210 protein-coding genes, 3 pseudogenes and 1 riboswitch (1 of these 214 running past the window's edge) are annotated in these 225,786 nt (G+C 63.6%); of the genes and pseudogenes, 95 read left to right on the forward strand and 118 right to left on the reverse strand.

Annotated elements, in window-relative coordinates; translation table 11 throughout:
* Positions 1-189 carry the beginning of a hypothetical protein gene (locus tag ACIQT2_RS07845; protein WP_402945213.1) on the reverse strand. Its footprint begins 207 nt before the window's first position, so the window shows 189 of its 396 coding nt (coding positions 1-189); its start codon is at positions 187-189; its stop codon lies off the left edge, out of view.
* A 58-nt stretch (positions 190-247) separates the two neighbouring features.
* Positions 248-397 carry a hypothetical protein gene (locus tag ACIQT2_RS07850; protein ID WP_402945216.1) on the reverse strand — a complete coding sequence of 50 codons (150 nt, stop codon included), beginning with the start codon at positions 395-397 and terminating at the stop codon, positions 248-250.
* A 165-nt stretch (positions 398-562) separates the two neighbouring features.
* Here ACIQT2_RS07850 and ACIQT2_RS07855 point away from each other — a divergent pair, with 165 nt between their 5' ends.
* Positions 563-880, forward strand: coding sequence for a DUF3040 domain-containing protein (locus ACIQT2_RS07855; RefSeq protein WP_402945219.1), 318 nt, complete (start codon positions 563-565; stop codon positions 878-880).
* Here ACIQT2_RS07855 and ACIQT2_RS07860 read toward each other — a convergent pair.
* Positions 877-1,329, reverse strand: a complete 453-nt coding sequence (locus tag ACIQT2_RS07860) for a hypothetical protein (protein WP_402945222.1) — start codon at positions 1,327-1,329, stop codon at positions 877-879. The two genes, ACIQT2_RS07855 and ACIQT2_RS07860, sit on opposite strands and share 4 nt — an antisense overlap.
* Before the next feature lie 81 nt (positions 1,330-1,410).
* Entirely contained in the window at positions 1,411-2,061 is a 651-nt protein-coding gene (locus ACIQT2_RS07865) for a hypothetical protein (RefSeq protein ID WP_402945225.1), read from the reverse strand.
* 59 nt (positions 2,062-2,120) lie between these two features.
* On the opposite strand from ACIQT2_RS07865, the gene ACIQT2_RS07870 reads away from it, so the two are divergent.
* Positions 2,121-2,465: a hypothetical protein gene (locus ACIQT2_RS07870; protein ID WP_397323568.1), complete on the forward strand. Its 345-nt coding sequence runs from the start codon at positions 2,121-2,123 to the stop codon at positions 2,463-2,465.
* Between the two features lie 109 nt (positions 2,466-2,574).
* On the opposite strand, the gene ACIQT2_RS07875 is transcribed toward ACIQT2_RS07870, so the two are convergent.
* From ACIQT2_RS07875 to ACIQT2_RS07895, 5 genes are all read right to left on the reverse strand, one after another.
* On the reverse strand, positions 2,575-3,279 hold the full coding sequence (locus ACIQT2_RS07875) for a DUF624 domain-containing protein (protein WP_402945227.1): 705 nt from the start codon (positions 3,277-3,279) through the stop codon (positions 2,575-2,577).
* Positions 3,276-4,211, reverse strand: coding sequence for a carbohydrate ABC transporter permease (locus ACIQT2_RS07880; protein ID WP_402945230.1), 936 nt, complete (start codon positions 4,209-4,211; stop codon positions 3,276-3,278). The genes ACIQT2_RS07875 and ACIQT2_RS07880 overlap by 4 nt, the downstream gene beginning before the upstream one ends.
* The gene (locus tag ACIQT2_RS07885) at positions 4,211-5,140 is read right to left on the reverse strand and encodes a carbohydrate ABC transporter permease (RefSeq protein WP_397323564.1); all 930 of its coding nucleotides are present in this window, start codon (positions 5,138-5,140) and stop codon (positions 4,211-4,213) included. The genes ACIQT2_RS07880 and ACIQT2_RS07885 overlap by 1 nt, the downstream gene beginning before the upstream one ends.
* 8 nt (positions 5,141-5,148) lie before the next feature.
* On the reverse strand, positions 5,149-6,432 hold the full coding sequence (locus ACIQT2_RS07890; protein WP_400336906.1) for an ABC transporter substrate-binding protein: 1,284 nt from the start codon (positions 6,430-6,432) through the stop codon (positions 5,149-5,151).
* 62 nt (positions 6,433-6,494) lie between these two features.
* Positions 6,495-7,508, reverse strand: a complete 1,014-nt coding sequence (locus ACIQT2_RS07895) for a hydroxyacid dehydrogenase (RefSeq protein WP_402945234.1) — start codon at positions 7,506-7,508, stop codon at positions 6,495-6,497.
* Positions 7,509-7,669: 161 nt separating this feature from the next.
* On the opposite strand from ACIQT2_RS07895, the gene ACIQT2_RS07900 reads away from it, so the two are divergent.
* The 4 genes from ACIQT2_RS07900 to ACIQT2_RS07915 all read left to right on the forward strand — a co-directional run bounded on the left by ACIQT2_RS07900 (position 7,670) and on the right by ACIQT2_RS07915 (position 13,557).
* Entirely contained in the window at positions 7,670-9,625 is a 1,956-nt protein-coding gene (locus ACIQT2_RS07900) for a heparinase (protein WP_402945236.1), read from the forward strand.
* The gene (locus ACIQT2_RS07905) at positions 9,615-10,763 is read left to right on the forward strand and encodes a LacI family DNA-binding transcriptional regulator (protein WP_402945239.1); all 1,149 of its coding nucleotides are present in this window, start codon (positions 9,615-9,617) and stop codon (positions 10,761-10,763) included. The genes ACIQT2_RS07900 and ACIQT2_RS07905 overlap by 11 nt, the downstream gene beginning before the upstream one ends.
* Complete coding sequence (locus ACIQT2_RS07910; RefSeq protein ID WP_402945242.1) at positions 10,763-12,643, forward strand: DUF2264 domain-containing protein; 1,881 nt, start codon at positions 10,763-10,765, stop codon at positions 12,641-12,643. Before ACIQT2_RS07905 ends, ACIQT2_RS07910 begins: the two co-directional genes overlap by 1 nt.
* Positions 12,644-12,756: 113 nt before the next feature.
* Entirely contained in the window at positions 12,757-13,557 is an 801-nt protein-coding gene (locus ACIQT2_RS07915) for a GNAT family N-acetyltransferase (protein ID WP_402945243.1), read from the forward strand.
* A 183-nt stretch (positions 13,558-13,740) separates the two neighbouring features.
* Here ACIQT2_RS07915 and ACIQT2_RS07920 read toward each other — a convergent pair whose 3' ends face one another.
* Entirely contained in the window at positions 13,741-17,247 is a 3,507-nt protein-coding gene (locus tag ACIQT2_RS07920; RefSeq protein ID WP_402945246.1) for an Ig-like domain-containing protein, read from the reverse strand.
* A gap of 276 nt (positions 17,248-17,523) precedes the next feature.
* Here ACIQT2_RS07920 and ACIQT2_RS07925 point away from each other — a divergent pair, with 276 nt between their 5' ends.
* Both ACIQT2_RS07925 and ACIQT2_RS07930 read left to right on the forward strand, forming a co-directional pair.
* The gene (locus ACIQT2_RS07925; RefSeq protein WP_402945249.1) at positions 17,524-18,189 is read left to right on the forward strand and encodes a GntR family transcriptional regulator; all 666 of its coding nucleotides are present in this window, start codon (positions 17,524-17,526) and stop codon (positions 18,187-18,189) included.
* The gene (locus ACIQT2_RS07930; RefSeq protein ID WP_402945252.1) at positions 18,186-19,361 is read left to right on the forward strand and encodes an MFS transporter; all 1,176 of its coding nucleotides are present in this window, start codon (positions 18,186-18,188) and stop codon (positions 19,359-19,361) included. The genes ACIQT2_RS07925 and ACIQT2_RS07930 overlap by 4 nt, the downstream gene beginning before the upstream one ends.
* Before the next feature lie 82 nt (positions 19,362-19,443).
* Here ACIQT2_RS07930 and ACIQT2_RS07935 read toward each other — a convergent pair whose 3' ends face one another.
* On the reverse strand, positions 19,444-22,869 hold the full coding sequence (locus ACIQT2_RS07935) for an SNF2-related protein (RefSeq protein WP_402945255.1): 3,426 nt from the start codon (positions 22,867-22,869) through the stop codon (positions 19,444-19,446).
* A 165-nt stretch (positions 22,870-23,034) separates the two neighbouring features.
* Here ACIQT2_RS07935 and ACIQT2_RS07940 point away from each other — a divergent pair, with 165 nt between their 5' ends.
* Together ACIQT2_RS07940 and ACIQT2_RS07945 are read left to right on the forward strand one after the other, a co-directional pair.
* Positions 23,035-23,883, forward strand: coding sequence for a hypothetical protein (locus tag ACIQT2_RS07940; RefSeq protein ID WP_402945258.1), 849 nt, complete (start codon positions 23,035-23,037; stop codon positions 23,881-23,883).
* 262 nt (positions 23,884-24,145) lie between these two features.
* Positions 24,146-25,093, forward strand: a complete 948-nt coding sequence (locus tag ACIQT2_RS07945) for a hypothetical protein (protein WP_402945260.1) — start codon at positions 24,146-24,148, stop codon at positions 25,091-25,093.
* A 316-nt stretch (positions 25,094-25,409) separates the two neighbouring features.
* On the opposite strand, the gene ACIQT2_RS07950 is transcribed toward ACIQT2_RS07945, so the two are convergent.
* Positions 25,410-25,931: a hypothetical protein gene (locus ACIQT2_RS07950; RefSeq protein ID WP_402945262.1), complete on the reverse strand. Its 522-nt coding sequence runs from the start codon at positions 25,929-25,931 to the stop codon at positions 25,410-25,412.
* A gap of 134 nt (positions 25,932-26,065) precedes the next feature.
* Between ACIQT2_RS07950 and ACIQT2_RS07955 the strand changes: the two genes are divergently transcribed.
* Together ACIQT2_RS07955 and ACIQT2_RS07960 are read left to right on the forward strand one after the other, a co-directional pair.
* A complete protein-coding gene (locus ACIQT2_RS07955; protein ID WP_397323542.1) occupies positions 26,066-26,563 on the forward strand; it encodes a sigma-70 family RNA polymerase sigma factor in 498 nt (165 codons plus the stop codon).
* On the forward strand, positions 26,560-27,222 hold the full coding sequence (locus tag ACIQT2_RS07960; RefSeq protein ID WP_400336884.1) for an anti-sigma factor family protein: 663 nt from the start codon (positions 26,560-26,562) through the stop codon (positions 27,220-27,222). The genes ACIQT2_RS07955 and ACIQT2_RS07960 overlap by 4 nt, the downstream gene beginning before the upstream one ends.
* Here ACIQT2_RS07960 and ACIQT2_RS07965 read toward each other — a convergent pair.
* From ACIQT2_RS07965 to trmB, 3 genes are read right to left on the reverse strand one after another with little or no spacing between them, the layout of a single operon-like run.
* Entirely contained in the window at positions 27,205-27,693 is a 489-nt protein-coding gene (locus ACIQT2_RS07965; protein ID WP_402945265.1) for an SRPBCC family protein, read from the reverse strand. The two genes, ACIQT2_RS07960 and ACIQT2_RS07965, sit on opposite strands and share 18 nt — an antisense overlap.
* Position 27,694: 1 nt before the next feature.
* Positions 27,695-28,087, reverse strand: coding sequence for a hypothetical protein (locus tag ACIQT2_RS07970; RefSeq protein WP_400336880.1), 393 nt, complete (start codon positions 28,085-28,087; stop codon positions 27,695-27,697).
* Positions 28,088-28,108: 21 nt separating this feature from the next.
* Positions 28,109-29,014 (reverse strand): tRNA (guanosine(46)-N7)-methyltransferase TrmB, encoded by a 906-nt coding sequence (gene trmB, locus ACIQT2_RS07975; RefSeq protein WP_400336878.1) that lies wholly within the window; start codon positions 29,012-29,014, stop codon positions 28,109-28,111.
* Positions 29,015-29,178: 164 nt separating this feature from the next.
* On the opposite strand from trmB, the gene ACIQT2_RS07980 reads away from it, so the two are divergent.
* The gene (locus ACIQT2_RS07980) at positions 29,179-30,435 is read left to right on the forward strand and encodes an MFS transporter (protein ID WP_400336961.1); all 1,257 of its coding nucleotides are present in this window, start codon (positions 29,179-29,181) and stop codon (positions 30,433-30,435) included.
* A 71-nt stretch (positions 30,436-30,506) separates the two neighbouring features.
* On the opposite strand, the gene ACIQT2_RS07985 is transcribed toward ACIQT2_RS07980, so the two are convergent.
* Positions 30,507-31,799, reverse strand: a complete 1,293-nt coding sequence (locus ACIQT2_RS07985) for an MFS transporter (protein ID WP_402945266.1) — start codon at positions 31,797-31,799, stop codon at positions 30,507-30,509.
* A gap of 25 nt (positions 31,800-31,824) precedes the next feature.
* A complete protein-coding gene (locus tag ACIQT2_RS07990) occupies positions 31,825-33,042 on the reverse strand; it encodes a M20 family metallopeptidase (RefSeq protein ID WP_402945268.1) in 1,218 nt (405 codons plus the stop codon).
* A 140-nt stretch (positions 33,043-33,182) separates the two neighbouring features.
* Here ACIQT2_RS07990 and ACIQT2_RS07995 point away from each other — a divergent pair, with 140 nt between their 5' ends.
* A complete protein-coding gene (locus ACIQT2_RS07995) occupies positions 33,183-34,220 on the forward strand; it encodes an Lrp/AsnC family transcriptional regulator (RefSeq protein ID WP_400336873.1) in 1,038 nt (345 codons plus the stop codon).
* Between the two features lie 148 nt (positions 34,221-34,368).
* Here the strand turns inward: ACIQT2_RS07995 and ACIQT2_RS08000 are convergent, their stop codons facing one another.
* Positions 34,369-35,097, reverse strand: coding sequence for an SAM-dependent methyltransferase (locus ACIQT2_RS08000; RefSeq protein ID WP_402945271.1), 729 nt, complete (start codon positions 35,095-35,097; stop codon positions 34,369-34,371).
* A gap of 112 nt (positions 35,098-35,209) precedes the next feature.
* Positions 35,210-35,671: a redox-sensitive transcriptional activator SoxR gene (gene soxR / locus ACIQT2_RS08005; RefSeq protein WP_400336870.1), complete on the reverse strand. Its 462-nt coding sequence runs from the start codon at positions 35,669-35,671 to the stop codon at positions 35,210-35,212.
* A 63-nt stretch (positions 35,672-35,734) separates the two neighbouring features.
* On the opposite strand from soxR, the gene ACIQT2_RS08010 reads away from it, so the two are divergent.
* Both ACIQT2_RS08010 and ACIQT2_RS08015 read left to right on the forward strand, forming a co-directional pair.
* Positions 35,735-37,135 carry an MFS transporter gene (locus tag ACIQT2_RS08010; RefSeq protein WP_402945275.1) on the forward strand — a complete coding sequence of 467 codons (1,401 nt, stop codon included), beginning with the start codon at positions 35,735-35,737 and terminating at the stop codon, positions 37,133-37,135.
* A gap of 350 nt (positions 37,136-37,485) precedes the next feature.
* Positions 37,486-39,225 (forward strand): DEAD/DEAH box helicase, encoded by a 1,740-nt coding sequence (locus tag ACIQT2_RS08015; protein ID WP_402945278.1) that lies wholly within the window; start codon positions 37,486-37,488, stop codon positions 39,223-39,225.
* Between the two features lie 182 nt (positions 39,226-39,407).
* Here the strand turns inward: ACIQT2_RS08015 and ACIQT2_RS08020 are convergent, their stop codons facing one another.
* The 5 genes from ACIQT2_RS08020 to ACIQT2_RS08040 all read right to left on the reverse strand — a co-directional run bounded on the left by ACIQT2_RS08020 (position 39,408) and on the right by ACIQT2_RS08040 (position 42,756).
* Positions 39,408-40,058 carry an MBL fold metallo-hydrolase gene (locus ACIQT2_RS08020; RefSeq protein ID WP_400336864.1) on the reverse strand — a complete coding sequence of 217 codons (651 nt, stop codon included), beginning with the start codon at positions 40,056-40,058 and terminating at the stop codon, positions 39,408-39,410.
* Positions 40,059-40,062: 4 nt separating this feature from the next.
* Positions 40,063-41,067 carry an aldo/keto reductase gene (locus ACIQT2_RS08025; RefSeq protein WP_402945280.1) on the reverse strand — a complete coding sequence of 335 codons (1,005 nt, stop codon included), beginning with the start codon at positions 41,065-41,067 and terminating at the stop codon, positions 40,063-40,065.
* Positions 41,068-41,269: 202 nt separating this feature from the next.
* Complete coding sequence (locus tag ACIQT2_RS08030; RefSeq protein ID WP_400336959.1) at positions 41,270-41,611, reverse strand: DMT family transporter; 342 nt, start codon at positions 41,609-41,611, stop codon at positions 41,270-41,272.
* 80 nt (positions 41,612-41,691) lie between these two features.
* The gene (locus ACIQT2_RS08035) at positions 41,692-42,006 is read right to left on the reverse strand and encodes a DMT family transporter (protein WP_400336861.1); all 315 of its coding nucleotides are present in this window, start codon (positions 42,004-42,006) and stop codon (positions 41,692-41,694) included.
* Positions 42,007-42,015: 9 nt separating this feature from the next.
* Positions 42,016-42,081: riboswitch (guanidine-III (ykkC-III) riboswitch) on the reverse strand.
* Between the two features lie 57 nt (positions 42,082-42,138).
* The gene (locus ACIQT2_RS08040; protein ID WP_402945284.1) at positions 42,139-42,756 is read right to left on the reverse strand and encodes a HutD family protein; all 618 of its coding nucleotides are present in this window, start codon (positions 42,754-42,756) and stop codon (positions 42,139-42,141) included.
* Positions 42,757-42,854: 98 nt separating this feature from the next.
* Here ACIQT2_RS08040 and ACIQT2_RS08045 point away from each other — a divergent pair, with 98 nt between their 5' ends.
* Entirely contained in the window at positions 42,855-43,451 is a 597-nt protein-coding gene (locus tag ACIQT2_RS08045) for a phosphoribosylanthranilate isomerase (protein ID WP_402945286.1), read from the forward strand.
* Positions 43,452-43,671: 220 nt separating this feature from the next.
* Here the strand turns inward: ACIQT2_RS08045 and ACIQT2_RS08050 are convergent, their stop codons facing one another.
* Entirely contained in the window at positions 43,672-44,124 is a 453-nt protein-coding gene (locus tag ACIQT2_RS08050) for an SRPBCC domain-containing protein (RefSeq protein WP_402945289.1), read from the reverse strand.
* A gap of 395 nt (positions 44,125-44,519) precedes the next feature.
* Between ACIQT2_RS08050 and ACIQT2_RS08055 the strand changes: the two genes are divergently transcribed.
* Positions 44,520-44,921 carry a YccF domain-containing protein gene (locus tag ACIQT2_RS08055; RefSeq protein WP_397323517.1) on the forward strand — a complete coding sequence of 134 codons (402 nt, stop codon included), beginning with the start codon at positions 44,520-44,522 and terminating at the stop codon, positions 44,919-44,921.
* A gap of 12 nt (positions 44,922-44,933) precedes the next feature.
* On the opposite strand, the gene ACIQT2_RS08060 is transcribed toward ACIQT2_RS08055, so the two are convergent.
* The 6 genes and pseudogenes from ACIQT2_RS08060 to ACIQT2_RS08085 form a co-directional block, all read right to left on the reverse strand.
* Positions 44,934-46,580: an exo-alpha-sialidase gene (locus ACIQT2_RS08060; RefSeq protein WP_402945292.1), complete on the reverse strand. Its 1,647-nt coding sequence runs from the start codon at positions 46,578-46,580 to the stop codon at positions 44,934-44,936.
* Positions 46,581-46,623: 43 nt separating this feature from the next.
* Entirely contained in the window at positions 46,624-47,493 is an 870-nt protein-coding gene (locus ACIQT2_RS08065; protein WP_402945295.1) for a DUF4031 domain-containing protein, read from the reverse strand.
* A gap of 145 nt (positions 47,494-47,638) precedes the next feature.
* Positions 47,639-48,973, reverse strand: coding sequence for an FAD-binding oxidoreductase (locus tag ACIQT2_RS08070; protein ID WP_402945298.1), 1,335 nt, complete (start codon positions 48,971-48,973; stop codon positions 47,639-47,641).
* A gap of 31 nt (positions 48,974-49,004) precedes the next feature.
* A complete protein-coding gene (locus ACIQT2_RS08075) occupies positions 49,005-49,154 on the reverse strand; it encodes a hypothetical protein (protein WP_400336847.1) in 150 nt (49 codons plus the stop codon).
* A 145-nt stretch (positions 49,155-49,299) separates the two neighbouring features.
* The gene (locus ACIQT2_RS08080; RefSeq protein ID WP_402945656.1) at positions 49,300-49,629 is read right to left on the reverse strand and encodes a hypothetical protein; all 330 of its coding nucleotides are present in this window, start codon (positions 49,627-49,629) and stop codon (positions 49,300-49,302) included.
* Between the two features lie 125 nt (positions 49,630-49,754).
* Positions 49,755-49,916, reverse strand: a pseudogene (locus ACIQT2_RS08085) (pyridoxamine 5'-phosphate oxidase family protein); the annotation flags it as partial.
* A 429-nt stretch (positions 49,917-50,345) separates the two neighbouring features.
* Here ACIQT2_RS08085 and clpB point away from each other — a divergent pair.
* Positions 50,346-53,000, forward strand: coding sequence for an ATP-dependent chaperone ClpB (clpB, locus tag ACIQT2_RS08090; protein WP_400336843.1), 2,655 nt, complete (start codon positions 50,346-50,348; stop codon positions 52,998-53,000).
* A 32-nt stretch (positions 53,001-53,032) separates the two neighbouring features.
* Here the strand turns inward: clpB and ACIQT2_RS08095 are convergent, their stop codons facing one another.
* Entirely contained in the window at positions 53,033-53,839 is an 807-nt protein-coding gene (locus tag ACIQT2_RS08095; RefSeq protein WP_402945302.1) for a septum formation family protein, read from the reverse strand.
* A gap of 242 nt (positions 53,840-54,081) precedes the next feature.
* Here ACIQT2_RS08095 and ACIQT2_RS08100 point away from each other — a divergent pair, with 242 nt between their 5' ends.
* From ACIQT2_RS08100 to ACIQT2_RS08110, 3 genes are all read left to right on the forward strand, one after another.
* Positions 54,082-54,306 carry a DUF3073 domain-containing protein gene (locus ACIQT2_RS08100; RefSeq protein WP_347108543.1) on the forward strand — a complete coding sequence of 75 codons (225 nt, stop codon included), beginning with the start codon at positions 54,082-54,084 and terminating at the stop codon, positions 54,304-54,306.
* Between the two features lie 273 nt (positions 54,307-54,579).
* Positions 54,580-55,362, forward strand: a complete 783-nt coding sequence (locus ACIQT2_RS08105) for a VOC family protein (protein ID WP_402945304.1) — start codon at positions 54,580-54,582, stop codon at positions 55,360-55,362.
* Positions 55,359-56,141, forward strand: a complete 783-nt coding sequence (locus tag ACIQT2_RS08110; protein ID WP_402945307.1) for a VOC family protein — start codon at positions 55,359-55,361, stop codon at positions 56,139-56,141. Before ACIQT2_RS08105 ends, ACIQT2_RS08110 begins: the two co-directional genes overlap by 4 nt.
* A 130-nt stretch (positions 56,142-56,271) precedes the next feature.
* Here the strand turns inward: ACIQT2_RS08110 and purM are convergent, their stop codons facing one another.
* The 7 genes from purM to ACIQT2_RS08145 form a co-directional block, all read right to left on the reverse strand.
* Positions 56,272-57,420, reverse strand: coding sequence for a phosphoribosylformylglycinamidine cyclo-ligase (gene purM / locus ACIQT2_RS08115; RefSeq protein ID WP_402945309.1), 1,149 nt, complete (start codon positions 57,418-57,420; stop codon positions 56,272-56,274).
* Complete coding sequence (gene purF / locus ACIQT2_RS08120) at positions 57,417-59,054, reverse strand: amidophosphoribosyltransferase (protein WP_402945312.1); 1,638 nt, start codon at positions 59,052-59,054, stop codon at positions 57,417-57,419. Before purF ends, purM begins: the two co-directional genes overlap by 4 nt.
* Before the next feature lie 135 nt (positions 59,055-59,189).
* Positions 59,190-59,540, reverse strand: coding sequence for a hypothetical protein (locus tag ACIQT2_RS08125; RefSeq protein WP_402945315.1), 351 nt, complete (start codon positions 59,538-59,540; stop codon positions 59,190-59,192).
* Positions 59,541-59,623: 83 nt separating this feature from the next.
* Positions 59,624-59,965 (reverse strand): hydroxyisourate hydrolase, encoded by a 342-nt coding sequence (gene uraH, locus ACIQT2_RS08130; RefSeq protein ID WP_400336833.1) that lies wholly within the window; start codon positions 59,963-59,965, stop codon positions 59,624-59,626.
* A complete protein-coding gene (gene uraD / locus ACIQT2_RS08135) occupies positions 59,962-60,468 on the reverse strand; it encodes a 2-oxo-4-hydroxy-4-carboxy-5-ureidoimidazoline decarboxylase (protein WP_402945317.1) in 507 nt (168 codons plus the stop codon). Before uraD ends, uraH begins: the two co-directional genes overlap by 4 nt.
* A 155-nt stretch (positions 60,469-60,623) precedes the next feature.
* A complete protein-coding gene (locus ACIQT2_RS08140) occupies positions 60,624-61,454 on the reverse strand; it encodes a phosphatase PAP2 family protein (RefSeq protein ID WP_402945320.1) in 831 nt (276 codons plus the stop codon).
* A gap of 913 nt (positions 61,455-62,367) precedes the next feature.
* Positions 62,368-62,829, reverse strand: coding sequence for a hypothetical protein (locus tag ACIQT2_RS08145; RefSeq protein ID WP_402945323.1), 462 nt, complete (start codon positions 62,827-62,829; stop codon positions 62,368-62,370).
* 457 nt (positions 62,830-63,286) lie between these two features.
* On the opposite strand from ACIQT2_RS08145, the gene ACIQT2_RS08150 reads away from it, so the two are divergent.
* Both ACIQT2_RS08150 and ACIQT2_RS08155 read left to right on the forward strand, forming a co-directional pair.
* A complete protein-coding gene (locus ACIQT2_RS08150; protein ID WP_402945325.1) occupies positions 63,287-64,390 on the forward strand; it encodes a pyridoxal-phosphate-dependent aminotransferase family protein in 1,104 nt (367 codons plus the stop codon).
* A gap of 1,127 nt (positions 64,391-65,517) precedes the next feature.
* Positions 65,518-66,351, forward strand: coding sequence for a hypothetical protein (locus ACIQT2_RS08155; protein WP_402945327.1), 834 nt, complete (start codon positions 65,518-65,520; stop codon positions 66,349-66,351).
* Positions 66,352-66,705: 354 nt separating this feature from the next.
* Here ACIQT2_RS08155 and ACIQT2_RS08160 read toward each other — a convergent pair whose 3' ends face one another.
* From ACIQT2_RS08160 to ACIQT2_RS08215, 12 genes and pseudogenes are all read right to left on the reverse strand, one after another.
* Positions 66,706-67,251, reverse strand: a complete 546-nt coding sequence (locus tag ACIQT2_RS08160; RefSeq protein ID WP_402945329.1) for a hypothetical protein — start codon at positions 67,249-67,251, stop codon at positions 66,706-66,708.
* Between the two features lie 254 nt (positions 67,252-67,505).
* Entirely contained in the window at positions 67,506-67,925 is a 420-nt protein-coding gene (locus ACIQT2_RS08165; RefSeq protein WP_402945332.1) for an ATP-binding protein, read from the reverse strand.
* A complete protein-coding gene (locus tag ACIQT2_RS08170; protein ID WP_400336502.1) occupies positions 67,918-68,250 on the reverse strand; it encodes an STAS domain-containing protein in 333 nt (110 codons plus the stop codon). The genes ACIQT2_RS08165 and ACIQT2_RS08170 overlap by 8 nt, the downstream gene beginning before the upstream one ends.
* Positions 68,234-70,225 carry a glycosyltransferase family 2 protein gene (locus tag ACIQT2_RS08175; protein ID WP_402945335.1) on the reverse strand — a complete coding sequence of 664 codons (1,992 nt, stop codon included), beginning with the start codon at positions 70,223-70,225 and terminating at the stop codon, positions 68,234-68,236. Before ACIQT2_RS08175 ends, ACIQT2_RS08170 begins: the two co-directional genes overlap by 17 nt.
* Before the next feature lie 17 nt (positions 70,226-70,242).
* Positions 70,243-71,358 (reverse strand): PP2C family protein-serine/threonine phosphatase, encoded by a 1,116-nt coding sequence (locus tag ACIQT2_RS08180; RefSeq protein ID WP_402945337.1) that lies wholly within the window; start codon positions 71,356-71,358, stop codon positions 70,243-70,245.
* 275 nt (positions 71,359-71,633) lie between these two features.
* Positions 71,634-72,101, reverse strand: a complete 468-nt coding sequence (gene bcp, locus ACIQT2_RS08185) for a thioredoxin-dependent thiol peroxidase (protein WP_400336494.1) — start codon at positions 72,099-72,101, stop codon at positions 71,634-71,636.
* 79 nt (positions 72,102-72,180) lie between these two features.
* Complete coding sequence (locus ACIQT2_RS08190; RefSeq protein WP_402945341.1) at positions 72,181-72,945, reverse strand: winged helix-turn-helix domain-containing protein; 765 nt, start codon at positions 72,943-72,945, stop codon at positions 72,181-72,183.
* An 11-nt stretch (positions 72,946-72,956) separates the two neighbouring features.
* A complete protein-coding gene (allB, locus tag ACIQT2_RS08195) occupies positions 72,957-74,306 on the reverse strand; it encodes an allantoinase AllB (RefSeq protein WP_397323480.1) in 1,350 nt (449 codons plus the stop codon).
* Positions 74,299-75,468, reverse strand: a complete 1,170-nt coding sequence (locus ACIQT2_RS08200) for a glycerate kinase (protein ID WP_402945344.1) — start codon at positions 75,466-75,468, stop codon at positions 74,299-74,301. The genes allB and ACIQT2_RS08200 overlap by 8 nt, the downstream gene beginning before the upstream one ends.
* Before the next feature lie 43 nt (positions 75,469-75,511).
* Positions 75,512-77,287, reverse strand: coding sequence for a glyoxylate carboligase (gcl, locus tag ACIQT2_RS08205; protein ID WP_397323476.1), 1,776 nt, complete (start codon positions 77,285-77,287; stop codon positions 75,512-75,514).
* 127 nt (positions 77,288-77,414) lie between these two features.
* Positions 77,415-78,338: pseudogene (locus ACIQT2_RS08210) on the reverse strand (2-hydroxy-3-oxopropionate reductase); the annotation flags it as partial.
* A gap of 112 nt (positions 78,339-78,450) precedes the next feature.
* Positions 78,451-79,254 (reverse strand): hydroxypyruvate isomerase family protein, encoded by an 804-nt coding sequence (locus ACIQT2_RS08215; protein WP_402945347.1) that lies wholly within the window; start codon positions 79,252-79,254, stop codon positions 78,451-78,453.
* Between the two features lie 1,026 nt (positions 79,255-80,280).
* Here ACIQT2_RS08215 and ACIQT2_RS08220 point away from each other — a divergent pair.
* Positions 80,281-80,457 carry a hypothetical protein gene (locus ACIQT2_RS08220; RefSeq protein ID WP_402945349.1) on the forward strand — a complete coding sequence of 59 codons (177 nt, stop codon included), beginning with the start codon at positions 80,281-80,283 and terminating at the stop codon, positions 80,455-80,457.
* A gap of 18 nt (positions 80,458-80,475) precedes the next feature.
* Here ACIQT2_RS08220 and ACIQT2_RS08225 read toward each other — a convergent pair whose 3' ends face one another.
* Positions 80,476-83,610, reverse strand: a complete 3,135-nt coding sequence (locus tag ACIQT2_RS08225; RefSeq protein WP_402945350.1) for an ATP-binding protein — start codon at positions 83,608-83,610, stop codon at positions 80,476-80,478.
* Positions 83,611-84,440: 830 nt separating this feature from the next.
* Here ACIQT2_RS08225 and ACIQT2_RS08230 point away from each other — a divergent pair.
* The 7 genes from ACIQT2_RS08230 to ACIQT2_RS08260 all read left to right on the forward strand — a co-directional run bounded on the left by ACIQT2_RS08230 (position 84,441) and on the right by ACIQT2_RS08260 (position 91,870).
* Positions 84,441-85,436 carry a LacI family DNA-binding transcriptional regulator gene (locus tag ACIQT2_RS08230; RefSeq protein WP_402945352.1) on the forward strand — a complete coding sequence of 332 codons (996 nt, stop codon included), beginning with the start codon at positions 84,441-84,443 and terminating at the stop codon, positions 85,434-85,436.
* Positions 85,437-85,635: 199 nt separating this feature from the next.
* The gene (locus ACIQT2_RS08235) at positions 85,636-86,937 is read left to right on the forward strand and encodes an ABC transporter substrate-binding protein (RefSeq protein ID WP_402945354.1); all 1,302 of its coding nucleotides are present in this window, start codon (positions 85,636-85,638) and stop codon (positions 86,935-86,937) included.
* Between the two features lie 3 nt (positions 86,938-86,940).
* On the forward strand, positions 86,941-87,870 hold the full coding sequence (locus ACIQT2_RS08240; protein ID WP_402945357.1) for a carbohydrate ABC transporter permease: 930 nt from the start codon (positions 86,941-86,943) through the stop codon (positions 87,868-87,870).
* Positions 87,867-88,766: a carbohydrate ABC transporter permease gene (locus ACIQT2_RS08245; protein ID WP_402945360.1), complete on the forward strand. Its 900-nt coding sequence runs from the start codon at positions 87,867-87,869 to the stop codon at positions 88,764-88,766. Before ACIQT2_RS08240 ends, ACIQT2_RS08245 begins: the two co-directional genes overlap by 4 nt.
* Positions 88,767-88,804: 38 nt before the next feature.
* Positions 88,805-89,908, forward strand: coding sequence for a Gfo/Idh/MocA family protein (locus ACIQT2_RS08250; protein WP_402945362.1), 1,104 nt, complete (start codon positions 88,805-88,807; stop codon positions 89,906-89,908).
* Position 89,909: 1 nt separating this feature from the next.
* Positions 89,910-90,656 (forward strand): ThuA domain-containing protein, encoded by a 747-nt coding sequence (locus ACIQT2_RS08255; protein ID WP_402945364.1) that lies wholly within the window; start codon positions 89,910-89,912, stop codon positions 90,654-90,656.
* A gap of 2 nt (positions 90,657-90,658) precedes the next feature.
* Positions 90,659-91,870 carry a Gfo/Idh/MocA family protein gene (locus ACIQT2_RS08260; RefSeq protein ID WP_402945366.1) on the forward strand — a complete coding sequence of 404 codons (1,212 nt, stop codon included), beginning with the start codon at positions 90,659-90,661 and terminating at the stop codon, positions 91,868-91,870.
* Between the two features lie 171 nt (positions 91,871-92,041).
* Here ACIQT2_RS08260 and ACIQT2_RS08265 read toward each other — a convergent pair whose 3' ends face one another.
* From ACIQT2_RS08265 to ACIQT2_RS08280, 4 genes are all read right to left on the reverse strand, one after another.
* Positions 92,042-92,458 (reverse strand): nucleotidyl transferase AbiEii/AbiGii toxin family protein, encoded by a 417-nt coding sequence (locus tag ACIQT2_RS08265; protein WP_402945641.1) that lies wholly within the window; start codon positions 92,456-92,458, stop codon positions 92,042-92,044.
* Positions 92,362-92,877 (reverse strand): nucleotidyl transferase AbiEii/AbiGii toxin family protein, encoded by a 516-nt coding sequence (locus ACIQT2_RS08270; protein ID WP_402945368.1) that lies wholly within the window; start codon positions 92,875-92,877, stop codon positions 92,362-92,364. The genes ACIQT2_RS08265 and ACIQT2_RS08270 overlap by 97 nt, the downstream gene beginning before the upstream one ends.
* Positions 92,874-93,410, reverse strand: a complete 537-nt coding sequence (locus ACIQT2_RS08275; RefSeq protein WP_402945371.1) for a type IV toxin-antitoxin system AbiEi family antitoxin domain-containing protein — start codon at positions 93,408-93,410, stop codon at positions 92,874-92,876. Before ACIQT2_RS08275 ends, ACIQT2_RS08270 begins: the two co-directional genes overlap by 4 nt.
* Before the next feature lie 92 nt (positions 93,411-93,502).
* Positions 93,503-94,396 (reverse strand): LysR substrate-binding domain-containing protein, encoded by an 894-nt coding sequence (locus ACIQT2_RS08280; protein WP_402945374.1) that lies wholly within the window; start codon positions 94,394-94,396, stop codon positions 93,503-93,505.
* Between the two features lie 112 nt (positions 94,397-94,508).
* On the opposite strand from ACIQT2_RS08280, the gene ACIQT2_RS08285 reads away from it, so the two are divergent.
* Genes ACIQT2_RS08285 through ACIQT2_RS08295 form a run of 3 tightly spaced genes read left to right on the forward strand, consistent with a single transcriptional unit; the run spans position 94,509 to position 98,217 of the window.
* Entirely contained in the window at positions 94,509-95,273 is a 765-nt protein-coding gene (locus ACIQT2_RS08285) for an enoyl-CoA hydratase/isomerase family protein (RefSeq protein WP_402945377.1), read from the forward strand.
* 38 nt (positions 95,274-95,311) lie between these two features.
* Positions 95,312-96,895 carry an acyl-CoA synthetase gene (locus ACIQT2_RS08290; RefSeq protein ID WP_402945380.1) on the forward strand — a complete coding sequence of 528 codons (1,584 nt, stop codon included), beginning with the start codon at positions 95,312-95,314 and terminating at the stop codon, positions 96,893-96,895.
* Complete coding sequence (locus tag ACIQT2_RS08295) at positions 96,892-98,217, forward strand: MFS transporter (RefSeq protein ID WP_402945383.1); 1,326 nt, start codon at positions 96,892-96,894, stop codon at positions 98,215-98,217. The genes ACIQT2_RS08290 and ACIQT2_RS08295 overlap by 4 nt, the downstream gene beginning before the upstream one ends.
* Positions 98,218-98,238: 21 nt before the next feature.
* On the opposite strand, the gene ACIQT2_RS08300 is transcribed toward ACIQT2_RS08295, so the two are convergent.
* The 5 genes from ACIQT2_RS08300 to ACIQT2_RS08320 all read right to left on the reverse strand — a co-directional run bounded on the left by ACIQT2_RS08300 (position 98,239) and on the right by ACIQT2_RS08320 (position 101,128).
* Positions 98,239-98,826 carry a PIN domain-containing protein gene (locus ACIQT2_RS08300; RefSeq protein ID WP_402945385.1) on the reverse strand — a complete coding sequence of 196 codons (588 nt, stop codon included), beginning with the start codon at positions 98,824-98,826 and terminating at the stop codon, positions 98,239-98,241.
* Between the two features lie 19 nt (positions 98,827-98,845).
* A complete protein-coding gene (locus ACIQT2_RS08305; protein ID WP_402945388.1) occupies positions 98,846-99,307 on the reverse strand; it encodes a helix-turn-helix domain-containing protein in 462 nt (153 codons plus the stop codon).
* A 500-nt stretch (positions 99,308-99,807) separates the two neighbouring features.
* On the reverse strand, positions 99,808-100,200 hold the full coding sequence (locus ACIQT2_RS08310; RefSeq protein ID WP_402945391.1) for a hypothetical protein: 393 nt from the start codon (positions 100,198-100,200) through the stop codon (positions 99,808-99,810).
* A 14-nt stretch (positions 100,201-100,214) separates the two neighbouring features.
* Entirely contained in the window at positions 100,215-100,382 is a 168-nt protein-coding gene (locus ACIQT2_RS08315) for a hypothetical protein (protein WP_402945394.1), read from the reverse strand.
* A 167-nt stretch (positions 100,383-100,549) separates the two neighbouring features.
* Complete coding sequence (locus tag ACIQT2_RS08320; protein WP_402945396.1) at positions 100,550-101,128, reverse strand: hypothetical protein; 579 nt, start codon at positions 101,126-101,128, stop codon at positions 100,550-100,552.
* 87 nt (positions 101,129-101,215) lie between these two features.
* Between ACIQT2_RS08320 and ACIQT2_RS08325 the strand changes: the two genes are divergently transcribed.
* The 12 genes from ACIQT2_RS08325 to ACIQT2_RS08380 all read left to right on the forward strand — a co-directional run bounded on the left by ACIQT2_RS08325 (position 101,216) and on the right by ACIQT2_RS08380 (position 110,394).
* Complete coding sequence (locus tag ACIQT2_RS08325; RefSeq protein ID WP_402945398.1) at positions 101,216-101,725, forward strand: hypothetical protein; 510 nt, start codon at positions 101,216-101,218, stop codon at positions 101,723-101,725.
* Positions 101,726-101,907: 182 nt separating this feature from the next.
* Positions 101,908-102,102 (forward strand): hypothetical protein, encoded by a 195-nt coding sequence (locus ACIQT2_RS08330; RefSeq protein ID WP_402945400.1) that lies wholly within the window; start codon positions 101,908-101,910, stop codon positions 102,100-102,102.
* A 329-nt stretch (positions 102,103-102,431) separates the two neighbouring features.
* On the forward strand, positions 102,432-103,457 hold the full coding sequence (mpaB, locus tag ACIQT2_RS08335) for a daptide biosynthesis RiPP recognition protein (protein ID WP_402945403.1): 1,026 nt from the start codon (positions 102,432-102,434) through the stop codon (positions 103,455-103,457).
* Entirely contained in the window at positions 103,454-104,707 is a 1,254-nt protein-coding gene (mpaD, locus tag ACIQT2_RS08340; RefSeq protein ID WP_402945405.1) for a daptide-type RiPP biosynthesis aminotransferase, read from the forward strand. The genes mpaB and mpaD overlap by 4 nt, the downstream gene beginning before the upstream one ends.
* Positions 104,704-105,915, forward strand: a complete 1,212-nt coding sequence (gene mpaC, locus ACIQT2_RS08345) for a daptide-type RiPP biosynthesis dehydogenase (RefSeq protein ID WP_402945408.1) — start codon at positions 104,704-104,706, stop codon at positions 105,913-105,915. Before mpaD ends, mpaC begins: the two co-directional genes overlap by 4 nt.
* Positions 105,912-106,049, forward strand: a complete 138-nt coding sequence (locus ACIQT2_RS08350) for a hypothetical protein (protein ID WP_400336464.1) — start codon at positions 105,912-105,914, stop codon at positions 106,047-106,049. Before mpaC ends, ACIQT2_RS08350 begins: the two co-directional genes overlap by 4 nt.
* Before the next feature lie 55 nt (positions 106,050-106,104).
* Positions 106,105-106,230: a daptide-type RiPP gene (locus ACIQT2_RS08355; RefSeq protein ID WP_397323449.1), complete on the forward strand. Its 126-nt coding sequence runs from the start codon at positions 106,105-106,107 to the stop codon at positions 106,228-106,230.
* Positions 106,231-106,273: 43 nt separating this feature from the next.
* A complete protein-coding gene (locus tag ACIQT2_RS08360) occupies positions 106,274-106,399 on the forward strand; it encodes a daptide-type RiPP (protein ID WP_400336463.1) in 126 nt (41 codons plus the stop codon).
* An 89-nt stretch (positions 106,400-106,488) separates the two neighbouring features.
* A complete protein-coding gene (mpaM, locus tag ACIQT2_RS08365) occupies positions 106,489-107,307 on the forward strand; it encodes a daptide-type RiPP biosynthesis methyltransferase (protein ID WP_402945412.1) in 819 nt (272 codons plus the stop codon).
* Positions 107,304-108,521, forward strand: a complete 1,218-nt coding sequence (locus ACIQT2_RS08370) for a YcaO-like family protein (RefSeq protein ID WP_402945414.1) — start codon at positions 107,304-107,306, stop codon at positions 108,519-108,521. Before mpaM ends, ACIQT2_RS08370 begins: the two co-directional genes overlap by 4 nt.
* Positions 108,518-110,155 carry a daptide biosynthesis intramembrane metalloprotease gene (gene mpaP, locus ACIQT2_RS08375; RefSeq protein ID WP_402945416.1) on the forward strand — a complete coding sequence of 546 codons (1,638 nt, stop codon included), beginning with the start codon at positions 108,518-108,520 and terminating at the stop codon, positions 110,153-110,155. Before ACIQT2_RS08370 ends, mpaP begins: the two co-directional genes overlap by 4 nt.
* A gap of 47 nt (positions 110,156-110,202) precedes the next feature.
* A complete protein-coding gene (locus ACIQT2_RS08380; RefSeq protein ID WP_397323444.1) occupies positions 110,203-110,394 on the forward strand; it encodes a hypothetical protein in 192 nt (63 codons plus the stop codon).
* Positions 110,395-110,416: 22 nt separating this feature from the next.
* Here the strand turns inward: ACIQT2_RS08380 and ggt are convergent, their stop codons facing one another.
* Both ggt and ACIQT2_RS08390 read right to left on the reverse strand, forming a co-directional pair.
* Positions 110,417-112,273 carry a gamma-glutamyltransferase gene (ggt, locus tag ACIQT2_RS08385; RefSeq protein WP_402945420.1) on the reverse strand — a complete coding sequence of 619 codons (1,857 nt, stop codon included), beginning with the start codon at positions 112,271-112,273 and terminating at the stop codon, positions 110,417-110,419.
* A 125-nt stretch (positions 112,274-112,398) separates the two neighbouring features.
* The gene (locus tag ACIQT2_RS08390; RefSeq protein ID WP_402945422.1) at positions 112,399-113,298 is read right to left on the reverse strand and encodes a patatin-like phospholipase family protein; all 900 of its coding nucleotides are present in this window, start codon (positions 113,296-113,298) and stop codon (positions 112,399-112,401) included.
* On the opposite strand from ACIQT2_RS08390, the gene ACIQT2_RS08395 reads away from it, so the two are divergent.
* The 5 genes from ACIQT2_RS08395 (at position 113,291) to ACIQT2_RS08415 (ending at position 116,481) form a co-directional block, all read left to right on the forward strand.
* Positions 113,291-113,419, forward strand: a complete 129-nt coding sequence (locus tag ACIQT2_RS08395) for a hypothetical protein (RefSeq protein WP_400336452.1) — start codon at positions 113,291-113,293, stop codon at positions 113,417-113,419. The two genes, ACIQT2_RS08390 and ACIQT2_RS08395, sit on opposite strands and share 8 nt — an antisense overlap.
* A gap of 190 nt (positions 113,420-113,609) precedes the next feature.
* Positions 113,610-113,993 (forward strand): DUF6153 family protein, encoded by a 384-nt coding sequence (locus ACIQT2_RS08400; RefSeq protein WP_402945643.1) that lies wholly within the window; start codon positions 113,610-113,612, stop codon positions 113,991-113,993.
* A gap of 182 nt (positions 113,994-114,175) precedes the next feature.
* Positions 114,176-114,778 carry a DUF305 domain-containing protein gene (locus ACIQT2_RS08405; protein WP_402945425.1) on the forward strand — a complete coding sequence of 201 codons (603 nt, stop codon included), beginning with the start codon at positions 114,176-114,178 and terminating at the stop codon, positions 114,776-114,778.
* A gap of 247 nt (positions 114,779-115,025) precedes the next feature.
* A complete protein-coding gene (locus ACIQT2_RS08410; protein ID WP_402945427.1) occupies positions 115,026-115,700 on the forward strand; it encodes an Abi family protein in 675 nt (224 codons plus the stop codon).
* 121 nt (positions 115,701-115,821) lie between these two features.
* Entirely contained in the window at positions 115,822-116,481 is a 660-nt protein-coding gene (locus tag ACIQT2_RS08415; RefSeq protein ID WP_402945429.1) for a hypothetical protein, read from the forward strand.
* Here ACIQT2_RS08415 and ACIQT2_RS08420 read toward each other — a convergent pair.
* Complete coding sequence (locus ACIQT2_RS08420; RefSeq protein WP_402945431.1) at positions 116,373-116,960, reverse strand: thymidylate kinase; 588 nt, start codon at positions 116,958-116,960, stop codon at positions 116,373-116,375. The two genes, ACIQT2_RS08415 and ACIQT2_RS08420, sit on opposite strands and share 109 nt — an antisense overlap.
* 482 nt (positions 116,961-117,442) lie before the next feature.
* On the opposite strand from ACIQT2_RS08420, the gene ACIQT2_RS08425 reads away from it, so the two are divergent.
* The 8 genes from ACIQT2_RS08425 (at position 117,443) to ACIQT2_RS08460 (ending at position 123,118) form a co-directional block, all read left to right on the forward strand.
* The gene (locus ACIQT2_RS08425; RefSeq protein WP_402945433.1) at positions 117,443-117,706 is read left to right on the forward strand and encodes a hypothetical protein; all 264 of its coding nucleotides are present in this window, start codon (positions 117,443-117,445) and stop codon (positions 117,704-117,706) included.
* 319 nt (positions 117,707-118,025) lie between these two features.
* A complete protein-coding gene (locus ACIQT2_RS08430) occupies positions 118,026-118,484 on the forward strand; it encodes a hypothetical protein (RefSeq protein ID WP_402945436.1) in 459 nt (152 codons plus the stop codon).
* A 24-nt stretch (positions 118,485-118,508) separates the two neighbouring features.
* Positions 118,509-119,708, forward strand: a complete 1,200-nt coding sequence (locus ACIQT2_RS08435; RefSeq protein WP_402945646.1) for an Nramp family divalent metal transporter — start codon at positions 118,509-118,511, stop codon at positions 119,706-119,708.
* Positions 119,708-120,130 carry a hypothetical protein gene (locus ACIQT2_RS08440; protein ID WP_402945439.1) on the forward strand — a complete coding sequence of 141 codons (423 nt, stop codon included), beginning with the start codon at positions 119,708-119,710 and terminating at the stop codon, positions 120,128-120,130. Before ACIQT2_RS08435 ends, ACIQT2_RS08440 begins: the two co-directional genes overlap by 1 nt.
* Positions 120,117-120,452, forward strand: a complete 336-nt coding sequence (locus tag ACIQT2_RS08445) for a PRC-barrel domain-containing protein (protein ID WP_402945442.1) — start codon at positions 120,117-120,119, stop codon at positions 120,450-120,452. Before ACIQT2_RS08440 ends, ACIQT2_RS08445 begins: the two co-directional genes overlap by 14 nt.
* A gap of 125 nt (positions 120,453-120,577) precedes the next feature.
* Positions 120,578-120,946: a hypothetical protein gene (locus tag ACIQT2_RS08450; RefSeq protein WP_402945444.1), complete on the forward strand. Its 369-nt coding sequence runs from the start codon at positions 120,578-120,580 to the stop codon at positions 120,944-120,946.
* Positions 120,947-121,012: 66 nt separating this feature from the next.
* Complete coding sequence (locus ACIQT2_RS08455; RefSeq protein ID WP_402945447.1) at positions 121,013-121,498, forward strand: SRPBCC family protein; 486 nt, start codon at positions 121,013-121,015, stop codon at positions 121,496-121,498.
* Positions 121,499-121,588: 90 nt separating this feature from the next.
* Positions 121,589-123,118: a CHAD domain-containing protein gene (locus ACIQT2_RS08460; protein ID WP_402945450.1), complete on the forward strand. Its 1,530-nt coding sequence runs from the start codon at positions 121,589-121,591 to the stop codon at positions 123,116-123,118.
* 51 nt (positions 123,119-123,169) lie between these two features.
* On the opposite strand, the gene ACIQT2_RS08465 is transcribed toward ACIQT2_RS08460, so the two are convergent.
* On the reverse strand, positions 123,170-124,006 hold the full coding sequence (locus ACIQT2_RS08465) for an alpha/beta fold hydrolase (RefSeq protein WP_402945453.1): 837 nt from the start codon (positions 124,004-124,006) through the stop codon (positions 123,170-123,172).
* Positions 124,007-124,149: 143 nt separating this feature from the next.
* Here ACIQT2_RS08465 and ACIQT2_RS08470 point away from each other — a divergent pair, with 143 nt between their 5' ends.
* The 5 genes from ACIQT2_RS08470 (at position 124,150) to ACIQT2_RS08490 (ending at position 130,447) form a co-directional block, all read left to right on the forward strand.
* Positions 124,150-125,886 carry an ABC transporter ATP-binding protein gene (locus ACIQT2_RS08470; RefSeq protein WP_402945456.1) on the forward strand — a complete coding sequence of 579 codons (1,737 nt, stop codon included), beginning with the start codon at positions 124,150-124,152 and terminating at the stop codon, positions 125,884-125,886.
* Positions 125,883-127,862: an ABC transporter ATP-binding protein gene (locus ACIQT2_RS08475; protein ID WP_402945459.1), complete on the forward strand. Its 1,980-nt coding sequence runs from the start codon at positions 125,883-125,885 to the stop codon at positions 127,860-127,862. The genes ACIQT2_RS08470 and ACIQT2_RS08475 overlap by 4 nt, the downstream gene beginning before the upstream one ends.
* Positions 127,863-128,089: 227 nt before the next feature.
* Positions 128,090-129,568 (forward strand): CCA tRNA nucleotidyltransferase, encoded by a 1,479-nt coding sequence (locus tag ACIQT2_RS08480; RefSeq protein WP_402945462.1) that lies wholly within the window; start codon positions 128,090-128,092, stop codon positions 129,566-129,568.
* A 53-nt stretch (positions 129,569-129,621) separates the two neighbouring features.
* Positions 129,622-130,062, forward strand: a complete 441-nt coding sequence (locus ACIQT2_RS08485; RefSeq protein ID WP_402945464.1) for a type II toxin-antitoxin system Phd/YefM family antitoxin — start codon at positions 129,622-129,624, stop codon at positions 130,060-130,062.
* 1 nt (position 130,063) lies between these two features.
* Positions 130,064-130,447, forward strand: a complete 384-nt coding sequence (locus ACIQT2_RS08490) for a hypothetical protein (RefSeq protein WP_402945467.1) — start codon at positions 130,064-130,066, stop codon at positions 130,445-130,447.
* Positions 130,448-130,805: 358 nt separating this feature from the next.
* Here ACIQT2_RS08490 and ACIQT2_RS08495 read toward each other — a convergent pair whose 3' ends face one another.
* The 3 genes from ACIQT2_RS08495 to ACIQT2_RS08505 form a co-directional block, all read right to left on the reverse strand.
* Positions 130,806-131,378, reverse strand: a complete 573-nt coding sequence (locus ACIQT2_RS08495; RefSeq protein ID WP_402945470.1) for an MOSC domain-containing protein — start codon at positions 131,376-131,378, stop codon at positions 130,806-130,808.
* Positions 131,375-131,920: a gluconokinase gene (locus ACIQT2_RS08500; protein WP_402945473.1), complete on the reverse strand. Its 546-nt coding sequence runs from the start codon at positions 131,918-131,920 to the stop codon at positions 131,375-131,377. Before ACIQT2_RS08500 ends, ACIQT2_RS08495 begins: the two co-directional genes overlap by 4 nt.
* 312 nt (positions 131,921-132,232) lie before the next feature.
* Complete coding sequence (locus ACIQT2_RS08505) at positions 132,233-132,412, reverse strand: hypothetical protein (RefSeq protein WP_402945476.1); 180 nt, start codon at positions 132,410-132,412, stop codon at positions 132,233-132,235.
* 1 nt (position 132,413) lies between these two features.
* Between ACIQT2_RS08505 and ACIQT2_RS08510 the strand changes: the two genes are divergently transcribed.
* Positions 132,414-132,893, forward strand: a complete 480-nt coding sequence (locus tag ACIQT2_RS08510) for a hypothetical protein (RefSeq protein ID WP_402945479.1) — start codon at positions 132,414-132,416, stop codon at positions 132,891-132,893.
* Between the two features lie 51 nt (positions 132,894-132,944).
* Here the strand turns inward: ACIQT2_RS08510 and ACIQT2_RS08515 are convergent, their stop codons facing one another.
* From ACIQT2_RS08515 to ACIQT2_RS08555, 9 genes are all read right to left on the reverse strand, one after another.
* On the reverse strand, positions 132,945-133,532 hold the full coding sequence (locus ACIQT2_RS08515) for a TetR/AcrR family transcriptional regulator (protein WP_400272572.1): 588 nt from the start codon (positions 133,530-133,532) through the stop codon (positions 132,945-132,947).
* 28 nt (positions 133,533-133,560) lie between these two features.
* Positions 133,561-134,163: a TetR/AcrR family transcriptional regulator gene (locus ACIQT2_RS08520; protein WP_402945481.1), complete on the reverse strand. Its 603-nt coding sequence runs from the start codon at positions 134,161-134,163 to the stop codon at positions 133,561-133,563.
* Positions 134,160-135,338, reverse strand: coding sequence for a pyridoxal phosphate-dependent aminotransferase (locus ACIQT2_RS08525; protein WP_402945483.1), 1,179 nt, complete (start codon positions 135,336-135,338; stop codon positions 134,160-134,162). The genes ACIQT2_RS08520 and ACIQT2_RS08525 overlap by 4 nt, the downstream gene beginning before the upstream one ends.
* A gap of 46 nt (positions 135,339-135,384) precedes the next feature.
* On the reverse strand, positions 135,385-136,182 hold the full coding sequence (locus ACIQT2_RS08530) for an SDR family oxidoreductase (protein WP_402945485.1): 798 nt from the start codon (positions 136,180-136,182) through the stop codon (positions 135,385-135,387).
* 104 nt (positions 136,183-136,286) lie between these two features.
* Positions 136,287-137,309 (reverse strand): biotin-dependent carboxyltransferase family protein, encoded by a 1,023-nt coding sequence (locus ACIQT2_RS08535; RefSeq protein WP_402945487.1) that lies wholly within the window; start codon positions 137,307-137,309, stop codon positions 136,287-136,289.
* Complete coding sequence (locus tag ACIQT2_RS08540; RefSeq protein WP_402945489.1) at positions 137,309-138,061, reverse strand: carboxyltransferase domain-containing protein; 753 nt, start codon at positions 138,059-138,061, stop codon at positions 137,309-137,311. Before ACIQT2_RS08540 ends, ACIQT2_RS08535 begins: the two co-directional genes overlap by 1 nt.
* 27 nt (positions 138,062-138,088) lie before the next feature.
* Positions 138,089-138,892: a LamB/YcsF family protein gene (locus tag ACIQT2_RS08545; protein ID WP_402945491.1), complete on the reverse strand. Its 804-nt coding sequence runs from the start codon at positions 138,890-138,892 to the stop codon at positions 138,089-138,091.
* Positions 138,893-138,984: 92 nt separating this feature from the next.
* Positions 138,985-140,334 (reverse strand): MFS transporter, encoded by a 1,350-nt coding sequence (locus tag ACIQT2_RS08550; protein ID WP_397323403.1) that lies wholly within the window; start codon positions 140,332-140,334, stop codon positions 138,985-138,987.
* 48 nt (positions 140,335-140,382) lie between these two features.
* Complete coding sequence (locus ACIQT2_RS08555; RefSeq protein WP_400272580.1) at positions 140,383-141,015, reverse strand: RraA family protein; 633 nt, start codon at positions 141,013-141,015, stop codon at positions 140,383-140,385.
* A 335-nt stretch (positions 141,016-141,350) separates the two neighbouring features.
* Between ACIQT2_RS08555 and ACIQT2_RS08560 the strand changes: the two genes are divergently transcribed.
* Genes ACIQT2_RS08560 through ACIQT2_RS08580 form a run of 5 tightly spaced genes read left to right on the forward strand, consistent with a single transcriptional unit; the run spans position 141,351 to position 147,362 of the window.
* A complete protein-coding gene (locus tag ACIQT2_RS08560; protein WP_402945494.1) occupies positions 141,351-142,913 on the forward strand; it encodes an ABC transporter substrate-binding protein in 1,563 nt (520 codons plus the stop codon).
* A gap of 14 nt (positions 142,914-142,927) precedes the next feature.
* On the forward strand, positions 142,928-143,974 hold the full coding sequence (locus tag ACIQT2_RS08565) for an ABC transporter permease (RefSeq protein WP_400336406.1): 1,047 nt from the start codon (positions 142,928-142,930) through the stop codon (positions 143,972-143,974).
* On the forward strand, positions 143,967-145,724 hold the full coding sequence (locus ACIQT2_RS08570) for a dipeptide/oligopeptide/nickel ABC transporter permease/ATP-binding protein (protein ID WP_402945497.1): 1,758 nt from the start codon (positions 143,967-143,969) through the stop codon (positions 145,722-145,724). Before ACIQT2_RS08565 ends, ACIQT2_RS08570 begins: the two co-directional genes overlap by 8 nt.
* A complete protein-coding gene (locus tag ACIQT2_RS08575) occupies positions 145,721-146,530 on the forward strand; it encodes an ATP-binding cassette domain-containing protein (protein ID WP_402945500.1) in 810 nt (269 codons plus the stop codon). Before ACIQT2_RS08570 ends, ACIQT2_RS08575 begins: the two co-directional genes overlap by 4 nt.
* A gap of 52 nt (positions 146,531-146,582) precedes the next feature.
* A complete protein-coding gene (locus tag ACIQT2_RS08580; protein ID WP_402945502.1) occupies positions 146,583-147,362 on the forward strand; it encodes an alpha/beta fold hydrolase in 780 nt (259 codons plus the stop codon).
* A gap of 20 nt (positions 147,363-147,382) precedes the next feature.
* Here ACIQT2_RS08580 and ACIQT2_RS08585 read toward each other — a convergent pair whose 3' ends face one another.
* From ACIQT2_RS08585 to ACIQT2_RS08595, 3 genes are all read right to left on the reverse strand, one after another.
* On the reverse strand, positions 147,383-147,973 hold the full coding sequence (locus ACIQT2_RS08585; protein ID WP_402945504.1) for a hypothetical protein: 591 nt from the start codon (positions 147,971-147,973) through the stop codon (positions 147,383-147,385).
* A gap of 234 nt (positions 147,974-148,207) precedes the next feature.
* Positions 148,208-148,855, reverse strand: coding sequence for a hypothetical protein (locus tag ACIQT2_RS08590; RefSeq protein WP_402945507.1), 648 nt, complete (start codon positions 148,853-148,855; stop codon positions 148,208-148,210).
* Between the two features lie 14 nt (positions 148,856-148,869).
* A complete protein-coding gene (locus ACIQT2_RS08595; RefSeq protein WP_402945509.1) occupies positions 148,870-151,203 on the reverse strand; it encodes a DNA/RNA non-specific endonuclease in 2,334 nt (777 codons plus the stop codon).
* Positions 151,204-151,471: 268 nt separating this feature from the next.
* Between ACIQT2_RS08595 and ACIQT2_RS08600 the strand changes: the two genes are divergently transcribed.
* A complete protein-coding gene (locus ACIQT2_RS08600) occupies positions 151,472-151,696 on the forward strand; it encodes a hypothetical protein (protein WP_402945511.1) in 225 nt (74 codons plus the stop codon).
* Positions 151,697-151,748: 52 nt separating this feature from the next.
* On the opposite strand, the gene ACIQT2_RS08605 is transcribed toward ACIQT2_RS08600, so the two are convergent.
* Positions 151,749-152,222, reverse strand: a complete 474-nt coding sequence (locus tag ACIQT2_RS08605; protein ID WP_402945648.1) for an NUDIX domain-containing protein — start codon at positions 152,220-152,222, stop codon at positions 151,749-151,751.
* A 276-nt stretch (positions 152,223-152,498) separates the two neighbouring features.
* Between ACIQT2_RS08605 and ACIQT2_RS08610 the strand changes: the two genes are divergently transcribed.
* The gene (locus tag ACIQT2_RS08610; protein WP_402945513.1) at positions 152,499-153,827 is read left to right on the forward strand and encodes a hypothetical protein; all 1,329 of its coding nucleotides are present in this window, start codon (positions 152,499-152,501) and stop codon (positions 153,825-153,827) included.
* A gap of 89 nt (positions 153,828-153,916) precedes the next feature.
* Here ACIQT2_RS08610 and ACIQT2_RS08615 read toward each other — a convergent pair whose 3' ends face one another.
* From ACIQT2_RS08615 to ACIQT2_RS08650, 8 genes are all read right to left on the reverse strand, one after another.
* The gene (locus ACIQT2_RS08615) at positions 153,917-154,096 is read right to left on the reverse strand and encodes a hypothetical protein (protein ID WP_211713326.1); all 180 of its coding nucleotides are present in this window, start codon (positions 154,094-154,096) and stop codon (positions 153,917-153,919) included.
* A 6-nt stretch (positions 154,097-154,102) separates the two neighbouring features.
* Positions 154,103-155,233: a glycosyltransferase family 2 protein gene (locus tag ACIQT2_RS08620; protein WP_402945516.1), complete on the reverse strand. Its 1,131-nt coding sequence runs from the start codon at positions 155,231-155,233 to the stop codon at positions 154,103-154,105.
* Between the two features lie 490 nt (positions 155,234-155,723).
* On the reverse strand, positions 155,724-155,894 hold the full coding sequence (locus tag ACIQT2_RS08625; protein ID WP_397323390.1) for a hypothetical protein: 171 nt from the start codon (positions 155,892-155,894) through the stop codon (positions 155,724-155,726).
* A 180-nt stretch (positions 155,895-156,074) separates the two neighbouring features.
* Positions 156,075-156,905, reverse strand: coding sequence for an oxidoreductase (locus tag ACIQT2_RS08630; RefSeq protein ID WP_402945519.1), 831 nt, complete (start codon positions 156,903-156,905; stop codon positions 156,075-156,077).
* A 91-nt stretch (positions 156,906-156,996) separates the two neighbouring features.
* Positions 156,997-158,973 (reverse strand): amino acid transporter, encoded by a 1,977-nt coding sequence (locus tag ACIQT2_RS08635; RefSeq protein ID WP_402945521.1) that lies wholly within the window; start codon positions 158,971-158,973, stop codon positions 156,997-156,999.
* Positions 158,974-159,120: 147 nt separating this feature from the next.
* On the reverse strand, positions 159,121-159,663 hold the full coding sequence (locus ACIQT2_RS08640; protein WP_402945523.1) for a GNAT family N-acetyltransferase: 543 nt from the start codon (positions 159,661-159,663) through the stop codon (positions 159,121-159,123).
* A gap of 23 nt (positions 159,664-159,686) precedes the next feature.
* Entirely contained in the window at positions 159,687-161,042 is a 1,356-nt protein-coding gene (locus ACIQT2_RS08645) for an LLM class flavin-dependent oxidoreductase (protein WP_402945525.1), read from the reverse strand.
* A 68-nt stretch (positions 161,043-161,110) separates the two neighbouring features.
* Positions 161,111-161,995: a MetQ/NlpA family ABC transporter substrate-binding protein gene (locus ACIQT2_RS08650; RefSeq protein WP_402945528.1), complete on the reverse strand. Its 885-nt coding sequence runs from the start codon at positions 161,993-161,995 to the stop codon at positions 161,111-161,113.
* A gap of 264 nt (positions 161,996-162,259) precedes the next feature.
* Here ACIQT2_RS08650 and ACIQT2_RS08655 point away from each other — a divergent pair, with 264 nt between their 5' ends.
* The 4 genes from ACIQT2_RS08655 (at position 162,260) to ACIQT2_RS08670 (ending at position 167,086) form a co-directional block, all read left to right on the forward strand.
* Positions 162,260-163,360 carry a methionine ABC transporter ATP-binding protein gene (locus tag ACIQT2_RS08655; RefSeq protein ID WP_402945530.1) on the forward strand — a complete coding sequence of 367 codons (1,101 nt, stop codon included), beginning with the start codon at positions 162,260-162,262 and terminating at the stop codon, positions 163,358-163,360.
* Positions 163,357-164,019, forward strand: coding sequence for a methionine ABC transporter permease (locus tag ACIQT2_RS08660; RefSeq protein ID WP_400336382.1), 663 nt, complete (start codon positions 163,357-163,359; stop codon positions 164,017-164,019). Before ACIQT2_RS08655 ends, ACIQT2_RS08660 begins: the two co-directional genes overlap by 4 nt.
* Positions 164,020-164,040: 21 nt before the next feature.
* A complete protein-coding gene (locus tag ACIQT2_RS08665) occupies positions 164,041-165,195 on the forward strand; it encodes an LLM class flavin-dependent oxidoreductase (protein ID WP_402945534.1) in 1,155 nt (384 codons plus the stop codon).
* A gap of 349 nt (positions 165,196-165,544) precedes the next feature.
* Entirely contained in the window at positions 165,545-167,086 is a 1,542-nt protein-coding gene (locus tag ACIQT2_RS08670) for an MFS transporter (protein ID WP_402945536.1), read from the forward strand.
* A 22-nt stretch (positions 167,087-167,108) separates the two neighbouring features.
* Here the strand turns inward: ACIQT2_RS08670 and ACIQT2_RS08675 are convergent, their stop codons facing one another.
* The 3 genes from ACIQT2_RS08675 to ACIQT2_RS08685 all read right to left on the reverse strand — a co-directional run bounded on the left by ACIQT2_RS08675 (position 167,109) and on the right by ACIQT2_RS08685 (position 169,999).
* Positions 167,109-167,510, reverse strand: a complete 402-nt coding sequence (locus ACIQT2_RS08675; RefSeq protein WP_402945539.1) for a rhodanese-like domain-containing protein — start codon at positions 167,508-167,510, stop codon at positions 167,109-167,111.
* Between the two features lie 30 nt (positions 167,511-167,540).
* On the reverse strand, positions 167,541-168,680 hold the full coding sequence (locus tag ACIQT2_RS08680) for an LLM class flavin-dependent oxidoreductase (protein WP_402945541.1): 1,140 nt from the start codon (positions 168,678-168,680) through the stop codon (positions 167,541-167,543).
* A 128-nt stretch (positions 168,681-168,808) separates the two neighbouring features.
* Positions 168,809-169,999, reverse strand: a complete 1,191-nt coding sequence (locus ACIQT2_RS08685) for an MFS transporter (protein ID WP_402945543.1) — start codon at positions 169,997-169,999, stop codon at positions 168,809-168,811.
* 511 nt (positions 170,000-170,510) lie between these two features.
* Between ACIQT2_RS08685 and ACIQT2_RS08690 the strand changes: the two genes are divergently transcribed.
* Entirely contained in the window at positions 170,511-172,511 is a 2,001-nt protein-coding gene (locus tag ACIQT2_RS08690) for a rhamnogalacturonan lyase (protein WP_402945546.1), read from the forward strand.
* 234 nt (positions 172,512-172,745) lie between these two features.
* On the opposite strand, the gene ACIQT2_RS08695 is transcribed toward ACIQT2_RS08690, so the two are convergent.
* Positions 172,746-175,418, reverse strand: coding sequence for a Tat pathway signal sequence domain protein (locus tag ACIQT2_RS08695; RefSeq protein WP_402945549.1), 2,673 nt, complete (start codon positions 175,416-175,418; stop codon positions 172,746-172,748).
* A gap of 146 nt (positions 175,419-175,564) precedes the next feature.
* On the opposite strand from ACIQT2_RS08695, the gene ACIQT2_RS08700 reads away from it, so the two are divergent.
* The 4 genes from ACIQT2_RS08700 to ACIQT2_RS08715 all read left to right on the forward strand — a co-directional run bounded on the left by ACIQT2_RS08700 (position 175,565) and on the right by ACIQT2_RS08715 (position 179,657).
* Positions 175,565-175,912, forward strand: coding sequence for an ArsR/SmtB family transcription factor (locus tag ACIQT2_RS08700; RefSeq protein WP_402945551.1), 348 nt, complete (start codon positions 175,565-175,567; stop codon positions 175,910-175,912).
* A 12-nt stretch (positions 175,913-175,924) separates the two neighbouring features.
* The gene (locus ACIQT2_RS08705; protein WP_402945554.1) at positions 175,925-176,422 is read left to right on the forward strand and encodes an SRPBCC domain-containing protein; all 498 of its coding nucleotides are present in this window, start codon (positions 175,925-175,927) and stop codon (positions 176,420-176,422) included.
* A 103-nt stretch (positions 176,423-176,525) separates the two neighbouring features.
* Positions 176,526-177,107 carry an adenylate kinase gene (locus ACIQT2_RS08710; protein WP_402945556.1) on the forward strand — a complete coding sequence of 194 codons (582 nt, stop codon included), beginning with the start codon at positions 176,526-176,528 and terminating at the stop codon, positions 177,105-177,107.
* A gap of 249 nt (positions 177,108-177,356) precedes the next feature.
* On the forward strand, positions 177,357-179,657 hold the full coding sequence (locus ACIQT2_RS08715; protein ID WP_402945558.1) for a SulP family inorganic anion transporter: 2,301 nt from the start codon (positions 177,357-177,359) through the stop codon (positions 179,655-179,657).
* Between the two features lie 225 nt (positions 179,658-179,882).
* Here ACIQT2_RS08715 and ACIQT2_RS08720 read toward each other — a convergent pair whose 3' ends face one another.
* From ACIQT2_RS08720 to ACIQT2_RS08735, 4 genes are all read right to left on the reverse strand, one after another.
* Entirely contained in the window at positions 179,883-180,725 is an 843-nt protein-coding gene (locus tag ACIQT2_RS08720) for a glycosyltransferase (protein ID WP_402945561.1), read from the reverse strand.
* On the reverse strand, positions 180,722-182,086 hold the full coding sequence (locus ACIQT2_RS08725; RefSeq protein ID WP_402945563.1) for a PIG-L family deacetylase: 1,365 nt from the start codon (positions 182,084-182,086) through the stop codon (positions 180,722-180,724). The genes ACIQT2_RS08720 and ACIQT2_RS08725 overlap by 4 nt, the downstream gene beginning before the upstream one ends.
* Positions 182,080-183,147: an acyl-CoA dehydrogenase family protein gene (locus ACIQT2_RS08730; protein ID WP_402945566.1), complete on the reverse strand. Its 1,068-nt coding sequence runs from the start codon at positions 183,145-183,147 to the stop codon at positions 182,080-182,082. Before ACIQT2_RS08730 ends, ACIQT2_RS08725 begins: the two co-directional genes overlap by 7 nt.
* Positions 183,148-183,295: 148 nt before the next feature.
* Positions 183,296-185,383: an FG-GAP-like repeat-containing protein gene (locus ACIQT2_RS08735; protein ID WP_402945568.1), complete on the reverse strand. Its 2,088-nt coding sequence runs from the start codon at positions 185,381-185,383 to the stop codon at positions 183,296-183,298.
* Between the two features lie 330 nt (positions 185,384-185,713).
* Here ACIQT2_RS08735 and ACIQT2_RS08740 point away from each other — a divergent pair, with 330 nt between their 5' ends.
* Both ACIQT2_RS08740 and ACIQT2_RS08745 read left to right on the forward strand, forming a co-directional pair.
* Positions 185,714-187,993 carry a SulP family inorganic anion transporter gene (locus ACIQT2_RS08740; RefSeq protein ID WP_402945570.1) on the forward strand — a complete coding sequence of 760 codons (2,280 nt, stop codon included), beginning with the start codon at positions 185,714-185,716 and terminating at the stop codon, positions 187,991-187,993.
* Positions 187,994-188,176: 183 nt separating this feature from the next.
* Positions 188,177-188,782 (forward strand): DUF1992 domain-containing protein, encoded by a 606-nt coding sequence (locus tag ACIQT2_RS08745; RefSeq protein WP_402945572.1) that lies wholly within the window; start codon positions 188,177-188,179, stop codon positions 188,780-188,782.
* A 127-nt stretch (positions 188,783-188,909) separates the two neighbouring features.
* On the opposite strand, the gene ACIQT2_RS08750 is transcribed toward ACIQT2_RS08745, so the two are convergent.
* Both ACIQT2_RS08750 and ACIQT2_RS08755 read right to left on the reverse strand, forming a co-directional pair.
* Positions 188,910-190,256 carry an ammonium transporter gene (locus ACIQT2_RS08750; protein ID WP_402945574.1) on the reverse strand — a complete coding sequence of 449 codons (1,347 nt, stop codon included), beginning with the start codon at positions 190,254-190,256 and terminating at the stop codon, positions 188,910-188,912.
* Between the two features lie 175 nt (positions 190,257-190,431).
* Entirely contained in the window at positions 190,432-191,640 is a 1,209-nt protein-coding gene (locus ACIQT2_RS08755; protein ID WP_402945651.1) for an MFS transporter, read from the reverse strand.
* Between the two features lie 198 nt (positions 191,641-191,838).
* On the opposite strand from ACIQT2_RS08755, the gene ACIQT2_RS08760 reads away from it, so the two are divergent.
* Positions 191,839-192,570 carry a glutamine amidotransferase gene (locus ACIQT2_RS08760; RefSeq protein ID WP_402945576.1) on the forward strand — a complete coding sequence of 244 codons (732 nt, stop codon included), beginning with the start codon at positions 191,839-191,841 and terminating at the stop codon, positions 192,568-192,570.
* A gap of 81 nt (positions 192,571-192,651) precedes the next feature.
* Here ACIQT2_RS08760 and ACIQT2_RS08765 read toward each other — a convergent pair whose 3' ends face one another.
* The 9 genes and pseudogenes from ACIQT2_RS08765 to ACIQT2_RS08805 form a co-directional block, all read right to left on the reverse strand.
* Positions 192,652-194,847, reverse strand: coding sequence for a transglycosylase domain-containing protein (locus ACIQT2_RS08765; protein ID WP_402945578.1), 2,196 nt, complete (start codon positions 194,845-194,847; stop codon positions 192,652-192,654).
* Positions 194,848-194,954: 107 nt separating this feature from the next.
* Entirely contained in the window at positions 194,955-195,428 is a 474-nt protein-coding gene (locus tag ACIQT2_RS08770; protein WP_402945581.1) for a sensor histidine kinase, read from the reverse strand.
* 212 nt (positions 195,429-195,640) lie between these two features.
* Positions 195,641-197,200, reverse strand: coding sequence for a carbohydrate-binding domain-containing protein (locus ACIQT2_RS08775; RefSeq protein ID WP_402945583.1), 1,560 nt, complete (start codon positions 197,198-197,200; stop codon positions 195,641-195,643).
* Between the two features lie 31 nt (positions 197,201-197,231).
* A complete protein-coding gene (locus ACIQT2_RS08780) occupies positions 197,232-198,020 on the reverse strand; it encodes a polyphosphate polymerase domain-containing protein (protein ID WP_400336340.1) in 789 nt (262 codons plus the stop codon).
* 173 nt (positions 198,021-198,193) lie between these two features.
* A pseudogene (locus ACIQT2_RS08785) lies at positions 198,194-198,832 on the reverse strand (DUF4956 domain-containing protein); the annotation flags it as partial.
* A complete protein-coding gene (locus ACIQT2_RS08790) occupies positions 198,829-200,052 on the reverse strand; it encodes a GtrA family protein (protein ID WP_402945654.1) in 1,224 nt (407 codons plus the stop codon). The pseudogene ACIQT2_RS08785 and the gene ACIQT2_RS08790, both read right to left, overlap by 4 nt.
* A gap of 2 nt (positions 200,053-200,054) precedes the next feature.
* The gene (locus ACIQT2_RS08795; protein ID WP_402945586.1) at positions 200,055-201,020 is read right to left on the reverse strand and encodes a phosphodiester glycosidase family protein; all 966 of its coding nucleotides are present in this window, start codon (positions 201,018-201,020) and stop codon (positions 200,055-200,057) included.
* Positions 201,021-201,144: 124 nt separating this feature from the next.
* Positions 201,145-201,729 carry a DinB family protein gene (locus tag ACIQT2_RS08800; protein WP_402945589.1) on the reverse strand — a complete coding sequence of 195 codons (585 nt, stop codon included), beginning with the start codon at positions 201,727-201,729 and terminating at the stop codon, positions 201,145-201,147.
* A gap of 128 nt (positions 201,730-201,857) precedes the next feature.
* A complete protein-coding gene (locus tag ACIQT2_RS08805) occupies positions 201,858-202,217 on the reverse strand; it encodes a VOC family protein (RefSeq protein ID WP_402945592.1) in 360 nt (119 codons plus the stop codon).
* Positions 202,218-202,268: 51 nt separating this feature from the next.
* On the opposite strand from ACIQT2_RS08805, the gene ACIQT2_RS08810 reads away from it, so the two are divergent.
* Positions 202,269-202,574, forward strand: coding sequence for an MmcQ/YjbR family DNA-binding protein (locus ACIQT2_RS08810; RefSeq protein WP_397323354.1), 306 nt, complete (start codon positions 202,269-202,271; stop codon positions 202,572-202,574).
* Between the two features lie 151 nt (positions 202,575-202,725).
* Entirely contained in the window at positions 202,726-203,025 is a 300-nt protein-coding gene (locus ACIQT2_RS08815) for a hypothetical protein (protein ID WP_402945595.1), read from the forward strand.
* Between the two features lie 83 nt (positions 203,026-203,108).
* Here ACIQT2_RS08815 and ACIQT2_RS08820 read toward each other — a convergent pair whose 3' ends face one another.
* From ACIQT2_RS08820 to ACIQT2_RS08835, 4 genes are read right to left on the reverse strand one after another with little or no spacing between them, the layout of a single operon-like run.
* Positions 203,109-203,921: a bifunctional allantoicase/(S)-ureidoglycine aminohydrolase gene (locus tag ACIQT2_RS08820; RefSeq protein ID WP_397323350.1), complete on the reverse strand. Its 813-nt coding sequence runs from the start codon at positions 203,919-203,921 to the stop codon at positions 203,109-203,111.
* 13 nt (positions 203,922-203,934) lie between these two features.
* On the reverse strand, positions 203,935-205,197 hold the full coding sequence (locus ACIQT2_RS08825) for a DUF6986 family protein (RefSeq protein ID WP_397323349.1): 1,263 nt from the start codon (positions 205,195-205,197) through the stop codon (positions 203,935-203,937).
* Position 205,198: 1 nt separating this feature from the next.
* Positions 205,199-206,797: a malate synthase A gene (aceB, locus tag ACIQT2_RS08830; RefSeq protein WP_402945598.1), complete on the reverse strand. Its 1,599-nt coding sequence runs from the start codon at positions 206,795-206,797 to the stop codon at positions 205,199-205,201.
* 34 nt (positions 206,798-206,831) lie between these two features.
* On the reverse strand, positions 206,832-208,226 hold the full coding sequence (locus tag ACIQT2_RS08835; protein WP_397323347.1) for an NAD-dependent malic enzyme: 1,395 nt from the start codon (positions 208,224-208,226) through the stop codon (positions 206,832-206,834).
* Positions 208,227-208,447: 221 nt separating this feature from the next.
* Here ACIQT2_RS08835 and ACIQT2_RS08840 point away from each other — a divergent pair, with 221 nt between their 5' ends.
* Complete coding sequence (locus ACIQT2_RS08840) at positions 208,448-209,203, forward strand: IclR family transcriptional regulator (RefSeq protein ID WP_400336322.1); 756 nt, start codon at positions 208,448-208,450, stop codon at positions 209,201-209,203.
* A gap of 56 nt (positions 209,204-209,259) precedes the next feature.
* Here the strand turns inward: ACIQT2_RS08840 and ACIQT2_RS08845 are convergent, their stop codons facing one another.
* The 3 genes from ACIQT2_RS08845 to pucL form a co-directional block, all read right to left on the reverse strand.
* The gene (locus ACIQT2_RS08845; protein WP_402945602.1) at positions 209,260-209,724 is read right to left on the reverse strand and encodes a DUF2867 domain-containing protein; all 465 of its coding nucleotides are present in this window, start codon (positions 209,722-209,724) and stop codon (positions 209,260-209,262) included.
* Between the two features lie 137 nt (positions 209,725-209,861).
* A complete protein-coding gene (locus ACIQT2_RS08850; RefSeq protein ID WP_400336318.1) occupies positions 209,862-211,352 on the reverse strand; it encodes a nucleobase:cation symporter-2 family protein in 1,491 nt (496 codons plus the stop codon).
* Between the two features lie 192 nt (positions 211,353-211,544).
* Positions 211,545-212,459 (reverse strand): factor-independent urate hydroxylase, encoded by a 915-nt coding sequence (gene pucL, locus ACIQT2_RS08855; protein ID WP_397323343.1) that lies wholly within the window; start codon positions 212,457-212,459, stop codon positions 211,545-211,547.
* Positions 212,460-212,838: 379 nt separating this feature from the next.
* Here pucL and ACIQT2_RS08860 point away from each other — a divergent pair, with 379 nt between their 5' ends.
* Entirely contained in the window at positions 212,839-213,015 is a 177-nt protein-coding gene (locus ACIQT2_RS08860) for a hypothetical protein (RefSeq protein WP_014922716.1), read from the forward strand.
* Between the two features lie 324 nt (positions 213,016-213,339).
* Here ACIQT2_RS08860 and ACIQT2_RS08865 read toward each other — a convergent pair whose 3' ends face one another.
* Both ACIQT2_RS08865 and ACIQT2_RS08870 read right to left on the reverse strand, forming a co-directional pair.
* Positions 213,340-214,266 carry a hypothetical protein gene (locus ACIQT2_RS08865; protein WP_402945604.1) on the reverse strand — a complete coding sequence of 309 codons (927 nt, stop codon included), beginning with the start codon at positions 214,264-214,266 and terminating at the stop codon, positions 213,340-213,342.
* A 318-nt stretch (positions 214,267-214,584) separates the two neighbouring features.
* Positions 214,585-215,304: a hypothetical protein gene (locus ACIQT2_RS08870; RefSeq protein ID WP_402945607.1), complete on the reverse strand. Its 720-nt coding sequence runs from the start codon at positions 215,302-215,304 to the stop codon at positions 214,585-214,587.
* Between the two features lie 103 nt (positions 215,305-215,407).
* On the opposite strand from ACIQT2_RS08870, the gene ACIQT2_RS08875 reads away from it, so the two are divergent.
* The gene (locus ACIQT2_RS08875; protein ID WP_402945609.1) at positions 215,408-216,367 is read left to right on the forward strand and encodes a hypothetical protein; all 960 of its coding nucleotides are present in this window, start codon (positions 215,408-215,410) and stop codon (positions 216,365-216,367) included.
* Between the two features lie 139 nt (positions 216,368-216,506).
* On the opposite strand, the gene ACIQT2_RS08880 is transcribed toward ACIQT2_RS08875, so the two are convergent.
* Complete coding sequence (locus tag ACIQT2_RS08880; RefSeq protein WP_402945611.1) at positions 216,507-217,847, reverse strand: 8-oxoguanine deaminase; 1,341 nt, start codon at positions 217,845-217,847, stop codon at positions 216,507-216,509.
* 424 nt (positions 217,848-218,271) lie between these two features.
* Here ACIQT2_RS08880 and ACIQT2_RS08885 point away from each other — a divergent pair, with 424 nt between their 5' ends.
* The 5 genes from ACIQT2_RS08885 (at position 218,272) to ACIQT2_RS08905 (ending at position 225,645) form a co-directional block, all read left to right on the forward strand.
* Positions 218,272-218,766 carry a nucleoside deaminase gene (locus tag ACIQT2_RS08885; RefSeq protein WP_400336310.1) on the forward strand — a complete coding sequence of 165 codons (495 nt, stop codon included), beginning with the start codon at positions 218,272-218,274 and terminating at the stop codon, positions 218,764-218,766.
* A gap of 15 nt (positions 218,767-218,781) precedes the next feature.
* The gene (locus tag ACIQT2_RS08890) at positions 218,782-220,356 is read left to right on the forward strand and encodes an NCS2 family permease (RefSeq protein ID WP_402945614.1); all 1,575 of its coding nucleotides are present in this window, start codon (positions 218,782-218,784) and stop codon (positions 220,354-220,356) included.
* A 315-nt stretch (positions 220,357-220,671) separates the two neighbouring features.
* Positions 220,672-221,919 (forward strand): XdhC family protein, encoded by a 1,248-nt coding sequence (locus ACIQT2_RS08895; protein WP_402945617.1) that lies wholly within the window; start codon positions 220,672-220,674, stop codon positions 221,917-221,919.
* The gene (locus ACIQT2_RS08900) at positions 221,910-222,845 is read left to right on the forward strand and encodes an FAD binding domain-containing protein (RefSeq protein ID WP_402945620.1); all 936 of its coding nucleotides are present in this window, start codon (positions 221,910-221,912) and stop codon (positions 222,843-222,845) included. The genes ACIQT2_RS08895 and ACIQT2_RS08900 overlap by 10 nt, the downstream gene beginning before the upstream one ends.
* Positions 222,835-225,645 (forward strand): molybdopterin-dependent oxidoreductase, encoded by a 2,811-nt coding sequence (locus ACIQT2_RS08905; RefSeq protein WP_402945623.1) that lies wholly within the window; start codon positions 222,835-222,837, stop codon positions 225,643-225,645. The genes ACIQT2_RS08900 and ACIQT2_RS08905 overlap by 11 nt, the downstream gene beginning before the upstream one ends.
* Positions 225,646-225,786 lie beyond the last annotated feature (141 nt).

Here is a 225,786-nt window from a genome sequence, read left to right on the forward strand (position 1 = left end):
CTGCGGCTGGGCGTCCGCCACGGGCCCGCGCCGAACGGGTTCACCATCCGGGGCCAACATGCGCCAGGCAAAGGCGCCGCCGGCAATGCCGGCCAGGAGTCCCATGACGACGAGCCATGCTGTGCGGCCGCGTCGTGGCCTCGGGTTCTGTGCGAGGCTGTTCGGAATGTTTGCAGATCGTCGTGCCATGGGAAGAATCGCCTTCCAGTTGGTTGCCGTACGTCGTGCTGGGTACGTTCTTAGCTTGTCACAGTATCGCCGTGCCTGTGGGCCACCCGCCAGGCACCGTCTTCCCGGCGGTAAACCTGCGCGGCGCAGCGTCCCCGTTATGCAGCGCACGTTCGGCCTGGTAGAGATCAGCCCTGACCCAGGCGAGGAAATCATCGTGGTCGGTCATTCTTCCAGAGTGGTGCTTTCCCTTGCCGGATGGAAGGGCAAGCTGTGGCTACGGCGGTCGAATCGACAGATAATAAAGGCATGGCACGGCAAGCAGCGCAGGTGCCTCAGCGTGGAATGTAAGCGCCAGTGGCGTTGAATGCTCATGGGGTGGGGATGGATTCCGATGTCGTTATCGGATGAAGAGCGACGGAGCCTCGAAGAGCTCGAGCGTGGCCTTGTTGCATCGGACCCGGACCTTGACCTTCAGCTGAGGTCCGGGCGCCTCCGTGGAACGGGAGCCAGGATGGTCCTGGGCGCTCTGGCCCTCCTGGTCGGCTTTGCCCTGGTCATTTCGGGAATCATCACCCAGATCCTCATCGTGGGCGTGGCCGGATTCCTCGTCGCTGGTGGCGGAGCCTACCTCTTGCTGAGCCGTTTGGTTCTCAGGCGGCGGATCCGCAGGAACGGCGAGACGGGAAATGAGGCGGGACGAGGCGCCTAAACCACCGGCGAGTCCGGTTTGAACGGCACCTTGTCCAAGTTGGTGGCGGCCTGATCGGGCGGCGTGGTGTCCGCAGGAACGGGAGTGGGCTCACCAGGCCGGGCCATCATCCGCCAGACCATGACGGCACCGAAGCACAATCCGGCACCGACCAGGAACGCCACCAATCCCGCACTCCCGGACTTCTGTTTGCGTCCACGCCGGAGCGTTTGTGTTGCTTTCTTGACGGCCCTCGCTGCGGTGCCGCGCGCATGCTTGGCTGCCTTCCGGTCACCGGTCAGCGTGAGGACAACTCCGTGCACCACCGAAGGCACATCGGCGTGGTTGATCCGGGACAACGCCCATCCCACCACGGCATCAGTTTGCGAAGCAGTACCTTCGGCGGCGTGCTTAACCCACTCGCCTGCCAGGTCCTGGACGGCTGGAACTACGGATTTGACTGAGTACACGATGACCCCTTCACGGAGTAGATGGCCCCGTGTGCCAGCCTACGCTACCCGCCCGGTGACAAACAGTACCGCGATCAGGCTCTAGTCCCGGACCACCGACGCAAGTTCCACGGGGTTGTCGAGCCCTGCCCACGAGCCGTGCAGCGCGAGTTCGGCGTGCAGCTCCGGCGCTGCAGCAGTGTTGACGGCGGCATCCGCGGCCACATCCACCACGCGGTTCACCTTCAGGCGAAGCGACCCCGCATCGATGATCGTCACGCCGCTGCCCGATACTGGCGCCGACGCGCTCAACCCGGGAACACCGCCGTCGAGCGTTCCGCTGCCCTTGACCGTGACGGTGCTGGGGCGCGGCTCGGCCTCACCGTCCACCAGCAACGCCGCTTCTTTTTGTCCGGTGAGGATCGCGGTGGCCAAGGCTTTGACGTAGACGGGATCGCCGCAGGCGTCGTACACCCAGCGCTTGCCCAGGACCGAGTGCTCCATGGTGCCGATCAGCCACTCGCTGGCGCCGCCGAGCTCGTGTCCGCGGTAGCTCAGGGGAATTTGGTAGACGCGTTCACCCGCGGCAACGACGTGGGTTTCAATGCCTACCTCGCCAGCGGGATCGTCAAAACGGTAGGCGCCGATAAGCTCTGGTTCGCCGTCCTGGATGAACCACGGCTGCGTCGGCAGGTAGTCAGCGATGAGTTCAAGCTTGGTGGGGGACAGGGTTGCTTTGTGGATGATCGCCATGTCCCCCAGCCTAGGCCACGCCCTTTACAATCGAAGAGACGTCGACCATTGAGGGAATCATGAAGAAACTCACCACTGTCCTGATCGCTGCCGGGCTGCTCGCCTCGGCTTCCGCTTGTTCAGCACCGCAGCTGACCACCGCGCAGACCTGCGACAGGATGGCCGCCGCCGCGTCCGGGCTCACCCAGAGCAACAACAAGACGGCAAGCAACCGCGTGGCCAACGCCATCCGCCCCATCGAGGGTGTCGCCTCGGACGACATGAAGCCGGTTGTGACCTCCATCCTGGCCCTGCTGGATGAGCAGGCGAAGGAGAACCCGGACGAGGAGAAGCTCGGCAAGCTGACTGAGGAGTACCAGGAGGCTGGCACCAAGTACGGCCAGCTCTGCAACGGCGCCCAGTAGCGAACCTTTCTTACGAACGCTCTCTCACCTTCCACCCCTTAAACGCCAACGCTCTCTCATCGGATGAGAGAGCGATCGGCTGAAGGGGCGGTTCGGTGAGAGAGCGTTTTTAGTTGGAGGGGGTGTGGAGTACGGCGTGGAACGCGTACGAGGCGTTGCTCCAGATCACGAACAGCAGCGGTGCGGGTGCCAGTGCGACGCCCAGAACGGGCTGCAGGACGGCCGCGGAAACGATGATGCCCAGCAGTACCAGCATGGCCAGGCTCAGGTACCAGCGCTGCACCACCAGGTAGAGGGATGCCTTGAGGATGCTTTTCAGCCTCACCTCAGGCAGAAGTACGACGCCGGCAATCGCCGTGACGGTCAGGGTCACCGTCACGGCGGCTGCTACGACGATGAGCGGCAGCAGGAGTGCGGCGCCTGGAAGGGACTGGATGGCTACGAGGTCTACGCCGAGGAACAGCAGCAGTGCCACCGCAGCCACGCCGAGCGGAGCGGTCTTCACGAAACTGCGCTTGTATCCGGACAGGAAGGCAGCAACGGGGGTGACCGCGCCGCCGTCGTCGTTCAGGGACCGGAAGGCCGCGAAGAGGCCGGCGAGGGACGGCGCGATGGTGACTGAGAGGGCGAGGAAGAACGGCCAAGCGGCCGCTGGGTCTGCCACCAGGGAGAGGCAGAGCACCAGCGGCGCGTTGGCCAGGGCCAGCAGGACGTTGCCGGCCAGGAAGGTGTAGACGAAACCGAAGATGCTGCCGAAGGTTTCGAATCCTGGTCCTGACCGGCGGCGTTTGCGGGGAGCACGCACGGTGCTCATCCCTTCATTCCGCTCGTCGCGATGCCTTGGATGAAGTAGCGCTGGCCGATCAGGAAGATGATGAGGATGGGGATCACGGAGATCACCGAGCCGGTCATGATCATGGCGTATTCGGCGTCGAACTGGCCTACGAAGGAGCGTAGGCCCAGTTGGACGGTCCAGAGGCGGTTTGAGGTGAGGTAGATGAACGGGCCCATGTAGTCGTTCCATGTGTTCACGAACGTCAGCAGGGCCAGGCTCGCCAATGCGGGCTTGGACAGGGGCAGGATCACGCGGGCCCAGATGCCGTATTCGCTGAGCCCGTCGATGCGGGCGGCTTCGCAGAGTTCGTCGGGGATGGTCATGTAGTACTGGCGCATGAGGAACACGCCGAAGGCGCCGAAGGCCTGGAGCAGGATCAGGGCGTTGAAGCTGTTGGTCAGGCCCAGGTTCTGCATCATGATGTACTGCGGCACCATGTACGCCTGCCACGGGACGGCGATGGTGCCGATGTAGCAGAGGAACAGCACGTCACGGCCGGGGAAGCGGACCTTGGAGAAACCGTAGGCCGCCAGTGAGCCCGTGAGGACCTGGAGGCAGGTGATGATCACTGCCAGGTAGAGGGAGTTCTGCAGGTAGCCCATCATGGGAATGCGGGTCCAGATGTCCGCGTAGTTGCTCCACACGAATTCCTGCGGGATCCATTGGATGGGAACGGTGAGGACCTGGTTGTTCTCCTTCAGTGAGGAGGACACCATCCAAATGAACGGCACCATGAGCGCCACCACCAGGACCACCAGCACGCCGTAGATGATCACATTGGCGGTCCGCTTCTTCTGCTCGCGCGGCGAACGCTTGCGGACTGTCCGACGGCGGTCTTCCGCGCCTGCGGGAGGCAGGCCCGACCCGGCGAAGCGGGCCTCGGCCTTGAGGTCTTCGGCCATGTTGGTCATCAGCGTTCCCTCCGCTGTTGGATCTTGAACTGCAGGACGGTGACCGTCAGGACGATGAGGAACAGGACCAGCGAAATGGCAGAGGAGTAGCCGAACTTACCTTCGCCGATGCCCTCCTGGTAGATCAGCTGGGACAGGACTGTGGTGGAGCGTCCGGGGCCACCGTTGGTCATGACGACGATCAGGTCGAACACCTTGAAGCTGGAGACCGTCAGCATGACCACCACGAAGAACGTGGTAGGCCGCAGCGACGGGATGGTGACGTTCCAGAAACGCTGCCAGGCGCTGGCGCCATCGACTTCCGCGGCCTCGTAGAGTTCGGTCGGGATGGCCTGCAGGCCGGCCAAGTAGAGGACCATGTAATAGCCCATGTCCCGCCACACGCTGGTGATGATCACGGCAGGGAGCGCCCAGTCCGAGCTTGAGGTCCAGCCCGGTGCGTTGGCGATGCCGATCGCGTGGAGGAGCTGGTTGATCGGTCCGTTGTCCGGGCTGAACAGCATGTTCCACACCACCGCCACGGCAACCAGAGAGGTGATGTACGGGAAGAAGATCGCAACCCGGAAGAAGCCGATGCCCTTGAGCTTCCGGTTCAACAGCATCGCCAGGAGCAAGGCCAGGGCCATGGTCAGGGGAACGTGCCCGAGCGCATACACCACGGTGTTGCGCAGCGCGATCCAGAACGAGTCGGAGGCGAACATCCGCTGGAAGTTGGCCAGCCCAACCCACTTGGGGGCACTGAACGAGGTCCACTCCATGAAGGAGAGCGCGAAGGCGGCGAGGACGGGGATCAGGGTGAAGGCCAGGAAACCGATGAAGTTCGGGAGGATGAACGTCCAGCCGATCAGGGTATTACGCCTGGCCTGCTTCCTGTTGCCCCGGCCGGCAACAGCCGGGGCAACGGGCTTGGAGATTGTTTCTGTACTCATAACGAGCCTTACTGGCCGAGGACTTCGCTCTTGACGCGCTTGCCCATCTCAGCAATTCCATCCGTGACGGAGCGCTCGCCAACCATGATCAACTCGTGCTCCTGGTTGAGGACCTTGTCCGTGGCCGCCGACTTGTCGCTCACAGGCATTTCGAGTGCGGTGGTGTCCGGGGTGAAAGCCTTCTTGGACAGCTCGTCAGTGGGCATGCCGTCCAGTTTGAAGTAGGCGTCCTTCACAGCATCGTCCTGCAGGGCAGGAACAACGCCGATCTTGGAGATGGCCTTGGCGCCCTCCTCACCGGAGGCCCATTCGATGAACTTCTTGGCCTCATCGGAGTGCACGGCGTTCTTGTTCACGGCGAATGCCGTGGGCGAACCGAACGTGGTGACCTTGCCGTCGTCGTTCTTCTGGGGCATGGGGGCCAAGCCCCAGTTGACGTTGGTCTTGCCGTCCTTCTTGGCCTGCAGGATGCCGGCGATGTACCAGGTGCCCATGGGCATCATGGCTGCCTGTCCGGTTTCAAACATGGTCCGGTAGCTGGTCTTCTGGCTCTTGGCCGTGCCAAAGTCCAGGGTGGCGCCGCTCTTCTGCAGGTCCAGCGCGGTGTTGTACTGGTCCTCGAAGTAGCCGTAGTCGCCGCTGTTTTGGTCCTGGCCGTTCTGGGCTGCAGAGATGGCCTCAACCACTGAACGCCAGATGTGATGGTACGTGCCGTAGACCTTCTTGCCGTCCGCGCCGGTTGTGGTGAGCTTCTTGGCCAGTGCCGTGTACTCGTCCCAGGTCAGGTCCTTGGGGTCTTCCACCCCGGCGGCCTTGAGCAGGTCCTTGTTGTAGTACAGCAACCAGAAATCCTGGCGGTAAGGCGCTGCGTAGTATTTGCCGTTCATGTCGAAGGCATCGAGGCCGGCGAGTTTGTCCTTGCCAACCTTGTCCACTACGTCGCCGATTTCCTGCAGCTGGCCGTTGCTGGCGTAGCGGGAGTAGTCAATGACGTTCTTCATGGTCAGGACGTCCGTAGTGTCCCCGCCGGCCAGCATGGTGGTGACCTTCTGTGGGTAGTCATCGGCTAGGATGTCCACGGGCTCAATGTCGATGTTCGGGTTGGCAGCCTCGTAGCTGTCGAACAATGCCTTGAACTCCGGGGTTCCCTCGTAGTTCCAAACGGAGACCGTCAGCTTGGTCTTGCCGTTTGCTGCCGGTTGGTCGGCAGGGCCTGCTGCGCCTGAGCAGCCGGCGAGTCCAAGCCCTGCAGTCACCGCAAGGGCGATCGCGGCGAGGGTTGTGCGCTTCATTGCGTTCTCCTTAGTACTGGTATTAAGTCTGCCGCACGTGCGGCAGGTTGGTTCGTGCGGACTTAGGCGCTGAGGCCAAGATCCGCATGTACTACTTGGGCCAGGAGGTCCTTTCCGGCGAGGTACCGTTCAAGGTCATCCAGGGCGGCATCGGACATCCGCCGGGTTTCCGTGCCGAGCGATCCGGCGATGTGTGGGGTGATGATCACATTGGGCAGGTCATACAGGACCGAATCCGCCGGGAGCGGTTCGGGTTCGGTGACATCAAGGAGCGCGGTGATGCGACCCTTGCGGCATTCGGCTTCGAGCGCCGCTGTGTCCACAAGGGAGCCGCGCGCGGTGTTGATGAGCGTCGCGTGGTCCTTCATGATGTCCAGTTGGTGGGTGCTGATCATGTTGCGGGTTTCCGGCAGGGCCGGTGCGTGGATACTTACGACGTCGGACTCCCGCAGCAGTTGCTCCAACGTCACCAAGCTGCCACCGGCGGCAGCGACCTCCGCCGGGTTCGCGTGGGGATCGCTGACCAGGCACGTAACGTCCTGCAGTTGCTGGACCAGGTTCACCACGCGGCGGCCGATGCGCGAGAAGCCGACGATTCCAATGACCCGGCCGATGTTTCCGAGTTCTCCGCGGGCCGTAGCGTAGTCCCAGTCCTCGCGGAAGGTCCGGGCATCGTTGGCCAGGACGTGGGCCTTCTTGCCTGCCAGCACGATCGAAGCGAACGTGAACTCGGCGACGGGGATCGCATTGGCGTCTGCTCCGTTGGTGACAGTGATGCCGCGATCCCACAACTCCTCGCTCACAAAGCTGCGGACCGTCCCTGCACAGTGGAACACTGCCCGGAGTTTGGGCATACGCTCCAGGCGTTCTGCAGTGAGTCGCGGAACGCCCCAGCTGGTGAGGAGGATTTCCACCTCTTCCAGGCGGCCCGTGAGTTCGGGTGCGTCGAGGGAATCCGTCCATGGTTGCCCGCCGAGGTCCACCATTCCTGCCAGCCGCTCCAGTCGTGCGGAATCGAACTGGTCAGCAAAGGTTCCGCTATTCATGACCAGCAGTGCCTGGGGCTTGAGCGACATTCAGGGACCCTCCCTTCGGTTCTTTGTTGGTCTGTTCGACCGTGATTTATGTGTTGCATCACATCTAATAATCAGTACATACTCATGAACAAGACAGTTCATTCAACTCAATCGAGCTTGATCTAAAACGTTCATACTCGAACATCTGAGAGAAGAATTCCATGCTGAAACCTTCCGGCGCCGTCACTGTGGACGCGCCGCCGCTGCGCACCGCGTGGGGCACCGAGGCCGCCGTTCCGGCTTTGCTGACCTCGCTCCGCGACGCCCGCTCCCGGCTCACCGTGCGCCCGGCGTCCGACGGCGGGTGGCAGCGCATCGGCCAGGCTCCCCTTCAGGCCCTGGCCGAGCAAGCAGCCACCGAGAAGGGCACCCCTTGGCCGCAACCGCTGGTGTCCCACTACGCACGCTATTTCCGCGACGGAAACCGCACGAAGTACGAGGGACTCGTGGCGAGCCGACAGCAGCGGCTGACACGCGCCGTCGTCATGGCTGCTGTCTCCGGGCCCGACTCCGGTGAGGGCTGGCTGGACGAGGTGATCGACGGTGCGTACCTGCTGTGCGAGCAGAGCTCGTGGAGTTGGGCTGCGCACGACGATGTGTTCACCCGTTCCGGCGAGGTAGTCCCGGACCCTTCGCGCCCGTACCTCGATCTTGGTACCGGGGAAGTGGTGGCACAGCTTGCGTGGCTGGACCACGTCCTGGGCTCCCAGCTGGAGGAGCGTGCCCCTGGCCTGCGGAAACGCCTTCGCCTTGAGGCGCACGAGCGCGCGATCAGTCCGTTCCTGGACAGGCTCGATTGGCACTGGCTGGGCCTCAACGGCGACGTGCACAACTGGAACCCGTGGATCCACACCAACATCATCGCCGCAGCGTTGCTGTTGGTTGACGATCCCGAGCTGCAGGCCACGGTCATTGCCCGCTGCATCGAGGGCCTGGACCGCTTCCTCGCCGCGATTCCAGCAGATGGGGCGATCGACGAGGGCTTTGCCTACTGGTGGAACGGGGCCGGCCGCGCTTTGGAGGGTTTGGCACTGCTTGAGCAAGCCGCGGGGCTCAATCCCGATCTCCCGGTGGTCCGTGCCCTGGTAGCGTTCCCTGGCAGCATGCACCTCGGCGGGTCCTGGTTCCTCAACGTCGCCGACGGCCCTGCCCGCGCGGCCGACTCCTTGCCCTGGGACATGCTGCATCGCTGGGCCGTCCGCCTGGGGGATTCCCATGCCGCCCAACTCGCCGCAACCTTTGCCGCCGTCGAGCCTGAACCCAACCCAGCCGCCGGACTGGGCCGCGTCCTCACCCAACTGAGTCGCAGCAGTGCGCGTTTTGAGCCCTCAAAACGCGCACAACTGCGACCCAGTTGGGGGACGTGGCTCCCGTCCGTGCAGATCATGCTTGCCCGGCAGACTCCCGGGTCAACGGACGGGCTCACGCTTGCGGCCAAGGGCGGGCACAACGGCGAGCACCATAACCACCGGGATGTAGGCTCCGTCGTGGTTGCCATGGACGGTGTGCCCCTCCTGGTCGACGCCGGCCAACCCACGTACACCGCGCAAACGTTCGGCCCCGATCGCTACCAGATCAGGGCCATGCAAAGTGCGTGGCACAGCGTCCCGGCACCGTTTGGGCTCGAACAAGGGACGGGCTCGGAGTTCGGGGCAACCGTCCTGCAGCAACCCACTCCTGATGAGCCAATGCTTGCGCTGGGCCTCGGCGCCGCCTATGGGCTCGACCATCCTGAGCAGTGGATCCGCACCTCGATCCTGAACCGGGAGGCCAGGACCGTAGTCATCGATGACCGCTGGAACCTCCCGTCCCCGGCACCGGAAGGAACGGACGACGTCGACATCACCTATCTGGCTGCCGGCACCGTCCGCTTGGGCCAGGACGCGACGGCGACCATCACCCCTGAGGGCATCCCGACTGTGGCGGGCGGCCGCGGAGTCCAGCTGCGCTGGAAGCCCGAGACCGCCGTCATGCTCGTGGACGAATGGCACCTCGACGATCCGCTGCTGGGCGATATCTGGGGCGACAAGCTGACCCGGCTGCGGTTCCGCATGCCCGCCGAAACCCGCGCTTCCGGCGCGTTCACCCTCACTCTGGAGGCACCACATGAGCACTGAACCAGGCCAGGAATCCGGCGGAAAGTCGCTGTTCTCGCTGCAACGCCGTGAGCGGTTGATGGAGGAGTTGCGCGCCCACGGGGCCATCACTGTCCGCGACATCGCCGCCAAACTGGGAGTCAGCGAACTGACCATCCGGCGCGACGTGAACATCCTCGCCGACGAAGGACTCGTGTCCCGTGTACACGGCGGCGCAACACTTCCGAGTCCGCTGGACCGATCCACGGCCGGGCGGGCCACCTCCCACAGCTACTCGATCGGCATGGTTGTCCCGTCCCTGGACTATTACTGGCCGCAGGTCATCAGCGGTGCCCGCGGCGAGGCCGAGGTTCAGAACCTCCGGATCGCGGTCCGTGGCTCCGCCTACGACGCCGCAGACAACCGCCGCCAGGTGCAGGCGTTGCTTGATACCCAGAACATCGACGGGCTCATAGTGGCTCCGGACATGGGTGGCGAGCACGGCAAAGAGTTGCTCCGCTGGCTCAATGCCCTGCCCATTCCCGTGATCCTGGCCGAACGCCGGGCGCCGTCGGAGATCCCGGCGCACAAGCTCGAGTGGGTGGCCACGGACCATGCATTCGGCGCGGGAATGGCCGTGCGGCATCTGTGGCAGGAGGGGCACCGCATGATCGGATGCCTTACCGATTCCACGAGCCCTACCAGCCCGCACGTGGTCCGTGGGTGGAAGCAGGCCATGAACGCGTTGAAGATTCCCCTGGACAAATCCATCCACGAGGATTCGGCCAAGCTGGACAACGGAGACCGGGCCAAGCATTTCGACCGCGTGCTGGAGCTGTGCCGTGAATCGGGAACCACCGCCATGTTGGTGCACTCCGATACCCAGGCTGTGGCATTTGTGCAGCACTGCGTGGACCGCGGCGTGGACGTACCGGGAAGCATGGCAATTGTGGGCTACGACGACGAGGTTGCCTACCTTGCCGAGCCCGCCATCTCGGCAGTGCGGCCGCCCAAGAGCTATGTGGGGAAGGTGGCAGTGCAACTCATGGCCGCGCGCCTGGCCGAGGGAAGGATGCGGCCGGTGCATCGGATCGACCTGAACCCTGAACTGATTGTCCGGGAGTCGTCCGTCGGGGCGCCGCGTGCTGCTTCCGTCAGCCTGGTGGAGGATGCGCTCTGATGGCTCTTGAACTCCCGCCGTTGGACCACGCGCTATCCCCGTACACCGGCCTGACCCGTTCACACTGGACCGCCTACGCGGACTACATGCTCCGCTCCGTGCACCGCTTCGGTTCCGAGGACCACGCCAACATCTACCTGCCCGGACCCAACAGCCGGTACGGCCGGGGGAGCGATTCGCTGGAGGCCTTCGCCAGGACGTTCCTGCTCGCCTCCTTCCGGATCGCCGGTGACCCCGCGAACACTGGCTGGATCGCGGAGTGGTACGCCGCCGGCCTGGATGCCGGGACCAACCCGGCGAATCCCAACCGATGGCCGACGCCCGGCGAGCTGGGGCAGGCGAAGGTTGAGGCGGCGTCGCTGGCGGTTGGCCTGGCAATGACCCGCGATGTGCTGTGGGACAAGTTGCCGCAGCGGGTGCAGGAGCAACTCATCGCGTGGTTCGAGACCGTGATTGGCGAGGAGTATCCGCCCATCAACTGGGTGTGGTTCCAGATCGTGGTGGAAACGTTCCTGGCTTCCGTCGGCGGGCGGCACTCCGACGAGGACATCAACGCCGGCCTCGCCATCCACGATTCCCTCTATCGGGGCGGTGGCTGGTTCGCCGACGGTCCTGAACGTGCTTACGACCATTACGTGGGCTGGGCCTTCCAGGTGTACCCGCAGCTCTGGGCGTTGATGGCACCCGACGATCCGCGCGTCGCGGCCCGCAAGAAGCTCGACGGCGACCGGCTGGCTGATTTCCTGGACGACTTCTCCTACCTCGTCGGAGCCAACGGGGCCCCGCTGATCCAGGGTCGGAGCCTGATCTACCGTTTCGCGGCTGCAGCGTCGTTCTGGGTGGGGGAGTTGTCCGGGCACACCCGCTTGGCTCCGGGGATGGCCCGGCGGGCTGCCTCGGGGATGCTTGACTACTTCGCGCGGCACGGCTCCGTCACCTCCGAAGGCCTGCTGTCCATCGGCTTCCACGGCTCATTTCCGAGTATGAAGCAGGCGTATTCCGGGTTCGGATCGCCGTACTGGGCAGCGAAGGGGATGCTGGGCCTGGCCCTTCCCGCCGACCACCCGGCATGGACGTCCGTGGAGGCGCCCTTGCCCGTTGAATCGGGAGACACGCAGCGGATCATCGCGGCGCCGGGTTGGCAGGTTGACGGCACCGTTGCCGATGGCGTTGTGCGGATCAGGAATCACGGGACGGACCATGCCGTTCCGGGGGCCGTTTTGGCAGATTCGCCCCTGTACGCCCGGATCGGCTACTCGACTCACACGTTCCCGGACCTCACGCCTGAGTCCTTGGATAACGCGGTGGCGTTCGTCGACCCTGTCGGCGGCCTGACGCACCGGACCGGCTTTGAGCACCTCGGATCCTTCCCCCTGAACGGCTTTTCCGTTGGGGCGTCCCGGTTCACCGCCAACTGGATCACGCCCGATCCCGACGCCGGCCCGGACCACGGCAGCGGCGTCTCCGGCACTGCGAGTCCCGGCCCGACAGTGACCGTGGTGTCCGCGACGCGTGGTGCCCTGGAGCTGCGGTTGGTACGGGTTACTGGTGCCTCAGAGGCGGCGTTACGGATTGGTGGCTGGCCCGTAGATGCTGCTTCATCCGTGGTCAGCTCGGTCCACGCCGTGTCCGGGTTCGGGAATGTCCTGGATACGTCCGGGACCTTCCTCCGGCCCGGTGCCCACCCGATGGGTTCGGAACTCATCATCCCGTGGGCCGGAACCGCCGGTCCCGCGCGCGACGGCGACTACGCCGCCGTCGTACATCTCGCCGGCGGGGGAGGTGCCTCGGAGACGGTGCAATACGCCGACGGCCACTTCGAATTCCCCGACGGCGCGGTCATCCCGGCCGATCTGCTCACCCGATTCGACGACCAGTGAAAAATTCTGCTGGATCATTCCCTCCCGCACCCGGGACCGACCTTGAAATGATGTGGCAGACGGCGGCTGATTCAAGAATGATTCAGCAGAATCCCATGGGTAGGCTCATCCAGATGACTCAAACCGACACCAAAGCCCGCCTTCTCGCGGCCTACGATGCCCAACTTCGCACCGACGCGGAAACCCCGAGCGCCCTCGCTGTGACAGAGCACGGCCCACTCCGTCTGGTGACCTTTCTGGGTGGCCGGGGCTTCATCACGTACCGGGACCTGGGCGGAGCTGATGAAGTCGGCGTCCGCGGGCTGGTCTCGGACGCCGTGGCCTACTTTGACGGTCTGCCGGAAATCACAAAGGTCGAGTGGAAGTCCCGCGGTCACGACCACGCCCCACGGCTCCACGAAGCACTCCTGGACCATGGCTTCACGCCTGACCCGCCGGAGTCGATCATGATCGGCGAAGCCCGGGCGCTCAGCCAGGACGTGCCCTTGCCGGAAGGCGTGACACTGCGCCGGGTGGTTGATGAACCTGATGTGCGGGCCATGAGCGCCATGCAGGACAAGGTCTTCGGCGAGCCCGTCTCGGACGAGATGGCGGAGGCGCTGCTTCGCCGGCTTTCGCTTGATGATGCCATGGAACTCTGGGTTGCCGAGGCGGACGGCGGCATCGTCAGCGCCGGCCGTCTGGAACCCGTGCCCGGCACCGACTTCGCCGGGATCTGGGGCGGAGCCACGCGACCGGAGTGGAGGGGCCGAGGGATCTATCGTGCGCTGACTGCCCGCCGGGCTCAGTCCGCGTTGGCGCACGGCAAAACGCTCATCAACAGCGACTCCACCGAGTTTTCCCGCCCGATCCTCGAGCGCTCCGGCCTGGTCAAGGTCTCAACCACCACGCCCTATCGTTGGACGCGGAGCTGACCGGCTTAGGACGGTGAGTAGCGGTTCCCTTATTCACACTTAGGACCACAAATGTGAATAAGGAGGCCTGTTGTTGTTAGTTGTGCCCGAAAATAACAATAAGGGACCCGTATTGCTCGTTCGGAGCACAGCGAGGCCCCCTCGGAACACGTCCGAGGGGGCCTCCCTGGAGAACGCAGATTCTTACTTACCGGCGGCGAAGCTGCTCACACACTGCCCCTGGTTCTTGAAGATCGGCGACGGGCTCCACTTCCATCCGTCGTCCTTGCAGGCTTCCTTGCCCGTGGAGATGTCCACGCGGTACTCCTTCACGGTCCCGTCCGGAGCGGTCACGGTGACAACCGCCGTCGGGCTTTCCGCGGTGGGTTGCCGGACGGTCACCTTCGCGTTCGTGTCCAGCGGGTAGCCGACGACGGCGGGAGTCGCCGACGAGGTCAGCGCGCGGTACGCGGTGGTTCCGGGAGCGAAGCCGACCACTGATGCCTGGTTGACCAGGAGTCGGCCGAGGTCGGCGAATCCTGCGTCGGCCAAGCGGGTTCCGGCGATGGCAACCTCGGCGACCTTCGTGTAGGAGGCCGTGGTGACGAAGGAGACGCGGATACCGCGGGTGGTGACTGGATCGAAGGAAACGGTGGTTGGAGAGGTGACCGAGAGTCCATTAATGACCCCGGCCGAGGTGTCCTTCCACGTGCCCGCTGCATCCTGGTACTGGACCTTGAGGCTTTGCGCGGTCTTCTCGGCCGACGTGACTGTCACAGAGGAGACGGTGTAGTCGCGGCCGAAAGCGTAGGACAAGCTGTCACCGTTGCGCCCGCCGCTGACCCAGTTGGACCAGCGGGTGGCGGGGTTGGCATCGCACGTGTTCTTCGCGATGTACGAGCCCTCGGTGTAGCTTGCCATGACGGTGGTGGCGGGGTCGTCCTTGCAGATGTTGGCCACGGGGACGCGGTCCACCACGATGACGGTCAGGGTGGTATCAAGTGAGCCGGCCTTGCCCGGGACCGTCAGAGTTCCCGCCGTTTCCAGAGAAGCGGCACTCAAAGCAGACCAATCCCATGTCACGGCGAGCGGATTGCGGGCCGGGCCGTCTGCGATCTGGCCGGGCACCGTGGCCGGAGCTGCCGCCTGCACGCTACCCAGCGAAGACCCAACCCCCACTGTCACCGACGCAGGATCTGTAGCAATGTATTGGCCCACAGTCACGGTCAGGACTGCCTCAAATGCCTGCCCATAGGGATCGACGCCGGAACCGTACACCGTCACTTTGCCTGCCTTCTGCCACGCGCCCGCGTCGACGGAGGACCACGTCACAGGCAGCGGTTTGCCCGGACCTGACTTGTACACGGGGGTGACGGTGGTTGGCAGCGCAGGAGCAGCCCCAACGGGAGTGCTCACGTCCAGCGGTGCCACTCCCAGCAGCTTCAGGTCCGCGATGTCCGTGAACGCCCAGGCTTGGTGCGGGCTGGCAAGCGCGGTGGCCGTCGTGCCAGTTGATGAAGCCAAGGCAACGGATGTCCCGGCCGCCGTTTGGTTACCTGAAACCTGCAACGAAATGGCGGCCCCAGCGTTCACCAACGTCCACTGTTTCCCGTTCTCCGTGGTCACTATCCACTGTGCAGAAGGAGTGGACCTGGCCTGTTCAAGCGAGAGGGAAGCCAAGGAAGCTGCGCCGGACTGGCTGCCATTCAACACACCGCCGGTGCCTGTCAGGACCCGCCCATCGGAAGCAGTGACAATCCAGCGACGGTCGTTGGCGAACTCGTCGTCCGGGCGAACAGCGTTGAACGTCCAGATCTGCGGAGCCACTCCGGCGGCGTCGGAACCGAGGTCCTGGATCGAAGCGCCGCCCGTGCGGGCCGTCAGGTACTTGCCGCTCGCCTCACCGGAGAGGTGGTAGCGGTGACCGTCCGCAACAGGTGCGGCGTCCTCCGAAACCCCGCTGACGCCGTCGACGACGAACGTCACCACGGACGCGGCAGGCACCTCAACCGTGGCGGACTTCGCCGCGGTGTCGACGGCGACCGGCGCGCCTTTCACCAGGGCGTTCTTCTCGATGTCGTCCAGGGGCGACTTGGTGGTGACCACCGGCGTGACCTTCGCGCCCGGAGCGATGCTCCCGAAGCGGCTGAGATCGATGGTGACCTTCTCCGCCGTCGGGGTGTCATTGAAGTGGACCAGCGTGGCACCGGTACCGTCGGCGCGGAGGGCGCTGGCCGTCTTGGCGTCGTTGTTCTGGATGAGGAAGTCGCCGGGGCGGATGTAGTGCGTGAAGTTACGGGTCGTGTTGTACTTCTGGTTGGTCAGGACCTTGCACTTGGCCGAGTCCAAGGCGGCGCCGTCGTTGAGCCTGCGGTTGGAGTAGCCCTCACGGCCGGCGTAGTTGCAGTCGAAGTCGACGTAGATGGAACCCCAGCCCTTGTCGGCTTTCTCCTGCTTGTACGTGTCCTCCACAGGCTGCCAGAACACCCAGGCATTCGGCTCGAGTTCGCGGAGGTCGTTGACCATCCGGCTCGCGATGCCCAAGCCATTGGTGATGTTGGAGCGGTCCCAGCCGCTGGTCGAGTCGCCGAGCGCCGGGTTGCCGGTCCAGAAGCCGCCCACTTCGCTCATCCACAACGGCTTCTCCGTGGAGTTGGCCAGGTCGCGGACCCTGCGACGGTCATTGGTTCCGTAGGTGTGGACGTTGAGTTGCGAAACGGCATCGTTGGCTTCCTGGCTGTAGCCGTTCCAGTTGGTCATGAACTTGGTGGGATCGGTCTCGTCCATCGCCGAGATCACCGCGTTGGTGCTGCCCTTGGCGAGTTCGGCGGCCAGCAGCTTGGTGACGCGGTCCTGCGCGGCCGGGTAGATCAGCGCGCCTTCCTGCTTCTGCGTGTACGTTGTGGGCGGCTTCCCCGTGGCGGCATTGATGTCCGTGCCCCAGTAGCCGGAGTTGGGCTCGTTGAACGGATCGATGGTGTCCACCTTGATGCCGCTGCCCTGCTCAAGGAGCTCGACGGCGTGCCGCATGTACGCGGCGAACTTTCCTTCCGCTTCGGGCAGCAGGTTTTCGCCTTTGTTCGTGTTGACCTGACCCGACACGTAGCCGCTCTTGGTCATGAACCAGGGCGGCGAGTTGCTGAAGGCTTCCCAGTGGGTGATCTGCTGATCTTCGGCCAGACGCTCCACCCACCACCGCTGGTTCTGGTCGGCGTCGGGGTTGTAGGAGGCGGGGTCGTCCGGGTCCCAGGCGTTCAGGAAGGCGAGCTTGTTGGCTTGGGTTTTGTCGACGCTTCCGTCAGGGTTGTAAAGGTTCGACGCCGGATGGCCGGGTTGCGCTTCGGCGACCGGCTTCCACCATCCCTCCACAGCACTGCCGTCGTTGAGGTAGTTCGCGACGTCCGACGCGTTGCCACCACCGACGTTGTAGCGGGCGATGTTGAGGTTCAGCCCGTCCTCACCGAAGACCTTCTGGTAGAGCTCCTCCCGCAGTTCCGGTGAGTATCCCGCCGTCGCATTAGCGAACCAGACCAGGCTGGTTCCCCAGCCTTCGAACGCTTCGCTGCGGCTGGCCGGGTTCGGGGTGATGGTGATCTGGGTTGCGTCGGCTGCCTGTGCGGCTGGTGCTGTGGGCAGGAGGGCCAGGCCTGTGGCTGCTGTGACGGCTGCCGCCAGAGCGGCCACGGGCCTTCGGAGTCTTGGAATCGCCATGGGTGTACCTCGTCATCGGGGCTTGGGTGCTTGTCTGTGCCGGTCTTCGTGCGAAGCCGGGCAAACCGAGACTATGAGGAGGTTTGGGGCCTCACAAGCGAGTCGAACACGGTCGATCGGGGTTGGTCGGAAGTGTTCTTGGTCGATTGCAACGCGAGGTCAGGTACGGCCCATTCTGGCCGTCCGGATGGGCCGTATCTGACCCGGCGTTGCGATTGACCGTGGCAAAGCTGTATAGATGTATACAAGTACACTCACACTTCATTGGCGGCACCCTTGGCAGATCCTCAACCTCGAAACACCGGGGCACACCTCGTTTACACGGAATTGAAGAGGCAGATCCTCGACCTTGAACTCAAACCAGGCACGCGGATCTACGAGCCCGCAATGGCCACGTCACTGCAGGTCAGCCGGACGCCGCTGCGTGAGGCCATCCGCAGGCTGATCTCCGAAAGCCTCCTTGAGCAGCAGCCAACCGGGGGAGTGCTGGTTCCGCTGCTGGATGAGACGGCCATATCCGAGCTCTACGATGTCCGGGCTGCCCTTGAGTCATTGATGGCCCGCGAAGCCTGTGCCCGCGCATCGGATGCTGACATCGAAAAACTGCAGGGCATCCTTGAGCGCAATGCAGCGATGGTGGGATTCGCGGACGAAGCCATGAAGTACGGCGTCACGCTCCACGCCACCATTGCCTCAATCGCCGGCAACTCCTGGGCATTGCGTTTCCACGGGCAGATCGCCAGCCAGGTGGAACGGTACCGATACTTCACCAACAACTCTGCCGAGCGTCGTGAGGAAGCCTTGGCCGACCACCGCCGGTTGGTGGCCGCACTGGCTGCGAAGGACGCGGACACTGCGGCGAAGATCGCATTTGACCACGTCATAGGAGCCCGGGACGAGACAGTGCGCATGATCTCGGTCAACGGCCTCGACCTCGAATGATCGGCGAACTGGGGCGACGCTCGTCCACGGCACTTCTTGTCCATTCTGCGTTGATCCAGGCAGTGACGTTCCTGGTCCGGCCCGCGGCCACGTACAGGGCCCTTGAACTCGACGTCCCTGCCTTCGCTCTCGGTGTTCTCGCTGCCAGCTACGCCGTCTTTCCCTTGCTGCTCGCGCTGCCCATCGGCAACCTGGTGGACCGCCTGGGCGAGCGTCGGCTCATGGCTGCAGGGTCCGCCGTCGTTCTTCTTTGCTCAACATTCTTGCTCTTTTGGGGGACGTCCGTAGCGGCGCTGATCGCCGGAACGGCGCTTCTGGGTGCGGGCCAGCTGGCCTGTGTTGTGGGGCAGCAGGCGGTGGTGGCGAACAACGCGGTGTCTTCGCGGCTCGACTCAGCCTTTGGCTACCTGACGTTCGCGGCGTCGTTGGGGCAGGCGCTGGGACCGCTCGCCATTTCGCTTGTTGGCGGTGCATCCGTGCGGCCGGACACCCAGGCAATCTTCATTCTGGCCGTTGCCATGGGATTGGTGCTGTTCTGCACCACGTTCCTTGTTTCCTCCCGGGTGAGCAGCGGTCGACGAACCTCACGATCCGCCGAGGCACCGCGGGGGAGCGCCTTTTCCCTGCTGCGCGCCCCAGGCGTGGCCCGTGCACTCGCCACCAGTGCAACAGTGTTGGCAGTGGTGGACCTGACTGTTGTTTTCCTGCCCGCGTTGGGCGCCGAACGCGGCATCACCGCCGCCACGGTTGGCCTGATGCTGACCGTGCGGGCGGTGTTCTCCATGGTCTCCCGGCTTGGGCTTGGCCGGGTGTCCCGGACGCTGGGCCGTTTGAAGCTGTTGATCCTCAGCCTGGCCGTGTCCACAGTGTCCCTTGCCGTTGCCGCGATTCCCATGCCGGAGTGGTTGCTGTTCGTCGTCATGGCTTTCCTTGGCCTCGGGCTTGGCATCGGCCAACCGCTCACCATGTCCTGGCTCTCCGCGCAGGCGCCACCGGGGCAGCGCGGGCGGGCGTTGGCTCTGCGGCTCGCGGGCAACAGGGTAGGCCAAGTGATCCTGCCGAGTGCCATAGGTGTTGTTGCTGTTGGGCTCGGTGCTGCCGGTGTGTTCCTGGCCTCTGCCGTTGCTGTCGGCGGGACGATGCTGATGCTGCGGGGCGTGCGCCTGGACTGATCGCTGTCCTTCCCCCAATTGACTGGCATTTGTGGTTGATATGAGCGCTGAGAACAACCACTACTGCCAGTCAGTTGGGAGGCTACTCCGCGAACAGCGCCGCCAGGTCCTCCGCCGTCAACGAACCGCCGGCCAAGGCATCGCCTTCCATCACATCCGCGAAGAGCTGCGACTTCTTGGCCTTCAACGCCATGACCTTCTCTTCGATGGTGTCCTTGGCCACCAGCCGGTAGACCATGACGTTCCGCGCCTGGCCAATGCGGTGCGTCCGGTCCACAGCCTGTGCTTCCGACGCCGGGTTCCACCACGGGTCCAGCAGGAACACGTAGTCGGCTTCGGTCAGGTTCAACCCGAAACCGCCGGCCTTCAGCGAGATCAGGAAGACGGGCGCGCTGCCGTTCTTGAATTCGCTCACTACGTCGCCTCGGTTCCGGGTGCTGCCGTCGAGGTAGCAGTATTCGATGCCCTCGGCATCCATCCGCTCGCGGACCTTGCCCAGGAACCCGGTGAACTGGCTGAAGATCAGGGTCCGGTGGCCTTCGGAGATGATGTCCTCGAGCTGCTCGAACAGGACATCCAGCTTGGACGAGCGGACGGCGGAGAGGGAAGAGTCCACCAGCGAGGCGTCCAGGCTCAGTTGCCTCAGCAGGGTCAACGACTGGAAGATCGTGAACCGGTTCTTGTTGACGTCATCAATCAGGCCCAGGATCTTTTGCCGTTCGCGCTGCAGATGGGTCTGGTAGACCTTCTGGTGGCGCGGGTTCAGTACTACTTCCAGGACCTGTTCCTGCTTGGGCGGCAAGTCCTGGATAACTTGCTCTTTGGTGCGGCGCATCATGAGCGGACGCACACGACGGCGCAGCTTGCCCAGTTGCGCCGAGTCACCGTTCTTCTCGACGGGCTTCTGGTAGTTTTCGGCGAACCTCTTGGGACTGGGGAACAGCCCGGGCGCCACGATCGAGGTGAGGGCCCAGAACTCCATGAGGTTGTTTTCCAACGGAGTACCCGTGATGGCCAGCTTGAACCGCGCAGGAAGTTTTCGCGCGCACTGGTACGCCTTGGACTGGTGGTTCTTCACGAACTGAGCCTCGTCAAGCATGAGCCCGGCCCACTGGAAGTAGGCGTAGGCCTCATAGTCGATGCGGAAGAGGGCATAGGAGGTGATAACGACGTCGGCACCCGCCATCGCTTCCGACGGCAACAGGCCACTCTTCGCGAAAGTCTCCGAAACGGTGCGCACCACCAGGCCCGGAGCAAACCGCTGAGCTTCGGACGCCCAGTTGCTGACCACGCTGGTGGGGGCCACCACCAAGAACGGCGCCCTGTCGTTTCCGCCGTCCACGGCCAGCTCCTGCGCCGCGCACATCAGTGCAATGGCCTGCACGGTCTTGCCGAGACCCATGTCGTCGGCCAGCACTCCACCCAGGCTGTGCTTGTACAGGAAGCTGAGCCAGTTGAATCCTTCATGCTGGTATGGCCTGAGCTCGGCGTTAAGGCCGGCCGGCAGCGGCAGCCCGGTCACGCCGTCGTCGAGCAGTCCACCTACCGACTCCCGCCACGCGGCTGCTTGCTCGTCCACAATCCCCAGCTGCGCCAGCTCGTCCCAAAGCCCCACCTGGAAACGGCTGATCTGCAGGCTGCCGTCCTTGTTGTCCGGGTTGTCCTGGAGGGAGCGGGCCTCGTCGATGAGTGCGCGGAGCTGATGAAGTTCGGGGAGGTCCAGGGAGAAGTGGGCGCCGCTGGGCAGGAGCATGCGCGTTTGTCCGGCGGCGAGCGCGGAGAAGACTGCGGCGAAGGACACCGGTTCGCCCTCGAGGGTGATGACGATGCCGAGGTCGAACCAGTCGCCGCTCGCGGTCTCCTTGGTGGAGATCGACACAACGGGCGCCTCTTCCGCCTCCCGGTAATCGGCGATGTCGCCGGACGTTTCAACCACGACGTCGGGCAGTTCCCTGAGTGCCGGCAGCACCTCTTCCGTAAACGCGAGGGTGTCGAGGCCGCCCAGTTCCGCGGTGGCCGTGAGCCGCGGCGCACCCCAACCTCCGGTGGCGGACTCTGCCAGGGCAGGGACGGTCTCCCACGGGTGCCCCAGCGATTCGAGAATGCGTGCCTCGGCGGCATCGTCGCGGTAGCCACGGTCCTCGGGATGCCGCCACAAAGGCTGTGCCGTGACCAGCGTTCCCGAGGTGTAATGCCACTCCCAGTGCAGCCTCACCTTGTGGTCATTGCCGTAGTTGGCCAGCAGGGACAGCGTTGGCACTGCCAGCGTGGGCAGCTCCACTGACTCGTCGGCTGCCTGCACGGGCGTGGACTGCCGAAGCTTCGGGTAGAAGGAGGTGAGGAAGCGGCTCTCGTCCTCCGCGGGGATCTGCAGCGTGGAACCATCCGTGACGAACTCCAGGAGCTCGTCGCTGATGCCGCCATCGATCGGGGCCAGCGTGATCAGGTTCTTCTGCGACGTCACTCCGGGCAGCGTTTCCGCCCCGGATTGCGTGAAGAAGATCCCGTTGGCCGGCTTGCCCAGGAAGCCCACGGTTCCGGCATCAACCTCCTCCCCACCTACGGTCACCGACGGCGCGAGCTGCAGGCCGCCGTCGTGCTTTCCGTTTGTGGTGCTGTTCGCGTCGGGCCGGGCCGCGCTGTGCCGGGCAAGGCTGAGGCCGACGACGGCGGGTTGGGACTCGACGCGGACAGGCTCGCTCCCAGCCGCATGAATCAGCGGGATTCCGGCCTTTGTTGCTTCGTCGAGGAGAGTCCAGAGGTTTTTGCCGGTGAAGTCGTTCAGGCTCAGCCACATGGCACCCGACGGTTGCTGGCGGCCGTTGGGGGAGCCGTGGGCGGCGAGGAAGGTTTGCAGCCATTCCACCTGCGTTTCGTTGAACTCGCGGCGGAAGCTGACGTAGCTGAGGTTGTTCCAGGACACGTCGCCGCGGATCCACTTGCCCTTGGCGCCCATCATCATGGGGCGGACCTTGAGTTGCCGGACACTGCGCACGGGGTCGCGGCGACCTGTGTAGGAAAAGTGGGCTGCCGGTTCCTCCACTTCGAATTGCAACGCGAGCTGAGTCCCGGCGGGGCTTTGCGTCGGACCGGGCTTGGCGATCAGCCTGTTGAGGGCGAGTTCCCACGCCGGGCGCGTTCCGGCCTGGTCCGGGCGGGCTGTCTGCATGCCGGGAGCCTGGGCCAGAAGCTGGGCGCGGATGCTCGGGTGGTCCTCGGCCGTGAAGAGGAGGGCGGCAACGTGCTTGCAGTCCTTGCGCACCGGGCAGCTGCAAATGCCCACCGTGCAGCTCCAGCCGCTGGGTTTGCGGACGAGTTTTGCCGAGGTGGAGTAAGGCTGCGGCGTGTTGCCGCGGACCTTGCCCAGGAGGAGTCCCGTGGCCGCATCGAACGTGATCCCCGTGACCCGGCTGCCCATGGCATAGGCCAGTCCGGCCGCGAGGGAGCGGTCGTTAATGGCGGGTGTTTGTATGGCCAGTTCCCAATTGTCATCGGGGTGGGACGGCATGCAGGCGGCTACTTTCGGCAGGAGGTTATCTGCTCAATCTTAGTCAGCCCCGAGCGGCCCCCAAACTTCGCCCACCGTTAACCTCAACCTCGATTGCGGCGCCATTCGCGCGCGTACGTTGAAGGTGTCCGGAGCACCATCAGCTTTCAGCAGTGAGGATTTCCCATGACTACCAACGAGTACCCCGTCGTCCTGAACAAAACCGCCGTCGAAGCCGGCAATGGGGACGTAGTGGATTCCAACGTCAACGTCGTGAATGAGATGTACGCGGAGCTCCTCAACAGCGACGAAATCGCACCGGCCGCGCTCAACAGCTACTTTGTTGACTTCTACCTGACGCAGGCACTGGCCGGCGGGTTTGCCCAGTACGTGTTCACCGCCCCCGAGCGCGATGAAGTGGATGCCTTTGTCCGCGCTGGATTGGTGGGAATCGGCGCTGCCCGGCACCTGGAACTTTTCAACCGCACCGCTGCTGCTTTCGACGCGTTGTCCGAAGACGAGGCTGAGGCCTACCTCGATGGCGAGCTGGACGAGTCCGAGGCCACGCCCGCATCGGTGGCGTTGCTGGATGAACTCGACGGAGAGTTCGAAGCCCTGCTCGAAGAAGAGGACATTGTGGACCTCAACGCCGACTACCTTCGCAGCCAGCCCGGCCTGCTGGTCCTGTCCGAGGAGGATATCGAGGCACACATTGCCGAGCGTGTTGCCCTCATCCCCGACCTGGAAGAACGCCGGGCCGAGGCCGAGGAAGAAGCCCTCGCCAACGCACCCGAGTTCGAGGTCATCATCCGCGAACTGTGCGACGTTGCCGGCTACGCCCTGAAGAAGATCACCATGGGCGACCCCAACTACGAGCACGACGGTGTCACTACGCTGGCGTGGCATTTCTCCACCGACCACGGCGACTACGTCATGATCGAGGACGAAGACGAGGCTTTCATGATCCACCCGGAGACGAAGGAGATCATCGCGGCCGTGGAGTTCGAAGAGTCCGACGAGTTCGTGGAGGCGTAGGCTTCCCTTTTCTCACCGCCGGGTTCGCGGGAACCCTGCCAGCACCCCCGGAAGTTTCCGGGGGTGCTGGTTTGTTTCCAGCGAACCCGGGAGTCGCCGGCCGTTGTCCCCGCTGGGTTCGCGGGAACACTGCCTTTTCGCGCGGAAGTTTCCGGACGGCAGGCATCCTTCCGGCGAATCCGGTTCCTGAGGCGCCCGTGCCTGTCCACATAGGCTCATTTCAGCCTTCTGTCCGTCCCGGTTGTGTGGCGATGCTGGGTCGATGAGCACACCGCCGGAAACGTCCAGATCCCCCAAGCTTCGGGGACTCCCTGCCCGCGGAAACATGTGGCGAACCGAGCAGTTGCTCGGCATGGGCCACAACAGTCGAAGCATCAAAGCGTTGTTGGACTCCGGGCAAATCCATCGGCTGAGGTACGGGTGCTACATCCGGACCAGCCGTTGGGATGCCTTGGGTCCGCGCCAGCGTGCCCTGCAACGGATTGCTGCCCACGCACACGGCACCCTGACAACGTCTACCGGGGCTTTTACCTACAGCCACCTGTCTGCGGCACGACTTCACGGGCTGTTCTTGTTCGGGGTAAATGACAAGGTCCATGTGTTGCACCCGGCCCGACCCTCCGCCGACCGCTGGGGAAAGGATGTGCAGGCCCACACTGAAGCTTTCTCCGAGGACGAGGTCAGCACGGTTCGTGGCTTGAGGGCGACAACGCTTGAGCGGACGGTTTCCGACTGTGCCCGGATGCTTAGTTATCCCAAGGCCTTGGTCATCGTGGATCACGGGTTGCGGCTGGGCGCCAACCGGGCCCTGGTTGAAGAGCTGGCCGACGCCTCTGCCGGCAAACGGGGTGTCCGGATTCTGCGCAAGGCTCTGGAGAATGCCGATGTTCGCGCAGAATCGGCCGGCGAGACGCTGACGCGGGAACTCATGCAGCGCCTGCGCATCAGGCTGCCCGAGCCGCAGTTCGAGGTGCGAACCAGAGTGGGCGAGCACCGGATGGACTTCGCCTGGGAGGAGGAGAAACTCGCACTGGAGTTTGATGGGCGGACCAAATACTTCGATTACAAACCAACCGAGGAGGTCATCTTTCAGGAGAGGCGCCGCGAGAAGGCCCTTATGGAAGATGGTTGGCGTTTCATTCGCATCGAATGGAAGGACTTGTTCCAGGAACAGGCGTTCAAGGAACGGATTCTGCGCGCGCTGCGATGAGGCCGCCTGCACCCAGTTCGCGGGAAGCGTGCCTGCTCGCACGGAAATTTCCGGGATGTTGGCAGGTTTCCCGCGAACTCGGCGGGGACGGGGCGGGTTTGCCGCGAACTCGGCGGGGGAACGGTGGGGTTTGCCGCGAACTCGGCGGGGACGGGGTGGGTTTGCCGCGAACTCGGAGGGGGAACGGTGGGGTTTGCCGCGAACTCGGAGGGGGAACGGTGGGGTTTGCCGCGAACTCGGAGGGGGAACGGTGGGGTTTGCCGCGAACTCGGCGGGGACGGGGTGGGTTTCCGGCGGGGACGGGCAGGGATCAACCTCAGTACCCCGTCGTCGCGGCCTCCTTGACCATCTCGCCGCTTGGGCTGACCAGGTACCAGACGTTGCTCACGCCCTGGCCTGTCACGTCGCCCGGTGCCTTGTCCTTGGCGTAGTAGTACAACGGCATCCCGTTCAGCGTGACCTGCTTTTTCCCGTCAGGCGTCGCGATGGTTCCCACGGTCCCGGTGACGCCGTCAACAGTGGGGGCGTCCGCCGTCGTCGTAAATACCGGCCAAGCCGCAAGGCAGGCCCCGGTGCAAGCGCTGGTTCCCGAGTCCTTGACGTCCTTGGTGAAGAAGTAGAGGCTCATTCCTTTGCTGTCCACCACGATCTGGCCGGCGCTGGAAGAGGCCACCTTCATTTCGGCAGCTGCGGTGGGACTGGACGAAGCCGCCGCCGAGGAAGCGGCAGCGGACGATGCAGACGTCGATGACGTGGACGTTCCCGGGCTCCCGCCGCATCCTGCCAAAGCGGCCACGAGGGCAAGTGCCCCGATTCCCATGCTGAATTGCTTTTTCATCCCTAGCTCCTATGACGAGCCGGCCGGACGGGTCGGCGCTAACCCGTACGACGCCGTCGGGTGAAGAATGGTTCAAGGGTGAACCGCGGGCGCCTAAAACGCGTCGTAGGGGATGACAAGCGAAGGAGGTGGCTATGCCGTTGGACGAGGACGTGGTGGCAGCGATCTACCGCGACCACGGCACGGCCCTGAAACGCTTCGTCCTGAGTTGCACGCCGGATGCGCATCTGGCGGACGACGTCGTGCAGGAAACCATCCTGAAGGTGTGGCAGCATGCCCCGCAGATCACGGGCAGCCTGCGCAGCTACCTCTTCAGGACCGCGAGGAACGTGATCATCGACAACTACCGGAAAGCCCAGCGGCGCCCCACGGAAACGGGCGAGCATGACCTCCCGGACCAAGGTGCCACGGAACGCGTGGACGAACTCCTCAACCGCGTGCTCATGGAGGAGGCGCTGCTGAGGCTCAGCCACGAACACCGCGAGGTACTTGTGGCCCTGCACTACCAGCGGTACACCGTCACGGAGGCAGCCCTGCAGCTGAACATTCCGGCGGGCACCGTGAAATCCCGGGCCTTTTACGCAGTGAAGGCCCTCCGAACGATCCTTGACGAAATGGGGGTGGAGAAATGAACGGCGAATCCGTCCACCAGTTGCTGGGGGCCTACCTGTTGGGCGGCCTTGAAGCGGACGAGGCCCGCGCCTTTGAGGACCACCTCACGCGTTGTGCCGAGTGCCGCAAGGAGTTGGAGGAACTCGAGAGCCTCCCGGCTCTGCTCGACGCCGTCCCGGCAGCGGACGCCGTCGCCCTCACTGCTGCTGGCGGAACGCAACCACTCACACCCTTGGAATCCGCGCCGCAGGCCCTCCTGGTTGATCTTTCGGCCCGCAGGCGGAAATCACGACGGCGGTGGGCGGCTGTTGTGGGGGCCGTCGCTGCGGCGTGCCTCGCGGTGGGTGTCCTGGCCGGTCCGATCCTGAACCAGCCGCAGAAGCCTGACGCCAGCTATTCCGTACAGTCCGGCGATGGCCTTCAGTTGACCGTTGGAATGGTCAAGAAGACCTGGGGGACTGAACTGGATGTCGAGGGCCGGAGCATGCCGCTTGAGGGGACGCTTTACCTGTGGGTGAAGGGTCGTGACGGCGCCGAGGAACGGACCTGCGGGTGGACGGCCACACCGAGTGGGCGGATCAAGATCACCGGTGCAACGCCAGTGCAGCTGACCGGCATCGCGGGAGTGGAATTGAGGGACGACTCGGATAAGACAGTGGCATCAATCTCCGTGCCGTGATGCGGCGTGCAGCTCGGCCACCAGTGCCGGATCCTCGCACGCCTTGGCGAACGCGTCGATGCGTCGTTCGATTTCGAGGCCCAGGACTTTCGCCCCCATCCGTTCGGCCAATGGCTTCAGCCAGGCCGGCTTGCAGGAGAACGTGTACTTCCAGACAGCCCGGGTGCCGTCGCCCTCAGGGGTGAAGCGCCAGCCACCACCGAAGTTGTCGAAGAACCACGGCCCGGCGACCATCGTCATGCCCACGTTGCGTGGCGGTGTGTAGGAAACGTATTCCGTGACCATCGTCAGGCCCATGCGGGATACCGTCCTGGTCCGGACCCCCTTGCCTGCACTCGTGGCCCCGTCCACAAAGGACTGCGCCGAAATGAACGGATCCCACTTGAGCCGGAATTCGCCCGTGGTCTGCGAGAGCGCAAACGTCGTTTTGGGGTCGAGCCGGATGAACCTCTCCGCGCGTACCTGGGGCATGTCAGGCCCCCTGCCCGGAACCGAGCAGCAGGATGACCAGGAATGCCACGCCGAACACGTTGACGGCCATGATGGAGAGGCCGACGATGCCCGTGACCCGTCCGGCATTCATACGGCCGGACCGGAACACGGCGATCAGTCCGGAAACCATGGACACCACGGCCAGGAGGACTGCCAAGGCAGCGAAAGCCAGGGCGCCCACCCACCATGCGTCGTTGCCTTGGTTGTAGCGGCTGATCTGCGAGGCAACTGCCGCGATCCCCAGGGGTATGCTCACCACTGCGGCCACCGGTGACAGCACTGCGGCCACGATGCTCGTGATGCCCGCGCCCAGCCCAAGTGTCCGGGTCCGTGGCGGCTGCTGATAGTAATCAGCGGGCGGTTGGTAGCTCATGGTTCCCCCGAAATCCGTTCGCTAGATCTTGCGGTACGTGAGGTCGAAGATCATGCGCCCGGCCTCATGCGCCTTGTTCTCGAAGCTCGTCCGGATGCGGCCCTCGAACCGCGGAGCCCAGCCGCCTTCCTGGTCAACGCCCTCGTTCGGTCCGGTGTGCTCCGTGCTGACAGGGGCGCGGCCTTCCTTGACCGGCGCACCTCCCACCACGGATTCGACGCCGGATTGCCACACTTGCGTCAGCGGGCTCTCCTCGCCGCTGCGCTCGCCGTCGTGCATGTTCTCAAACTCTGTTGAGCCCGCCAGGACTTCGCGGACATGGACGGCGTAGTTGGACCAGTCGGTAGCGATGCGCCAGTAGCCGCCCTTTTCGAGGGCCTTCGCCGCAACGGATGCGAAGGCAGGCTGGATGAGGCGGCGTTTGTGGTGCCGGGCCTTGTGCCACGGATCCGGGAAGAACACCCAGAGTTCGCTGACGGATCCGGCAGGGAGCATGGATTCGAGGACCTCGGGAGCGTTGGCTTCCACGACGCGCACGTTGGTCAATCCACGGCTGTTGATCTTGATGATGGTGTTGGCCAGCCCGGGGGTGTAGACCTCCACGGCCAGGAAGTCCTTGTCCGGGTTCTGCTCCGCTGCGTGGACCACGGCGTCGCCCAAACCGGAACCAACCTCGACGATCAGGGGAGCCTTGCGCCCGAACACTGCCTCGGCGTCGAAGACGTATTCCGGGTGCACCGAGGTGTTGGCTACATGCCGCGGGACCTGGATGGCCCATCGCTCTGCATGTTCCTCCCAGGCGGCTTGCCGGCGGCCCTGGAGGCGCGTTCCACGGCGCACGAAACTGACCGGCCGGCCGCCGTAGGTGCCGAAGGAGGCCTGGCTGCCGGGAGTAATGGGGCGCGGGGTTTCTGGGGTGTCACTCATGTCTTATCCAGAATACTTTGCCCCGCTGGCTCTGCAGCGCCGGGTCTGTGGCCAGAATCGCCATATCAGGTGAGCAGGCCAAAGTACTGCGATCGCGCCCGGCTGACAGAATAGGACGTGTGACCTCCTCCCCGAAGCCGGCCTCGTCCACGCAGCGCCCAGAGATGTCCGTGAACAAAAGGCCCTTGCCCGAGATCGCAGTGGATGCCGAGATCGACGACGACCCCGCAGCAGCCCCCACCCAGCTACGGGGCAAACGCGGCCTGGCGTATCTGGCGGTTTGCCTGATCCTGATCGGGCTCAACCTGCGAACGGTCTTCTCCAGCTTCTCCGCCGTGCTTCCCGAAATAACGTCCGACGCCGGTCTGCCGGGCTGGTCTGTTGTGGTCCTGACGACTGTTCCGGTGACACTGCTTGGCGTCTTCGCGCCCCTTGCCCCGGTGCTGGCCCGCAGGTTTGGGGCGGAACGGGTGCTTCTCGGGGCCATGGCAGTCCTCACGGCGGGTCTCCTCATCCGGCCCGGCGAGCTACCCGGAACCGGCCATGTGCCGACGCTCCTGGTGGGAACAGCTGCGTGCGGCGCAGCGATCGCACTGTGCAACGTGCTCCTGCCTGGAGTGGTCAAGAGGGATTTCCCGCACCGGTTGGGCCTCATGGGCGGGCTCTACACCACGGCTATCTGCGCGTCTGCGGCACTCGGTGCGGGCTTCACGTATCCGGTCTTTACGGCAACCGGCCACTGGACATCGGCGCTGTGGTTCTGGGCGGTGCCTGCCGCCGTCGTGCTTTTGCTTTTCCTGCCGCTGGCTATCAGGCAGCACCCCGTACATCACCATGCCATCGCATCAGGCGTCAACGTGTGGCGTTCCGCGGTGGCGTGGCAGGTGACGGCGTTCATGGTGCTGCAGGCGATGATGTCCTTCAGCGTGTTCGCGTGGCTGGCGCCCATTTTGCGCGAGAGAGGCGTGGATGGCGGCACGGCCGGGTTGATCGTGTCTGTGTCGATCGTGCTTCAGATGCTCGGCTCGTTGTTTGCCCCAGCCTTGGCCACACGCTTCAAGGATCAGCGGGCCATCAACACAGTGGTGGCGCTCATGACCGGCGGCGGTTTTGCCCTGAGTATTTTCGGGCCTACCGAGCTGATCTGGATCTGGACCGGATTGCTCGGGCTGGGCCAGGGTTCACTCACGGCGGTGGCCCTGACGATGATCATGGTCCGCACCCGGGATGCCCATACGGCCGCGCACCTGTCCGGAATGATGCAGGGCGTCGGTTACGGACTGGGTTCCACCGGCACCTTGATGGTGGGCCAGCTTCACCAGGCAACAGGTGGGTTTGCTGCCGCTGGAATCCTGTTCCTGGTGGTGGGCTCGCTCGCGGCGTTCTTCGGGTACCGGGCCGGCCGCGACCGCTTCGTTTAACCCAAGTAGGGGACAGCTCCTGTCGCTATGTGGGCTCATAGCGACAGGAGCTGTCCCCTACTTGGGAGAGCCTAGACGGTCAGGTCCTTGCCCTTCGTCTCCGGAATGGTGAAGACGAACGCGATGCTGATGACCAGCAGGATCACGGCGTACACGTTGAACAGGTATCCCTGCCCGATGGTGCCGAGCCACGTCTGCAGGTATGGGGCGGTACCACCGAAGGCGGCGACGCAGATGGAGTACGGAACGCCGACGCCCACAGTGCGGATGTGCGTGGGGAACAGTTCGGCGTACACGGCGGGAACAATGGCGGCACTGCCGGCGATGAAGAACAACATCACGGACATGGACACCGCGAGCTGCCACGGGGAATCCTTCAGGAGCCACGTCATGGGGAAGTGGAGCAGGGCCGAGCCGGCGGAGGAGATGATCAGCACGGGCTTGCGGCCGATCCGGTCGGACAGCTTGCCCCAGAACGGCAGTGCTGCAATGAACACGATGTTGGCGATCACGCCGGCCCAGAGAGCCGCGCCGCGGTCCATCTTGAGCGTGGTTGCTGCGTAGCTCGGAGCCACGACGCCCCAGATGTAGTAGACCACCGTGAGGCCAACGGTCAGGCCGATGACCTGCAGCGCCTGCTTGCGGTACTTCACGATCTGCGGCCACATTGGAGCGCGCTTTTCCTTGGGAGCCTCGGCCTCGAACGCTTCGGTTTCCTTCATTTTGGAGCGCATGATCAGGGCATAGATACCCAACGCGCCGCCGATCAGGAACGGGATTCGCCAGCCCCAGGCACTCATGTCCTCCTTGCTCAGGACGGCCGTGAGGATTGCGCCGAGAAGGGTTCCAGCCAGGATGCCGGCTGTGCCGGAGGTGTAGATGAGGGTGGCCCAGAAGCCGCGCTTTTCCTTGGGTGCCATCTCGGACAAATACGTTTGCGACGACGGCAACTCGCCACCGTGCGCCAGGCCCTGGATAAGGCGGGCTACCAGCAACATCACGGACGCGAAGGCGCCAACGGCAGCGAAGGTAGGTGCGATGCCGATCAGCAGGCTGCCAACCGCGCCGAGCGCAACGGCGATGGTCATGGAGGTCTTGCGGCCGATCCTGTCACCGATCCAGCCGAACACGAAGCCACCGAACGGGCGGGCAACGAATCCGACGGCGAAGATCGCCAACGTGGACAGCACGGCCGAGGTGGGGTCCGAGGTGCTGAACAGGGCACTGGCGATGAACGGCGAGAACGTGGCGTAAATGGCCCAGTCGTACCATTCCACGGCGTTGCCGATGCCGGTGCCCACGAGCGTGCGCAGGTGGGACTTGTGGACCTTGACGTCAGGGGACGTTCCAACGGTGGCGGTCATGGGGTTCTCCAAAGGGGCCGTGGGACTAGTTGGCGGAAAGGGTGGCGATGCGGGAAACGGCGAGTTCGGCGTAGAGCGCCGCACCGTCGGTGAGGACCCCGTCGTCGAACGTTGCGTACGGCGAGTGATTAAAGGGCGACGTCGCGTGGTCGGCACCGGGAGCCACGGCGCTGAGCCCCACGAAAGTTCCGGGAACCTCGGCGAGGACGCGGGAGAAGTCCTCGGAGCCGCTCAGGGGAGTGGCCATCCGGGTGAGGCGGGATTCGCCGAACATTCCGGCGATGACCTTTTCGGCCGTGTTGGTCTCGTCCTCATCGTTGATGGTGAGGGGGTATTCCTGCTGGTAGTCCACGTCCACCTCCAAACCGTGGGCCGCTGCGATGCCTTTGAGCAGTTTGGGTACTGCAATCATCATCTTCTGCCGCGAGTCTTCGGAAAAGGTCCTGATGGTGGCTTCGATGCGGGCTGTCTCTGGGATGACGTTGCGCTTGGTGCCTGCGTGCAGCACACCGACCGTGAGGACTACGGGATCGAACATGTTGAACTGCCGGGTAACCATCACCTGCAGGGCCGTGACCATCTCAGCGGCTGCTGTCACGGGGTCCTTGGCCGAGTGTGGGGCCGAGCCGTGGCCGCCCGCGCCGAGAACGGTGACCACCAGGCCATCGGACGAGCTGAGCATCACGCCGTTCTTGGTGACGAACTGGCCATGCGGTTCCAGTGAGGAGAAAACGTGCATTCCGTAGGCGGTATCCACTCGGCGGCCGGCGGCATCCAGGACGCCTTCGTTGATCATGTAGCTCGCGCCGTCGAATCCTTCCTCGCCGGGCTGGAACATGAGGACAACGTCGCCAGCCAACTGGTCCCGCCGTTCTGCCAGCAGGGTCGCGGCCCCGGCCAGCATGGAGGTGTGGAGATCATGTCCGCAGGCATGCATCGCTCCGTCGATCCGGGAGGTGTAGTCCACGCCGGTGGTTTCCTGGACTGGCAGTCCGTCCATGTCGGCGCGCAGGAGGACCACCGGCTTCTCGGCCGAAGCGTGGGCCGCACCTCCGCGCAGAACCGCGGTGACCGACGTCGTGTCCTTGCCCAGCGTGATTTCGTATGGGAGACCATCCAGCGCCTTGAGTACCTTTTCCTGCGTGCGGGGGAGTTGCAGGCCGATCTCCGGTTCGCGGTGGAGGTCGTGGCGGAGGCGAACGATGTCTTCCTGCAGTTCCTTGGCATCGGCGGCGATGGTCATGTGTTCTCCTGTGGTGCTCGGCTACGTGGTTCCTTATGCCATTCTGTAGTGACCTGCTTCACAAGTTCTGAAACAACTGGAAATGCGCATGAAGTCTCCAAGAACGCAGGATTCATGCACCTTTGCGAGAGAATGGACGTATGGAACTCAGTGAAGAAGATCTGCGCCTCATTAACGCACTGCAGATTTCACCGCGGATCAGCTGGTCCGACGCCGGCAATGTCCTGGGCGTCCACGCCACCACCCTGGCCGCACGATGGGACCGGCTCCGGGCGGTCGGCGCCGCCTGGACTACCGCCCACCTCATGGGCGACCCCAAGAACATGTGCCTGGCCATGGTGGACATCGACTGCGAAATGGACCTCCGACCCGAGGTGACAGCCGCCGTAGCGCAGCTGCCCGAGGTGATCACTGTCGAGGAAGCCGCCAGCAACCGCGATCTCACGCTGACTGTCATCACGGAAGACCTGGACAAGTTCAGTACTGGACTGCTGCCGCGCCTGAAGGAAGTCCGCGGGCTCACCAAGTACCAGACGTCCCTCTGCACGCGCATCCACACGAGCGGTTACGCCTGGCGGCTCAACGTCCTGAGCAAGGCCGAGCAACAGGCCATCCGCGCGCTCGCCGGACCGGAGTCGGCGAACCCGTCCGCGCCCGACGCCATCGTCGTGCCGTTGCCGGAAAGCCATCTGGCCCTCATTCCGTTTTTGGCCCGGGACGGCCGCGCGTCCGCCGCCGAGATTGCGCGTGCCCTCGGCCGCCATCCAGCTACGGTCCAGCGTCAACTGGGCAGGGTACTCGCCAGCAGGATGCTGTCCTTCCGCTGCGAGATCGCGCAGAAATTTTCCGGTTACCCCGTCACCGTCCAATGGTTCGCCAACGTCCCCGCCGGCCAGCACGAGGCCGCGGCCACCGAGCTCCGCGCCGTCAGGAACGTCCGCTTCTCGGCCTCCACCACGGGCCGGACCAACTTCACCATGATCATGTGGCTGCGCACCTTGGCCGAGGTCATGGAAATGGAACTCGCCATCCAGCAGCGCATCCCGGGCGTTGAGCTCGTGGAAAGCGTGGTCATGCTCAACACGGCCAAACGCGTCGGCTGGATGCTCAACCCGGACTCGACTGCCACGGGAACGGTGGTGGCACCCTACGGTGAACTGCTGCCGCAAAGTGCGTAGCGGCAAACATGTTGAGTACGACGCCGGAGCGGGGCGTGGGTGCCTCGGCCCGGCGGCGCTCGGGCTGGAATTGCTCCGGACGGCTGGGAGGCCGAGTGCCGCGGCAGTGGCTCGGAGCGTGCCGAGCCTGGGCCGCTCCCGGCACAGGCTAGGCTTTCTTCGTCGCCCGCAGGACCGTGTCCAGGATGGTCGCGGGGTTGCCATCGGGATCGTCGATGGTCCGCTCCCGGGCTTCCAGGACGTCAATAAGCCAAGGCCCCTGTTCCAGGCCGAGTGATTCCGCCAGCTCGTCCGGAGCGTAGAACATTCCCGGTTCGTGGTGATGACCCCATGGCGCAAGCCCGTGCGGGTGATGCCCAACGATCAGGAGCGTGCCACCCGGCGCAACTGCGGCCGCTGCCTTTGCGGTGGAGTCCTGCCACGGCAGCAAGGGGGAGTGGAGGAACTGTGCCGAGACCAAGTGGTACTCGGGCTCGGGAGTCCAGTCAGCCAGATCCTGTTGCTGCCACGTGATCCGGTCCTGCTGGCCGTTCTCTGCGGCGTGTGCGGCTCCGCGGTCCAGGGCGACGGCTGAGACATCCATGGCCGTGACCTGCCACCCTTGCTTCGCGAGCCAGATGGCGTCGCCGCCCTCGCCGCAGCCCAGGTCCAGGGCTGTGCCCGGTTCCAGGTTGCCTACTTCAAGCACCAGTTGCGGATTGGGGTTGCCGCTCCAGATCTTCGGGCGCTCCCTGTACATTCCGTCCCACATGTCCACGGCGTTGTCCGCGTCCTCGTGGAGGTTCAAGCGACCCTGCTGGTCGCCGTGGTGGTGGGTGCCGCCGTCGTGAGTGTGCGCGCGCTGGTGGGTGCCGCCGTCGTGAGTGTGTTCAGCCATGACCCAAGCGTGCCGGTCGCCGGCAAACGCGCGCAAGACCTGTTGCTGTTCCGGCAAAATCTGACTGGCAGTTGCGGTTGTTCCCAGCTCTGGGAACAACCACAACTGCCAGTCAGTTGGGCGTGTTCCACCGCTGTGCGCCCGCACCGCCAACCCCGAGCTCGTCCGAAGGGTTCTGCAGGGTGCACGATTTCAGGCTCAGGCACCCGCAGCCGATGCAGCCGTCCAGATCGTTCCGCAGGTGTTGGAGCGCGGCGATCCTTTCGTCGAGCTCCTTTCGCCAGCGCAGGGAGAGCCTGGTCCAGTCACGCTTGGTGGGCGTCCTGCTGTTGGGCAGGGAATCCAGGGCCTCCCGGATGTCCTTGAGCGGCAAGCCCACGCGCTGCGATGTCTTGATGAAAGCCACCCGTCGGAGCGTCTCGCGGGCGTACCTGCGCTGGTTGCCCGGCGTGCGTTCGGCGCTGATGAGTCCGTTGCGTTCGTAGAAATGAAGGGCCGACGCCGATACTCCGCTGCGCTCGGACAACTCACCGACGGTGAGGGCCCGGTGGGCGTCACCGGATACCTGCGGCATGATCCAACCTCCAGCGGCGTGTGAATTGACCTCAACAATAGTTGAGGTTCTAGGGTAGCGTGCATGACCCCTGACACCTCAACGGCCGGTATTCTGCGCCGTCCCTATCTCTTGGCCACCGTGGGCACGTGTGCGCTCGTCTTCCTGAGCGCCTTCGAGTCCCTCGCGGTGACCACTGTCATGCCGGTCGTCAGCAGGGATCTCGATGGTGCCAGCCTCTACGCGTTGGCTTTCGCCGGTCCCTTGGCCACGGGTGTGATGGGTATGGTGGGCGCCGGCAACTGGTCCGACCGCCGGGGTCCCCGGGCGCCGCTGTACGCCTCAGTGGGATTGTTCGTGGTGGGCCTGCTGATCGCGGGCATGGCAAGCATCATGCCGATGCTGGTCCTTGGCAGGCTGGTCCAAGGCCTTGGTGGAGGCGCCATGACCGTTGCCCTCTATGTCCTCGTGGCACGGATTTATCCGCCGGCCCTGCATGCCAAGATCTTCGCCGCCTTCGCAGCGTCCTGGGTGGTTCCCTCGCTCGTCGGCCCCTTCGCGGCAGGTGTGGTGGCGCAGTTGACCAGCTGGCACTGGGTGTTCCTCGGCGTGGTGGGATTGGTCATTCCCGCGCTCGCCATGGTGGTGCCGGCCATGCGTGGCTTGGCGCCGACTAACGCCAAGGAACCCGTGCCATGGGCTTTCGGACGCCTTGGTTGGGCTGCACTGGCCGCACTGACGGTCCTTGCACTGAACCTGTCCGCGGAGGTACCCGGCTTCGGTATGGCGATTGCCGCCGTCGCGCTTGTCCTCGCGCTGATCGCCGTGCGTCCGCTGGTTCCGCGCGGGACCCTGACCGCTCGACGCGGGCTTCCCAGCGTCATCCTGTCCCGTGGGCTCGCATCGGCGGCATTCTTTGGCGCCGAGGTTTACCTGCCGTACCTGCTGACCGAGCGATACTCTTTCACGCCAACCTTCGCCGGGTTGACCCTCACGGGTGCGGCGCTGGCCTGGGCGAGCGCCTCGGCTTTGCAGGGCCGGCTCGGTTCCCGACTGGCTGATGCGTTCGCTGTGAGGACGGGTGCCATCCTGGTGCTGGCGGCCATTGCGCTTGCCTTCGTAACGGCCGCCCTGAATTTCACCCCCGCAGTCGCCATTGCAGGCTGGCTCTTTGCCGGTTTTGGCATGGGCCTCATGTACCCGCGGCTGAGCGTCATGACTCTTGCCCTTTCCACGCCGGACAACCAAGGCTTCAACAGTGCTGCGATGTCAATCTCCGATTCCCTCGGCGGTGCCCTGTCGCTCGCCACGACGGGACTCGTCTTCGCGGCATTTACGACGACGGACTCGTTTGCGGCGGTCTTTGCACTGACGGCGATCATCGCCGTCGTCGGGGTTGTGGTGGCGCCGCGGGTCGCCGCCCGCCCGGTGTCATCCGGTGCCCGGGACGGCGAACCCGAACTCTCCCTCACCCAGCCCAACTAGGGGACAGCAAACGTCGCACTGAGGGCTCAGTGGAACGTTTGCTGTCCCTTAGTTGGGTGCGTGGGGCGCCCCGATGCAAGGCCCGATGCAAGGCGCGGCCCCAAGCCCTGCTAGAATGGGATCACTTGATGTGCGGTGACGCCCTGAATGTTCGCTCGCGAGAGCGCAATGCAGGGCATTTTTCATGTGAGAGGCACATCCTGCGTCGATGAACGCGTTCCATTTGGTCCCGGCCAACGCTGCTGCAGCGAACCGGTAGACCACCTGACTTTTCCTCGGCGAACCCCTGGCCCAACCGGCGTCGGGGGCCGATGTCCGTCGCTGGACACCGCCCGAAAGACATGAAGTACATGACTACTTTTGCTGCCCTTGGCACGCCCAAGGCAATCGTTGAATCCCTCGCTGCAAACGGCATCGAAGAGGCATTCCCCATCCAGGTCAAGACCCTCCCGGACACGCTGGCAGGGCGCGACGTCCTGGGCCGTGGCCGCACCGGCTCCGGCAAGACCATCGCTTTCGCCATCCCGCTCGTAGCCCGTTTGGCCGAGCGCGAAGCCGGCTACTTCCGCAAGCCGGGCCGTCCCATGGGCCTCGTCCTGGCACCCACACGTGAGCTCGCAACCCAGATCAACGCCACGGTTGAGCCGCTGGCCAAGGCCATGGGCCTGAACACCACGGTGATCTACGGCGGCATCTCCCAGGCACGCCAGGAGAAGGCCCTGCGTGCCGGCGTGGACATCGTCATCGCCTGCCCCGGCCGCCTCGAAGACCTGATCCGCCAGCGCATCCTGACCCTCGAGTCGGTTGAGGTGACCGTGCTGGATGAGGCCGACCACATGGCGGACCTTGGCTTCCTTCCCGTCGTCAAGAAGCTCATGGACATGACCCCCAAGCAGGGCCAGCGACTGCTTTTCTCGGCAACGCTGGACAATGGCGTTGACAAGCTGGTCAGCCGTTACCTGTCCAACCCGCTGACCCACTCCGTCGATGACCCGCAGGCCGCGGTGACCACCATGGAACACCATGTCTTCGTGGTCAACGACCAGACCGTCAAGAAGCAGCTCATCGTCGAACTGGCTTCCGGTGCCGGCCGCCGCGTGCTCTTCATGCGCACCAAGCACCACGCCCGGAAACTTGCCAAGACGCTCACGGATGCCGGTATCCCTGCCGTGGACCTGCACGGAAACCTGTCGCAGAACGCCCGCGACCGCAACCTGGCCGAGTTCTCCAGCGGCGACGTCCGCGTCCTGGTGGCCACCGACGTCGCAGCCCGAGGTGTGCACGTGGATGACGTTGAACTCGTCATCCACGTGGACCCGCCCACAGAGCACAAGGCGTACCTGCACCGCTCCGGCCGTACGGCCCGCGCAGGTTCCGACGGCACCGTGGTCACGCTGACCCTCCCGGACCAGCAGCAGGATGTCAAGAAGCTCATGCGTGCAGCAGGCGTGGACGTGTCGTTCGAACGCGTCACCGCCAGCTCCCCGCTGGTCGCCGAGCTCGTGGGCGAGGTTGCGGACAAGGTCGATCCCCGCACCCGCGCCGCGCTGCTCGCTGCCAAGCTTCCACAACAGGGCGGCGGAACGTCCACCGGCGCCAACGCCCAGCGCAAGCGCGCCCGCCGTTCCGGCCAGGCTGCCCCCACTGCGGGTGGCCGCGGCGGCCGTGGTGGTCGCGGCAAGGTTGCGGCTGAGCCGGTTCGCACGGACCTTCCGCGTGCCGAGCGCCGCGCAGCAATGAACGACGACGTCGCCCGCAACTCACGCGGTCGCGGCAAGTCGGGTGCCACGCACCGCAACGACGTTCCCGGCTCGCAGGGGCAGAACGGCCGCAGCGGCCGTCCGGCAACGGGCCAGCGTGCCTCCGGTGGGCAGCGGTCGGCTTCGGCTCCGCGTTCTGCCTCTGCCACAACGACGCGCGGCAGCGGAAACAAGGCCGTGTGGTCGTCGAACACTGGCGGTACGTCGGGTGGATCGTTCGGTTCGGGTAACTCCGGTCGTGGGGGATCCGGTTCGGGCTCGGGTCGTCCGGCCCGCAGTGGTCCGCGCCGTGCTTCGGCTCCGGCGTCGAACGAACGCCGCGGCCGCTAGGTCCCCGCAGGTTCCCTCGCCCCGCAAGCTCGGCCGGGGAACCCTGCCTGCGTGGGCCCTGCTTTGGAAGGCCCGCTCAGCATCCCCGCCGCCTCCCTGACTTCGCAAGCTCAGTCAGGGAAGCCGGGCGGCGTGGGCCCTGCCAAGGAATACCGCGCAAAGCAGGCCCCGCAATGTGAGGCTTACCAGCCGCGGGCGCGCCACTCCTCGAGATGTGGCCGCTCAGTACCGAGGGTGGTGGGCAGCCCATGCCCAGGGTGGACCACCGTGTCATCCGGGTAGGCGTCGAACAGCCGTTCCGTCACGTCGTTCAACAGTGACGTGAAGCGTGCGGAATCGTTCTGTGTGTTGCCGACGCCGCCTGGGAACAACGAGTCGCCGCTGAAGATGTGGGCCGGCCCTTCCGGGTCCTGGTAAACGAACGCGATCGAACCAGGTGTGTGCCCACGCAGGTGGACCGCCCGGATCTCGAAGTCGTCGAACCGCTCAACGTCGCCATGACCAAGGCGGACATCCACCGGAACGGGCAACGCATCGGCGTCGTCCGCTCCTGCAGAGGTGGTTGCCCCGGCAACCTTCACCAGTTCCGGAAGTGCGCGGACGTGGTCCCAGTGCTGGTGGGTGGTGGCGATCCGGAGCAGCTTGGTGGGCTCGGATGCGTCCTCAGCCGACTCGGCCAGCAGTTGCTGGATGGCCGGGAGGTCGTCGGCGGCGTCGATCAACAGCTGGGCACCTGTCGCCTTGGACGTCAGCAGGTACACGTTGTTGTTCATCTCGCTGACGGAGATGCTGCGAATGGTGACGTCACGGAGTGAGTGAATGAGCGAGTCCATTCGTTCAGCCTACGTTGTTGGCTTCGCGGCCCTGCGACACCCAGTTGGGGTCGGCGGAGCGTGAACCCACGACGGCGTTCGCGGCTTGGTCGAGCACCTCAAGGTGCGCTTCGCCCAAGTTGAGCGACAGTGCCCCCAGGTTCTCGTCGATTCGCTGCGTCTTGCGCGTGCCGGGGATGGGAACCACGGGGAGGCCCAGGCGTTTGCCCTGCGTGAGCAGCCAAGCCAACGCCACCTGGGCGGGAGTTGCGTCAAGCTGACCGGCTATTTGGCGGACCGCTACCACTACGGCCTGGTTGGCATCAAGGGCACCTTCGCCGAAGCGTGGGATCTTGTGGCGGAAATCGTTCTCGCCCAGGTCGCTTGCGTTCACGGTTCCCGTGAGGAAGCCGCGGCCCAGCGGTGAATACGGCACAAAGCCAACCCCCAGTTCCTTGGCTGCAGGAACAACATGCTGTTCAACATCCCGGCTCCAGATGGACCATTCGCTCTGGACCGCGGCAATGGGATGCACGGCATGTGCTTGCCGGAGTTCCTCGGCTGTCACTTCGGACAGTCCCAGGTGCCGGACCTTGCCCTCACGGACCAGCTCCGCCATGGCCTCCACGGTTTCCACAATCGGAACGCGGAGGTCGCGGCGGTGCAGGTAGTAGAGGTCAATCACGTCAGTATCCAGGCGTCGAAGGCTCGCTTCGGCCGCCTGTTTGACGTAGGGAGCATCCCCGCGGACGCCAGTGTACCCGTCCGCGGGGTTGCCCTCGATTCCGAACTTGGTGGCCAACTGGATCTCGTCGCGGCGTTCCTTGAGGAGTTTGCCGACGAGTTCTTCGTTGCTTCCCGCGCCATAGACATCGGCCGTGTCGATGAACGTGATCCCGGCCTCCACTGCGTGCCGGAGGGTTTTCAAGCCTTCCCCGGGCTCGATGCCGCCGTAGACGGGGGTGAGCGCCATCCCGCCAAATCCGAGTGGGCTCACGGTGAGGTCATTGCCAAGGTGTACTGCAGTCATGACGGTCTCCATTACGCATAGGGTCTCATTGCCAGTGCTCTCCTTGGCGTGAACCCGACGTCCCGCGCTGGTATTCCTGTGTTTCGCCAGAGAATCCGTCGTTCGGGCCCGATTCGATGGTTCGCTGCGCACTGTGCCGTGCGAGCGGCATGATGTGCAGCGATCCATCGAAATGGATTGAGACCCCGCCGCGTGCGGGACCCTACTCGGAATCCGTCCCGGTCTTGTGGGCTGGCAGCGCCTTCAAACCCGCAGCACAGCCAACGATTCCCGCGATGAACAGCAACTTCAAGGGGCTGGCCGGCTCAACACCGGTGATCATGGCCCAGCCAACCGTCAGGGCCGCGCCGATGCCCACCCACACGGCATAGGCAGTGCCCAGGGGGATGCGTTTAACGGCGATGCCCAGGCCCACCATGCTCAGTGTTGCGGTCACGGCGAAAACCAGTGTTGGCAGCAGGACAGTAAAACCGTTGGACAGGCCCAGGGCCGTGGCCCACACGGCTTCAAGAACGGCCGATGCGAGCAGGATGATCCAGAAAATTCCGGACTTCGCCTGTTCGGACTTCGCCGCTCCCGTCGCCGGAGCAACGACGGGTTCACGATTCGTGTTCGCAGTCATGGCTACGCCACCACCTTCAGGCCAACCACGCACGCGCCGATGCCTGCGAGCAGCAGGAGGCGGGCCGCCGTCGGACGTTCAACCTTGGTGACCATGGCGTAAGCGGAGGTCAACACGACGCCGACGCCCACCCACACCGCATAAGCCGTACCCGTGGGAATGGATTGCATGGCGATCGCGAGACCGCCAGTGCTGGCGATGACCGAAACCAGGAAAACGATGGTGGGAACGGGCCTGCGGAAGCCCTTGGAACGGTGGAGGGCTGCGGCCCAGACGGCCTCAAGCGCTCCGGAAAGAATGAGGATTAACCACGACATGACTTTTCCTTTGGCCAGTCTTGTCGCGTGCCGGGTACTGAACCGTCGTCCGGAGGTTCCAGAGCGGAACCTTGGTCCCTAGGCTAGCAACTCCCCCAGGGGGTGGCCACCTCTGGTGGCAAAAGTCACCACTCAGACGTGGTCGATGGAAACGACAGCCACGAACCCGCGGCCGGAAATCTCGGGGCTGAGGACGTCGGAGCCAACCACTGCGTCGTAGCGCGAGAGCTCCACCGGTTCCTCGACGACGGCAGCGGGCTCGGCGCCGTCGTCGGGCGTTTCCTCTGCGGCCGCGCCGGGCGCAACGCTTGCTTTGCCCTCCAGCAGAACTGCGAACTGGCCCTCAAAAACGGGGTGTGGGCGCTTTTTGGAAAGCTCGACGATGGACGCAAAGCCCTTGAACTTGTCGACGCGGGCAATGATGTTAAGGTCCCGGATGTCGCCGGTGGGCAGCGCGGCCGAGGAGGGGGCTTCGCCCGAGAAACGGAACGGCCGGTACTTCTCCAAGGGGTGCTCGGTACCGTCCACGGTCAGGAGCATCAAGTCGCCGTCGATGATGGTCAGGACCCGTTCCATGCCCGGAAAATTGGAGAAGTCGCCGGCTTTGGAGACATCGGCGATGCTGAGCCGCCAGTCCCATGCGCCATCCTGTGCCGACGCGGCCTTCGGGTGGCTTGCGATCTCGCGGGTTACACCGCCCCCGTTGCGCCACGGTTCGGGATGGATGTCGGCAAAGCGGATGATCTCCATCCGTCCAGCGTAGTGGTCCGGCGCGGTTCAACAATGGGCCATATGACTTGCTAACGTCATAAGAGGATTGTTGGGCGCGTAGCGGCTGGAGGCACGGAATGTTCGTTAAAGTGTGTGGTTTGAGCACACCCGAATCCGTTCGTGAAGCCGTCTCGGCCGGTGCCGACGCGGTGGGTTTCGTCCTCACGGCCAGCCCACGCGAAGTCAGCCCGGAGACCGTCCGTTCGTTGCTGCCCTTGGTGCCCTCCGGTGTTGCGGCTGTTGGCGTCTTCCGCCACGAGACCGCTGCCGCTGCCGTTGCCCTTGCGCAGGCTGCTGGCCTGTCATGGGTTCAACTGCACGGTCACCGGACTGCGGCCGACGTTGAGGCAGTGCACGACGCCGGCATGCGGCTTATCCGCGCAGTCACCATGGGTGCCTCCCCGGCAGAGTTCGGTGATCTGGGCGAGGAACTGTTCCTGATCGACGCGGCAGTGCCTGGTTCGGGGGAGGCCTGGGATTACGCGTCCGTGCGTGAAAAGGGTCTGGACAGCCGTTCCTGGCTGCTCGCCGGTGGCCTGGAACCGGGCAACGTTGCTGCCGCTGCTTCCGCGGCCGGTGCCTGGGGCGTGGATGTGTCCTCGGGGGTCGAGTCCTCCCGGGGAGTCAAGGACCTGGCCAAGGTCCGGGCCTTCGTGGAAGCCGCCAAGGCCTAACCCCCTCTTTACCCCGTCCCCCTTCCCCGCCTCCCCCCGCCTCCCCCGACCCTCTCTCACCGAACCGCCTGTTTTTTGGGACGCTCTCTCACTGAATCGCTTGTTTTTTGGGACGCTCTCTCACTGAGTCGCCTGTTTTTTGGGACGCTCTCTCACTGAATCGCCTGTTTTTTGGGACGCTCTCTCACTGAATCGCCCGTTCTTGAGCACTCTCTCGCGGTTATCCGAGCGTTGCATCCAACTTGTCGAATGACGTGCCCCAGCCGTCCCGCGTCATTTCCACCCACTCTTCCGATGCAAAGGGCCCCTGGGTCAGGTGCATGCGGGTACGGCTGCCGCCCAGATCTTCGAATTCGAGATGCATCTCTTCGTATTCGTGGTCGGCGTCCGGGGCGGCTTTGGCCGTTGCGACCAGCAAACCCGGTGCGTTCAGCTGAGTGATGACTGCTTCAATCGGCGCTTCTTGGGGACCGTTCTCATCCGTCCATGCCATGACAACCTGCCACACTCCGCCGACCCTGGGATCGACGATGATTTTCTCCCGCGGAGCATCAACTTCCACGGGTCCAAACCATTTGGTGAGCTGGTCCGGTTCCATCCAAGCCTCGAAGACTTTCTCGCGCGGGGCGTCGAAATCGCGGGTCAGGCTGAGGGTGTGCTGTTCTGTGCTCATGGTGGTCCTCCGTGCGTGGTTCATGGATGCGGCGGCGCATCACAGGCGGTGCCAGTGGGACCGAGTCTAGGCCGAAGCCCGGCCAAAACCGACGCGCTATCACCAAATCGCCCGAAACTCGGAACGCTCTGTCTTCTTGGCCGCACCGTAGTGAGCACAGTGAGCGAGCGTCCACCTGGAAGGGGGTGTTTGGTGAGAGAGGGTCCGGGGGGAGGGGTGTTTGGTGAGAGAGGGTCCGGGGGGAGGGGGTGTTTGGTGAGAGAGGGTCCGGGGGGAGGGGTGTTTGGTGAGAGAGGGACTGTGGGGAGGGGGTGTTTGGTGAGAGAGGAAAGTCAGGGGCGAGTCAGGGCAGACCCCTAGGCTTTTGGACGGTCCGGCACGAGAGAATGGTGACTATGAAAACTCTGCTCAACATCATTTGGCTGGTTTTTGGCGGCTTCTGGCTCGCCCTCGGTTATTTCGCCGCGGGCATCATCTGCTGCGTCCTCATCGTGACCATTCCGTGGGGCATTGCCTCCTTCCGCATTGGCGCATACTGCCTGTGGCCGTTCGGTCAGATGGTGGTGGAAAAGCCCGGCGGCAGCGGCGTGTTCGCTTTGCTGGGCAACGTCATCTGGTTGTTGGTGGCGGGCATCTGGATTGCGATCGGGCACGTGGTCACCGCGGTGGCCATGGCCCTGACGATCATCGGAATCCCGCTGGCCATCGCGAACCTGAAGCTGATCCCGGTTTCCTTGATGCCGCTCGGCAAGCAGATCGTGCCCACCAACCGTCCGTTCGTCAGCACCTACCGCTGAGGCGACACGTTCCTATGAGGCAGCAACGCTTCCGGTGCGCAGCTCGAACCGGAAGCGTCGCTCCGTACGGAACCTCCCGCCGTCGGACTCCACCGCGAACCTGAGCTCCAGCGCGTCCGCCAGCAGGTCCGATTCCGTGATGGTGTAACTCGGCGTGAAATAGAGGGACTGCTGGCCCGGCTCCAGGCGCGTGGCCGGGAAATCGCTCCCGTGCGGTCCCAGAAGTACGACGTCGGCAAGCGGCTCAGAGCCGCTGTTGCGGACGCGTCCTGTGAAGGCGAGGATGTCCCCGGCCTTGTACCCGGGAATGATGGTGCCGTAGTTGAGGTCCTGCGCTTCCCGCGTGCCGAGCACCTGGTCCTGGCCGGCGTACCCTTGGCCGATTTCTTTCCACGTCTGGACGTCCCACTCGCCATCGCTGTTTGACGGTATGACGTGGAATTCACCGGCGTTCTGCCAGTGTGCGGGCCTGCCCGGGGTGACGGAGCGGAGTTCCATGTGGAAGGTGAGCGGATCCCGGTCTTCGCTGGGCAGGGTACTCGGAGCGGATGCGAGTTGGGAGACCAGTTGTTCCGCAGGAACCGAAGCGAACACGATCTCGCGGTATCCCTGCCGCTCGTAGAGGACACCGACGTTGCCGTCGGGAAGTCGCGTGGCCGTGGAGTAAGCGGAACTGCCCTCGCACAGCACCAGCTTGGCCGGCCAGGTGGCCCCGTTGTCCGGGGAGAGGCTGAGCACGGTGTTGCGGCGAAGATGGGGGTCCTGGTTGTTGGTGGCGATGAGCCAATGCGAGGTACCGGACGGCAACTGGACCAGCGGCAGCCCGTCGAACCTGGTGAGGGATCCGTTGTCGCTGGGGTCTGGCAGGTCCGGCACAGGCGTCAACGGTCCCCATGTTTGTCCGCCGTCCTCCGAGATCGCGGCAAGGCGGCACGGCGTGGCCCGGCTGTGCACCAGCAAGCGCCCGTCGGTAAGGCATACCACCTTGTTCTCGTTGGGTCCGATTCCGGCGGGACCCGTGCGGATCAGCGCACCGAGGGTCCAGGTCTCTCCGTGATCGTCGCTGAGGGCGGAGGCAGCCATGATTTCCCCGTCCACCAGCAGGACGTACTGCTGTACCAAGCGGCCTTTGAACGGTCCGGTGTGTATCTGGATGCCTTGGCCGGCCGCGGCGAACAACCCGGTGGTACCACTGTGAACCGGCTTGAGTGATGAGGTGAGCCGCCGGTGGTGCCAGGTCCCGCCGTCGTCGTCTGAATAGCTGACGTCGGCATGTTGGACGGCGTCGTCCGGCTCCAGTCCGGCGACCGCTTCGAAGAAGCCGGCGTGTGTTCCGGCGGCGTGGAACATGAAGATCCGTCCCGTGTCCGCATCAACCAGGAGGCTGGGATCGCCGTATCCGTTCAGCCCGGTGCCGGTGCGGACCACCTGTTGTTCGCCCCACGTGGCGCCGTTGTCCCTGCTGCGGCGGAGCAGCAGGTCGATGGTGTTGGGCAGGTCGTCCAGGTTGGGCCTGCCGTCATACGCCGCCAGGATGGTCCCCGCCGTGCTGACGGCCAGCGCTGGGATCCGGTACTGCCGGTAGCCTCCGGTGCCGCGGACGGCGAGGACGTGTTCAACGGAGGGGCGAGCCTGTGGAGCACAGAGGTAGGAGGTCACACCTCCTAGTGTAAGGGCTGGCTATGCGGTGATCCCGGCTCGGTCATGCCAGTTCGGCCGCGAGGTTCCGGCGGGCGGCATCCAGCCACAGCGCCTTGGCGCGGTCACCGTGGAACAGCGGGTCCAGGCCCAGCAGGTGACGCACGACGGCGGCACGCCCTTTCGCGAAATCAGCGTCGCTGACGTGGGCGTAGTCTTCGCGGACGGCCGCCACATACCTGGCATAGGACTGTTCGTCGCCACCGAGCACAGACAAGTCCGCATCGCATAAGAGGGCACCGGCGTGATCGCCCGGCTCAGGACTGTGCTTGTCCGTCAGCCGGACCAGGCGCGCCACCTCTGCGACGTCAACCGGGGCCAAGCCGGCCGCGGTCAGCCGGTCTTCGGCGAGCCGGGCTGACTCCTCCTCGTCCTGGCCTGCAACCCCTTCATAGACGGCGTCGTGGAACCATGCGGCAAGGGCAACAGTGCGGGCCGGCAACGCTGGATCGGTCAAGGTGTCCAGAGCCTCAAGGACAGCCAGGAGATGTGTGCGGCCGTGGTACTTCCGGGTGGCCTCGCCCCAACGTTCCAGCAACTCCAAGCCGAGTTCCTCGTGGCCGGGGTACGTGCTGTTCCAGCGTTCCATCAAGGGCACCGTGAGGGCCTTGCTGCGCTCGCGGGCCGGGATCCGGAGGCCGCTGGCAATGAGTTTGCGGACCAGGATCCGGGCCTCGACGGGAATGGCACCTGCCTTGACCAGATCGTCGTACCGGCGCTCGGGCACATCGTAATGGTCGCCGTCGAAAGCCCGTTCCGGCACTCCTGCCGCCTCCGCGAACGCGTGCAGTTCATCGAGCGACTTGTCTGAGACCAGGTGGGAGAAATGGGTACCGTGCGCGGGCCAGAGGGGAGGGTCGACGTAGATGGCCATGGCCAAAGTGTAGTCCCGGATTTCAACGGCCGCGGGTGGGCTGATCCTTCCCAGTTGCCGGCCATCGGGGCGTGTCTACCGCCAACCACCGCCCCGGAACACGGGCAACATTGCCGGTGTGGTCCACGGCAACTGGGAAGGAGTCTTAGTGCTCCGCTGGAAGGATGTTCTGGTTCCCCCTGAACGTGTTGTCGGGATCGAACTGCGCCTTGACCTTGGAGAGCCGACGGTAGTTTTGCTCGCCGTAGGCCGCGATGATGCGGTCCTGGCCTTCGTCGCCGATGAAGTTCAGCCATACGCCACCGCTCGTATGCGGAGCGATGTCCTGCCTGAACTGCTTCACCCACGCCTTGGCTTGCTGTCCGCCCTCCGGGGTTTCCGCAAGGCCGAACGGATGGCTGACCCAGGCGGCGCCACGGTTCAACAGCGGGGTGTTCTCCGCCGCAGGGCCGGCCACCGCACCGCCCCAGCGGCCGATGAGTTGCTCCGAGTTCGCACTTGGCAGCCGCTTTGCCGAGTCCACCACAATGTCCACGGCATCGTCAGTGAGTTCATCGTGGTAGTCGGCGCTCCAATAGTTGTAGTGATCCGGAGGATCGTCGATCATGCACTGGAAGTCGGCGTACCCCATCGGTCCAACGAGGTCCACCGTGGGGCCGAGCTCCTTGAACGGCTTCGCGTGTTCGGCGCCTTCCTCGACGTTCCCCGCATACAGGTAGGCCATGCCGACGGCCAGCTTGCCCACCATGTCCTCGGGTACGAACTCTTCCGGCGGGGCCGTGAGGTAAACGAGTGCCGTGCCAACCTGATCCGGCGCATCCAAGGCGAGCTGGCGGTAGGCCCGGGTCACTTCCGTTGCCGCATCGCCCGGGAACAACATCAACCCCGCCACGACCGACGGACCCAGATCGTGCAGTTGGAACGTGAACGACGTGGCCACTCCGAAGTTCCCGCCGCCACCGTGCAATGCCCAGAAGAGTTCGGGATTCTCGTGTTCGCTCGCCGTCACCAAATCGCCGGAAGCAGTCACCAGGTCGACTGAGATCAGGTTGTCACACGCGAATCCGTAGGCGCGCTCCAGCCACCCCGAGCCGCCGCCCAGCGTAAAGCCGGAGACACCCGTCGTCGATGCCCGGCCACCCGTGACCGCCAATCCGTGCTGCTGCGTGGCCCGGTCGAACTCGCCCCACGTGAGCCCGCCGCCGGCCGTGACAGTCTTGGCTTCCGGATCCACGCTGATGGATTTCATGGGACGGACGTCAATCACCAGGCCGCCGTCGTTGGTGGACATGCCGGCCACCGAGTGCCCGCCCGATCTGACCGCCACCTCCAGGTTGTGGTTGCGGGCATGCTTCAGCGCCTCCGCCACCTCGCCAGGGCTGGAGCATCTGGCGATGACGGCCGGCCTGCGGTCGATCATTGCATTGAAGAGTTTCCGGGTTTCGTCATAGTCCGGATTGTCCGGACGGATCCATTCCATGGGACGCTCCTTCGCGCCTGAGACTCTCTCCCTAGAACAGGTTACGGCGGGCGCCCCCGGCGGGCCATGGGTAATGCTTACGGATCGCTTTCGCTTCCTTCCGGACGGGTACGACGGCGGTGCGCTGACGACGGCGGTGCGCTGACGACGGCGGTGCGCTGACGACGGCGGTGCGCGCCACGTAGTGCCCTCGCACCACGTAGTGCCCTCGCACCCCTTCGCGCCCTCGCACCCCTTCGCGCCGTGCGCTCCCGTAGTAGCGGTAGCCCTCAGCGCGAACGGGTGCGATGCCGCGACGTAAGGGGTGCGCAGGGCGGAACGCGGATCTACTCCCGGTACATGCGTTCCGCGTAAGCCGGCCCATAATAGGCTTCGAGATCCGCCAACGGTGTATCCGGCTGCACGTAGGTCTTGGAAAGCGTGGCTATGGACGGCAAGCCCGCGATGTCCCAGGAATCCGGCTCCCACAGCCCGCTGCGCATGAAGGCCTTGCCACAGTGGGTGAAGACCTCGTCCACGCTGACCACGATGGCAACCCGCGGACGGTGGCCCTTGACCACCATGTGATCGAAGAAGTCCGCATCCCGGACCAGCTTGGCCGTCCCGTTGATGCGCAGAGTGTCGGTTCGCCCGGGAACCACGGAGAGGATACCCACGTTCGGGTTCTCCAAATGTTGCGGAATCCGAAGGCGAGCTTGTTGCCGGGCCTTTCCGGGATGGCGATCGTGAAGTCGTCCAGGACGTGGATGAATCCGGCGGGGTCACCTTTGGGTGAGGCGTCGACGCGACCCTGGGCGTCCGCCGTCGAGATCACGCAAAAAGGACTGGCTGCGAGCCATTGCCGGTCAAAGTCGCTGAGCGATGTCCGCACCTTGCGTCGAACGCGTTCGAGGGGGAGGCCGATCAGTTCTTCCAACTCGTGCACCGAAGCGATGGGTTCCATGGGCCCAGCCTACTTTCCTTAGGGCATTCCGGATCTTGTGGAACGAGGCGCACCACTTTCCGCCATCCGCACCCGTAGGAACGGGTGCGCTGGGCGGGTACGGGCGCGATGGTTTGCCGGAACGGGTGCGCTGGGCGGGTACGGGTGCGGGTTTCGCCGGTACGGGTGCGCTGGGCGGGTACGGGTGCGGGCTTCGCCGGAACTGGGTGCGCTGGGCGGGTACGGGTGCGGGCTTCGCCGGAACTGGGTGCGCTGGGCGGGTACGGTTGCGGGCTTCGCCGGCGTGGCCCTCAACAGCAATCCGCACACCGGCGCTGGACAGCAGTTTCGCCGTGGGCAAACATGGAACACAGTGAGTCAAAATCCAAAGTTGAGCGTAGTAGACTCAACTTTGTAATCCTTGGTTCTACTCCAGAAAGGGAGCTCTCTTTGGACGTCAAATTCACCACCAAAAGCCAGGAGGCCCTTTCTGCGGCCGCCATGAATGCCTCCACCGCCGGCAACCCGCAGGTGGAGCCCGCACACCTGCTGAAAGCCCTCATGGACCAGCGGGAGGGCGTTGCTGTTGCCCTCCTCCGGGCAACGGGTGCCGATCCGGACGCCGTGAGCGTGCAGGCAAGTTCCGCCATCAAGGCGCTGCCGTCGTCGTCGGGCAGTTCCGTCCAGCAGGCGCAGTTGTCGCGCCAGTCCATGCAAGCCATCCAGGCCGCCCAGGCCGACGCCGACAAACTCGGCGATTCCTTTGTCTCAACCGAGCACCTGCTGCTGGGACTCTCGGCCGGAAGTGACGCCGTCGGGAAGTTGCTGCGCGACGCCGGTGCCTCCCATGAGGCGCTTCTCGCCGCCCTGCCGGGTGTCCGGGGTGACCGCAAGGTCAATTCACCGGACCCTGAGAACACGTTCCAGGCCTTGGAAAAGTTCGGAACCGACCTGACCGCAGTTGCCCGTTCCGGAAAGCTGGACCCGGTGATCGGCCGCGACAGTGAGATCCGGCGCGTGGTCCAGGTGCTGAGTCGGCGCACCAAGAACAACCCTGTGCTCATCGGTGAGCCCGGCGTTGGCAAAACGGCCGTCGTCGAAGGCCTGGCGCAACGCATGGTGGCCGGCGATGTCCCCGAAAGCCTGCGCGGGAAGACCCTCATTGCCCTGGATCTGGCCTCCATGGTGGCGGGAGCCAAGTACCGCGGCGAATTCGAGGAGCGCCTGAAGGCAGTCCTGGAGGAGATCAAGAACTCCAACGGTCAGATCGTTACCTTCATTGACGAGATCCACACCGTGGTGGGTGCCGGCGCAACGGGCGAGAGTGCCATGGACGCCGGCAACATGCTCAAGCCGATGCTGGCCCGTGGTGAGCTCCGCCTGATCGGTGCCACCACCTTGGACGAGTACCGCGAGAACATTGAGAAGGACCCGGCCCTGGAGCGTCGTTTCCAGCAGGTCTACGTCGGTGAGCCGAGCGTGGAAGACACCATCGGCATCCTCCGCGGACTCAAGGAACGCTACGAGGCGCACCACAAGGTAGCCATCGCCGACTCGGCCCTGGTTGCCGCAGCCACGCTCTCCAACCGCTATATTTCCGGCCGCCAACTCCCGGACAAAGCCATTGACCTGGTGGACGAAGCCGCATCGCGTCTTCGCATGGAGATCGACTCCGCGCCTGAGGAGATCGACCAGCTCCGCCGTGCCGTGGATCGCCTGACCATGGAGGAACTTGCACTCCAGGGTGAAACCGATCCTGCCTCCGTGGAGCGGCTGGCCGCCCTGCGCGCGGACATGGCGGACAAGAAGGAGAGCCTCGCGGCGCTCAATGCGCGCTGGGAAGCGGAGAAGGCCGGGCTGAACCGGGTGGGTGACCTCAAGGCCAAGATCGACGAGCTGCGCTCGGCCGCCGAGAAGCACCAGCGCGAAGGTGACCTCGAGTCGGCGTCGCGCATTCTGTATGGCGAGTTGCCCGCGCTGGAACGCGAGCTCAACGCCGCCGCCGAGGAGGAATCGGCCCGCAGCGATTCGGAGCCGGAGCTGATGGTGGCCGAAGAGGTCACCGCCGACGACATCGCCGAAGTCATTTCGGCCTGGACGGGAATCCCCGCAGGCCGCATGCTGCAGGGGGAGTCCCAGAAGCTGCTGCACATGGAAGCCGAGCTGGGGAGGCGCCTGATCGGCCAGGCCAAGGCTGTCCAGGCTGTGTCCGATGCTGTCCGCCGCGCCCGCGCCGGCATCAGCGACCCCAACCGCCCCACGGGTTCGTTCCTCTTCCTGGGCCCTACCGGCGTCGGCAAGACGGAACTGGCCAAAGCCTTGGCCGACTTCCTCTTCGACGACGAGCGCGCCATGATCCGGATCGACATGTCCGAGTACGGCGAGAAGCACTCGGTGGCCCGCCTGGTGGGTGCTCCTCCGGGATACGTTGGCTACGAAGAAGGCGGCCAGCTCACCGAAGCGGTTCGGCGCAGGCCGTACTCAGTGGTGCTGTTGGACGAGGTTGAGAAGGCCCACCCCGAGGTGTTCGACATCCTCCTGCAAGTGCTCGACGACGGCCGCCTCACCGACGGCCAGGGCCGCACCGTGGACTTCCGCAACACCATCCTGGTGCTGACCTCAAACTCGGGCAGCCAGTTCCTGGTGGACACCACCCTCGATGCCAAGGCCAAGCGCGAAGCTGTCATGGCCGTGGTCCGGGCATCCTTCAAGCCCGAGTTCCTGAACCGCCTCGATGAGATCGTCCTGTTCGATCCCCTCTCGGTCGAGGAGCTCGCCCGGATTGTTGAGTTGCACGTCGCCGAGCTGACCAAGCGCCTGCGCGACCGCCGGCTCACGCTTGAAGTGACTGATGGTGCCAGGGCTTGGCTTGCGATGTCCGGCTACGATCCGGCGTACGGTGCCCGGCCGCTGCGCCGCTTGGTGCAGCGTGAGATCGGAGACCGCCTGGCCAAGGAAATCCTGGCCGGCGACATCAGCGACGGCGATACGGTCTTGGTGGACACGGCCGCCGACGTGGACGAACTCACCATCGAGGGGCTTGAGTCCTTGGACCTCGACGGCGGCATGCCGGCGGGCACCGGGCTCTCTGTCCGCCGGAAGTAGGCTGCGGCCTGCTCCGGGAGTGGCGAGAATAGCTACTTCCGGAGCAGGTCTTCCTTGAGCGTGCTGCCCGTGTTCACCACAATGAAGCAGTCAACCCGGCGATCGCCACGGTCCCAGCTGCTCTGGCTCGGATAGACGTTCTGCTGGAGCAGATTGGTGTAGTTGTCCACGGCGTCGTTGAACTTGATGCTCTTGCATACCTCCCGGCCCTTGTCCCGGAGGGCGTTGGTGCCGGGGAAGGAATCGTCCTGGGCATAGGTATGGATGGCGCCCAGCTGGGCAGTGTGTTCGGTATCGCACGCAACGGCCTTGGCCTTGGTGGCATTGGGATCGAACTCCGCGAAGCAGTCGCCCACCTGGAAGTCCCTGGAGTCCGTATCCCGCGGGAGCGGGCCCAAGGTCGCCGTCGGGGTGGGCGACGGGGCCACGGCCTCAGGGCGGGTGCCCAGGAGGCTCAGGAGTACCCAGATCACAACACCGATAAGCACCAGGACGCCCAGGACGATCCCGCCAATGACCAACCTCTGGCGTTTGACCGCGTCAGGGTGCTCGGGCTCCTGCTGGTAGGCGGGGTCTGGTCCGGCGTACGCCTGCTGGGCAGGGCCGCTTGGCTGGTTCGGGTACACCGGCTGGCCGAAGGTCCCCTGCTGGGGAGGTGGGCCCTGTTGCGGGTTGCCGCCCGGCGGAGGAAAGGAGTGCGGCGGCGAGAGCGGCTGGGGCGGAACCGGTGGTTGGTTGGGCTGTTGGGGCTCTGGAGGCACATTCGAGGCGGGCGGGACCTGTTCTTCGCCTGGCTCGCGCGATGAACCGTCACGGGGTGGAGTATTGTCCTGACTCATTCCAGTGGTGTGCCTTCCTGCTCTGACGCCGCATTGAGGCAGACTCTACCCAATTTTCGGGTGCATGGGAGGTGCCCTGAGCTGCTTTCGGGTGTTGAATGGCCCGGCGCGGCCTCCAGGTGGCACGCAGGCACCCCGGAAACCATGTAATCTAGACATACGACAAATTGACCAAACATTCCGGGGCCTCACCGATAGCCAAGGTGACCACCTCCGGTCCAAGTACAAAAGGGGGTCACGCCATGGGGCGCGGCCGTCAAAAGGCAAAAGCTACCAAGCAGGCTCGGGACATCAAGTACTACTCCCCGAACACTGACTATTCGGCACTTGAGCGTGAGCTCACGGGCCCATCCAGTCGTGCAAAGAGCCACTTCCCCGAAGATCCCCCGGAGCCGGACTACTCGGCTTACGAGGACAAGTACGCGGAAGACGACGACGACGAGGTAGACACCCGCCGTCTCGGATAGCTGTCGCAACCAACAGGTGCCTTTGGGCACTGAGTTGCGTACCGCCGTCGTACATCAAGGTTTGTTCGTGCATCATCTGGTGCCGGAAATCTCTGAAGAGGGCCCGTAGGGCACGCCAGCCATTGGCGTACCCTGCGGGCCTTCCTCTTGCCTAAGATCCCAGCACCTTGCGGGCCCGCTTCCTGACCGGTGCGTTGTCCTTGTCAGACCCCGGTACTAAGTTGAGGGAGGACGACGGTTGCTGGGGGGCAAAGGGACGCTGAAAGGAAAGCCATGCCGGAGGTCGATCGGTACAAGCAGGGCACACCATGCTGGGTGGACCTGTCCTCCACGGACATTGAGGTTTCCAAGAGGTTCTACAGCGACCTCTTCGGCTGGGAATTGGATGCCATGGACGCGGGTCCAGGCATGACCTATTACATGGCCAGGCTAAAGGGGCGGTTCGTTGCAGGCATGATGCAGCAGATGCCTGACGCCCCTGAAGGAATGCCATCCTACTGGGCCAACTACCTTGCCGTGGACTCTGCGGATGATGCTGCGGAACGGGCCGTAGCCGCCGGGGGGACGCTCCTCTTCCCGCCGGACAGCGTTCCCAACGGAGGTGGCCAGATCTTCTTCGCTTCCGATCCGACCGGGGCGCAGATCGGCTTCTGGGAGGCGGGCAGCCACCCAGGATCGGGGCTCGTTAATGAGCCCGGAACCATGATCTGGAACGAACTCCAGACCAACGATGTCCCCAAGGCTTTGGCGTTTTACGAGGCCGTCACGGGCTGCACCAGCAAAACCAGGCCAGCCGGCGGCCGTGTGGACTACACGGACCTGGTAGTCGATGGCCGTGCCGTTGCCGGGGCGTTGAAGCTTCCGATCGAAGGTCTGTCGCCTTTCTGGATGACCTACTTCAGCGTGGTCGACGTTGACCAGACGGTGGGTTACGCCGTGGAATTGGGCGGCCACGTGATCGTTCCGGCCTTCGACGTTCCAGGCGTCGGGCGGATGGGCGTGCTGATGGACCCGGCCGGCGCCGCGTTCAGCATCATGACAGGCCTCTCAGCATGAGCGCCCGGAACCACTACTCAAGCGGGGAACCGTGCTGGGCTGACCTGCAAACCAGGGACGTCGCCGCGGCCAAGGAATTCTACGGCAAGGTGTTCGGCTGGACCTTCAAGGACCTGCCCACTCCCGATGGCCGCAGCTACTCGCAGGCGTTCCTCGACAATGACCTCGTGGCTGTGATCGCACCACAGAATCCCCTGCAGCAGGCCGCCGGAACCCATGGTCAGTGGAACATCTACCTCGCCGCAACAGATGCCGAGGAAGTCGCTGAGGACGCCACGCACGCGGGAGGGAATCTCGAGTTCGGTCCCGAGCAAGTGGCGGACACGGGAACGCTGGCCTTCGTCGCGCCGCCGGGCGGTGGAACCACAGGCATCTGGCAGGCGGGAACCCATACAGGAAGCCACCGCTTCAACGAGGCCGGCGCCTTGGCATGGGCCGAGTTGCTGACCCCCGGGCCGCAGGCTGCGGTGGCGTTCTTCCAACAACTTTTCGGGTACGAGGTCACCGAATATCCCCAGGACGACGGCGGCAGCTACTCGACGCTGATGGTCAACGGTGATGAGGTGGCCGGGATTGTCCCCGCTGAGGAGGGCGACGACGCCCGCTGGCAGGTGTACTTCGGCGTGGCAGACCTCCGGGCGGCGGCCGCAACCGCCGTGGCCGCGGGCGGCGAACTGTTGGTTGAACCGGAGGACCACCCCGAGGAAGGTTCACTGTCCACCATCAGGGACCCACAAGGCGGCGTGCTGAGCCTCATCCAGATCACCTCACCCAAGTAGGTCGCATTTGTGCGCGTTTTGAGCCCTCATAACGCGCACAGATGCGACCCAGTTGGGGACGCCCGGAGATGCAGAACGGCCCGACAGTTGGTTTCCAACTGCCGGGCCGTTCCTTCTTCGATCATTGCGCTTAGGCGTAGGCGTTCACCAAACGGACCGCGCCGCCGTCGACGCCCTTGGCACCCTGGACGTAGTCCGGGCCGGTCTTGTCGATCGAGTCCGAGTCGGCAGCAACCGTACCCATGACCCACGATGGCAAGCCACGCTCGTTGAGGCGCGCCACGGCTGCGTCTGCGGCCTCGGGGGAGACAATGGCAACCATGCCCACGCCGAGGTTCAGCGTGCGCTCCAGGTCGGCCAAGGGGACGTTGCCCAGCTCGGAGACCAGCTTGAAGATCGCGGGGAGTTCCCAGGTAGCGCGGTCAACGGTGGCTACAAGGCCCTGCGGGAGGACGCGTGCCAGGTTGGCGGCGAGGCCACCACCGGTGACGTGGCTGAAACCGTGGACAGCCGCTCCGGCGGAAACCGGGAAGGTCCGGGCCAGGTCCAGGCAGTCGGCTGCGTAGACGCGGGTTGGCTCCAGGAGTTCTTCGCCCAGCGTGCGGCCAAGCTCGGAGACCTGGCGGTCCAGTGCCCAGCCGGCGTGGTTGATGACGCGGCGGACCAGGGAGTACCCGTTGGAGTGCAGGCCGGAGGAGGCCATGCCGATCACTACGTCGCCGGCGCGGACGCGGTCCGGGCCCAGGAGGGCGTCGGCTTCCACCACACCCGTTGCGGCACCTGCGACGTCGTACTCGTGCTCGCCCAGGAGGCCCGGGTGCTCAGCGGTTTCGCCACCCACCAGGGCGGTACCTGCCACGGAGCAAGCGGAAGCGATGCCACGGACGATGTCCGCGATGCGCTCCGGGACAACCTTGCCGCAGGCGATGTAGTCGGTCATGTAGAGCGGCTCGGCGCCAACAACCACAATGTCGTCCACAACCATGCCCACCAGGTCGAAACCGATGGTGTCGTGGATGTCCATGGCCTGGGCGATGGCTACCTTGGTGCCTACACCGTCGGTGGACGTGGCAAGCAGCGGCTTCTTGTAGGTCAGCAGCTTGGAGACGTCGTACAGGCCTGCGAAACCGCCGACGCCGCCAATCACCGAGGCGTTGTGGGTCGCCTTCACGGCGCCCTTCATGAGTTCGACGGCGCGGTCGCCTGCTTCAACGTCGACACCCGCCGAAGCGTAGGTGATGCCGGCGTTGTTCTCGGCGGCTGGGGTTGCGGAGGTCATACAGACTCTTTCTTGTCGGCGTCGGTCAAACGATCAGCGTCGGTCAGGAGGTTCTCGAATTCGGCGTCAGGTCCCGGATCGCAGCCGGTAGCGCCGGGCTTGTCCGCCGGATCCTCGGAATCGGAGGCAGCGGCGTCGTTGAGCGCTTCAGCGGAGGGCAGGCCACCCAGGTCCGTGCGTTCCAGCAGGTTCTTGCCCAGCTTGTCCGCGTGCGGCAGTTCGATGGGGTACTTGCCCGTGAAGCAGGCCGTGCACAGGCGTTCGCGCGGCTGCTGGGTTGCCCCGATCATGCCGTCTTCGGAGATATAAGCCAGCGAGTCGGCACCGATGGCCTGGGAGATTTCCTCGATGGTGGCTCCGTTGGCGATGAGCTCGGCACGCGAGGCGAAGTCGATGCCGTAGAAGCAGGGCCACTGGACGGGCGGCGAGGAGATCTTGACGTGGACTTCCTTGGCGCCGGCTTCGCGGAGCATCCGGACAATGGCTCGCTGGGTGTTGCCGCGGACGATCGAGTCGTCCACCACCACAATGCGCTTGCCGCGGATCACGGATTCCAAGGCGTTGAGCTTGAGGCGGATACCAAGCTGGCGAAGGGTCTGCGAAGGCTGGATGAAGGTACGGCCAACGTAGGCGTTCTTCACGAAGCCGTGCGCGAACGGGATTCCGGACTGTTCGGCGTACCCAACGGCTGCCGGGGTACCGGATTCCGGCACAGGAATGACCAGGTCTGCCTCGTGCGTGTTTTCTCGGGCCAACTGGCGGCCCATCTCAACGCGGGACTCGTACACGGAGCGGCCTGCGATGGCAGCGTCCGGGCGGGCCAGGTAGACGTACTCGAAGACGCAGCCAGCCGGGGTGGCATCGGCGAAGCGCTGGGAGCGGACGCCCTCTTCGTCGATGGCAATGAATTCGCCAGGCTCGATCTCGCGGATGAAGCTGGCGCCAACGGTGGCCAAGCCGGCCTGCTCGGAGGCGACTACCCAGCCACGGTCAAGGCGGCCCAGGCAGAGTGGGCGGATGCCGTACGTGTCGCGGGCTGCGTAGAGGGTTCCTTCATCCATGAAGACGAAGCAGAAGCCACCCTTGATCTTGGGCAGCAACTCCAGCGCGGTCTGCTCCAGGGTCTTGCCTTCTTCGCCCTCAAGGAGCGCGGTCACCAGCGCAGTGTCCGAGGTGTTGCCCTGCTTCATTTCGCCGGTGAGCTGGCCGTTGTTGCGCTGCAGGATCATCTCGCGCAGCTCAGCGGTGTTGGTCAGGTTGCCGTTGTGGGCCAAGGCCACGGTGCCTGTTGCGGTGGCGCCCAGGGTGGGCTGCGCGTTGGCCCAGTGGCTTGCACCGGTGGTGGAGTACCGGCAGTGGCCAACGGCCAGGTGTCCGGTGAGGGTATTCAGGGTGGTCTCATCAAAGACCTGGGAAACGAGGCCCATGTCCTTGTAGACGTTGATGCGCTTGCCGTCACTGGTAGCGATACCAGCCGACTCTTGTCCGCGGTGCTGCAGCGCATACAGCCCGTAATAGGTGAGTTTTGCTACTTCTTCACCGGGAGCCCAAACCCCGAAGACGCCACAAGCGTCCTGGGGGCCTTTTTCGCCGGGGAGAAGATCATGTGAAAGTTTTCCGTCGCCACGTGCCACTGGTCGATTGTCTCATGTTGTGACCGTGGTAAGTTCCCGCTCCGGTTTTGTGACCCCTGTATCAAGCGCGACACGCGCAAAATGCGGCGCGTCTCACAGTGGCACCCCACCGAAACGCGAGAAAAGGGCCGAAAGTCAGCGTCCGCCGTCGTGCTCTGGACCCTCGTCCGGAACCGAATCCGGCACCGCTTCCACCACCGCGCGCCGGGTGCGCCTGACGCTGATGCGGTCCAGGACCAGGGCGAGGATGGAGAAGAGGATGACGCCACCGGCGGCGCAGGCCACGAGGAAGAAGCCAAAGACGGTGCTGGCGTCGAATTCAGGATCGGCGGGGCGGCCGTAGGCAATGATGGCGGCGACGATTGCGCCGACGATGGCTCCGAGGATCATGAACGGCACGAACTTGGGCGCGCGGCGCACGGTGATGTCGCGGCGTGCGGGCGGTTCGTTGTTCGGTGCGGGGGTGGGGTTGTCCTCGGAAGCCATGCCTTCCAGCCTACCTTTCCGGGTTTGGGTACAAGTAACGCCCTCCGGCTCGGGCCGAAGGGCGTTACGGGCGGCAGGCTTGGTCAGCTGCCGCGGTAGGTGGAGAACGCGAACGGGCTCAGGAGGAGCGGCACGTGGTAGTGCTCGCCGGCGTCCGAAACCGTGAAGTTCAGGTCCACTTCGGGGAAGAATGTCTCGGTGCCGAGGCCCTCGTAGTAGGCACCGGTGGCGAAGTTGAGGCGGTAGGCGCCGCCGGGAATCCGCTCGGGGCCGAGGTTCTTGATGCGGCCGTCGGCGTCGGTTTCGCCCTTGCCCACCAGCGTCCAGTTGTCGCCTTCGCGCACGTAAAGCACGACGGCGACACCCGTCGCCGGGCGGCCGGAACCGGTGTCGAGGATATGGGTAGTGACTTGTGAAACGCTCATGCGTTGGCTCCTTCGCTGACCAGGCCGGAGAGACGCAGCAGTGCGATTTCCCGGAGCTGTTCGGCCACGATCATGTCTTCTTGTTCGGGGGTGTGGGTGAGGCGTTCCTGGAGTGTGGCCAGGATTTCCTGCGCGCTGCGACCGGCGGCGCGGATCAGGAAGACCCTGCCGAACTTTTCTTCGTAGTCGCGGTTACCGTCGGCCAGGGCCGCCGCGGTTGCGTCGCTGACATCCACGCCGGCCTGCTCCGAGCGGGACATTGCGGCTTCGGTGGTCTGGGCCTTGGGGCGTTCGCCGATCCGGGGGTGGTGGGCCATTGCGGACTCCACCTCTTCCGGGGTGAACGGTTCGGCGGCGTTGTTGGCCTGGCCCAGCAACTCGTCCACGCTGGCGAAGGGGCGGGCATCGACGATGGTTTCCACCCAGCGGGTGATGTCCAGGCAAGGGGTCAGGACCTTGATGGCTTCGTCACGGTCAACACTGTTGAATACTGCAAGCTCCATGCTTGTTTCATCCTCGTGCAAATGCTGGCATCCATGGTGTGGGCTATGCGGAACCCTGGTTGTCTGGCCGGGGGAAGCTTGCGCTTCTAGCTTCCGCATCATGGAACTGTTATTTCAGCATACGTAATAAGTGAAGCTGAGGTGCTGGGGGCGTGTCAAGAGGCTACCTCCTTGTGGTGGCTTGTGCGCACCGTCAGATAAAGACGGTGGGCGGTGATAACCAAGGCCAGCCACGCGACGCCCAGGGCCCATGCCGCCAGCACATCAGTCAGCCAGTGGTGGCCCAGGTAGACCCGGCTCAAGCCCATGGTCAACGAGAAGACCGTGGCTATGGCAATGGTTGTGACCCGGCCCCTGAGGGTCTTGACGCGGAGGATGACCAGGTAGGCCACGATGCCGGCTATGACAATTGCGTTCAACGAATGCCCGCTGGGGAACGATGGGGAGTGCTCGTAAGGAGGAATGGCATCGCTGAGGTCCGGCCGGGTGCGTCCGAAAAGCGGCTTCCCAAGCACCGTCATGAGCAACGAGCCCAGTCCTGCGGCCAACATCAGGATCACCGGGGTCCACGACTTCCGCCTCAACGCCAGGAGAAGCATGATTCCCACGGCGAGGATTGGCATGCCGACCGTTCCGCCGACATTCGTGTAGGCCGTGGTGATCGTGTCCAGGGCGGGGGAGCGGATGGATTTGGCTGCGTTTAGGGCGGGATGATCCAGCCCGGCCACACCATCGGCCTCAACTACCGATTCGTAGACCTCGCCGAAGGCAGCAGCCAAGGCGATCGCAACAACCAGGCCAATTCCGAGCGTGATGACCAGCGCGGCGTACGGGCCCAGGAGATTGGTAATCCATTGCACGCCCGTCGCCAGGGCACGGCCCACCGGGGATTTCCAGCGGGTGAGGTCTTGGCCCGCGACGAATCGATCCTGTTGCATTTCCCCGCGGACGCCTTGTCCGGGCTGCCCGTTTCCTTCAGTCGTCACTCTCGTCCCCTATCGTGGCGGCCTCAATAATGGTGAGTAACCTTAGCAGTTGCCGCTTGGAACTACCGGTGCGGGGCCTGTGTTTGGGTTTTGGCGCGCAGAGCGGGCCCCGCAGCGCTGCTTCAGTTGCGTGGCGAAGTGGGAAGTGCCTTGGTAGCAAGGTTCTTGATGGATCCGTCTAGATTGTTGTTTCCTTTGACCTGAACCAGACAGCTGACACCTGCTGAAGAATCCTCACGGAGAACTTCAAGTTTGGCCTCATACCGGCTAAAGGCGGCCCCAGTGTACGTTTCGGCTCGCTGTCTGCAGTCTGTATCTGCCGTGCCTGAAGCGCTGGTTGAGTAAACGACCTCAGCGGAATGCGGCTGATCACAGCTTTTGTCCCGCTGTGAGAATTGGTCCCAGCACAGCCTGAGGGAAGCGTTGTCCGCGCTCAAAAGGCCATCTTTGACCTTGAATGCCAGTGGCGTGGGCGTCGTGACGACGCAGCCAACCGAGTCTATAGCCCGCAAGGCAATGTCTCGGCGCAGTGTGTCCACGTAAGGAATGCCTCCAGCATATTTGACCAGCGCGGAAGAATCGCAAGGGCCGTCGGTCGAAACCAGTTCAGCCGAATGAGCGCGGTCGCAGGCAGTCACAGCCCAGAACTCGTCCAAGCACTGCCCGACTGCGCGCTGAGATGCTTCCTCGGACCGGCTGCTACCCTGCATTGAGTGGTGGCCTGGTGAGGCAGAGGATGCCGAAGTACTGGGCGAGCCACTTGGCTTGGGGATCAAGTGATCCATGTAAAAGGTTGCCCCGGTCACGAGAGTACCCAAGACAGTTGCAATTCCTGCAAGCACGGACAGACTGACTCGGCGGTGTTTCGTGGGTTCCTCGGGCGCATTTTCGATTTCTGGACTGGACATGCGAACTAGCGGACGGTCACATCAGAGATAACCGCCGTCAGCGACTTCCAGTCGCTGCCTTGAGGGGCTTCCGCGCTTACTTCGATTTTGAGGGCGTTCACCATCTTGGTTTGGACCGATATGGGCTGGATCGTGTTAAACGGAACCTTTTGAACGTCAAGTTGTTTGCCGTTTCCCACAACCCTGACAACCAGCATTTTGTCCGAAGGCTTCGAATCGTTGGACTGTCCTACGTTGAATGCCACGGTATTGAAGTTGTTTTGCAGCCGAAGCTCCAGGGTCTGCGACTGGCCGTAACCACTAACCTGAGCAGCGATACCGGAGACTCCCGATCTGTCTGCAACGTCAAAGCGGTTCTCGCTCCAACTGCCGTCCGGGTCAAAGAAGTCTGCTAGTGACAATTTGGACCCGGCCTTCTGCGTCGAGAGAGTGGAAGACTCAGGGGTGCTTGAGGCTTCTTCACGCAAGGCGGTGTCGGTTGGTGAGGGGGATTGGGGCCGAGATGTGCTGGGGCTTGGTGGTGCACTGGCCGTTGTTGAAGCAGAAGGTGGAGTTGTAGACGTTGAACCGGACTCGTCTTCGCCGGGCTTTCTGGAGTCGGCTGCCGAGCATGATGACATTGCAAGGGTGAAGACCAACAAGGCTGTTGTGAAGCCCAAAGCACGAAATCTCAACTTTCCACCTAATCCTCGCGGGCCGTCGATCAAGACAAGCCTCCGCCCTTATGTGTGTAGCCAGAGCTAAGTTAGTGATGCCATTCGCGGCGAATCCAACCAGCTAAATGTGGACACGCGGAGTCGCAGGAGAATTTTCGATGACGAACCGCCTATTTCGGACGGCGCGTAGCCCCTCCCAGTGGACCCTGCTCGCTCCACTGGCCGGGCTGCGGCAGAATGACCCCAACCCGTTGAAGGAGTTCGCCCCATGCCAGACATCCTGACCTCCAGATTCCTGTTTGGTCCCGGACCGAGCAATTGCTACCCCGAAGCCGTGGCCGCCCTGTCCTGGCCCGTTCTGGGACACCTTGACCCGGTGTTCATTGAGCGGCTGGACCGGGTTTGTGACGGCCTCCGTTCGGTGTGGGGAACCACCAATGCCCGGACCCTTCCCTTGAGTGCCACAGGCTCGGGAGGCATGGAAGCTGCCTTCATCAACACCGTTTCCGACGGCGATGTAGCCGTGATCGCAGTCAACGGCCTGTTCGGCGCCCGCATGTGCGAAGTTGCCCGACGCTGCGGTGCCACCGTGATCCGCGTGGACCACGAGTGGGGTCAACCCGTTGATGCGGACCGCGTCCTGTCCGCCCATCCGAACCCGAAGGTCATTGCTGCGGTCCACGCCGAGACGTCCGTAGGCGTTCTGTCCGATATCGCCGCTCTCGGCGCCGGCAAAGGCGATGCGCTCCTGATCACCGACGCGGTGACGTCCATCGGCGGACTGGAACTTTTGGCAGACGGTTGGGGGATCGACGTCGGATATGCCGGAACCCAAAAGTGCCTCGGCGTGCCGCCAGGGCTCGCACCGTTCACGGTCTCTGACAGGGCCTTCGAACGACGTATCAAAGACCCGCGCTCGTGGTACCTGGATATTGGGTTGCTTGGCGGCTACGTCGGCGCCGCGTCCGGCGCCCGGACGTATCATCACACCGCGCCGGTCACCATGATCGCCGGTCTTGATGCCGCGTTGGGACGCATCCTCGCCGAAGGTCTCGACGTCGTCCAAGCCCGCCACCGGGCAGCGGGCACCGCACTGCAGGACGGCTTGCAGGAGATGGGCCTCGAACTGTTCGCCGCCGAAGGCTCCCGGTTGCCGAGCCTCACCACCGTCAAAGTGCCCGACGGCGTCAACTCGGCCGCCGTTCGCGCTTACCTTTTGGAGCACTTCAGCATGGAGATCGGTGCCGGAGTGGGTGAGTATACGGACACTGTCTGGCGGATCGGCATGATGGGCCCGAACGCGAACAGTGCGTCAGTGACCCTGGTGTTGGGCGCGCTGAAAGAGGCGATCGCAAACTTCTGGGCTAGATAGGCTCATGGGATGTTCAGGAATATAGACTCTTCCGCCGCCAGCGGAAAAGGCATATTATCTGAACATGCATGCAGTGAAGGCGTTGGACGCACCTCCCACCGAGGCTGAACTGCCCACGATAGCGGAGGCTCTTCTTCGTGAGCGTATCCCGCGAAGCTGGTCATTGGAACTGCAAGTCCTGTCCGACGGCCGGCGTCCGGACTCCTATTTTCTTCTTCGTGCCCCAGACGGTACGCAGACAAAGATTCTTGTTCACGCTAAGCGCTTGGTGGACGTCCGGGATATATCGCCGTTTGAGGAACATCTCGAACGGTACCTGAAACTTGGTGAGTCAATTGGAATGGTAGTTGCGCGATACTTGCCGCCATCGGTTCGCGACCGACTGGCTCAGTCTGACCTCTCCTATGCTGACGCAACAGGCAACATTCTGTTGCGCACGGAGTCACCTGCTCTGTTCGTGTCGGATAAAGGCGATAATGCGGATCCGTGGAGGGGAAGGGGCCGACCACGAGGAACTTTGAAGGGGGAGCCTGCAGCAAAAGTAGTCCGCGCGATGCTGGACAGAAGTGGGCCCTGGAAGATTCGTGAACTTGTCTCTGAATCCGGAGCATCAACTGGTTCCGTATATCGGGTGATCGAGTTTCTTGAGGCCGAAGAACTCGTCCAGAGAACCCCGAATGGGTTCTTGAGTTGCCCGGACTGGCCTGCCCTGCTTCGGAGGTGGAGCCTCGATTATCAATTTCAGAAATCCAACATGATAACGCGCTGGATAGCACCACGCGGGCTGGAAGACCTGCTAAACCGAGCGCGTACAAGCACCGTACAGGATTACGCTGTGACAGGCTCCATAGCTGCTGCGCATTGGGCGGCTAACGCGCCAGCCCGATCGGCCATGTTTTACACAGTTGATCCCCAGAGAGCAGCGGAGGAGTGGGGGCTCCGCCCAACAGAATCGGGTGTGAACGTCCTACTGGCTAAACCAGCATACGCCGTTGCACTGAAGGGGGCCAGAATCCGACAAGATGGGCTCAGGCTGGCGGCACCTGCACAGGTCGCTGTTGACCTCATTACAGGGCCAGGGCGGGCTCCCTCAGAGGCGGAAGAGCTCATTGATTGGATGGTGCGCAATGAACAGTTCTGGAGGTAGCGGCGAAGATTTGCTGATCCGCGCTCGTTCGGTGCTTTTGGATGCGCTCGAGGCGCTGCATGAGCACAGTGATGCGGTCATCGTTATCGGTGCCCAGGCCGTTTATCTGAGGACTGGAGGCATTGATGTAGCTTTGGCGGAAGCTACGAAGGACAGCGACGTTGCAGTTGACCCCCGGCTGCTCGGGGACGATCCACTTCTCGAAAATGCCATGAGGCTCGCAGGTTTTGTACCGTCGGCGACTGGTCAACCGGGTGCCTGGATAAGCCTGGACGGCATTCCCGTTGACCTTATGGTTCCGGAAAGTTTTGCAGGAGCAGGCACACGCGGTGCCAGGATACCTCCACATGACAGGCGCGCGACTCGTCGAGCCCGTGGACTCGAGGCGGCGCTTGTGGACCATGGTTTTCTCGATGTCCCAGCGCTTGCTGCCGAAGATAGTCGTGTCGCAAAAGTAAAGGTGGCAAGTGCGGCCGCTCTCCTTGTAGCGAAGCTGCACAAGATTGCTGAGCGGATCGACACCCCGCACCGCCTGCTGGACAAGGACGCCCACGACGCATACCGCATCCTTCGTGCCATTGACACTGGCGACCTGGCCGACGGTTTTAATCGGCTCCTGGCAGACTCCGTCAGCGTGGAGGCTACCAGGGAGGCCATCGAGTACCTTCAGATGGTTTTTGCTCCGGGTCCGGAGGCCATTGGGTCCCTGATGGCGGGCCGTGCTGAAGAAGGATTTGGGGATCCAGAACTCGTGTCCATGTCAGTGTCGATTCTGGCCGCCGACTTGCTCAAAGCAATACGTGCACAATCGTAGTTCTGTCTTACGGAAAGACCCTGAAGGTGCCGACCGTCAATGGCTGCGCTGACCGCCGTCGTACGCTAAAACCGCGACCGCAGGCGTGTTCAGGGCGGTGGGGTTGATGATTTAATCCGCAGGATTCCCGCACCCGGTAGGGGTAGGACCACCCACTGGCCTTCGCGGAAAGCCTGTTTCCGGGCGTGACCGGTCGTGCGGATCCACACCTGGATGGCGGGTGCGCCCTCCGATAGGCCGATCTTGACCACGCCTACTTTGACGCCATCGAACCACGGCTGCATGCCCTGCTTAGCTGTCGCCAGGGTCACCCTATCCCCCCTCAGTGCCGAGGCGATGCTTAGACGTTCCCTGTCAGCCTGCGGGAATCTCCGCGGAATCGCAGTTCGGCGAGTCCACCGGCGCAGTGACCGAGAGGTAGGCTGGGCTCTTCGACTCGATGGTCACAGTGGACCCGGATCCGTTTGTACTACGGGCGACTACCCAGCCACCCGGTACATCGTCCGTTCCGCCGAAAGCCGGGAAGCCGTGCTGGGCCAGGACGGGGTCGCCTGCGGCGAAAACATCCTCGAAGTTGTTGGACGCTTCGACGATGTCCGCGCTGCTCTTCATGCTGGCAGTTTGGAGGATGCAGCGACCATCCGTGGACTTCGCCAAACTGGCTCCTTTGTCCACGCTCCAAGTGATGCCGGGCAGTTTCTCCTCAAATGCCGCAATCAGGTCAGCTCGCAGGGAATCATACTTTGCCAGGCTCTGGTCAACCGGCTCGGGGCCCGCCGTGATGGGCGGGGCGCTGCTCGGTGTGCGGGTGGGTCCGTCCGTGGCCGCCGTGCACCCGGCCAACGTGACGCTAGTCAGGACGACGGTCAGGAACAACGCTCCCGGTGAAGTGCGGCGCATGGTTTCCCCAGTTCGGATTAAGGCACGACGGCGGCCATCACCGCATGCTTTCATACCCGCCGTACGCGTCGCCATGGGGAGAAAGGCCCACGCACCCGGGTGAGAGAGGGTTGGCGGGAAGGGGCGATTCGGTGAGAGAGGGTTGGTGGGAAGGGGGCGATTCGGTGAGAGAGGGTTGGTGGGAAGGGGGCGATTCGGTGAGAGAGGGTTGGTGGGAAGGGGGCGATTCGGTGACAGAGGGTTGGTGGAGGGGGTCAGGTGTTGCGGGTCAGGATCCAGGTGTTGGTGCCGTCCTGGCGTTCGAACGTCACCGTGGTCACCAGGGCCTCGATGAGCGCGAGCCCACGTCCCGATTCCGCCTCCGAATCCGGCATGGAGGCCTGCATGTCGTCGGCGAACGGCTCCCGGGCATGATGGGCGCTGACCCGGGCAACCAGCCGGGCCGGCCACACGCCGATCTCCACGTCGATTTCCACGGGCTCCTCGGCCACGGGCTTGGCGTGTTGCACGATGTTCGCAGCCGATTCGATCACGGCGGTAGCGAACGTCATCCGGTCCATGTCCGGCACGAAGGACGCATCGTCCCACAGGGCATCGAGTTCGTTATGGATGGCTTCGATTGCTTCGTCGTTGGACGGACCGTGGTACCCCCGGCGGGCAATGACGTCACTCATCGCCGAACGCTTCCTCGGCGGTGGGGTAGGCAGTGAGGACCCGGTCCATGTTGGTCAGCTCCAGCACCATCTTCACCTGGGGCTGGACGGCGGCGATGCGCAGGTCCCCGCCGGCCTGGCGTGCGGCCTTGAGGCAACCGATCAAGGCTCCGAGGCCCGACGAATCCATGAAATCGGTCTCCGCCAGGTTGACCACCACACGGCTTGATCCAGCTGCGACAACCTCGTTGACCACTTCGCGGAGCTTCGGCGCGGCCACCATGTTCAGGCGGCCAACACCCTTCACTTCCGCGTAGTTGTTTTTGACCTCATAGCTGAACTGCATCGCCATTCCTCTCCTCGGGGCTTCCGGGCCCAACGGACCCAACATCTTCGGGGACGAATCCCTTGTACAAAACTGCCTTCACCAGCACGCTCAGGACCACCAGGTCGAAGGCCACCCAGGCCACGTTGACCAGTGTTCCCAGCGGCTCCGAGAGTCCGGTCAGGAGCCGGGCAACGCCAACCACCAGCGCCACTGCCAGCAGCACGGCCACAATGATTTGCGGCCGGATGAGGCTCCAACTCGGTCCGCCGCTCTGGCGTGCCTTGGGGGTGACCGCAAACCCAAGGGGACGCCCGAACCAGACGTTGCGTGCCGCCGTCGTACATGACTTGATCCAGGTGGGAAACAGCGCGAGGCTGTACTGCTGGCCGCGCCAGGTGGGGATTCCGTGCCCGGCCACCAGGAAGAGCAGTTGGTTCACCACCATGAACGGGATGAAGCGGACGAAGAAGTCGAAGCTGAGGCTGCTTACAGGCAGGATGCCGAGTGTCAGGTAGATGATGGGCGCGGCGAAGTAGACCACGGCTGCGAAACCGCTCAGGTAGCTCCACATGGTTGAGAAGTACATGAGCCGCTGGCCCCATGTGAGGTTGCGTTGCACCAGCGGGTTTTCCCGGAGGAGGACCTGCATGGTGCCCTGGGCCCAACGCAGTCGCTGGGTGAGCATGGTCTTGAGGTCTTCGGGGGCCAGCCCGTTGGCGAAGATCTCGTGGTGGTACACGCTCTTCCAGCCCAGTCCATGCAGGCGCATTGCGGTGGCCATGTCTTCCGTGACGGAGATGGTGGCCAGCGGCATGATGGGCTGTGCTTCGTCGGTGCGTTCAACGGAGATGGCGTCGAGGACCGCGTGGACGGATTCCAGCGCACCCAGCGGTGACCAGTCGCGCCCGGACATACGGTCGACGGCGTCACTCGCCACGGTGTTCACGCCGCCTTCGCCGACGTGCGCGAGTTCCATCGCGGCGATTTCCTCAAGGTCGGCCTGCAGCGCGGAGAAGTCCGCGGCCACGAGCGTCCGAACGGCCTCATCCACCTTGCGGCGCACGCGGTACGTGATCTCGCTGAGGGATACGCGGGCTTCGAGTTCCTGTTGGGCGGTGTTGGTTGCGGCCTCCACCTCGTTCAGCATCTGCTCCACCAGCGGGTTCCCGGCCTCGGGGGAGCGGCGGGCCTTCTTGATGGCCTGCTTGGAGGCCGCGAGGGCACGCTTGATGCTTTGCTCCGTGGCTTTCACGTAGCCCACCAGGCCCAGTTGCATGAGGGCTTCGCGGCGCAGGATGGCGTTGGAGCCGCAGAAGAACGCGGCGTTCCAGCCGTCCTTGCCTTGCTGGATGGGTCCGTAGAACAGGGGAGCCTGGCTGCCCAGCGGATCGTCCGCGGGGACGTTAATGAAGTACTGGGGTGTCTGGACCAAGGCAACGCGATCGTCGTTGAAGTACCCCAGTGTCTTGTCCAGGATGTCCGGCTCGGGGATCTGGTCGGCGTCGAGAATCAGCAGGTACTCGCCCGAGGTGAGCATGAGCGCGTTGTTCAGGTTCCCGGCTTTGGCGTGGCGCGGCATGTCCGGTGTCCAGTCCGCGGTGCGCGTGACGTAACCGATCCCGCTGGCTTCGGCGAGCTCGCGCATCTCTGGCCGGTTGCCGTCGTCGAGAATCCAGGTGCTGTTCGGCCAGCGGATCTCCTTGGCCGCCAATGCCGTGGTCATCACCAGGTCGAACGGCTCGTTGTACGTGGTGATGAAGACGTCCACGGTGGCATCAGCCGGGGCAGGGGGTGGTGGCTTGCGGATCTTGAGGTTCCACACCGTCAACCCGAACAGCATCACGTCAATGAGGCTGTACGTCTCGGCGATGACCAGCGGAACGGCGATCCACCATGCCTCCCAGTTCAGCGAGGCCAGCCACCGCCAAGCGACGTAGTTCACGCCGAGGATAACGGTGAGGACAACGACCAAACGAGTCCAGAAACGAGTCACGATCCCCCTTTGGTGGCTTACTGACCGGTTGGTTTCCGTCGAACCACGACGGCGGTCACGTCGTCTTCCGCCGTGGCGGCCGGTGCCAGTTCCAGAAGGGCGGCACAGATTTCCTCCGAGCTTCCCGCGTTGCGGGCTGACTTCTCCACGTTCCGGATGAAGTCCTCCAGCGAAGCGTGGGCGTCCAGGATTCCGTCGCTGACGATCACCAGCGAGTCGCCTGGCTCCAGGGTGAGTTGGGCTGCGGGCCAGACCTCGTCTTCGAGGATTCCCACGGGCGGACCCGCTGAAACCAGCCGGCGGGCGGCACCCTCGGCGGGGATGTGCAGCCCAAGCCCATGACCGGCGTCGATATAGCTGAGGCGACCGGAAGCGCTGTCCAGCCGCGCGTGGAACATGGTCACGAACGAGCCCGACTGGTCCAGGTCCGAGGCGATGGTGGCCCCCGCGGAGGCGAAAGCCGCGTCGATCGCTGGGGTGTCGGCCACGGAGCGCATCACTGCCCGTACCGTAGCGGCGATGAGCGCAGCGCCCATGCCCTTCCCCATGGCGTCGGCGAACGTGAGATGCATGCCGTCGGCGGTTTGGTACCAGTCGTAGAAGTCCCCACCCACGCTGCGCGACGGGCGGAAGGACCCGGCGATGTCGTAATCGTCCAGCCGCACCTTCTCTTGCGGCAGGAGGCTCTTTTGTACGACGGCGGCGCGCGCGAGTTCGTCGCTTTGGCGCGGGTCTTCCGTAGGCTGGGCGGGCGTGCGTGCGCGGCGGAAAAGGGCCCTGATGCGGGCCTGGAGTTCCTTGGGGCTGAAGGGCTTGGTGAGGTAGTCGTCGGCGCCGGTGTCCAGGCCTGTGAGGCGGTCCAGTTCGTCGGCGCGGGCGGTGAGCATCAGGACGTAGGCATCGGAGAATTCACGGACCCTGCGGCACACTTCCATGCCGTCGATATCCGGGAGGTTGATGTCCAGCGTGATCAGCTCGGCGTTGGTGTTTTTCACGGCCTCGACGCCGGTCAATCCGTCCGGGGCTTCGGTAACGATGAAGTCGAGTTGTTCGAGGACCACCACGAGGAGGCCACGGATGTCTTCGTCATCTTCGACGACTACGGCATGGCGTTGGGGCGAGGTTGAGACCATGGCTCCATTAACTAATGTCCAAGGGGTTTTGTCATGTTTAGTCAACCAACATGAACGCCCGCTCACATTGCGCGAGCGGGCGTTACAAATGTTGTTCAGTTAGGTGAGAGAGGGATCTCCCAAATGGCCCTTTCGGTGAGAGAGGGTTCCCCCGAAACGGGGGGTTCGGTGAGAGAGGGATCCCCAGGGAGGGCGGTTCGGTGAGAGAGGGTTCCCCAGAAAGGGCGGTTCGGTGAGAGAGGGTTCCCCAGGGAGGGCGGTTCCGTGAGAGAGGGTTAGACGCCGAGTTCTTCGCGGAGAGCCTGGACGTGGCCCTGGGCGCTGACCTGGTACTGGGTGAGCTTGACCTTGCCTTCGCCGTCCAGGACGACGGTGGAGCGGACCAGGCCCTCGACGATCTCTCCGTTGACCAGCTTCTCGCCCCAGGCACCGTAGGCAAGGGCCACAGCGTGGTCCTCGTCCGAGAGCAGCGGGAACGTCAGGGCGAAGTCGCCAGTGAAGGAAGCCAGTGCCTCGGGAGCGTCCGGGGAGATGCCCAGGACTTCGTAGCCCTTTCCCTGGAGGGAGGCCAGGTTGTCACGGAAGTCGCAGGCCTCCGTGGTGCAGCCGGGGGTGGCGGCCTGCGGGTAGAAGTACACAATCACGTTGCGTCCGCGGTAGTCGGACAGCGAGACCTTGGTGCCGTCGGCGTCGAGAAGCGCGAAATCAGGTGCTTGCGTTCCGACGAGGAGTTTCTGGGTCATGGCGATCCTTTACGTTCAACCGGTGTGCACCGGCGTTTGGTCATACAAAAAAGCGGAATCGAGATGTAGAACAGCAAAATCAGATGCTGTATTCCGCGGGTCCGCGCACCGTGGCATAAGGGCCGGGCACGAACTGGTAGCCACCACCACGGACGGTGGAGACGGTGTAACGGGCATTGCCAAGCTTGCGCCGCACTCTTCCAACATAAACGTCGATCGAGCGGAAAGCCGCGCCCGGGAGGTCAAATGACTCCAGGAAGCGTTGCAATTCTTCACGTCCAATGGCCCGGGAGCAGTTCACCACGAGGTAGCGCAACAGCTTGTATTCCATGCCGGTAAAGGCAACCGGCTCACCGTCCAGCAGGACTACTTCAGCGGCGAGGTCGATTGCAAGCTGGCTGCGGCGGGCCGCCAACGTTACGGGCTCGACGCCGGTGCTGCCGCTGGCTTCGCTTGCTTCGGAATCGTCTGCGAGGGCGTCCGCGAGCGAAACGGAACGTGATCTGGAAAGGTGGTTACCGGCGTCGGCGGTTTCCTGCGGAGTGCCGCCCCAGGAAGTGTCGCCGACGCCGGAGTGCTCTGCTCCGGGGGCGGGCCAGATGCGGACTTCCGCCTCCGGAGCAAGTTTCATGGCCCGGGCCAGCACAAGGCGTGCGGCCCGTTCCCAGATTTCGGGGTCTACGGGATCGCCCTCGGCCGGGTTGACCCAAAGGGCCAGACCGTGGGCGGTGAGAGCCGGGGAGGTGAGTCCCTGTGGTGTGGGGCCCTGCCGCCGCGCGGCCCCGGGACGTGCTTGGCGTCCCGGGAACCGTGCCGGCGGTGGACCGTAGGCATTGACTGCCATGGCGGTGGGTCCTAAACGTTACCGCGGCGGATCAGCTTGCCGCCGGGGTTCTGGAAGTCGATTTCCGAGCCCCGCAGGTAGGTCTTGCGGACGACGCCGGAAAGCGGGCGGCCGTCGTAGGGGGTGATCGGGTTCTTGTGCTTGAGCTTCTTGACGTCCACCACGTAGGCGTCGTCGTGGGCGAAGATCGAGAAGTCGGCGTCGTAGCCAAGAGCCAACTGGCCCTTGTTGTGCAGCCGGGCCAGGGCGGCGGGCTTCTCCGACATCCAGGCAACAACCTGCTCCAGGGAGATGCCGCGGTGCCGCGCTTCGGTCCAGATCAGGGACAGGCCCAGCTGGAGGGAGGAAACGCCGCCCCAGGCAACAGCGAAGTCGCCGTTCTCCAGGTCCTTGAGGTCAAGGGTGGAGGGGGAGTGGTCCGAGACGATGCAGTCGATGGTGCCGTCCTGCAGGCCCTTCCACAGGAGCTCGCGGTTGGAGGCCTCGCGGATGGGCGGGCAGCACTTGTAGGCCGTGGCTCCGTCGGGGATTTCTTCGGCCATGAGCGTCAGGTAGTGCGGGCACGTCTCAACGGTGAGGTTGACGCCGTCGCGCTTTGCCGAAGCGATCATGGGCAGCGCGTCGGAGGAGGAGAGGTGCAGGATGTGGGCGCGGGCGCCGGTCCAGCGGGCGCGTTCGATGACCTCGGCGATGGCCTTGTTCTCGGCGCCGCGCGGGCGGGAGGCGAGGAAGGTCTCGTAGTGGTCGCCGCCGGGGTGCGGGGCGCGGTCGATCGCGTGGGAGTCCTCGGCGTGGACGATCATGAGGGAGTCGAAGGACTTGAGTTCCTTCATGTCCTCTTCCATCTCGTCCGCGTCCAGGTGCGGGAACTCGTCTACGCCGGAGTGCAGGAGGAAGCACTTGAAGCCGAAGACGCCCTCGTCGTGGAGCGGGCGGAGGTCGGACTTGTTGCCGGGGATGGCACCGCCCCAGAATCCGACGTCAACGAACGCCTGGTCCTTGGCGACCACGCGCTTCTGCTCCAGGCCGTCCACGCTGGTGGTGGGCGGGATGCTGTTGAGCGGCATGTCGATGATGGTGGTGACACCGCCGGCCGCGGCTGCACGGGTGGCCGATGCGAAGCCTTCCCATTCGGTGCGGCCGGGCTCGTTGACGTGGACGTGGGTGTCCACCAGGCCGGGGATCAGGGTCTCGTCGTCGGCGAGGTGGATGACCTCGGTACCCGTCAGGCCGTTGCCCAAGGGCTCAATGGCGACGATGACGCCGTCGCGGATGCCAACCTCGCGGGGTGCGATGCCGGCCGTGGTGAGGATGCGCTGGCCCCGGATAACGAGGTCATAGGCGCCGAATGCTTCAGACATTGAGGTACTCCTTGTTTTCGGTCCGTTCTGCCAGGTACACGCCTATGTGCTTTCCTAATTGTTCAAGCAACGGACCTGCTTCAGCGATACATTTCTGGACATCGTCTTCCAGGTCGGTCAAAGCGTGGACCGTATGGAATCCGGCATCCGTGAGTTGTTCCCGGCTCAGGGTACTCCGGCCGCACACTGCGATCACGGGTACCCCGGCTTTTGCTGCCGCCCGGCTGACGCCCATCGGCGTCTTACCCAGGAGGCTCTGTTCGTCCAGGCTGCCTTCGCCGGTGATCACCAGGTCGGCGCCCTTCAGTTTTTGCTCGAGTTCGGTGAATTCAAGAACGACGTCGATACCCGGCCGCCGCTCTGCCTTCAGGGCCGCTATGGCAATGTAACCAACGCCGCCTGCTGCTCCAGCGCCCGGTGCCTTGGCTGCATATTTGGCGTCGGGTCCGGTGGTTGCTGCGAGGACGTCGACGAAGTTTTGTAGTGCCCTGTCCAGTTCGGCGACGTCGTCCGGCGTCGCGCCTTTTTGCGGACCGAAGATGGCTGGGGCTCCGCTGGCCCCCAAAAGGGGATTGTCGACGTCGGACGCCAACACGATTTCTGTTGCCTCGATCCGGACGTCGAAGTTGGCGAAGTCGATGGTCTTCAGCTGGGCGAGGGCGGCACCGCCGCCGGGGAGCTCGTTGCCGTTCCCATCGAGGAAGACGGCACCGAGGCCCTGCAGGACTCCGGCTCCGGCGTCGGTGTTGGCGCTGCCTCCAACGCCAAGGATGATCTTGCGGCAGCCGAGGTCCAGGGCGGCGCGGATGAGTTCGCCCGTGCCGATGCTGGTGGCCGTCTTCGCGGTTTCGCTCGTGGGGCCTTCCGGGAGGAGGGCCAAACCGGAAGCGGCTGCCATCTCGATCACGGCTTCTGTGCTTTTGACTGCGAAATCCGCTTTGACAGCTTGGCCGAGCGGGCCGGTGACCGTGGTGGTCCGGCGGGTGAAGCCGGAGCCGATGGCGGCGTCGATGGTTCCTTCGCCGCCGTCGGCCACCGGAATGCGTGTTGTCTCGATGCCGCTGCTGCCGAAGCCGGCGAGCAGCCCTGTTGCCAGGTGCTCGGCGACCTCGGGCGCGGACAGCGAGCCCTTGAATTTGTCCGGGGCGATGACCACACGCATTCCGGTGCCTCCTTTACTGTTTCTTTTCAGCCGTTTGCGGCTGTTAGGCCTTGGCGAGGATCGCCGTGGGGGCGTCCGCAGCCGTTTCGGCCAGCTCTTCGAACTCGTTCACGCCGTTGATCTCAACGCCCATGGAGATGTTGGTGATCTTTTCCAGGATCACTTCAACAACCACGGGAACCTTGAACTCGCCCATGAGTGCCTTGGCCTTGTCGAATGCGGCAGGCATGTCGTTCGGGTTCTCAACGCGGATGGCCTTGCAGCCCAAGCCCTCGGCCACCTTGATGTGGTCAACGCCGTAGCCGTTGGTCTCCGGGGAATTGATGTTCTCGAAGGCCAGGGAAACGTTCTGCTCCATGTTGAAGCCGCGCTGGCTCTGACGGATCAGGCCCAGGTAGCTGTTGTTCACCACAACGTGGATGTACGGCAGGTTGAACTGTGCGCCCACGGCCAGTTCTTCGATCATGAACTGGAAATCGTAGTCACCGGACAGGGCCACAACGGTGGCGTCCGGGGTGCCACGAACCACGCCGAGTGCTGCCGGAGCGGTCCAGCCCAGCGGGCCGGCCTGGCCTGCGTTGATCCACTTGCGGGCACCGAACACGTGCAGCATCTGCGCGCCGGCGATCTGCGACAGACCGATGGTGGACACGTAGGTGGTGTCGCGGCCGAAAGCCTTGTTCATCTCCTGGTACACGCGCTGCGGCTTGATGGGCACGTTGTCGAAGTTGGTCTTGCGGTGCAGGGAGCCCTTGCGCTCCTGGCACTCGGCAACCCAGCCCGAGTAGTCCGGCAGGGTCTTTGCTGCCTGGCGTTCGCGGGCCAGCTCCAGCAGACCGTCCAGCGCCGCACCGGCGTCGGACGCAATGCCCAAGTCCGGCGAGAAAACGCGGCCGATCTGCGTCGGCTCGATGTCGATGTGCACGAACTTGCGGCCGGCCGTGTAGGTTTCCAGGCCGCCGGTGTGGCGGTTGGCCCAACGGTTGCCGATGCCGATCACGAAGTCGCTCTGCAGGAACGTCTCGTTGCCGTAGCGGTGCGAGGTCTGCAGGCCAACCATGCCGGCCATCAGCTGGTGGTCGTCCGGGATGGCGCCCCAGCCCATCAGTGTGGGGATGACCGGAACGTTCAGGATCTCGGCCAATTCAACCAGCTGTGCCGAAGCGCCGGCGTTGATGATGCCGCCACCGGCAACGATCAGCGGGTGCTGGGCTGCGGTCAGCATGTCCAGGGCCTTTTCCAACTGCTTGCGGGAAGCCTTGGGCTTCTCCACGGGCAGGGGCTCGTAGGCGTCGATGTCGAACTCGATCTCGGCCATCTGAACGTCGATGGGCAGGTCCAGCAGAACCGGGCCCGGACGACCCGAACGCATCACCTGGAAGGCTTTCTGGAAGGCACCCGGAACCTGGCCCGGTTCCAGGATGGTCATGGCGAACTTGGTGACTGGCTTGGCGATGGACTCGATGTCCACAGCCTGGAAGTCTTCTTTGTGCAGCTTGGCAACGGGTGCCTGGCCGGTGATGCAGAGCATGGGGATCGAGTCGGCCTGGGCTGCGTACAGACCCGTGATCATGTCGGTGCCGGCAGGGCCCGAGGTGCCGATGCAGATGCCGATGTTGCCATCAGCTGCGCGGCTGTAGCCGTCGGCCATGTGGCTGGCGCCTTCAACGTGGCGGGCCAGCGTGTGGCGGATGCCGCCGTGGGCACGCATTGCCGAGTAGAAGGGGTTGATTGCTGCGCCTGGCAGGCCGAACGCCTCGGTGGCGCCTTCCTTTTCCAGGATGGCGACTGCCGCGTCAACGGTGCGCATCTTAGCCATGGTGTACTCCTTGAAATCTTGGGTTCGCCCCGCGTTGGGGGCGGAAAAAGGGTGTGGTGAGGGAGCCGCCGTCGGTATTTATGTACGACGGCGGGTTCCCTGCTTGTGTTGCTTGGTGCCTTTTGGCTTACTTGCGGCCGCTGAGCTGGAGGACCTGCTTGAAGAGGCCTGAGTGGTCGAGTCCGCCGTCGCCCTGGTTGACGGTTGCGGCGACGAGCTGGGCGACGACTGCGCCGAGCGGGACGGCGACGTTGGCTTCGCGGGCTGCGGAGGTGACGATGCCCAGGTCCTTGTGGTGGAGGGCGAGGCGGAAGCCGGGGTCGAAGTTGCGGTCGAGCATCTTCTGACCTTTCTGGTCGAGGACCTTGGAGCCAGCCAAGCCGCCGCCGAGGACCTTCAGTGCTGCGTCGGTGTCGACGCCGTAGGCCTCGAGGAAGGCGATGGCCTCGCCGAGGACCTGGATGTTGACCGCGACGATCAGCTGGTTGGCTGCCTTGACGGTCTGGCCGGAGCCGGAGGGGCCGACGTGGACGATGGTCTTGCCCACGGCGTTGAGGACATCCTGTGCTGCCTCGAAGTCTGCAGCGTCGCCGCCGACCATGATGGACAGGACGGCGTCGATGGCGCCCTGTTCGCCGCCGGAGACGGGTGCGTCGAGGGGGCGGATGCCGGCTTCGACTGCTTCTTCGGAGAGGCGCTTGGCGACGTCCGGGCGGATGCTGGAAGCGTCGATCCACAAGGTGCCCTGCTTGGCGTTGGCGAAGACGCCGTCCTTGCCGGTGACGACACCTTCAACATCGGGGGAGTCCGGGACCATGGTGATGACGACGTCGGCGTCCTTGACTGCGTCCGCGATGCTGGTGGCTCCCTGGCCGCCCTCGGAGACGAGCTTGTCGATCTTGTCCTGGCTGCGGTTGAAGCCGGTGACCGTGTGGCCGGCCTTGACGAGGTTGATGGCCATGGGCAGGCCCATGATTCCGAGTCCGATGACTGCAACGTTGCTCATAGTGGTTCTCTTTCTGGGGAAGTCTGTGTGTGTCGGAAGTCTGTGTGTTTTAACTCGAGCGCGCTAACTCAGGTGTGCTTACCCAACTAGGTCGCATTAGTGCGCGTTTTGAGCTTTCTAAACGTGCTCTGCTGCTACTTAGTTGTGCTCGCGGTGCTTAGTTGGCGTTGGCGCGCTGGCGGATGGCCCAGCTGAATGCCGTCTCCTGCGGTTCCTTGTACTCGAGGCCGATGTAGCCTTCGTAGCCGAGTTCGCGGCTGCGGGCGATCCACTCGCCGAGGGGGAGGTTGCCGGTGCCGGGTGCGCCGCGGCCGGGGTTGTCGGCGATCTGGATGTGGCCGAAGTCCTTGGCGTGGTTCTCGATGACGGATTCGACGTCGTCGCCGTTGACTGCCAGGTGGTAGAAGTCGGCGAGGAGCTTGACGTTTTGTGCGCCGGATTCTGCCTTGACGCGGGCGATGACCTTGAGTGCGTCTTCAGCTGTGAGGAGCGGGTACTTGGGTGCGCCGCTCACCGGTTCGAGGAGGACAGTTCCGCCAATACGTGCGACGCCGGCCGCTGCGGTTGCGAGGTTCTCGGCACCGATGGCGTCTTGCTTCTCGGGCGATTCGCCGTCGATGCGGTTGCCGTAGAGGGCGTTGAAGGCCTTGCAGCCGAGGCGCTCACCGATGCCGGCGACAACGTCGATGTTGTCCTGGAATTCGGTGGAGCGTGCGGGCCAGGAAACCAGGCCGCGGTCGCCGCCAGGCATGTTGCCGGCGTTGAAGTTGAGGCCCGTGAGTTGAACGCCGGCGTCCTTGATGGCGGATTCGAACTCGTTGATTTGTGCGTCGGTGGGGACGGAGGTTTCGAAGGGCCACCAGAACTCGACGGCGTCAAAACCCGCTGCCTTCGCGGCTGCGGGGCGCTCGAGCAAGGGCAGCTCCGTCAGGAGGATGGAGCAGTTCACTGTGTACGTCATCGTAGGTCCTTCCGAGGAGGGGCTTTGATCTATCTTCCTCTGTGCTTCGTCATAGCCTGGCGTTTGGCTTCCGTTTCCGCTTTGTGGAATTTAGATTCTGCTTTATGAAAAGTTTAGGGAAGGTGGGGGTGCGAGTCAAGGGGGGTGGGGGTTTGGTACACCAGACATGGCGGAGGCGATCGCTTGACGCCGCAAACATGTCCCCATGTTCCTTCGTTTCAGCCCGGAGTTGCTGAACGTCGGCGTTGTAGACTCCACAGATTGCCGGTCGCGCGTTTTGTTGGCTTAAACCGCGGGCGCTGTGACGCGACGGCTATCGAGGCCCCGACTTTCAGTGAATCAACATTGGGTCTGCTCTTCGCCGTACGCCGAATATCTTGTCGGAATGACTGAAGCGAGCACCGGTCGGTGCCCGCTTCGGTCGTAGTCTAGGTAGGATGCAATTCATTCATCACGTGTTAGTCGCTCGAGCGGCTGTGATTTGCCCTTCGCTGAACGCCTTCTTCCGGGTGTTCCACGAGTGAACCAAGGCTGTGATCTTCCGCGGGTCGCGAGACCGTACCTCTTGGGGCGACCCAGTGGGTTGTCGCTAGGAGTTTCAGCCCGAAGGGGGACTCGAATCTTTCGATTAGCTTTTCCACTCTAGTGCAGTTTTGAACCGGTGGTCGGCTGCTCCGCGAGAACCTCGGAAGCTGCCTCGTGAGCGCCGGAGATAAGTTGAAGTGGGGCAGTGGGCTTTTGCCATCGTTCTTACATCCGCTGATGCAGTGACCCTCAACCGCTTTAAGAACGTGCAGTAAGTTTTCTGCATAGGGTCCATATGGAGCTTTTGCGAAGCGCAAACGGAGCGGTTCACCTGCAACCTGCAGGAAGTACATATGCTTGTGCACCTCAAGCAACGAAATGTCTGGATCCATTAGCCCCCGAGATAGCGGCTCATCAATCAAACTAGTGCTGCCCTACCCCGGGTCATCTTGGGGACTTCCGATGATGGGTTGGGAGCCAGATCCGCTGCAACCTGGCGGCATGAACATCTTTATCGCGGCAGAGCATCCTCCACGAACCGCGAAGAGCCGTCTAATTTTGAGCGACAAGGATCTTTTGCTGCATGCAGAAGCCATAGCGCTGCTCGGGAATTCCGAGAAGGCGCGCCTTGGGCTCTGGCACATAAGACAAGGGTGTCAGCGCTTCGACAGCGGCTGACACCCTTGTAAGTTGGCTCTAGTCTACGTTGATCCTTCTGTCCCACCTCAGCACATCCAGGGGATCCAAGTCCGCTTGCAGCAAAGCCTGACGAACGGATTCTTCGTCGAGGATCTCGAAAATTCCAGAACTTCGCACGGAGTCCAGTACCGATGAGATCCAACGTGAGCCCCGACGGTCCAGAGTCGAGGTTTCAACCCAGCCACCGCTGTAGACGCGGCCAAAACCAGACAGCTGATTTATCAACCAACTAACACACCATCTGACGGAGCCATCCGGTACCTCGGCCGAGGTTGGCTGGATATCCAGCAACGGGTGTCCGGGAAGAAGCAAAAGCCATCCTTGGCAAAGTACCAGTTTCCTCTCGGAGAAGCCCACCAGTTCAATTGAGTCCGGATCTGAAGGGAATAGTGTTCTGTCAATTCTGCTGAGCGTTCCACGGCCCGAATTAAAATCGCGCTCCAAACGCGCTGCTAGGGAGGGGGGTAGCGATGACCGGCGACCAGGTGCAAGCCAAACAGGAGTTTCTTTCTTTCGGTGCCAAGAGGCTGAGAGAGTGCGACCATCTACGTCTGTTTCAAGACGCACGATTTCCCATTCTGCTGCGAACATCTTGGCAATTAAGCTGTACCTGTTCAGGCCGCAAACAAGTGGAGCTGCTGGGAGTATTTCATCGCTGCCCATTGCCTCAATCAGGTTCTTGAGTGAAGGAGAGGTTGCTCCTCTCACGGATCGAAGGACTGCCTCGAAGCTACTGATGGTGTTACTTTCGAGTGAAGCCAACTCCTCATATTCGGCAAGTTCGCTTAGCGAGTAGGCCTTCCTTACGCCTTCTTCTTCTACGACGATTGCGGGAACAGTTCGAAGCTGTTGATCGAGAATCTCTGTTGATTCCGCTTCTGCGCGAGCCAAATCCTCCATCAGGTACGAAGCTTCCTGGGCAGCTCTTGTTAGTGATGAGGCCCGATTGACCTCGAGTTCGTGAACTTCTGTGGCAATATGTCCGACATAAGCTGAGTAAATGCGGTTAAGCATTGTTTCGTACTCTTCGGTTTTTTCTATGGCGCTTCTGGCGACATTCGTTCGTGGTGCACTTTTGCCTGTGGCGTTAGCCATTGCGGCGATGCCGCCGAAGACGAAACCCGGCGGTTGCGTGGTAACTCGAACGCCGCCTATGCAGACTCCAAAGCGTTCCTCATGACGTTCGGAGTAGTCATGACGAGAGGCTTCCAATCGCACATATCCCCAGTCCTGGAGCCATTCATTCCAAGCTACGGCAAGAGCAACTTCGAGTCCGGAAATCTTGGCGGTCCGAACTTCCAGTCGCGCGCCGGACTCTGTCACGAGTCCTCCTTCTGCGAGTCGAGCTAGGTTTGCGTCAACGAGGCTTTCGCGGAGTGCCTCAGCTACCGACTGGTAGCCAACTTGTTTTGGAGCGTCGTCGTCGGTAGTCACGGTTACCTCACAGCCCGGAACTACAATCCACTGCCGCAGGACCGCCTCTACTTCTGACAGCTCTGCGCTCGGTCGCAACTTCATTGACACAGAAGTTCCGTGGCTGCGAACCATTGCCGGAACATCGTTGTCGTGCTTCTGGAGGAGTCGGACGAGGTATTGACCGTGCACGTCTCTGAGACTCAACTTTCGTGCCTCTTCCTCTGACTCGTGAACGGTTACCACTGTGACATCGTCAGCGACCATAAACGTAGAGAGCACCCCGATTCCGAAGCGGCTAATAGAGGCAAACTCGGGAAAAGCCTTCTGGAATTCAGGTTCTTGATAGCGCGAGGACCCTACATGAAGGAAATTCTTCTCAATGATAGATTGGGACATCCCGACACCATTATCAGTGACGGTTAGTGTGCGTTCTGGTGAACTCCACTCAATAACAATTTTAGGGGAATAGGACTGACCGGTTTTGGACATCAAGTGCGCTTGCAGTCGGACCGCATCTAGGGAGTTCTGAACCAACTCTCTTACGACTACCCCCGTATCGTTATATAGGGTGTGTCCAGTCAATAGGTCCAGTATCTTCGCTTGATCGATTTCGAATACAAATTGTTCGGTAACGAACCCCTTGGCCTCGATGTGCGAAGAATCTATCCGATTCCACGGAAACTCAAAACTCGAGCCGCCCGTTAAGTGGTTCTGTCCAGACCAAGCAAATGTTTGTTGAAGCTGTTTTGTGGCATATTGAAGGTAACCCGTGAGCCCAAAGTAGCCCTCGGCTTCCTTGAATGACGCATGAACCTCGATGGTGTCCTGAAGGCCCGCATTATCTGTTGCATCCGGGGTCTTCACTACCGGTTTGGCCCTCACGCGTCGCACGGCCCCCTGCTTTGCCCATTCCACCTGACTCTTGGGGTTTCTAGGGTTGATGACTAGGGCAGCCATGGAAGGGACACGGTCATTCGTAACGTGCAGTAAATCGGAGGTGCGAAGTAGCATTGCAGCGTACTGGACATTTGCCTCTTCTTCGGGTGTGGCGCCGTATGGTCTGCTGAGAGGATATTTACGGGTGTCGTGTAGATCATCCAAGTGATGACTCTCACAAACTATCCCCACGTCTTCCCTGAACGTTTCCTCAAGCTCCCTCATTAGTTCTCCGAGCCGTTTCACGACTCGAGCATCTCCGCCCCAGGAGAGGTCAGATTCCACTTTTATCCAGCCTCGGATTCGTTCGGCATGGTAATAGCGGACAAATTCTTGATACATGAAGTGGTCGGCCTCAAGACCCTCAAGCCGTTCAATCTGAGAGCGATAGTCCTTTACACTCGGATCGTCATTATTGAGTACCCGGCTACGAAACTCAAGATACTTTAGATTGTTTTCACGAGCGTCAAATTCATCACGAGTGATAAGCAGGCCGAAGTCATGTAGATACGTTGAAAGTGTAATGAGAAGCCAGTCGGCTGGAGTCATCTTTGACTTCGTCTCTTCAGGAATCATCCAGTCATACATTGCCAACATGCCATCGATGTGGGAGATGTCATGCTTCGTATATTCTTCAAGCATGCTGAAGCTACCGAAGTAATTCAGCGCCTCGGCTATTTGCCCTCTAAAGTGGCGTAGACTTAGTCCGGAGAATGCGCCATACTTCTGCGCTTCCTCCGCTGCCAGTTCGGTTTTTGAAGGTAACTTTAAATCGGACATTGTACTCCTGTAATGACTGGGATCTGAATGATCTTCTCATATTTCCTCAGTTAATCCGGGGAACATGCGTCATGTTGAGTGCAGTCCTCCGTGTTGCTTCATGGAAGGATAGATGAACCGAGCGAAGGTTCGCCGTTCCTAGGAACGCGGCTTTCGTGACAAGTCTCCTGCCTGACGCTGGTCTGTCTGGCCACGTGTTCGAATCGTAGGCAGCGATTATCTTCCGGTGCACGGAGTGTAGGCGGCGCTCACGGAACGATGACGCTTACCAAAGGTCGGCGTTACCGTGCTTGGGTTGATTATTACTGGGAATTTCTGCATGTTGGGCGTTGATACTGATCAGACTGACTACTCGAGCGGAGTAGATGGATACGGTTTGTCCTACCGGTGCGGGTCGGTGATTGCATGAGTAGTGGAGTGGAGGCGCATCGTGCTGGGTTCTGTCCGCTTTGGGAATATCCAACTACTGCCTCCTGAATAAATTCGGCTTGTGTGTCGCCTTCTTCACTTCATGAAACGATCGGGATGCGACGACTTCGGAGGTGGGAGGCCGTGGTCGGATGCCGCGTGACTTTGCTGTGTAGGTCCGTTCTACCGGAGATCTCGATATTTAGTGCGCATTGGAATGCGGCCTGGGACGATTCAAACGCCCGCGCGTTGCCTATAAAACGGTGCCTTCAGTGCCCATGAGCCCCTGCCTCTAGACGCGCGAATCTGTCGACAGGGAACATGCTCGCCGCAACGTCTTTTCTGCGAGCGCGCTAAGCTGAGGGACACCGGTGGACCGTGCGGTGGGGTGGAGGCAAGACCATCCGCGGAAGGACGAGCGAATGGCACGAGCGACAGTTCAAGACGTCGCCAGGACTGCGGGCGTGTCCGTGGGGACGGTGTCGCGCGTCTTGAACGGGAGTTCGGCGGTGAGTGCGTCGGCCAAGGAGAAGGTCAACGCAGCCATCAAGGAGCTCAGCTACCGGCCTCTCGCTTCGGCGCGGGATCTCAGGAGAGATCGCACGATGCGGGTACTCGCACTGGCTAAGAACCTGGACTCGCTCGTGATTAGCGAAGTGTTCCGAGGCGTCGGTGACGCGGCCGCGGACAGTGGCTACGTCAGCCTCATCGCAGCCACGGACGGAGACCGTGACCGCGAACAGCAACTCGTGGACATGCTCCGTAACGGCTCAGTGGACGGCCTAGTGATCTTCTCGCCAACCATGCCGGACGAGGACGTCAACACCGTCGCCGAGCAACAAAGCGTCATTCAGGTCTGTGAAATCGTCGACGCCGAGTCGGCCTTCGGGGTGTCCATCGATGACCGCCAAGCAGCCTACGACATCACCAAACACCTGATCGACACAGGCGCCAAGAAGTTGGCCATGCTCGCCCACAGGGGTGCCCGTTCAGGTCGGCTCAGGGAAGAGGGCTTCCGCCAGGCGCTCAAGGAGGCAGGCCTGGAGTCTGATCGGGTCTTGCTCGGCGAAGGCAACTTCGGTTTCCACGCCGGCCGTAATCTCACCAAGAAACTCCTGGAATCCAAAGACCTCCCCGACGCCGTCTTCTGCGGGACAGATGTCGTCGCCGCCGGGTGCGTCCGCGAGCTGACCGACGCCGGGCTAAGAGTCCCGCAAGATGTCGCAGTCGCTGGTTTCGATGACTCTGCCCAAGCGGAAATGTGCGTCCCGGAGCTGACCACGGTCAGGCAGCCAGCGTACGAGATGGGCCGAGCGGCCTTCGCCGAGCTCCTGGAGCGGATGACCGTAGAGGGCGCGCACCGCAAGGGCCGGACCTTCTTCCCGCACCAACTCGTCGTCAGGGACTCCACCAGATAAGAGGGTTGACAGCCCGGAGCAACCACTGCAAAACTACTTTGGAATCGATTCCACGGGCCGCAGGGCCTTTTTCAAAAGCAACTTTTGGAATCGATTCCACGGAACAATCAAAGCACCCGGCAATGAAGCCAGGCTCAGGACAGGCAACAGCCAAGCGCACCCTGAGCCACCATCCCCACAGCCACCAAAGGAGCCACTTGTGGACTTGAACCGACTTGCTCTCCCGCTCCAGAACAAACCCCGCAATGCCCTCGCCGCCACAGCCATAGCCGCAGCCCTCCTCCTCAGCGCGTGCGGCGGGGGAGCAGCACCCCAAGGTGCCGAACAAGCGGCAGCTGCCGATCCGTCGTCGGGCGCTAATGCGAGCGGCGCCGTGAACATCTGTGGCGTCAAAGACGCGAGCGGTATCTACAAGGGCACGGCGGAAGCGTTCACCAAGGCCAACGGCAAGGTCACGGCCAAGTACACCGAGATCGGCGCCACCACGGATGAAGCCCGCACGCAGATCGTGCAGCGGCTCGAAGGCAAGTCCACCGAGTGCGACATCTTCCTGACGGACGTCATTTGGACCTCCGAGTTCGCATCCCAGGGCTGGCTGTTGGACCAGTCCAAGCTGGTGGAAGCCAACAAGGACCGGCTCATCCCCTCCACGGTGGAAACCACCAAGTACCAGGACAAGTACTGGGCCTCGCCGTTCTTCACCAACGCCGGCTTGATCTATTACCAGAAGGACAAGGTAGCCAAGCCCGAAACCTGGCAGCAGCTCTACGCTGAGGCCGCCAAGGCACCGGGCAACGGGTTCGTCTACCAGGGCAAGCAGTACGAGGGCCTCACCGTGAACTTCCTCGAGATGCTTTACAGCGCGGGCGGCGAAGTCCTGGATGACCAGGGCAACGTCAAGATCGACTCCCAGGAAACCCGCGACGTCCTCAACTTCATGACCGACGGTCTCAAGAACGGCTCAGCCGACCGCGCCGTCCTCACCTACAACGAGGACCCGGCCCGCCTCGCCTACGAGTCCGGCAACTTCGGATACCAGCGCAACTGGCCGCACGTATACCGCCTGCTGAACGCGACCCTGCTGGCGTCCAGCTTCGGCGTCGCGCCGCTGCCGGCGTGGGAAGGCGGCAAGGCGTCGGGCGTGCTCGGCGGCTGGAACCTCGCGATCTCGGCACACTCCACAAACCAGGCCGGGGCTGTCGCGTTCATCGACTTCGCCACCACGCCGGACTGGCAGAAGCACGTGGCCATGGACTACTCGCAGGCCCCGGTCAATGAGGCCGCCTACTCGGATCCGGCGGTGCTCCAGAAGATGCCGTTCGCCACCGAACTCCTGGCCTCGGTGAAGGGTGCCAAGCCGCGCCCGATCTCGCCGGTCTACCCGCAGATCTCGCAGGCCATCTACAAGAACGTGTACGCCGTGCTCTCCGGCACCGCCTCCACCGAGGACGCCGTGAAGAAGATGGCCGACGAAATCACCACCGCCAAGGCGAGCTTCTAAAACATGGTCACCAAAACAATCCTGCCAAGCCGCGCAAGCGGCCGCGACCAGGCCGAACGCCGCCTCGCCTTCCGCATGACCGCGCCGTCGCTGATACTCATGGCCCTCGTGGCGGCGGTCCCGATCGGCTACGCACTCTGGCTCTCCCTGAACCAGTACAGCGTCCGCACCGCAGGGCTGTCCCGCTTTGTCGGCCTGGAAAACTACATCAATGCCCTCGCAAGCCAAGAGTGGTGGGCCGCGTTCGGGCAGACGTTCCTCTTCGCCGGCCTGTCGGTCAGCCTGGAGCTGGTCCTCGGCACGGCGATGGCATTGCTGCTCAACCTCGCATTCAAGGGCCGCGCCGTCCTGCGCACCGTGGTTCTCCTGCCGTACGCGATCATCACGGTGGTCAGCGCCATCACGTGGCAAACGATGTTCCAGCCCAACCTCGGTCTGGTCACCAACGTCCTTTCCGCGCTGGGACTGCCGGGCGGCGACGTCGTCTGGCTCGGTGAGCACGGCTACGCGATGGCCGTGATCGTCATGGCCGACGTCTGGAAAACCACCCCGTTCGCGGCGCTCATCATCCTGGCGGGCCTGCAGGTCATCTCCGCCGAAACGTACGAGGCCGCCGAACTCGACGGCGCCAGCAAGTGGCAGACCTTCCTCCACATCACGCTGCCGCTGTTGCGTCCGGCAATCGTCCTCGCCGCGATCTTCCGCACCATGGACGCCCTCCGCGTCTTCGACCTGCCGTTCGTCCTCACCCGCGGCGCCAACGGCACCGAATCGATGTCCATGCTGGCCTACGGCGAACTCCGCGAAAACCGGCTGGTGGGCGAAGGCTCGGCCCTCTCCATCCTGACCTTCCTCACTGTCATGGTGGTCTCGGTCATCTACATCCGCTTCGGCGGCGGCAACATCCGCGACGTCGCGAAGGAGGAACAATGAGCACACTGATTGCAGAACGCCCGACGGCGGCACCCGCCACCGCGCGGAAGGCACCCAGGCGCCGGCTCAGGGGGGAAGCGAAACTCCATCCCTTGGTATGGGTGTTCGTGGTGGCCGTCATGGGCTTCTCGCTCATCCCGTTCTACTGGCTGGTCAACACCTCGCTGAAGAAGGGCGCGAGCCTCTCCAAGGGGGAGCTCTTCCCAAGCCAGCCGACCCTGGAGAACTACCTCGTGGTCTTCCAGAACCCCGAATTTCTCCTCGCCTTGCGCAATTCGGTGATTATCGCCGTCGTCACTACAACAGTGGCGCTGGTGTTCGCGTCCTTCGCCGCGTATGCGCTGGCACGGCTGAAGATGCGCCGCAAGGCGATGATCCTGACGCTCATCCTCTCTGTGACCACGTTCCCGGCCATCGCGATCGCGGCTCCGATGTTCTCCATCTGGCGCGAAATCGGGCTGTACGACACGTTGCTTGGCCTCATCATCCCGAAGCTGACGTTCGCGTTGCCGCTGGCGATCTACACGCTGACGTCGTTCTTTAAGGAGATTCCGCGGGAGCTCGAGGAATCCGCGTACATGGACGGTGCCACGCCGTTCACCGCGTTCCGCAAGGTGATCCTTCCCTTGGCGGTCCCCGGCCTCGCGACCACGGCGATCCTGGTGTTCATCTCGGTCTGGAACGAATTCCTCCTGGCCGTCACGCTCACCACCTCGCCGGAGGCCCGACCCGTCCCGGTCGCTATTGCGTTCTTCAGCGGCACCAGCGAGTTCGACCAGCCGCTGGGCACCATCAGCGCAGCATCCGTGATCATCACCGTCCCGCTCGTGATCCTGGTGCTCTTGTGCCAGAAACGCATCGTCTCCGGGATGACCGCGGGCGCGGTCAAGGGCTAACCCAAACCATCAAGAAACCCAGAAAGAAAAGGAACACAGTGAGCATTCACCAGCAGGCCCCATCCGCAACCCTCAAGGTGGGCGTTGTTGGCATCGGTTGGGCCGGCCAGCAGCACCTCAAGGCGTACAGCCACATCGACGGCGTGGAGATTGTCGCCGTCGCGGGCATGGAGCCGGAACTCCTTGCCCAGCTGAAGGACGAGTACAACATTCCCCACGCCTTCGCGCGCTGGGAGGACATGATCGAGCTCGAAGACCTCGACGCCGTCAGCATCGCCGTGCCCACCTTCCTGCACGCGCCCATCGCCATCGCTTCGCTGGAGCGTGGACTGCATGTGCTGAGCGAAAAGCCGATCGCACGCAACGCCGTCGAAGGCCAAGCGATGGTCGACGCCGCCCGCAAGGCCGGGCGCGTCCTGGATGTCGCGTTCAACCACCGCCGCCGCGGCGACATCCAGGCGCTCAAGAAAGTGATCGACGACGGGACCCTCGGCCGTCCGTACTACGCCAAGGCGTCGTGGCTGCGCCGCCAAGGCATTCCGATGCTCGGCAGCTGGTTCACCAACCCAGCGCTCGCCGGTGGTGGTCCGCTGGCTGATATCGGCGTGCACGTCCTGGACTACGCGCTGCACCTGCTGGGCGAGCCGAAGGTCCTGGCAGTTTCCGCCTCGACCCATTCGGAGCTCGGTCCGCGTGGCCTCGGCGGCAACGCACGGTATACGGCGTCGAACTCAAGCCATAAGTTCGAGGTGGAGGACTTCGCCTCCGCGTTCATCCGCTTGGAGGGCGGCGGAACCCTGATCCTCGAAGCGGGCTGGGCCAGCTACCGTGACGAACGGGACCTGATGGACTTCACGGTTTACGGGACCGACGGCGGAGCGGACTTGCGCTCGGTCGGCGCCTCCGAGAACCCCGTGGCAGACGTGCACGTCTTCACCGAAAAGGACGGCGAGAACGCTGACTTCGAGGTGGTGGCCGAACCCGGAAAGGCGCACCAGGCCGTCGTCGACGATTTTGTTGCTGCCGTGCGCGGCGGCGAGACCGTGTGGGGAAGCCACGACGGATCGCTCGCCCTCAGCCGCGCGCTGGTGCTCGATGCCTGCTACAAATCCGCCCTGGAACAACGCGAAGTGAGCCTCTGACATGACCGAGTCCAAGTTGAAAATTGTTGTCTGGAACGAAGGCGTCCACGAGGCACGCAACGAGCCCGCCACCATCTGCGAGATGTACCCCGAAGGAATCCACGGCGCGATTGCCGCAGGGTTGCGCGGCTTCTACCCCGATTCCGAGATCGCTACAGCTACGTTGGCTGATCCGGAGCACGGGCTGTCCGAGGACGTCCTTGCTCAGACGGACGTGTTGCTGTGGTGGGGACACATTGCCCATGAGGAAGTCGCCGATGAAGTGGTGGAACGCGTGCAGCGGCATGTGCTCGGCGGCATGGGCTTGGTGGTGCTCCACTCGGGGCACTTCGCCAAGATCTTCACCCGATTGCTGGGGACTACATGCTCTTTGAAGTGGCGCAACGAAGGCGAGCGGGAGCTGGTGTGGACCGTCAAGCCGTCGCACCCGATCGCGGCCGGCATTGAGAGCCCCATTGTGATTCCTCAGCAGGAAATGTACGGCGAACTGTTCGACATTCCTGAGCCCGACGACTTGATCTTCATCAGCTCGTTCACCGGGGGAGAGGTGTTCCGCTCCGGCGTGACGTTCTCGCGCGGCAAGGGCCGGATCTTCTACTTCAGCCCCGGCGACCAGGAATACCCGGTGTACCACCAGCCGCAAATCCAGAAGGTGATCGCCAACGGTGTTGGCTGGGTGGCGCAGCCGGGTGTGTTCCGTGAGGCGCCCGAGGTTTCCAACCCTGCGCGGGACTGGTTCGAGGCTTAGCCGTGAGTGCTTCTCCTACCAGCCTTCCATTGGCTACCGGCCGTCCCTTGGGTGTGGCCGCGATCGGTTACGCGTTCATGGGGAAAGCCCACTCGAACGCATGGCGCAACGTGGCCAGCTTCTTCGACGTACCGGCCTTCGAGCAGCGAGTGCTGGTTGGCCGGGACGCGGTTGAGGTCGCTTTCGCCGCAGGTAAATACGGCTGGGCTGAGTCAGCTACTGACTGGCGCTCGGTGATTTTGCGGGACGACATCGACATCGTGGACATCTGCGCTCCGGGTTGGATGCACGCGGAGATCGCCATCGCCGCGCTGGAAGCCGGGAAGCATGTGCTCGTGGAAAAGCCACTAGCGAACACTTTGGGTGAGGCGGAGTTGATGGCTACTGCGGCTGCTTTGGCTCTGGAGCGGGGCGTGCAGTCGATGGTCGGGTTCAACTACCGGCGGGTCCCGGCGCTCGCCTTGGCCCGGGAGCTGATCGCCGAAGGTCGTCTCGGAACCGTGCGGCACGTCCGTGCCGCCTACCTGCAGGACTGGCTTTCCGACGTCGAAACCCCCATGAGCTGGCGGCTCCGAAAGGAGACCGCCGGCTCCGGGGCCCTGGGCGACATCGCCTCCCACGCCATTGACCAGGTCCAGCACCTCACCGGGCAGACCGTCACCGAAGTGACCGGGACGCTGCGGACTTTTGTTGCCGAACGGCCAGGTCCGTCGGGGGTTGAGAAAGTGACGGTGGACGACGCCGCGTGGGCCACTTTGGGGCTGACCGGCGGCGTGAGCGCCTCGGTGGAAGCGTCACGGGTGGCTACCGGGCAGAAGAACTCTTTGAAGATTGAGATCTATGGGTCGTTGGGTTCGCTGACGTTCGATCTGGAGAACCTGAACGAGCTCGGCTTCCTGGACGCTACGCTGCCTGTGCGGGAACAGGGGTTCCGTCGGATCCTCGTGAATGAACCAGAGCACCCCTACGCTGCGGCGTGGTGGCCGCAGGGGCACCTCATCGGCTGGGAACACACCTTTACTCACCAGATCCGGGACTTCCTGTGCGCCATCCGCTCCGGTGAGGCGCCGTCGCCGTCGTTCGATGACGGGTTGCAGGTCCAGCGGGTGCTGGCCGCCGTCGAGGAGTCGGCGCGGAACAGGAGTGTGGTGACGGGGGTTTCTGTTGCCGCCGGAACTACGCAGGACCAGCTCACCTTCGCGGCTTCAACATAACTGTGCAAAGATGCTTTGCACTCTTGGCTGGCCAATCCCGAGTCGTGCTAAAGGCCCTTATGCAGAGGAGGTTGCTTCAGGAGAAGCCCATCATGTTTGGGGGACTCAGTCGGTAGGTCGTTGGCTAACGATGTTGCTTGCCGAAATCCACCTTCCCTTGTGAGTGATGGCTTATCGTTTCGGCGAGGCCTGGTCTATCCGAGCAATGAACTGGCTCAGCCACTCAATGGCGGGAGCGACATCAGGGACGACATCGAGGCCTTCGGCTGCGTCAGCGTAGAGGGTGGTCCAGTCCGCACCCTCGACAACTGAGGGTGGCCAAGAGTGAAGCTTTCGGTAGTCGAACAGACGAAGGCAAGCGGTCCGGACCGTCGATAGGTCCAGCTCCTCACGGGCACCTAAGAGTTGGAGGTCGACGAGGTCGCGGGCGCGGTCACTACTGGGCGCTGTGGACGCGTGTATCTTTTGGGCTATTTGGTGATCAGCGGGCATTACCGCCACGGGCTCTGGAGCGGGGAGACCCACAGAGGTGAACAGCTCGCTGATGCTGGGAGCCAGAGCGTACTCGGGATCGTCGGCGTCGCCGATTTCATTGTGTCCGAGTTCGAAGGGAACTGTGCACCACGGCTTCCCTCATAGTCGAGTTTCACATCGAAAGGTTTCATCACATATGGGGCTGGAATGCCCTGCGGCTTCGGAGCTTTCCGCTCGATCAGGCGTCCACTAAACCCGCCCCACCCTTCCCGAAGCCGCTCCTCGAAGTCGGCGCGGAATGTCGCCAGACTTCCTGTTCGGGCGGCGTCAACGTCACGGGTGAACCTGGTGTCGGAGCCATATCTCAATGCCATCGCGCTCCCACCCTTCACGGCACCCTCTGGAAGCATTTGTCCGATCACTACCAGAGCCATCGTGGTCCGTCGGCGAACAGCGAGGGTCTCGTCTACTTCCAAGTTCTTCAATCGTTGGTTCAGAGCCGCGAGATTACGAGGCGGGGTGTCATAGCTCATGCGGCGAGTTCCTTGCGGACACGGTTCCATTCCGCCGTCGTCAGTAGTCCCTCAGCACGCGCCTGGGCTGCGGCATCCCGCAGTCGTGAGGCCGGGACACGCCCCTTGCATTCGAGGAGTGCTTCGCTGAGTTGTTGGGCGCGGATCCCGCGGTAGCGTGTGACCTTCGTTCCGGCTTGAGTCTGGATGACATTTATGTACGTGGGCATTGCTCGGCGGACACGACGGCCGGTTCCCACTGTGATCTTCGTAGGATTCACGTCCCCCAGTCCGAGGAGGGCGAGGACGGATTCTCCGCGGAGGAAGGCGTCGTCGCCTGCGCGCAAGGTCGCTTCGGCGAATTGATCGTCGTCGGTCGGCGGGATGTCAGTCATGCGGTAAAGACCATATCCAACGTGATCGAGGCCGCCACGGGCGGTGAGCTTCGGCAATTCGACGACGGGTACGCCCGCGTCTGCTGCATCCGCCGTGGTGACATAGCCATGGTTGTCGTAGGCGATCTCACGCAGTACGTTTCGGTAAGTTCTCCGCATGTCAAAAGTCTACCGTTAGCGGTGTTGTTTTGTCCGCAAACCGCGTGATTCAACATGTCAAAACTATACCGATAACGGTATATTTCTGACGACTACCCATGTCCGCCAGTCCCCAACCCCGCCCCCACCGCCGCAACGAACGCATCCGTCTCCGCTGACCGCCGGCTCTTCAACCACAGCGCCGACGTCCGCCAAGCCAACGGATCCCCAACCAACGGCCGCCACACGATCCCGGCAGGCAGCGGTGTCCATGGTTCCTCGTTGAAGTGCACGCCGCGGCCGGCAAGGATCAACCCGTGCGTGAAGTGCTGGTTCCGCGCGTGGACAATGGCCGCGGGCAGGTACCCTGCATCGCGGCACGTGTGCAGGAACGAATCGTACAAGGTCGGCGCCATGTGCCGCGGGAAGATGATCAACGGACTGCCGGCCAGGTCCCCCAAGCGCACCAAAGACAACGAAGCCAACGGGTGCGAAGCATTCAGCACCACCCCCAACGCCCGCGAGTACACCGGCCCCGACTCGAAACCCACGCTGTTCAAAGGGTGACGGACCACCGCAACGTCCAGTTCGCCGTCGCGCAGTCGCTCGACCTGTTCCACGGTGGTGAGTTCGTGCAGGTTCAGCAGGACATCCGGAGCAGAGGACGCAAACGCAGAGACTATCGTGGACAATGCAACAGGATTCGTGTCCGGCGGCACCGCAACTTGCAGCACCCCCGAAGCGCCCGGGCGGATCCGGCGCATCGACTCCTGCGCCATCGCCACGTGATCCAACACCCCACGCGCATGCTCCAGGAGTAAAGCCCCTGCCTCGGACAACTCCACGCCGGTCCGTCGCCGGTGAAACAGAAGCACCCCGAGCTCTTTCTCCAGGTCCTTGATCCGCTGGGACAGCGGCGGCTGAGCCATATGCAAACGCTGCGCCGCTCGGCCGAAATGCAGCTCCTCAGAGAGCACCACGAAGTACTTGAGATGGTGGAGATCCATCCGCGCACCATATCAGTTTGGTATCACAGCGAGTAGATATTGATGTTAGACGGGTCACAATAGCCGGTGGTCAGATGGACGAAAGCAAGCCCACCAGACCAAAGGAAACACCGTGTCCCAGGACGTCCTCTTCGAACAAAACGGCCCCATCGCCGCCATCACCCTCAACCGCCCGGACAAGCTCAACGCGTGGACCAAAGCCATGCGCGATGAACTCATCGCCCACCTCGAAAGCCTCAAGGGCAACGACGGGATCCGCGCCGTAATCCTCACCGGAACGGGTCGCGCCTTCTGCGCCGGACAGGACCTCGCCGAAACCGCCGGAATGAACCCCGAAGACCACGCATCGGCCGAGGCCTGGATCGACGGCTTCGACCGCCTCTACCGCGCCGTCCGCAACCTCGACCAGATCACCATCGCCGCGGTCAACGGCGTCGCCGCCGGCTCCGGCTTCCAGTACGCGCTGCTCGCCGACCTCCGCGTCGGCGACTCCCAGGTCCGCATGGGCCAACCCGAAGTCCTCTCCGGCATCCCCAGCATCACCGGCATCTGGGCCATGTGGAGCATCCTCGGCAAGTCCAAGACCTCCCAGTTCGTCCTCACCGGCGAACTGGTCGACGCGCATGAGGCTCAGCGTCTCGGCCTCCTTAACTACTTGGCGGACGACGGCGGCACGCTGGCTTACGCCCAGGAACTCGCCTCGCGTTTGAGCCTCCTTCCTCCTGGTGCAGTCCGTCTGACCAAGAACCGCCTCCGCAGCCTGGAAGACGACGACCTCAATGACGCCATGGCCGAAGCCAAGCGCGTCCACCGCGAGGCCTACGGCACAGGCGAACCCCAGCGCGAGATGGCCCGCTTCCTCGCTGGCCGCCGCTGAACCCTGAGCCGGAAAAGAACCAAAGGAGGCACCCACGCATGACAACCACCGCAACCCAAGACCCCTACACCGAACGACGAAACTCCCACCGCTGGGAGGTGCCCGAGCTCTACAACATGGCCGCCGACGTCGCCGACCACCACCCAAGGGACAAGCGGGCACTCATCCTGGAGTCCGCCGTCGAAGGTCAACGCGAGGTGAGCTGGGGCGAAATCCAAGACCGCTCGCGGCAGATCGCGGCCATGCTCCAGAGTGCCGGCATCAAGAAAGGCGACCGCGTCGCCGTCCTGCTGCCGCAGCGCTCCGACACTCCGGCTGCCTACCTTGGCGTGCTGCGGACCGGCGCCATCCTGGTGACGATGTCCCTGCTGTGGGCCGCGGAGCCGATCCGGTTCAGGCTGGAGGACAGCGGCGCCACGGTGATCATCGCCGAAGAATCCGCGCGGCGCCTGTTTGAGGGTTTTGACGGCAAGTTCATCGAGATCGACAGCCCGGAGATCGCAGCAGCACCAGCCGAATTCCAGAACGTCGAAACCAAAGCCGACGATCCCGCGCTCATCTTCTACACCTCGGGCACCACGGGCCGCGCCAAGGGCATCGTCCACGCACACCGCACGCTCCTCGGCCACAACGAGTTTGAGTACTGCCACCAGCTCGGCGACGGCGACGTGTTTTTCGGCGCGGGGGATTGGGCGTGGTCGCTCGCCAAGCTGATGGGGCCGCTGCGGCTTGGGGCCACTCACCTGGTCTTCCGGCCGGAGGGCGGCTTCGATCCCGCAGCCCTCTTGGACGCCATGAGCCGCCACCGCGTCACCAGCGCGCTCGTCAACCCGACGTTCCTGCGCAAGATGCGCGAAGACGTGCCCGACGCCGGTACTCGCTTCCCGCTGTCACTGCGGACGGTTTGTTCGTCCAATGAGCCGCTGACGCCGGACCTCATCACTTGGTTCGACGAGCAGTTCGGCGTGACGCTGCTGGACTACTACGGTTCCACGGAGTCGTACCCACTGCTGGGGAACTACCCGGACGTCCGGGTGAAGCCGGGCTCGATGGGCAAACCCCTGCCGGGCTGGGACGTCCGGCTCCTGGACGAAAACGAGCACGAAGTGCCCGCTGGCGAGACCGGTGAGATATGCCTCCGCGCCCGCTCCAACCCGCAGTTTCCCTTGGGATACTGGAACCTGCCGGAGGCCTCGACCGCCGCGTTCGGCGGGGACTGGTACCACACCAAAGATCAGGCCTACACGGATGAAGACGGATACTTCTGGTTCCTGGGGAGGACCGACGACGTCATCAAGACCTCCGGCTACCGTGTGGGGCCATATGAGCTGGAGGCTATGATCCGCGAGCTCGATGCCGTGAAGGACGTATCGGTGACAGGTGTCCCTGATGAACTCCGCGGGCAGTCCATCAAAGCCTGGATCGAGCTCATGCCAGGTCACACCGGGGGAGCGGATCTGAGCAAACACATCGTGGCACACGTGAAGGAGCACTTCTCCCGCTTCGCCTACCCGCGGTTCATCGAATACGTTTCTGCGTTGCCCAAGTCGGCCACCGGCAAGGTTCAGCGGGCCCAACTCCGCGCACTCCCACACATTCCCCGTGAAGGACAGCCATCATGAATACTGTGACCCAGAATTCCGCCTCCGAAACCGAGGCATCCCCGCGCCGGAACCTTAAGCGCGTTGCCGCGGCAGCCGCCGTCGGGAATTTCGTCGAATGGTTCGACTCAGCCGCCTATGCGGTCATGTCCGTCACCATCGCGAAGCTCTTCTTCCCGGATTATTCGACGACGGCGTCACTCCTGGCCGTGTGGGCGATCTTCGCCGGCGGATTCATCGCGAGGCCGCTCGGGGCGGCTTTCTTTGGGCGCTACGGCGACCGGATTGGCCGGAACAAGATGCTCGGACTGTGCGTGCTGATCATGAGTGCGGCGACGTTCTGCATCGGAATCCTGCCTACGTTCGCGGTGATTGGGGTGTGGGCGCCGATCCTGCTCTTCCTGTTCCGTGCAGTTCAGGGGTTCACGACGGGTGGCGAATACACGGGGTCGTCGGCGTTCATCGTTGAGTATGCTCCTGCTGGGAAGCGGGCGACGTATGCCAGCGTGATCCCTGCGACGGTTGGTTTGGCATCGGTGGCAGGTGCTTTGCTTGGTGCCGCAATTACTGCGACCTTGAGCACTGCCGACCTCCAGGCCTGGGGCTGGCGGATCCCGTTCCTTTTGGCCGCGCCGCTTGGCCTGATCGGTCTGTATATACGGTCCAAGGTGGATGACACCCCGGTGTTCCGTGGGTTGGAGAATGCCGGAGAAGTTGCCAAGCGTCCTCTCGGCGACGCCATCCGGCTGTGTGCGCGGCAGATCTTTACGCTCTTCGGATACAGCATCACTAACGCGATCGCGTATTACCTGATGAGCAGCTACATGATTGCGTACATGACCTCAAGTTTGGGGTACTCATCGGCTGAATCGATGATCACGAGCGTGGTGACGATGCTGGTGTACACGGCGGTTTGCCCGCTGGCTGCCCGCTTGAGTGACCGTTACGGACGGAAACGGATGCTGCTCGTGGCTTGTGTTGGGTTCGTGGTGATGACGATCCCGTCGTTCTCGATAATGCCGCTTGGGCTCGGGTTCGCAATCCTCGGTACAAGTATTCTGGGTGCTTTGGTGGCCGTGATTGGAACGTCGAATGTTCCTGCACTCGTGGAGATGTTCCCTTCGTCCGTGCGGGCTTCTGGATCTGCGATTGGGTACACCTTGGCCTACGTTTTGTTCGGCGGGACAGCCCCGTTCGTTGCCACCGGGTTGGTGGCGGGCTTCGGATCTCCGTTGGCCCCTGCGTTCTACCTGATGGGTATGGCCCTGGTGTCCGCGGTGGTCGTGGTGCTGTTCTTCCGGGAGACGAAGGACTTGTCGTTGTCGCGGACGACGGTTTTGTAGGGTGATCGAGGGGCTGCAGCCCTAGTGCCGAGAGTTGACGGTGTCGGCAACCAATTCCAGGGAAGGTACCGCACCGTCCAACCTTGAGGCGGCGTCGGCGAACTGGGGCGCAGTGAGACTAAGCCTGCTGTAGAACGCCGAGCGAGTCAGGCTGGGGCGGCCGTAAGCGGCTCGTTGCTCCCGGAGACATTGCATTGTTTGCCGAGGGTAGAGGTCCAGTTGATCCAAGAGAAAATCGTCAGGGTGTACGGCTTCGATTCCATAGAGCGCCAAGGCCTGGGCCGGGAAATCCTTCAGGTTTGCCGTGACGATCAATGCGGCTTGTCCGTGGACCGCTGCGGCTAGCACATGGCGGTCTTTGGAATCGTTGGTCATGGCCGGGATGAGTCCCTCGAAGCCCACCACCATGGCGTGAGGGAAGGCCTGCTGCATCTGATCGATACGTCGGGTGGCCTGCTGCTCAGTTCGGTCGAAAGCCTGGACGAGGTTGCGCCTGACTTCTCCAAGAAGTTCGTCCGACCATAGAGGTTGGTAGATGTCTGTCTCGCCCAACCGAAGGAGAAGGTCGCAAAGATGATAGGGCAGCAGCACGCACGCGTCGAGCAGCACTCTGAAGGCCATAGGAGCGCTAGCGCGTCTTGATGAAGGCGTTCAGCTTGGCGTAAGAATCATCTTCCGCCGCATCCTCGGTCATTGTGTCCAAGACGGCCCGGCGTTCTTCGCGTAGGCGCTGCTGATAGGCCAGAACATCGGCAAGGTAAACACGCCGGTGACGGCCGGGTTGGGTGAAAGGGATCTGGCCCCCCTCAAGCAACCGCACCAGGGTGGGGCGGGACATGTTCAATAAATCCGCTGCTTCCTGGGTTGTGAGCACAGTGTTGTGGGGTGCGATGGTGATCGCTTGGCCCGCCGCCATCGCCGCAACAACGTCCCGCAAAGCCTCGTAGACTTCAGCCGGCAGTTCGAGAGAGGAGCCATCTCCGGTCACCAAGGTCGCGTGGTCATTGCGCTTGAGGGCTTCCACTACCACGGGCAGGAGGGCCTCGTCAGCTGGTGGAAGGACGGTGTGGTCCGCAAGGAGTGCAGTCATATTTTCAGGGTAATCGAAAAAAACGAACATGCAATCAAATTGAGGTGTATGCCCGACAAGTTCGCCAGGACGGAGGCTTCCTGGGCATAAGGACATCGACGTGGCTTTAGGATGATCTGAACACCACCGCTTGAGGGGGACCATGGCACTGGGGTTTGTCTTCATGGCAGTTGGCATGCTGTGGTTGCCATTCAGGAAACGGATCGCCCGACGGCAATTCGCAATCGCATCGCAGATGCTTGGCCGGAAAGCTGGGGATGTCTTCTCCCGGCTGCGGGTGGACGCGGGGTCGGAGTCGGGGGAGGGTCCGACTCGGGGCTTAGAGATGTTAGGGGTGTTCTTTTGCTCAGTGCTCATAATCGCGGGCCTCTGCATAGTGGTGCTGACGATGATCTTCCGTCCACCTTGGTCGGGATAGTAGGCGGGCCCGACCGGGCTGATGTTCATGATGGCTGTCCCATGACCGCAGTCGTCGTCGCAAGCGGCACTCGGCCGGCACGTCACTTTGTACTCTCCGGTTCCGTGGCCGGCACAGCTGGTCGGTAGAAGTACCCGTACTTCTTGAGAATCGCGTACGATCCGGCGGAAGCGATCAAGCCATATAGAGGCCCGGCCCAAAGAGCAATTTCTGATCCACGAAGCAGGTACGTTCCGAGAGGGAAAAACGTCAGGAGGGCTCCCGCCGTGCCCTTCCTAGGGTCCACCTCGTACAGAACAGCCTTATCAAACTGCCCGTAGAGCAGTCCCTGAACAACGATGAAAACAATCAAGGCCGCGAAGATAGCCAGCGACCCTGGCCACGGCAAGTCGGTCATCGTCAGTAGGGCCAGGGCTACGCCATAGGCGGCGGATAGACCCAGCCAGTAACTCCGCTCGGATTTCAGGCGCGGCACCTCTGTTCCGCCCTCTAACGCGAAGACGGGGTCTTGAGGGACTTGTCCTCACTCCTCTTGGCAAGGACCCACATGGCTACAGAGCAAGCTGCCGCGATCACGTTGAGGACACCAATGAGCGAATTGTGGGCAAAGGACAAAATGGCCCCGATGATCTGCAAACCTGCTGTGCTTAGATACAAGACTTTCATCGTTCATACCAATCTGTAGACACCCCTGGGTCCCCAGCATGCCGCCACAAATCGGCTCTAGGTGGCGAAAATAGGGCCCCACGGCCCCAAACGGGCAAAATTAGGTGCTGTTTCACGAAAAATAGGTGGTGCCGGAATTCATCTAGGTGGCGCTGGGCTCAAGCGTCGCCGAGTCCCAGGATGAAATTCTCGATCCTTTCGAAGACCGTTGCCTGCGCTTCCTGGGAGGCCCGCCAGTCGCTTCCGACCTGCAAAGCATGGTCCGCTCCGGCCACCTCGAGGAATGTCCCGTTCGACTCGCCCTTATGACCGCCGTCCCAAAGTTCATCCTTGGAACCCCCAATGAAGAGGTCGTTTTTCGCAGAACGAAGGATCGTGTTCCGAACCCGCTCGTCTGTCAGCAATGGTGTGAGCCAGACGCCGGGCGTTCGGGTTTCTTCGGCCCATGGAATCGCCAGCGTGCTCAGCGACTTGGCCACAATGACACGCTGACTTGCGAGGGGCGAACCGGCGAAGGCTTGTTCGGCGGCCTGCGCTACTAAGAGATGCGGATCATGATGCGGCTTGTCCTCCGGCGTCCACCGAACGGCCTGCACGTGCCAACCAAGCGAAGCGAGCATCTCACCAACCCAGAACAGGACCGGGCCCTCGACGGGATACCCGGAGCCGGGAAGCAAAACGGCGACCTTGGTTTCGGCTTTGTCGGTGCGCGCATCTGCCCACGTGAAAGTCTGCATAGCCACATGCTAGTGGCAGATCGGAGCCTTCACGTCATTTAGCCTAATCGATGGATAAATCAGGATCCTTACCGTATCGTCCCTTTGATGGGGAATATACAACCTTCGATACCAGCCCTCGCAACTGCCGCCGTCGTACTTCTCTCGCTGGTGAGCTGCGGCGTTCCACCAACCACGGCACCCCCGCAGCAAAGCCCCACCCCAACCGCAGCTTGTCCGAGTGCCGGGACGGAACCGCAGCCAAACAACTGCGTCGCTTACGACGGCAACGCCGCCATGGCCCAGAACGAGATGTACAGGCAGCGTCGGAAGCTCAGCCCGGAGATACAGGCGCAGTTAAACGCACACCTGGACCCAGCCAAAGAAGCCCTCAACGCATTGGACAAACCGGCCACCCCGGCCGACGTCGAAGCGGCTTTCGCGTCACTCAACCTCAAGGAAGTTCAAACCGACGACGGCGGCAACGGTGTCCGTTTCGGGGTCGCGGTGCCCAGCGGAGGCTGCCTGTACGGCGTGGTCCCGGGAGAAGGTGAAGCCACCATCCAGGCCGGTGGCAGCATCATGGACGGCGGGTGCCTGGAGATGTTCGGCCACTAAAAACCCACCGCCTAGACGCCCCTGTCAAAACCCCTGGTTTCCCGTTTTCACCACCTAATTTCGTCAAAATCACCACCTAATTTCAGAAATCCCATTCGTGAGAGCACCTTCGTCCCTTTAGATGCACGGTGGGTGCGGCAACCGCCGTCACCCCACCTGGATGAGGAGGAGCCCGGCCGACCGTGACATGGTACAGATACGTACACCAAGTGGTTTTCGTGGCATCGTTCATGCCTCTGATGCTGAATCTGGTGCCTACGTGGCAAGGCGTTGTGATTCCGTTCCTCGCGATCATTCCTTATGCCGCCAACGAGATCTGGCTGACGCGCAAGAAGGCGAAGGCCAAGACAACCAATTCCTCTGACACCGCACGCTGAAGAACGGTAGCCCCCTTAACTTCGAAGGCTACCTACTCTTCGGATTCTGCAATCTCGACCCCGCCCACCAGCCTCGTGCCTGGTGGGCGGGGTTCTTCGCGTTGGGAGGCCGCGACCGAGCAGCGGAACATCCAAAACCCACCACCTAGACGCCCCTGTCAAAACCCCTAGTTTCCCGTTTTCACCACCTAATTTCGCCAAAATCACCACCTAATTTCGATTTTCCCAATCGTGGAGGGCCTCCGCGCCCATAGTGTCCTTCCCATGAACGAGCCCGTCCGAAGGGCCCGCTCAGGGGGACAACAGGACAACTATTGGGGGTTGGCACTTTGACGCTGAGTCAGGAACAAACCATCGCGGCGGCGGTGGATCAGTGGGTGACGGGAATCCCGGACCGCATACCGGGCCATGTGGTCTTCGCGGAGAACGCCGCGCATGCCGGTTACGCCAAGGACCTGGCCGTGGAGGGCTCTGTGGTCCTGGTGGTGGATGGTGACGCTGACGATCCGGACATCGCCACGGTCAAAGGCAGTTTTGATGAGCCGGGTGGTGAGCTGCTGGTGGGCGGCACGCTGAACCTTGAAATCCAGGATTACGTTGCCCTGCCCTTCGTCAACCTGGTGGGTGCGACGGTAGTCCGGATCACGGGGCTGGAAGATCAGCAGGCGTTCTTCGACGATGCAGACGAGGCGCGGAGATCCGGGCACTTCATCGTCCAGCTCACGGAGGTCAACGCCGTGCTGAGCGAACGCGGGTTGCTGGGCGGGCACGGCAGCCTCAACCGCAGCCTGTCGCGAATCCACATCACAGCGGACGGCACCATTCTCAACGGACCGTATGGAACAGTGATCGGGTGGGCCGGCGATCCCTTGCATGACCTCCGCATCAAAGCAGTCCCGCTGAAACCCGAATCGGCGGTGGCCTCCATCAGCGATGCTGCCGAGATGAGGGCGCAGCTCAGCGATCGTCCGTGGATTCCGCGCTACCTCGCCGCATTGGACGCATGGAAGTTCATCCTGCGGGACCACCACGTGGATACCCGGCTGGTCGGCTTTGGCCTGAGCCTGTACGGGGCCACGGAAAGCCACAACCATCCACTGCCCGGAGCACCGTTTATCCTCGAACGGCACGGCGAGTACAGGCTCCTGGACACCAAGACCGGCCGGCTCTTCAAAATCGGCGCAGACGCGGCCACCCTGATCGAGGCGATCTCCAACCTCAGGGACGTCGAGGCAGCAGCCACGGTCACCGCCACCACGCTGGGCGTTTCGCCGGCCGCAGCCGAGGGTTCGGCACGGTCCGTCGTGGCCCAGTTCGACCAGCTCGGCATCGACCTGCTCGGAGAACTGCTGTGAGTCTTCCGCTCTGGGTCCCGCTGGTCACCCAGCACGACTTTGACCAGGACAGCTTCACGGCAACAGCGGCCGACGGCGTTCATGTCACCTTCGCCGACAAGCAGCGGAGACTGTGCGCGAAGAGTGGTCTGTGGAACGCCAACCTTGGCTTCGGCAACCCGGTCATCGCCGCGGCCGTGGCCGAGGAACTCAAGAGGGCCTCCTATCTGCCGCTTTTTCGGACAGCACACGAACGCGCCATCGAGGCGGCAGACGCCCTGCTGGGTCTGTCCGGGAACACGTTCAGCAAGGTTCTCTTCTCCACGTCCGGAAGTGCGGCCAACGACGCCGTCATGAAGCTCGCCCGCCAGTTCTGCGTCCTGAATGGCCAGCCGGAAAGGAAACTCATTGTCGGGCTCAGGGGCAGCTATCACGGCCTGACGTACGGCAGCCAGGCCCTCAGCGGCGACGAGCTTGGCCAAGCGGTGTACGGCGTGGATGGCCGGAACGTCCGGCACGTCGGCTTCGACACCACCCAGGAGCTGGACAACCTGATGCGCCGCGAGGGTCATCGGATCGCGGCAGTGGTGGTGGAGCCTGTGCTTGGCTCCGGCGCGGAGGTGGTCCCGGAAGACTTCCTCCAAGCACTCCGGCGGCACCGGCAGGAACACGGGTTCCTCCTGGTGGCGGATGAAGTAGCAACAGGATTCGGCCGGGTCAGTTCCTGGTTCGCGTCCGACGAATGGGTGGAATCACCGGACATCATCGTCACTTCCAAGGGCCTGACCAACGGCACCGCGGCCTGTGCCGCGCTCCTCATCGCCCATCGCATCACGGACGTCTTCGACGCCACCGAATCCGTCTTCGTCCATGGTGAAACGCAAGCCGGCACCCCGTCCACCTGCGCTGCTGTCCTGGCCACCATCAGTGAGATGGAGCGCCTGGATTTTCAGAGGCTGAACAAGGAGGTTGCCGACGGGCTGGACCGGCTCCTCGCCGAACTCAGGGACATCCGAGGTGTCGGCGGAACGACAGGACGCGGCTGCATGAGGGGCGTGAAGCTCCACACGGACAACGGTTCGCCCCTTTCGGCGAACGGCACCCTCGCCGTGGTGAGGCGCATCCACCAGGCCGGTGCAATCGTCCAACCCGGCCCGGGAAGGATCCAGCTCCTGCCCTCGCTCACGTATACGGAGGACAACTTCCGGGAACTGCATGTGGCCATCGTTCACGGCTTAACCGAAGCCCGCGCCGACGGAGTTTTCGCATGATCGCCGACCGTACATGGAAGACCCGGTGCGTCATCCTGGGTGCCGGAATGACGCCGAAGTACGTGGGCTCACTGACCCGCGGACGCGTAGGGATCGTGGCCGATGCTTCCCTCACCGAACATCGGAACCGGCTCAGGGAGGGCGATCTCCGCGGCGCTCCAGCCCTCGACCTGAAGGCAACGCCCGTGAGCATCCAAACGCTGAGGGATGTCATCGAATTCATCCAGGTCCACCGGCTGGACACGATCGTCGGGCTGGGTGGCGGTTCGATTCTCGACGCCGTCAAACTCGCTGCGATGTTCTCCGCGGACCCCAGCCTGGCGATCTTCGTGGAGCGCCACGCCAAGCGTTCGGGTTTGCTCGTGCTGCCTCCCATCCCGTTCTCCAACAAGCGCCTGAAGACGATCCTCCTCCCGTCCACCGTGGGGACCGGAGCGGAAGTCAGCGCTGTAGCGTGCCTGGATACCGCCGTCGGACGCCGTCTCCTGGCGTCGCCGCACCTTGCGGGCGACGCCGCAGTGCTCGACGCCGGACACCTTGCCACTTTGCCGCGGACGCTGGTTCTGGAGGGGCTTCTTGAAGCGTTCCTGCGCGTGGCCGGGACGATGATCGGCAGCAGCGCGAGCATGTTCGACGACGACGGTCACCACTTGCTGCGGCGGGTCCTGCACGTGGGGGAGCAACTGACATCACGGGATACCCCTGATCTGCGGCTGGCGGCGGCGAGGCTCAGCATGGAAACCCACACGGGTTGGTCGCTGATGGGCCGTAATCCGTATGGCGCCAGGCATTGGTACGTCGCCAACGAACTGGCGTACCTGACGGGTACGCGAAAGATGACCGCAACCGCCGCGCTGATCCCGCCTGTGTGGGCCGAGATCGGAAAGGGCAACGCGGCCTGGGGCAGCGAACAGCGGTTGAACCGGCTCTGGGCCGAGGTCACCCTGGGCGCAACGCATCTGAACCCGCATCCGGCCAGGGGCATCGCCGAACTCATCCAGCAATGGGACGTTCCGCGGGTGGTGCCCGCCAGCAAGGAAACCATCCGGGATACCGCGGCCGCCGCCATCCGCAATTGGGGAGGCGTCCTCCCTATGTTGCGGGGACTCGACGTCTTCCAGGTCAAGCACGTCCTCCGCTCAGCGACCATCCAAAACTTGCCCGACGGATCACCCGCGATCAGCAAGAGGGAGGAGGTGAGCACATGATCAGCACCCCCAAGGCCCTGGACCTCAACGTCCAGGAACTGGAAAGCATCGACCTGCCGGACGACTGGACCGAACGGATCCACGGAATCACCGTAGGCCTGGCGCTGGTGGGCATCGTCGTCACCATCACGTGACCGTGACCGTGACCGTGATCGCGACCGCGCAACCGCAGGAGAGGAGGTGAAGCACATGCAGAAACAGCTCAATCTGGCCATCCAGGAAGTCGAGTCCTTGGACACTCCGGATTTCAACAACTGGTTTGTCGGCGTCACACAGGGAGTGGCCATCGGCCTCATCGCCGTGAGCATCACCTAGACCCGGTAACACCAGCAAACACAACACGCGAAAGGAGGCAGCAATGACGCTCCAACTCAGCATCGAAGAACTTGAAAACCTGGACACCCCGGATGACACCCCCTGGTACATCCGCGTCGGTGACGTGATCATCATTGCCGGCATCGTCGTCGGCATCGCGGCCACCTAGCCGCTACCCAAGCCAGCACACGCGGGTGGTTTCCTTCCTCAACCGCCCGCGTGTGCTCCTCCCGAAGCAACTCCCAAGGACACATGCCGATGAACCCAGCACCTGACCAGACTGCCGATGCCATCCTTCGCGTCCTCGGACACCTGGACCCGCCCGAAGACCTCTACAGCGTGTCGGGGTCCCGCCTCTATGACCAGATCACCGCCAAAGACCTCACCGAACTACCCGAAATCCAGGCAGCAGCCCGCAAGACGACGGGCCCCATCCTTGAACTGGCAGCCGGGTCCGGGCGGATAACGCGTGCGCTGCTGGCGCTGGGGCGTCCGGTAACTGCCGTCGATTCTTCCGTGGAGATGCTGGAGCTGCTCGCCGCAAAGGTTGGTACGGTTCCGTTCAACCCGAGGGGCGCGGACGTGGAACTCCTGCAGGCGGACATGTCCCGGGTGGAGCTCGACGGCGGTTTCGGTTGCGTCGTTCTCGGAGCCAGTTCCGTGACGCTCCTGGACCGTGACGATCGCCGCCGGCTCTTCCGCCGTGTCAGGGAGGCACTGGCCCCGGAAGGCAGGTTCCTGCTCACCGTCCTGAACGCTGACAGCCACCAGGGCGGAACAACGTACGACGGCGGCACAACGGTTTCGGCGTTGGGGGAAGACTCCTTCCTCATTACGGCGGAAAGCCGGGATCCCGTTAACGGTGCGCGGCACGTGACCATGATCCACGTCAGCTTCAACGAGGGCGGGACGTACCGCTCGTCGGCGTATGCCAGCGAGATTGCGTTCGTCAGCAATGACCTCATACAGGAGGAACTTGTCGGAGAAGGACTGACCATCCTGGAACGCCGGCCCGTCAGGATTGCCACTCCGAGTCCTGGCTTGAAGGACATCGAACTTTGGGTGTGTGGGAAATGAGTATCGCAACGGAATTGACCCTCGATCCTGTCTTGACCCTGGATCCCACCTACGGCCTGGTCTCCGAGGCCACCGTCTACCCGCCGAACGAGTCCGGGCTCTGGCGGACTGTCGCACTACTCGCCAATGGTGGGTCGGCCACGTCAGGGTTCGCCTCCGCCGTAGGCGCTTTTGACGTGCGGCGGCGGGGATCGTTGATCCGGGGCGCCGGCGAAGCCGTGGAACGGTTTGCACTGGCACCGGTTTTGGTGGACGCCGACTACCTGGTGGCGAGTCCGGGTGCTGAGCCAATCGACTTCGTCACCACCGGCCTGGGCAGGGCGTCCGCGCTGGCCTGCGATTTCCCTTGGTACCGTGCCACCGAACTGTTGACGGGAGCGGAGTCGCAGGTGCCTGCGCCCGTGGTGGACTACAGGCCAGGCTGTCCCTCCCCATCCCGGTGGGAGCGCTATTTCGACCCCTCCCCGAACGGTGCGGCCTCAGGACCGTCGGAAGCTTTCGCCCAGGCGTCGGCCCTCGTGGAGGTGCTGGAACGCGACGCCTTCCTGTCGGCCTGGCGCTCCCAGGCACCCCTGCGCAAGGTGGACCTCGCGGAACTGCCGCAGTCGGCCCGTGATCGGAGCCTGGCTGTCCTTCTTGAGGCGGCCAGAACGGCAGGCGTCCACCTCACGCTGGCCTTCGTTGGGAACGACAGCCCGGTCCACACCGCGGTCTGCGTCATTATCGGCGCCACGTCCTCGGCTTCGTTCGGCGCGGTGGGACTCAAAGCGTCCGCCGATCCACTGTCCGCAATGCTCGGTGCGCTGCAGGAAGGGCTGCAAATCCGGGAGCTGTTCCTGTCCCGGAAGCCAGCGCCCTTTGGGGCGGGTGATTCGGTGACCGGCGACTCTTCCCGTGCCGACTTCTGGAGCGCGCCACAAGCCGTATCCACCCTGCAGGCGTGGCTCCAGTCCTTCCCCACGGAACCGGTCCCAGCCGTGAAACCTGTGCCGGGTGTCGATGTCCTGGTGAGGCATCTGGCCAGTCGAGGTATCGACTCGCACTGGGTCGACCTCACCCACAGGCTTCCCACCCCAATCGCGGAGCTCGGCTGGATCACTGGGAAAGTGGTCTGTCCAGGTGCCGTGCAATTGACCATGGACGAGACCAAGAACCTGTCCCTGTTCGGCCCCGTTGCCGAGCGACTGACACTGACCCCGCATCCGCTGATATGAGACCGGCCAAGAAGCTCTCCACCTATGCGCCGGTGTGGCCCGTCCAGCTGGCGCCGACGGCATCAATCGACCCTCCGGTGCAGGACGGCGCTCCGTGGATCGTGGCCTTGAACGGCGTACCCAGAGCCAGGGTCTCCGGTGATGTTGCTGCTGTCCTGCGAACCGTGGATGGTGTGAAGGGACCCGAACACATAGCGGCACAACTGGGGGAGCCATGGACTGCCCGGGAAGTCACGGGCGTGGTGGAGCAGCTTGCGAACACACGAATTTTCGACGGCGGCACTCACCGCGCGAAGGTCCGCTGGGTCCAGTTCCGGGCTCCACTGACGGTCCAGTTGACGCTTTTTAACCCAACCGTGTTCCTGTACTCCCTTCGTCCCTTTGTAGCGGCCTTGGCCCGACGCGAAGTGCTGGTCCTGGCCGCGTTGCTGGTGCTCGGCGGAATGGTTGGCCTGAGCACTGCGGGGCATGAGATCCTGCGGGTCCTTTCGACGCCACTTCCCTTGGAGGCCTACCTGGGGGTGGCCGCAGCGATGTTCGCTTCGACGCTGCTGCACGAACTGGGCCACGGTATGGCCCTCGCGTACTTTGGCGGTCAGCCGAGGCGCATCGGCATCATGTTGTTTTATCTCTCGCCCGCGTTCTTCTGCGACGTGACCGATGGCTGGCGCCTTCCTTCGCGTAGGCAAAGGGTGCTCGTGGCGCTGGCTGGTCCCATGGTCCACCTCGGGCTGGGCAGCGCTGCCCTGTCGGTGCAGGGACTCATGACCGGCTCCACTGCCAAAGACGGTGTCCTTCTCTATGGGGTGCTCTGTTACTGCGTGGCTGTCCTGAACCTGTTTCCGTTCATCAAGCTGGACGGCTACGTGGCACTGATGTCTGCCCTGGATGTTCCCTATCTTCGGAGAAAGTCGATGGACGCGATGGGAGAACTGGTCAGGATCCACGTGTTTGGGGCACGACACTCCCTGCCCAAGCGGGGTTTGCTTCCGTGGTTTGGCTTGGCGAGCTTCGTGGCCGGCCTGGCTTTCATGGTCGTCGGTTTCCAGCGACTGGTTCCTGTGTTCCTGCAGTTTGGCTTCGCTGGACATCTGGTGGTGGCGGCAGTCGTGCTCCTGCTCCTGGCCGTGGTATCCGCGAGCATCGTGCGCTTCTTCCTTGCTGCAACACGCAACGGGAGTCCATTCTGGCGGCGGGTACTCATGGGCGCAGCAGGAATAGGGGTGCTTGCCGTGGTCCTGGCCGCGGTCCCGGTGACATCCAGCCAGGTTGCGGGCTACACCTTGGTGGACGGGCGCCTGAACATCGTCACCCCTGTCGGTTCAACGCTGGCCACGTTCGCGGAAGGCGACCGCGTCTCCCTGCAGTCGCAGGGCTTGGTGATCCACCGCGATCTGGGCGTGGCCACCATCGGTTCGCTGCCGCCGTCGTTATCCAAAGCGCCGCTTGAGGCCCTGGTGCCGGTGACATTTGGCGGCCTGGCCGTCCCCGCTCAGTCCTACGACGCTGACATCCGGGAAACCGGATACCTGCCGTCTGCCGGACGTGCAGAGATTACCAGCCGCGTTCAGCTGAGCCTGGGGGAGTGGTTGTGGAGCGCGGTTGCTTCCTCGCCACTTTGGCCGGGGGATTAGGCGGTCCGGCACATGACCAGAAACGGATCAACGCAAAGGAATTCATCGTGAACCAAAAATCGCTCGTATGGCTGTTGCTGGCCCTGATTCTGGCCTTCTACTCGCTTTACGTCTTTCTCTCGAACGGAAGCGAGACCGCATGGCCGATCGTTACCGGCACCATTTGCGCAGTCGGCGCGGGAGTGTCGTTCTGGCGCTCCATGGTGGAGGTCAGGGCGGACCGCGAAGAAGAAGACTGAACGCGGTCCGCACGTGCATGACCTACTTGGGTTTGGGTCCCTTGCCGCGGTCGCGCTGCTCCGTGGACACCACCATGGCGGAGCCACCGCCGCGGCGAACAGGTTCGGCGGCCGCCGTCAGCTTCCCGTCTTGGCCGAACTCGATCGCGGTAGCTGCACCTATCTCGGCAGCCGAGGTGAACGCATCGCCGGCCGGAACCAGCTTGTGTCCCAGCGCCGTGAGCGGTGGGCCGTAAGCAGTGATGAAGTCCGGCTCCGCGGTAACGTTCGCCGTGTTCCGCTGTGCCGCGCGCGGTGCCGCAAGCGCCTCCGAGATGTTCATGCCCAAGTCCACGCGGTTCAGGATGGTCTGCAGAACCGTGGTGATGATGGTGGAGCCTCCGGGTGAGCCGAGTGCCAGGAAGGGCTTGCCGTTGTCGAGGATGATGGTGGGGGACATCGACGAGCGCGGACGCTTGCCCGGTTCAATCCTGTTCGGATCCGTGGCACTGTACACCGTGCTGAAGTCGGTGAGTTCGTTGTTCAGCAGGAATCCACGGCCGGGAACAACAATTCCCGATCCGCCGGTCTGCTCGATCGTCAACGTGTACTCAACAACGTTGCCCCACTTGTCCGCGACCGTCATGTTGGTGGTTGAGATGTTTTCGGTGTCCTTCTCGTCGGCGAGGGGTGCAGCGGAAGTCGGGCACGCGCCGTCGTACGTTGTGACGTCGCCAGGGGCGACTGGCTTGGCGGCCGCCGCCATCGGGTTGATGCTGCACGCGCGTTCCTTGCCGAACACGGGATCGAGGAGAGCCTTGGTGGGGACGTTGACGAAGGCCGGGTCGCCGACATACGCGCCGCGGTCGGCGAAAGCCAGGGCGCTCGCCTCGAAGTAGCGATGCAGCGCGTCCGTTGTTCCCATGCCCGCGAGGTCGGACGGCTCCAGGATGTTGAGCGCCTCGCCCACCGTGGTTCCGCCGCTGCTGGAAGGAGCCATGCCGTAGACGTCGTAGCCGCGGTAGTTCATGTGCGTCGGGTCTTGGTCGATGGCTTTATAGTTCGCCAGGTCTTGGGTGGTCATGGAACCCACCGGGACCGGCAGGTCGGTGGCACCAGATTTCGGCGGCGCCTGCACCGTGGCTGCGATCTCCTTCGCGAGTTGGCCGCCGTAGAACGCGGAGGTGCCTTCCTTGGCCAGCAGCCTGTAAGTGGCCGCGAGTTCGGGGTTCTTGAAGACACTTCCGACGGCGGGAGCGTCGCCACCGGGCAGGAACAGCTTCTGGGTTGAAGTGAACGTGTTGAAGCGGAGCTGGTTGTCGAGCGTTTGCTGGCGGAACGTCTTATCCACCACGAAGCCACGGTTGGCTACCTGGATGGCAGGCTTCAGGGCATCGCCCAGATCCATGGTTCCCCACCGTTTCAGCGCCCGTTCCCATGTAGCGGGCGTGCCGGGGACACCCACGGAGACGCCGCTGGTCACGAGTTCCGGAGTGAAGTTGTAGGGCTGCTTCGTCGCAGGGTCGATGAAGGCATCCTTGGCGATGCCTGCCGGAGCGGTCTCGCGACCGTCGATGGTTCCCACCTTGCCCGTCTTGGCGTCGTAGTAAACGAAGTACCCGCCACCACCGATGCCGGCACTGTAGGGCTCGGTGACACCGAGGGTGGCGGCAGCCGCGACCGCTGCATCGGCCGCGTTGCCGCCCTTCCTCAGTACCTCGATAGCCGCCGCAGAAGCCTCCGGGTCAACCGTGGACACAGCGCCTCCGTAGCCTGTTGCCGTGGCATTCTTCTCCGTTTGGCGCGGATCAGCGAACGCCGGACTGGCTACTGCTCCGCTCGTGACGCTCAGGGCCAAGGCTGCAGTGACCGCAGCAATTCGACGTCTCACCTGTGTCATGGTGTCTCCCAGATCTTTCCCAGACGGGGTTGAGGGTTGGCGGTCCGGCCACCCTACTCCGGGGTCAGGAGGGGAACAACGGTTGAGTTTTGGCGGGCTTCGGCGTATTTAGGCTGCTTCCCGGATCAGTCCCAGAAGTCCCCGAGCCGTGGTGCGAGCTGCCGCCCTTGCTCGTAACCTGCCCGTGCCGCGGCCGGGCGGAGGGACAGATCCATGGCGTTGGCACCAAACATGTGCTCCGCGTCAGAGGCCGGGAAGATGGTCTCCACCTTGCTGCCAGCTGCCCGCAAACCGTCCACCTGCGTGGCGAGATCCATTCCCCATTCGGCAGGAGTGCGCGTCCTTCCACCGAACGGTGAGAGCACCAGGACGGCGCTGTACCCGGACGCGAGGTCCGCGTTCTCTGCGTTGGCGCGGTAGCCGCCGTCGATATAGTCGCCCGAGCCGATGTTGTACGCGAAACCGCTGGCACAACTCGCGGCTACGGCGTCCACCAACTCCACCCCGCTGTCCCGGTGGAACGCCGCCGGTTCGCCCGTCCGGGCGTCGACGGCAGTGATGAGGATCGGCGTATCCGGCCACTCGGGACCGGGCAGCCGGCTGGCTACGGTAGAGCGCCACCTGTCCTGCGTGGAGGCGTCCAGTGCTGCCTGCAGTTCAAGGGCCGAAGCTCCCAGCCGACGGCGCATGTCCGCCATGTCTTCGGATTCGGCCATGATGCGGGCCGTGCGTTCCATGTGGTCGGACGCGCTGCGAACCCGCCCCTCGTTGGGGTCAGCGTGGTTGGTGCGGGGACGGTAGTCGGCATTGACGACGGCGGCAAAGAGTTCGGCGGGATTCCCACCGGTGATCTGGGCTGCGGCCGTGGAACCCGCCGACGTGCCGATGATCAGGTCTGCCTTGGTGACGTCGAGGCCGGCTTCGACCAGTCCTGCAACGACGCCGATCAGCCATGCGTTACCTGTTGAACCGCCGCCACCGAGGACCAGGGCGCGGGTGTTTCCTTGAGGATGTGTTGTGTTCATTGGAGTCGCCTTTCGCGATGTGCGTGGTTGGCGCTCCGATGGCGGCTACTTCAGCCGCGAAACCGTGGACTCCTGGGGAGCGCCCATTGCTGATACTGCGTACATGGGTCTCACCTCCTGAGGATTTGTCACGATCTCCGGGAATGCTAGCACGGTTCGCGTGGACAGGCAGAGGATGTCAGCGGACATAGGCAGAATACTTCCCCCGGCGGAAGTGTTGTGCCTGCACGGTTGCCCCCCGGGGCAGGAACTTGGCGCAACCCGGGCCGGTAGGGTGGAACCACCGGGATGGAAGGAGGTCGGCCGTGGAAATGCTTGGTGCCAAGACTCGCTCTTTTCTGCGGACGGCGGGCCTGCTCTCCGCCGTGTTCGCGTTGATTGCCGGGATTCTTGGCATGCACGTGATGACGGGAACGCACTCACTGCACGCCACGGCGGCTGCAACACATGCAAAGCACGCCGTAGAGGCTCCCTCCGCTGAGCACTGTTCCTGCGCCACCGACTGCACGGATCAGCACGTCAAGACCGTGTCCTGTACCCCGACAGTTGCCACCGGTGCCCTCGCAGCTCCGGCGCCGGACAGCAGCGCGGCCCTACCGGTTACGCTACAGCCCGTAGCCTTCGCCTCGGGCAAAGTCTGGCAGTACCGCCCCGACGGACCCTCTCCCGGGGACTTGTCCATCAGTAGAACGTAGGCCAATCCACGGCGTCCGTCCCGAGCGGACCGCCCGGCCTCATGTAGTCCGCGTACGGACCGCATGAGGACCGTACCTTCACAGCGCCATTGGGCCGCGGTTGCCCGCCGAATCGCGCATCGCTGATGTTGACCACCCCAGCAGGAAATGTCCCTGCACCCACCACGAAGGACCCTATTGTCATGCACACCAAGAAGCTCTTGCCCGTAGCAGCCACCGCCATCGCAGCCGCCATTGCCCTGGCCGGCTGTTCGGGAACCCCTGGCTCTACGGCATCGTCAATGCCCGGCATGGACCACGGAAACATGGGCAGCAGCCAATCTGCGGCATCGGACCACAACGCCGCGGACGTGATGTTCGCCCAGATGATGGTCCCGCACCACATCCAGGCGATCGAGATGAGCGACGTGATCCTCAAGAAGCAGGACATCCCCGTCAGCGTCACTGGCCTGGCCACCAGGATCAAGGCCGCCCAAGCCCCTGAAATCGACACAATGAACGGCTGGCTCAAGGACTGGAACCAGTCAATGCAGATGCCGTCCGGCCACAGTATGGACGGCATGATGAGTGCCGACGACATGACCAAGCTCGAGGCAGCCCAGGGGACGGAAGCGGCAAAACTGTTCCTGACCCAGATGATCACCCACCACGAGGGCGCCATCACCATGGCCAAGACCGAAATATCCAATGGCAAGAACGCCGCTGCGATCCAGCTCAGCAAGGACATCGTCAGCGCCCAAGAGGCCGAGATCAAGGAAATGCAGCAACTTCTGGCCGTGCTTTAGAGGCGGAACTGGATGGAAGTAGCGGAGTTGCCGGAGGTACCCGCTACTTCCACTCTCCGATCTGCCGATGCGACGTGAATATGCGTGGCCAGATGAGGTCCACGTGCTTATGCGCGTCGACAAAATTGTCTGTGCGACGTGGAATGCTGCGTTAAAGCAAAATCCCGGCCGTGTGATCGGTCCTTCGAAGAGGACTACAGGGACGGTTCCGGGATGTTCACTACGAGACTACGCGGGGTAGCGACGTATGGTCAACTCGTCCGACATGCGGTTCTTCCAAGCCAACTTCGGCCGTGCCCGGTTGCAGCATTACCTTGATGAGTGCCAGGGAGACATTGGGAGGGTTATGCATCTCTACCAATGGAACACCGAACTCTCCGCAGCGTTCTGGGAGTCTTTGGGTCATCTGGAAGTAGCCCTTCGAAATGCCATTGATCAACAGATGTCGGCTCGGCATTTGGGGAAAGGTCGCCCAGGTCACTGGATCTACGACGACGCCAGGGAGCTAGGGCGGGGCCGTGGCAAGGGGACTGCCAAACACGCCTATCCTTACGCCGACATCGACACCGCCATCAAACGCGTGCGCAAGAACAAGATGCCTACAGACCCAGGTCAAATCATCTCCGAGATTTCCTTCGGGTTCTGGCACCAGATGGTATCGAAGGGGCAGATGGCCCTATGGCCGGATTTGGCGGGAGCTTTCCCGTACATGAACGGTCGAAGCCAAAGGACTGTCGCGGACAAAGTGGAGTCGCTGCGGGCACTGCGAAACAGGATCGGCCACCATCACAGGATCTGGTCGATTGACGTCGCCACAAAGTACGCGCAGTTGGTTGCACTGGCTGGCTATATCAGCCCCCAGCTTGCGTCGTGGATCGACGATCGAAGCAGGGTGCGGGCCTTGTTGGCCCGGCGACCGTAAGAACGCCATTGATTTGCCTTGAAGCGCGGGTCTATCGGCCGAATTCGCTCTGGACAGCTGGCGGCTTCGGCTGCAATCTGGTGTATGGGCTTCAGCAGTGGGGCCTTCCCAGGAGGCCGCCATGGGCAGGTTCGGAGACTTCTTCGACGCCAGGATTCACAGAAACCCGTTGCCTTCCAGCGCGCCGCCGCCCCGGCCCGCCGCCGATTCGATCGTGGTACCCAAGCTTGCCGAGGTAGTGGGTGGCGTGGTGGCGATGCTGCGGCAGTCCGGCCGTGCGCCGGTTCCCGTGGTGGATACCGGGCAGTCGGCGGGTTGGCCGCGCGTCTTCGTTCTGGGGCAGCTGAGTCCCAAAGAGCACGACGCCGGAACCGCCTTTGCGGAGGTAGCCCTGGATGGTTCGGGTCGGCTTGCGTTGTTCCACGAAGTGCGGGTGGCCGCCCACGGATCGTGGGTGGTTCCCATTGGGTCGTCGGCCTTGGAGCACCGCTACCGGCGGCAAGTGGGCGCGATCGGGACGTCACGTGAGGCGCAGACGTTCCCCATCATCCTTGACCGCGGCGGGGAACTGATGATCTTGCCAGTGTGGCGTCCGGAATACCCGGATGAGGTGCCGCTGAGCCGCTACCTTTACGCGTTGGCTGAGGAAAGCGGCGGTCTGCCGGCACCCTCTTATGCACTAGCCGGGCCGATCACTCGTTCGAGTTCCGCCAAGACTTCGCCTGGCGTGCCGTTGGCGTCCACAACCACGAATTCCGCAAAACCCGGGATCGAGCTGTAGGCAGTCCGAAGAGCCGTTAGATGGTCCAGGGTTTCCTGGTCGGTGCCACGGATGGTCACCCGGTGATGGGCCAGTTCGGGCGCGGCATCGATGAACACCACGGCATCAGGTGCCGGAAGCCGGCCCAGCAGCCAGGGAACTACGCGGCCCGCCCGCAGGCCGTGTGCTCGGCGTAGGGCTAGTTGACAGTGGAGATGCCTGTCCATCACCACCAGCCCACGGGGGTGGCGGCAGGCGAATAACCAGGCCCGCGCGTGCGACACAAGAACGTTGGACACCCGGATGGAAGTCTCCACGGCGTCTGCGAGGCGCGGCGGAAGGCCCCAGCCGATGCGTCGGCTGATGTTCGAGAGGCGACGTCGCGCAGCGTGGTTGCTGAGCAGCAGTGCCGCGCGACCTGAATCCCGGGTTGCGGCTACCAGGGCGTGTGCGGCCGTCGTTTTCCCTGAACCGTCTATACCGGTGAGAACGATGAGCATGGGCCTCCCTTCGTCTTATGTCCAACGGGGGAGCGGCCCGACCCGTGCCGGATTGAGGTGCAGATCACTATGGCGCCACGGCGTGAAGTGATCCTTAAATATCCCTGCGAGCCCCTTCGCCAATACACAAAGCATGCTTATCATGTAGCTGTGCACGTGCTTCCCATAAATAGTGCTTCGTTTGAAGCGCAGCCGATATGGGTAAGCACGGAACAAGGAGACGAGAATCTCCGTACGGTGCCCGTTGCCATGGGGTGGAGCTTCGAAAGGAGTTCCAGCGGACGCCTTCCTCACTGGACATATTTGTTTGAAGGGATGCGTAGCTTTATGAACACACTATTGGTTATTGCAGGCGTGATTGCGATCGTCCTGCTGCTGGTTGGTGGATTCAACCAAGCCCTTAGTTTCTTGCTGTGGGTAGGAATTATCCTGCTTGTCCTGGCTTTGCTGGGATGGGTTCTCGGACGGGGGCGGTCGCGCGTATGACTTCGGATCCCGTGGAATCTGGGGGCTTTAGCCAGGTCCACGACGGCGTCACGACGCCCGGCCAGCCGATCCCCAGGGATCTTGGCTCACCTGACTCACCAGCTCAGGTGCCGGTGGGCGTCGCATCCGGCGGAGAACCGGATGACGCCGCCGATGTTGGAGAGAACAAGTCGGCGGACCCGCCCGGGCCGGCTGAAGAAAAGGATGACCAAACTGCGGATGACCGTGGTTTGACGACTGAAACCAATCCGACGGACTGATCGGAACTGGCGGCCGCGGGCAAGGACATATTGCCCGCGGCCGTTTCCGATTCCGCCTTATGCGGAAAGTCCCTGAATCGATTGAGGACAAAATGCGCATCGGTTCATTTATCGGGCTGATCGTTGTTGTGTGGCTCGTTATAGGCGCGGTAGCCGCGGGCCAACGTGGCTACTACAACGCACCTCCAGCCCAGTGCTCACAATTTGCCACCATCGCCCTGAATATTGTTGCCGGGCCCCTGAATTACACAGGTTTGAATCCGCAGGGTGGATGCGAGGTTCCGCGACCATCGTGAACCGCTTTCGGTGGTATTTCGCCATGGTTCTCCTCGCCCTGGCAACGTTGGCCGGAGCGCTTTCGTCCTGCGCGCAGTCTCCCACCAGCCAGGCGTTGGAGGGGCCCCTGAAAGAGGCGGTGTCAGCCGTGCGGACCACCGCTTTGGCCGTGGACTTGCGGATTAAAGAACATACGACGGCGGCAGCCGGCTCCACCGCTGCTGACGACATGGTGAAGCAGCTTGAATCTGCCACGGATGAAGTAGGAGCCCTGTCAGGCGCTACATCCGACGAGCGTAAGCTGCGTGAGGATGTCCTGGCCACGTTCTCCACGGCTTCCCGGGCCATGCTCCATGCCCGTGATGCGTTGACCGCGCCGCAGGGCGGGCCCGAGGATGGCCAATCCGGTTCGGGAGAGTCCAAGCTGGCTCCCGTCCTGGACGAACTGCACAGCGCCTCCCGCCAACTCGACGCACTCATGGCCAAGGCCGGCATCCAGTGAAACGGCCCCGGTGTTGCGCTCGGCATCCTGACGGCTATCGGGGGCTTCGTTGACATCGGGGATCTGGTGACCAACGCGGTGGTGGGTTCCCGCTTTGGCATGTCCCTGGCCTGGGTAGTCCTGGTGGGTGTAGTGGGCATCTGCCTTTTCGCGAACATGTCCGGCAGGGTGGCTGCGGTCTCGGGACGGGCTACGTTCGAGGTGATCCGTGAGCGCATGGGCGCCCGCGCCGGGCTGGCCAACCTGGGCGCATCCTTCCTGATCAACCTCATGACGGTCACTGCCGAGATTGGCGGTGTTGCGCTTGCCCTCCAGCTGGCCAGCGGCGTGGCCTACCTGCTGTGGGTTCCTGTTGCCTTGCTTGCCGTGTGGTTGGTGATCTGGCGGGTGAAGTTCAAGATCATGGAGAACGTCACCGGGCTCATGGGCCTCACGCTGGTGGTATTCGCGGTGGCGTTGTTCCTCCTGAAACCGGACTGGGGCCAACTGGCCACCCAGGCATTTGCCCCGTCGATTTCGCATGAGGAGAGCGGCGGGACGTATTGGTATTACGCAATCGCACTCTTCGGTGCCGCGATGACGCCTTATGAGGTGTTCTTCTTCTCCTCGGGCGCAGTGGAGGAACGGTGGAAGGTGAAGGACCTGGCGCAGGCCCGGCTCAACGTCCTCCTTGGCTTCCCGCTTGGCGGATTCCTCTCGCTCGCCATAGCCGCGTGCGCCGCCGTCGTTCTCTTGCCCGCCAGCATCAGCGTCACCACTCTGTCCCAAGTGGTGATGCCCGTTGCGCAGGCGAGCGGCCAGTTGGCCCTGGCCGTGCTGATCCTTGGCGTGGTTGCTGCCACGTTCGGGGCGGCCCTGGAGACCACGTTGTCCAGCGGCTATACGCTGGCGCAGTACTTCGGATGGTCCTGGGGGAAGTTCCGCAGGCCGGCGCAGGCAGCCCGCTTCCACGTGTCCATGATCGTGGTGCTGCTGGTGGGTGTGGCGGTGCTGGCCACGGGTGTGGACCCGATCCTGGTGACCGAGTACTCCGTGGTCTTTTCCGCGATCGCCCTGCCTTTGACCTACCTGCCCATCCTCACTGTGGCCAACGATCCGCAATACATGGGCAAGTACGTCAACAAACGCGCGGTCAATGTGGCAGGGATGGTCTACCTGGTCATCATCCTTGCGGCCTCGATTGCGGCCATCCCCTTGATGATCGCTACGGGAGCAGGTGCCTGATGCCCAAACCCAGGGGGATAGACGCCAGCGAACTCCGGCCAGCGGCGCGGACTGCCGGCTTGGTGCTCGACGCGCAGCTGCACCTGCTGGACCGGCAGGTTTTGGACGTCGACGGCGTCCCGGTCACCACGGTTGACGACATCGAACTCAGTGGTCCGGCTCCGGATGAGCCGATTCCGGAAGGCTCCGATCCTCCGTACATCACCGCTTTGTTGACCGGCCCCGTCCTGGGGACGCGTATCTTTGGCGGCAGGCCGCCGTCGAGCAGGTTGAGCAGGATCCCTTGGGACGTTGTCTCCGGCGTGGACACGGTGCTGACCGTCGGCGTCCGGTCTGACTCCCTGGATGCCTCGTGGGTGGAACGATGGCTGCGGAACCACGTGATCGGGCGGATCCCGGGAGGTCGCCATGATCCTGACTGACATGCTTGGCACGGATGTGGTGGACAGTGCCGGGAAGAGGCTGGGTGAGGTTTCGGACCTCCGGTTCGCCTTGGATTCCGCCCCGTCACGGCTCTTGAGCAAGGCGCGGTTGGTAGGGATCATCGTGAGTCCCCGGACGGCGTCGTCATTCCTGGGGTTTGAGCGGCAGAACCTGTCCCAACCGTGGCCCCTGGCGCAGTTGCTGCGGTGGCGCCACAGGGGCTCGTTCATGGTGCTTTGGGAAGACATTGCCAAGGTGGGAGCGGACGCCGTCACGTTGAGGCCGGACTTCACGCCCTACGAATCCGAACTCGCACCATAGTGCCTCAAAGGCCAAGATAATAAGTTTGCTGAGTATTTTCTGTAAACGGTGGACATGACGCTAAGTACCCTTATAAGTTCGAAGTGTTCCATCAAGTGTTCAACCACATGGAAAGGACAGGTCTCATGGACACGCAGAATCCGACACCCGAAGAGGAAGTTGGAGGCTACGGCACGCCGACAGCAGAGCAGGAAGCCGGAGGCAGCCAGGCGCAGCCCCGCGTGGAAGAAGACCTCAGCGAGGCCGGCCTGAGCCAGGACAGCCCCGACGGCGAAACGTATGCCACGGGAGCTCCCAACCTGAGCCACCTGGATCCGGAAGACTCGGACAGTTCGGGGGAACCGGGGGCAGGACGTTTCGGAGGAACAGACGAGCAGGCCCGTGAAGAGCAGAACCTGGAGCCGGACGGCGACCTGCCCGACGGCAGCGGGAACAACCTGCCGCAGGACCAATCCCCGAACGATGACGATGAAGAGGACTTCAACGCAGGCTAGCCGTCCGACCCCAGGCAACAAGCGTGCCCGCGGACAAGCACCACAGCACTGAAGGAGAAGCATTTCATGGCTACGGTCAACAAATCAGTAGAAGTAGACGTCCCCGTTTCTGTCGCATACAACCAGTGGACCCAGTTCGAGAGCTTTCCGGAGTTCATGAACGGGGTGGAAGCCGTCCAGCAGATCGATGAGACGGCGCTCCATTTCTCCACCAACATCGGCGGCGTCAAGCGTGACTACAACGCGCAGATCATTGAGCAAGTCCCGGATTCCGTGGTGAGCTGGGCCAGCGTCGATGGCCCCCGCAACGCCGGGTCTGTGACGTTCGAGCCACTGGACGACGCGCGGACCCGGGTCAATGTGGCTATCGACTGGGAGCCTGAAGGCTTGGCCGAGAAGGCCGGATCCGCGCTGGGGGCGGACAGCCTTCGGGTTGGCGCGGACCTGGACAAGTTCAAAAAATTCATCGAAGCCCAAGGACACGAAACCGGAGCATGGCGGGGCACTGTTACCGGTGGCGATGTGGACGAAGGCGGAGGAGCATTGCTATAACGCAAGTCCTCGTGAAGGCCGGCCAAGCGAACGGGCCGGCCTTCACGGGCGCCTTCCATCGCCTACTCCAAACGAGGAGGATCCGCAGTCATGGCCCAGTCCACCAGTGTGGAAGCAGAGCAAAAGTTCGACGCCGACGCTTCCACGCCGCTCCCGGAACTCCACCGGATCGACGGCGTCGGCAAGGTAGGTGAACCCGCCACCCATCAGCTGGAAGCCGTTTACTTCGATACGCAGAACCTGGCCTTGGCCGGGCGCAGGATCACCCTGCGGCGACGAACCGGCGGACCCGACGCCGGCTGGCACCTGAAGCTCCCGCACAGCCCTGGCAAGCGAACCGAAATCCACGCTCCGCTGGGCCAGCCCGAAACGGTTCCCCCGGACCTTATGTCCCGCATCCTTGCGTACACCCGGGGCCATGCCGTGTCCGCCGTGGCAACACTCACCACTGAACGCACCAGCTACCAGCTGTACCAGTCCGACGGCGGACGCCTCGCCCAGTTCGTTGACGACCACGTGCACGCGCTGGTCTCCCTCGATGACGGACACGCCCACAGCTGGCGGGAATGGGAAGTGGAGCTCGCCCCCGGCCATGACGATGCAGCTGGGGACAAGTTCCTTGATGCCGCCGCAGCGCTCCTGGCCAAGACCGGGGCGAACCCCAGTGAGCGCACGTCCAAGCTGGCCACGGCCTTCGGTGACCTGTGGCCGGCAGCCAAGGGTACCGGCCGCGAAATGCCCCAGCGCAAGGGTCCGGCCGTGGTTCCCGTGCTGAACTACCTGGACATGCAGGTGGCCAGGCTACTCCTGCAGGACTCACACGTTCGCTTGGAACGCGAGGACTCCGTCCATCAGATGCGGTCGGCCACCCGGCGGATCCGTTCCGTGCTGCACAGCTACCGCAAACTGTTCAAGCCCTATCCCGTGGCTGAGCTCGAACTCGGGCTGAAATCGCTGGCCAAGACCTTGGGACGTTACAGGGATGCCGAAGTGCTCCATGAGCGGCTGACGAAGTCCCTCGACGAGTTGCCCGGAAAACTGGTGCTCGGTCCGCTGAAGAACCAACTGGACGAGCGCATGAAGGTCCGGAAGGACACCTCCCTCTCCGCCATCCATGCACGGCTCAACAGCCCACGCTACTTCCGGCTGCTCGATGAGCTCGAAGCCTTCCTCGAGGCCCCTCCTGTTGCCCCGTCGGTAACCCCCGGGGCGAGGAAGGCCACCCGGAAATTCGTCAACAAGGCGGCCAAGCGCCTGGCCAAGCGTCACGACGCGGCCCTGGGTACCGCCGTCGGGCCTGCACGTGACAAAGCGTTCCACGATGTCCGGAAGGCGGCCAAGAAACTGCGGTTTGCGGCGGCCGCCGTCGAGAGCATCCATGGCAAGCGTGCCGCCAAGTTGTCCGATGCCGCGCATAACGTCCAGCGGATCCTCGGCGAGCACCAGGACAGTGCCGTGGCCCGGGCCGAACTCCTCAAACTGGGATCGGCGGCGGACGCGGGCACTGCGGCCTTCACGTACGGGCTGCTCCACGAAGCCGAACGGGCAGTGGCGGAGGCTTTCGAAAAGGAGTATCTGCGCAGCGGAAAGAAGGCGCGCAAACTCCGGCTCAGGAAGTAGGAAAGATGCCCCCGAAGCAGCAGCTTCGAGGGCATCTTCCGTTCGGAGGGTCTACTTCTTCAGGAAGCCCAGCAGGGCCTCGTTGATCTCCGCTCCGTGCGTCCAGAGGAGGCCGTGTGGTGCCCCTTCGATTTCCACGTACTCGGCGCTGGGCAGGGCATCCTTGAACCTGCGGCCCGTGGCGTCGATGGGCAGGATGTTGTCCGCCGTGCCATGGACGATCAGCGTGGGAACATCGATCTTGGGGATGTCCGCCCGGAAGTCAGTCACCCAGGTGGGCTGGGCGGCTACGGACGCAAAGGCGCCGGACTGGGAGGCCAGGTTCCAGCTAGCGTCCACGGATTCCTGGCTCAGGCGGTCGGTGCCCAGGAAAGTATCGCTGTTGTAGAAGTTCTTGAAGAACTCGGTGAAGAACGCGTAGCGGTCGGCTTTCACTGCCTGGGCCAGGCCGTCGAAGACATCCTGCGGAACGCCGTCCGGGTTGTCGTCCGTCTTCAGCAGGAAAGGTTCCAGCGAGCCGAGGAACACGGCCTTGGCAACGCGGGCGGAACCATATGTGGCGATGTACCGGGCAACTTCGCCGGTGCCCATGGAGAAGCCCACCAGCACGGCGTCGTTCAGGTCCAGGGTTTCCAGGACGGTCTTGAGGTCCGCGGCGAACGTGTCGTAGTCGTAGCCAACGGTGGGCTTGCTGGACTTGCCGAAGCCCCGGCGGTCGTAGGTGATGACCCGGTAACCGGCGTCCAGAAGTGCTGCGGTTTGCTTCTCCCAGGACGAACCATCCAGCGGGTAGCCGTGGATCAGAACCACTGCCTGTCCCGACCCGTGATCCTCGTAATAGAGCTCAATCTCAGTGCTGTTTTCGTTTCCGACGGTGATGTAAGCCAAGACTTCGGTCCCTTCGTAGCGGTTCTGGGGTGGAACGTTTCCAGCCTACTGAATTCCCTCTAGTTGCCCACAGCAACCAGACGTAAACTGGCCTTCGGTCCACCACGTTCTGGCGGACCCTTGCCACGGGCTTGGGAGACCGCATGCTTTGGAAAGTCCTTGTTCGTTTCCTGCGGCCGCATCAGCGGCTGCTGATCGCCGTCGTCGTATTCCAGCTCGCGCAGTCCATCGCCTCGCTGTACCTTCCGACGCTTAACGCCGACATCATCGACAACGGCGTGGCCGTGGGGGATACCGACTACATCCTGCGCATGGGCGGCCTGATGCTGCTGATCACGCTGCTGCAAATCGCCTGCGCCGTTGTGGCGGTGTACTTCGGAGCCAAGGCGGCCATGAGCATGGGACGCGATGTCCGGGATGCGATCTTCAGCCGTGTGGGTGACTTCTCGGAGCAGGAGGTCACGCGGTTCGGTGCCGCGTCGCTGATCACCCGGTCCACCAACGACGTTCAACAGGTCCAACAACTCGTGTTGATGTCCTGCACGCTCATGGTGGCGGCGCCCATGTTGAGTATCGGCGGCGTCATCATGGCCGTTCGCCAGGATGCGCAGTTGTCGTGGCTGATCGCCGTGTGCGTGCCGGTGCTGCTTGTTTGCGTCGGCCTGATCGTGACGCGCATGGTGCCGCTGTTCCGCAAGATGCAGATCCGGATCGACGCAGTGAACCGGGTCCTCCGCGAACAGCTCACCGGCATCCGTGTGGTGCGCGCGTTCGTGCGGGAAGACATGGAGTCGGCCCGCTTCGGCAAAGCGAACGACGACGTCACGGACGTTGCGCTGCGGGCCGGCCGTTTGATGAGCCTCATGTTTCCTGTGGTCATGTTGGTGATGAACGTTTCCAGTGTGGCGGTGATCTGGTTCGGGTCCTTCAGGATCGAGGACGGTTCCATGCAGGTGGGCACGTTGATCGCGTTCCTGAGCTACCTCATGCAGATCCTCATGTCCGTCATGATGGCAACGTTCATGGCCGTCATGATCCCGCGCGCCTCCGTCTCAGCCGACCGCATCGGCGAGGTGCTGGACACCGACTCAAGCGTCCTGCCGCCGTCGAACCCTGTTTCCCCCACCGGCCGTCGCAGCGGCCAACTGGAAATGCACGACGTCGGATTCGCCTACCCGGGTGCCGAGCAGCCCGTGCTCAGCGGAGTGTCCTTCACAGCGTTGGCTGGCCGGACCACCGCGATCATCGGCAGCACCGGAGCCGGAAAGACCACGCTGGTGAACCTGATGCCGCGGCTCTTCGACGCAACCTCCGGTTCAGTGCGCATGGACGGCGTGGACATCCGTGAGCTGCACCCCGACCTGTTGTGGGGACACATTGGCCTGGTGCCGCAAAAGCCCTACCTCTTCTCGGGGACGGTCCGCAGCAACCTCCTCTACGGCAAGCCGGATGCCAGCGAGGAAGAACTCTGGCAAGCGCTCACGGTGGCGCAAGCCCGTGATTTCGTGGAGCAGATGGAGGGCGGGCTGGATGCTCCCATTTCACAAGGCGGAACCAACGTCTCCGGTGGGCAGCGCCAGCGGCTCGCGATCGCGCGGGCCCTGGTGAAACGCCCCGAGCTGTACATTTTCGATGACTCGTTCTCTTCCCTGGATACCGCCACGGATGCCCGGCTCCGCCAGGCGCTCAAGAACCACACCAGCGGTGCCACGCTGGTGATCATCGCCCAGCGGGTCTCCAGCATCGCGGACGCGGACCAGATCCTGGTGCTCGACGGCGGCAGGATCGTTGGGCAGGGAACGCATGATGAGTTGTTGGAGACTTCCGAAACCTACCGGGAGATCGTGTCCTCCCAGCTCGCAGCGGAGGAGGCAGCATGAGCACTGCTACTGCTACTGGACCTTCCGGCGCCCGTGGCCCGCAGCGGCCGGCCATGGGTCCAGGAAGAGGCGGCCCGTTCGCCGGAATGAACGTCCCCGCCGAGAAAGCGTCCAACTTCGGTGCATCGGCCCGCCGGTTGCTGGGTACGTTGCAGCCCGAACGCATGTGGCTGACCATCGTGGTGGTTTTTGCCGTGGCCAGCGTGGCGTTGAACGTCATTGGCCCACGGTTGTTGGGCGAGGGTACCAACCTGATCTTTGCCGGCGTCGTCTCCAAGCAGTTGCCCGCGGGGGTTTCGAAAGCCGACGTGATCGCAGGACTCCGGGCCTCCGGCGACGACGCCAAAGCCGACATGCTCAACGCGATGACCCTGACACCCGGCGTCGGAATCGACTTCGGGGCGTTGTCTTCGGTGCTGCTGTGGGCGCTGGCACTGTACGTGCTGGCCGCCGCGTTTGGCTGGATGCAGGCGTACGTGCTGAACGGCGTCGTCCAGCGGACCGTGTACCGCCTGCGCGAACGGATCGAAGCCAAAATCCACCGGCTGCCCCTGCGCTACTTCGACTCCATCCAGCGTGGTGAGCTGCTCAGCCGGGTCACCAATGATGTGGACAACATCTCCCAAAGCCTCCAACAATCCATCAGCCAAGTGGTTTCCTCGCTCCTGACCGTGCTGGGTGTGCTGGTGATGATGTTCATCCTCTCGCCCCTGCTTGCGTTGATCGCGCTGGTGACCATCCCGATGACCCTCGGCATCACCATGCTGATCGCCAAACGCTCCCAAAAGCTCTTCGTGGCGCAGTGGAAGAACACCGGCGAGCTCAACGGCCAGATCGAGGAAACCTACACCGGACATGCCTTGGTGAAAGTCTTTGGTCGGCAGAACGAAGTGCAGGACCGCTTCCGGACCAAGAACGCCGAGCTCTACCAAGCGAGCTTCGGGGCACAGTTCGTCAGCGGCCTCATCATGCCGGCCATGACCTTCATCGGGAACCTCGTCTACGTGGGCATCGCCGTGGTGGGCGGCCTGCAGGTAGCTTCCGGCGCCATGCAGCTCGGCGACGTCCAGGCGTTCATCCAGTACTCCCGCCAGTTCACCATGCCCTTGGCGCAGCTCGGATCCATGGCGAACATGCTGCAATCCGGCGTGGCCTCGGCGGAGCGGGTCTTTGAGTTGCTGGACGAAGAGGAAGAGTCGGCTGAGCCCGCTCCTTCCGGTTCCGGTGCCGGCCGCGGGAGGCTCGTCTTCGAGAACGTCTCCTTCAGCTACTCGCCGGACAAGCCGCTCATCAAGGACCTGGACCTGGTGGCCGAGCCTGGCCAGAGCATCGCCATTGTGGGGCCCACCGGCGCGGGCAAGACCACGCTGGTGAACCTCATGATGCGGTTCTACGAGCTCGACGGCGGCCGGATCACCTTGGACGGCGTGGACATCGCCACCATGTCCCGGCAGGAACTGCGCTCGCGGATGGGCATGGTCCTCCAGGACACCTGGCTGTTCGGCGGGACCATCCGGGACAACATCGCTTACGGACGCCCTGATGCTTCGGAGTCCTCGATTGTGGAAGCTGCACAGGCCACCTACGTTGACCGCTTTGTGCGCTCGCTCCCGGAGGGTTACGACACCGTCCTGGACGACGAGGGCAGCAACGTTTCGGCAGGGGAGAAGCAGCTCCTCACCATTGCCCGGGCCTTCCTGTCCCGGCCCTCGGTGCTCATCCTGGACGAGGCCACCAGCTCAGTGGACACCCGTACCGAGGTCTTGGTCCAGAAAGCCATGAATGCCCTGCGCTCCGACCGAACCAGCTTTGTCATCGCCCACCGGCTCTCCACCATTCGGGACGCCGACCTCATCCTGGTGATGGAGGCCGGGCAGATCGTGGAGCAGGGGACCCACACCGAGTTGCTTTCTGCGGGTGGGGCGTATTCCAGGCTGTACGAGGCCCAGTTCGCGGCGCCGGCTGCGGAGGTGTGAGGGCTCCCGTTTGCTGCCGGTCGCCTGCCTGGTCGCCGGACCGTACGTTCCAGACCTACTCCCCGCCCCGCCACGACCTACTTTGACGCCGGACGCCGCGTCGGCCAACCGTCATGGGTTGAGTTTGGACCAATCCGCTCTCAAAGTAGGTCGCGGCGGTACGCGCCTATGGCGGATTTGCGGCCACAGCGGCTTCACTTGGGGTAGAAAGTCAGTGACGAGCCCTTTTGTGCCAAGCCAGATCTCCCAAGGAACCGAGAGCGATCATCACTACCATCCCTGAGCTGATCCAGCTCACTCCCGAAGCCAAGACAGTACTCGCAAGCCTGAGCGACGCCGGCGGACGGCCGTTGGTAGTCGGTGGATCCGTCCGGGATGCGTTGCTCTCGCTCGACGGCGGCGCGTCCGTGGCATCGAAGGACGTCGACATTGAGGTGTACGGCTTATCGTCGGCCGATGTTATTGCTGCCCTGCCGGGGCATGCCATGGAAGTGGGCCAACACTTCGGCATCGTGAACGTTGCGCTGAACGGGCAGACATTCGACGTTTCGTTGTCGGCCCGGAACTCCGAAGCGGAAGCGTTCGCCCGCAGGGACTTCACCATCAATGCGATGGGCTGGAATGCCGCGACCGGGCACTTGGTCGATCCGCATGGAGGCCGGGCCGATCTGGAGGCAGGAATCCTCCGGCACACAAGCAGTGCGTTCTCCGAAGAGCCGTTGCGTGTGCTCCGGGCAGTCCAACTGAGCGGCCGTTTCGGCTTCCAGTTGGCCCCGGAGACCGCCACGGTCTGCGCCCAACTTTTCCCGGCTTTCCATGACCTGCCTGCGTCGCGGATCTGGGGAGAGTTCTTCAAGCTTTCCGCCAAGGGAACCCATATCTCCCGTGCCCTGGAGACTCTCCAGGCCACTGGTTGGGAAGCCCATTTTCCAGGGCTCGCGGCAACCAGGGGTGTTCCGCAGGATGCTGGATGGCACCCAGAGGGGGATGTCAATGTTCATCTTGGGCTCGCGGGCGATCAGGCGGCACGTATCGCACGCCGGGACGGGCTGGATTCGGATGAGACTGCCATCTTGGTCTTGGCTGCCATCACCCATGATTTTGGGAAAGCCATATCAACCAGGATTTCTGACGGCGGCAGGATCACATCGAATGGCCACAACGTCACAGGTGTTGAGCCCGCGAAACAGTTCCTGCGACAGATCGGGGCACCTCGGCGTTATGAGGGAATCATCTTGCCCCTCGTCCGCGAGCACATGTGCCACACACCGGAAGGTCCAGCCGGGAAGATTACCGACTCTGCCGTGCGCAGGTTGATTCGTCGGCTGGACCATGTGGGTGGCGGACCGTCGATTCACGATTGGGCCCGGCTGGTTGAAGCTGACAAGGAGGGCCGGGGTCAAGGTGCGCAACAAGGTGTCAATCACCTGCCAACTTGGCTGGCCATCGCGAAGAGGCTGGGAAGCGAACGCGTTGTTGGTCAGACTTTACTCCGGGGTTCCAGCGTTGAACTCTTGGGAATTCCGCCAGGACGGATGTGGCGCTTCATCATGGAACAGAGCCGCGAAGCCCAGGACGACGGCGCTTCTCGGATTCGCCAGGGGCCGAAAGCTGGCTGCTTGCCAACCGGGAAATCGTGCTTGCCGAGGCTGAGCGGAGGATGCAAGAGCCCTCCGGACGTTCTTGAGGCGCCGGGTTCACGGTGATGAGCCCCTCCCTTCGGATGTTTATCTGATGTTTATCAGATAAACTTTTCTCCATGACTACAACCACCACCTTCACACAACTTCTTCGCGAGCCGAAGGAGGTCCTGTCGCACATAGATGAGGGTGACATAGTGGTGACCCGCCGCGGCAAAGAAGACCTGATCGTTTCCAAGGCAAGCGATCATCGCAATGATCGGCAAGGCCTGCAGTTGGCTTCTGCTCTTATTGCGGCTTCACTCGGCGAAGGGGACTTCATAATCCGGCTTCGGCTCCCGTTCCCGTGGCTGACCTTCCTCTCCCGTGAAGAGCAGGAGGAATTCGCTGCGGAGGTTGTGGACGTGGCCCGAGGCTGTGCGGCTGTCGGCTATTTCGGCCGGTTGGGCGTGGTGATTTCAGCCTGGGAGGCAACTGCCTCGGCCGTGGCGGAGGGAATCCCCGTTGGCAATGTGGACCTGGTCTATTTCGACCGGCCCGTTGTGGTCGAGGGTCCCTAGTTTGTCGAAGAAGACTGACGGCGTTGCAAGGCCGGGGAAAAGCACCGATTACGTTCTTGAATTCATCACCCGTGAGGCGGAGAAAGGGTGGCAGGACGCCAGAGCCACCGCCCGCAATGCTCTGACTGATGCATGGGACTACCTGACAAACACGCCAACTTTGGAACAACCGGGACTTTGCTACATCCTGCGAGGCAGGTTTCAGAGCCTGACGTACCAAGGGTTGGTCTACGCGCGGTATCAGTACAAGTTCACCCATAGTGGCCGCATCTGGTACGCGGTCGTAGAGCCGGCCAAGAAGGGCAAGGGGTCGGGGCGAGTGCTGATTGAAAGGGTCGAAGTGGGCCACCCGAATGAGACAGAGCCTGGTCGCAACTTCCGGTGAGAGTTGCTGCCCGTGTGCCGCCACGACCTACTTTGACGCCGAAGTCAGCCTCGTCCAACCGTCTTCCGTCGTGGCCCGCGTGCCGCCGCGACCCACTTTGACGCCCAAGTCAGCCTTGTCCAACCGTCCTGGGTTGAGTTTGGACCAGTCCGCTCCCAAAGTAGGTCGAGGGGGTACACGCGTGCTGGATGCGGGATTGTTGTCGGGCACTGGGGTCCGGCCCGGAGTAGGTCGTGGCGGTACACGCGTGCAGGATGCGGGATTGTTGTCCGGCACTGGAGTCCGGCCCGGAGTAGGTCGTGGCGGTACACGCGTGCCGGATGCGGGATTGGCGACGGCGACGGCCGACGGACCTGGGCTACGGCAGCCTCGATGGCCTCAGCACCGTCGCTTCGCCCGCCCGCTCGGGGACAAGGACCACCGGGCTCACCAGCACGGCAGGCCCTCGGTGGAGCAACCCGCCGGAGATTACCTGGCACCGAACGCCACCCCGTCCGCGCATGGCTTTATGGGCTCCGGGCGCCAGCATCTGGTCCATCCAAGCGCAGGGGTGGGCCGGGCGCCCGGCTTTCAGGCGGACGGAATCCCCGCCTGACTCGAGGACGAACTCCTGGCCCAGCAACGGAGCAAGCTCGGCCCCGCGGATCACCACGTTCCGGCGGGTCAGCAGCGGGTCGAAAGGGCCGGCGTCGAGTTCTGCAGCGATTGTCTCCAACGCTTCGACGGCGAACACCGTCACCGCTGCGTCCATGTGGGCGGCTTTGCCGAAGAACCGGTCGCCCACGATGCCTTTTCCGGCAACCAGCTCAGCGGTCGCGGCATCCGAGGTGGGGACGTCGGCTGCTCCTTCCCGTGCCCGCCCAAAGTAGGCGTGCGCGGGAGAGATCAAAAGGTGCAGCACATCGACGTCGTACCTGTACTCAGAGGTCATCCCTCAACGCTAGCCCCAACCGGCAGCGTGAGCACGGAGAGTCGATCGCAGATGGCGTCGACCAACGCGCTGGGCGCGAGCGTGATGTCCACGAGCACGTGCTTCTCATCGTGTTCAAGTGGTTCGAGGGTGCTGAGCTGCGAGTCCAGGAGGCTGGAGGGCATGAACTCGTGGTCGCGGGCATTCATGCGGGCCAGGAGAGTGGCGCGGTCGCCGTTGAGGTGGACGAAGACGACGCCGGGCACGTGCTGCCGCAGCAGGTCGCGGTAGCTGCGCTTCAAAGCGGAGCAGGCGATGATCATCGGGGTGCCGGCGTCCGAGGAATCCCGAAGTACCCGGCCGATTTCTTCAAGCCATGGTTTCCTGTCCGCGTCATCCAACGGGATGCCGGCGCCCATCTTGGCTTTGTTGGCGGCGGGGTGCAGGTGGTCGCCATCCTGGAAGACCATGCCGAGCCGCTCGCCAAGCAGTGAGCCGACAGTGGATTTGCCGCATCCGGAGACGCCCATGACAACCATGGGTGGGCGGGGAGCAGTGGTCATGGGAAGTTCCTTCCGGTCGCGCCGTTGCAGACGGATGATTCAAAAAATCATATTTGAGAAAAGATTCGCAGACGATGGCTGGTCCGGTCAAGGGTTTTTCCATATGTGAACGCTTTTGGCCCACGCCTTGAGCTTATGGTGCGGAGCCCGCCAACCCCTCCACTCCGCCATGAGAAAACTTAAACAAATGAGAAAAGTTTCTTGCTTTTGAGTGACCTGCGACATACGCTTAAACCATCAGATTTCCCCGAGTTTCCCAGCAAACTCCCCAATCCCCGGAGGCATGTGATGCGTCGCATCGTTGGAGAACATTCAGTTGGCCACCAGCACCGGTGCCGGTACGTCGCCGGAACCGGAAGCCACTGCCCGGTCAGTGGCCTGTGGACTCCCGTAGGCCAGGTGGGCCCAAGTCTGCAGGTACTTGAAGGCAGCATCATGCCGACGCACCGGAATGAGGCAGTTGTCTGGCACCTGGTCCAGGGCCTCACGCACCGTGACCTACGTAGCTGAGGCGCGGCCGCGCAGGCGAACCACGCCCCATCAGCCCCGGTTGACATCCCTGGAACTGCGGCTGGCCGGAACCAGGGTGTCCCGTGCCCGCATCGACAGCCACATCCGCACACTCCTGGGCCGCCGCAATGAGGCCATTGCCGCGGCGTTGGCGGACAAAGTTTCCCTCGCTGCTGTTTCGGCTGTTGTGGGGATCCGGGCCGCTGACGTCAAGAGGCTCGGCGGCGCCTACCAGGACCTCCACTTCTCCGGGGCACCGCAGGAATGGCATCTTTCCGGTCTCACCGCCGTCGTGCGGCAACTCGAGGACGCTCTTGAGGTCAAGGATCGCAGCGTGGAACGCCTCCGCACTGATGTCCTGGAAGGCCTGGAAGCCGGGCACCTGGACATCTTTCGCATCGCAGCGTTGACGTCACTGCCGGCCGAACGAATCCGCGAACTGATCAGGCCAGTGGCTCAATAGACACGGAAAAGCCGGACCCGCAGGTCCGGCTTTCTTGGTGTTCCGGGAAAGCTATGCCTGACCGCGGTCCGCGCTCCAACCGGCCAGCGCACCTTTCAACGCAGCAATCAGCCGCGCAGTGGCCTGGTCCTTCGTAAGTCCCACGGTGTTGATGAGGTCCAGGATTTCGCGGGGGTCGAACAGGATATTCCACAGGAACATCGCCTCGTCGCCGATCGGCGGCAGGCCCAGTTCCTCACACGCTTCCCGCAGGGGACGTTCCAGCGCGTCCGCCTGGACGGTCAGGTAGAAGGCGCCCGAACGAAGCCGGGCCAGGTAGCCCTCGCCGGACCGTGTGTACAGCATGGCGCCGCCATGGCGCGTGACCAGGTCCACCCACTTGCGGCTCACCGCGGTCAAAAGCTCGACGCCGGTTAGCTCCTGCTGCTTCAGGCTGTAGTCGCGCAGTTTCTCACCAACGCCAAAGCGGTACTCGGCCAGGATGTCCTCGACTGAAGGAAAATGCCGGTAAGCGGTGGCCGTGGATATTTCGGCATGCTTGGCGACGTCCGTCATGCTGATGGGACCGCGGCGGGACGCGAAAAGCTGACCCGCGGCCTTGACCAGTTGTCTGCGGTTGCGCTGTGTGTCACTACGCATTGATGGGCACCCTTTCGTCTCCTCAAGCTTAGGTCCTGGAAGCGGACCACCCTGTCAGGGCGGCCGTGAAGGTCCTGACCAATCGGGCGGAGGCCTGCTCGGCCGTAAGCTGCAGGCTCTGGATGAGATCGTTGATTTCGCGGGGGTCGAAGAAGCCGTTCCACAGGAAGAGCGCTTCGTCTCCTGGATGCGGAAGAGCGAGTTCCCGGCAGGCTTCCCGCAGAGGCAAGGCAAGGGCATCGGCCTGGACTGTCAGGTAGTAGGCGCCTGCCTTGACGCGGGCCAGATAGCCCTCTGCCGACCGCGTGTGGATCATGGACTCGCCGTGCTGGACCACAAGGTGCACCCACTTGGCGCAGACGACTTCCAATAATTCCAGTCCGGCCGACGTCTGGGTTCGGCTGAACTCCAGCAGTTCACGGCCCACCTCGAACCGGTACGCCGCCAGCGCGTCGTCCACTGATGCGAAGTGCCGGTAGGCCGTGGCCGTGGAGATGCCTGCCTCGGCGGCGATTTGCGACATGGTAGCCGAACGGCCGGCTCCGAAGAGCCGGCCGGCCGCGTCAACCAAAAGCATCCGGTTTCGCTGCATGTCAACGCGCAGCCCTGCCGGCGGGTCGAGCAGGGTCACGCGTCCTGCCTGAGGGCCGCGAGGCCTGCAGCAAGACGTTCGACGCCGGCAGCGATCGCCTCCGCGCTGGCGGCGTAGGAAAGCCGCAGGTGGTGTTCGCCGTTGCGCCCGAATTCGCTGCCCGGACGTACGGCGACGCCGAATTCGCGCAGGTGCGCCACCATCTGGGCGGCGGGGAGGTCCACGTCGTACTTGGGGAAGAGGTAGAAGGCGCCCTCGGGGGAGCTGACGGTGAGGCCGGGGATCTTGCTGAGGCCGTCGAACATGAGTTGACGGCGTTCGGCGTAGGAGGCATGCATGCGCTTGATGTCCGGGCCGCACGTCTTGAGGGCGGTGAGCGCCGCCAGCTGCACGGCCGTGTTCATGGAACCGTTGAAGGTATTGTGCACACGCGCTGCGGAGGCGATGACGTCCGAGGGGCCCCACAGGTAGCCGACTCGCCAGCCCGTCATGGCGTAGCTCTTGGAGAACGTTTGGCAGTAGATGGTCTTTCCTGCCAGACCGGGGATTTCCAGGGCGGAAGTGAACGGTTCCTCGGTGTAAACGAGGTCGCTGTAGGCCTCGTCGGAGAGGACCAACGTGTCCGTTCCGGCCACCATGTCTGCGAGGGCTTCGAGTTCCTGGCGGGAGTGGACGATTCCCGTGGGGTTGGACGGGTTGCAGAACACGAACATCTTGGCGCCCTCAAGGGCGGCGGCCAAGGCCTCGAGGTCCCAGTGGAGGTCATCGGCCAATGGCACAGCAACGGTAGTGCCGCCGGCCATGCTGACCAGGTCGGCGTACAGCGAGTAGGTGGGGTCCGGGATGACCACCTTGTCACCGGGGTTGACGATGCCGAGGATGGCCGCGGACAGTCCGGCCGTTCCGCCCTGGGTGATGAGCACGTCGCCGGGGCTGGCCACTTCGCCGAGGAGCTGGCCGATACGGGCAGCCAGTTCCTCGCGAAGCACCAGCTCGCCGAGCAACGGCGAGTAGTGGGTGTGACCCTCTTCCAGGGCGCGGGCGGCAGCAGCGCGGACCTGTTCGGGGGTGTCGAAGTCCGGTTCGCCCATGGCGAGCGAGACGAGGTCGCCTTTGGATTGGGGCTGCTGGACACGCAGCGAGGTGCGCTGGACGCGCAGCACCGCCTCGGAAGGCTGGAAGGGTGCGACGGCGGTGGATGGTTCGGGGGTCATGGCAGTCCTGCTTCGGCTGGTTGGAGGGAAAACTTTGAGGGGCTTGCTAGCGCTGGGGAAGGTCTTCTGCGGGCGCGCCGGTCCAGCGGCTGATTTCGATGTCTCCGGAGGTATCGCGCTGCACGGTCGGTGCAATCACGAGTTCCTGGACCACGGTGCGCTGCGGCAGGGTGGCCACGAGGTGGATGGCGCGGGCGACGTCCTCGGGCTGGACCATGGCTTCGCGTTCTTCGTCCCGGGGTGGCCGGGCGCGATTGTCGAGGATGGGAGTCGCTGTTTCCCCGGGGAGGATGGTGATGGCGCGGAGTCCTTCGTTGCGGAAGGTGTTGTGCAGGTAGGTCATGAAGTTCCTGACCGCAGCCTTGGCTGCGCCGTAGGCGGCGCCGCCCAGGAGGTTCGGGTTGACCGCTGCGAGCGAGGACACCGTGATGATGGTGCCCGTGTTCCGGGAGAGCATGCCCGGCAACACGGCCTGGGTCAGCAGGTACACGGCGTTGAGATTGACATCCAGGACGCCGTTCCACTCCTCCTGGCTGATCCACCGGACGTTCAACACTTTGCTGGCGCTCCCGGCGTTGTTGACCAGGATGTCCACGGGTCCGAGGTTTTCGGAAACCCACGCCACCAGGGAGTCGACGTCGTCCTTGGACGCGATGTCCGCGGCGCGTGGGGTGACCTTGCCGCCGTCGGGCGCTATTGCTGCGGCGACTTCCTCCAGGACCGGAAGCCGGCGGCCTACCAGCACCACGTGTGCGCCTTCGGCTGCGAGCAGTTCCGCCGTCGAACGGCCCATGCCCGTCCCCGCGCCGGTGATGACGGCGACTTTGCCTTCGAGAAGTCCCATGGTTCCGTTCCTCCAGATGTGGAAAGTATTGCGATAGCTATCACATATGCGAAAAGTTTCTCATTTGCGAAGTGTGAAGGTCAAGTGTTCGTGGCCGTGGAGGCTCAGGCTGCCGCCCGGACGGTAGCGCTTGACGAATGGTGCGGCAGGTCCACGGCGCCGAAAAGGCTCCGGACCCGTGATTCAAGGACGCCGAGCAGGCGCTGCGACTCGTGGTAATCCGCGACGGCCTGCTCTTGGGCCACCCAGCGGAACGTCATCCGCTGGCCGGGGCGGGCCTGGCCCAGCACGGGCAAAGAGGCTTTGGTAGCGAAGGCGACAATCGGGTAGCCCGCCGTCAGGGTCCGATAGCGCCCCAGAATGATGAGCTCGTCCCCGTGCGGGATCTCGAACGCGCCGATGGGCACGCCGTGGGAGACGATTTCACCGAGCCCCTCAGGATGCACCACCGGACCGTCCAGTCGAAGGCCAACGTGGTTGGACTTGGCGGTGACGGTGTATTCCCGTGAAGCAAGCAGTTCCCGGATACCCTCCGCGGCGTCCGTTTCCGGACCCTCCACAATGTCGATGGTCCACAATGAGTCTTCAAAGGACGGAACGGGTACCGGCAGACGAAACAGCGGCTGCGTCAGGTAGGGATGCTCGAAGCCCGAATAGGTGGTCCGGAGTTCCAGGTGTTGGCCGGCCACGATCTGCTGCGGAAAGCCCATTCGCGCTTCGGGGGCCGCGCTGCCCATGAAATGATCGGTGACAAGCGTCCCGCTGAAAGCCAGGTAGTTCCGCATCCCGCCCCTGGCGTTTGCGATCACCACCCGCCCCTTCTCCGGAACACACACCGGTTCCCACAGGGGCACCTTGCTGCCGTTGACTGTCACATCGGCCGGGGCTCCCGTGACGGAGATCAGGACCGGCTTGGACGTGGTGAAAACGAACCGGCCGCCCATGAGTTCCAACAACGTGGAAGTCCGGTCATTGCCCACCAGGATGTTCGCCACCGCTGCCGAGTGCTGGTCGGCGGCACCTCCGCAGGGAACGCCCAAAGCTTCAGAGTGTTCCCGGCCGAGGTCCTGGAAGGTGGCCAGCCAGGCAGTTTCGCGGACTTTGATGGTGTTGGTGCGTTCTACCATCAGGGCGTCCCTCCAATCGTGTATGAATCGGTCCGCAGGAACTGCCCTGCCAGGCGATCCCACTCGGAACCCGGGACCACCTTGAACCGGACGGTGTCTCCTGGCGTATAGGACGTGGGCGGATCTTCCCGGATGTCGCAGATGGTCAGGGGAGTGCGCCCAATGACCTTCCATCCGGTGGGTCCCGGGAAGGGCTGGATGATGGCGTTGGTTCCGGCCACCATCACCGATCCCGGATCCACGTTGGTCCGCGGTTCCCTGCAGCGGCTCACCTGCCCGGGGAACTGGACGGTGCCCATCATCGGCGCCATGGCCGAGGCCAGGAGGTTGATGGACAGCACGGAATCCTCAAGATGGCCAAGGACGGCTTCCTGGCTGATGCCCAGCTCCGCAGCCACATCCGGCAGGTCCGGGGCGAAGGCTTCGTTGACCACCATTGGAATCACAAAATGTTTGCCGTCGGCCTGTCCGTTCTCTTGGTGGAACCGTCCAGCCGCCGCGAGCCTGATAGTCTGGGCAAGTTGTGCGTGCCCCACGGCGAGGCAGTCGAACTCCACCAGGATGGAGTCGACGCCTGCCACCACGTCCTGCAGGCCATGCGGCCGCACGTCGAGGAGGATTTCACGGATCCGGCGGCTTCCGGTCTGCCGTTCCTCGACCGTGCCGGACGCCACGCTGACCATCAGCGCGGAATCACCGAACGGTACGGCCTTGATGTCCGGCAGGTGTCCGGGCTCTGGGTGCGTGCTCATGGGTCCTTGGCTTGTTGGTGGGGTAGGTCAGACCGTCGCGAGTTTGGCTTTTTCGGCCAGCACTTCCTGCAGCCCGGTTGCCTTGATGCCGGCCTTGTCCAACGCGGCGCGGAGGGCGGTGCCGTTCTCCAGGACCTGCGGGTGGTCGCCATGGAGGAGCACGATGTCGGCATCGTGGCCGAGCGGGACAACCTTGCCGGTGACGGCGCGAACCGTTCCTTCGGTCACCACTTGGACCACGCGGCGGCCGATTTCCTCCGGGTCGTGCAGCAGGGCGCCCTCGGTGTTGCGGGACACCGGCATGCCGTCCTCGCCATAGCCGCGGTCGGCCAGGAAGACGTAGCCAACCTCTAGGCCTCGCTTGCGGGATTCCTCGGCGAGCAGGCCGTTCTGGCAGATCACGATGTAGGACGGGTCGTACGCCTTGATGGCGTCCGTGATGGCACGGGCATGCTTGGCGTCGGTCTGGGCAATGCTGCCCATGCGGCCGTGCGGGGCAACGTGGCTGATCTTGCCGCCGTGGATCCGGGCGAAGGCGTCCAAAGCACCGATCTGGTACAGCACGTCCGTGCGGATTTCCTCTTCGCTGGCTTCGATCAGGCGGCGGCCGAAGCCCACCAGGTCCGGGTAGCCCGGGTGCGCGCCGAGCTCGATGCCGCGCTCCACGCAGGCCTTGACCGTGGCGTCCATGACGCGGGGATCGCCGGCATGGAAGCCGCAGGCGATGTTGGAGGCCGTGACCAGGCCCAGCAGTGCGTCGTCGTCGCCGATGGTGTAGTTTCCGTAGCTTTCGCCGAGGTCTGCAACGACGGCGACTGAGTTGATGCCCAAGGTGACTCCCAATGGTTTTCGTGTGGTGCTTTATGGTCCAACGACGGCGGCCTGGCAGCAATGGCGGCAGGCCGCCGTCGTACGGGGTTTTGTTAGTGGGTGGCCAGCGGCTGTCCCTTGGTTTCCTTGAGGAAGAACACTGAAACCAGGGTGATAATGGCCGTTCCGATCGAGGCGTAGGCCGGGACCATGCTGTTGCTGGTGGCCTTGATGATCTCGGTCATGATCAGGGGAGCGCTGCCACCGAAGATGATGGTGCTGAGGCTGAAGCCGATGCTGTAGGCGCTGTAACGGACGGTGGTGGGGAACATTTCCGTCAGGACCGTGTGGACCACGGCGGCGTGGCCGGAGAACGCGATGGCCATCACGATGGTGGCGATGCAGGCCAGGCCCATATTTCCGGTGGTGATCATGGCGAACATCGGGTAGGAGACGAGGGCCATGAGGACTGCAGACAGTGCCAGCACCGGCTTGCGTCCGATGCGGTCCGAGAGGCGGGCCATCAGCGGGATGGAGATGATGATGGCAACCAGGCTGACGGCCGTCACCAGCAATGCCTGGACCATGGAGAAGTTGTTGCCGGAGCCCAGTTGGGTCTTCAGGTACGTAGGCATGTAGGCGAACAGCAGGTAGTAGCCGGGACCGTTCAACGCCGGCAGGAAGATGGTCAGGGCGATGGCCTTCAGGTGGCGCTTGGAGGTGAAGACCGCGCGCAGGGGGTTGCGCTCTACTTCGTTGCGTTCGCGGAGTGCCGCGAAGTGCGGGGTGTCTTCCATCTTGGAACGGATGTAGTAGCCCACGTAGCCGAGCGGAAGTGCGAACAGGAACGGGATCCGCCAGGCCCAGGATTCCATGGTGGCGTCGCCGAGGGTGGTGATCAGCGTTGCGGAGAAGGCACTGCCGAACAGCAGGGCGCAGAAGGAACCCACGGCGATGAAGCTCATGGAGTAGTTGCGGTGCTTGTTGTGCGCATACTCCCCAACGAACGCCATGGCGCCCGCCACTTCGCCGCCTGCGGAGAAGCCCTGCAGGATGCGGAAGAGGATCAGCAACGCAGGGGCCGCCCAGCCAATGACCGACGACGACGGGATGAGGCCGATGCAGGCAGTGGCGCCGGAGATGAGGAGCAGCAGCATGGACAGCAGGTTCTTGCGTCCCAGCTTGTCGCCCAGATAGCCGCAGATAACGCTTCCGAAGGGGCGGGCCAGGAAGCTGACGAGGAAGCCGACGTTGGTCAGCAGCAGGGACCCGAGGTCCTTGGAACCCATGATGTTGATGGCAAGGTACGTGGTCAGGAGCCCGTAAATGCCGTAGTCGTACCACTCCACGAAGGAGCCCATGGTGCCGGCGATCGTCGCCTTGCGCACCATCTTGCCGTCGGCTGTGACGACCTTTACCTGTGCGGTGTTCAGTTCCACTGATTCCGTCGATGAACTAGACATTGGTGGTTCTCTCAGTTTAGGTCCCGCTGTTGGGGAGGGGAGAAGGAGTTAGCTGTATTCGCGGGTAATCTCGGCGGTCATTTCGGCCTCGTGGACCGCGACAGCCTTGACCAGCTCCAGGATTTCCGCGGCGCGGGCCTGGGGGATGATGACGACGCCGTCATCGTCTGCGGCGACGATGTCACCGGCGGCGCACACAATGCCGCCGATGGCCACCGGTTCGCCGATGACGCCGGGGCCGTTCTTGAACGGTCCGGCGGGGGTGGTGCCGCGTGCGAAGACCGGGAACTTGATGTCCGTGATGGTGGCACGGTCCCGGATGTAGCCGTCGATCACTGCACCCGTGGCACCGGCTGCCTCGAAGCGCTGTGAGAGTTGTTCGCCCACCAGTGCGCGGTGCTCGTGGCCGAATCCGTTAATGACCACCACGTCGCCGGGCTCGATGTAGTTGAGGGATTCGATGACTGCGGCGTTGTCGCCTGCCGCGCCGAGGACCGTAAGTGCCGAACCAACGCACTTGGCACCTGCCCACACGGGGTTGATGTTGCCGTCCACCAGTCCGAGGCGCTCCATCGCGTCACCGATGTTGGCGACGGGGAATTCTTCGAAAGCGCGGACCAGTTCCCGCGGCGGACGGGTCCACTGTGCCTTGCGGACTGTGAGCTCGAGAGTCGTTGCCATGTGTTCCACCTTTGGGTTGATCCGGGGTTGTTGGGGTTGGCCGCCTTGAGACGCCAATCACATATGAGAAAAGTTTCGCGTTTTTTCTCCACCCCGTCAAGCCCTGGATGTTTCCGGCCTGTAAATCCTCGGCGTGGCGCAGGTCTCTTGTGGGGTAACTCACAAAAAAGCGTTGACTTCGTTCGGTCAATGTGTGAATCTCTTCTCATTCGCGAAACTTATCGCAGTTCAATCCTTCGGGTTTCGGCACTCCCCGGCGCATCGCATCCGCCGCGGCCAGGCAGCCCTGAAGGCGACCAGGAGGTTCACCCCTTATGCAAGGACGTTCCACTTTCATGGCCGCAGCGGCATCCCTCACGGCGGCCGCGTTCTTTATGACAGGCTGCACCACGGGCGGCCAGGCATCCTCAGGAAACGCCCCCGGCGGGGCGATGTCCACGGACACCATCCGGACCGCCCTCAACGCAGATCCCACTACCTTCAACGCTGCCAAGGCCAACGCCAAGGACGACTACGAGGTAGCCCGGTTCCTGTACGACACCGTGGTCCGCAGGGACGCTGACGGGAAGTTCATCGGCGGACTGGCCACTGAGTGGAAATCCACTGCCACCAACGCCACGTTGACCATCCGCAAGGACGCAACGTGCTCGGACGGTACCCCCATAACTCCCACCATCGTGGCGAAGTCCCTCAGCTACTTCGCGGATCCCGCCACCAAGAACAACTTCGGCAAGCTCGTCTTCGGTCCCGGCCAGCCGGTGATTACCGGCGACGACGCTGCCGGCACAGTGGACATCAAGCTTGCGCAGCCGTGGTCGGAGCTGATCGGCGGCCTGACCTTGGCGCAGACAGGCATCATCTGCCCGGCCGGCCTCGCTGACCTGGATGGACTGGCCAAGGGCGCCGTCAAGGGTGCGTTCTCCGGTCCGTACACGCTGACCAAGGCCAGCCATGGCGTCAGCTACGACATGACGCTCCGCGAGGACTACAAAGCATGGCCGCAGTACTCCAAGCCGTTGGAAGGTGTTCCGGCCAAGACCGTGCGGTTCTTCCCCGGCGTCAACAAGACCACGGTGGCCAACCAGCTCCTCACCGGTGAAATGGACGTCTCGGACATCGCTCCGGCAGACGTGCAGCGCTTCGAAGGCAACAAGGATTACGCCGTCACGTCGGTGCCTTTTGCCGGCATCTTCCTTCTGTTCAACCAGCGCGAAGGAAGCCCCTTTACCGACCCCGCACTCCGCAAGGCCGTGGCCCAGCTGATGAACCAGCAGGCTTTCAACGCTGCCGCTTACGCGGGCAAGGGCATCACTTACAACTCGATCGTTGCACCTACGGTGCCTTGCGTTCTGCCGGATAACTCGAGCCTCACCAAGGAAGACGCTGCCGCGGCCAAGGCAGTGCTTTCGGGGAGGACCTTCAAAATGGTGGGCACCACCAGCATCGGACCGAACGGTGCAGGCAGCACTTACGTCCAGGAAGCACTCCGCGCCGCCGGTGCAACTGTCGACCTGCAGCTTGTGGACAACGGAACCTGGGCCACCATGACCCAGACCAAGCCGGAGACCTGGGACCTGACCGTGCAGGGTGATGCCAACTTCGTAGGAACCGTGGCAGCCTCCCTGACCCGCATTGCCGGTGTTCCCACGGAAAAGGGCGGCCGCAACATCGGCGGTGGCGAGAACGCGGACATCCTGGCGGACATCGCCACGGCCCAGGCGGCCACGGACGAATCAGCCCGTTGCGATGCCTACACCAAGGCCCAGAAGAGCATCCTCAGCGACAACGACATTGTTCCGTTCGTGGGTGAACCGCAGATCGTCGCCCAGCGCTCCGGATTCTCCATCCAGGCACCGTCCGGGATTGTCGACTACGCCACCCTGCGCATCACCAAATAAGCAAAGGCTTCACGATGACTGAACCAACCATGCTCTCCAAGGAAGTCCAGATCCTTGAGAGCCAAACCCCGGGGGCCGCCGAAGGCCCCCGGGGCAGGGCCCTGAGCCTGTCTCCGTGGGCCGACTACGCCCTTCGCCGCGCCGGCGGTGTCCTGCTCTCCGTAGCCCTGCTCGTCGTCGTGACCTTCTTCATGGTTCCGCTCATCCCGGGCGATCCGGCAGTGGCCGTGGCGGGAGCAGACGCAACCACCGAACAGATCGAGGCCATCCGCAACAGCCTCGGCCTCAACGATCCGCTCTACATCCAGTTCATCCACTATGTTGGCGGGCTGTTCACCGGGGACCTCGGCGAATCCTTCGCCTACAGCACCTCGGTTTCGCAGATCATCGCCACCAAGTTGCCGTTCACAGCCGAGATCGCGTTGCTGGGCATCCTTCTGGTGCTGCTGGTCTCGGTTCCGGTGGGCATGCTGGTGGGCATCCTGACCCGCGGCGGCCGCAAGAAATGGCTGGACGTGTCCTTCGGGATGCTCACGGGTTTCTTCCAGGCGGTCCCGCAATACGTGGTCTCCACCATGCTGGTGGTGGTCTTCGCCATCATGCTCAAGGTCCTTCCGGCAGCCGGTGCGGCCTCGCTGACCTCGCTGATCCTGCCCGTGATCGGTCTCTCCATCGCACCGATCTGCTCGATTGCCCGCGTGGTCCGCCGCGAGACGTCCACCGTGCTGGAGCAGGACTACCTGCGCACCGGCCGGGGCTGGCGCTTGCCTGCGCTGCGGCTCTACGCACGGCACGCCCTGCCCAACCTCCTCACCACGGCACTCACCTTGGCCGGACTGATCCTGGCAGGCATGCTCGGCGGGGCGATCATCGTGGAGAACGTCTTCAACTGGCCCGGCCTGGGGCGCGAAATCGTCACGGCAATCGTCAACAAGGATTACCCGGTCATCCAGGGCATCATCCTGGTCCTTGGCTTCCTGGCCATCGTGCTCAACCTGCTGGTGGACGTCATCCTTGGTCTCATCGACCCCCGCACCCTTGGAGGAAAGTCCAATGGCTGAGACCGCCCGTCCCCGCCGACGGTTCCGCTGGACCACGGGACTCATCGTGGGCATCGTGTTGATGTCCGTTATGGTCCTCACGGCCCTCATCGCCCCGATGTTCCTCACGGTTGCCGCCGAGAAACTGACCCCGCAGGCATCCCAAGGGCCCAGTGCCGAGCACTGGCTCGGCACGGACGACTTCGGCCGCGATGTCCTGGCCCGGTCCTTGGTTGCTGCCCGGCTCACCCTGCTCATGACGGCGGCAACCACGGCGATTGCCGTCGTCGCCGGTATCGCGATTGGTACCGCAGTTTGGTTGGCGCCGCGTCGCATCCGTTCCGCGGTCCTCCGGGTCATCGAAGCTGCCGTTGCGTACCCGAGCCTCATCTTTTCGTTGTTGATTGCCGCCATCCTGGGCCAAGGAACGTGGTCTGCCGTGCTGGCCATCTCCATTGCGAGCGTCCCGGCCTTCGCGCGCCTGACGGCGAACATGGCGGCCTCGATCTCGCAACGCAACTACGTCTCCACCGCCCGGCTCCTGGGGGTCTCCGGTCCGCACATCATCACCCGGCACCTGCTGCCGAACATGGCCGAGCCCCTCCTGGTCCTCACGGCAACAGTTTTCGCAACAACGTTGATCGACCTCTCCAGCCTGTCCTTCATAGGCCTCGGCGTGCAGAACCCCGAGTACGACTTCGGCCGCCTCCTCAACGAGGCCCTGGTCAATATCTATTCGCAGCCCCTGCAGGCCGTGATGCCGTCCATCATGATCACCATCACCGGCCTGTCAGCCATGCTCATCGGTGACGGCCTCGCCGCAGCTACCGATCCCCGGGGTGGCCGCAAGTTCGGCAGCCTCCGCAAGGCATCCGAGATTCCCGCCTCCTCGCGTGCCGATGCCGAAGCGCTTGTTGAGGTGGACAACCTGACTGTCACCACGCCGTCGGGCATTCCCTTGGTGAAAGGCGTTTCGCTCAGCATCCACGCGGGCGAAGTAGTGGGACTGGTTGGCGAGTCCGGATCCGGAAAGTCCCTGACGGCGATGTCCATCGCGGGGCTGTTGCCCGAGGAGCTCGGCGTCAACGCCAAGACCATGCGCCTGGGGGACTTGAATCTCCTGAAGAAGAACAACCCGCGTGAGCTGGCCACCTCCATTGGGCTGGTGTACCAGGACCCCGGAACGAGCTTCAACCCTGCGTTGCGCATCGGATCCCAGCTGACCGAAGTCAGTCGGGTCCACCTGGGCCAGTCGCGCAATACCGCGTTCGGCCGCATGGTCAGGGCACTCGCCGACATCCGGATCACCCAGCCGGAAAAGCGCATGAAGCAGCACCCGCACGAACTGTCCGGCGGGATGCTGCAGCGGGCCATGATCGCGTCAACGCTGGTCACGGACCCGCGGCTCATCATTGCCGACGAACCCACCACCGCCCTGGACGTGACGGTCCAGGCTGACGTGCTCCGCCAGTTCCGCACCATCAACCGGGAAATGGGGACCGCCATGTTGTTCATCTCGCACGACATCGGGGTGGTGCAGGCACTGTGCGACAAGGTCATCGTCATGAACGGCGGCAAGATCCTGGAGCGCCTCACGGGGGAGGAACTCGCGGCAGGCAAGGTCAAACATCCCTACACCAAGGCCCTGCTGGCGGCGACGCCGTCCATTGCCGAACGCAAGGCCGAACTCATCACCGTGCGGGCAACGGACTTCACCATGGACGAGGTTGTGGACGAAACCGGCAGTGATACCAAGGAGGTTGCCAAATGAGCACAGACCAGCCAGTTCTGGAATTGACCGACGTGCGGGTTACGTTCGGCTCCGGCCGCTCTGCTGCCACGGTTCTGAAGGGCGTCAGCGCGAGCATCCAGCCCGGCAAGACCCTTGGAATCGTTGGAGAATCGGGCTCCGGCAAATCCACCATGGCCAAGGCGATCGTGGGTCTGGTGAAGCCCAGCGGCGGTGTGATTTCATTCTCCGGCCACGACGTAACCAGGATGTCCGGGGCTGAACGCCGGCGCATGCGCCGGGCAGTCCAGATGGTCCCGCAGGACCCGTATTCGTCCCTGAACCCCCGGCGGACCATCGGCCAGACCCTCGCCGAGGCCATCGATCCCCTGCGGGCCAACCCCAGAGAACACCGGGAGAAGATCTCCTATTGGCTCTCGACAATCCGTTTGGATCCCGACGTTGCCGAACGCTATCCTCACGAGTTCTCCGGCGGCCAGCGGCAGCGCATCGCTATTGCCCGTGCCTTGGCTGTGCAACCCAAGCTCATCATTGCCGACGAGATCACTTCCGCGCTGGACCTCTCCGTGCAGGCCGAGATCCTGAACCTGATCGGCCGGCTCCGGAAGGAGCTGGACCTGACCATGGCCTTCATCTCGCATGACCTCGATGTGGTGCACCACGTCAGCGACGAAATCCTGGTCCTGTTCCACGGCGAGGTGGTGGAGTCCGGCGAGGTGGATGCCGTCTACGGGAATCCGCAGCATCCTTACACGCGCCGCTTGATCGATTCCGTCCCTGGCGGCCCGGGCTTCGATATCGGCCCACGTACGGTTGCCGCTGTGTGACGTTGTTCGCGTTCGGGGGTTTGGCAGGCCGCAGCAAAGTTACAGTGTCACGGTGAACTTTGCTGCGGCCGGCGACGGTACCGAACTTGCCTGGACCGAATCAGGCTCCGGCGAACCCATGCTGTTGATCGCCGGACAGGCGACGGCCATGGACGGTTGGGGCCCGACGGCGGAGCTGCTGTCCCGCTCTTTCCGCGTCATCCGCTTCGATCACCGGGGGATTGGACGCAGTGGCCGAGGGGAGGCCGGGCGCTACACCACCCGTTTGCTTGCCGAGGATGCCGCTGCGGTGCTGGATGCTGCCGGGGTTTCGTCCGCCCATGTTTATGGGCATTCCATGGGCGGCCGGATCGGACAGTGGCTGGCCATCGACTACCCGTCCCGGGTGCGGACCTTGATACTAGCCGCGACGAGTGGCGGGCGCTCAGCGGATCCAGCCTTGCGGGCTTCTCCTAATGCTATGGAAGCCCTGGTCAGCGGGGATCTGTCACGACTGGCTCCACTCTTTTTTGATGCCGCCTGGGCTGCGGACCATCCGGAGGCCGTGCGCACCTTCTTCACGTCCCGGGCGTCGGCTTGGGCCAAGGCGCGGCACTTCAAGGCGAGCCGTGACCATGATGCGTGGAGCGAACTCGGCTCCATCCAAGCCCCGACGCTGATCCTCCACGGAACCGAGGACCCGCTCACGCCCTTGGCCAACGCTGTTCTCCTCCGGAAGCACATCCCCGGCTCGGTGCTGGTGCGTGTACCCGGCGCGGGGCACGGCCTTCACCTGGACCACCCCGGGACCATCGACTGGATCCGGGAGTTCATCGCGAGGAAGAGCGGGTAGGTTTTGACCCCGGCCGGCTTCTATTTGCCGAAGATCTTCTTGCTGAGGGTCGTCCAAAAGCCGGGCTCTTTGGATGGGTCCACGATGGTGGGTGTCAGGGTCAGGTCTGTGCCGTTTTCGCCGACAGGAAGGCGTTTGTTGTCCCAAACGACCGTTTTCGCCTCCGGGTTATAGAAGGGCGGTATGACGTTCTCTGCTCGGAACACGGTCCACATCCAGTCGGGGATGTTGTCGACGGTTCGGGGATACGCGATGAGATCCAGGGATAACGTCATTGCGTCGGCGGGCCGGTCCGGAATGACTGTTTCCGAGTCTGGTTGGAGGATCTCACCATCGAAGACTTCAAGCCTTCCTTCGGCATCGGGGTAGAGGTAGACCCTGCAGCTCGTCCATGTTCCGACCCCTGGGACATAAGATGCGGTGCGTACGTTGTCAAGCCATCCGTCCATGGACTGATGGTTGAAGTCCACGGAAAACGCGCGTGCACCCCAATTACCATTTCGTCTAACATCTTCGAACCGCGATGACCATGCTTTGTGCAGGACCGAGGTACTCACTACCTCCTCGGCGCCAAAGCCGAGGCCTCCAATTGCGAAGGTCTCCGCGGTCAAGCGCTTAAGACCTTCATGCACAAGTGAACCTGATAAAATTCGAGGCACGGTCATCGAGAAGCATTCAAGGCTAGTGGCAACGGCATAGTTAAAATCCTTATTATGTGATGCTTTGGACTCGAAGCCGCGGCGACACTAAATCGCTCCCGCAGTTCAGGTTTTGGTCCTGGAATGGACTCTACTTTGACGCGCAGATCGAGGGGCAGGTCGTTGTCCACCCGGCTGCTTTGATGTCTATTTGCCCAGTATTTTCTTGCTGAGGTTTGTCCAGAATCCGGGTTCTTTGGACGGATCGATGATGGTGGGTTTCAGGGTGATATCAGTGCCTTTGTCGGTGACGGGGAGGCGTTTGTTGTCCCAAATGACGGTTTTCGCGGCGGGGTTGTAGAACGGCGGTATGATGTCTTCTGCGCGGAACACGGTCCACATCCAGTCGGGAATGTTGTCGACGGTTCTGGGGAAAGCGATGAGATCCCACTTGAGAACTTCTCCCGAGGCTGGTGTCACGGGATCTGCAGGATCACCGAAGAGGCCTTTCGTGAGGATCTCCCGATCGAACACCTCTAGCCGACCTGGTTTCGATGGGTAAAGAAATATCCTAAAGGTTTTCCATGCTCCTTTGCCGGGAACATAGAGTTCTTCCCGGACTTCCATAAGCCAATAGTCAAGGAGTGCTGCGGGAAAATCTTTCCTAAACGATGTATCCACCCATTCTCCGTCTTTGAGGATATCGTCGAAACGGCTGTGATGACCGATCGTAACGACTGAAGTACTCACTATCTCTTGAGCTCCGTAACCGATACCTGCCTCAGAGAACCCATGCCTCTGGAGTTCAGCAAGTCCCGTCCTGATCAGCTCGCTGTCAATGATCTTGCCGTCCATTGGATCCATCCTTTCTATTCAGATTTCATGAGGTTTGGGAAGAAGTTCTTTAGGAAACTGCCTCTGTCGAATGCATGCAACACCCTTAGGGACTCCGGCAGCCCTGGTTTTGGCCCCGGAATGGCTTCTACTTTGATGCGGAGGTCAAGGGGCAGACCGTTGTCCACCCGCACGAGGGCCTTGGTCATCAGTTCCCGTTCCAGTTGGTAGAAGGCCATGGCGCCAGGTCCAACGTTGGGGGTTCCGTATCCCCTGTTTTGGAACATGAGCTGGGCCAAGAGATTCGCACCTTCGCCAGGCCCTGCGAAGAGCGAAGCTATCAGGTGCCCGCCTTCGTAGTCGGGGCCGCCGACTCGTCGTCCGGACAGGAACTGCTGCCAGGCGCTGCGGTTCATGTCCCCTCTGAGGAGGCCGGTGATATGAGCTTCTACGCTGACTGGTTTCGCGAAATCATCGGTGATGTAAGTGAAGTGGTTCTCCAGCCCTCCATCGCACTTGGCCACAACGTTATATGTGACGTTGGGCATCCTCTTGTTCAATTCGGTGGACCATGCACCCTTTACACCGGCGTAGGTGTCAACCCGATCAACTCGACCTGTCCCGTCCGTGAAGAACTTTTCCAGGGTATCCACTGTGTGTTTGCCGCCGTCGTCCGTGGTCTTTGTGCGGTGGTCAATGATGTACTCGCTGTTGGGATGCAGGCTGGTTCTCGCTGCAAAGTTATCCTTGCGGCTGACTGGGAAGAAGGCGTCTCCGTGCCTCAATAAGAATCTGTGGGCGATGTTATTCCGTACAGGGAAAGCATCGGGCGTAACTGGTATCGGGAGAGGTAGCGGGTTGCCGGTATCTGGTCGCGGAGGCGCCGATGGCTGGCTATGCTCGCGGAGTGCCGTGGCTTTGGCATCGAGCCATTCGGGCGCCGCGCCGCCGGAGCCAGCGGTACGCATCAGGGCCCCGCTGGGATCCGTTTGGACGGCTTGGGGAAGTGCTGCATCTGCTTGGCGCAATGTGTCGACGAACCGCTCCATGCCGTCGGCGGCGGTCCGTTGAGCGCCCTCGAAAAGATCCGCAGAGGCGTTTGTTGCCTTGTCGAGCATTTTCCAAGCATTGATTCTTGTCCGGGTGAGACCGTCGAGGGCTCTTGCAGTGGTTTCCGGCATGGCCACATCCGACAGCTTGAGGAGTGTCGATCCTGGTTTGTCGAGAAAAAGTCCAGCGTTATGCAATCCGTTTGCGACATCTGTCAGAGTTTCCGAGAATCTGACAAGGCCAGGGTGGTCCATCGCCGCGATGCTTAGCTTTTCGGCCGCCAGCCCCAGCTTCGCCGCCATGGTTCCTGCTTCCGCTCCAATTCCTGAACCGCCGGCGGCCATTGAAGCAAGGTCGAACACGGTTTGTCCGCCCGCCCGCCAAGGGTCGGTTCCCCATTCCTCTGCATGGATGGTGTCCTTGATCGCGTCGACTGTGGTGAGGAGCGCGTTGATGTCTTGCTCGGTCACGTCCGTGAAGCCGCGGTCGATCACGGCTTTCGTGGTGAACACAGCCTGCCCGAGCGCTCCGATTCCATGCCAAGCCCGGAGTTGTTCGTTCTTGTCCTTGGTCGCCGCAAGCGTGTAAAGGCCCTGGGCGGCGCCCACGGCTGCGGTGCCGAACCCCTGCATGCCTGAAAGGAAGCCCTCGTGGCGGATGGAGACTTGCTTCCCCCACGGCAAATCCGGCAAGGCCGCATCCGTGCCGAGCTGGTGTTGCAGCCAAGTGAAGCTGTTGGAGAGCTGGTCCGTGGAGGCAAACGCTTTGACGCGAGGGACGTGCGAGGCGGTGTAGCCCGGGCCGCCGGTCAACCGGGAGATGTCTGTCGCGCACTGGGCGTCCGAGTCAAGGATGGCTTGGGCCAGGGCACTGGCCGCGTCCATAACTTGCTGGTGGGTGTCGACGATGTGGGCTTTGGAGTGCCAGTCATCGTTGGCCAGGATGACCGCGTCCAAGGCTTGGACCTCGGCCCGCAAACGATTGATCCGGGTCTTGAAATCCCTGGCCCGGTCCGCGTAGGCGTACAGAGTCTTCGCCGCCATGGAGGCAAGGTCAGCGACACGTTGGGACCGTGCCACGATCGGGGTGAACGCGCCGAGGACCTGTGCGGCGTCAGGGGTCCTATAGAACTCCTCGAGCCCGGACCAGTGTCGGGCTGCGTCCCGGACACCGTTATGGAACGCCGCCCCCGAGGCGAGCATGTCCGCCACATGGGTGTCCAGCACATCGGGATCTGGTAGCGGCGGCAACGCGGCAACATCAATCCCGGACCCGCCACCCCCGGAAGGCGAACACACCGCCGTGAAATCCCCACTCACGAGACAGTACTAACCATGAATTAAGCCCCCAATGTCTGTTGTGCTTTCAAAGGGAGAGCTTGCCCTAGAAAATCTCGTCTAGGTGGCAAAAAATTTTGTCTAGGTGGTGATTTTGGCGTTTACGGGACCGAAAACGGCTGTTTTCCCAAAAAATAGGTGGTCGCAGCGAGCGTCTAGGTGGTCGACCGACGCCACGCGCCTGCGGTTTGTGGTGGTCTCCATGGCATATGCGATTGCGTCGTCTTGCCGGTGTTGTACCGTCTTGGACATGGACGCGGAACTGACAGTGCAACAGGCGGCTGAAATGCTCACCGTCTCCAGCTCACACATACTCGGCCTACTCACGAGCGGTCAGGTAAAGGGGAGAGAAAGTGATTCCAGGTGGCTGGTGGAAGCTGAATCTTTGCTTGAGTACAAAGGCATTGCTGCTGTAGCCCAGAAAGCCGCAGCCGATGAGCTATCAGCGCTCGCACAGGAAATGAAGCTGATCTGAGAGGTCCTGTCGTTCCAAGAGGCCTCCAGTGAGCCATTCATCTGGGCTGTGCTCAGGCTCCGGCCAGGTGCTCCACCAGCGCATCGACGATCGGCAGTTGCCCTTTGACCAGCTTGGTCCGTGCCGTGGCTTCATCCACCCACCGGGCATCGTCAATCTCCGGGAATTCCTTGATGGAACCGGAGCCCTTGGGCCATTCCATGGGGAACGTGTTGCTGACTATGTGGTCCGGCTGAAACGAATCGGCCCGAGCCGTGTAGGCCGTGATCAGCTTTCCTGAGGGCTGCTTGAACACGCCGAGCAGGTGGTACTCGACGGCGGGCGGTGCAGTGCCGATCTCCTCCGTGAACTCGCGGCGCGCAGCCACCAAAGGGTCTTCATCCTCGGGAAATTCTCCTTTGGGAAGGGACCAGGCGTGTTGATCCTTGCGTGCCCAGAACGGGCCACCCATGTGGGCAATCCAGAGCTCCAGCCCGCCCACGGGGGAGTGCCGGTAAAGGAGAATTCCTGCGCTTCGAATGCTGATTTGCCCTCCCGGAACCAAGTGCGGACAGACAAGCCAACGTTACCCCAGGCAACGGCCAGCACATCCACTCGATGGCGTAACGATGAAATTGGTTTACCAGTCGTCTTCCCGAAGGTACCTGTCTACTTCATAATCATCGGAAGTGACGTTACTCGTGGGGGTGGAACGTCGCCGCGGACCTCCGGTGATTGTCGGAGGTCTTTCTGGGCGCATCAATTGGAGGCTACAGCTATGTCCAAGTCAGTAAGGCTCCTTCCATCTGGGGGAAGAAAAGTAATGGGCCTGGCCCTCACCGTGGCGGTGGGGCTGTCCATGTTTGCAGGAATCGGATCGGCACAAGCGGCAACGAAGGCAGCAGTGGTTGCGGAAGATCCCGGACCGGTGGGCAGCTTCGCATGGGAAGGCTTTAACTGGCAGAAGCGTTTCTGGGGCGGGGCTCCCATGTACAACGGATCCTGGGATGCCAACAACGTCAGCAACCCCGACGCCAACGGGTACGTGAAACTGTCCATCACGAATCCAACGGGATCCGCACCTGTGGGCGCCGAGTTCCAGTCCACCCGCGAAGGCTTCGGCTACGGCACCTACAGCACCACTGTTGAGAAGGACGTCAGCTCCCTGCAGAAGGAAGTGGTGTGGGGCTGCCTTTTCACCTATGACCCCAACGCAGTTCCGGGATACACAGAGATTGACCTTTGCGAAGCGTCCGCCTGGGGCGGTGGCTCGGCCTACGGGCAGAACTGGCCGGTGACCCAGGGGCACGGATATTGGTTCGACGCCACCAAGCCGCCTGGCCAGGGCAACAACACCATCAACTTCGACACAACGAACGCCCCGATCCTGACCCACCGCATGGTGTGGGAACCGGGCAAGATTACCTTTGAGACGTTCGCCGGGGTGAATGCGAGCGGAACGCTGCTGAAGCGTACAGTCCTCCAAGGATCCACCGTTCCGGTTCCCGCCAAGGAACAGATCCACTTCAACCTCTGGGTCACCGGCGGAGGTGGCGGCGATGCGGCCCACGTCGCTCCGGAGTCCGTCACCATCCGCGACTTCTCCTTCGTTGCCGGCATCCCGCTGACCGCTCCCACGCCTACCATCAGCGGAACGGCAGCCGTGGGCAGCACCCTGACTGCCAACGCGGGAACCTGGACCGCCGGAACCAGCCTGGCCTATCAGTGGTACAGGAACGGCGCGGCCATTTCCGGTGCCACGGCCTCCAACTACGTCCTCGCGGCAGCAGACCAAGGCACCAAGCTGACGGTCCGTGTGACCGGGACCAAGAGCGGCTACGCCACCACCACCAAGGAATCCGCCCAAACGGCAACCGTTGTGGCGGGCACACTGGCAGCTCCCACGCCGACGATCTCCGGAACGCTGACCGTCGGATCCACCCTGACGGCCAACACGGGTACGTGGACTACGGGAACCACGCTCACCTATCAGTGGTATCGGTCCGGCGTCGCCATTACGGGTGCCACGGCCAAGACCTACACGCTGGTTGCCGCCGACCAGGCGGACACCATGATGGTCCGCGTCACCGGAAGCAAGGCCGGCTGCACCACCGTGGCCAAGTACTCCGCGAGTACGGCGGCGGTGAGCTGAGGCCACGGCAGGCAGCAAGCCCGTCTTTGTGTCGCGCTGGGGGCATCCGACACAACGGCAGGCTTGCTGGGCTTGTTGGACCTCTATGCTCAGGCCTTCTTCTCCGCACGGACCGGGACGATCCGCTTGATGGCCAGGCCCAGCGCCAGCATGGCGAAGGCTGCGAGGGCGAACCAGAACAGATCGCCTGCACCGGTCATAGCAAGCGTTCCGGATCCTGTGGCGCCAACGAATGCACCGGCTGCGGGACCTGCGGGGTTGTTGTACATGAGTCTTTACCAAACTTTCTTGCGGTTGAATGCTGCATCCAGGTACGCCTTGGCGTGAACGGCCTGCAGGAAGATGTCGATGACGGTTTCGTACATGGTGGTGGCCAGAAGCATGTACCTCCAGCCCCTGAAGCGCACCGTGATGATGCGTTCCAAAACAAAGATGCCGGTGACGGCAACCCAGAATGGCTGCAGGTTCAGGCCCATTCCGGTGGCTAGTGCAAAGATGATGGAACCGAAGTAGGTGGCGGTAACTACGACGCCGATCATGGACAGGAATTGCCGCCCCCAGTAGGCGCGGGTCACCTTGGTCCAGCCGTACTGCACGCAGTTCTCCACGGCGCCGCGCTTCCAGCGGAGGCGCTGGGCCCACAGTTCCCGCCACGTGGGCATGACCTCGGTGACCAGCGTGCAGTTTGACGGCGAAGCGATGCGGTACCCGAGCGTCAGCAAGGCAAAGGAGAGCTCGTTGTCCTCCGTGAGCACGGAGGTGTCGTACACGCCGCCCTTGCCATTGCCGGGAGGGAGGGTGCCTTCCAGACGAGCGGAGACAACGTCGCGCAGGGTCTTGACGCGGAACAGCGCTGCCGTTCCGGTCACCACCAGGCACTTGCCGTGGAGGCGCTTCACATCGCGGGCATAGCGGGCGTATTCGTTGCGCTGGAGGTGTCCAACGAAGCCGCCGCCGGGTCCGCCGCTGAAGACGCCTCCGACTGCCCCGAGCAGTTCATCCTTGAGGAGGTTCGCCGTGGCGTTCTCGATGAAGTCAAGGGCCAGCTGCGAATCGGCGTCCTGCACCAGGATCAGATCCTCGGGATCAGCGTCCGGGAGCAGGGTGCTGAGGGCGTAGTTGAGGGCGCCTGCCTTCTTGTCCTTGTTCCCAACGGTGCGGAGAACCTCGACGCCCTGGGCAAGCGCGAGTTCCTCCGTGTCGTCGGTGCAGTTGTCCGCCACCACGATCACGCGGTCCGGTCGCCGGGTCTGGTTTCCCAGCGAGACCAAGGTTTCGGTGATGCCGGCTGACTCGTTGTGTGCCGGGACCAGGACCGTGACCACTCCGCCGGCGGCGCGGTGGGCACCGTGGCGCAGCTCGGCGTCCGTGTCCGGCCTTGCTGCCTGCAGGGTTTGCGTGCACATGGCGGTCCTTGTCGTTCATCCTGGCGTGCTGACACCCTTAGATTTCCAAGGCCAACACAAGAAGCGACCCGCCAAAGGATCAAGAAATACTCAAGCTTTTCTGCAAATTTGCACTGCCGGCATCACGAACTGTGCACCAAACGCACCAGTGCGCCAGCGGGTTCGCGGGAAAGTAGCGGGGCTTTGGCGCGACTTCGCGGGAAGCATGCCGGCGAGTTCGGAAACTTGCGTGGGCTTTGGCACGACGTCGCGGGAAGCATGCCGGCGAGTTCGGAAACTTGCGGGGGCTTGGACACGCTTCCCGCGAAGTCGGCACCCGCGCTTGCCCACAGCCGAGCCCACAGCCGCGCCCACAGCCGCGCCCGCGCCCACAGCCGCGCCCGCGCTCACAGCCCCGCCCCAAACTCGCGCCCCGGGCACCCGCGCTTAAACGACAGCGGACGACGCCGGTGGGTACCGGCGTCGTCCGCTTTTGTCTGCTGGGGCTGCTTTAGCGGGCCAGGCTGACGGTGAAGGTTTTCGGTCCGCTGAGCGTCACGGCGATCCCGCAGTTTTCTGCGGTGGCGCGGGGTGTGAGGTCCCGGATTGCGGCATCGATGGTGTGGTCGATGGCCGTGTTATCCCAGATTTTCAGCGTGATGGAGTCAGTATGTGTCGTCATTGTCAGTACTTTCGCTCAGGCTGTTTGACAGCCCCAAGCCTCTTCGCCCGGGGCCGCATCCTCGTCGGTGAGGTTGCTGATTCAGCTTGGATGGGAACGGGTTCCCTCCATCATGGTTCATGCTGCGGACCCTCAATGACAAGCCAAACGCCACAAGTGTGACCGATTACACGCTCCTCTTTACTCTGTGTAACCTGTGCTTTCGCTGCGCTCCCGCCAGCCGTCAACCTGTGCGCGCATGGCTTCCTCCACGGCGTTGTAGGCGTACACCGCGTCGGCCCCCAAGAGGAGGAATGCGGGCGTTTCGGGAGCCTCAACAGCATCGATGATCAGCTGGGCGGCCTTGTCCGGGTCGCCGGGCTGGGTGCCATGGACGGTGTCGTTCTCCTTGCGGCGCTTGCCGGCGGTCTCGGCATAGTCGTCAATCGCGACGGCAGATTGGGTCAGGGAACGTCCCGCGAAGTCCGTGCGGAACCCGCCCGGTTCCACGGCGGTCACCGAGATCCCCAGTGGAGCAAGTTCCTTCTGCAGCGACCCGGAGATGCCTTCCAGGGCTGCCTTGGTGGCCGAGTAGTAGCCCGAGCCGGGAGGGCAGATGCGGGCGCCGATCGAGGAGATGTTCACGATTGCGCCGGAGCGCCGGGACCGCATGCCGGGCAGGACGCCCTTGATCATGGCGACGGGTCCAAAAACGTTGGTGTCGAACAGGGCCCGCACCCCGGCGTCGTCGCCTTCCTCCACGGCGGCACGGTAGCCGTACCCTGCGTTGTTGACCAGGACGTCCACCCCGCCAAAACGCTCCTCGGCCTGCTGCACGGCGGCGTCCACCTGCGACTGCACGGTGACGTCGAGTGCCACGGCGAGGGCCGTCGTCGGGAATTCCGCGGTGAGCTCCTGAAGCGGCTCGGTGCTGCGGGCGGTCACGACGGCGTTATCGCCTTGGGCGAGGACGGCGCGGGCCAGTGCCCGGCCAAGTCCGGTGGAGCAGCCTGTGATGAGCCAGGTGGTCATGGTGTTCCTTTCGGTGGGTTGTCCTCTCCCACTGAACGCTACTCCGCCGTGCTGCGGGAGTGACGGGTGATCCGGGTACTCCCAGTGCCCCTCAGCCCACGTGGACCCATGGCCGGCGGCTCACGTCCGGCTCGGCCTCGCGCAGGACCTCGCGCGTCACCGGGGCGATCTCGCCTTCGCCGAGGAACAGGAAGCGCAGCAGGTTGGTAATGGGGTTGCCCTCGGTCCAGCGGAAGTAGATGTGCGGCATGAGCCCGGTGACGTCCCGGATATGGAGCAGCACGGAAGCGATGGTGTTGGCGATGACCGGGCCGTGGACTTCGAGGATCCGGTAGCCGTGCCGCTCGATGCCCTTGACGTAGAGCTCGGTCTCGAAATCGGAGGTATCGTCCAGCACTACCTCCAGGAAGATCCCGTGGTAATTCAGTGGCAGGTGGCTGACTTCGATGGCAGAGACCAACTTCTCCCGATAGGCCTCCGCGGTGAGCCTGCGCGGTTCGTGGGCGATCAGCCTGATGGGTCCGGAGTCGTCGTCGAGGATGAACTCAAGGGCTTGACGGTCCAGGTGGACGTGGGTCGCGTGCAGTTCAAAGGACCGGCGCACGCGGGACAGCAGCGAGATCCCAATGATGCCCGCAATGAAGATCGCAGCGATCCGGATGCCCTCCGGCCGCTCCACGATGTTGGCCACGGTGGTGTAAACGAAGACGGCGGCGATTGCACCGAAGCCGATGGTCCGCTTGCGTTGATGACGACGGCGGGCGGACAGTGTCACGGCCACGGCGGCTGACGTCATGAGCACCAGCACACCGGTGGCGTAGGCACCGCCTTGGGCGTCGACGTCGGCGTTGAACACCACGGTGATGAAGAACCCCACCAAGGTGAAGACCATGACGAGGGGCCGGACGGCCTTGGCCCACTCGGGCGCCATTCCGTAGCGGGGGAGGTACCGCGGGACCAGGTTGAGCAGCCCGGCCATGGCGGAGGCGCCGGCGAACCAGAGGATGGCGATGGTGCTGATGTCGTAGACCGTGCCGAAACCAAGGCCCAGGTATTCGTGGGCAAGGAACGCCAGGGCGCGTCCATTGGCTTGGCCGCCGGGCTCGAACTCATGCTCCGGGATGAGGACCACGGTGGTGAAGCTGGAGGTGATGAGGAAGGTGCTCATGATCAGCGCAGCGGTGGTCAGCATCCGCCGGGTTCCCTTGATGCGTCCCGTGGGCTTGGCATCCGTGTCATCAGGATCGCCCTGCACTTGCGGCATTACGGCCACACCGGTTTCGAAGCCGGAAAGGCCCAGGGCGAGCTTGGGGAACACGATCAGCGCGATGGCCACGGCCATGATCGGATTACCGTGCGAGGTCCAGAGGAGCTGCCACCAGTCCCCAACGGCCGTGGGATGGGTGAGCACCTCGAACACCGTTGTTGCCACCACCACGACGTTCAGGCCCAGGTAGAGAACCACCAGAACTACGGCCACGCCGATCGCTTCCTTGAAGCCACGCAGGAACACGGCCGCCAACAGGGCCAGCAGGAACAGCGTGACCAGCACGTTTTGCCCCTGCAACCAGCCCGGCATCACCGGGTTCTGGATCAAGTGGGCGGTGGCATCGGCTGCGGAAAGGGTCATGGTGATCATGAAGTCCGTCGCGGCGAAGCCCAGCAGCACCAGGACCAGGAGCTTGCCGCCCCAACGGGGGAGCAGCCGTTCCAGCATGGCGATGGAACCCTCGCCCCGGGGACTTTCGCCGGCCACCCTCCGGTACACGGGCAAGGCGCCCAACAGGGTCACAGCCACCAGGACGATCGTGGCCATGGGTGAGATGACACCCGCTGCCAGGGCGGCAATGGCCGGTTGGTAACCCAGTGTGGAGAAGTAGTCCACGCCGGTGAGGCACATGACCTGCCACCAGTGGTGCTTTTTCTCGTGGGCTGCGCTGACACCGCCCGGACCCTGATGGCTTCCTTTGCTGTCCTGGAGCCCGAACAGGAGCCAGGTCCTGAACGACGTCCAGCCACCGGGTTTGGGGGCCGACGGGTCCGCGGGCGGCCTGCTCAACGTGGTCATGGCTTTCCTTCCAGCCCGACGCTCCTCGATCTGAGCTGAACATAGCACCGCCAAGGGTACTTAGTACCGGGCTGGAAGGATTTTTGATGAGTCCTTAACACCAAGGGGTTGGCTCTCGGCAGTAAGGATGTGTGAAAGGCGTGGGAGCTAACCCCTCGCGGGCAGATCCAGCGTGTAGACCACCAGTTGCACCTTGGGGGCGGGACGCGGTTTCTCGCGTTCGGTCCGGCGGATGTAGCCCAGCTGGCGGTACAGGCTTTGGGATGGTTCATTGTCGACGGCGGTATCCAGCACCACGCGCTTGGCGCCTTGTTCCGCGGCCAGGCGTGCGGCCTCGTTGAGGAGCCGCCTGCCGAGCCCGGTCCGGCGGGTTTCGGGCAGCACCGCGAGCAGCCTGAGTTCCACTTCGCCTTCCGCGGCCTGGCGGCTGAGGTAGGAACCGTAGGGAAGCAGGCTCGCTGTTCCCACGAGTGTTCCGGTCCTGGCGTCTTCGGCTACCAACAGCACGCCTTCGTGTGCACGTGCCGTGGCATTGAGGAGCAGTTCCAGCCGCTCGTCGTCGGGCTGGCGGGCGCCGGGCAGGTGATGGCCGAACCCTTCGTACGTCAGCCGCCCCACGGCGTCGTACTCTTCGTGGCGGGCCTCGCGAATCACGTACGTGCCGGTGGCGGCGGTTGCTTGGGTGGTCATGTTGGTCCTTTCGACGACGGCGGTCAGATGGCGCGGGTGCCCGCGGCTTCGGGGGCCAGGCCGAGGTGCGACTTGAGGGTGGTGCCGGTGTATTCCGTGCGGGCGAGTCCGCGTTCCTGGAGGATCGGGATGACTCCGGCGGCAAAGCGCTCCAGGTCCTGGGGCAGCAGGGAGAACATGAGGTTGAAGCCGTCGGCAGCGCCTTCGGCATGCCACCGCGCGAGGGAAGCGGCCACGTGTTCCGGGCTGCCGATGAAGTCGTGGTTCCGCTTGTCGCCCGTGAGGATCGAGTAGAGATCCTTGAGGGTCACTTCATCTTCGCGTCCACGGATCTGTTCGCCGGCGGAGCGGAAATCGGTACGCGGGTTGGCGATCGAGGGAATGCCTGACTGGGCCACAGTGGCCTCCGGACCGAGGCCGGCGAAGTCCAGCTGTCCTGCGAAATACTCCTGCAGGAAGTCCAGTACCTGCTGGTCCGTGATGAGGTTGTCCAGCTCGCGGATGCGCTCCAATGCTTCCTTGCGGCTGTCGGCAACGATGGGGGAGATGGCCTGGTACACGAAAAGCTCGTCCGGGTTTCGGCCAAAGGCTGTGGCCTGTTGACGGACAGAGTGGCGGTAACTGCGGGCCTGCGGGATATCCGGGTGGCTTGCGAAGAGAGCGTTGGCGAAGCGGGCGCCGAGCCGTTGCCCGGGACCGGACGTTCCTGCCTGCGCCAGGAGCGGAGAGTGTTGTGGCGAAGGGCCGATGTTCAAAGGACCTGCCACCTTGAAGAACTCACCTTTGTGGTTGAGGCGGTTGAGTTTGTGGCGGTCGAAGAAGCGGCCGCGTGGCTTGTCATGGAGGAACGCGTCCCGCTCCCAGGAGTTCCAGAGCCCAAGGGTAACCTCCACGAATTCCTCGGCACGCTGGTACCGGAGGCTGTGCTCGAAGTGCTGGTCCGCGCCGTAATTTCCGGCCGTGCTGTTGGTCAGGTCCCGCGTGGTGACGATGTTCCAACCCACGCGGCCGCCGCTGATGTGGTCGGCAGTGAGGGCGGCGCGTGCGAAGTTGTACGGCTGGTCATAGGACGTGGACGACGTAGCGATCAGGCCGATCTTGTCCGTCACCGCGCCCAAAGCCGTGACCAGTCCGATGGGGTCAAACCGGTTGAGGATGCCGGGGTTGCTCGTCTCGTCGATGGCGAGGGAATCACCCAGGAAGATGGCGTCGAACCTGGCGTCCTCGGCCGCTTTGGCGAGCTTCACCTGATGCGCGAAATCGATGCTGGCCTGCGGGAACGCCGTCTCGTGGCGCCACGAGGCCACATGGATGCCCGTACCCACCAGGTAGGCGAAGAAATGGATCTGACTGCGTTCACGTGCGAGGTGCTGGTTCATGGCTCTTTGTTCCTGGAACGGCTGAGGGGCGGCTGGCTGTGTGGCGCAGCGGGCCGCCCCTCAGACAACTACTTGGTCTTCTTGATGGCTGCTTCTTCGGCGGTGAGCACTCCCTGCAGCTTGGCCGCGGTCCAATCCGCCTTGAACTGCAGGTTGCCGTCGTTGAGCTTGGTCACCGAAGCCTCCACCTCAGGCGTGTGGTAAGCGTCCACGATCTTCTTCCAGGTGGGCTCGTCCTTGCGATCCGCCTTCACCACGAAGCCGTTGATGTACGGAGCCAGCGCCTCCGAGTTGAGGTCTTCCTTGAAAATGATCTTGTCGTCGCCGAGGCCGCCCTTTTGTGCCTGGGTGTTGTTGACGACGGCGGCTTCCGTGGTGCCCTTGAGCGCGTTGACCGTCTGGTTGCTGTCAACGGGAACAACCTTGATCTTGCTCGACGTGATCTCCGCAGGGGTGGACAACGAGTTGCCGCCATCCTTGAGCTGGAGCAGGCCCGCCGTCTGAAGATTCAGCAGGGCGCGCGCCTGGTTGGTGGGGTTGTTGGGAATGGCAACCTGGGCGTCCGCCGGCAGTTCGCTCACGGACTTGTACTTTTCGGAGTAGAGGGCCAACGGGTAGACGGCCGTAGCTCCGACGGGAACCAGCGTGCCGTTGCTGTTGACGTTGAACTGGGACAAGTACTTGAGGTGCTGGAACAAGTTGATGTCCACCTGGCCCTGCTGCGTGGCGGTGTTGATCTGCGCGCCATCGGTGAAGTTCTTAACCTCCAGGTCGATCCCCTGGTCCTTGAGCTTGTTCCTAAGGATGGTCCAGTGCTCCTCCGCGCCGTCGTCCACGCCGATAACCACCTTGGTGTTCCCTGAGTTTGAAGAGCCTCCCGCAGCACCCCCGCACGCGGACAACGACAGGGCGGCGATAAGGCCGACGGCGGCAGCTAACAGGCGGTTCTTCATGATGCTTCTCCGTACAAAGGGTCTTGATGCGAATGAAAGGTACGGGGTATCCCCCACGCCTCACGCTAAGCACGCGGCATGGTTGGGACGAATCCGTCCGCAACACGGCGTCGCCTGCCGTTAACGGGAGAAACCGCAGGTCACAAGGGGTCACGGGGTTCGATCCGGGAGTGGCCTCGCTGTTGGAATGGGCACTCAAACCACCCCTGTGCCCGGTCCATGGACGGGCTCGGAACGCAACAACACCACCCAAAGGAGGCCCCGGTGGGCGCCATCGTCTCCCTGCGCGGAGCCAGCAAGATCTTCCCGGTTCCCAAGGGCCGGGCATGGGGCAAAAATGCCCCAGTACGGGCCGTGGACTCTGTCTCCCTGGACATTGAAGAAGGCACAGTCGTGGGGATCGTGGGCTATTCAGGAGCAGGTAAGTCCACGCTTGTCCGGCTGCTCAATGGACTGGAACGCCCCAGCGAGGGGCAGGTCCTTATCAAAGGCCAGGACATTTCCGCCTTGTCGGAAGGCCAGTTGCGGAAGGTCCGTGCCGGGATCGGGATGATCTTCCAGCAGTTCAACCTCCTCACCTCCCGCACCGTGTTTGGAAACGTCGCGTACCCGTTGAAAGTGGCTGGTTGGTCCAAGGACAAGATCCGGCCCCGCGTGGAGGAACTGCTTGAGTTCGTGGGAATCGCTGATAAGGCAAGGACGTACCCGCGGCGGCTTTCCGGTGGGCAGCAGCAACGCGTCGGCATCGCACGCGCGCTGGCCAACGCCCCTGACATCCTCCTGGCCGATGAAGCCACCAGTGCCCTGGACCCCGAAACCACGCGCGACGTCCTTCGCTTGCTCCGACGCATCAACAAGGAACTCGGAACCACCGTGGTGGTCATCACCCACGAAATGAACGTGGTCCGGGAAATCTGCGACACGGTGGTGATGATGGAATCCGGCCGCGTGGTTGAATCCGGGCCTACGTACTCCGTGTTTGCCGACCCCAAGAGCGGCTCCACCCAGCGATTCGTCTCCACCGCAGTGCACGGAACACCCGAACCCGAAACCGTCCAACGGCTCTCCGCTGCGCACCCCGGGCTCTTGGTGTCGATAGGGATATCGGAAGCTGCGCCCACTCCGTTGGTGGCAGCTACCTTCGAACGCCACGGTGTGGGCTCCAGCGTGGTCTTCGGCGGAGTCACGGAAATCCAGAACCGCATCCTCGGCACGCTCACCTACGAGCTCACCGGCAGCGAGACTTCGATAGACGCTGCGCTCGCCGAATTGGGTGACGTCACCGCCGTCGAACGCCAAACTACGACGGCGGCACCCGCCGAAAGCGCCGTGCCCCACCTGACCACTGTTGGAGAGAAACCATGACCACCGACTGGACCACGCTCCTTCCCGTCCTGGGCGAATCCTTCCAGCAGACCATTTACATGGTGGTGGTCACCGTGCTGCTCAGCGGGCTGGCCGGACTGGCGCTCGGGGTGACCCTGTACGCCACCCGGCCCGGGAACCTGTTCGCCAACAAGGCCGTCTTTTCCGTCCTCAACTTCCTGGTGAACATCATCAGGCCCATCCCGTTCATCATCTTCATCACCGCGATCGCACCGTTGACCCTGATCATCATGGGCACCACCATCGGAACCACCGCAGCGATCCTTCCCATGGCCCTCATGGCCGGAGTGGTGATCGGGCGCGTGGTGGAGCAGAACCTGGTGGCCTCCGATCCCGGTGTGGTGGAAGCAGCCCGGGCCATGGGCGACAGCCGCCTGCACATCTTGTGGGCCGTGGTCATTCCGGAATCGCTTGCGCCGCTCATTCTTGGCTACACCTTCATGATCATCGCGATCGTGGATATGTCCGCCATGGCCGGCTACATCGGCGGCGGCGGGCTGGGCAACTTCGCCATCATGTACGGCTACCAGCAGTTCAACTGGGAAGTCACGCTGGTCACCGTGCTCATCATCATCGTCATGGTCCAGGCCGCGCAATTGCTGGGCAACTGGCTGGCCCAGCGTATTCTCCGCCGCTAACTACCCTTCGGGAGATTCCTTATGCCCATCGAATTCCTCGGCATGGGTGCCGGCAACGACTCCACGGAGACCTCGCCGGCCACCACGCCCTTCTTCGACCCCTCTTACGCCGCGAAGATCGCCCGGATCCACGAGGACAACAACTGGGACCACGTGCTTTTCGCGTACAACTCAGCCACCCAGGACCCAGCCGTCCACGCAACGTGGGTTGCTGCCAATACTGAACGGATCCAGTTGCGGTTGGCTCACCGGCCCAACGTCTCACATCCGACCTTCGCGGCACGGTCCTTCCTGACCCTGGACCACATTGCCCAAGGCCGCTTGACCGTGCACTTCATCACCGGCGGAAGCCAGGCAGACCAAGCGCGCGAAGGCGATTACCTCGCCAAGGACGCCCGCTACGGCCGGACGCAGGAGTACATGCAGATCGTCCGTCGGGCGTGGTCGGGGGAGTCATTCGATTGGTCCGGTGAGCATTACCGCTTTGAAGGTTTTTCCTCGGGGCTGGCTCCCTTCAACGGCAAACGCCCTGGCATGTCCTTCGGTGGATCTTCCGAGGCTGCCTGGTCCGTGGGCGCTGCCGAGGCAGATATCTATGCCCTGTTTGGCGAACCCTTGGCCGATGCCGCTTCACAGCAGCAACAGATCCTCGCGCGCGCGGCCGCACTGGGCAGGATATCGCCGCTTCGATGGCAGATTGCGTTCCGGCCCATTGTCGCTGCCACTGACCAGCTGGCTTGGGAGAAGGCACATGCCATCCTGGGCACGTTTGAAGCCCGGCGTTCCGCAGGCGACGTGATCGATCCCGTCCGGCACTACGCCACGAAGCCGGAAGCCGCCGGAACCCAGCGGCTACTGGCCGCGGCCGAGCGCGGCGACCTTCACGACCGCGCCCTATGGACGGCGCTCGCCAAGGCTGCGGGCGGCGGGGGAGGAAGTGCGACGGCGTTGGTTGGCTCCTATGACACCGTCACCCAGGCGATCCTCGACTACCACGAGCTCGGTTTCGAGATCTTCGGGCTGCGCGGCTACGACTTTGTCCCCGACGCCATCGAGTTCGGGACGCACGTCATTCCGCAGCTGAAGCACGAAGTGGCGCACAGGGAACGTTCTTCGAGCCCCGAAGCCCTCCGCGCAGCCCACGCATCCGCTCGCACGTGCCTCCTCCAAATCTGACCCTCTCTCACCGAACCCCCCTTTCCTGCGGACCCTCTCTAACCGAACCCCCCTTTCCTGCGGATCTTCTCTCACCGGACCGCCGTTTCCTGCGGATCCTCTCTCACCGGACCGTCGTTTCCTGCGGATCCTCTCTCACCGGCGAACCGCGGGCCCCGAGCCGAAGACCACCGGCGACTCTTCAATGCGAGAGGGTTCAGCTGAAAGGGGTGGTTTGGTGAGAGAGCGTCCGGAGTGGGGGCGGGTGAAAGTGTCACAACAGGTCACCGACAGTAACCCTTATTCACGCCCGTTAGTCGGGTGTCTCCCGATGCCCGGCGCCGCATCAAGCCACCCTAGAGTCACAACCATGGGTACAAACGCCAAACGATCTGCCCTGTGGCTTTGCCTGGGCGCCGGATTCATCACGCTGCTGGACCAATCGGTGTTTGTCCTTGCGGTCCCGGCCATGTCGGCTTCCCTGCGCGCAGATCCCGGCTCGGTCCAATGGATCCTGGCGGGCTACTCGTTGGCGTTTGGCGTGGCGCTGGTTCCGGCCGGCAGGCTCGGAGACGTCCTTGGCCGGCGCACGCTGTTCATCCTTGGCATCGCAGTGTTCGGTGCTTCCAGCCTCCTCGGCGGCCTGGCCACCGACCCATCCCTGGTGGTGGTTGCCCGCCTCCTCCAAGGATTGGGCGCAGGTACCCTGAATCCCCAGGTCCTTGGCTTGCTGCAGGACATCTACACAGGACATGACCGCGCCAAAGCCCTGGGAGCCTACGCAGCGGCCGGCGGCTCGGCTGCGGTGTGTGGCCCGCTCATCGGTGGCTTGGTGCTCTCCTTGGGCGACCCTGGGATCGCGTGGCGGATCCTCTTCCTCGCCAATGTTCCGCTGGTGTTGATTCTTGTGCCGTTCGCCTTCGCGCTGCTGCCCCGCATGGCGGTCCGAGCGGAACGGAGCAAAACATCCATCGACATTGTCGGCGCCCTCCTTCTTGGTGGCGTGGTGGTTGCCTCGCTCATCCCCACGATTTACGGAGCCGGCACGGTAGCCGTAACTTCGCTGGCATTCGGGGCCGGCGCCTTGCTGGCCTTCGCGGTTTGGGAAATCGGGTACCACCGCAGGGGCAGGACACCTTTGCTGAGTGCCGGTCTCGCCACCTCAAAGGGGTATGCCTTGGGCACGGTGGTGGCGCTGTGCCAGTTCGGAGTCGGCGCGGGCATGGCTGCCGTAACGGCCTTCTATTTCCTCTCAGGAACAGGCATGGCACCACTCGCCGCAGCGGCCATCCTTGCGCCGCAGGCGGCTGGCATGCTGCTCGCGTCGAGCTTCAGCTGGCGGTTCGTGGCCCGCTACGGACGTGGAGGGATAGTGGTCGCGGTCGCGGGGAGCCTCGCCACGCTGATTGCCAAGGATTTCTTCGTCCAACGGTTCGACGGCGGGACAGCGGCACTGGCCGTCGCCGCCGTCGGGCTCTTGCAGGGGGTGGCCACGGGCCTGGTCGTGGCGCCAAACCAGACCCTCACCCTGGGGCACGCGCCGGCTGGGGCTGCGGGGGTCGCCGCAGGTTTCTACCAGCTCAGCCAGCGATTCGCAGCGGCCCTCTGCTCGGCCGCGGCGGCAGGGATGTTCCTGCAGGCGCACGGTGCCGTCACGGGTGGGGCTTCCAAAGCTGCCTTCCACCACGGAATCCTGATGTGCTGCAGCCTGTTGGGCGTCGCGCTGCTGGCGGGCGGCCTTGACTGGCTCCGCGAGGCGCGCAGCCCCGGAAACTCGAGTGCCGCCGTCGTGGTTTCCGTAAAGGAAGGCACGACGGCGGCGACGGAACCCGCGTTGCGGGGTGCGGTTTCGGAGGGCCCGACGGCGGCAGATGCCCGCCGCCCGGAGCTCCCCGAAGCGGTGGACGCCTAAGCGGATTCGGCGGGCCGGGAGGTCAGGCAGTCGGCGCGGCTTCAGCCGGGGGTGCCGTGGGTCCGGTGGTGGGGACTCCTGAGTCGCGCAGGGCCAGGAACCCGCCGTCCACGTGGACCACATTGTCGTAGCCCAGGACCTTAAGCTTCTGAGCCACGGGTCGTGAGCCGTTCACCGAGCCGCAGAACACAACAATTTTCTGTTCGGTTCCCGTGACCTGGGGAAGGCGGTGCGGGGAGCCGGGGGCGAAGTCTTCGTCCACGTGTTCGCGGTTCACAATGACGGCGCCTGGCACTGCACCGGTGCTGGCGCGGCCGCCTTCGCTGCGGACGTCGATGACCAGCGCGCCGTCAGCGATCAGGGCGGACGCTTGTTCGGCAGTGATGAGTTGGGTGTCTGTTTCAGTCCTGGTTTCGGTGGTCATTGGTGCTCCTTTGGTGGGTAATGGACAAACTCAGAGACCCCAGGCCTCGGCGAGGAGCTGGTAGGAGCTCTCGCGGTCGGCGGGGTGGTGGGCGATGGTGGTGATGAGCAATTCCTGGGCTCCGGTTGCGTGCTGCAGGGTCCGGAGGTTTTCGCTTACTTGATGCGGGTCTCCCACAAAGCGGGTGTCCAGGCGGTCCTTGACCAGCTCTTCGGCTTCGGCGTCCAGCGTGAAGTCCGCGGCGTCATCAGGCGAGGGGTAGGGGATGGCGCCCTGTCCGCTGCGGATCCCGTAAACCCACTGCGCGTAGCCGCGGGCCAATCGACGGGCGCTGAACTCGTCAGGTGCCACCAGGACATCCGCGGAGACGATCACATGCGGCTCCCGCAAAGTTTCGGAAGGCTTGAAGTGTGCCCGGTACTCGGCGATGGAATCCAGGACGGTTGCCGGTGCCACGTGGTAGTTCGCGCCGAACGGGAGGCCCAGCTTGCCCGCGAGCCTGGCACTTGGACCTGCCGTGGAACCGTGGACCCAGAACTGCGGGGACTGACCCAGCGCCGGAGTTGCCGTGACCTCCTCGCCGTGTTTGGTCCGATAGTCGCCGGTGAAGAAACCGATGATGTCCTGGACGTCATTTTCGAAGTTGTCGGTGTCTCCTGGAAAACGGCCCAGGAGTTCGCTCTGCAGGCGGAACTTCCGTGGCAGGACCGCCCCAAAGATGGGCCGGGGGGCGGGAACCACCAGTCCATCCACTATGCGTTCTTCGGGTTCGCTGGTGTCCGGTGCAATAAAACCGGGCGCCGGCTCGCTGGGTGACTTGGGAGGACCGGAGCGGCCAAAGCCCAAGTCCAGCCGATCAGGGAACACCGCTGCCAGGGTACCGATGCTCTCCGCGATCTGGAGGGGCCGGTAATTGCCCAGGAGCGTGGCTGCCGTGCCTACCCGGATGCTCTTTGTTGCCGATGCCACGAGGCCCGCGAGCACATGCGGGGACGAACCGGCCACGCCGTCGTTGAGGTGGTGCTCGGCCAACCAATACCGGGAGTAGCCTGCTGCTTCCGTTGCGACGGCCAGGTTGATGGTGCTGCGCAGGGCGTCGCCGGAGCTCTGGTTGGCCGACACAGGGCTGAGGTCAAGGACTGACAAGGGAATCACGGAAGGCTTCGGCATGGCAGCACACTACGGAGGAGTGCCGGGCCGCCCAAGTTCTGGTGTCACTGTCCTCAATGGGGCTACATGCGGCTCAACCGGGGGCAACAGACCGTCACACGCGGCTGTGCCGCGCGGACGCCTCCTGATTACCCGGGGAGGCGGGCCTCGTGGTCCAACGGAATTCTTGTTCGTCCATTCCGACCCGCGACGGCGATGACCGCCAGACCCACGGTGGTGAGGACGGCGCTGGCCACGAAGATGCCGCGTTGACCGAAGGCCGTAGCCGAACCCAGGGCGATGATGGGACCCGACACGATCGCGCCTACGCGGCGGGTGTTCATGTACAGGCCCGTGGACAGCCCCGGCCGTGGAATCATCTGCTGGAAGAGGGGCAGTCCCACTCCGGCGATCCCGGCAAACGACCACGCGTTCAGCAACTGCAGGGCCAGGAGCATGATGGGCTCCGTGACAAAGGCCAAACCAACGTAGTAGGCGATGCCAGCAACGCAACTGGTGGCGATCAGGCTGAGATGCGCGAACCGGTTGCTCAGCCTGCCAATGATCAGCAACGCAGGCACCTCCAGGGCCGCGGCAGCACCCAAGGCCACACCTGCCCACAGCACATCCAGCCGCATCGTTTCGCCAACGTAGACCGTCATGATGGTCATGGCTGTGGCATTTGTTGCCTGGAGCAGAATAAACGCCGCGGTAACCAGGACGATTCCCGTGCGGCTCACTGGAGACTCGTGGGCAGCGGATGGGGCATCTGCGGTGCCGTCCTCCGGCTCCTGGGTGGACGCCCGGTTCTTCCTGATCATGGCCCACGTAGTGGCCATATTGAGCACTGCGACGGCGGCGATTGCCAGAAGTATTGCCGGATTACCCAACCAGCCAATGATGAAGGTGGCCAGCGGGGGACCGGCCACCCACGCTACTGAGACGACAGCCCGGGTATTGACGATGGTGGACGTTCCCGCGCCGGAGTGCCGGAGGTGGGCGAAAAGCATGGAACTTCCGACGCCGGCCGGCCCGCCGACCACCACCAGTGCGATCGTGGCAAGGGGCAGGATGGTTGCGAAGGCCAGGATCACCGCCAGAAGCAGTGTCATTGCGCCGCACGCAAGCATGGGAGACAGGTAGTCGCGCTTCGTGTCCGCGTAGGCCGGAATCACCAAGGAAGCGACAAACCCACCGATGTTGTAGATGGCAAGTACCCAACCGACGTCGGATGTTGAAGCCCCGTAAAGGTTCACGAGAATCAGTGCCAAAGCGGGACTCAGGAAAGCCATTTGGAGACCCCACAGCAGTGCGGACGCCGGCACCAGCGTTCTGTTCATCGGAGCATCTTTCGTATGTTCACGGGATTTACCGTACGAGGGGCAGGTCCCGGCAGGGAGTGACTGTCAGTACCCCGGAGAGCCGTGGGCCGAGTGAGTGAGAGAGGGACGGCAGGAAAGGGGTATTTGGTGAGAGAGGGACAGGAGGGGAGGGGTGTTCGGTGAGAGAGCGTCCGGTGGGCGTGGGGCGTGGGGTGGGGTATGGGGTGTTCGGTGCGGGGGAGGGGAACAAAAGTGAACATCAAGAATCGAAAAATCCCAGTAATTTCCAGTCAAACTCTTGACCGGGGTGTCGAGCGCTGTAAACATAGACCCCGGAAAGCGTTTTCACTTCCCAGCTAGGTAGTAGTCGATCTCGTCATGAGCGCTGAAAACGGCATCAATGGCGACCCGGTTGGGTGCGCAACCTCGGATCCTGCCATTTGTGGAAAGGAATACCTGGGCGCGTAAGTGAAACGTTCCAAGAACGGGCGGCGGACCCTCCGCTGTCCAGCATCAAAGGAGATGTTCTTTGGCTTACCCCTCGAAATGTTCCTCCCGCAAACCACTCGTACCCCTCGCAGCCACGGCCACCCTCGCCGCAGCAGCCCTGGCCTTCACCGGTGTGCCCCTCGCGCAAGCGGCAACCACCCAAACAGCGCAAGCCAACGCAGCCGCCGTCGTAAGCGCTGGAAAAGGCCAAACGCCCAAGCGGCAAGTGGAAAACCTGGATCGGGCGCCCGTCGCGGTCCTGTCTGACCAGGGCGTGACCGTCAGTTGGCGCATGCTGGGCCTGGACAAGGACAGCATCGGGTTCCAGGTGCTGCGCGACGGCGTCAACATCACGCCTCAACCCATCCGCAATTCGACCTTCTTCGTGGATCCCACGGGAACGGTCACCTCAAGCTACGTCATCAAGACGGTGGGCAATGGCCAAGGCCAGGACAAACTGACCGAGGCTGTCTCGCCGCTGGCCCAAAACTACCTGGCCATCAAGCTGGACAAGCCCACGGACGGGGTCACCCCGGACGGCAAGCCCTACACGTACTCCGCCAACGACGCGACAGTTGCGGACCTCGACGGCGACGGCACATACGAGGTCATCCAGACCTGGTCGCCGTCCAACGCCAAGGACAACTCGCAGTCGGGATACACGGGCAACGTGTACGTGGACGCGTACAAGCTGGACGGCACCAAGCTGTGGCGCATCGACCTTGGCCGCAACATCCGCGCCGGCGCCCACTACACGCAGGTGCTGGCCTACGACTTCGACGGCGACGGCAAGGCCGAGGTTTCGTTCAAGACGGCCGATGGCACCACGGACGCTCTCGGCACAGTCATCGGTGACCCCAACGCCGACTACCGCAACACCGCCGGCTATGTGCTGAGTGGACCCGAGTTCCTCACGGTGTTCAAGGGTGAAACCGGAACCATCATGGACACCGTGGCCTATGAGCCGGAGCGCGGATCGGTGGCCAGCTGGGGCGATAACTACGGCAACCGCGTGGACCGTTTCCTCGCCGCTGTGGCCTACCTGGATGGCGAACACCCGTCCATGATGTTCAGCCGCGGCTACTACACCCGCACCGTGCTGGTGACCTATGACCTGGTAAACGGCAAGCTCGTGAAGCGCTGGACGTTTGATTCCAACGTGGCAGGCGACCAATACAAGGGCCAAGGCAACCACAACCTGTCCGTGGCTGACGTTGACCAGGACGGCAAGGACGAGTTCGTATTCGGTTCCATGACCATCGACGACAATGGCCAGCCGCTCTACAACACCAAGCTCGGCCACGGCGACGCCATCCACACCGGCGACCTTGATCCGTCACGGCCGGGCCTGGAAACCTTCGCCGTCCACGAGAGCATGAGCCAGAGCGGTAACCGTGGCGCCACGTTCCGGGATGCGGCCACCGGTGAAGTGCTCTGGAGCATTCCGGCCATCAAGGACACCGGCCGTGGGGCATCGGGCGACATTGATCCCCGGTACGAAGGTGCTGAAGGATGGGCTGTGGGAGGATCCGCAGCGTGGGATTCGCCCGTGGGCCAGCTGATGTCCGCCAAGGGTGAGCTGATCGCGGAGAACATCCCGGCGGCGAACTTCCTGGCCTGGTGGGACGGCGACCTGCTCCGGGAAATCGTGGACCATGACTACGATGCCACCGTTTCCCGTGGTGTCCCCACCATCTCCAAGTGGAACTGGGAAACCGAGACCAGCGATCGCTTGCTGACCGCCGATGGTGCCCGCAGCAACAACACTACCAAGGGCAACCCCTCCATCCAGGCGGACATCCTGGGTGACTGGCGCGAAGAGATCGCCTGGCCGTCCACGGACAGCACGGAGCTGCGGATCTACACCACAACGGCTCCCACCGAGGTCCGGCTGCGGACCCTGATGCACGACACCGTCTACCGCACGGCCGTCGCCCGCGAAAACGTGGCCTACAACCAGCCGCCCCACCCGAGCTTCTTCATCGGTGAGGGCATGAAGACTCCGGCCGCACCCGCCGTCGTCTATACCGGCAAGAAGTAAGCGCCAACAACAAAGCCGCCCACCCCGTTTCGGAGGTGGGCGGCTTCGTTGTGTGCGGCGCCAGGTGGTTGCTGACTCAGGGTGTACCGCCCCGACCCTCTTTGAGCCCCCGATCGCTGATAATCAACCTTTTTGGGCTGTTTATCGCCTTGAAACGCGGCAAAGTGGGTCGTGACGGCACAAGACGTACGACGCCGGAGCCTCCGACGGCGGCCCCGGAGCCGTCGCGGCGGGCTACTGTTGCGGGGCCACCGCGGGCAGGTGCTCACCGACGAGGGCCAGGTTCTGGATAACTGCGAGGCCGAATTGTGCGGCGTCGTTCGTGGAGACGGTGGGTGCCTCGTCAACCGGCGTCAGGACGTAGGGCGGCAGGATCTTCTTCACCGTGAAGGCCTCGGCATGGTTCAGGTTCTCCCCGCCGACGCTGAAGCTCTCCCACGCCGAAGCAGCCAACTCCGCAGAACCAAGGCGGGACGCAGCGTACGCGGTGAGGCGGCTGTGGGCCTGGGTGAGGTAGATGCCGGCCAAGGGTTGCCCCACCTCCGACGCCTGCGTTGCGGGGGACGCGAGGAACAGCCGGCAGTACTGCATCCAGGCCTCCTCAAAGGCCGGGGACGGAACCAGGTTGATGAGTTCGCTGCAGATTTCCACCAAACCGAACACGGCACTGAGGTGGGAGACGCTGATGACTTCCCTGCCGGCGTCGAACCTTCCGGCGTCCAGGTCGTAGAGCGCCTCACCGGTAAGGAAGCCGTACTTCAGGGCGCCGATGTCCTCCATGGTGCCCAGCAGCCGGTCGCGGGAGCGGGGGTTGCCGGTGCGTTCCCAGTCGGTGAGCCACGTGGCGGCGAGCGATCCCCAGTCCGTGCCCAGGCCAACGCCCAAAGCGCCTCGGTCCGGACGGTAGGTATCGGCGTCGGGCCGGACCTTGCGGACGGGGTCCAGGCCCAGGAAGTTCTGGTCGCTGTCCACGAGTTCGGTGAGGAGATCGCCGGTGCGTTCGTCTGCGGTCAGGTAGTAGTAGAAGCGCCGGTAGGCGGGGTTGCTGATGCGCAGTTGCTTGGCGCTGCAGCCCCAGTGCTGGACGTTGTGCCGTGACCCGAGCCCTCGCCAAGGTCCCGAGTGGTACACATCCACCTCGCCCGTGTGCCGGGTCATGGCCTCGGCGAAACGGAACACATCGGCGCGGCCCGAGCGCAGGTACATGTACCAAAGCCACAGATCGGGGGAGAGCTCGGAGTTGTCCCAGGCGTAACCGCCTACGTCGTAGCGCCACACGTGCCTGTCGGAGTCGTAGGTGTGCATCACGTCGCCGTAGTTCCAGAACCCGTACCAGCGGCGTTGTTCCTGTTGGCCTGCGTAGAAGTCGAACAGGAAGTCCAGCTTGTCCTCGAGCTCGGCGCGGTCGGGGGTGCTGCGGTCCACGGGGGCCCAGTCGCCGAAGACGCAGGCCGCGTGCAGGACCGACGTCGTGGGCTGCAGCAACGGGGGAGTGGATGCAGCGAGGGCATCCGAGGCAAGGGACTCCGTGGACGGCGTGGAGTCGTAGGCGAACAGGGTCAGCTCGTGGGTGCGCGCGATTCCGGTGGGGTTTCCGAAGCCCGGCTCGTAGTCCTCGTAGGTGATCTCCAGGCCTTCGAGTTGCTCCTCGAAGGTGTCCTGGCCCAGGCCGTTGTGGTAGAAACGCAGGTCCATGGGCTGGGCTTCGGGGGAGTAGAGCCAAGCGGTCAGCTCTGCGGACTCGGAGGCAGCGCCGCGGATGTCCAACTGTCCGGGGTGCGACTGCCAGAAGTCGCGCACGCCAACTCCGAACCCGCCCCGCAGATCGCTGAGCGAACAGAACCCGGCGGCGCGCGTGCCTCCCGAGATCCCCACCCATCCGTGCCCGGGCGCGGTGCGTTTCCGGAGTTCGAACCCGTCGGCGGACAACTGCGTCAGGGTGTAGTCGTTCCACGAGGGAATGAGGTGCAGCCGATCCGAGACTTCCGGATTCCACGTACTCAACGCCGGCGTGGCTTGTCCGGCCACGTGGGCCTGCCTCACGGCCTCGCCCGGATCCCGCCGCAGCCCGGTCAAACCCCGGATGCCTTCCACCAGGAAGCCGCCGTCAGCGCCTGCAATCCGTACGTGACGATCGTGCAGTGCGCTCTCCAGCGACACCGTGAACCGCACGCCGAGTCCCGCCAGGAAGTCCTGTTCAGCCTCGCCGTCCCACACGAACGAGTGCGTCATGCGAACACTTCGGGCGCCGGCATGGAAGGTGAAGCGCGCCGTGAAGGGCAGCCACTCCCGCGTGCCGGCATCGGCTTGATGCGCACCCTCAAGGCGAACCACGGCGCGGATGGGCCCGTGCTGTTCCACGGTGACGGAGCGGACGTGTCCTGTGTAGCCGTCGCGGACTGTGTTGCCGGCCTCCTCGATGACTCCGTGCTGCAGGAGGCTCACCAATCTGGCGTTGGATGCCACCACCGAGCCATCGCGGGACAGGCTGCGGAACAAGGACTGCCCGCTGCGCGGAATCACCATCTCCAAAGGTCCCGTGGAGACGGTGACCGCCTCTCCGGTTTCGGTGACGGTCACCTGGGGCGAGCGTACGACGGCGGCTGGCGCGCCGCCGTCGTGCGCTTCCGTTGCGTCCGGCTCGCCGGAGCCGTACCGGACGGTGTATGCCGAGGAGGGCTGCTCCGTTGCCGGGATGGCAAGTCCGGCCCACTTGAGGGTCCCGTCCGGCCAGGTTGCGAGGGGCCAGGCCTGGGCAGGGACGCGGGTGCCCTCCTGGTCTTCGACCGAAACCGCGGAGGCCGCCTGAACTGCACCCCGTGGGAAGGGCATCCCCCACGTGGCACCTCCGCTGAGGCTTGCCGGGGGTTCGCCGTCGATCCACGTTGCCGGGGCGTGCTGGGTCATGGAGATTCACCTCAAGAGTCTGGGAAAACGCTTTCTTTGTGACGTTTCAAAAAACTTACCCCGGGTGAGATGCGGGCCGCAAGGGGAGTCTGGAGAAGCTGGCAGGCCATTGACTCCCCGGGCCGCCCGCCGTATCGTACAACCAAATGGTTGTAGATCAGCTCAGCAGCAAAACGTCCGACGCCGAACTGGACCGCCTTTTCCGGGCGTTGTCCGATGCGACGCGCCGCGACATCGTGGCCCGCGTGACTGCCGGGGAGTACACGGTATCCGGGCTGGCTGCGCTCTACGCCATGAGTTTCGCGGCCGTACAAAAACACGTCGCGGTCCTGGAACGGGCCTCCCTGGTGTCCAAGGAAAAGCGGGGGAGGGAGCAGATTGTGCGGGGCAACCATGATGGCTTGCACCAAGCCCGGCACCTGTTGGATCAATTCGAAGACGTCTGGCGGCAACGTGCCGGCCGGATTGCGGACATTCTCGCTGAAGATAACTGAAGGAGATCTGCCATGGCTGTTGTCAGTGTGGACAAGAACGTTGAGGCGCTGAGCTTCACCATTGTCACCGAATTCGATGCCGGGGTTGAGCGTGTCTGGCGCATATGGGAGGACCCGCGCCAACTGGAGCGCTGGTGGGGACCGCCCACTTGGCCGGCGACCTTCCCCAGTTACGACTTCACTCCCGGTGGCAAAGCGGCGTATTACATGACCGGCCCCGATGGCACCAAGGCACATGGCTATTGGACAATCACGGCCATCAGCGCTCCGGACCACCTCGAGTTCGACGACGGCTTTGCGGACGAGCACGGTGAACCCGTGGACCACCTTGGCGTCACGCATGCCACTGTGACGCTCGAACCGCTGGGCGAGCGGACCCGAATGACCCTCACCTCGGTCTTCGAGTCCCAAGGGCAGATGGAGAAAATGGCCGGGATGGGCATGGAGGAAGGGCTGCGTTTGGCCATCGAGCAGATCGACGCCCTCCTGGGAGAAGCGGCCAACGCCTGAGCGCCATATCAGCCTCAAAGAAAAGCCGGCGACGACGGGAGCCACCCGTCGTCGCCGGCGTTATGGTTTAACTCCCGGCCGCCTCTCGAAACGGACATGAGTCATGGCGCGACTGATCATCATGGGCCCTCCCGGTTCAGGAAAAGGTACGCAGGCTGAGTACATTGCGCGGCACTTCGGTGTTCCTGCGATCTCCACGGGTGAGCTGTTCCGGGCGCATGTCCGCGATGGCACCGAGCTGGGCGCAGAAGCCGGCAGGTACATGGATCACGGCGAGTTCGTCCCGGACCACGTCACCACTGCAATGCTTCGCGGACGCTTGGAAAACAACGACGCCGGTGCGGGCTTTTTGCTGGACGGCTACCCCCGGACGGTGGCCCAGATTGGTGCCTTGGACGAGTTGCTGGCCGCACGGCAGCAGGCGCTGGAAGTTGTGCTGGCCCTGACGGTGTCAAACGACGAACTGGTGGAGCGGATGCTCCGCCGAGCCCGCGAACAAGGCCGCAGCGATGATACCGAGGCTGTCATCCAGCGCCGGCTGGAACTCTACCGGGACGAGACGCAGCCCGTAATCACGGCCTACTCCCAGCGCGGAATCCTGCTGACAGTGGATGGCTCGGGGGACAGGGACACCGTTACGGCTTCCGCGATTGCCGCGGCCCGGTCGAAGCTGGCCGATGGGTAATTCCCAAAAACCCTGAAGTATTTTAGGGAAATAACGTACATTTTTGAATGGTGATTTTTCATAAACCTACGTTTCTGGTCTATATTGGCTATTCGAAGGCTGGTTTCATTGCTTGCCAGGATGAATGGCTTGAATACCAAAAATTTGCAAAGAATGGCAACTTTAGTTTTTCCCGTCACATATTGTTGACGATTATTAGGTGTCTTTTTAGGCTGCGGAAATAATCTTTCCGAGCCAAAAGGAATATTCATGTCTCACTTATCGGGTCCTGTTGCCGTGCCCGGCGACACCCTGAGCCCGCCCGGCAACAAGCCTTCCGGAGCCAAGCCCAGCCCCGGCAAACCACGGCTCCTGGGCAACCTTGGCGCCGACCTTCCGGCCTCGCTGGTGGTGTTCCTCGTAGCCCTGCCGCTGTCCCTCGGAATCGCGGCCGCATCCGGTGCGCCGATCATGGCGGGCCTCATCGCCGCGGCTGTGGGCGGCATCGTCGCAGGCAGCCTCGGGGGTTCCGTCCTCCAGGTGAGTGGCCCCGCGGCCGGCCTGACTGTCGTCGTCGCCGGTTTGGTCCAGGAGTTCGGCTGGCAGGCGACGTGCGCCATTACCGCAGCGGCCGGCGTCGTGCAGTTGCTCATGGGCGTCAGCCGCCTGGGCCGCGCCGCGCTGGCCGTCTCGCCGGTGGTGGTCAAGGCAATGCTTGCCGGCATCGGGATCACCATCATCCTGCAACAGCTTCACGTCCTGCTGGGCGGCAAGGCAGCCGGCTCCGCGGTGGAAAACCTCGTGACTCTGCCGGCCGCGATGGCGGGCATGAAGGTGGAATCTGCCCTGCTGGGCATCGCGGTAGTGGGAATCCTCATGCTGTGGAAGTACGCCCCGGCCATGGTGCGCCAAGTGCCGGGTCAGTTGGTGGCCGTCGTCGTGGTCACTGCCGTTTCCGTTGCTGTGGCGCCGGGTGTTGAACGCATCAGCTTCAGTGGTTCCATTTTCGACGCGATTGCGTTGCCAAGGCTGCCCGACGGCAGCTTGGGCACCGTGGCCATGGCCGTTGTGACGGTCGCGCTCATTGCCAGCATCGAATCCCTGCTCTCCGCGGTGGCAGTGGATAAGATGCATGGCGGAACGCCCACCAACCTCAACCGTGAGCTCGTAGGACAGGGCTCGGCCAATGTTGTCTCCGGCCTGCTTGGCGGTTTGCCGGTGACGGGCGTGATCGTGCGCAGTGCCACGAACGTGGAGGCCGGCGCCAAGGGCCGGTCCTCGGCGATCCTGCATGGCGTGTGGGTGCTGGTGTTCTCGGCCTTGTTTGCGGGCCTGATCCAGCTGATTCCGTTGTCCGTCCTGGCGGGTTTGTTGCTGGTGATCGGCGCCAAGCTGGTCAAGGTGGCAGATATCAAGACGAGCCTTCGGACCGGAGATTTCCTGGTCTACGGTGTGACGTTGATCTGCGTAGTGGTGCTGAACCTGCTTGAAGGCGTGATCATCGGGCTGGCCCTTGCCGCGCTGTCTGTGCTGTGGCGCGTGCTGCGGGCCCAAATCCATGCCCATTCTCCTGCGGGTGAGGGCCAGGCATGGCGTGTGACCATCGCCGGATCCTGCAGCTTCTTCGCGCTGCCGCGGCTGAACCGGGTGCTGCAGGCCGTGCCCGCCGGCCTGGACGTCGTGGTGGAGCTCAACGCCGACTACCTGGACCATGCTTTCCGTGAAGCCTTGGTGGCCTGGCGTGCGCAGCGGGAGAACACCGGAGCCACCGTGACCTTCGAGGAGCACGGAACCACGGCCTTCACCGATGCCGCCCACAGTGCGCCGCAGCGGCAGGACCCGCGGGAGTTTCCGCTTCCGCCGCGCACGTCCTGGCAATCGTTGGAGGTAGCCGGGCAAACGGACGACGACGGTCAGCCGCCTTTGCGGTCCATCCTCCTGGGCATCGACAAGTACCACCGCCGCCACGCAGACAAGGTCCGGCCTCTGGTACAGGACCTGACCGACGGGCAGAACCCTGACACGCTGTTTGTTGCCTGCGTGGACTCGCGCGTGAACCCTAACCTGATCACCAGCAGTGGCCCCGGCGACCTGTTGACGCTACGGAACATTGGCAATGTGGTCTGCAGCGACAGCAACGATGCCTCCATCGATTCCACGCTGACGTTTGCCGTGAAGGCCCTCTCGGTGGAGTCGATCGTGGTGTGCGGGCACTCCAACTGCGGGGCCATGAAGGCCGTCCTGGCAGATGCCGAAGGCGCCACCCCGGCCTTGGGTTCCGGGTTCGATACCTGGCTGGAGCATGCCCGTCCCAGCTATCAGGCCCTCCTTGCCGACCACCCGGTGGGCCTGGCTGCCGCGGCCGCCGGATTCAGCCGGCTGGACCAGCTCAGCATGGTCAACGTTGCCGTCCAGTTGGCCAAGCTGGGCGAGCACCACGCCACCGGACCGGCCTTGGCTTCCGGGAACGTGCAGGCCACGGGTTTGTTCTTCGACATCAACACGGCCCGCGTGGTGCTGGTGACGCCGGAGGGGATCGAACAACTGGATCCGAGCATGGCCCTGCGCTGATTGCTGGCCCTGCGCTGATTGCTGGTCCGGCGCTGACTGCTGGCCCCGCGGTGATTGCTGGCCCCGGGTGGCAACGCTGTGTGCTTCGGCAACGTTGAGTGCTCGCCCCGTGTGCCTCCGCGACCCACTTTGAGCAAGGAACTCCCTGTCTCGCCGTGATGTACGGCGTGTCGGGGCAGCCCGGACCTCAAAGTGGGTCGTGGCGGTACATGGCTGGTGGTCAACCTAAGCCGACTCGGCAACCACGGGAACATCCTGTGCCAGCGAGCGGAGGTAGGCTGCGAATCCTTGTGGGGCCCGGGCATGTGTACGGCCCGACGTGGTGACACGGATGGAGTCTGTTGCCTGCACCCGGAATCCATGCCGACGAAGCCTCTCCACCAACATCCTGTCCTCATGGGCGCGGACAGCGGGGAATCCGCCGGACTGCAGGTAGGCGGATGCCCTGACCCCAAGGTTGGCGCCGTAGATGTGTGGGTGGGACTCCTTGAAGGGGTGGAGTTCCAGCCAACGCAGAAGCACCGCGGCGTCGCTGTCGGCCGGATCGGGTTCCACCGAGCCCAGGATCGCATCGGCTCCTGAATTGGCCAGTTCCACCTGCCGGACCAGCCAGTCTGCCGGGACTGTTGAGTCGGCGTCGGTGTTGGCCAGCCAAACGCCCTCCGGGTCCTCCGCCGCAACCTTCAGGGCGAAGGCCACTCCCGTTGCCCTGCTGGCACCCGTGCTCCGCAGCTTCACCTCAAGGGTGGCGAGGACCGGGTGGGTTGCTGCAAAGGACGCGGCGATGCGTGCCGAGCGGTCGGTGCAATTGTCCAGGACCACAGAGATGCTGGTGGTCACTGCGGGGAATAGCTGCTCCAAGCCCTGGGTGGCCCGGAGCAGGGACCCAAGCGCGTGTCCCAGGCGTTGCTCCTCGTTGTGTGCCGGAACAACAACAGCCACGTGACGGATAGCCGCTGAGAGGGGTTCGTCGCTGCGGCTACCCAAGTCCAGGTGGCTGCCTGCGTCCCGTTGGCCGCCCAAGTCCAGGTGGCTGCCTGAGCCCTGCCAGCCCTCATGGCCGGTCATGCCGGGCCGTCCGGCGAGACGAGTACCTCGAGGAGGAAGTCCTTCTCCCGATAGATCCCTCGGCTGGACCAGTCCAACTGCTCGCGTGCCGTCGCGTGGACTGTCTCGCCGTCCATTTGCCACCCCGAGATCGGATGCCTCCAGTGGCACAGGAGGAGAGTGCCTCCCGGGTTCATGGAGACTTTCACGCGCTGCAGCAGCTCAGCCAGTTCTTCGGGTGCCACGTAGTAGCCCATTTCCGAGACCACCACCAGGTCGAAGCTGCCATCGGGCCATTCGTGGGGGACTGTTGCCTGAAGGGTCCGGGCATGGCGAAACCGACCGAGCCGTTCGTTTGCTTGGCCCAAGGCTTTGCTGCTGGCGTCCACGGCAAGGAACTGCCCACATCGCGGCGCCAACTCCTCGCTGAGAGTGCCAATGGAACAGCCCACTTCCAGGCCGGAGCCATAGCTTTCCTCCGGAAGCGCGGCCAAGGTCAGGGAACGTTTCCGGTGCTCGTACCAGCTGGTGGCGTAGTTCCACGGATCAGCTTCACGGGCGTGGACCGCGTCGAAGATCTCTTCGGCATCGGCAGCCCTGTTGGATCCAGCCACGGGTGGGTGCCAAGCGAAGGTTTCCCACGATCGTGAAAAGTGCTCCAGGAAGGCGGGGGACAAGAGCGTCTCGTCTCCCGCCTGATCAGAGAGTGGCTCCGTCTGCGAAAGGTGGGCGCGCATTGCCCTGCCCTTGGCCTCCCGTTCCGCGGAAGACAAAGGGACCCGCACCCACTCCTTCCACGTGACATCCTCGGGTCCGGCCCACAACCAGTACCAAATGGGGTATTCCAACAGCCCATGACCACCTTCGCCAGCTACTTCGGCGGCCACACTGCCAAGGGTGTCGTGGTCAATGTGCCCGTCGGCCCGGTACGGAGCCACGATCACAACCTGGTCTGCCTGTACCCCTTCATCCGCGATGGCCTGCCGGAGGGACTCGGCAATGGCCGGGCGCGACGCTGCCAATTGCCGGTCCGGAACTTCCAAATACCGCCACGTCGCGACGGGTGCCAGCCCGGACACAGCCGTTTCGAACTCCGCGAGCCGGACAGCGGCAAGCCGGTCCGCCGTCGTCGTTGGTGAAGCCGGATGAGACGCCTCACCGGCGCTGCACAACAGCAGGCGGATCGACGCGCCTGCTGCCTGGAGCTTGGCAAGGAAGCCGCCGGCGCCGAGCGATTCGTCGTCGGGATGGGCGGCCAGCACCACGAACGTGGTGGCCGCCAGATCGCCGGCGCTGAGGGGCAGCTCGGGCAGCGTCCGCACGCCGCTGGCGGACCAGGCTGCTTCCGGCGTCCCGGTGTCAGTGTGCGAGAACGTCACCATGCCCGGTCACCCTTCAGCGCCAGGGAACCGAGCTGGGCGTCGTCCCGCATGGCATGATGCTGCCGGACGTAGAGGGAAAGGTCCGCCATCTGCTTCCCGTACCATTCGTCGAACGCCAGGGGGCCGGGCCCTCGGTTTTGGGACACCAGAGCCTGGATGCGCTCGACGGCGGCAGCTACGGTTCCGCGGGCACGCTGGGCCTCGCTCCATGCGCTGGGGCCGACGCCGGTCAGGTTGGCGTCGATTCTTTCGGCGGTGCGGGCGAGGAGGGCTGCCGCCGAAGCAAGGAGCCGATCGATTTCGCCGAGGTGCGCCAGTGCGAGCTGGTCCGGTTCGCGGCCCTTGTCTGCAGCATCCGTCAGGGACTGGGCGAAATCGCGTGCAAGCCCCACGGCCCCGCCCAGCCAGCAGGCGGCAACTCCTATGCCACCCCAGGCGAAGCCGGGACGCTCGTGATACCAGCCGGGTCCTTGGAGCAGCGTGGCCGGAACCTGCTCGAAGTGGACCGTCCCGCTGGGGATTTCCAGGAGGCCCCTGCTGGTCCACTCAGGCGTCTCGCAGGTGACGCCTGAGTGGTGCAGGTTGACGGCGAACGCTGCCCGTCCCTGCCCTCGGGGGAGGTGGGCGGTGATGACCGCACCATCGAGTTGCGACGCGAGTGAGCACCATGGCTTGGTGCCGTTCAGCACGTAGTTCCCGGCTTCGTCCCGCGTGGCTTCCAACTTCATTCCGGGGCCTTCTGCGGCGAAGACTCCCCAGGCCCCCTCAGGTTCGGGTTGTCCTGCCTGGGCCAGAATGTGCACGGCGTCGAGATGCGGTTCCAGGACCCGGCCTGCTGCCACGTCCACTGCCGTGACGGACGCCAGGACTTCCCACAGTTTGCCTGTGCTGCCCTCGCCGGGATGGGGCGCGGTTCGGCCGATATCCTTGGCTATCTCCAGCAGGGCCGGTACGTCGCCTACGAGTTCGCCCACCGCTTCGATGAGGGGCTGGAGGGCCTGCAGTTGTGCCGGTTCCGAGTTGATGCGGACGGGTTGGGCTGTGCTCGTGGATTCATCCATGGACTGCCTCCAAACTGTCGACTCTTGGTCTTGCCTGTTTGGAACCAAGCTACCCTAAGTAGCCTTAGTTTTTTTGCCCTGAAACAGAAAGGGCGACGGCGGGAGGTCCCGTCGTCGCCCTTGCAACGCTCCTGATGTTCAGCGTGGGTTAAATGATCGCGTTCATGACATTCCAGCCTGAACCGACCTGAACTCGGGGCAGCCAGCCGCTCTTTCCGTTACCCGGGTACAGCCACAGTGTTCCGGCGGCATCGCGGGCCAGGAGGTCAACGTTGCCGTCGCCGTTGAAGTCGCCGGGTGTTGCTACTGCTGTCATGACGTTCCAGCCCCAGCCAATTTCAACGCCCTGGCCAAAGGAGGTCCTCGGATGGCCGTCGAAACTCTGCAATGTGCCGTTGGCATCGCGGGTCAGCAGGTCTTGGACGCCGTCCTTGGTGAGGTCGCCGGGGCCGGAGAGGTAGTTCATGCCGTTCAGACCGCTCCCAACGAACCAGGTTTGCAGCCATCCGCTACGACCGTTGCCCCGGTAAAGCAAAAGGTCTCCGCTCGGGCCCCCCGCGACGATATCTGCGTTTCCGTCCAGATCGTAGTCGCCAATGCCTGAAATGGCGGTCATGTAATTCCAGCCCTGGCCCACTTGGACACGCGCCAGCCAGCCGCCTTTGCCGTTCCCTGGATACAGCCACAAAGCGCCGCCGGAATCACGGGCCAACACGTCGGCCTTACCGTCACCGTTGAAATCCCCGGGGGTGACGAGTGCTGTCATGGCGTTCCAGCCTTGGCCGACCTTGGATGGCGGCTGCCAGCCACCGCTGCCGTTTCCGGGGTAGAGCCACAGATCCCCGTTGCTGTTCCGCGCCAGGATGTCGGGCTTTTTGTCGCCGTTGAAGTCGTGCCTGACGTCATCAGGGGAGACAGTAATGGTGAACGTTGGACTCACGGCATCCGGGCTGAATCCGTTGGTTGCGGAAACGCTGAAGGTGAACTTTCCGGCCCTGGTCGGAACTCCCTCAAGTAACCCGCCTTCAAGGGTCAGGCCGGGAGGAAGTGACCCGGAGGCAACCTTGAAGGAGATGCCGTAGGAGCCCTTGGCAGAGAATGCGAAGCTATACTGGGCGCCCACCCTTCCCTTTTCCGGAGGTGCGCCGGACGTGATGACAGGAGGGATATCCCTGCCGTCAATGATCACTATGTCGCTGGTGTCCTGATTATTGGCGCGATACAGGTCAGGGACGAAGACGGTGTTTGTTTTCGTATTCACGGCCATCCGACCGGGGATATGGAAACCCGGCACAAAGGTGGCCGAGTTGGTCGCGCCGGCGAACATCCGGACCCGCCATTGATACTGATCGGAGACGTAGATCTTGTTGCTTGCTTCATTGACGGCGAGGGAGATCGAATAGTCACCGGTGGGAACCGTGGCTACTGAATGGGTTTTCCCGTCCAGTACGGTCAAGCTCGAATCCGCGAAGTTGAGGGCGTAGACCTTGTTGGTTGTGCGATTGACTGCCAATTCCTGGGGGCTGGTACCGGCGCCTGTCGGCACTACGGTACTCTGCTGCGTGGCCCCGTCGAAAACTATGATGGACCGTTCCCAGCGGCAGGCAACATACACCGTGTTGGTGACGTCGTTGACCGCTACTGCGTAGGCCGTATCACATGCGTTGACCTTGGTCATTGCGTTCGTTGAGCCGTTCAGAATGCTCAGGCTTCCATCAAAGTTGACGGCATAGACGGTGTTGGTCTTCTCGTTCACCGCCAGTTGGAAGGCTCCGCTCGAAGGAACTTTTCTGATGGTGTTTGTGGCACCATAAATCACACTGATGCCGCTGCTGTGTGGGACGTAGATCTTGTTGGTCGTTTCATTCACCGCAGGTTTGCCGGCCAACTCCGAGAGTTGGATCTTCGTACTGGTACCGGAGCTGCCATCGATGACCGACACAGAGGTTTCGCCGTAATTCTGCACGTAGACCTTGTTGGTCGCCTCGTTGACCACCAGTTCGCGGGGCTCGGTTCCCACGGAAACTGTCTTCCGCGCTTTGCTGGTCGGATCAATGATGGTGACCGTGTTTGCCGCGTCATTGCTGGCAAAGACCTTGTTGGTTATTTCGTTGACGGCCAAGGCGAATACCCTTTGGCCAACTGGCACCCGGTCGGAGACGATGTCCGCCTCAGCGGCAGGCGTGACACCCACCATGAGGCCAGCGATTGCGAGAGTTGCTGTCAGCAAACCCACGACACGGCGCGGTGCACCTTCAGCAGGAAAAGCAGAAAAACCCAGAGCAGCCAAAGGCTCAAACCCCTCAAAAATTAAAACGCGACCATCGCGTCAACCTGCGAAGTCTATATGGCCAGGGAGCCATGCCTGGTATCGGGTGAAAGTGCGGGGGAAGGCGAGCGGATCCGCGGGTGCCCCAACGCGTTCGGCCCCCGTATAAGTTCCCCTTTATCGCCATGTGAAGCCTCTCATTCACAACTTTTGTCAAATCTGTCACATCAGCTTGTCACTCAGCATGACAATTTTCCTACGCTGAAGGGGTCCACTTTCCGAGCCAAGGAGATTCCCATGCCGCAGGCATCCAAGACAGCAAACGACGCCCACAGCCCGCCCGGCGCCAAACCCGCCGCCAAACCCAGCTTCCTCAGCAACCTCGGCGCCGATTTTCCGGCGTCCCTGGTTGTCTTCCTCGTAGCACTCCCACTGTCCCTGGGAATCGCTGCCGCATCAGGTGCCCCCATCATGGCGGGCCTCATTGCAGCCGCCGTCGGTGGCATCGTCGCCGGAACGCTCGGCGGCTCCGTCCTTCAGGTGAGTGGCCCCGCGGCCGGCCTGACCGTCGTCGTCGCCGGTTTGGTTGCCGAGTTCGGCTGGCAGGTGACCTGCGCGATTACGGCGGCTGCCGGCGTCGTGCAGTTGCTCCTGGGCCTGAGCCGCGTTGGGCGGGCCGCGCTGGCAGTGTCGCCAGTGGTGGTCAAGGCAATGCTCGCCGGCATTGGGATCACCATCATCCTCCAGCAAATCCACGTGCTGCTCGGCGGCCAGGCCGCAGGGTCCGCCGTCGAAAACCTGGCGGGGCTGCCCGCCGCGATTACCGCCGTCGAACTGCACTCCGCGCTCCTGGGCCTGGCAGTGGTCGTCATTTTGCTTGGCTGGAAGTACCTCCCGGCCGCGGTGCGCAAGGTGCCTGGACCGCTGGCCGCCGTCGTGGCCGTGACCGCTGTGTCCGTTGCGGTGGCGCCCGGCGTGGAGCGGATCAGTTTCAGCGGTTCCATTCTTGATGCCGTGGCGTTGCCCAGCCTGCCCGAAGGCAACTGGCGCGGGGCCGTCATGGCGGTCATTACCGTGGCCCTGATTGCGAGCATCGAGTCGCTGTTGTCCGCCGTCGCCGTGGACAAAATGCACACCGGCGCACGGACCAACCTCAACCGCGAACTCGTGGGGCAGGGTTCGGCCAACGTGGTGTCCGGTCTTTTGGGCGGCCTTCCCGTAACCGGCGTGATTGTCCGCAGTGCCACGAACGTCGAAGCCGGTGCGAAGTCGCGTGCTTCTGCCGTATTGCATGGCGTGTGGGTGCTCGTGTTCTCGGCGTTGTTCGCCGGCATGATCCAGCTGATCCCCTTGTCCGTGCTGGCCGGGCTCTTGTTGGTGATCGGCGCCAAGCTGGTCAAGATTGCCGACATCAAGACGAGCCTCCGCACCGGTGATCTCCTGGTCTACGCCGTGACGCTCGTGTGCGTGGTGGTCCTGAACCTGCTGGAAGGCGTGATCATTGGCCTGGCACTCGCGGCGCTGTGCGTGCTGTGGCGGGTCCTGCGAACACAGATCCACGCCCATGCCCCGGTCGCGCCGGGGACGCCGTGGCGTGTGACGATCGCCGGGTCCTGCAGCTTCTTCGCGTTGCCCCGGTTGAGCCGGGTTCTGGGTTCGGTGCCCGAGGGCGCCGACGTCGTGGTGGAGCTCAACGCCGACTACCTCGACCACGCCTTCCGTGAGACCTTGCTTGCCTGGCGGGCCCAGCACCGCAGCACGGGAGCTTCCGTCAGCATCGAGGAGCACGGCAGTACCACCTTCACTGATGCTGCGGACAACACGCCCCAGCGTCAGGACCTGCGGGAGTTCCCCTTGCCGCCGCGGGCGTCGTGGGAGCCTTCCGTGGCGGCTGGCACAGCGGACGACGACGGCGACCGGCACCCGCCGCTGCGGTCAATCCTCCTGGGCATCGACAAGTACCATCGCCGCCACGCAGACAAGGTCCGGCCCCTCGTCCAGGACCTCACCGATGGACAGAACCCGGACACCCTCTTTGTTGCGTGCGTGGATTCGCGTGTGAACCCGAACCTGATCACCAGCAGCGGCCCGGGTGACCTGCTGACGTTGCGGAACATCGGCAATGTGGTCTGCAGCGATGACCACGATGCCTCCATTGATTCCACCCTGACCTTTGCCGTGAAGGCCTTGTCTGTGGACTCGATCGTGGTGTGCGGGCACTCCAACTGCGGCGCGATGAAGGCTGTGCTCGCCGACGCTTCGGGGTCGGCCCCCGCCCTTGGCTCCGGGTTCGATGCCTGGCTGGAACACGCGCGGCCCAGCTACCGGGCGTTGGTGGACAACCACCCTGTGGCGTTGGCCGCCAAGGCCGCCGGGTTCAGCCGCCTCGACCAGCTCAGCATGGTCAACGTCGCCGTGCAGTTGGGGAAGCTCGAGCAACACCCCGTCACCGGCCCGGCCTTGGCTGCCGGACAACTCGAAGCCACGGGGTTGTTCTACGACATCTGCACGGCCCGGGTTGTCCTGGTGACACCCGAGGGGATTGAGCAACTGGATCCGAGCATGGCCGTTCGCTGATTTCGTGGTGAACCGTGTGCCGCCACCACCCACTTTCACCTCAGGAGTGCCCCGACACGCCGTACCACGCGGCAGGGCGGGGTGTTCCTGTCCCAAAGTAGGTGGTGGCGGCACGGCTGTTTGGAGTTCCCACCTGTGGGGAATACTGGAAAGAAGACCACGACTCCGGCTGCAGGACGATTCGTGAGAGGCGGTGGGCCCGTGGACCATGAAGGCAGCAAGCGCCGCCTGGAACGCGCCGCCGAACTCCGAGCCGGTCGATCCACCGGAGGCAACGCCCAGGAACGCGCAGAGCTCGACGCCGACGACGCCCTCCGCGAGAAACGGCGCAAGGTCAACGAGGCCGCCCGCGCCGACTACCTGGTCCGCGAAGCCATGGCCCAGGGCAAGTTCGACAACCTCAAATACGCCGGCAAACCCATCCCCGGCCTCGGCAAAGGCTACGACCCCGACTGGTGGGTCAAGGGACTCATCCAGCGCGAGCAGATCAGTGGCCTGGGACCGCCGGCCATTCTGCTGCGCCTCGAGGACGCTGAACTGGAGTCAAAGTTGGACCAGTTCCTCATGGAGAAGCAGGTCCGCGAAACGCTCGAGGACTTCAACAAACGGGTGATCGAGGCCCGCCGGCAATTGCAGGGCGGCCCGCCGGTGATCACGAAGCTCCGGGACGTGGAGTTGGGAGTACAGCGTTGGCGTGACCGGCGTGCCGCAGCCGCTCCGCCCGAAACCGGACCCGAACCGCCGTCGAAACGCAGTTGGTGGCAGCGCCTCTGGAACGGGCCCAACTAGGTCGCACTAGTGCGCGTTTTCAGCGGTCTAAACGCGCACAACTGCGACCTACTTGGGTGGGGACGGCGCAACAGCGGACGACGGCGGCACTCGCGTACCGCCGTCGTCCGCTGTTCCGTGGGGGAGACTAGGCGAAGCTGTCTTCCTTGGCTGAACCCGAGGCAGGCTCAGCGGCGGGACCAGCCGGAGCAGGCTTGCGCTTGATCAGCGAGGACAGGTGCGCCTGCTGTTGCCGGAAGTGCCCGTGGGGCGTGAGCCCGAATTCGTAGGCGGACTCTGCGTGCTGGGTGAGGTCCACGCCGGTGACCTCGTGCTCGTGGGTGACGCGGAAGCCGATGGTCTTGTGGATGGCCCGGCCGATCACCAAGGTGCCCAAGCCGGAGAGCAGGATGGTGACCAGCACTGCGACAATCTGCGCGATCAACTGCTGGGGGCCGCCGCCGTAGAGGAGGCCGCCGCCGACGCCGTCCTGCGGGAGGGCGATGAAGCCGAGCGACAAGGTGCCGATGACGCCGGCGCCGAAGTGCACACCCACCACATCGAGGGAGTCGTCGAAGCCGAACTTGTACTTCAGGTCCACAAAAACGCAGCAGGCGGCACCGGCCACGAGGCCAAGGCACAGCGCGGCAAGAGGGCTGATGTTGGCACAGGACGGGGTGATGGCAACAAGGCCGGCGACTACGCCGGACGCTGCGCCCAGGGAAGTCGGGTGGCCGTGGCGGACTTTCTCCACCACGAGCCAGCTGAGCATGGCCGCAGCGGGGGTTACCAGGGTGTTGATCCAGATGAGGCCGGCCTGTGCCGCCGTGGTGGCCGCGCCGCCGTTGAAGCCGAACCAACCGAACCACAGGATGGCGGCGCCGATCATGATGAACGGGACGTTGTGCGGGCGGTGGTTGGGGTCCTTCGCGAATCCGTGACGCTTTCCCACGATCAATGCGAGGACAAAAGCTGCGGTTCCCGAGCTGACTTCAACCACGGCGCCACCGGCAAAGTCGATGACCTGGCCGAAGATGTCGGTGAGGGCGCCGCCAGCACTCATGAGGCCACCGCCCCAGATCATGTAGGCCAGGGGGCAGTAGACCACCGTGACCCAGATCGGGACGAACACGGCCCAGGCGCCGAACTTGGCACGATCGGCGATGGCCCCGCTGATGAGCGCCACGGTGATGATCGCGAACGTCGCGGCGAAGCCCACCTTGATGAGATCCGGGGTGCCCACCAGGTCCTGGAGGCCGAAGTGTGCGAAGGGGTTGCCGAAGAGGCCCAGGATGCCGTCGCCGGTGGTCATCGAGTACCCCCAGAGGACCCATACCACGCCGACGATGCCGGCGGAGATGAAGCTCATCATGATCATGTTCAGGGCCGCCTTGGCGCGGGTCATGCCACCGTAGAAGAGGCCGAGGCCCGGGGTCATGAAAAGCACCATTGCCGATGACAACATCAGCCAGACGTTTTGCGCAGAGATCTCCACCTGCGTTTCCCTTCTGATCAAGCCTGTCCGTGACGGGCCTGGAAATGTCGGCCCTCGCTACCCCCGGGTTCAATATTCGGTGAGCTATGTTTCCGACTCAGAAGAGCTAAGTTGCAGGAAAGTTACAGAAATCCGGCCTTCGTGAAGATCGCGTGACTGGCATGTTTCGGTGATGTTAACGGCGCTTCTCGCGGCCCCCGGCCGGGTACCCGCCGCGGCGGCTCGCCATGATGATCATCAGCGCGACGGCGGTGGGCAGCGCGGCCGCCAGCGGCACCAACTGCGCACCGAGCAGGGTGAGGGCCAGGGCTCCGTATCCTGCACCCACCGCGATGCCCACCTGGATGGTCACCACAGTGAGCCCATTGGCCGCGTCCTTGTGTTCGCCGCCCGCGCGGAGGATCGCCGCCTGGTTGTAGATGCGCATGGCGCCGAAGGACACACCCCAGAGGACCATGAGGGCGAACATGCCTGCGGTCGACGTGCCCAGTACGGGCAGCAGCGCGAACGCCAGCAAGAGAAGCCCGACGGCGGCAATCACCGAACGTCGTGGGTGGGAATCTGCGGTCAGGCCGGCGATCCAGATGCCCAGCAACCCGGAGACGCCCACCACGGACAGTGAGACTCCGGTGAGTGCCTCGGGCAGTCCCGATGCCAGGAGGAAGGGGGCCACATAGGTGAACAACGTGAAATGAGCGAGCAACAACAATGGCCAGGCCGTGGCAACTGCGATGACGCCGGGCAGCTTGAGGGCAGCACGGATGGAGGGGGCTTTGTGGTTTCCGGGGTCATGCGCGGCAGGCAGCAGCCAGAACGCAAGGAATGCCAGCAGCACACCCACTCCGGCAAGGACAATGAAGGACGCCCGCCACGTCATGAGTGTCCCCATCAGGGTGCCGATCGGGGCGCCGACGGCCAAGGCGATGCTGGTGCCACTGAACACCACGGCCATGGACTTGCCCACGGAATGCGCAGGGACGATCCGCGCAACGTAGGGAGCCATGCTGGACCACAGCATGCCGTGGGCGATGCCGCCGAGCAAACGGGCAACTACGGCTACAGCCAGCGTCGGACTCAGTGCCAACAGGATGTTGCTGAGGGCAAAGACCAGGACGGTGCCGATGAGCAGGGTCTTGCGGGGAACCCTGCCGCCCAGAAGGCGCGATAAGGGCAGCGCGGTAAACACAATGATCGCTGCGTAGGCAGCGGTCAGCGAACCCACCGCCGATTCATCCACTCCAAGGTCGCGACTGATCTGCGGCAGGAGCCCCGAAGGCAGGAGTTCCGTGGTCACCGCCGTGAACCCGGCGGCCGCAAGCACCAACAAACCGCCCCACGGGATCTTGGTGGGGCGTTGCCTTGGTACCGGATTCTGGGGCGTCACCTCGTTCGGTGACTTGTTGTGCTGGGATGTGACCACGGCGGGGTCCTGCGTCAAAGATGCTCCTTTGGGATGAATCACGTATTCGGGGCGTTAGCGTGAACAATTCCAACGCTACGCAATTTGTTCCCGCGCAGGGAGTGTCTGCCAGACCTACCCATTTACTTGGAATGTCGCGGCGTCCTCCCGCAGACTGGGGCTGTGAAGCCCTTCCTTTTGCTGGCGACCCGGGCCGAAGACGCCGCAGCCGACGACGAGTACCTGGCCTATCTGCGATATTGCGGACTCGAAGAATCTGAATTGGTCCGTGTGAGGCTGGAAGCAGGGCCAATGCCTGCCATTAACTTGGACCACTACTCCGGCGTGATCGTGGGAGGAAGCCCCTACACCTCCAGCGATCCTGTGGAGGAGAAGAGCCCGGCCCAACTCCGGGTTGAAGCCGAACTTTCCGAGCTCCTGGACCGCATTGTTGAGCAGGACTTCCCCTTCCTGGGCGCCTGCTACGGGGTTGGCACGCTGGGTGTACATCAGGGCGCCACCATCGACCGGCGGTTCGGTGAGCCGGTGGGACCTGCTGAGATCAAACTGACGGCCGAAGGCGAACGTGATCCGCTGCTCGCCGGGTTGCCGCACGCCTTCGAAGCCTTCGTGGGGCACAAGGAGGCCTGCAGCAAACTCCCCGGCCACGCCGTCCTGCTGGCGAGTTCCGCCGCCTGCCCTGTGCACATGTTCCGCATCAAGAGCAACCTCTACGCCACCCAGTTCCACCCTGAACTCGACGTCGAGGGCCTGGTCACCCGGATCACCATCTACAAGGACGCAGGCTACTTCCCGCCGCACCAGGCCGAGGAGCTCATCGAGACCGCCCGGCAGACCCCGATCACCGAACCCATGCGGGTCTTGAGGAACTTCACGGAACGCTACGCCCGCTAACCAACCCACGACGGCGGCAGGTCGCCGTCGTGGGTTAACCCGCCTGTCGATCGCAGCGGCTGTCGCTACGCCCGGGTGAGCTTACCGCCCCGTCAACCGGGGCACGGCGGGTGCCGTGGTGATGGGCGCGGGCGCCGGTGGGGGAGCCGGGGCATTGAAGGCGCCGCTGGGGTAGAGCGCCGTGGCCTCCATCATGTAGTTGGCCCACTGCGGCCCGGCGATCATGTACCCGTCCAAGGACTTGTAGAACTTCCCGTTGATGGTGACGCCCTGCCCCGCGCGCTGCTGGCCCGCCGAGGTGTCACCAAAGAACGAAGCCGTGGCCAAACGTGTGGTGTACCCGGCAACCCAGGTGGCGCCGTTGTTGTTGGACGTTCCTGTCTTGGCCGCCACGGGCACCTGGTTCTGCACTTTCGGGTTGATGTAGACGCCCGATCCCATCTTCAACACGTCCTGCAACACGGAGGTGACGCCCCGCGCCACGGCCGGCTTCACGGCATCGCGGCATTCGGTTTTTTGGGCGTCGTACTTGCGGCCTTGGGAATCGGTGATGTCGGAGATGGCGATGGGCTTGCAGTAGGTGCCGTCGTTGGCGAAGGTGGCGTAGGCGGAAGCCAACACCACGGGCGCAACCCCGATGGAGCCCAGCAGGTTGCCGATCTGGTGCATGTTGACGGGAGCATTGTCGAGCCCGCTGTGGAGGCCCACGGTGTCCACCATGCGTTGGATGCCGCAGAAGTCCAGCTGGGCAGCCGTGGCGAAGGTGGCCGTGTTGATGGAGTTGTACAGCCCGTAGTTGATGGGCATGGGGCGGTAGTAGCCGGCGTCGTTGTTCTGCAGGTCATCGTCGGCGCCGAGGTTCTGGGCCTTCTGCGCTGAACTGTAACCGCCAAGGACGCGGCCGCAACTGTCACGCCACGGAAAGCCCACGGGGTACACCCTGCGTGAGGCATCCACAACGGCCGTGGGGTTTTTGCCCTCATTGAGCCACTCTGCATAGATGAAGGGCTTCATGGTGGAACCTGGCTGGAAGCCGCCCGCACCGTTGAGGTCGTAGCCGTTCTCGTCCTTGGCGTCCACGTTGAAGTTCAGCTGGGTATCGTACTTGCCCGGCTCTGGAACGAACACCGTGTTCTGGGCCATGGCCAGGATTCGCCCGGTCCCCGGCTCCACAGTGGTTATGGCCGCCCCCCACTTGTCCGGGTTGTCCCCGGCGGAGGCATCTACTTGGGCCTGGGCCGCGGCCTGCAAGCGGCTGTCCAGGGTGGTCTTGATGACGAGCCCGCCGCGGTAGAGGAGGCGCTCGCGGTCTGCCATGGTGGCGCCGTAGGCGTCGTTGTTCAGGATCAGGTGGGATACGTAGTCACAGAAGTAGGTGGCGATCACGGCCCCGGCGCAACCCTGCAGCGAGGGGGTGATCTTGAGTTCCACCGGCGTTGCCACGGCCGCGTCGTGGTCCGCCTGGTTGATCACGTGCTGTTCCAGCATCCGGTCCAGGACGATGTTGCGCCGTGCAATGGCTGCGTTGGGGTCAACCGTGGGGTCGTAGATGCTGGGTCCGTTGACCAGGCCCGCCAGCATGGCCGCTTGCGGCAGGTTGAGATCTTTCGCGGAAACGCTGAAGAAGTATCGTGAGGCAGCTTCGATCCCGTAGGCGTTGCGGTTGAAGAACACGATGTTGAGGTAGCCCTCGAGGATCTGGTCCTTGCTGAACCGCTTCTCCAATTCCAATGCCAGCTTGATTTCGCGGAGTTTGTCTCCCATGGTCTTCTGGCCGCTGAGCACCACGTCCTCCGGTCTGCCTTGCGAGAGCCGGGATTCGTTGAGGACGTTGGTGACGTACTGCTGGGTCAGCGTGGAGGCCCCTTGCCGGGTGCCTTTGGTGAGATTGGAGGTCAGCGCGCGCATGATGCCCTGCGCGTCCACGCCAGCGTGCTGGTAGAAGCGGTTGTCCTCAATGGCAACGATTGCCTGCCGGATGAACGGCGACATCTGGTCCAGTGGAACCTTGACGCGGTTCTCGGCGTAGAAGGTGGCGATGGGCGTCCCGTCGGAGGCCACCACGGTGCTGGACAGGGACGGGGAGTTGACGTCGAGTTGGCTGGGCAAGCTCTCGTAGAAACCGATGGACCCACCCACCGTGGTGCTGGTGAACGCAACCACCGGGACCACCAGCCCGGAGATCAACACGCCACAGAGGAAGCTGATGAAGAAGAACCCAAAGAGCCTGAACAGGAACCTGCCCAAACCGATGCGTTGACCCTTGTTCCGTGCCATTTTCCTGCCGTTCCGTCCGGATTCCTGGCTGAAAAGTAGCTACAGAATACGTCCGGTCCGGCCATCGATCCATGGTTGGGGTGGCCAAACAAGGTCCCAATAAGGACTCAATCCAGCGGCAGCGTCACGCTCACACTGGTGCCGCGCCCAAGCTCCGATTCGATGTCGACTGTCCCGCCGGCGTCGTGAACCGCAAGGGACATGAGCAGGAGGCCAAAGCCGTGACGCCGTCCGCTGGGGGCCGCGTGGATCTCGAAGCCAGTACCGTCGTCCGAGACCGTGAGCTGGATGCCGTGGTAAACCGCGTTGAGCCGGATGGTGAGTTGGCTGGCATCGGCGTAGTTGAGGGTGTTGCTGAAAGTCTCTTGGGCCACGTGGTAGAGCAGTCCCGCGGAGGCCGAAGAGATCTCGATGCCGTGGTGGGGGATGTCCCAGTGGACCTCAACCCCGGAGCGCCGGAGTGGTTCGGCCAGCCGGTCGATGCATCCCGCCACACCCAGTGCGTGGAAATCCACGGGATGCTGGTCCTGGATGATGCCTTTCACGGCCCTCACATCCGTTGGAGCTTCTGCCTGTTCCATTTCTTCCCCCACGTCGTTGTGTCCTGCTGGTTATTCGTTGCCGAAACCCCCAGGTATGGGTGCTTCGCCTGAAACCAGAGTCACGCCGCAACATCAAGGAACAGGTCCGTTTGGCTCAATTTCCCATCAAGTTTGTGGGGCCCGACGGCGGCACGTGCGTACCGCCGTCGGGCGCTGTTCTTCGTGCGCCCGGGGACGTATCTACTTGAGACTTACCGCCGGCCTCCAGGGCCCTGAGCCTGGGTGTACTGCCCGGCGGCAACGGTCCCCATGGACTCGGCGCCGTCGATGGAACCTGTGGTCAGCCCGGCCTTGGCGTCAGCACTGCCTCCCGTGTACACCGTGTACGTCTGGCCGTCACTGATGGCGGAGGAGGAGTAGACCAGGGACGCGATGGTCTTGGTGGTCACGAACGTTGCCACCACCTTGCCGGAGGAATCCACAAGGTGGATCGGGGTCCCGGCCGCAACGGAGGAGTTGAAGGTCAGCTGCACGCCGGACTGGGTGGACGTGGTTCCCGGGGTCACGGCCATGCCCGCGCTGCCGGCCGCGGCAACCGTTCCACCAGTGACGGTGAGGTCTCCGTTCACGTCCAGCGCGCCGTTGCCGTTATTCGTGGGACCGTTCACCACGATGGTTCCGCCGGAGATGGTGGCGCTGCCGTTGGAGTCCAGGCCGTCGCCCTCGGAGTTGATGGTCAAGGTTCCGCCGGAGACGTCCACGGTGTAGTCGCCGGCCTCCTGAGAGCCGCCGCCCATGCCGCCGCCCGGTCCGCCCATGCCCGTATCAGCGGAAGTGGAGGACGAACCGCCCGCTGCGTTCACGCCGTCGTCGTTGGACGTGATGGTGGTGTCGCCGCCGGAGACCACGATGTGCTGCGCTTCAAGCCCCTCCTCGGATGTGGCCACCGTGACAGTCCCACCGGAAACAGTGAGTGTGTTGTACGCCTTGACGCCGTCGTCGCCGGCATTGACGGTCAACGATCCACCGCTCACCAGCAGCCAGCCGCGGCCTTCGTCCGTGTCGTTGTCCGATTTCACGCCATCGTCGCCCGCCGTCACGGTGTAGGTGCCATCCAGCAGGGCCGTGTAGTCCTTGCCGCGGATACCGTCGTCGGCGGCGTTCACGGTGACGTTCCCCGAGGCCAGGACCAGTCCGTCCTTGGAGACGATGCCGTCCTTGTACTTTCCGTTGACGCTGAGCGAGCCGGGGCCGGCAATGGTCAGGTCGGCCATGGAATAGAGGGCGGCATTGGGTGCGTCGTCACCTTGGTCGGCGTACGTGGAAGCGTCCGTGAGCGTGTTGGAGGTGCCGTCCTGCAGATACACAATGGCCTCATCGGCGCTCTGGACCACGAAAGGCGAGCCGGTGGAGTTACCCAGCTCCACGCCGTCGAGAATAATCCGCACCGTATCCGAGTCACCGGCGGCCACCACGATCTTTCCGTCCGTCAGCGAGCCGCTCAGGCGGTAGGTCCCGGCGGCGCTGATGGTCACAGTGTTGCCGTCCAATGCCACCCCACTGGTGTTTGACGACGTCACTTTGCTGCCGCCGTCGGACAGGCTGATGGCCACTTCCGACGCGGTGTCCCACGTGAGGTCGTCGCTGTCGAAGTGGGTGTCCTCGGAGATGGTGGAGGCGTTGACTACTTGCTGGGTTGAAGTGGTGCCCGTGGACGTAGTGGTGCCTGTTGTCGTGGCGGTGGAGCAGCCTGCCAGCGAAACAGCGAGGGCGACGGCGGCAACGGAAAGGTAGGTACGGAGGGAGCGCATGGTGTCTTCCTAAGGGTGGGAGGGGTAGAGGTCAGTTGGCGGGCCGCAGGGGCAGGCGGCGTCGTAGGGTCTGGTTCCAGCGGTTGGCCGGCAGCTCGGGGTGGAGGGCTGCCATGCCCGTGGCGAACTTGGAGATCCGGCAGGGGCGGACACCATGTGCCCACAAATGCCTGTCCAGCGGCCCGGGGGCTGAGCCGGACTTCGTCTCCACCACCACGGCGTTGTCCAGCACCCACGGTTGGCCGTCGGGACGCTGCCACGTGACATCGGTATCGATCGTCGCGCGGCTGCCCGAGTCCGGCAGGTACAGCGTGGTGCGGTGGTAGGCGGTGGACAGCACGGGCTCCATGGGGCCGAACTCCACGTCCCCGATCGCCGCGGCCAGGGTTTCGTTCACATAGGCCAGGCCTTCGTCGGTGAGCCGGTCACGGTCGCAGGGTTCGTAGGGAATCCGTTCCTTGACGGTGGCTTCGCGGGCTCCTTCGGTCTTGACTTCCAGGAAGCTCACGGCGCTGTCCACGTACGTTCGGGTGCGGACCTTGAACCGCCGGCGCCTGCCATGCGCCGCCATCATGTAGCTGTCCAGTTCCGGGGTGTCGAAGTAGACGGAGTCGTAGGCGAACGTCCGGCTGCCGTCCATCTCCAGCACGCGTGCCTCGGTGGTGAAGCCGGCGAAGATCCGGCGGGCGCTCGCCGAGGGGACCAGGTACTTGCGGTCCACCCGGGTCAGCAGCGCGGCTTCGGTTGTCAGCTCTTCAAGCCCGACGGCGGGAAGCTGGCTGAGGTGCGGAATGACGGGGGCTGCGTCGGGGCGGCTCATGCGACACCTGCCGAGGTGTGGCGCTCGGCTTGCTCCGCTTGCTGCGCGGTGTGCTGGTGGGGCTGTGCCTCTTGCTGGTGGGCCGGCGGTGTTTGCTGCTGGGAGTGCCAGGCTTGCTGCGCCGCCTGCTGGTGGGGCTGTGCCGCTTGCTGGGCTGCCTGTGCTGCAGAGCCCGGGAACACGGAGCCCGGAAGCTCCTGCGGTGCCGGGGCCAGTGCACCCGCGGGCCGGTCGAAGCCGAGCTGCGCGCTCGCCTGGACGGAGCGCCGTGCCCGGACTGCGTAGCGCACATCCACGATCGTCTTGTCATTGACCAGGTCCAGCTCCTGGATGGTGGCCGAGTGAACCGTGCCGTTGAGGACTTCCTCCAGCCGGGCATGGAGTTCAGTTTCATTGTTGATGGCCCGGTCCAGGACCACGGTTTGGTGGCGGTACGCGGGAAGGACTGCAGGGTTGTCGCCGATGAACATCACCAGCAGCACCAGGCCCATGAGGGACAACGTCAGCCACAGGGGCTCCACTCCGATGCCGGCGATCAAACCCAAGGCCAGCGCCGAGAAGTAGTAGGCCACCTCGTGCTGGGCCAGTTCCGTGGACCTGAGCCGGATGATCGAGAGGACACCGAAGAGTCCCAGCCCCAGTCCAACGCCGGCCGCGGATCCGGAGAGGGCCGTGGCGACTGCCAGGACTCCCACGTTCATGCCGAGGTAGGAAACTACCAGGTCACGCCGCCGGTGCCGGCGCAGGTAGAGGGCCAAGGTGAGGATGGTGATGGCAATGAGGTCTGCTGCCATGAGGATGATGGTGTTCATCGGATTCTCCGGAATCTGTTGGTGGGCTGGTTTCCACGATTCCCGGTGCTGCTGTGCTGAAACTGTGCCGGGGCCAAGGCTGGGATATGACTTTCGACGTCGGCCCTGGGGTGTCCACGCGTAGGTCCCGTCTGCCCATACCCGGCCTCCGTAAGCACCTCCGCCGGATCTTCCCCCGAAGAGGCTGGCTGCGAAGCACGGACCCTGCCGGCGAACAGGAAGCGCTGCTGGACGGCATAGCTCACACCGAGGAGGGCCAGCTCCGTGGCAAGCTTCGCGGGCAGCTCGGGTACGGCCAGTGACGTCAGCGACCACATGATGGCGTAGTTGGCTGTGAGCAGGACGAGCACCAAGGCCACGTAGCCGGAGATCGCCGAACGCAGGGATTTCTCCTTGCCGTGCTCAAACACCAGATTGCGGTTCACCAGGAAATTCACGCCCGCGCTGACGGCCCTGGCACCAACCACGGCCAGCAGGAGGGAATCTGAGAGCGCCGTCAGCATCAGGAAGACGATGGTGTCCACCAGGAAGGCAGAGAACGACGAGCCCAGGAACTTCAGCAAAGGTGCATAGATCCTGACCGAGTCCGCTACGGGGCGGAAATGCGAGCCTGAGTTGTGGTCCAGGTACACCGTGGCGATCTCCACGGTATCTATGCCGTAGCCCGCCTGCTTGGCCTCAAGGAGTAAGTTGAGTTCGTACTCGTAGCGCTGCCCACGGACCGTAAGCAACCAAGGGATCATGTCCGCTCGGTACCCCCTCAACCCGGTCTGGGTATCAGGAATCCCTTGGCCCGTTGCGAGCTTGAACAGCCACCGCGTCACCGTATTGCCAAACTTGCTCCGCGCCGGAACATCGCCGCTGAAGGAGCGGCAGCCCAGCACCATCGAGGCCGTCACGCTCCGCACCCTGTCCGCTACAGCCAGGATGTCGGCCACTCCGTGCTGGCCGTCGCTGTCGGCGCAGACCACGTCATGGCCGGGGAACCTGTCCGCGATGAATGCGAAGCCGCTCTTGAGGGCGTGGCCCTTTCCGCCGTTTGCCGCATAACTGAGGACGTGGCACCCAAGCCGGGTGACGCCGTCGAACACGTCCTGGAAGGCGGGGCCGGAACCGTCGTCAACCACCACGATGGTGATCCACGGATCCGCGTCCCTAAGGTTGCTGACCAAGGAGATGAGCTGCTGGTCCGGCTCGTACGCCGGTATCAGGATGATCATGGTCACTGGGCGATGTAGAGGATGTCCGAGGTGCCGCGCTCTTTGTTCTCACCGAGCGGGTTGTTCACCAGGGATCCGTTGAAGTACATGGTGGAGGAGCCGCCGCCGTCGATGTTGTACGCGGTGGTGGCGCCGAGGTCCTTCATGATCTGGGCCAGGCCCGTCATCGTGACGCCGGCGGAATAGCCCGGGCTGCGGCCGTCTACCACGACGAACACCAAATGGTTCTCGTCGATCACACCCACAGCCGTGCGTGGTTGCTCGCCCTGGATGGAGTGGTTGCCGAAGTTGGTGTCCACCTCCACATCCTCGATGCCCGAGGCGATCTCGCCGTTGTCCAGCAACGACGGGCCGAAGGAGAGCGTGTTCCACACACCGTCGGCCACGAGTTGTTCGGCCGTGGTGGTGGTCTCGTCGTACACCTTCACGGTGCCGTCCTTGTAGAACGCGAGGCCCTGCCGCGCGCCCTCGTCCCGGTACACCACACCGTTCCGGATCACGATGCCCGTGTCCCGGAAGCCGTAGTAGTCGCCGTTGATGGCGAAGATCGCGTTGTTATCGGCGGCGATGTCCGAGGTGTTCTCGGTGATGTTCTCGCCGAAGGTGTCCTGCGCGAAGGCCGACTTCAGCGTGGTGGCGTCGCTGAGGACGACATCGGCAACGTAGTAGGTCACGGTGCTGTCGCCGCTGCCGGTTGTCACCGTGGAGATGGTGACGCCCGTGTCGCCTTGGGTGTAGCTGGTGTCGGTGACGACGGCTGATTCGTTTGTTGTGTCCGAGGTGGTGGTTGTCCCGGCCTGGCTGGCCTCATAAGCGGAGGCGTTGGTGATTTGGGCGTGCGGGATGACGAAGCGGTCCAGGGCCCAGGCAGCCGCACCTCCCGCAGAGAGAGTGACCGCCAGGACAGCGGAGACGACGGCGCGCCGGGTCCGGCTGCCCTTTCGGTGTTCGGTCTGTGGAGGAGTCATGCCTCCTTTTTACGGAGGCAGGCTACGCCGGAGGTTTGCTGGGCTTATGCGTGGGCTGTGAAGGGTGCCCCTTGGCTGTGAAGGGTTTGCCGGCGGTGTCCTGGGGCTGGTCCCGGCGCTGTTGTCAGCGCCTGCGGTCGGCCTGCAGCGCGGCCTCCTCGATCCGGTAGCGGTGGGCAGCGAGCTCCTCGGAGTTCCGCGGCGGGATGTTCGGATCGTTCGGTCGCTGGCCGGCCTGGCCGTCGATGAGTTCCCGGATGATGTCGGCGTGGCCTGCGTGCCGGGCTGTCTCCACACACATGTGCACCAGGATCTGGTGCAGGGTCACGTTCTTCTTTTCCTCGGACCACCACGGCACCACACCGGGTGCATCCAAGGGGAGGGACTCAATGGTTTCGTCGCTGTGCTTGGCAGAGAAGTGGTGCAACTCGATGATGCTCTGCATGGTTTCGTCCGCCGGAACCCACATATCGGCGTCGGGCTCGGCTGTGGCCTCGTACCACGGAAGTTCCCTCCCGTCGGGCCGCCCGAAGGTCTCTCCGAAGTACCCCAACTCCACGCTGGCCACGTGCTTCACCAAGCCCAGCAGGTTGGTCCCGGTGGGAGTCATGGGCCGGCGGGCATCGTATTCGCTCAGGCCTTCCACTTTGCCGAGCAGGTCGGCCCGGCGTGTGCGGAGGTAGTTCAGCAACGTTGCTTTCTCATCCATGGGAGCACTCTACCGATTCCCTGCGGCGCCGTGTGGGACGCGACTTCGCTGGAAACCGGTCCGTTCGCACGGAAATTTGCATCGGTTTTCGCACCTCTCCCGCGAGCGCGAAGTGCCCGACGGCGGTGCTACCGCGGCGCCCGGTCGATGACGCAGAAGCGGTTGCCGTCGGGATCTTCCAGAACCACGAAGTCGGGGTCTTCAGGGTACAGGTCCCAGTCGACGTGCCCGGCGCCAAGGGAGACAAGCCGTTCAATCTCGGCGGCCTGGTCATCCGCGTATAGGTCCAGGTGTATCCGGGGGTGTTCCTGGACAGGGGTTTCGCTGAACATCAGGGCGAGCTGCGCGCCTGGACCGGAGGCGGGCACCAGGATCACCCACGTGTCATCGCCGGGCTCGCGGGGTACGTAGCCCAGGGCCGCCAGCCAGAACTCCGTTGCACGGGCGAGGTCGTTGACGCCCAGGACTGTACTGCCGATGGTCAACATGTGCCCAGCGTAGTCCCTTGTTTGGGCGCTAAGTGGGTGCCACAGTGAACCATGGCCACCGAAGAGGACGTCCGGAAGATCTGCCTTGGCCTGCCAGGGGTTACCGAGCGACCCAGTTGGGGGCAACCCGCGTGGTTCGCCAAGACCCTCATGGCCCGGATCTGGGAGGACGGCGTGGTCACGGTCAAGACCGACGAACGCGAAGCCCTGGCAGCCATGGAACCGGACAAGTTCTTCTGGACTCCCCACCATGACCGTTCCCCGAACCTTGTCCTTGTGCACCTCACCAAGATCGACGTCGGTGAACTCGCCGAGCTGCTCCAGGAGTCGTACCGGATCGCCGGCGGCCCGAAGTAAACGTTCGACCCGCGCCTCCGTCCGTCCCGTTGGCCCATGCCTCCGCAGTCGCTGGAAAACGACGAAATCGCCGGAAGGTTCCCTGCGAAGGGGCAGTGTTCCGGCGATTTCGGCGCTCCAACGCGGACCGGGGCGGGCTAGGCTTGCACGCATGGGGGACAACAACTCACCTGGGGAACACAACTCACCGCAGCCTGCACGCAAAGTCCGTGCCGTCGTCGTGCCTTTGCTGGCGCTGATCGCCGTGATAGCCGGGCTGATCGTGGCGTGGAACGGGAAAGACGAACCCATCGGTTGGTTCGCCTACGCTCCACTCAGCGACACGGTCTTTCAACCATCCGGCGGGGCATTCGTCAGCCAAGGAACGCAGATCGGCCTGCTCATCGCTGTGCTGGGCCTGCTTTCCCTGACGTTCTGGTCCGGCTTCACCCTAGGACGACGCCGCCGCTGAGCTGCGCCGAAACCGCCCGAAAACGACGAAATCGCCGGAACGTTCCCTGCGAAAGGGCAGCGTTCCGGCGACTTCGGCGCAGATTAGGTGAGTTTCACCTGGCGGTTCATGTCCTTGTACAGCAGGTACCGGAACTCGCCCGGCCCACCCGCGTAGCAGGCCTGCGGGCAGAACGCACGCAGCCACATGAAGTCGCCGGCCTCAACCTCAACCCAGTCGTTGTTGAGGAGGTACATGGCCTTGCCTTCAAGGACGTACAGGCCGTGCTCCATGACGTGGGTTTCCGGGAAGGGAATCACGCCGCCGGGCTGGAACGTGACGATGTTGACCTGCATGTCGTGCGCAAGGTCGCTGGAGTCCGTGAAACGCGTGGTCTTCCAGACGTCGTTGGTGTCCGGCATGGACGTGGGCTCAATGTCCTTCTCGTTGGTCACGAAGGACTTGGCCTCGTAGCCCTCGAGCCGCTCGTACGCCTTGCGGATCCAGTGGTAGGACACGATGTCGTCGGAGACGTTCTCCACGCCCCACTCGGCACCGGCCGCGAGGTAGGCGTAGCCGCCCTCTTCGAGGTGGTGCAGTTCGCCGTCGAGGGTCAGGTTCAGCTTGCCCTTGGTCACGAAGACCACGCCTTCAACGCCGGACTCGAACTCGGCCTTCGGAGCGCCGCCGCCCGGAGCGATCTCCACGATCAGCTGCGAGAACGTGGTGGCGAAGCCGGAAATCGGACGCGCGATGATCCACGAACGCGTGTTGGTGAAGCCCGGCAGGTTGCTCGTGACGATGTCCGTGAGGACGCCCTTGGGGATCACGGTGTAGGCCTCGGTGACGATGGCCCGTTCGGTGGTCAGGTGGGTCTGCGGCGGCAGCCCGCCCTGCGGGTAGTAGTAGTTGCCCATACGGTGCTCCTAATCAGTGCGAAGTTGGTTGTGCGAGCCGCGGGTGCGCCAGTGCGGTCAGCTGGGAAAGTTCGACGCCGGCAAGCGCCTTGACCTCGTCGGTCCCCACTGCGCCGCACTGGACGCCGCGGAGGACGAAGCCTGCAAGGGCACGCGCGGTGGCGGGCTCGTCCATGACGCCGCCTTCGGTGCGTTCGACGTAGTTGCGCAGTCGCAGCGCCGCGGCCGGCAGGCCTTCGCGGTAGAAAGCGTACGACGCCGAGAAACGGCTGGGGAGCTGGGCGGCGTGGAGATCCCAGCCCTGGTAGTAGCCGTTTTCCAGGGAGCGGCGTACCAGGCGGCCATGCAGCTTCCACGCGTCTTCCACCGCGTCACCCACGGGGATGATGTTGGTGGAACCGTCGGAAAGGCGGATGCCCGTGCCTGCGACAGCCAGTTGCATGACTTCCTTGGCGAAGTCGGCCACGGGGTGTTCCATGGACTGGTATTCCGCGGAGATCCCCAATGAGGCGCTGTAGTCGTACGTGCCGTAGTGCAGGGCGCTGATCCGGCCGGGAACCACGTGGGGGAGCTGGGCCACCGGGGAAGTTCCGTCGGCGCCGAGGATGAGCTGCGGGGTTTCCACCTGCACCTCAAAGCGAAGCCGTCCCGCCGGGAGTCCGTGAACTTCTTCAAGCCGCGAGACGGCGTAATCCATGGCCTGCACCTGCGCCACCGTGGTGACCTTCGGCAGGGTCAGGATCAGCCCGGCCGGGAGTTCCCCGGAAGCAGCGAGCGTGGAGACGAACAAATCCAACGTGCGAAGACCGCGTGCCCGGGTGGGGGCCTCAAAGCACTTGAAGCGGATGCCGATGAAGGGCGGAGCCGTTCCGGCAGCCACCGCAGCAGACACGGCCTTGGCGGCAGCAACGACGTCGGCATCTTCTGCCTCATCGCCGCGGTCGCCGTAGCCGTCTTCGAAGTCCAGGCGGAGGTCCTCGATGGGCTCGGACTGCAATTTGGCAGCAACCCGGGCCGCGACAGCGGCAGCAAGATCGGGCTCCTGGCCCAAAAGCTGACCGAGCTTCTCGAGACCACCGTGCGCCTCCGCCGTCGCGAGCGCCTGGGCTCCCCACTCGGCCGCAAAGGAAGCAGTGAAGCGGTCGGCCGGGACATAGACGGTGTGGATCGGCTGGCGTGAGCCGTCGTCGCCGGGGTAGTTGCGGTCAAGCAACTGGTCCGTGGCGGCGAGCTGTGACTCGATGTGGGCCAGATCGGAAGACGAAAGTGAACCCATCTCAGCCCACCAGCTCATACGCGGGCGTGGTGAGGAAGTCCGTGTAGTCGTCGGAGAGGCAGATGTCCTCGATGAGCTTGGACGCCGGCTCGTAGTACTTGGTGAAGTTCTCGTCGCCGAATTCGATGCGGAGGCGTTCGGTTTCTTCGCCGAGGATGCGGCTGACCAGTTCGCGGGTCACCGTGTTGCCGGTGTCCGCGAGGATCGACTTGTTGCGCAGCTGCTGCCAGACCTGGGAGCGGGAGATTTCCGCGGTTGCGGCGTCTTCCATGAGGTTGTGGATGGCAACCGCACCGCTGCCGGAGATCCAGACGCCGGTGTAGGCGACGGCGACGTAGAGGTTCAGGCGCAGTCCGGCTTCGGTGACGGTGCCGCCGGCGGAGGCGACGTCGATGAGCTGCTCGGCGGTGACGTTTACCTCGGGGCGCTGCTTGTCGATCTGGTTCGGGCGGTCCCCGAGCACGGAGTCGAACACTTCGCGGCAGGTGGAGACCAGGTCCGGGTGGGCAACCCAGGAACCGTCGAAGCCGTCGTTTGCTTCGCGGGTCTTGTCGGCGCGGACCTTGTCGAACGCTGCGGCGGTGACGTCGGGCTGTTTGCGGTTGGGGATCACTGCGGCCATGCCACCCATGGCGAAGGCGCCGCGCTTGTGGCAGGTCTTGACCAGGAGTTCGGTGTAGGCGCGCATGAAGGGCGCCGTCATGGCAACCGTGGCACGGTCCGGGAGGACGAACTCTTCGCCGGCATCGCGGAAGTACTTGATGATGCTGAAGAGGTAGTCCCAGCGGCCGGCGTTCAGGCCGGAGGCGTGGTCGCGGAGTTCGTAGAGGATCTCGTCCATCTCGAACGCGGCGGGGATGGTCTCGATCAGGACTGTGGCGCGGATGCTGCCCTGTGGGATGCCGAGGTAGTCCTGGGCGAAGACGAACACGTCGTTCCACAGGCGGGCCTCGAGGTGGCTTTCCATCTTGGGCAGGTAGTAGTACGGGCCGTGGCCGTTCAGGAGCAGCTGCTTGGCGATGTGGAAGAAGTGCAGTCCGAAGTCCACCAGGCCGCCGACGGTGGGTTCGCCGTCGATCAGGAGGTGGTTCTCCTCCATGTGCCAGCCGCGGGGGCGGGCTACGACGACGGCCAAGGGAGCGTCCGTGCGGAGGCGGTATTCCTTGCCTTCGGGGGAGGTGTAGGCGAGGGTTCCCTGGGCGGCGTCGCGGAGGTTGAGGATCGCGTCGATGACGTTCGGCCACGTCGGGGTGGAGGCGTCTTCGAGGTCTGCGAGCCATACCTTCGCGCCGGAGTTCAGCGCATTGATGGCCATCTTGGCCGGGGTGGCCGGGCCGGTCATTTCAACGCGGCGGTCCTGCAGGGCTGCCGGTGCTTCGGCGACTTTCCAGTCGCCGTCGCGGATTTCCTGGGTTTCCGGGAGGAAATCGAGGCGGCTGGTTTTCGCCACGGTGTCCCGTTTGGCCTTGCGGGCCTGGAGCAGTTCGTTGCGGGTGCCGGCGAAGCGCTTGTGCAGTTCCTCGATAAAGGCCAAGGCTTTGGGGGTGAGGATTTCCTCGGCGCGTTCGATCGGCCGGGGATCAGTGACTGTAATAGCCATGGGAGCGGATTCCTTTGTCTATAGTGCGCTGGTGCTAGCTGGCTGCGTTTGCGTGGGCTGCAGCTGCAACAGCGGCGGCCACATCTCCGGCAACGTGGGGATCGAAGACGCTGGGGATAATGTAGCTCGCGTTGAGCTCGTCGTCAGCTACCCGGTTGGCAATCGCCTCGGCTGCGGCCACCAGCATGTTCGGCGTGATGTCCGAGGCTCCGGCATCCAGCAGGCCGCGGAAGAAGCCCGGGAAGGCCAGAACGTTGTTGATCTGGTTGGGGAAGTCGCTGCGTCCGGTAGCTACAACCGCTGCGTGCTTGGAGGCGATGGCGGGGTCGATTTCCGGAGTCGGGTTGGCCATGGCGAACACAATCGCGTTCTCGGCCATGGAGGCAACCTGCTCTTCGCCGATGACGTGCGGGGCGCTGACGCCGATGAACACGTCGGCTCCCTTGAGGGCGTCGTGGAGGCTGCCGGAGAAGCCTTCCTCGTTGGTGTTCGCGGCGATCCAGCTGCGGTGCTCGTCGTCGTACTTTTCACCCGAGTGGATGGCGCCGGAACGACCCGCGGCGACGATGTGCTGTGCGCCCTGTGCCTTGAGGAGCTGGATGATGGCGGAGCCGGCAGCTCCGACGCCGGAGACCACGATCTTGACCTCGGAGAGCTTCTTGTCCACCACGCGGAGGGCGTTGACCAGGGCCGCGAGCGTGACGATCGCGGTGCCGTGCTGGTCGTCGTGGAAGACCGGGATGTCGAGTTCTTCGCGGAGGCGGTTTTCGATCTCGAAGCAGCGGGGAGCCGCGATGTCTTCGAGGTTGATGCCGCCGTAGACGGGGGCCATGGCCTTGGCGATCTTGATGATCTCTTCGGTGTCCTGGGTGTCCAGGCAGACCGGCCAGGCGTCAACGTTGGCGAACTGCTTGAACAGTGCGGCCTTGCCTTCCATGACGGGAAGCGCTGCGGCGGGGCCAATGTTGCCCAGGCCCAGGACAGCGGAACCGTCGGTGAGGACGGCGATGGTGTTGCGCTTGACCGTCAGGTTGCGGGCGGCCGCCGGGTCTTCGGCGATCGCCAGGCAAACACGCGCGACGCCGGGAGTGTAGGCGCGGGACAGGTCGTCGCGGTTGCGCAGGGCTACTTTCGGGACGACCTCGAGCTTGCCGCCCAGGTGCATCAGGAAGGTGCGGTCGGAGACGTGCTGGACCTTGACGCCGTCAAGAGCGTTCAGGGCGTCCTTCACGCGAGCGGCGTGGTCATCGTCGGTGGTGTTGCAGGTGACGTCCACGACGATGGTCTCGTGGTGGGATTCCGTGACGTCCAGTGCGGTGATTGCTGCACCGGCTGCACCAACCGCGGCTGCCAGTTCGCTGGTCGCGGTGAAGCTCGACGGCGCGGAGACGCGCAGGGTGATCGAGTTACCGGGGCTCGGATTCGCCATTGAAATTCCTCCTGTTAGGCCCGTTCCCGGGCCGCCGTTCCAAACTGAATGTTTTCGTATTATGGATATTATTATCTACAAAGTGGAAACACAACCCCCTGCCCGGTCATGTTCGGTGTCGTCGCGAAGGTGTCCGGCGTGCTGTATCTTGGGTGTTCTAAGCAATTCTTTTCACGATGCGGATAAGAGTTGTCGGAATCTGAGTCATTGGAGACAAGGGAATGGCTGAAAAAGCCTCCGGAGGCGTGCAGTCCGTTGAGCGCGTCTTTGAACTGCTGGAACTGATCACGGATGCAGGCGGGGATGTCACGCTCAGCGAGCTGTCGTCGTCCACCGACCTGCCCTTGCCTACCATCCACCGCCTTTTGCGGACCCTGGTGGCGCTCGGCTACATCCGCCAGCTCCCCAACCGCCGGTACGCGCTGGGCCCCCGTCTCATTCGTTTGGGAGAGGCCGCCAGCAAGCAACTTGGTGCCGTGGCCCGCCCCCAGCTGAAGACCCTCGTGGAGCGGCTTGGCGAAACGTCCAACATGGCCGTCCTCGATTCCGACATGGTGATCTACGTAGCGCAGGTCCCGTCCATGCACTCCATGCGCATGTTCACCGAGGTAGGCCGCCGCGCCCATACCCATGACACCGGCGTGGGCAAGGCCATCCTGGCGCAGCTCGACGACGAGGTGGTCCGCGGCATCGTGGCCCGCACCGGCATGCCCACCCCGACGGCCAAGAGCATCGGGGACATCGACTCGCTCCTGGCCGACCTGAAGCTCATCCGTGAACGCGGCTACTCCATTGACGAGGAAGAGCAGGAGCTCGGCGTACGTTGCTTCGCCATGGCCGTGCCGAACGCTCCCACGCCCACGGCGATCTCCGTTTCCGGCCCGATCACGCGTGTGGACCAGACCTTCGCCGACCGCGCAGTTCCGATGCTGCGGGAGGCCGCCATGGCAATCTCCGCGGAGCTCAACCAGAACTGACCCGCGCCAAGTTGGCAGAAGATGGCAATGTTCCCCGTGAACATTGCCATCTTTTGTTATCTCGGCGCGCGTACTGCGCGCGTGGCCTTCTTCAGCATGGAATTCACCACGATCGGGTGTACCGCCCGAACGATGCCAAAGTACAGCTTTCCGCGCCACCCCTTGAGCTCGACGGCGGTGGTCACCCTCATCAGCCGGCGCACCGGATCAACACCGACGGCGGCCGCGAAGTTCAGGTGCTTGTCCTGGACGTAGATCAGGGCTTCTTCGCCGGACTGTTCGCTCACCTTGAAGGTGTCCTTGGGGGCCTTCGGAATGCCGATCAGCGGAACCAGCGCCTGCCTTAATCGCATTGCTCCAGCAACCCAGCGCGGCATGGACTCGAGGGCAAACAACCGCTCCGCCCACTCGGTTGGATCCGTGCCGGCGCCGTCGGGAAGAGCGGCCAGGCAAACGTCCGCATAGTCAGGCGCGGGGATTTTGCTAAGGGCCAGTGAACGGAAGCACGGCAGCTCAGTCATGAGCCGAGCCTATCGGCGACCAGGTCCCGGTGGCGCCTGCCGCCGTCGTACGTTTTGCCCAAAGGCGCGGCTAAGCCGACGAAAGGCGGCAGTGTCCCCCAAGGAAAACACTGCCGCCTGTCGCGTGCGGGAGGGTGCTAGTGCTCTGAGGACGAGGTGCTCTTGAGCGGGACCTCGTTGCCTTCGGCGTCGATCAGCTTGCCGTTCTCGAAGCGGTCGCCATGTTCCAGGCACTTGACGTCCTCGGGTGTGACCACGCGCTCCGTGCCTGCCACGAACACCGACTGGTTGTCCGAGTTGCCGGCTTTGAAGTGGTTGAACAGGATGTTCAGGATGATCGCCATGACCGCGGCCGAGCTGATGCCGGAGTGGAAGATCGTGGAGAACCAGGACGGGAACTGGTCGTAGAACTTCGGGGCAGCAATCGGGATCATGCCGAAGCCGATCGAGGCAGCCACGATGATCAGGTTCATGTTGTTCTTGTATTCGACCTTCGCGAGGGTGCGGATACCGCTGGCGGCAACCGTACCGAAGAGCACAACGCCGGCACCGCCCAGGACGGGCGTCGGAACCGCTGCGACGACTCGGCCGAGGATCGGCAGGAGGCCCAGGACAACCAGGATGAGGCCGCCGGCGCTGACCACGAAGCGGCTCTTGATGCCCGTGATGGCAACGAGCCCGACGTTCTGGGCGAAGGCGCTCTGCGTGAAAGAGTTGAAGAGCGGGGAGATGGCGCTGGAGAGCATGTCGGCGCGCAGGCCGTTGCCGATGCGGCGGGAGTCAACCTTGGTGTCCACGATCTCGCCCACGGCGATGATGTCAGCTGAGGTCTCCGTCAGCGTCACCAGGATGACGATCAGCATGGAGATGATCGCGGCGACTTCGAACGTGGGAGCACCGAAAGCGAACGGGGTGGGGAAGGCCACGATGTCGCCCTGGCCAACCTTGGAGAAGTCGGCCATGCCGGTGACGGTTGCGATGACCGTGCCAATGACCATGGCCAGCAGGATCGAAAGGCGGGAGATGGCGGCGTTGCCGATCTTGCTCAGCAGCAGGACGACGCCCATGGTCAGTGCCGCGAGGCCGATGTTGGCCATGCTGCCGTAGTTGTCAGCCTTGGCGTTGCCGCCCATGGCCCAGTTGGCCGCAACCGGCATGAGGGTCAGGCCAATGGTGGTAATCACCGTGCCGGTAACCACCGGTGGGAAGAACTTGATGATCTTCGAGAACAGGGGAGTGATGGCCAGGCCGATCAGCGAGGCCACGATCACCGAGCCAAAGACCGCCTGGATACCACCGCCGCCCTGCACGATCGCCACCATCGTGGAAACGCCGGCGAAGGAGACGCCCTGGACCAGCGGGAGCTGCGAGCCGAACCACGGAATGCCGACCGTCTGGAGAATGGTGGCCAGGCCGCCGACGAACAAGCAGGCTGCGATCAGGAGGCCGATGTCCTGCGAGGACATGCCCGCGGCCGCGCCAATGATCAGTGGCGGAGCGATGATGCCGCCGTACATGGTGAGAACGTGCTGGAAGCCGTAAGCGAAGGTGCTTCCGATCGAGAGCCGCTGGTCCTCGGGACGCGCGGCGGTGGTATTGGCGGGGCGGGACTTCTTCTTGGTGTTCATGGCAGACTTTCTGGGTTCATGGCAGACGCCTTCGTCTGGCTAACTGTGTCTGGCTAACAAAAGTGTGGGTGTTTTGGGGTCGGGTTTGGGTGCAGGTTCCGCTGTTGCGGGGGCGTCCCTCTGGCGGAACCTGCACACGAACTCCGGGTGGCCAGGCCCGCGGTTGCTTCGCGGGCCTAAGCCGGGCGGTGCTTAGCAGAAGCCGGCGATGCCGCTCCAGGCAACGGGCGCGGCCGTGGTGTTGTCGCGCTGGACGGTTGCTTCGATGAGGCCGTACGGGCGGTCCGCGGCGTAGAAGACCTCGTTGGGGTTGTCCAGGCCGAACGGGCCCAGGTCAACCAGGAAGTGGTGCTTGTTCGGCATGGAGAACTTGATCTCGGCAACTTCGCTGTGTGCCTCGAGGACCTTCTTGCCCATGTCGAAGAGGGTCTGCTGCAGTGCGTGCGAGTAGTTCTCCGTGAAGCCCTCAAGAAGAAGGGCCTTGATGTCCTCGTAGCTCTTGTTGAAGTCCGTGGCCGAGGCGTCCAGGTTGGTGTTGTAGCGCCAGCGGGCGGATACGTCGGTGGCGAGGATGCGGTCCGTGGTCTCGGGGAGGGTGGTGTACTTGTCGCGCGGGTAGCCGACAAAGCCGGACTGCGTGGTCTTCAGGACGGTCAGGTCCTTGAGGCCGGAAACAATGTGGGTGGTTGCGCCATCGCGGACGACGACGGCGGTGCGCACCTCTTGCCCGTTGCGGACGAAGCTGTGGTCGTGGCTTTCGCCGTGGGCCTGGATGCGGTCCCAGCTGTAGGACTCAGCTTCCCAGCGTCCGCCGGTAACCCATGAGAACTCGCCGGTGAAGTGGTTGGCGAGGCGCAGCAGGAAGGCCTCAGGGGAGCCCACACCTTCACGGGCGAAGGCGTAGACGGTGTTCTTCTGGGTGTCGGTGGCAACGACGTGGCCGTTGTCGCCCTCGAGGTGGGCTGCCTCGAAGTCACCACGGAGCTGCGAGGTGACGTTGAGGTCTTCGATCTGGTGGCGGTCCGTATCCCGGGTGACCTTGACGACGCGGACTTCTGCTTTGCCGTACTGGTTTTCGCCGAGGACGATGTTGTTGCTCATGGTCATATCCCAACTTCTATGCGGTGGAAACTACGTTCCATCAATGAAATTAAGCGCGTGTTTCCACTGCGTTTCTGGTGGAGCCGACCCCAACAAAAAAGAGCCGGCATCCATGGATGCCAGCTCATTACGACCCTGCCTGCTGCTCTCAGGTTACGTGACCTACGCCACGAACTCATTCGAGAGTAGCGCATGGTTTGGGGATGTGTATACGGCTTCCGGGGGATCGTTATGAAGCAGCCAAATGTGACCGGGGCAACTTCTCGGGAGTGAAAGTGGGTCTTGACGCTTGCTTTCGGCTTCTCCTAGACTTTTCACATAACAAAAGAAAGTTTCCAATATGCGGAACTTTGAAGCATGCGAGCACTGGAAAGAGGAGGAACAGATGGACTCGAAGGATACGAACAACGTCGTGGAATTCCCGGCGCCGGGCCAGGAACTGTACCTGCCCTTCGGTGCTACCGATCCGGACTTTTACATTCCGGCCGACTGCGATCGCAAGGCCGGCGGATTCTCCCGCTGGCTGCGGGCGCTCCCAGTCTTCGGTCGGCAGCGCCCCTGATTCCTGCATTGACGGGGCGCGGACTCTGCGCAACAGAGCCAACGAGGCGGGCGGCACCTGGGGAGGTGCCGCCCGCTTTGTTGTGCCTCCGCCACCACCCGCCCCCGCCCCTCCGCCACCACCCCGCCCCTCCGCCGTCGGCCACCCCGCCCGCGCCCACCCCGCGCCCCGCCCCTCCGCCACCACGCTGCCCCGCCCACCCGTGCCGTCGTCCGCGCCCACCTCACCGTCGGCCGTTTCGATGCCTCGCTGCGTGGAGTGCCGTGCGAACGGCATGTTGCGCAGTGAAGCATCGAATCGGGAGTGCCTGCCGAGGTGTTCCTGTCACTTGAGGGCCCGCAGCAGTCGCGTCTTGAACTCATGCTCGTTGAACAGGTCCCGCCATTTGATGCGGATAAACCTCCAGCCGATCTCCATCAGTGCCTTCTCCCGTTGGCGCTCTTTGTAGATCACCTCTGCAGTTGGTGCGTAGTCGAAGTACTTCACTTTGCCGTCGAACTCCAGTGCCAGCATCCTCTTGCGCCATGCGAAATCCATCCGATGAAGTCCCTCTGGAGTGATGGCCTCGACCTGGAGTTCGGGGAGATCAATCCGTAGTCGTTGAATCAACTCGCGCGTCAGCGTCTCGCCAGGAGATTCGGACCGGGCATCGGCGCTGTCCAACGCCCTCCTGAGGCTTTGCACTCCATTGCGTCCCCTTAAGAGCACGCACGCTTGTCGGATCTTTTCGGGGTCCGCGCCAAGTCGGAGTGCGTGGTCCATCAGCACGAGGCACTGCTTGTCATTCAACATCAGGCAGCAGTCCACAACGGTTTTTTCCAAGGAAGTGCAGGGTAGGCCGCCCATCATCGCTACCTCATCTGAATCCAGGATTCGAGCGTGTGCAACAACGTCCCGGCCATGGGAAGTGCTGGATGCGGTACCTGGAGTAGTGATGTGCACTCGATCATTTACGTCCCACAGGAACAGGCCGTGGAGGCGAGCGGCAGAGGTGTGGCTGTAGACAAAGCCCCGTTCCGACGTCGTCAGTGTCCCGTGGGCATGGGCCGCAATCAACTGGCGGCTGCGCACCCATGGTTTTTGTGCATTCCATACGCTGGCCCGTATGTAACAACCTCGGCGGAGCCTCACTAGTGTGCCGCCGCGAACCAGCGAGGCTATTGTCCTGTCGTTGAAGCCGTCGGCGTGGAGTTCGCTGGTCCGCCATAGGTTGATGTCATTGGGAAGCGGTTTCGGGTCATTGTTTGCCATGAAAAGAGCCTCGGCCGGATCAGGGTGGATCAGAACCCGGGTGTTGTCCTATGTGGAGAAATCCACTTCGATGCCTCGCTGCGAGCCGTGCCGTGCCTATGGCATGTATGGCAGCGAACCATCGAAATGGGGCGAATGTGATCCACGTAACAATCGGCAGGAGCCTGAGGGCTTCGCGTAAGCTGGGCAAACGGCCACCCTTCGGGTCTTAAAGGTCGCCGTGGCCCCTTTGATTGGGCCGCACTTGCTGGCTCGATGGCGCCGGGCGTTCGTCCGCACGCGTCGCATCGCAGCAGGTCGAGCAATGACTGACGCTCGTCATCGGGCTATGCCGGAACCTGGGATTTCCGGCTGACAATCCCTGCCCTGGCAGGTGGATACAAAGAGCCGGACTGGGGGTCTGGCGCCGCCCAGCAGCAGCATGCAGGCTGCTTCCCCAAAGGAAAACAATGTCATGAAACCCACCCTCATCACGCTGGGGGCGGTGATCGCGTTGGCTCTTGCAGGATGCACGGATCCCGGCACGCCACCGCCCACCGAAAGCCCCAGTGCAACCACTGCACCACCAGGACCGACGACGACGGCCACGCCGACGCCGAGTGCGTCGCCGACGAGCACCCCGCGGCCGACGACGACGGCCACGCCTACGCCGAGTGCGTCGCCGACGTCTACGCCGCGGCCGACGACGACGGCCACGCCTACGCCGAGTGCGTCGCCGACGTCTACGCCGCGGCCGACGACAACAGCCACGCCGACGCCGAGTGCCAGCCCGACGAGTACCCCGCGGCCGACGACAACAGCCACGCCGACGCCGAGTGCCAGCCCGACGAGTACCCCGCGGCCGACGACGACGGCCACCCCAACCCCGACGGCCACGCCGACGCCGAGTGCCACGCCGACCCCGACCGCTACTCCCACGCCGACCCCCACCACGCCTCCATCCAACGGCAGCCTCGCCAACCTGGCCCGCATTCCGTGGGACGGCGGACCGGCGTATTGGGCCAAGTTCCCGGGTGCGGCGAAGCTGAATAATCCCAACCTGTTCCCCATCGGTGTTTGGTACGGAAAGCCCGGGCACGCGGCACAGCTCAAGGACATCGGCGTCAATGTCTATCACAACGCCGAACACGACGGTTCAACCATGAAGTCCATCACCGATACCGGCATGCTGGTCATTCCCGGCGGGGAGTGGAAGCAGTCCGAGGTTGGTACGGACCCCGGCGTAGTTGGCTGGGACACGGATGACGAGTGCGAGATGGTGGGCCTGGGCTGCGGCAATGTCTCAGCCTCGCAGAACCTGGAAATCATGAAGCAACTCGTCGCCAACATCCGCGCCAAGAACGATGGCCGCCCGGCCTTCGCCAATTACAGCAAGGGGATCTTCGGAACCTATTGGGCGCCGGGATTGATGGATGACTTCATGGCGGCTGTGGATGCGAGCAGCAACGACCAGTACTTCTATACCCGGGCCGACCTTCAGTTCGAGGCTGATCGGACTCCGTCGTGGCCTGATGGGGCCAAGGCCGCGAGCAGCGCTGCATATGGCTGGGTCGCGGACCGGATGAGGGTCTACCAGTCGAGCCCAGGCATCCAGCCGAACTGGGTGTTTGTGGAATCGGCCCGTCCGTTCCTGGAAAGCAACAATGACCGGACCATCACGCCTGAGCAGATGGAAGGCGCTATGTGGTCGGCCATCATTCACGAGGCACGCGGCATCAACATCTTCCAGCACAACAACGATCCCCAGTTTGGGACGTATAGCCTGGTTGATATTCCGGCGGATCGTAAGGCGAAGATCAAGGCCGCCTTGGCCGGGATCCAGTCCTTGGCACCCGTTCTGAATACACAGAGTTACGCCTGGAACGCGGGCGCTGCGGGCGCTGACACCATGCTGAAGGCCAAGGACGGCAACGCCTACTTGTTTGCCGGCATCGGGCTGAATGGCAGCACAGGCTCCAAGACCTTCACCCTCCCGTCAGGTATTACGGGAACGCAGGTTGAGGTTGTGGGCGAGAACCGCACTATCACCATCCAAAACGGCAAGTTCACGGATTCCTTCGCTAACGAGTACACCCACCACATCTACAGGATCGCGATCTAGCGAAGCCGCGTCGAAGCTGGAGATCGACGCGACCTAACCAACCCGCGAAAGCGCTGGAAAGGTGCCAAAACGCCGGAACGTTCCCTACGAAAGGGGCGCGTTCCGGCGTTTTCGCGCCACCGAGACGAACGGGGAAAACCTACCCCGCCACCAACTTCCGTGCCGCGGCCGAGTGCTCCGCGATCAGCCCAGCAACATCGAGATCGGGAATCGCCCCGTCCACCACACGCCATGAACCGCCCACCATCACGCGATCGGCCCGATCCGCGCCGCAGAGCAACAGGGCTGCCACGGGATCGTGGCTTCCGGAGAAGCGCAGTGAATCCAGCTTGAACAGGGCCAGGTCAGCCTGCAAACCCGGAGCCAGCTGCCCAATGTCCGAACGTCCAAGAACGGCGGCGGACCCACGGGTAGCCCAGCCCAGTGCCCGGGATACGGGAACCGAGGCGCCATAGCGGAGCCGCTGCAAGTACAGGGCTTGCCGTGCCTCGAGGATCATGTTGGACGCATCGTTGGAGGCGGAGCCGTCCACGCCCAGGCCCACGGGAACGCCGGCATCCTCGAGTTCCAGGACGCGTGCGGTACCGGATGCCAACCGCATGTTGGAGGTGGGGCAATGCGCGACGGCGGTGCCCGCAGCTCCCAGCCTGGCGATCTCCTCGTCGTTGAAGTGGATGCCGTGTCCAAGCCAGGTACGGGATCCCAGCCAGCCAACGGATTCCAGGTAATCGACGGTCCGGAGGCCGAACATGGACCGGCAGAAGTCTTCCTCGTCGATGGTTTCCGCGAGGTGCGTGTGCAACCGGACGTCGTAGCGCTCGGCCATGGCGGCGGATTCGGCCATGATTTCCTTCGTCACCGAGAAGGGCGAGCAAGGTGCCAGCGCGATCTGCACAGAGGCCCCAGGACCGGCTTCGTGATAGGTGCGGATGAGCCGTTCGCTGTCCTCGAGGATTGTTTCAGGTGACTGGACCGTGGTCCTGGGCGGCAGCCCGCCGTCGTCCTCTCCCAACGTCATGGAGCCGCGCGTCAAGGTGGCCCGCATGCCCATGGAGCGTACGGCGGCCACCTCAATGTCGATGGCGTCGTCCATGCCGTCGGGAAAGAGATAGTGGTGGTCCGCGGCCGTGGTGCAGCCGGACAACAAAAGTTCCGCCAACGCCACCTGGACAGCGAGTTCCAGGCTCCGGGGAGTGAGCCGCGCCCAGACGGGGTAGAGATTCTGCAACCACGGGAACAGGGGGACGTTGGCCACGGGTCCCCAGGCACGGGTGAGGGTTTGGTAGAAGTGGTGGTGTGTGTTGATCAGGCCCGGCAGCACCACGTGGCCTGATGCATCAAATTCGGTGCAGGGCATGGACGGGCGGGCGCCGGACGGCACCAGCTCAACGATCGTTCCGGAGTCGGAAACCACCAGGCCGTTGCCGGCGTCGAGGTTGTTTGCGGTGAAGATACCCAAAGGGTTTTTGATCCAAAGCACGGAGGGCTCCTTGTCTGGTCGGCATGAATGCGTTCCAGCTCAGTTTGGCCCTGTCTGCTGATCCAGGAACCGGCCCGCCAACGCGGCGCCGGTCCACCAAGCGTAAAAGCGCCCGACGGCGGCAGTCAACGCCCGTGGGAAAGGTCCCCGGTCACATTGGCGCGCCAACGACCAGTCAGGCACGCTGGATTCGTAATTTCGCATGACGAAATAAAGTTTTCAAAAAACTATGGCGCGGCTCACAAATCTGGTGCTACGCTCTTACTGCCAAAGGCGGGCACCCGGACCTCGGGAAGCTATCTACCAGGCGCAACTTAACCTTCATCGCACATGCTGAAGCCTGGTAACCAAGCTAACTGGAGCTGTTTTTTGCAGCGCCCCCGAACAGGTCACCCGGCTTCCACAGCACTAAGGAAGTCGCAACATGAGTACAACCGTCACGGCCGAGCAATTCCTGGCCACATCCATTGAGCTGGCAACGGCCAATGTCCTGAACAGTGGGGGCCCCTTCGGCGCCGTCATTGTTACCGCGGATGGACAAGCCTTCGAAGGCGTCAACCGCGTAACCGCCACGAACGATCCCACCGCCCACGCAGAAGTTACGGCCATCCGCAACGCCTGCCGCGAACTGGGAACCTTCGATCTGAGCGGCGCAACCCTCTACACCAGCTGCGAGCCTTGCCCCATGTGCCTGGCCTCCGCACTCTGGGCACGCGTGGACCGCGTGTTCTTCGCTGCAGACCGTCACGACGCCGCCTCCGTGGGCTTCGACGACGCAGTCTTCTACGAGTACTTCGAGAACGACAACCGGGACGCGCTGATGCCGGTAGCCAAGCTGGAACTGGGCGACCCCCAGGCCCCGGCGGCCCTCCAGCCGTTCAACACCTGGAACACGCTTGATTCCAGGATTGACTACTAGGGCCCGGCGGCTGACATGGAAATCCTGGAAAACGCAGAAATGCAGACAGCAGCTGAAAAGCAGGCTGCGCTCTTCCCCAACGGGGACAAGAACGCAGAGCCCACAGCAGCACAAGCAAAGCACACGGCTACGGCCCTCGCCAACGGAGGCGGCAAGAAGCCGCCGAACTTCCTGGATAAGTTCTTCCAGATCACCAAGCGCGGCTCCACGTTGGCCCGCGAATTCCGCGGCGGCTTGGTCACGTTCTTCACCATGGCCTACATCGTCATCCTCAATCCGCTCATCCTGGGTGGCTTCTCTGCCGAGAACGCCCCCACGGATGTAGCCGGTGGATGGCTGTCGGCAGCACAAGTCGGTGCAGTCACCGGCCTCACCGCTGGTGTCATGACCATCGTCTTCGGCCTTGTGGCCAACCTTCCCTTCGGACTCGCAGCAGGCTTGGGCATCAACTCCTTCCTTGCCGTCGCAGTGATCCAGGAGGTCACGTGGCCCGAAGCCATGGGCCTGGTGGTCATCAACGGCATCCTGATTGTCCTCTTCGGTGCCACGGGTGCCCGGACGGCGATCTTCAAGGCAGTACCCAAGGAACTCAAGGCCGCCATCACTGTGGGCATCGGCCTGTTCATCGCCTTCATTGGCTTCGTCGATTCCGGCTTTGTCCGTCCCACGGCTGGTGGCCCACCGGTCCAGCTCGGCAATGACGGATCCATCACGTCCATCCCCACCCTCGTCTTCATCGTGGGACTGCTGACCATGGGTATCCTCGTGGCACGCAAGATCCAGGGCGGCCTGCTGATCGGCATCGTCGCCACCACCGTCCTCGCCGCTGTTGCCGAGGCTGTGTTCCACATCGGTCCAGGCACCGCCGACAACCCCGGCGGCTGGCACCTCAACGTCCCCATCCTGTCGAGCCAGCTGGTGTCCGTTCCTGACCTGAGCCTGGTAGGCCAGTTCGACCTCTTTGGTTCGTTCGCCCGCATTGGCGGCCTGGCGGCCACCATGTTGGTCTTCACCCTGGTGTTCACCAACTTCTTCGACGCCATGGGCACCATGACCGGCCTGGCCAAGAGCGCCGGAGTGGCACACAAGGATGGCACGTTCCCCAAGCTGAAGTCCGCCTTCATTGTCGAAGGCATGGGCGCGGTGGTGGGCGGCGCAACCTCCGGTTCGTCCAACACCGTGTACATCGACTCGGCAGCGGGCATCGGCGAAGGAGCCCGTACCGGCTTGGCCTCAGTGGTCACCGGCTTGCTCTTCCTGGGCTCGATGTTCTTCACCCCGCTCACCTCGGTGGTCCCGCTGGAAGTCGCAGCTGCGGCCTTGGTGGTGGTTGGCGCGATGATGATGGCGCAGATCCGCGAGATCAAGTTCACCAAGTTCGCCATCGCACTGCCGGCCTTCCTGACTATCGTCACCATGCCGCTGACGTACTCCATCGCCAACGGCATCGGCGTGGGGTTCATCTCCTTCGCCGTGGTCAACGCGGCATCGGGCAAGGCCAAGAAGGTCCATCCGCTCATGTGGGTGGTCACGGCGGGCTTCGTGATCTACTTCGCCCGCGGTCCGATCAACGCCCTGATGGGCATCTAGCGGCCGCGCGAAACCCCGGGCCGGCGGGCAAACCGGCACCACGAACGGCGGTCCGTTGGATCCCACCGCACGAATAGGCGCCCGCCGTCGTCGTCCCGCTCCATACGGGAACGACGGCGGGCGGCGGCTGGGTTCCGATGCTCCGCCATGGAGCGGGGGCAGGGAGATGAAGCCCTTGCCCCCGCACCTATGACTTCTTACTGATTAATCGCGACTACCCCTCAACACCCTCCGGGAATGAGAACATGGGGCAAGATCGCGCACTGCTCCGGCCGGGCCACCTGGCCGGGACACCTGGAAAAAGGACGTGTAGCCATGCTGGATCTGATGCCTTCACTGGGCAGCTGGCGGCCTGCGGTCTCCGGCCAGCTCTGCGCTGTGGCCACGATCGTGGGGACCGGCGGGTCGGTGCCGCGGCCCATGGGGACCTCCATGATGGTCTCCGAAAGCGGCGAAATCCTGGGCAGCTTGTCCGGCGGTTGCGTGGAAGGTGCCGTGGTTGAAGCGGCCCTGGAAGCAATGCGCGACGGCGGCCCGCGCCTGGAGTCGTTCGGCTACAGTTCCGAGGACGCGTTCGCCGTCGGACTCACCTGTGGAGGGGAACTGGAAGTCCATATCCAGCCCCTTAAGGCCGGAATGCCGGAGCTCTCCGCGTTCACAGGCCCCACGGCCCACGATCACCAAAACCCACCTCCCTTGGCACTGATCCGCAGGCTCGACGCCCAAGGAGGGGCCGTCGTCGTGCATGATCCGGTCCGGTTCCGGGCCATGGAGTCCGAGGGCCTCGCCAAGCTGCTGGGGGACCATCCGGCTACGCTTTTCGCTGCCGCTGCCCAGATTGAGCCGTTGCTCCAGGGTGGCCGCGCCGGTTTGGTGCGGCTCGCTCCGCCCGAAGGCTGCATTGACGGCTGGGTCACGCTGGACCGGTGGGACAACCCCCGTGAAGAACCCGAGCCGCAACCCATCACGTTGTTCGTGGAGAGCCGCCTCCCCGCCGCCCGGATGCTGGTCTTCGGTGCCAACGATTTCGGAGCAGCGCTGCTCCCCGCCGGCCAATTGCTTGGCTATAACGTCACGCTCTGCGATGCCCGCCCCGCCTTTGCCCAGCAAAACCGCTTCGCGGGCGCTGACCAGGTGGTTACGGACTGGCCGCACCGCTACCTCGAAAGCGAAGCTGCGGCCGGACGCATTGATACCCGCACGGTGGTGTGCGTCCTGACCCACGACCCCAAATTCGATATCCCTTTGCTGGAGACGGCCCTGAACCTGAAGCTCGCCTACATTGGCGCGATGGGTTCGCGGCGCAGCCACCGGCAACGCATCGATGCCTTGCTGGACAAAGGCACCCCGGCCGAGGCCCTGGAGCGTTTGCATTCCCCGATTGGCCTGGAGCTCGGTGCCGTGACGCCTGCCGAGGTAGCCGTTTCCATCACCGCGGAGATCGTGGCCGCACGCGGGAGCCGGCCGGGCAACGCAGCCTTCCGTTCCCTCAAAGACAGCTCGGGGCCCATCCACTCGACCACTACTACAGACCCTGAAACCCAGGAGGACCCATGGACATGAACACCATCGAGGCCGTGGTACCCACCACGGACCCTGCCGAGTGGCGTGAAGGTGACGCCTGGCTGGCTGGCGGAACTGTCCTCTTCTCCTACGGAAGTACCGTCCTCAAGCGCCTGCTCGACCTCGGGAGTACGGGCTGGCCGGCCATCACAGTCACGGACGACGGCATCGAACTCGCGGCAACCTGTACTGTCGCGGAACTCCATGCGCTCCCTGAAGCGGCGGAAACAGCCCACCGCGAATGGCCCGGGCTTGCCCTGATCCGTCCCAGCTGCGATTCCTTCGTGGCGTCCTTCAAGATCTGGAACATGTCCACAGTGGGCGGCAATATGTGCACGTCCCTTCCGGCCGGACCCATGATTTCGCTCTGCGCCGGCCTGGACGGAGTGGCTACCATCCTCAGCCCGGACGGCACCAGCCGCACTGTCAGCGTTGCGGACTTCGTCACGGGCGAAATGCAGAATGTCCTTGCGCCGGGCGAACTCCTCCGCAGCATCCACCTTCCTGCCGAGGCACTCTCGGCCCGCGTGTCGTTCCGGCGTTTGTCCTTGAGCAACCTGGGTCGCTCCGGCGTGCTGCTGATCGGCCGACTCGATCCCGTCTTCGGCCTGGTCATCACCGTGACGGCTTCCACCAAACGGCCGGTTCAACTCAGGTTCGCCGCGGACCGGGTTCCGGACGCCGCCACGTTGGCAGCCGCCGTCGAACATTCAATTCCCGCTGACCTGTACCACGACGACATCCACGGTTTGCCCGAGTGGCGGCATGACATGACGTTGCGGCTCGCCGAGGAAATCCGTGCGGAGCTGCTGGACGAATCCATGACCGTGTCCGGCGACTTCTGGCCGCCCCACGCCACATCGCCGCAGCCGTCCACGCAACCCGAAATCCCAGGCACCTCGAAGGAGGCCTCCCATGGCAATTGAGATCAACGGCGCTGCCTCGCAGGCCACACCCCGTCCCGGCCAGTGCCTGCGCACCTTCCTGCGCGAGCAAGGCAACTTCGGGGTCAAGAAAGGCTGCGACGGCGGCGACTGCGGAGCCTGCACCGTGCACGTCGATGGTACTCCCGTGCACAGCTGCATCTACCCGGCGGTCCGTGCCGAAGGCAAAGCCGTCACCACCATCGAAGGCCTCGCCACTGCCAAGGGACTCCACCCTGTGCAGGAGCAGTTCATGGAGGGCCAGGGCTTCCAATGCGGTTTCTGCACCGCCGGCATGATGATGACTGCCGCGACGTTCGACGACGAGCAGCGTGCCAACCTGCCGCGGAACCTCAAGGGAAACCTGTGCCGCTGCACCGGTTACCGCTCCATCGCGGACGCCGTGTGCGGGCATTCAAACGACGCTCATAAGCACGACGCCGGAACGGACGTTTCCGGGGCACCGGCACCTGCCGCCGTCGAACCGAAAGCAGGCCAGCTCGGCGACAACGTCCCCGCACCCGCCAGCCAGGCCGTGGTGACAGGCACCGCCCGGTACACCCTGGATGTCCCTGCCGAGCAACTTCCGGGCCTGCTGCACCTCAAGCTGCTGCGTTCCCCGCATGCCCACGCCCGGATCCTGTCCATCAACATGGCACCCGCACTGGCTGTGCCCGGCGTAGTTGCCGTCTTCACGCACGAGGACGCGCCGCAACAGCTGTTCTCGACCGCACAACATGAGATTTACACGGACGATCCGGACGATACCCGGGTGCTGGACACCGTGGTCCGCTTTATCGGACAGCGCGTCGCCGCCGTCGTGGCCGAATCGGTGGGGGCTGCCGAGGCCGGTGCCCGTGCCCTGGAAGTCGAGTATGAACTCCTGGAGCCGGTCTTCACCCCGCAGGAAGCCATCCTGCCAGGCGCTCCCGCGATCCACGGGGAGAAGGACGGCGTCCAGTCCCGGATCGCCCGGCCCCTGGACAATGTGGTGGCCGAGGTCCACGCGGAACTCGGCAGTGTGGAGGAAGGGTTCGCAGCCGCAGACTTCATCCATGAGCACACGTACCAGACCCAGCGCGTGCAGCACGTGGCGATGGAAACCCACGCATCCATTGCTTGGCTGGACGAGGAGGGCCGGCTCATGGTCCGTTCCTCCAGCCAGGTTCCGTTCCTGGTGAAGCGCACCCTGGTCCGGCTCTTCAAGCTCCAGCCCGAAAACGTGCGCGTGGTCGCAGGCCGCGTAGGCGGTGGTTTCGGTGGCAAGCAGGAAGTGCTGACGGAAGACCTCGTGGCGTTGGCGGCCCTGGTTTTGAAGCGACCCGTGCAGGTGGAGTTCACCCGTACGGAGCAGTTCACTGCCACCACCACGCGCCACCCGTTCACCATCAAACTCAAGGCGGGTGCCAACCGGGACGGCTACCTCACCGCGCTGCAACTGGATGTGGTGACGAACACCGGCGCCTACGGCAACCACGCGCCGGGCGTCATGTTCCACGGCTGCGGCGAGTCCTTGGCTGTGTACAAGTGCGCCAACAAGAAGGTGGATGCCCAGTCCGTGTATACCAACACGGTCCCGGCGGGAGCTTTCCGTGGATACGGCCTGAGCCAGATGATCTTCGCCATCGAATCCGCCATCGACGAGCTCGCCGTGGGGATCGGCATGGACCCCTTGGAGTTCAGGCTCAAGAACATGGTCCGCTCGGGCGACCACATGCTCTCCACCACGCCGGAGCCGGAAGAGGACGTGCACTACGGAAGCTACGGGCTGGACCAGTGCGTGGCCTTGGTACGCGACGCGTTGGACCGGGGCAAGGAACGCTACCGTGCCGCGGGCCTCGACGACCTCGGACCGGAGTGGGTCACCGGTGAGGGCGCGGCACTGTCCATGATCGATACCGTTCCGCCGCGAGGCCACTTCGCCCACACCCGGGTGAGCCTGGAAGCGGACGGAAGGTTCGCCGTCGACGTCGGAACGGCGGAATTCGGGAACGGCACCACCACGGTCCATGCGCAATTGGCGGCCACGGCGCTGGCTTCTTCTGCTTACAAGATTCAGGTCCGGCAGTCGGATACCGACCTCGTTGAGCACGACACCGGCGCGTTCGGCTCGGCCGGAACGGTGGTGGCTGGAAAGGCAACGCTTGCCGCGGCATTGGAACTCGCTACCCGCATCCAGACCGTGGCGGCCTCGTTGACCGGTGTTCCGTTGGCGGACTGCCGTTTGGTTGAGGGGGCCGTGGAATGCGGCGACCGTTCGGTGCCGCTGAAGGAGATTTACGACGCCGGCACTCTCCAGGGCGTCCGGCTTGCCGCCGACGGCAACTGGGGTGGGACGCCGCGCTCGGTGGCCTTCAACGTCCATGGGTTCCGCGTCGCCGTGAACACGGGAACGGGGGAGTTGCGGATCCTGCAGAGCGTCCAGGCGGCCGACGCCGGAGTGGTGGTCAACCCGCGCCAATGCCGGGGGCAGATCGAGGGCGGCATCGCCCAAGCCCTGGGCGCCACGTTGTATGAGGAAGTGAAAGTGGATGACCACGGCCTGGTCACCACGGACATCCTGCGCCAGTACCACATTCCGTCCTTCGCGGACGTGCCCCGGAGCGAGGTGTACTTCGCCACCACCAACGACTCCACCGGCCCGCTCGGCGCCAAGTCCATGAGCGAAAGCCCGTTCAACCCCGTGGCTCCAGCGCTGGCCAACGCCATCCGGAACGCCACCGGAGTCCGCTTCGGCCATCTGCCGATCGCCCGGGACAAGATCTACCTGGCCCTCCGCGACCGCAGCACCGCATCCGTGTAAACCCAACTGGGTCGCATTTGTGCGCGTTTTGACCGCTGAAAACGCGTGTGGAGTCTCATGACTTAATGGACACTTGTGTCTCATGACTTCGTGGACAGTGTGTCTCAGGACCTCGTAGACACTTCTGGCGGGTTTGCTCTG

The organism is Paenarthrobacter sp. NPDC090522, assembly GCF_044769225.1.
Lineage (GTDB): Bacteria > Actinomycetota > Actinomycetes > Actinomycetales > Micrococcaceae > Arthrobacter.

What these genes read in the sequence shown, in the direction of transcription:
- ACIQT2_RS08610 (WP_402945513.1), top strand. Translation starts at nt 152,499, where the DNA reads ATGGGCCTGGCCCTCACCGTGGCGGTGGGGCTGTCCATGTTTGCAGGA.
- ACIQT2_RS08440 (WP_402945439.1), top strand. Translation starts at nt 119,708, where the DNA reads ATGCCCAAACCCAGGGGGATAGACGCCAGCGAACTCCGGCCAGCGGCG.
- ACIQT2_RS07880 (WP_402945230.1), bottom strand. Translation starts at nt 4,211, where the DNA reads ATGACCAACATGGCCGAAGACCTCAAGGCCGAGGCCCGCTTCGCCGGG.
- ACIQT2_RS08355 (WP_397323449.1), top strand. Translation starts at nt 106,105, where the DNA reads ATGCAGAAACAGCTCAATCTGGCCATCCAGGAAGTCGAGTCCTTGGAC.
- ACIQT2_RS08220 (WP_402945349.1), top strand. Translation starts at nt 80,281, where the DNA reads ATGAACATCTTTATCGCGGCAGAGCATCCTCCACGAACCGCGAAGAGC.
- aceB (WP_402945598.1), bottom strand. Translation starts at nt 206,797, where the DNA reads ATGGCTATTACAGTCACTGATCCCCGGCCGATCGAACGCGCCGAGGAA.
- pucL (WP_397323343.1), bottom strand. Translation starts at nt 212,459, where the DNA reads ATGACCATGAGCAACAACATCGTCCTCGGCGAAAACCAGTACGGCAAA.
- ACIQT2_RS08055 (WP_397323517.1), top strand. Translation starts at nt 44,520, where the DNA reads ATGAAAACTCTGCTCAACATCATTTGGCTGGTTTTTGGCGGCTTCTGG.
- ACIQT2_RS08295 (WP_402945383.1), top strand. Translation starts at nt 96,892, where the DNA reads ATGAATACTGTGACCCAGAATTCCGCCTCCGAAACCGAGGCATCCCCG.
- purM (WP_402945309.1), bottom strand. Translation starts at nt 57,420, where the DNA reads ATGACCTCCGCAACCCCAGCCGCCGAGAACAACGCCGGCATCACCTAC.
- ACIQT2_RS08425 (WP_402945433.1), top strand. Translation starts at nt 117,443, where the DNA reads ATGACTTCGGATCCCGTGGAATCTGGGGGCTTTAGCCAGGTCCACGAC.
- ACIQT2_RS08000 (WP_402945271.1), bottom strand. Translation starts at nt 35,097, where the DNA reads ATGGCTGAACACACTCACGACGGCGGCACCCACCAGCGCGCGCACACT.
- allB (WP_397323480.1), bottom strand. Translation starts at nt 74,306, where the DNA reads ATGTCTGAAGCATTCGGCGCCTATGACCTCGTTATCCGGGGCCAGCGC.
- ACIQT2_RS07895 (WP_402945234.1), bottom strand. Translation starts at nt 7,508, where the DNA reads ATGTCGCTCAAGCCCCAGGCACTGCTGGTCATGAATAGCGGAACCTTT.
- ACIQT2_RS08805 (WP_402945592.1), bottom strand. Translation starts at nt 202,217, where the DNA reads ATGTTGACCATCGGCAGTACAGTCCTGGGCGTCAACGACCTCGCCCGT.
- ACIQT2_RS08240 (WP_402945357.1), top strand. Translation starts at nt 86,941, where the DNA reads ATGGTCACCAAAACAATCCTGCCAAGCCGCGCAAGCGGCCGCGACCAG.
- ACIQT2_RS07985 (WP_402945266.1), bottom strand. Translation starts at nt 31,799, where the DNA reads ATGACCGCCACCGTTGGAACGTCCCCTGACGTCAAGGTCCACAAGTCC.
- ACIQT2_RS08230 (WP_402945352.1), top strand. Translation starts at nt 84,441, where the DNA reads ATGGCACGAGCGACAGTTCAAGACGTCGCCAGGACTGCGGGCGTGTCC.
- ACIQT2_RS07990 (WP_402945268.1), bottom strand. Translation starts at nt 33,042, where the DNA reads ATGACCATCGCCGCCGATGCCAAGGAACTGCAGGAAGACATCGTTCGC.
- ACIQT2_RS08555 (WP_400272580.1), bottom strand. Translation starts at nt 141,015, where the DNA reads ATGGCAACGACTCTCGAGCTCACAGTCCGCAAGGCACAGTGGACCCGT.
- ACIQT2_RS07935 (WP_402945255.1), bottom strand. Translation starts at nt 22,869, where the DNA reads ATGCCGTCCCACCCCGATGACAATTGGGAACTGGCCATACAAACACCC.
- ACIQT2_RS07965 (WP_402945265.1), bottom strand. Translation starts at nt 27,693, where the DNA reads ATGCCCCAGGTACGCGCGGAGAGGTTCATCCGGCTCGACCCCAAAACG.
- ACIQT2_RS08320 (WP_402945396.1), bottom strand. Translation starts at nt 101,128, where the DNA reads ATGCAGACTTTCACGTGGGCAGATGCGCGCACCGACAAAGCCGAAACC.
- ACIQT2_RS07950 (WP_402945262.1), bottom strand. Translation starts at nt 25,931, where the DNA reads ATGAAAAAGCAATTCAGCATGGGAATCGGGGCACTTGCCCTCGTGGCC.
- ACIQT2_RS07915 (WP_402945243.1), top strand. Translation starts at nt 12,757, where the DNA reads ATGACTCAAACCGACACCAAAGCCCGCCTTCTCGCGGCCTACGATGCC.
- ACIQT2_RS08370 (WP_402945414.1), top strand. Translation starts at nt 107,304, where the DNA reads ATGAGTATCGCAACGGAATTGACCCTCGATCCTGTCTTGACCCTGGAT.
- ACIQT2_RS08905 (WP_402945623.1), top strand. Translation starts at nt 222,835, where the DNA reads ATGGCAATTGAGATCAACGGCGCTGCCTCGCAGGCCACACCCCGTCCC.
- ACIQT2_RS08620 (WP_402945516.1), bottom strand. Translation starts at nt 155,233, where the DNA reads ATGTGCACGCAAACCCTGCAGGCAGCAAGGCCGGACACGGACGCCGAG.
- ACIQT2_RS07955 (WP_397323542.1), top strand. Translation starts at nt 26,066, where the DNA reads ATGCCGTTGGACGAGGACGTGGTGGCAGCGATCTACCGCGACCACGGC.
- ACIQT2_RS08165 (WP_402945332.1), bottom strand. Translation starts at nt 67,925, where the DNA reads ATGAGTGACGTCATTGCCCGCCGGGGGTACCACGGTCCGTCCAACGAC.
- ACIQT2_RS08105 (WP_402945304.1), top strand. Translation starts at nt 54,580, where the DNA reads ATGCCGGAGGTCGATCGGTACAAGCAGGGCACACCATGCTGGGTGGAC.
- ACIQT2_RS08470 (WP_402945456.1), top strand. Translation starts at nt 124,150, where the DNA reads ATGCTTTGGAAAGTCCTTGTTCGTTTCCTGCGGCCGCATCAGCGGCTG.
- ACIQT2_RS08305 (WP_402945388.1), bottom strand. Translation starts at nt 99,307, where the DNA reads ATGACTGCACTCCTTGCGGACCACACCGTCCTTCCACCAGCTGACGAG.
- ACIQT2_RS08685 (WP_402945543.1), bottom strand. Translation starts at nt 169,999, where the DNA reads ATGAACAGAACGCTGGTGCCGGCGTCCGCACTGCTGTGGGGTCTCCAA.
- ACIQT2_RS08845 (WP_402945602.1), bottom strand. Translation starts at nt 209,724, where the DNA reads ATGACTGAGCTGCCGTGCTTCCGTTCACTGGCCCTTAGCAAAATCCCC.
- ACIQT2_RS07940 (WP_402945258.1), top strand. Translation starts at nt 23,035, where the DNA reads ATGACTACCAACGAGTACCCCGTCGTCCTGAACAAAACCGCCGTCGAA.
- ACIQT2_RS08860 (WP_014922716.1), top strand. Translation starts at nt 212,839, where the DNA reads ATGGACTCGAAGGATACGAACAACGTCGTGGAATTCCCGGCGCCGGGC.
- ACIQT2_RS08360 (WP_400336463.1), top strand. Translation starts at nt 106,274, where the DNA reads ATGACGCTCCAACTCAGCATCGAAGAACTTGAAAACCTGGACACCCCG.
- ACIQT2_RS08400 (WP_402945643.1), top strand. Translation starts at nt 113,610, where the DNA reads ATGCTTGGTGCCAAGACTCGCTCTTTTCTGCGGACGGCGGGCCTGCTC.
- ACIQT2_RS08065 (WP_402945295.1), bottom strand. Translation starts at nt 47,493, where the DNA reads ATGGCCATCTACGTCGACCCTCCCCTCTGGCCCGCGCACGGTACCCAT.
- ACIQT2_RS07945 (WP_402945260.1), top strand. Translation starts at nt 24,146, where the DNA reads ATGAGCACACCGCCGGAAACGTCCAGATCCCCCAAGCTTCGGGGACTC.
- ACIQT2_RS08160 (WP_402945329.1), bottom strand. Translation starts at nt 67,251, where the DNA reads ATGCGCCGCACTTCACCGGGAGCGTTGTTCCTGACCGTCGTCCTGACT.
- ACIQT2_RS08415 (WP_402945429.1), top strand. Translation starts at nt 115,822, where the DNA reads ATGGGCAGGTTCGGAGACTTCTTCGACGCCAGGATTCACAGAAACCCG.
- ACIQT2_RS08635 (WP_402945521.1), bottom strand. Translation starts at nt 158,973, where the DNA reads ATGACCACGTTGAGCAGGCCGCCCGCGGACCCGTCGGCCCCCAAACCC.
- ACIQT2_RS08770 (WP_402945581.1), bottom strand. Translation starts at nt 195,428, where the DNA reads ATGGAACAGGCAGAAGCTCCAACGGATGTGAGGGCCGTGAAAGGCATC.
- ACIQT2_RS08895 (WP_402945617.1), top strand. Translation starts at nt 220,672, where the DNA reads ATGCTGGATCTGATGCCTTCACTGGGCAGCTGGCGGCCTGCGGTCTCC.
- gcl (WP_397323476.1), bottom strand. Translation starts at nt 77,287, where the DNA reads ATGGCTAAGATGCGCACCGTTGACGCGGCAGTCGCCATCCTGGAAAAG.
- ACIQT2_RS08570 (WP_402945497.1), top strand. Translation starts at nt 143,967, where the DNA reads ATGGCTGAGACCGCCCGTCCCCGCCGACGGTTCCGCTGGACCACGGGA.
- ACIQT2_RS07995 (WP_400336873.1), top strand. Translation starts at nt 33,183, where the DNA reads ATGGAACTCAGTGAAGAAGATCTGCGCCTCATTAACGCACTGCAGATT.
- ACIQT2_RS07920 (WP_402945246.1), bottom strand. Translation starts at nt 17,247, where the DNA reads ATGGCGATTCCAAGACTCCGAAGGCCCGTGGCCGCTCTGGCGGCAGCC.
- ACIQT2_RS07865 (WP_402945225.1), bottom strand. Translation starts at nt 2,061, where the DNA reads ATGGCGATCATCCACAAAGCAACCCTGTCCCCCACCAAGCTTGAACTC.
- soxR (WP_400336870.1), bottom strand. Translation starts at nt 35,671, where the DNA reads ATGCCGCAGGTATCCGGTGACGCCCACCGGGCCCTCACCGTCGGTGAG.
- ACIQT2_RS08515 (WP_400272572.1), bottom strand. Translation starts at nt 133,532, where the DNA reads ATGCGTAGTGACACACAGCGCAACCGCAGACAACTGGTCAAGGCCGCG.
- ACIQT2_RS07885 (WP_397323564.1), bottom strand. Translation starts at nt 5,140, where the DNA reads ATGAGTACAGAAACAATCTCCAAGCCCGTTGCCCCGGCTGTTGCCGGC.
- ACIQT2_RS08565 (WP_400336406.1), top strand. Translation starts at nt 142,928, where the DNA reads ATGACTGAACCAACCATGCTCTCCAAGGAAGTCCAGATCCTTGAGAGC.
- ACIQT2_RS08715 (WP_402945558.1), top strand. Translation starts at nt 177,357, where the DNA reads ATGTCTCACTTATCGGGTCCTGTTGCCGTGCCCGGCGACACCCTGAGC.
- ACIQT2_RS08875 (WP_402945609.1), top strand. Translation starts at nt 215,408, where the DNA reads ATGAAGTCCATCACCGATACCGGCATGCTGGTCATTCCCGGCGGGGAG.
- ACIQT2_RS07900 (WP_402945236.1), top strand. Translation starts at nt 7,670, where the DNA reads ATGCTGAAACCTTCCGGCGCCGTCACTGTGGACGCGCCGCCGCTGCGC.
- ACIQT2_RS08215 (WP_402945347.1), bottom strand. Translation starts at nt 79,254, where the DNA reads ATGACGTACACAGTGAACTGCTCCATCCTCCTGACGGAGCTGCCCTTG.
- ACIQT2_RS08155 (WP_402945327.1), top strand. Translation starts at nt 65,518, where the DNA reads ATGAACAGTTCTGGAGGTAGCGGCGAAGATTTGCTGATCCGCGCTCGT.
- ACIQT2_RS08800 (WP_402945589.1), bottom strand. Translation starts at nt 201,729, where the DNA reads ATGGATGAGAAAGCAACGTTGCTGAACTACCTCCGCACACGCCGGGCC.
- ACIQT2_RS08280 (WP_402945374.1), bottom strand. Translation starts at nt 94,396, where the DNA reads ATGGATCTCCACCATCTCAAGTACTTCGTGGTGCTCTCTGAGGAGCTG.
- ACIQT2_RS08540 (WP_402945489.1), bottom strand. Translation starts at nt 138,061, where the DNA reads ATGAGCACGCACCCAGAGCCCGGACACCTGCCGGACATCAAGGCCGTA.
- ACIQT2_RS08225 (WP_402945350.1), bottom strand. Translation starts at nt 83,610, where the DNA reads ATGTCCGATTTAAAGTTACCTTCAAAAACCGAACTGGCAGCGGAGGAA.
- ACIQT2_RS08530 (WP_402945485.1), bottom strand. Translation starts at nt 136,182, where the DNA reads ATGGGACTTCTCGAAGGCAAAGTCGCCGTCATCACCGGCGCGGGGACG.
- ACIQT2_RS08790 (WP_402945654.1), bottom strand. Translation starts at nt 200,052, where the DNA reads ATGATCATCCTGATACCGGCGTACGAGCCGGACCAGCAGCTCATCTCC.
- ACIQT2_RS07980 (WP_400336961.1), top strand. Translation starts at nt 29,179, where the DNA reads ATGTCCGTGAACAAAAGGCCCTTGCCCGAGATCGCAGTGGATGCCGAG.
- ACIQT2_RS08410 (WP_402945427.1), top strand. Translation starts at nt 115,026, where the DNA reads ATGGTCAACTCGTCCGACATGCGGTTCTTCCAAGCCAACTTCGGCCGT.
- ACIQT2_RS08825 (WP_397323349.1), bottom strand. Translation starts at nt 205,197, where the DNA reads ATGGGTTCACTTTCGTCTTCCGATCTGGCCCACATCGAGTCACAGCTC.
- ACIQT2_RS08495 (WP_402945470.1), bottom strand. Translation starts at nt 131,378, where the DNA reads ATGACCTCTGAGTACAGGTACGACGTCGATGTGCTGCACCTTTTGATC.
- ACIQT2_RS08815 (WP_402945595.1), top strand. Translation starts at nt 202,726, where the DNA reads ATGGGGGACAACAACTCACCTGGGGAACACAACTCACCGCAGCCTGCA.
- ACIQT2_RS08420 (WP_402945431.1), bottom strand. Translation starts at nt 116,960, where the DNA reads ATGCTCATCGTTCTCACCGGTATAGACGGTTCAGGGAAAACGACGGCC.
- ACIQT2_RS08475 (WP_402945459.1), top strand. Translation starts at nt 125,883, where the DNA reads ATGAGCACTGCTACTGCTACTGGACCTTCCGGCGCCCGTGGCCCGCAG.
- mpaP (WP_402945416.1), top strand. Translation starts at nt 108,518, where the DNA reads ATGAGACCGGCCAAGAAGCTCTCCACCTATGCGCCGGTGTGGCCCGTC.
- ACIQT2_RS08670 (WP_402945536.1), top strand. Translation starts at nt 165,545, where the DNA reads ATGGGTACAAACGCCAAACGATCTGCCCTGTGGCTTTGCCTGGGCGCC.
- ACIQT2_RS08725 (WP_402945563.1), bottom strand. Translation starts at nt 182,086, where the DNA reads ATGGTGACGTTCTCGCACACTGACACCGGGACGCCGGAAGCAGCCTGG.
- ACIQT2_RS08600 (WP_402945511.1), top strand. Translation starts at nt 151,472, where the DNA reads ATGGACGCGGAACTGACAGTGCAACAGGCGGCTGAAATGCTCACCGTC.
- ACIQT2_RS07850 (WP_402945216.1), bottom strand. Translation starts at nt 397, where the DNA reads ATGACCGACCACGATGATTTCCTCGCCTGGGTCAGGGCTGATCTCTAC.
- ACIQT2_RS08820 (WP_397323350.1), bottom strand. Translation starts at nt 203,921, where the DNA reads ATGGGCAACTACTACTACCCGCAGGGCGGGCTGCCGCCGCAGACCCAC.
- ACIQT2_RS08560 (WP_402945494.1), top strand. Translation starts at nt 141,351, where the DNA reads ATGGCCGCAGCGGCATCCCTCACGGCGGCCGCGTTCTTTATGACAGGC.
- ACIQT2_RS08740 (WP_402945570.1), top strand. Translation starts at nt 185,714, where the DNA reads ATGCCGCAGGCATCCAAGACAGCAAACGACGCCCACAGCCCGCCCGGC.
- ACIQT2_RS08890 (WP_402945614.1), top strand. Translation starts at nt 218,782, where the DNA reads ATGGAAATCCTGGAAAACGCAGAAATGCAGACAGCAGCTGAAAAGCAG.
- ACIQT2_RS08125 (WP_402945315.1), bottom strand. Translation starts at nt 59,540, where the DNA reads ATGGCTTCCGAGGACAACCCCACCCCCGCACCGAACAACGAACCGCCC.
- ACIQT2_RS07870 (WP_397323568.1), top strand. Translation starts at nt 2,121, where the DNA reads ATGAAGAAACTCACCACTGTCCTGATCGCTGCCGGGCTGCTCGCCTCG.
- ACIQT2_RS08010 (WP_402945275.1), top strand. Translation starts at nt 35,735, where the DNA reads ATGACCCCTGACACCTCAACGGCCGGTATTCTGCGCCGTCCCTATCTC.
- ACIQT2_RS07855 (WP_402945219.1), top strand. Translation starts at nt 563, where the DNA reads ATGTCGTTATCGGATGAAGAGCGACGGAGCCTCGAAGAGCTCGAGCGT.
- ACIQT2_RS08575 (WP_402945500.1), top strand. Translation starts at nt 145,721, where the DNA reads ATGAGCACAGACCAGCCAGTTCTGGAATTGACCGACGTGCGGGTTACG.
- ACIQT2_RS08485 (WP_402945464.1), top strand. Translation starts at nt 129,622, where the DNA reads ATGACTACAACCACCACCTTCACACAACTTCTTCGCGAGCCGAAGGAG.
- ACIQT2_RS08200 (WP_402945344.1), bottom strand. Translation starts at nt 75,468, where the DNA reads ATGCGTGTGGTCATCGCCCCGGACAAATTCAAGGGCTCGCTGTCCGCG.
- ACIQT2_RS08170 (WP_400336502.1), bottom strand. Translation starts at nt 68,250, where the DNA reads ATGCAGTTCAGCTATGAGGTCAAAAACAACTACGCGGAAGTGAAGGGT.
- ACIQT2_RS08035 (WP_400336861.1), bottom strand. Translation starts at nt 42,006, where the DNA reads ATGTCGTGGTTAATCCTCATTCTTTCCGGAGCGCTTGAGGCCGTCTGG.
- ACIQT2_RS08095 (WP_402945302.1), bottom strand. Translation starts at nt 53,839, where the DNA reads ATGAGTCAGGACAATACTCCACCCCGTGACGGTTCATCGCGCGAGCCA.
- ACIQT2_RS08700 (WP_402945551.1), top strand. Translation starts at nt 175,565, where the DNA reads ATGGTTGTAGATCAGCTCAGCAGCAAAACGTCCGACGCCGAACTGGAC.
- ACIQT2_RS08705 (WP_402945554.1), top strand. Translation starts at nt 175,925, where the DNA reads ATGGCTGTTGTCAGTGTGGACAAGAACGTTGAGGCGCTGAGCTTCACC.
- ACIQT2_RS08325 (WP_402945398.1), top strand. Translation starts at nt 101,216, where the DNA reads ATGGGGAATATACAACCTTCGATACCAGCCCTCGCAACTGCCGCCGTC.
- ACIQT2_RS08045 (WP_402945286.1), top strand. Translation starts at nt 42,855, where the DNA reads ATGTTCGTTAAAGTGTGTGGTTTGAGCACACCCGAATCCGTTCGTGAA.
- ACIQT2_RS08445 (WP_402945442.1), top strand. Translation starts at nt 120,117, where the DNA reads ATGATCCTGACTGACATGCTTGGCACGGATGTGGTGGACAGTGCCGGG.
- ACIQT2_RS08270 (WP_402945368.1), bottom strand. Translation starts at nt 92,877, where the DNA reads ATGAGCTATGACACCCCGCCTCGTAATCTCGCGGCTCTGAACCAACGA.
- ACIQT2_RS08900 (WP_402945620.1), top strand. Translation starts at nt 221,910, where the DNA reads ATGGACATGAACACCATCGAGGCCGTGGTACCCACCACGGACCCTGCC.
- ACIQT2_RS08040 (WP_402945284.1), bottom strand. Translation starts at nt 42,756, where the DNA reads ATGGAGATCATCCGCTTTGCCGACATCCATCCCGAACCGTGGCGCAAC.
- ACIQT2_RS08885 (WP_400336310.1), top strand. Translation starts at nt 218,272, where the DNA reads ATGAGTACAACCGTCACGGCCGAGCAATTCCTGGCCACATCCATTGAG.
- ACIQT2_RS08795 (WP_402945586.1), bottom strand. Translation starts at nt 201,020, where the DNA reads ATGACTCCTCCACAGACCGAACACCGAAAGGGCAGCCGGACCCGGCGC.
- ACIQT2_RS08020 (WP_400336864.1), bottom strand. Translation starts at nt 40,058, where the DNA reads ATGGACTCGCTCATTCACTCACTCCGTGACGTCACCATTCGCAGCATC.
- ACIQT2_RS08730 (WP_402945566.1), bottom strand. Translation starts at nt 183,147, where the DNA reads ATGGATGAATCCACGAGCACAGCCCAACCCGTCCGCATCAACTCGGAA.
- ACIQT2_RS07905 (WP_402945239.1), top strand. Translation starts at nt 9,615, where the DNA reads ATGAGCACTGAACCAGGCCAGGAATCCGGCGGAAAGTCGCTGTTCTCG.
- ggt (WP_402945420.1), bottom strand. Translation starts at nt 112,273, where the DNA reads ATGACACAGGTGAGACGTCGAATTGCTGCGGTCACTGCAGCCTTGGCC.
- ACIQT2_RS08665 (WP_402945534.1), top strand. Translation starts at nt 164,041, where the DNA reads ATGCCCATCGAATTCCTCGGCATGGGTGCCGGCAACGACTCCACGGAG.
- ACIQT2_RS08290 (WP_402945380.1), top strand. Translation starts at nt 95,312, where the DNA reads ATGACAACCACCGCAACCCAAGACCCCTACACCGAACGACGAAACTCC.
- ACIQT2_RS08865 (WP_402945604.1), bottom strand. Translation starts at nt 214,266, where the DNA reads ATGGCAAACAATGACCCGAAACCGCTTCCCAATGACATCAACCTATGG.
- ACIQT2_RS08150 (WP_402945325.1), top strand. Translation starts at nt 63,287, where the DNA reads ATGCCAGACATCCTGACCTCCAGATTCCTGTTTGGTCCCGGACCGAGC.
- trmB (WP_400336878.1), bottom strand. Translation starts at nt 29,014, where the DNA reads ATGAGTGACACCCCAGAAACCCCGCGCCCCATTACTCCCGGCAGCCAG.
- ACIQT2_RS08430 (WP_402945436.1), top strand. Translation starts at nt 118,026, where the DNA reads ATGGTTCTCCTCGCCCTGGCAACGTTGGCCGGAGCGCTTTCGTCCTGC.
- ACIQT2_RS08625 (WP_397323390.1), bottom strand. Translation starts at nt 155,894, where the DNA reads ATGACGACACATACTGACTCCATCACGCTGAAAATCTGGGATAACACG.
- ACIQT2_RS08190 (WP_402945341.1), bottom strand. Translation starts at nt 72,945, where the DNA reads ATGGCAGTCAATGCCTACGGTCCACCGCCGGCACGGTTCCCGGGACGC.
- ACIQT2_RS07910 (WP_402945242.1), top strand. Translation starts at nt 10,763, where the DNA reads ATGGCTCTTGAACTCCCGCCGTTGGACCACGCGCTATCCCCGTACACC.
- ACIQT2_RS07970 (WP_400336880.1), bottom strand. Translation starts at nt 28,087, where the DNA reads ATGAGCTACCAACCGCCCGCTGATTACTATCAGCAGCCGCCACGGACC.
- ACIQT2_RS08660 (WP_400336382.1), top strand. Translation starts at nt 163,357, where the DNA reads ATGACCACCGACTGGACCACGCTCCTTCCCGTCCTGGGCGAATCCTTC.
- ACIQT2_RS08835 (WP_397323347.1), bottom strand. Translation starts at nt 208,226, where the DNA reads ATGGCGAATCCGAGCCCCGGTAACTCGATCACCCTGCGCGTCTCCGCG.
- ACIQT2_RS08710 (WP_402945556.1), top strand. Translation starts at nt 176,526, where the DNA reads ATGGCGCGACTGATCATCATGGGCCCTCCCGGTTCAGGAAAAGGTACG.
- ACIQT2_RS08850 (WP_400336318.1), bottom strand. Translation starts at nt 211,352, where the DNA reads ATGAACACCAAGAAGAAGTCCCGCCCCGCCAATACCACCGCCGCGCGT.
- ACIQT2_RS07960 (WP_400336884.1), top strand. Translation starts at nt 26,560, where the DNA reads ATGAACGGCGAATCCGTCCACCAGTTGCTGGGGGCCTACCTGTTGGGC.
- ACIQT2_RS08455 (WP_402945447.1), top strand. Translation starts at nt 121,013, where the DNA reads ATGGCTACGGTCAACAAATCAGTAGAAGTAGACGTCCCCGTTTCTGTC.
- ACIQT2_RS08640 (WP_402945523.1), bottom strand. Translation starts at nt 159,663, where the DNA reads ATGACCACCCAAGCAACCGCCGCCACCGGCACGTACGTGATTCGCGAG.
- ACIQT2_RS08100 (WP_347108543.1), top strand. Translation starts at nt 54,082, where the DNA reads ATGGGGCGCGGCCGTCAAAAGGCAAAAGCTACCAAGCAGGCTCGGGAC.
- ACIQT2_RS08675 (WP_402945539.1), bottom strand. Translation starts at nt 167,510, where the DNA reads ATGACCACCGAAACCAGGACTGAAACAGACACCCAACTCATCACTGCC.
- ACIQT2_RS08535 (WP_402945487.1), bottom strand. Translation starts at nt 137,309, where the DNA reads ATGGTAGAACGCACCAACACCATCAAAGTCCGCGAAACTGCCTGGCTG.
- ACIQT2_RS08025 (WP_402945280.1), bottom strand. Translation starts at nt 41,067, where the DNA reads ATGACTGCAGTACACCTTGGCAATGACCTCACCGTGAGCCCACTCGGA.
- ACIQT2_RS08350 (WP_400336464.1), top strand. Translation starts at nt 105,912, where the DNA reads ATGATCAGCACCCCCAAGGCCCTGGACCTCAACGTCCAGGAACTGGAA.
- ACIQT2_RS08525 (WP_402945483.1), bottom strand. Translation starts at nt 135,338, where the DNA reads ATGACCCCCGAACCATCCACCGCCGTCGCACCCTTCCAGCCTTCCGAG.
- bcp (WP_400336494.1), bottom strand. Translation starts at nt 72,101, where the DNA reads ATGACCCAGAAACTCCTCGTCGGAACGCAAGCACCTGATTTCGCGCTT.
- ACIQT2_RS08110 (WP_402945307.1), top strand. Translation starts at nt 55,359, where the DNA reads ATGAGCGCCCGGAACCACTACTCAAGCGGGGAACCGTGCTGGGCTGAC.
- ACIQT2_RS08255 (WP_402945364.1), top strand. Translation starts at nt 89,910, where the DNA reads ATGACCGAGTCCAAGTTGAAAATTGTTGTCTGGAACGAAGGCGTCCAC.
- ACIQT2_RS07890 (WP_400336906.1), bottom strand. Translation starts at nt 6,432, where the DNA reads ATGAAGCGCACAACCCTCGCCGCGATCGCCCTTGCGGTGACTGCAGGG.
- ACIQT2_RS08390 (WP_402945422.1), bottom strand. Translation starts at nt 113,298, where the DNA reads ATGAACACAACACATCCTCAAGGAAACACCCGCGCCCTGGTCCTCGGT.
- uraD (WP_402945317.1), bottom strand. Translation starts at nt 60,468, where the DNA reads ATGGAGCTTGCAGTATTCAACAGTGTTGACCGTGACGAAGCCATCAAG.
- uraH (WP_400336833.1), bottom strand. Translation starts at nt 59,965, where the DNA reads ATGAGCGTTTCACAAGTCACTACCCATATCCTCGACACCGGTTCCGGC.
- ACIQT2_RS08550 (WP_397323403.1), bottom strand. Translation starts at nt 140,334, where the DNA reads ATGTCTAGTTCATCGACGGAATCAGTGGAACTGAACACCGCACAGGTA.
- ACIQT2_RS08275 (WP_402945371.1), bottom strand. Translation starts at nt 93,410, where the DNA reads ATGCGGAGAACTTACCGAAACGTACTGCGTGAGATCGCCTACGACAAC.
- ACIQT2_RS08775 (WP_402945583.1), bottom strand. Translation starts at nt 197,200, where the DNA reads ATGCGCTCCCTCCGTACCTACCTTTCCGTTGCCGCCGTCGCCCTCGCT.
- ACIQT2_RS08500 (WP_402945473.1), bottom strand. Translation starts at nt 131,920, where the DNA reads ATGACCACTGCTCCCCGCCCACCCATGGTTGTCATGGGCGTCTCCGGA.
- ACIQT2_RS08645 (WP_402945525.1), bottom strand. Translation starts at nt 161,042, where the DNA reads ATGAACCAGCACCTCGCACGTGAACGCAGTCAGATCCATTTCTTCGCC.
- ACIQT2_RS08720 (WP_402945561.1), bottom strand. Translation starts at nt 180,725, where the DNA reads ATGACCGGCCATGAGGGCTGGCAGGGCTCAGGCAGCCACCTGGACTTG.
- ACIQT2_RS08680 (WP_402945541.1), bottom strand. Translation starts at nt 168,680, where the DNA reads ATGCCGAAGCCTTCCGTGATTCCCTTGTCAGTCCTTGACCTCAGCCCT.
- ACIQT2_RS08050 (WP_402945289.1), bottom strand. Translation starts at nt 44,124, where the DNA reads ATGAGCACAGAACAGCACACCCTCAGCCTGACCCGCGATTTCGACGCC.
- mpaC (WP_402945408.1), top strand. Translation starts at nt 104,704, where the DNA reads ATGATCGCCGACCGTACATGGAAGACCCGGTGCGTCATCCTGGGTGCC.
- ACIQT2_RS08460 (WP_402945450.1), top strand. Translation starts at nt 121,589, where the DNA reads ATGGCCCAGTCCACCAGTGTGGAAGCAGAGCAAAAGTTCGACGCCGAC.
- ACIQT2_RS08590 (WP_402945507.1), bottom strand. Translation starts at nt 148,855, where the DNA reads ATGGACGGCAAGATCATTGACAGCGAGCTGATCAGGACGGGACTTGCT.
- ACIQT2_RS08840 (WP_400336322.1), top strand. Translation starts at nt 208,448, where the DNA reads ATGGCTGAAAAAGCCTCCGGAGGCGTGCAGTCCGTTGAGCGCGTCTTT.
- ACIQT2_RS08650 (WP_402945528.1), bottom strand. Translation starts at nt 161,995, where the DNA reads ATGAAGAACCGCCTGTTAGCTGCCGCCGTCGGCCTTATCGCCGCCCTG.
- ACIQT2_RS08245 (WP_402945360.1), top strand. Translation starts at nt 87,867, where the DNA reads ATGAGCACACTGATTGCAGAACGCCCGACGGCGGCACCCGCCACCGCG.
- mpaM (WP_402945412.1), top strand. Translation starts at nt 106,489, where the DNA reads ATGAACCCAGCACCTGACCAGACTGCCGATGCCATCCTTCGCGTCCTC.
- ACIQT2_RS08810 (WP_397323354.1), top strand. Translation starts at nt 202,269, where the DNA reads ATGGCCACCGAAGAGGACGTCCGGAAGATCTGCCTTGGCCTGCCAGGG.
- ACIQT2_RS08615 (WP_211713326.1), bottom strand. Translation starts at nt 154,096, where the DNA reads ATGTACAACAACCCCGCAGGTCCCGCAGCCGGTGCATTCGTTGGCGCC.
- ACIQT2_RS08015 (WP_402945278.1), top strand. Translation starts at nt 37,486, where the DNA reads ATGACTACTTTTGCTGCCCTTGGCACGCCCAAGGCAATCGTTGAATCC.
- ACIQT2_RS08070 (WP_402945298.1), bottom strand. Translation starts at nt 48,973, where the DNA reads ATGGAATGGATCCGTCCGGACAATCCGGACTATGACGAAACCCGGAAA.
- ACIQT2_RS08780 (WP_400336340.1), bottom strand. Translation starts at nt 198,020, where the DNA reads ATGAGCCGCCCCGACGCAGCCCCCGTCATTCCGCACCTCAGCCAGCTT.
- ACIQT2_RS08450 (WP_402945444.1), top strand. Translation starts at nt 120,578, where the DNA reads ATGGACACGCAGAATCCGACACCCGAAGAGGAAGTTGGAGGCTACGGC.
- ACIQT2_RS07930 (WP_402945252.1), top strand. Translation starts at nt 18,186, where the DNA reads ATGATCGGCGAACTGGGGCGACGCTCGTCCACGGCACTTCTTGTCCAT.
- ACIQT2_RS08405 (WP_402945425.1), top strand. Translation starts at nt 114,176, where the DNA reads ATGCACACCAAGAAGCTCTTGCCCGTAGCAGCCACCGCCATCGCAGCC.
- ACIQT2_RS08765 (WP_402945578.1), bottom strand. Translation starts at nt 194,847, where the DNA reads ATGGCACGGAACAAGGGTCAACGCATCGGTTTGGGCAGGTTCCTGTTC.
- ACIQT2_RS08695 (WP_402945549.1), bottom strand. Translation starts at nt 175,418, where the DNA reads ATGACCCAGCACGCCCCGGCAACGTGGATCGACGGCGAACCCCCGGCA.
- ACIQT2_RS07875 (WP_402945227.1), bottom strand. Translation starts at nt 3,279, where the DNA reads ATGAGCACCGTGCGTGCTCCCCGCAAACGCCGCCGGTCAGGACCAGGA.
- ACIQT2_RS08630 (WP_402945519.1), bottom strand. Translation starts at nt 156,905, where the DNA reads ATGACCACCTGGCTCATCACAGGCTGCTCCACCGGACTTGGCCGGGCA.
- ACIQT2_RS08180 (WP_402945337.1), bottom strand. Translation starts at nt 71,358, where the DNA reads ATGGTCTCAACCTCGCCCCAACGCCATGCCGTAGTCGTCGAAGATGAC.